Annotated in this window: 177 protein-coding genes and 3 tRNA genes (1 of these 180 cut by a window edge); 58 read left to right on the top strand and 122 right to left on the bottom strand. The window is 40.6% G+C overall.

The window, feature by feature from the left end:
* From B9Y87_RS00900 to ruvB, 4 genes are all read right to left on the bottom strand, one after another.
* Positions 1–1956 carry the 5' portion of an NADP-dependent malic enzyme gene (locus tag B9Y87_RS00900; RefSeq protein ID WP_085495291.1) on the bottom strand. It extends 339 nt beyond the left edge of the window, so the window shows 1956 of its 2295 coding nt (coding positions 1–1956); it begins with the start codon at positions 1954–1956; the stop codon falls past the left edge of the window.
* 209 nt (positions 1957–2165) lie between these two features.
* Positions 2166–3086: a tRNA epoxyqueuosine(34) reductase QueG gene (queG, locus tag B9Y87_RS00895; RefSeq protein ID WP_085495290.1), complete on the bottom strand. Its 921-nt coding sequence runs from the start codon at positions 3084–3086 to the stop codon at positions 2166–2168.
* Positions 3087–3091: 5 nt separating this feature from the next.
* Entirely contained in the window at positions 3092–4414 is a 1323-nt protein-coding gene (locus B9Y87_RS00890; RefSeq protein ID WP_245808616.1) for a cytochrome P450, read from the bottom strand.
* A 58-nt stretch (positions 4415–4472) separates the two neighbouring features.
* On the bottom strand, positions 4473–5495 hold the full coding sequence (gene ruvB, locus B9Y87_RS00885; RefSeq protein ID WP_085495286.1) for a Holliday junction branch migration DNA helicase RuvB: 1023 nt from the start codon (positions 5493–5495) through the stop codon (positions 4473–4475).
* Between the two features lie 259 nt (positions 5496–5754).
* Between ruvB and B9Y87_RS00880 the strand changes: the two genes are divergently transcribed.
* Positions 5755–8019 (top strand): acyl-CoA dehydrogenase family protein, encoded by a 2265-nt coding sequence (locus B9Y87_RS00880; protein WP_085495283.1) that lies wholly within the window; start codon positions 5755–5757, stop codon positions 8017–8019.
* Here the strand turns inward: B9Y87_RS00880 and B9Y87_RS00875 are convergent.
* From B9Y87_RS00875 to B9Y87_RS00835, 9 genes are all read right to left on the bottom strand, one after another.
* Positions 8016–8840, bottom strand: a complete 825-nt coding sequence (locus tag B9Y87_RS00875; RefSeq protein WP_176225569.1) for a GIN domain-containing protein — start codon at positions 8838–8840, stop codon at positions 8016–8018. The two genes, B9Y87_RS00880 and B9Y87_RS00875, sit on opposite strands and share 4 nt — an antisense overlap.
* A gap of 199 nt (positions 8841–9039) precedes the next feature.
* Positions 9040–10860, bottom strand: coding sequence for a cytochrome c oxidase subunit I (locus tag B9Y87_RS00870; protein WP_085495279.1), 1821 nt, complete (start codon positions 10858–10860; stop codon positions 9040–9042).
* A 46-nt stretch (positions 10861–10906) separates the two neighbouring features.
* On the bottom strand, positions 10907–11965 hold the full coding sequence (locus B9Y87_RS00865) for a cytochrome c oxidase subunit II (RefSeq protein ID WP_085495278.1): 1059 nt from the start codon (positions 11963–11965) through the stop codon (positions 10907–10909).
* Positions 11966–11999: 34 nt separating this feature from the next.
* Positions 12000–13313: a quinol:cytochrome C oxidoreductase gene (locus tag B9Y87_RS00860; protein WP_085495276.1), complete on the bottom strand. Its 1314-nt coding sequence runs from the start codon at positions 13311–13313 to the stop codon at positions 12000–12002.
* Positions 13314–13331: 18 nt separating this feature from the next.
* Positions 13332–13892: a c-type cytochrome gene (locus B9Y87_RS00855; protein WP_085495274.1), complete on the bottom strand. Its 561-nt coding sequence runs from the start codon at positions 13890–13892 to the stop codon at positions 13332–13334.
* 11 nt (positions 13893–13903) lie between these two features.
* Positions 13904–14425 carry a DUF3341 domain-containing protein gene (locus B9Y87_RS00850; protein ID WP_085495272.1) on the bottom strand — a complete coding sequence of 174 codons (522 nt, stop codon included), beginning with the start codon at positions 14423–14425 and terminating at the stop codon, positions 13904–13906.
* A gap of 2 nt (positions 14426–14427) precedes the next feature.
* The gene (nrfD, locus tag B9Y87_RS00845) at positions 14428–16176 is read right to left on the bottom strand and encodes an NrfD/PsrC family molybdoenzyme membrane anchor subunit (RefSeq protein WP_083260612.1); all 1749 of its coding nucleotides are present in this window, start codon (positions 16174–16176) and stop codon (positions 14428–14430) included.
* Between the two features lie 33 nt (positions 16177–16209).
* A complete protein-coding gene (locus tag B9Y87_RS00840) occupies positions 16210–19329 on the bottom strand; it encodes a TAT-variant-translocated molybdopterin oxidoreductase (protein WP_085495270.1) in 3120 nt (1039 codons plus the stop codon).
* A gap of 35 nt (positions 19330–19364) precedes the next feature.
* Entirely contained in the window at positions 19365–20693 is a 1329-nt protein-coding gene (locus B9Y87_RS00835) for a c-type cytochrome (RefSeq protein WP_085495269.1), read from the bottom strand.
* Positions 20694–20921: 228 nt separating this feature from the next.
* Between B9Y87_RS00835 and B9Y87_RS00830 the strand changes: the two genes are divergently transcribed.
* Complete coding sequence (locus B9Y87_RS00830) at positions 20922–21293, top strand: SPOR domain-containing protein (RefSeq protein WP_085495267.1); 372 nt, start codon at positions 20922–20924, stop codon at positions 21291–21293.
* 49 nt (positions 21294–21342) lie between these two features.
* Here the strand turns inward: B9Y87_RS00830 and infB are convergent, their stop codons facing one another.
* The 4 genes from infB to B9Y87_RS00810 all read right to left on the bottom strand — a co-directional run bounded on the left by infB (position 21343) and on the right by B9Y87_RS00810 (position 26266).
* On the bottom strand, positions 21343–24141 hold the full coding sequence (infB, locus tag B9Y87_RS00825; RefSeq protein ID WP_085495266.1) for a translation initiation factor IF-2: 2799 nt from the start codon (positions 24139–24141) through the stop codon (positions 21343–21345).
* A gap of 43 nt (positions 24142–24184) precedes the next feature.
* Positions 24185–25417 (bottom strand): transcription termination factor NusA, encoded by a 1233-nt coding sequence (gene nusA, locus B9Y87_RS00820; RefSeq protein WP_072862850.1) that lies wholly within the window; start codon positions 25415–25417, stop codon positions 24185–24187.
* Between the two features lie 13 nt (positions 25418–25430).
* On the bottom strand, positions 25431–25892 hold the full coding sequence (gene rimP, locus B9Y87_RS00815; RefSeq protein WP_085495264.1) for a ribosome assembly cofactor RimP: 462 nt from the start codon (positions 25890–25892) through the stop codon (positions 25431–25433).
* 302 nt (positions 25893–26194) lie between these two features.
* Positions 26195–26266: transfer RNA gene (locus B9Y87_RS00810), tRNA-Gln, on the bottom strand.
* A 284-nt stretch (positions 26267–26550) separates the two neighbouring features.
* Between B9Y87_RS00810 and B9Y87_RS00805 the strand changes: the two genes are divergently transcribed.
* On the top strand, positions 26551–29883 hold the full coding sequence (locus B9Y87_RS00805; RefSeq protein WP_085495262.1) for a glycosyltransferase family 117 protein: 3333 nt from the start codon (positions 26551–26553) through the stop codon (positions 29881–29883).
* A 55-nt stretch (positions 29884–29938) separates the two neighbouring features.
* On the opposite strand, the gene B9Y87_RS00800 is transcribed toward B9Y87_RS00805, so the two are convergent.
* The 3 genes from B9Y87_RS00800 to B9Y87_RS00790 all read right to left on the bottom strand — a co-directional run bounded on the left by B9Y87_RS00800 (position 29939) and on the right by B9Y87_RS00790 (position 32335).
* A complete protein-coding gene (locus tag B9Y87_RS00800) occupies positions 29939–30235 on the bottom strand; it encodes a thioredoxin family protein (protein WP_072862855.1) in 297 nt (98 codons plus the stop codon).
* Between the two features lie 91 nt (positions 30236–30326).
* Positions 30327–31556 (bottom strand): metallophosphoesterase, encoded by a 1230-nt coding sequence (locus tag B9Y87_RS00795; RefSeq protein ID WP_085495260.1) that lies wholly within the window; start codon positions 31554–31556, stop codon positions 30327–30329.
* Positions 31557–31606: 50 nt separating this feature from the next.
* Positions 31607–32335, bottom strand: a complete 729-nt coding sequence (locus tag B9Y87_RS00790; protein ID WP_085495258.1) for a copper homeostasis protein CutC — start codon at positions 32333–32335, stop codon at positions 31607–31609.
* Positions 32336–32377: 42 nt separating this feature from the next.
* Between B9Y87_RS00790 and B9Y87_RS00785 the strand changes: the two genes are divergently transcribed.
* Positions 32378–33373 carry an isoaspartyl peptidase/L-asparaginase family protein gene (locus B9Y87_RS00785; protein WP_085495256.1) on the top strand — a complete coding sequence of 332 codons (996 nt, stop codon included), beginning with the start codon at positions 32378–32380 and terminating at the stop codon, positions 33371–33373.
* Between the two features lie 44 nt (positions 33374–33417).
* Positions 33418–36264, top strand: a complete 2847-nt coding sequence (gene polA, locus B9Y87_RS00780) for a DNA polymerase I (RefSeq protein WP_085495254.1) — start codon at positions 33418–33420, stop codon at positions 36262–36264.
* A gap of 82 nt (positions 36265–36346) precedes the next feature.
* Here polA and B9Y87_RS00775 read toward each other — a convergent pair whose 3' ends face one another.
* A complete protein-coding gene (locus tag B9Y87_RS00775) occupies positions 36347–36829 on the bottom strand; it encodes a hypothetical protein (protein ID WP_085495252.1) in 483 nt (160 codons plus the stop codon).
* Between the two features lie 415 nt (positions 36830–37244).
* Between B9Y87_RS00775 and rplM the strand changes: the two genes are divergently transcribed.
* The 4 genes from rplM (at position 37245) to tsf (ending at position 40327) form a co-directional block, all read left to right on the top strand.
* The gene (gene rplM / locus B9Y87_RS00765; protein ID WP_085496575.1) at positions 37245–37700 is read left to right on the top strand and encodes a 50S ribosomal protein L13; all 456 of its coding nucleotides are present in this window, start codon (positions 37245–37247) and stop codon (positions 37698–37700) included.
* The gene (rpsI, locus tag B9Y87_RS00760; RefSeq protein WP_085495248.1) at positions 37700–38086 is read left to right on the top strand and encodes a 30S ribosomal protein S9; all 387 of its coding nucleotides are present in this window, start codon (positions 37700–37702) and stop codon (positions 38084–38086) included. The genes rplM and rpsI overlap by 1 nt, the downstream gene beginning before the upstream one ends.
* A gap of 274 nt (positions 38087–38360) precedes the next feature.
* Positions 38361–39407, top strand: a complete 1047-nt coding sequence (gene rpsB, locus B9Y87_RS00755; protein ID WP_031442373.1) for a 30S ribosomal protein S2 — start codon at positions 38361–38363, stop codon at positions 39405–39407.
* A gap of 95 nt (positions 39408–39502) precedes the next feature.
* Positions 39503–40327 (top strand): translation elongation factor Ts, encoded by an 825-nt coding sequence (gene tsf, locus B9Y87_RS00750; RefSeq protein WP_072862865.1) that lies wholly within the window; start codon positions 39503–39505, stop codon positions 40325–40327.
* A gap of 202 nt (positions 40328–40529) precedes the next feature.
* On the opposite strand, the gene B9Y87_RS00745 is transcribed toward tsf, so the two are convergent.
* On the bottom strand, positions 40530–42422 hold the full coding sequence (locus tag B9Y87_RS00745) for a M61 family metallopeptidase (protein WP_085495246.1): 1893 nt from the start codon (positions 42420–42422) through the stop codon (positions 40530–40532).
* Positions 42423–42664: 242 nt separating this feature from the next.
* Here B9Y87_RS00745 and pyrH point away from each other — a divergent pair, with 242 nt between their 5' ends.
* The 6 genes from pyrH to B9Y87_RS00715 all read left to right on the top strand — a co-directional run bounded on the left by pyrH (position 42665) and on the right by B9Y87_RS00715 (position 50308).
* On the top strand, positions 42665–43372 hold the full coding sequence (gene pyrH, locus B9Y87_RS00740) for a UMP kinase (protein ID WP_085495243.1): 708 nt from the start codon (positions 42665–42667) through the stop codon (positions 43370–43372).
* Positions 43373–43413: 41 nt separating this feature from the next.
* A complete protein-coding gene (gene frr / locus B9Y87_RS00735; protein WP_085495239.1) occupies positions 43414–43968 on the top strand; it encodes a ribosome recycling factor in 555 nt (184 codons plus the stop codon).
* Between the two features lie 298 nt (positions 43969–44266).
* The gene (locus B9Y87_RS00730) at positions 44267–46669 is read left to right on the top strand and encodes an efflux RND transporter permease subunit (protein ID WP_085495236.1); all 2403 of its coding nucleotides are present in this window, start codon (positions 44267–44269) and stop codon (positions 46667–46669) included.
* 102 nt (positions 46670–46771) lie between these two features.
* The gene (gene asnS / locus B9Y87_RS00725) at positions 46772–48205 is read left to right on the top strand and encodes an asparagine--tRNA ligase (protein WP_085495233.1); all 1434 of its coding nucleotides are present in this window, start codon (positions 46772–46774) and stop codon (positions 48203–48205) included.
* A 40-nt stretch (positions 48206–48245) separates the two neighbouring features.
* Positions 48246–49703 (top strand): RNA polymerase factor sigma-54, encoded by a 1458-nt coding sequence (rpoN, locus tag B9Y87_RS00720; RefSeq protein ID WP_085495231.1) that lies wholly within the window; start codon positions 48246–48248, stop codon positions 49701–49703.
* Entirely contained in the window at positions 49703–50308 is a 606-nt protein-coding gene (locus B9Y87_RS00715) for a hypothetical protein (protein WP_085495229.1), read from the top strand. The genes rpoN and B9Y87_RS00715 overlap by 1 nt, the downstream gene beginning before the upstream one ends.
* Here the strand turns inward: B9Y87_RS00715 and B9Y87_RS00710 are convergent.
* The 8 genes from B9Y87_RS00710 to B9Y87_RS00675 form a co-directional block, all read right to left on the bottom strand.
* Positions 50303–50995, bottom strand: a complete 693-nt coding sequence (locus B9Y87_RS00710; RefSeq protein ID WP_085495227.1) for a porin family protein — start codon at positions 50993–50995, stop codon at positions 50303–50305. The genes B9Y87_RS00715 and B9Y87_RS00710 overlap by 6 nt on opposite strands.
* An 88-nt stretch (positions 50996–51083) precedes the next feature.
* Entirely contained in the window at positions 51084–51566 is a 483-nt protein-coding gene (locus tag B9Y87_RS00705; RefSeq protein WP_031442363.1) for an ExbD/TolR family protein, read from the bottom strand.
* A gap of 25 nt (positions 51567–51591) precedes the next feature.
* Positions 51592–52212 (bottom strand): ExbD/TolR family protein, encoded by a 621-nt coding sequence (locus tag B9Y87_RS00700; RefSeq protein ID WP_085495225.1) that lies wholly within the window; start codon positions 52210–52212, stop codon positions 51592–51594.
* A 14-nt stretch (positions 52213–52226) separates the two neighbouring features.
* Entirely contained in the window at positions 52227–52670 is a 444-nt protein-coding gene (locus B9Y87_RS00695) for a hypothetical protein (RefSeq protein ID WP_085495223.1), read from the bottom strand.
* A gap of 26 nt (positions 52671–52696) precedes the next feature.
* Positions 52697–53446 carry a MotA/TolQ/ExbB proton channel family protein gene (locus B9Y87_RS00690; RefSeq protein WP_085495221.1) on the bottom strand — a complete coding sequence of 250 codons (750 nt, stop codon included), beginning with the start codon at positions 53444–53446 and terminating at the stop codon, positions 52697–52699.
* 79 nt (positions 53447–53525) lie between these two features.
* A tRNA-Ser gene (locus tag B9Y87_RS00685) sits at positions 53526–53613 on the bottom strand.
* A 66-nt stretch (positions 53614–53679) separates the two neighbouring features.
* Positions 53680–54726 carry an asparaginase gene (locus B9Y87_RS00680; RefSeq protein WP_262483161.1) on the bottom strand — a complete coding sequence of 349 codons (1047 nt, stop codon included), beginning with the start codon at positions 54724–54726 and terminating at the stop codon, positions 53680–53682.
* 91 nt (positions 54727–54817) lie between these two features.
* Positions 54818–55585 (bottom strand): TatD family hydrolase, encoded by a 768-nt coding sequence (locus B9Y87_RS00675; RefSeq protein ID WP_085495219.1) that lies wholly within the window; start codon positions 55583–55585, stop codon positions 54818–54820.
* 39 nt (positions 55586–55624) lie between these two features.
* Here B9Y87_RS00675 and B9Y87_RS00670 point away from each other — a divergent pair, with 39 nt between their 5' ends.
* Positions 55625–56065 (top strand): retropepsin-like aspartic protease family protein, encoded by a 441-nt coding sequence (locus B9Y87_RS00670; protein ID WP_085495217.1) that lies wholly within the window; start codon positions 55625–55627, stop codon positions 56063–56065.
* 76 nt (positions 56066–56141) lie between these two features.
* Here B9Y87_RS00670 and odhB read toward each other — a convergent pair whose 3' ends face one another.
* Positions 56142–57365, bottom strand: a complete 1224-nt coding sequence (gene odhB, locus B9Y87_RS00665; RefSeq protein ID WP_072862893.1) for a 2-oxoglutarate dehydrogenase complex dihydrolipoyllysine-residue succinyltransferase — start codon at positions 57363–57365, stop codon at positions 56142–56144.
* A gap of 113 nt (positions 57366–57478) precedes the next feature.
* Complete coding sequence (locus tag B9Y87_RS00660) at positions 57479–60289, bottom strand: 2-oxoglutarate dehydrogenase E1 component (RefSeq protein WP_085495216.1); 2811 nt, start codon at positions 60287–60289, stop codon at positions 57479–57481.
* Positions 60290–60393: 104 nt separating this feature from the next.
* Between B9Y87_RS00660 and B9Y87_RS00655 the strand changes: the two genes are divergently transcribed.
* Positions 60394–60924 (top strand): alpha-ketoglutarate decarboxylase, encoded by a 531-nt coding sequence (locus B9Y87_RS00655; protein WP_085495214.1) that lies wholly within the window; start codon positions 60394–60396, stop codon positions 60922–60924.
* 1 nt (position 60925) lies between these two features.
* Here B9Y87_RS00655 and B9Y87_RS00650 read toward each other — a convergent pair whose 3' ends face one another.
* From B9Y87_RS00650 to B9Y87_RS00635, 4 genes are all read right to left on the bottom strand, one after another.
* On the bottom strand, positions 60926–61282 hold the full coding sequence (locus tag B9Y87_RS00650) for a hypothetical protein (protein WP_085495212.1): 357 nt from the start codon (positions 61280–61282) through the stop codon (positions 60926–60928).
* 167 nt (positions 61283–61449) lie between these two features.
* Positions 61450–61878 (bottom strand): hypothetical protein, encoded by a 429-nt coding sequence (locus tag B9Y87_RS00645; RefSeq protein WP_085495209.1) that lies wholly within the window; start codon positions 61876–61878, stop codon positions 61450–61452.
* Between the two features lie 157 nt (positions 61879–62035).
* Positions 62036–63052 (bottom strand): UDP-glucose 4-epimerase GalE, encoded by a 1017-nt coding sequence (gene galE, locus B9Y87_RS00640; RefSeq protein ID WP_085495207.1) that lies wholly within the window; start codon positions 63050–63052, stop codon positions 62036–62038.
* 74 nt (positions 63053–63126) lie between these two features.
* Complete coding sequence (locus tag B9Y87_RS00635; protein ID WP_085495205.1) at positions 63127–64281, bottom strand: DegT/DnrJ/EryC1/StrS family aminotransferase; 1155 nt, start codon at positions 64279–64281, stop codon at positions 63127–63129.
* A 58-nt stretch (positions 64282–64339) separates the two neighbouring features.
* Here B9Y87_RS00635 and B9Y87_RS00630 point away from each other — a divergent pair, with 58 nt between their 5' ends.
* From B9Y87_RS00630 to B9Y87_RS22270, 4 genes are all read left to right on the top strand, one after another.
* Complete coding sequence (locus B9Y87_RS00630; RefSeq protein WP_317045099.1) at positions 64340–65632, top strand: 3-deoxy-D-manno-octulosonic acid transferase; 1293 nt, start codon at positions 64340–64342, stop codon at positions 65630–65632.
* 17 nt (positions 65633–65649) lie between these two features.
* A complete protein-coding gene (locus B9Y87_RS00625; protein ID WP_085495203.1) occupies positions 65650–65907 on the top strand; it encodes a hypothetical protein in 258 nt (85 codons plus the stop codon).
* Positions 65908–65967: 60 nt separating this feature from the next.
* A complete protein-coding gene (locus tag B9Y87_RS00620; protein ID WP_085495201.1) occupies positions 65968–67284 on the top strand; it encodes a sugar porter family MFS transporter in 1317 nt (438 codons plus the stop codon).
* Positions 67285–67436: 152 nt separating this feature from the next.
* Positions 67437–67562: a hypothetical protein gene (locus B9Y87_RS22270; protein WP_258364872.1), complete on the top strand. Its 126-nt coding sequence runs from the start codon at positions 67437–67439 to the stop codon at positions 67560–67562.
* Between the two features lie 128 nt (positions 67563–67690).
* Here B9Y87_RS22270 and B9Y87_RS00615 read toward each other — a convergent pair whose 3' ends face one another.
* From B9Y87_RS00615 to B9Y87_RS00585, 7 genes are all read right to left on the bottom strand, one after another.
* Positions 67691–69142: a DUF1501 domain-containing protein gene (locus tag B9Y87_RS00615; protein WP_085495199.1), complete on the bottom strand. Its 1452-nt coding sequence runs from the start codon at positions 69140–69142 to the stop codon at positions 67691–67693.
* A gap of 6 nt (positions 69143–69148) precedes the next feature.
* Complete coding sequence (locus B9Y87_RS00610) at positions 69149–71992, bottom strand: DUF1549 domain-containing protein (RefSeq protein WP_085495197.1); 2844 nt, start codon at positions 71990–71992, stop codon at positions 69149–69151.
* 255 nt (positions 71993–72247) lie between these two features.
* Entirely contained in the window at positions 72248–72532 is a 285-nt protein-coding gene (locus B9Y87_RS00605) for a hypothetical protein (RefSeq protein WP_085495194.1), read from the bottom strand.
* Between the two features lie 540 nt (positions 72533–73072).
* On the bottom strand, positions 73073–74047 hold the full coding sequence (locus B9Y87_RS00600) for an NAD(P)-dependent alcohol dehydrogenase (protein ID WP_085495192.1): 975 nt from the start codon (positions 74045–74047) through the stop codon (positions 73073–73075).
* 143 nt (positions 74048–74190) lie between these two features.
* Positions 74191–74634: a GNAT family N-acetyltransferase gene (locus B9Y87_RS00595; protein WP_085495191.1), complete on the bottom strand. Its 444-nt coding sequence runs from the start codon at positions 74632–74634 to the stop codon at positions 74191–74193.
* A 133-nt stretch (positions 74635–74767) separates the two neighbouring features.
* Positions 74768–75676: a leucine-rich repeat domain-containing protein gene (locus B9Y87_RS00590; protein ID WP_085495188.1), complete on the bottom strand. Its 909-nt coding sequence runs from the start codon at positions 75674–75676 to the stop codon at positions 74768–74770.
* A 132-nt stretch (positions 75677–75808) separates the two neighbouring features.
* A complete protein-coding gene (locus B9Y87_RS00585; RefSeq protein WP_085495186.1) occupies positions 75809–78142 on the bottom strand; it encodes a helix-turn-helix domain-containing protein in 2334 nt (777 codons plus the stop codon).
* Positions 78143–78281: 139 nt separating this feature from the next.
* On the opposite strand from B9Y87_RS00585, the gene B9Y87_RS00580 reads away from it, so the two are divergent.
* The 8 genes from B9Y87_RS00580 (at position 78282) to B9Y87_RS00545 (ending at position 87891) form a co-directional block, all read left to right on the top strand.
* Positions 78282–79379, top strand: coding sequence for an adenylate/guanylate cyclase domain-containing protein (locus B9Y87_RS00580; protein ID WP_085495183.1), 1098 nt, complete (start codon positions 78282–78284; stop codon positions 79377–79379).
* Positions 79380–79612: 233 nt separating this feature from the next.
* On the top strand, positions 79613–81406 hold the full coding sequence (locus B9Y87_RS00575) for a helix-turn-helix domain-containing protein (protein WP_085495181.1): 1794 nt from the start codon (positions 79613–79615) through the stop codon (positions 81404–81406).
* Positions 81407–81594: 188 nt separating this feature from the next.
* Positions 81595–82314: a porin family protein gene (locus B9Y87_RS00570; RefSeq protein WP_085495179.1), complete on the top strand. Its 720-nt coding sequence runs from the start codon at positions 81595–81597 to the stop codon at positions 82312–82314.
* Positions 82315–82371: 57 nt separating this feature from the next.
* A complete protein-coding gene (locus tag B9Y87_RS00565) occupies positions 82372–83076 on the top strand; it encodes a DUF4386 domain-containing protein (RefSeq protein ID WP_085495178.1) in 705 nt (234 codons plus the stop codon).
* Positions 83077–83157: 81 nt separating this feature from the next.
* Positions 83158–84417 (top strand): serine hydrolase domain-containing protein, encoded by a 1260-nt coding sequence (locus B9Y87_RS00560; protein WP_085495176.1) that lies wholly within the window; start codon positions 83158–83160, stop codon positions 84415–84417.
* 60 nt (positions 84418–84477) lie between these two features.
* Positions 84478–85908: an amidohydrolase family protein gene (locus tag B9Y87_RS00555; protein WP_139827108.1), complete on the top strand. Its 1431-nt coding sequence runs from the start codon at positions 84478–84480 to the stop codon at positions 85906–85908.
* Positions 85909–86031: 123 nt separating this feature from the next.
* On the top strand, positions 86032–86916 hold the full coding sequence (locus B9Y87_RS00550) for an SDR family oxidoreductase (RefSeq protein WP_085496569.1): 885 nt from the start codon (positions 86032–86034) through the stop codon (positions 86914–86916).
* Positions 86917–87270: 354 nt separating this feature from the next.
* Positions 87271–87891, top strand: coding sequence for a CatB-related O-acetyltransferase (locus B9Y87_RS00545; protein WP_085495172.1), 621 nt, complete (start codon positions 87271–87273; stop codon positions 87889–87891).
* Positions 87892–88005: 114 nt separating this feature from the next.
* Here B9Y87_RS00545 and B9Y87_RS00540 read toward each other — a convergent pair whose 3' ends face one another.
* From B9Y87_RS00540 to B9Y87_RS00490, 11 genes are all read right to left on the bottom strand, one after another.
* Complete coding sequence (locus B9Y87_RS00540; protein WP_317045098.1) at positions 88006–89412, bottom strand: TolC family protein; 1407 nt, start codon at positions 89410–89412, stop codon at positions 88006–88008.
* A complete protein-coding gene (locus B9Y87_RS00535) occupies positions 89409–90758 on the bottom strand; it encodes an HlyD family secretion protein (RefSeq protein ID WP_085495170.1) in 1350 nt (449 codons plus the stop codon). Before B9Y87_RS00535 ends, B9Y87_RS00540 begins: the two co-directional genes overlap by 4 nt.
* A 6-nt stretch (positions 90759–90764) precedes the next feature.
* Positions 90765–92432, bottom strand: a complete 1668-nt coding sequence (locus B9Y87_RS00530; RefSeq protein ID WP_085495168.1) for a peptidase domain-containing ABC transporter — start codon at positions 92430–92432, stop codon at positions 90765–90767.
* Positions 92425–93111, bottom strand: coding sequence for a TetR/AcrR family transcriptional regulator (locus tag B9Y87_RS00525; protein WP_085495167.1), 687 nt, complete (start codon positions 93109–93111; stop codon positions 92425–92427). Before B9Y87_RS00525 ends, B9Y87_RS00530 begins: the two co-directional genes overlap by 8 nt.
* Positions 93112–93762: 651 nt before the next feature.
* On the bottom strand, positions 93763–94650 hold the full coding sequence (locus B9Y87_RS00520; RefSeq protein ID WP_085495166.1) for a PfkB family carbohydrate kinase: 888 nt from the start codon (positions 94648–94650) through the stop codon (positions 93763–93765).
* Positions 94651–94729: 79 nt separating this feature from the next.
* A complete protein-coding gene (locus tag B9Y87_RS00515; RefSeq protein WP_085495165.1) occupies positions 94730–96472 on the bottom strand; it encodes a RagB/SusD family nutrient uptake outer membrane protein in 1743 nt (580 codons plus the stop codon).
* Between the two features lie 12 nt (positions 96473–96484).
* On the bottom strand, positions 96485–99637 hold the full coding sequence (locus tag B9Y87_RS00510) for a SusC/RagA family TonB-linked outer membrane protein (RefSeq protein WP_085495164.1): 3153 nt from the start codon (positions 99635–99637) through the stop codon (positions 96485–96487).
* A 13-nt stretch (positions 99638–99650) separates the two neighbouring features.
* Positions 99651–101276 carry a glycoside hydrolase family 32 protein gene (locus B9Y87_RS00505; protein WP_085495163.1) on the bottom strand — a complete coding sequence of 542 codons (1626 nt, stop codon included), beginning with the start codon at positions 101274–101276 and terminating at the stop codon, positions 99651–99653.
* A 29-nt stretch (positions 101277–101305) separates the two neighbouring features.
* Entirely contained in the window at positions 101306–102667 is a 1362-nt protein-coding gene (locus tag B9Y87_RS00500) for a sugar porter family MFS transporter (RefSeq protein ID WP_085495162.1), read from the bottom strand.
* 231 nt (positions 102668–102898) lie between these two features.
* The gene (locus B9Y87_RS00495; protein ID WP_085495159.1) at positions 102899–105643 is read right to left on the bottom strand and encodes a substrate-binding domain-containing protein; all 2745 of its coding nucleotides are present in this window, start codon (positions 105641–105643) and stop codon (positions 102899–102901) included.
* Positions 105644–106044: 401 nt separating this feature from the next.
* Positions 106045–106126 (bottom strand) — tRNA-Leu (locus B9Y87_RS00490).
* Positions 106127–106361: 235 nt separating this feature from the next.
* Between B9Y87_RS00490 and B9Y87_RS00485 the strand changes: the two genes are divergently transcribed.
* The 3 genes from B9Y87_RS00485 to B9Y87_RS00475 all read left to right on the top strand — a co-directional run bounded on the left by B9Y87_RS00485 (position 106362) and on the right by B9Y87_RS00475 (position 110342).
* On the top strand, positions 106362–107750 hold the full coding sequence (locus B9Y87_RS00485; protein ID WP_085495156.1) for a dipeptidase: 1389 nt from the start codon (positions 106362–106364) through the stop codon (positions 107748–107750).
* 490 nt (positions 107751–108240) lie between these two features.
* Positions 108241–108606: a BlaI/MecI/CopY family transcriptional regulator gene (locus B9Y87_RS00480; protein ID WP_085496566.1), complete on the top strand. Its 366-nt coding sequence runs from the start codon at positions 108241–108243 to the stop codon at positions 108604–108606.
* Positions 108607–108608: 2 nt separating this feature from the next.
* The gene (locus B9Y87_RS00475; protein WP_085495154.1) at positions 108609–110342 is read left to right on the top strand and encodes a M56 family metallopeptidase; all 1734 of its coding nucleotides are present in this window, start codon (positions 108609–108611) and stop codon (positions 110340–110342) included.
* Positions 110343–110458: 116 nt separating this feature from the next.
* On the opposite strand, the gene B9Y87_RS22060 is transcribed toward B9Y87_RS00475, so the two are convergent.
* Positions 110459–110680 carry a hypothetical protein gene (locus B9Y87_RS22060; RefSeq protein ID WP_085495152.1) on the bottom strand — a complete coding sequence of 74 codons (222 nt, stop codon included), beginning with the start codon at positions 110678–110680 and terminating at the stop codon, positions 110459–110461.
* A gap of 403 nt (positions 110681–111083) precedes the next feature.
* Here B9Y87_RS22060 and B9Y87_RS00460 point away from each other — a divergent pair, with 403 nt between their 5' ends.
* On the top strand, positions 111084–111377 hold the full coding sequence (locus B9Y87_RS00460; RefSeq protein ID WP_085495147.1) for a hypothetical protein: 294 nt from the start codon (positions 111084–111086) through the stop codon (positions 111375–111377).
* A 605-nt stretch (positions 111378–111982) separates the two neighbouring features.
* The gene (locus B9Y87_RS00455; RefSeq protein ID WP_085495145.1) at positions 111983–113083 is read left to right on the top strand and encodes a DUF4407 domain-containing protein; all 1101 of its coding nucleotides are present in this window, start codon (positions 111983–111985) and stop codon (positions 113081–113083) included.
* 185 nt (positions 113084–113268) lie between these two features.
* Here the strand turns inward: B9Y87_RS00455 and B9Y87_RS00450 are convergent, their stop codons facing one another.
* The 15 genes from B9Y87_RS00450 to B9Y87_RS00385 form a co-directional block, all read right to left on the bottom strand.
* A complete protein-coding gene (locus tag B9Y87_RS00450) occupies positions 113269–114270 on the bottom strand; it encodes a metal-dependent hydrolase (RefSeq protein WP_085495143.1) in 1002 nt (333 codons plus the stop codon).
* A gap of 84 nt (positions 114271–114354) precedes the next feature.
* On the bottom strand, positions 114355–116127 hold the full coding sequence (locus tag B9Y87_RS00445) for a MutS-related protein (protein ID WP_085495140.1): 1773 nt from the start codon (positions 116125–116127) through the stop codon (positions 114355–114357).
* A gap of 34 nt (positions 116128–116161) precedes the next feature.
* The gene (locus tag B9Y87_RS00440) at positions 116162–116521 is read right to left on the bottom strand and encodes an MmcQ/YjbR family DNA-binding protein (RefSeq protein ID WP_085495138.1); all 360 of its coding nucleotides are present in this window, start codon (positions 116519–116521) and stop codon (positions 116162–116164) included.
* Between the two features lie 18 nt (positions 116522–116539).
* Complete coding sequence (locus tag B9Y87_RS21880; protein WP_176225568.1) at positions 116540–116689, bottom strand: hypothetical protein; 150 nt, start codon at positions 116687–116689, stop codon at positions 116540–116542.
* Positions 116690–117064: a GNAT family N-acetyltransferase gene (locus tag B9Y87_RS00435; protein WP_176225567.1), complete on the bottom strand. Its 375-nt coding sequence runs from the start codon at positions 117062–117064 to the stop codon at positions 116690–116692.
* A gap of 12 nt (positions 117065–117076) precedes the next feature.
* Positions 117077–117472, bottom strand: a complete 396-nt coding sequence (locus tag B9Y87_RS00430; RefSeq protein ID WP_085495133.1) for a Dabb family protein — start codon at positions 117470–117472, stop codon at positions 117077–117079.
* Positions 117473–117582: 110 nt separating this feature from the next.
* Positions 117583–118206, bottom strand: a complete 624-nt coding sequence (locus tag B9Y87_RS00425; protein WP_085495131.1) for a DUF4230 domain-containing protein — start codon at positions 118204–118206, stop codon at positions 117583–117585.
* Positions 118199–118558: a DUF4260 domain-containing protein gene (locus B9Y87_RS00420; protein ID WP_085495129.1), complete on the bottom strand. Its 360-nt coding sequence runs from the start codon at positions 118556–118558 to the stop codon at positions 118199–118201. Before B9Y87_RS00420 ends, B9Y87_RS00425 begins: the two co-directional genes overlap by 8 nt.
* A gap of 11 nt (positions 118559–118569) precedes the next feature.
* Positions 118570–119319, bottom strand: coding sequence for a cyclase family protein (locus B9Y87_RS00415; protein ID WP_085495126.1), 750 nt, complete (start codon positions 119317–119319; stop codon positions 118570–118572).
* 24 nt (positions 119320–119343) lie between these two features.
* Positions 119344–120477 carry a radical SAM family heme chaperone HemW gene (hemW, locus tag B9Y87_RS00410; protein WP_085495124.1) on the bottom strand — a complete coding sequence of 378 codons (1134 nt, stop codon included), beginning with the start codon at positions 120475–120477 and terminating at the stop codon, positions 119344–119346.
* Between the two features lie 51 nt (positions 120478–120528).
* Positions 120529–120894 (bottom strand): four helix bundle protein, encoded by a 366-nt coding sequence (locus tag B9Y87_RS00405; RefSeq protein WP_085495121.1) that lies wholly within the window; start codon positions 120892–120894, stop codon positions 120529–120531.
* A gap of 34 nt (positions 120895–120928) precedes the next feature.
* Positions 120929–121486 carry a crossover junction endodeoxyribonuclease RuvC gene (ruvC, locus tag B9Y87_RS00400; protein ID WP_072862979.1) on the bottom strand — a complete coding sequence of 186 codons (558 nt, stop codon included), beginning with the start codon at positions 121484–121486 and terminating at the stop codon, positions 120929–120931.
* Positions 121487–121518: 32 nt separating this feature from the next.
* Positions 121519–121995: a hypothetical protein gene (locus B9Y87_RS00395; protein WP_085495119.1), complete on the bottom strand. Its 477-nt coding sequence runs from the start codon at positions 121993–121995 to the stop codon at positions 121519–121521.
* A gap of 158 nt (positions 121996–122153) precedes the next feature.
* Positions 122154–124151 carry a M56 family metallopeptidase gene (locus B9Y87_RS00390; RefSeq protein ID WP_085495117.1) on the bottom strand — a complete coding sequence of 666 codons (1998 nt, stop codon included), beginning with the start codon at positions 124149–124151 and terminating at the stop codon, positions 122154–122156.
* Entirely contained in the window at positions 124148–124510 is a 363-nt protein-coding gene (locus B9Y87_RS00385) for a BlaI/MecI/CopY family transcriptional regulator (RefSeq protein WP_031442281.1), read from the bottom strand. The genes B9Y87_RS00390 and B9Y87_RS00385 overlap by 4 nt, the downstream gene beginning before the upstream one ends.
* A 1546-nt stretch (positions 124511–126056) precedes the next feature.
* Between B9Y87_RS00385 and B9Y87_RS00380 the strand changes: the two genes are divergently transcribed.
* Positions 126057–126572: a DUF456 domain-containing protein gene (locus tag B9Y87_RS00380; protein WP_085495114.1), complete on the top strand. Its 516-nt coding sequence runs from the start codon at positions 126057–126059 to the stop codon at positions 126570–126572.
* A gap of 9 nt (positions 126573–126581) precedes the next feature.
* On the opposite strand, the gene B9Y87_RS00375 is transcribed toward B9Y87_RS00380, so the two are convergent.
* Together B9Y87_RS00375 and B9Y87_RS00370 are read right to left on the bottom strand one after the other, a co-directional pair.
* Positions 126582–127133 carry a nitroreductase family protein gene (locus tag B9Y87_RS00375; protein WP_085495112.1) on the bottom strand — a complete coding sequence of 184 codons (552 nt, stop codon included), beginning with the start codon at positions 127131–127133 and terminating at the stop codon, positions 126582–126584.
* Between the two features lie 42 nt (positions 127134–127175).
* On the bottom strand, positions 127176–128069 hold the full coding sequence (locus B9Y87_RS00370) for a LysR family transcriptional regulator (protein ID WP_085495110.1): 894 nt from the start codon (positions 128067–128069) through the stop codon (positions 127176–127178).
* A 77-nt stretch (positions 128070–128146) separates the two neighbouring features.
* On the opposite strand from B9Y87_RS00370, the gene hutH reads away from it, so the two are divergent.
* From hutH to hutG, 7 genes are all read left to right on the top strand, one after another.
* Positions 128147–129727, top strand: coding sequence for a histidine ammonia-lyase (gene hutH, locus B9Y87_RS00365; protein ID WP_085495108.1), 1581 nt, complete (start codon positions 128147–128149; stop codon positions 129725–129727).
* A gap of 52 nt (positions 129728–129779) precedes the next feature.
* On the top strand, positions 129780–131027 hold the full coding sequence (gene hutI / locus B9Y87_RS00360; RefSeq protein ID WP_085495106.1) for an imidazolonepropionase: 1248 nt from the start codon (positions 129780–129782) through the stop codon (positions 131025–131027).
* 18 nt (positions 131028–131045) lie between these two features.
* Positions 131046–133058, top strand: coding sequence for a urocanate hydratase (locus B9Y87_RS00355; protein ID WP_085495104.1), 2013 nt, complete (start codon positions 131046–131048; stop codon positions 133056–133058).
* Between the two features lie 238 nt (positions 133059–133296).
* Positions 133297–134151, top strand: coding sequence for a class I SAM-dependent methyltransferase (locus B9Y87_RS00350; RefSeq protein ID WP_085495102.1), 855 nt, complete (start codon positions 133297–133299; stop codon positions 134149–134151).
* Positions 134152–134306: 155 nt separating this feature from the next.
* Positions 134307–136712, top strand: coding sequence for a tetratricopeptide repeat protein (locus tag B9Y87_RS00345; RefSeq protein ID WP_085495100.1), 2406 nt, complete (start codon positions 134307–134309; stop codon positions 136710–136712).
* A 50-nt stretch (positions 136713–136762) separates the two neighbouring features.
* Positions 136763–137725: a glycosyltransferase family 2 protein gene (locus tag B9Y87_RS00340; protein ID WP_085495098.1), complete on the top strand. Its 963-nt coding sequence runs from the start codon at positions 136763–136765 to the stop codon at positions 137723–137725.
* Positions 137726–137907: 182 nt separating this feature from the next.
* Complete coding sequence (gene hutG / locus B9Y87_RS00335; protein WP_085495095.1) at positions 137908–138879, top strand: formimidoylglutamase; 972 nt, start codon at positions 137908–137910, stop codon at positions 138877–138879.
* 48 nt (positions 138880–138927) lie between these two features.
* On the opposite strand, the gene B9Y87_RS00330 is transcribed toward hutG, so the two are convergent.
* Together B9Y87_RS00330 and B9Y87_RS00325 are read right to left on the bottom strand one after the other, a co-directional pair.
* Positions 138928–140085, bottom strand: coding sequence for a homogentisate 1,2-dioxygenase (locus B9Y87_RS00330; RefSeq protein WP_085495092.1), 1158 nt, complete (start codon positions 140083–140085; stop codon positions 138928–138930).
* 401 nt (positions 140086–140486) lie between these two features.
* Positions 140487–141191, bottom strand: a complete 705-nt coding sequence (locus tag B9Y87_RS00325) for an NUDIX hydrolase (protein ID WP_085495090.1) — start codon at positions 141189–141191, stop codon at positions 140487–140489.
* A gap of 218 nt (positions 141192–141409) precedes the next feature.
* Between B9Y87_RS00325 and B9Y87_RS00320 the strand changes: the two genes are divergently transcribed.
* A complete protein-coding gene (locus B9Y87_RS00320) occupies positions 141410–141637 on the top strand; it encodes a hypothetical protein (protein WP_085495088.1) in 228 nt (75 codons plus the stop codon).
* On the opposite strand, the gene B9Y87_RS00315 is transcribed toward B9Y87_RS00320, so the two are convergent.
* The gene (locus B9Y87_RS00315) at positions 141630–142532 is read right to left on the bottom strand and encodes a universal stress protein (RefSeq protein WP_085495086.1); all 903 of its coding nucleotides are present in this window, start codon (positions 142530–142532) and stop codon (positions 141630–141632) included. The genes B9Y87_RS00320 and B9Y87_RS00315 overlap by 8 nt on opposite strands.
* Positions 142533–142789: 257 nt before the next feature.
* Positions 142790–143425, bottom strand: coding sequence for a Crp/Fnr family transcriptional regulator (locus tag B9Y87_RS00310; RefSeq protein ID WP_139827107.1), 636 nt, complete (start codon positions 143423–143425; stop codon positions 142790–142792).
* Between the two features lie 173 nt (positions 143426–143598).
* Between B9Y87_RS00310 and B9Y87_RS00305 the strand changes: the two genes are divergently transcribed.
* Positions 143599–145977 carry a heavy metal translocating P-type ATPase gene (locus B9Y87_RS00305; protein WP_085495082.1) on the top strand — a complete coding sequence of 793 codons (2379 nt, stop codon included), beginning with the start codon at positions 143599–143601 and terminating at the stop codon, positions 145975–145977.
* 123 nt (positions 145978–146100) lie between these two features.
* Here the strand turns inward: B9Y87_RS00305 and B9Y87_RS00300 are convergent, their stop codons facing one another.
* The gene (locus B9Y87_RS00300; RefSeq protein ID WP_217807475.1) at positions 146101–148749 is read right to left on the bottom strand and encodes a DUF7133 domain-containing protein; all 2649 of its coding nucleotides are present in this window, start codon (positions 148747–148749) and stop codon (positions 146101–146103) included.
* 373 nt (positions 148750–149122) lie between these two features.
* On the opposite strand from B9Y87_RS00300, the gene ccoS reads away from it, so the two are divergent.
* The 8 genes from ccoS (at position 149123) to B9Y87_RS00260 (ending at position 156371) form a co-directional block, all read left to right on the top strand.
* The gene (gene ccoS, locus B9Y87_RS00295; protein ID WP_072863020.1) at positions 149123–149329 is read left to right on the top strand and encodes a cbb3-type cytochrome oxidase assembly protein CcoS; all 207 of its coding nucleotides are present in this window, start codon (positions 149123–149125) and stop codon (positions 149327–149329) included.
* A 2-nt stretch (positions 149330–149331) separates the two neighbouring features.
* Entirely contained in the window at positions 149332–151533 is a 2202-nt protein-coding gene (gene ccoN, locus B9Y87_RS00290; RefSeq protein WP_085495080.1) for a cytochrome-c oxidase, cbb3-type subunit I, read from the top strand.
* Between the two features lie 3 nt (positions 151534–151536).
* The gene (locus B9Y87_RS00285) at positions 151537–151734 is read left to right on the top strand and encodes a cytochrome C oxidase subunit IV (protein ID WP_072863023.1); all 198 of its coding nucleotides are present in this window, start codon (positions 151537–151539) and stop codon (positions 151732–151734) included.
* Positions 151731–152609, top strand: coding sequence for a cbb3-type cytochrome c oxidase N-terminal domain-containing protein (locus B9Y87_RS00280; RefSeq protein ID WP_085495078.1), 879 nt, complete (start codon positions 151731–151733; stop codon positions 152607–152609). Before B9Y87_RS00285 ends, B9Y87_RS00280 begins: the two co-directional genes overlap by 4 nt.
* Before the next feature lie 66 nt (positions 152610–152675).
* Positions 152676–154094, top strand: a complete 1419-nt coding sequence (ccoG, locus tag B9Y87_RS00275) for a cytochrome c oxidase accessory protein CcoG (protein WP_085495076.1) — start codon at positions 152676–152678, stop codon at positions 154092–154094.
* A 69-nt stretch (positions 154095–154163) separates the two neighbouring features.
* Positions 154164–154622 carry a FixH family protein gene (locus tag B9Y87_RS00270; RefSeq protein WP_085495075.1) on the top strand — a complete coding sequence of 153 codons (459 nt, stop codon included), beginning with the start codon at positions 154164–154166 and terminating at the stop codon, positions 154620–154622.
* A gap of 35 nt (positions 154623–154657) precedes the next feature.
* A complete protein-coding gene (locus tag B9Y87_RS00265; protein WP_085495073.1) occupies positions 154658–155359 on the top strand; it encodes a sulfite exporter TauE/SafE family protein in 702 nt (233 codons plus the stop codon).
* A gap of 142 nt (positions 155360–155501) precedes the next feature.
* Positions 155502–156371: a PIG-L deacetylase family protein gene (locus B9Y87_RS00260; RefSeq protein WP_085496562.1), complete on the top strand. Its 870-nt coding sequence runs from the start codon at positions 155502–155504 to the stop codon at positions 156369–156371.
* A 28-nt stretch (positions 156372–156399) separates the two neighbouring features.
* On the opposite strand, the gene B9Y87_RS00255 is transcribed toward B9Y87_RS00260, so the two are convergent.
* The 3 genes from B9Y87_RS00255 to hemN form a co-directional block, all read right to left on the bottom strand.
* On the bottom strand, positions 156400–157506 hold the full coding sequence (locus B9Y87_RS00255; protein ID WP_217807474.1) for an amidohydrolase family protein: 1107 nt from the start codon (positions 157504–157506) through the stop codon (positions 156400–156402).
* A gap of 110 nt (positions 157507–157616) precedes the next feature.
* Positions 157617–158438, bottom strand: coding sequence for a universal stress protein (locus B9Y87_RS00250; protein ID WP_085495071.1), 822 nt, complete (start codon positions 158436–158438; stop codon positions 157617–157619).
* Between the two features lie 54 nt (positions 158439–158492).
* Positions 158493–159854: an oxygen-independent coproporphyrinogen III oxidase gene (hemN, locus tag B9Y87_RS00245; RefSeq protein WP_085495069.1), complete on the bottom strand. Its 1362-nt coding sequence runs from the start codon at positions 159852–159854 to the stop codon at positions 158493–158495.
* A gap of 264 nt (positions 159855–160118) precedes the next feature.
* Between hemN and B9Y87_RS00240 the strand changes: the two genes are divergently transcribed.
* Together B9Y87_RS00240 and B9Y87_RS00235 are read left to right on the top strand one after the other, a co-directional pair.
* Positions 160119–161009: a nucleotidyltransferase family protein gene (locus tag B9Y87_RS00240; RefSeq protein WP_245808615.1), complete on the top strand. Its 891-nt coding sequence runs from the start codon at positions 160119–160121 to the stop codon at positions 161007–161009.
* A gap of 12 nt (positions 161010–161021) precedes the next feature.
* Complete coding sequence (locus B9Y87_RS00235) at positions 161022–162095, top strand: phosphotransferase enzyme family protein (RefSeq protein ID WP_085495066.1); 1074 nt, start codon at positions 161022–161024, stop codon at positions 162093–162095.
* 24 nt (positions 162096–162119) lie between these two features.
* Here the strand turns inward: B9Y87_RS00235 and B9Y87_RS00230 are convergent, their stop codons facing one another.
* The 4 genes from B9Y87_RS00230 to B9Y87_RS00215 all read right to left on the bottom strand — a co-directional run bounded on the left by B9Y87_RS00230 (position 162120) and on the right by B9Y87_RS00215 (position 166954).
* Positions 162120–163136 carry a LacI family DNA-binding transcriptional regulator gene (locus B9Y87_RS00230; protein ID WP_085495064.1) on the bottom strand — a complete coding sequence of 339 codons (1017 nt, stop codon included), beginning with the start codon at positions 163134–163136 and terminating at the stop codon, positions 162120–162122.
* A gap of 124 nt (positions 163137–163260) precedes the next feature.
* Positions 163261–164586, bottom strand: a complete 1326-nt coding sequence (gene xylA, locus B9Y87_RS00225; protein WP_085495063.1) for a xylose isomerase — start codon at positions 164584–164586, stop codon at positions 163261–163263.
* Between the two features lie 10 nt (positions 164587–164596).
* Positions 164597–166075 (bottom strand): xylulokinase, encoded by a 1479-nt coding sequence (locus tag B9Y87_RS00220; RefSeq protein ID WP_085495060.1) that lies wholly within the window; start codon positions 166073–166075, stop codon positions 164597–164599.
* A 294-nt stretch (positions 166076–166369) separates the two neighbouring features.
* Entirely contained in the window at positions 166370–166954 is a 585-nt protein-coding gene (locus tag B9Y87_RS00215; RefSeq protein ID WP_085495058.1) for a precorrin-2 dehydrogenase/sirohydrochlorin ferrochelatase family protein, read from the bottom strand.
* Between the two features lie 321 nt (positions 166955–167275).
* Here B9Y87_RS00215 and B9Y87_RS00210 point away from each other — a divergent pair, with 321 nt between their 5' ends.
* Positions 167276–169561, top strand: coding sequence for a GH92 family glycosyl hydrolase (locus B9Y87_RS00210; RefSeq protein WP_085495056.1), 2286 nt, complete (start codon positions 167276–167278; stop codon positions 169559–169561).
* Positions 169562–169691: 130 nt separating this feature from the next.
* On the opposite strand, the gene B9Y87_RS00205 is transcribed toward B9Y87_RS00210, so the two are convergent.
* From B9Y87_RS00205 to B9Y87_RS00080, 27 genes are all read right to left on the bottom strand, one after another.
* The gene (locus B9Y87_RS00205) at positions 169692–170894 is read right to left on the bottom strand and encodes a glutamate-5-semialdehyde dehydrogenase (protein WP_085495054.1); all 1203 of its coding nucleotides are present in this window, start codon (positions 170892–170894) and stop codon (positions 169692–169694) included.
* Between the two features lie 24 nt (positions 170895–170918).
* Positions 170919–171689 (bottom strand): glutamate 5-kinase, encoded by a 771-nt coding sequence (gene proB / locus B9Y87_RS00200; RefSeq protein WP_085495052.1) that lies wholly within the window; start codon positions 171687–171689, stop codon positions 170919–170921.
* 3 nt (positions 171690–171692) lie between these two features.
* Positions 171693–172499, bottom strand: coding sequence for a pyrroline-5-carboxylate reductase (gene proC / locus B9Y87_RS00195; protein WP_085495050.1), 807 nt, complete (start codon positions 172497–172499; stop codon positions 171693–171695).
* A 403-nt stretch (positions 172500–172902) separates the two neighbouring features.
* Positions 172903–173460 carry a helix-turn-helix domain-containing protein gene (locus B9Y87_RS00190; protein WP_085495047.1) on the bottom strand — a complete coding sequence of 186 codons (558 nt, stop codon included), beginning with the start codon at positions 173458–173460 and terminating at the stop codon, positions 172903–172905.
* Positions 173461–173598: 138 nt separating this feature from the next.
* On the bottom strand, positions 173599–174576 hold the full coding sequence (locus B9Y87_RS00185) for an alkaline phosphatase family protein (RefSeq protein WP_176225566.1): 978 nt from the start codon (positions 174574–174576) through the stop codon (positions 173599–173601).
* A gap of 81 nt (positions 174577–174657) precedes the next feature.
* On the bottom strand, positions 174658–176382 hold the full coding sequence (locus B9Y87_RS00180) for an endonuclease/exonuclease/phosphatase family protein (RefSeq protein WP_085495042.1): 1725 nt from the start codon (positions 176380–176382) through the stop codon (positions 174658–174660).
* 3 nt (positions 176383–176385) lie between these two features.
* Entirely contained in the window at positions 176386–177390 is a 1005-nt protein-coding gene (locus B9Y87_RS00175; RefSeq protein WP_085495040.1) for a metallophosphoesterase family protein, read from the bottom strand.
* Positions 177391–177409: 19 nt separating this feature from the next.
* Positions 177410–178633, bottom strand: a complete 1224-nt coding sequence (locus B9Y87_RS00170) for an NAD(P)/FAD-dependent oxidoreductase (RefSeq protein WP_085495038.1) — start codon at positions 178631–178633, stop codon at positions 177410–177412.
* 55 nt (positions 178634–178688) lie between these two features.
* On the bottom strand, positions 178689–179951 hold the full coding sequence (locus B9Y87_RS00165) for an MFS transporter (protein WP_176225565.1): 1263 nt from the start codon (positions 179949–179951) through the stop codon (positions 178689–178691).
* A 199-nt stretch (positions 179952–180150) separates the two neighbouring features.
* Positions 180151–180474 (bottom strand): hypothetical protein, encoded by a 324-nt coding sequence (locus tag B9Y87_RS22055; protein WP_217807473.1) that lies wholly within the window; start codon positions 180472–180474, stop codon positions 180151–180153.
* 99 nt (positions 180475–180573) lie between these two features.
* Positions 180574–181263 carry an aminotransferase class V-fold PLP-dependent enzyme gene (locus B9Y87_RS22050; protein ID WP_217807472.1) on the bottom strand — a complete coding sequence of 230 codons (690 nt, stop codon included), beginning with the start codon at positions 181261–181263 and terminating at the stop codon, positions 180574–180576.
* A 63-nt stretch (positions 181264–181326) separates the two neighbouring features.
* Positions 181327–182754 carry an aldehyde dehydrogenase family protein gene (locus B9Y87_RS00155; protein ID WP_072863063.1) on the bottom strand — a complete coding sequence of 476 codons (1428 nt, stop codon included), beginning with the start codon at positions 182752–182754 and terminating at the stop codon, positions 181327–181329.
* Positions 182755–182772: 18 nt separating this feature from the next.
* On the bottom strand, positions 182773–183990 hold the full coding sequence (gene phnA / locus B9Y87_RS00150; RefSeq protein WP_085495033.1) for a phosphonoacetate hydrolase: 1218 nt from the start codon (positions 183988–183990) through the stop codon (positions 182773–182775).
* A gap of 82 nt (positions 183991–184072) precedes the next feature.
* A complete protein-coding gene (locus tag B9Y87_RS00145) occupies positions 184073–185722 on the bottom strand; it encodes an alkaline phosphatase family protein (protein WP_139827106.1) in 1650 nt (549 codons plus the stop codon).
* Positions 185723–185837: 115 nt separating this feature from the next.
* Positions 185838–187562 (bottom strand): LamG domain-containing protein, encoded by a 1725-nt coding sequence (locus B9Y87_RS00140; RefSeq protein ID WP_085495029.1) that lies wholly within the window; start codon positions 187560–187562, stop codon positions 185838–185840.
* Between the two features lie 21 nt (positions 187563–187583).
* Complete coding sequence (locus B9Y87_RS00135) at positions 187584–189083, bottom strand: SusD/RagB family nutrient-binding outer membrane lipoprotein (RefSeq protein ID WP_085495027.1); 1500 nt, start codon at positions 189081–189083, stop codon at positions 187584–187586.
* Positions 189084–189094: 11 nt separating this feature from the next.
* Entirely contained in the window at positions 189095–192304 is a 3210-nt protein-coding gene (locus tag B9Y87_RS00130; protein WP_085495025.1) for a SusC/RagA family TonB-linked outer membrane protein, read from the bottom strand.
* A gap of 394 nt (positions 192305–192698) precedes the next feature.
* On the bottom strand, positions 192699–194009 hold the full coding sequence (locus tag B9Y87_RS00125; RefSeq protein WP_176225564.1) for a TRAP transporter large permease: 1311 nt from the start codon (positions 194007–194009) through the stop codon (positions 192699–192701).
* Positions 193999–194487, bottom strand: coding sequence for a TRAP transporter small permease (locus tag B9Y87_RS00120; protein WP_085495022.1), 489 nt, complete (start codon positions 194485–194487; stop codon positions 193999–194001). The genes B9Y87_RS00125 and B9Y87_RS00120 overlap by 11 nt, the downstream gene beginning before the upstream one ends.
* Entirely contained in the window at positions 194487–195461 is a 975-nt protein-coding gene (locus tag B9Y87_RS00115) for a TRAP transporter substrate-binding protein (protein WP_085496554.1), read from the bottom strand. The genes B9Y87_RS00120 and B9Y87_RS00115 overlap by 1 nt, the downstream gene beginning before the upstream one ends.
* Positions 195462–195645: 184 nt before the next feature.
* On the bottom strand, positions 195646–196848 hold the full coding sequence (gene uxuA, locus B9Y87_RS00110) for a mannonate dehydratase (RefSeq protein ID WP_085495020.1): 1203 nt from the start codon (positions 196846–196848) through the stop codon (positions 195646–195648).
* Between the two features lie 3 nt (positions 196849–196851).
* Positions 196852–197670 carry an SDR family oxidoreductase gene (locus B9Y87_RS00105; RefSeq protein ID WP_085496552.1) on the bottom strand — a complete coding sequence of 273 codons (819 nt, stop codon included), beginning with the start codon at positions 197668–197670 and terminating at the stop codon, positions 196852–196854.
* Between the two features lie 161 nt (positions 197671–197831).
* Positions 197832–199208 (bottom strand): putative oxidoreductase C-terminal domain-containing protein, encoded by a 1377-nt coding sequence (locus B9Y87_RS00100; protein WP_085496550.1) that lies wholly within the window; start codon positions 199206–199208, stop codon positions 197832–197834.
* 104 nt (positions 199209–199312) lie between these two features.
* A complete protein-coding gene (locus B9Y87_RS00095; protein ID WP_085495018.1) occupies positions 199313–200689 on the bottom strand; it encodes a Gfo/Idh/MocA family protein in 1377 nt (458 codons plus the stop codon).
* A gap of 65 nt (positions 200690–200754) precedes the next feature.
* Positions 200755–201981, bottom strand: a complete 1227-nt coding sequence (locus B9Y87_RS00090; protein WP_085495016.1) for a DUF6807 domain-containing protein — start codon at positions 201979–201981, stop codon at positions 200755–200757.
* A gap of 56 nt (positions 201982–202037) precedes the next feature.
* On the bottom strand, positions 202038–203885 hold the full coding sequence (locus tag B9Y87_RS00085; protein WP_085495014.1) for a RagB/SusD family nutrient uptake outer membrane protein: 1848 nt from the start codon (positions 203883–203885) through the stop codon (positions 202038–202040).
* A gap of 16 nt (positions 203886–203901) precedes the next feature.
* Positions 203902–207030, bottom strand: a complete 3129-nt coding sequence (locus B9Y87_RS00080) for a SusC/RagA family TonB-linked outer membrane protein (protein WP_085495012.1) — start codon at positions 207028–207030, stop codon at positions 203902–203904.
* 276 nt (positions 207031–207306) lie between these two features.
* Here B9Y87_RS00080 and B9Y87_RS00075 point away from each other — a divergent pair, with 276 nt between their 5' ends.
* The gene (locus tag B9Y87_RS00075) at positions 207307–208323 is read left to right on the top strand and encodes a LacI family DNA-binding transcriptional regulator (RefSeq protein WP_085495010.1); all 1017 of its coding nucleotides are present in this window, start codon (positions 207307–207309) and stop codon (positions 208321–208323) included.
* Between the two features lie 9 nt (positions 208324–208332).
* A complete protein-coding gene (locus tag B9Y87_RS00070; protein ID WP_085495007.1) occupies positions 208333–209250 on the top strand; it encodes a ThuA domain-containing protein in 918 nt (305 codons plus the stop codon).
* A 106-nt stretch (positions 209251–209356) separates the two neighbouring features.
* On the opposite strand, the gene uxaC is transcribed toward B9Y87_RS00070, so the two are convergent.
* From uxaC to B9Y87_RS00045, 5 genes are all read right to left on the bottom strand, one after another.
* Positions 209357–210763: a glucuronate isomerase gene (uxaC, locus tag B9Y87_RS00065; RefSeq protein WP_085495006.1), complete on the bottom strand. Its 1407-nt coding sequence runs from the start codon at positions 210761–210763 to the stop codon at positions 209357–209359.
* Between the two features lie 72 nt (positions 210764–210835).
* Positions 210836–213076, bottom strand: a complete 2241-nt coding sequence (locus B9Y87_RS00060; protein ID WP_085496547.1) for a DUF7133 domain-containing protein — start codon at positions 213074–213076, stop codon at positions 210836–210838.
* A 247-nt stretch (positions 213077–213323) separates the two neighbouring features.
* Positions 213324–213719 carry a response regulator gene (locus B9Y87_RS00055; protein ID WP_085495004.1) on the bottom strand — a complete coding sequence of 132 codons (396 nt, stop codon included), beginning with the start codon at positions 213717–213719 and terminating at the stop codon, positions 213324–213326.
* A 197-nt stretch (positions 213720–213916) separates the two neighbouring features.
* Positions 213917–217711, bottom strand: coding sequence for a PAS domain S-box protein (locus B9Y87_RS00050; RefSeq protein WP_085495002.1), 3795 nt, complete (start codon positions 217709–217711; stop codon positions 213917–213919).
* A 390-nt stretch (positions 217712–218101) separates the two neighbouring features.
* On the bottom strand, positions 218102–220648 hold the full coding sequence (locus B9Y87_RS00045; RefSeq protein WP_085495000.1) for a phosphoenolpyruvate carboxylase: 2547 nt from the start codon (positions 220646–220648) through the stop codon (positions 218102–218104).
* A 512-nt stretch (positions 220649–221160) separates the two neighbouring features.
* Between B9Y87_RS00045 and B9Y87_RS00035 the strand changes: the two genes are divergently transcribed.
* Positions 221161–223422, top strand: a complete 2262-nt coding sequence (locus tag B9Y87_RS00035; RefSeq protein WP_085494996.1) for a GH92 family glycosyl hydrolase — start codon at positions 221161–221163, stop codon at positions 223420–223422.
* A gap of 104 nt (positions 223423–223526) precedes the next feature.
* On the opposite strand, the gene B9Y87_RS00030 is transcribed toward B9Y87_RS00035, so the two are convergent.
* The 6 genes from B9Y87_RS00030 to B9Y87_RS00005 all read right to left on the bottom strand — a co-directional run.
* Positions 223527–224324: a type 1 glutamine amidotransferase gene (locus B9Y87_RS00030; RefSeq protein WP_085494994.1), complete on the bottom strand. Its 798-nt coding sequence runs from the start codon at positions 224322–224324 to the stop codon at positions 223527–223529.
* Between the two features lie 2 nt (positions 224325–224326).
* Positions 224327–225499 (bottom strand): iron-containing alcohol dehydrogenase, encoded by a 1173-nt coding sequence (locus tag B9Y87_RS00025; RefSeq protein ID WP_085494992.1) that lies wholly within the window; start codon positions 225497–225499, stop codon positions 224327–224329.
* Positions 225500–225534: 35 nt separating this feature from the next.
* Positions 225535–226920, bottom strand: coding sequence for an aldehyde dehydrogenase family protein (locus B9Y87_RS00020; protein ID WP_085494990.1), 1386 nt, complete (start codon positions 226918–226920; stop codon positions 225535–225537).
* Positions 226921–226924: 4 nt separating this feature from the next.
* On the bottom strand, positions 226925–228301 hold the full coding sequence (locus B9Y87_RS00015) for a glutamine synthetase family protein (protein WP_085494988.1): 1377 nt from the start codon (positions 228299–228301) through the stop codon (positions 226925–226927).
* 294 nt (positions 228302–228595) lie between these two features.
* Positions 228596–230086, bottom strand: coding sequence for an amino acid permease (locus B9Y87_RS00010; RefSeq protein WP_085494985.1), 1491 nt, complete (start codon positions 230084–230086; stop codon positions 228596–228598).
* 179 nt (positions 230087–230265) lie between these two features.
* Positions 230266–230686 (bottom strand): SusD/RagB family nutrient-binding outer membrane lipoprotein (locus B9Y87_RS00005; RefSeq protein WP_139827105.1); only part of this gene is annotated, 421 nt, incomplete at its 5' end.

Here is a 230686-nt window from a genome sequence, read left to right as displayed (position 1 = left end):
CAATATTTTTACGGCCTCCTTTACCTTGGTAGCCCGTGGATGTGTTGAAGATCCGAAATTGGCATAGGACAATAGGGCCATGACCGGGTTAAAGCCAAATGTTACCGCAACATTGGCGGTCATCTTTGCAATTTCCGCGATTTCCTCTGCACTGGGGTCAATATTGATGGAAGTATCGGCTAAAAACAATGGACCCCTTTCGGTAATCATAATATTTACGGTAGAAACCTTCTTAACATTTGCGGCTCTGCCTATTACCTCAAATACTGGTTTCACCACAGTTGGGTATGCCCTGGAATATCCGGAAATCATACCATCAGCATCTCCTTCCAATACCATCATGGCCGCAAAATAGTTGCGCTCCCGCATCTTCGCACGGGCACCAAACAGACTTACCCCACTGCGCTGTCTATTTTCAAAATATTTGGAGGCATAATGATTTCTTTTATCATTGGCTTCGTCGGCATGGGAATCAATAACCAAAATATCGGCATCGAATTCGAGTTCCTTCATCAATTCCGCAATAATGGCTTTATTCCCCAATAATATCGGCGTTGCCAACCCTTCTTCATAGGCAATTTGAGCCGCTTTTAGGACGTCCAGATGATCGGCCTCCGCGTAAACAATTTTTTTAGGATTCATTCGGGCACGATCGTGCAGCAAACGCACTATTTTATTATCGTTCCCGGAGCGCTGCAATAGTTCCTCCCTATATTTATCCCAATCATCAATGGGCATTTTGGCCACGCCACTTTCCATGGCCGCCTTTGCTACGGCAGGTGGAATTTCAGAAATCAATCTGGGGTCAAAGGGTTTTGGAATTATATAATCGCGCCCAAAGGTCAACCTTGTTTGTCCGTAGGCGATATTCACCTGTTCCGGAACGGGCTCTTTGGTTAGCTCGGCCAAAGCCTTAACGGCTGCCATTTTCATAGCTTCATTAATCTTGGTAGCCCTCACGTCCAATGCACCCCTAAAAATAAACGGGAACCCCAGCACGTTGTTCACTTGATTAGGATGGTCGGACCTACCAGTGGCCATAATGATATCCTTTCTAGTTTTTATGGCCAGGTTATAATCTATTTCCGGATCTGGATTGGCCATGGCAAATACTATAGGATCTTTGGCCATGGACAAGAGCATTTCCACGGAAACGATATCTTTCACAGAAAGTCCAATAAAAACATCGGCGTCTTTCATGGCCTCTTCCAAGGTATCGATCTTTCTGTCCGTGGCAAACTCCAATTTCTCTGAGGACAGGTTCTCCCTATCCCTGCGGATAACCCCCTTGCTATCCAACATTACTATATTTTCGTCCTTTGCCCCAAAGGCCTTGTACAATCGGGTACAGGAAACGGCAGCCGCACCGGCCCCGCTTACTACTATACGGACTTCACCAATTTTTTTATTGGTAAGCACCAAAGCGTTCAATAGGGCTGCAGCCGATATTATAGCCGTTCCGTGTTGATCGTCGTGCATTACCGGAATATCCAGCTCTTCCTTTAAACGTCTTTCAATTTCAAAAGCTTCAGGAGCCTTTATGTCCTCCAAATTTATCCCTCCGAATGTTGGCGCAATGATCTTAACCGTTTCTATGAACTTTTCCACATCGGTGGTGTCCAGCTCAATATCTATTCCGTCAATATCTGCGAAAATCTTAAATAAGAGGCACTTACCTTCCATCACCGGTTTTGAAGCCTCGGGACCTATATCTCCCAATCCCAGCACTGCAGTTCCATTGGATATTACGGCCACTATATTTCCTTTGGCCGTGTACTTATACACATTATCCTTGTTCTTGGCAATTTCAAGACAGGGCTCGGCCACTCCGGGCGAATAAGCAAGTCCCAGATCCCTTTGGGTTGCATAAGGCTTGGTTGGAACTATTTTTATTTTCCCAGGTTGTGGTTTGGCGTGATACACCAGTGCTTCCCTTCTTGTCTTTTGCTTGCTCATATAGTGTGGTATTAGAAAAACAAAGTTAACAGTATTCTTTAAATTATAGGGATTTAAAAAAGTATTCTAATATAGTTTTAATAGGGGTGGCGTATTTCAATTTACAAACCTCCCAACCATACCCTGGCCAAAAGGCTAGGAAGACTTTACCAGGGAAGGGATAGTTTTGGCAAACGATAAAAGATCAGACAATATATAGCACTTCCGTCCTACTTCAAAAACTCAATGTTTCGTTTTAAACCGGAGAATTTGGTGCGCTTTACGGCTGATTTCTGGAACACCTTCTTAAAAACATCCTCCGTAATTTCCTCCCATTCCTTTTTGGTCATTGAAAGTAACTGGGGATTGGGATCGAACAAAGGTTCGCGATGTGATTTGGAGAAGCGGTTCCAAGGGCATACATCTTGGCAAACATCACAACCAAACATCCAATCATCCATTTTTCCTTTAAATTCCGAAGGAATCTCGTTTTTTAATTCGATGGTGAGGTAAGAAATACACTTGCTACCATCTACCACATAAGGCTGTACAATGGCCTGTGTGGGACAGGCGTCGATACAGGCCGTACAGGTACCGCAATGATCTGTCACCCTCTGGTCATACTCCAACTCCAAATCCACGATCAATTCCGCTATAAAGTAAAAAGACCCTACTTGCTGCGTCAGCAGATTACTGTGTTTTCCTATCCAACCCAATCCGCTCTTTGCCGCCCAGGCCTTGTCCAGGACAGGTGCCGAATCTACAAAAGCCCTCCCGTTTACTTCTCCAATCTCTTCCGAGATATAATTTTGAAGTTCTCTAAGCTTTGATTTAATTACATGGTGGTAATCCTGTCCGTAAGCATATTTGGACACCTTAAAAGTGTTTTCATTTTGGACCTCCCCCGGAAAGTAATTCAGAAGAAGGGAAATGACCGATTTTGAACCTTCCACCAATTTAGTAGGATCTAAACGCTTGTCGAAATGGTTTTCCATATATCCCATTTCCCCATGCATGTTTTTGTTAAGCCACTTTTCCAGCCTAGGAGCTTCCTCCTCCAAAAATTGGGCTTTGGAAATACCACAGGACAAAAACCCGAGGCGTTTGGCTTCGGCCTTGATAAGCTGGGTATGTTTATGAATGTTCTTCAAAAAAATTATCTTTCGGTAAACAGTAAAGGTACGCGCTTTGGCTTAAGTGAAATCAAAGGATTGATCCCTATGTTTTCCAAAGTACTGGATATATTATATTTCTTCACAATTTCCGCTATGGCAATAATCATCTCATACATGGCAAAGTTATTGCCGACACACATTCTGGGACCGGCCCCGAATGGATAATAATAATCCCCGTAATCCTTTTTCTCCCCTTCCTTAAATCTACCTGGGTCAAATTCCAGTGGCCTATTCCAAAAATGGCCATAGCGATGTAATTCGTAAATGGACATAAGTACCATGGTGCCCTTTGGCAATGAAATATCCTCAAAGGTATCATCTTCAATGGCCACCCTATCTATTATATAAGCCGGCGGGTATAGTCTTAGCGCTTCTTCCAAACATTGTTTAACCAATTGAAGCCGCATCACTTCTTTCATCAAATCAATAGTGCCAGCTCCCAGATTTACTTTGGACACTTCCTTATAAACCTGATCCTGGACTGTTGGATTTTTGGCCAACAGAAACAAAGTAAAGCTAAGGGCGTTGGCGGTGGTCTCATGGCCCGCGGTAAAAAGGATCAATACTTCATCCAACAATTGCCCATCCGCCATAGGTGAACCGTCTTCATATTTTGCCTTTAGGAGCATATCCAACAAATCATCTTTTTCCAATCCAGATCTTCTCCGTTCTTCAATAATATCCAAAAGTAGCATCTTGCCTTCCCTGGCCATTTTCAGGTGCTTATCAATTTTACCACTGAGTCTATACCACCATTTTAGATAAGGTTGTCGCATTTCCTTGATCAACATGCGTTGATTGGCCTCGGTAATGTGTTGGAGTCGCGACATCCTTTCGCGAATATCGGAACTACTAAAAAGGGATTTGGCAACTACCTGAAATGCAAGATCACCCATGAGCGGAAAAATGTCCATCTCCTGGCCAGGTTCCAATCGATCCAGTTCCAGAAGTATGGCCTCCCTCATGACCCCCATTAAATTCTGGAGCTTTTTCTTGTGAAATGCAGGCTGCACCATTCTTCTATGTGTACGCCAATGCTCACCACGGGAAGTTAAAATTCCATGACCAACGTATCTGGCCAAATCCACTGTTTGCAAAGTGGACTTTTCGTATTTCCTATGTTGTTTTTGAAGAATATGCCTTATTAGTCCGGGACTTCTGGTAAAAAGTACTATTTCCTTGGAACTTAACTGCACGTTAAAACAATCCCCATATGCCTCAAAATTTTCATGATGAAAGGGCAAAGGATTCTTTAAAATTCCCCTAGCATTTTTTAGGACCCGAAATCGCGATACTAACTTCAAATTGCTTATTTATAAGAGGTTGGGTTGCTATCAACAATAACCCTTGGTGATAACAGCATCAAAAAAGACCTCCTTGTATATTGCCTTTTATCCTTCCCAAATGCCTATAGGCCAGTTCAGTAACCTCCCTACCTCTTGGGGTCCTCATGATAAATCCCTGTTGGATCAAAAAAGGTTCATAAACTTCCTCTATGGTTTCTGCACTTTCAGAGACCGCAGTAGCCAAAGTTGTAATCCCCACAGGGCCTCCTTTAAACTTGTCTATAATGGTGGTCAATATCTTGTTGTCCATTTCATCCAAACCATGGGCATCCACATTTAAAGCCTTCAGGCCAAACTGTGAGATTTCAATATCGATTTTTCCATTTCCTTTAATTTGTGCAAAGTCTCTTACCCTTCTTAACAAGGCATTGCATATTCTGGGGGTACCCCTACTTCTACCAGCTATTTCAATGGCTGCCTCTTGTGTAATCGGAGTCTTTAATATCTCAGCGCTGCGCTCCACTATGGTAGATAGTAGTTCTGTGGAATAATATTGCAATCTGCTCTGAATACCAAAACGGGCCCTCATGGGAGCCGTTAACAAACCAGAGCGGGTTGTGGCCCCAATTAAAGTAAAAGGATTTAAATTAATCTGCACCGATCGGGCATTGGGACCCGATTCTATCATTATATCTATCTTATAATCCTCCATGGCAGAATATAAATATTCCTCCACTATCGGACTCAGTCTGTGTATCTCATCGATGAACAAAACATCCCTTTCGTCCAAATTGGTAAGTAAGCCGGCCAAATCCCCCGGTTTATCCAACACCGGACCCGAAGTCATTTTGATACCTACTCCCAATTCGTTGGCCAGGATATGGGCCAATGTAGTCTTGCCAAGACCTGGAGGGCCATGGAACAAGGTGTGATCTAAGGCTTCACCCCTTAAATTAGCTGCCTGAACAAATATTTTTAGGTTTTCCAATACTTGTTCCTGCCCGGTAAAATCATCAAAGGAAATGGGCCGCAACGCTCTTTCTATATCGAATTCCTCGTTAGAAAAATTACTGGCCGTAGGATCTAGGTTCTCATTCATACTCCAACAAAGATAATGGAAATTGGATTAGTTTTTCCATCAAACCATTTTAAGGACATGGACATTCCTTCCATTTAATTGTGATCCGCTTTCTTTTGTTGAATAGAACAAGAATCCTAAATAAATTTACCCGTACCAAGACTTGAAGTATTGAATTGTAAGCTCTATAGTAGGGAGAGCCAAAATGGCCTTGTACATTTTACACGCCTACAGCCACTGATATACTGGTTTTACTAAAAAAATAATGTAAATTCATATTATGATAAAGACAACATTTCCACCCAGTATTCTGCAGTATATACCATTCTTTTTTGTTATTTGGTCCGATGATCTTTTGACCATTTCAGAAATTGCCGTGGTAAAAAAGATAATCGACGAGGACCAAAACCTTTCCGAAAAGGACAGGGAAACCTTATTTTCTTGGCTCAACACCGCACAGCCACCTTTGGATAGTGAAATAAAATCTTGGCAAAGGGCCATTTCCAATTCGGGGATCAAATTGGTGGAAGGAGACAACCATCCCTTAACTTCTTTTAGCAAGAAATTAATATCACAAAATGGTTCGGAGCATATTTTCAATGAGAATTTATCGGCCATTGAAATAAACCTTGGGATACAGCCCAATCATTACCATCATTTGTTTGAAGTGGAGGTGGTACATGAAAAAACGTCCCATTACTACGACCCTGCCAAAATAGACCTAATCCAAAAAGGCACTTACCAAAGGGAGATAGATAAATTCAGGAAAACCTTAAAGCACTCCATTTTTTCATGGGAAATAATAAAGAACAAGGAGAACTTTAGAGAGAAGGTACTTACCCAAGTACAGTATTTGGCCGAGGCAGGATATGGAGCCATGGCCTACCCGGAAGCCTATGGGGGAACCGGTAATATGCCATTATATGCCACCATTTTTGAAAACCTGATGTATGCGGACGGGAGCCTCACTGTAAAGTTTGGGGTACAATTTGGGCTTTTTGGGGGTAGTATTCAGAAACTGGGAACAAAAAAGCATCATGACCGATATTTGACCGCTGTTGGGAAAGCCGAATTACTTGGCTGTTTTGCCATGACCGAAACTGGTCATGGATCCAACGTAAGGGGCATTAAGACAACCGCTACCTACAACAAGGAACAGGACAACATTACCATCCATACCCCAGGAAAGAACGATAACAAGGAATATATAGGCAACGCACTGCACGGTACAATGGCCTCGGTTTTTGCCCAACTCATCGTTGATGGTAAAAATCATGGGGTACATGCCATTTTAGTGCCTTTAAGGGACAGTGACAATCGGCTTATGCCAGGCGTACGTATTGAGGACAATGGTTACAAATTAGGGCTCAACGGCGTAGACAATGGTAAAATATGGTTCGACCAAGTTAAGGTGCCACGGGAAAACCTATTGAATAAATATGGGGACATAAAATCTGATGGCACATATTATTCGGACATAAAAAATCCAAACAAACGCTTTTTCACCATGTTAGGCACCTTGGTCGGTGGACGAATTTGTGTGGCCAAAGGTGCATTGAGCGGAGCGAAGATGGCCCTAGCCATTGCCGTAAAATACGCACTACAAAGAAGGCAGTTCAACGATAACCTGAAAATCCAAGAGGATTTGATCATGGATTACCCATCGCACCAACTAAGGCTTACCCCCGCCATAGCCAAATCTTATGTATATCAGGCAACATTGGATACTATGATGCGCATCTATAGTGATGACAGTATAAAGGATAAACGAAAAATAGAGACCCAGGTAGCTGGCCTAAAGGCGATAATAACCTGGTTTGCCAACGAAACCATACAGGAATGTCGTGAAGCTTGTGGAGGAAAGGGTTACCTTTTAGAAAATAGAATTGCCGACCTAAAGGCCGATGTGGATATATTTACCACCTTTGAAGGTGACAACACCGTACTACTGCAAATGGCCGCCAAGGGAATTTTGTCCGACTTCAATACCGAATTTAACAGCGCCGGATTTTCGGCTGTATTTAAACTTTTAGGCACCCAAATAAGCGACAAGTTGGTCACTATAAATCCAATATACGCTAACAAGGTAGATAAGGAGCATTTATACAATCCTAAGTTCCACCAACATGCCTTCGACTATAGAACAAGAAGGTTAACCTATTCGGCGGCTATGCGCATTAGGGACTATATCAAGAAAGGGATTCCTACCTATCAGGCCTTCTTAAAAGTACAAACCCATTTAATAGCCTTGGGAAAAGCCTACAGCTGTGAGTTGGCCTATAATACCTATTTGCAGTTTACAGCAACTATAGAAGACAAGAAACACCAGCAGCTCTTTCAAAAACTGGGATGCCTCTTTGCGTTGTCCGAAATTAGGGAAGATGCCTCATGGTATCTGGAACAAGGCTATTTGGGAGGCACAAAATCCAAAGCCATAAGACAGCGAGTGGAGCGTTTAAGTACCGAGTTTAGACCTCATATTGACGTTCTTGTAGATGGTTTTGGCTTTCCGGATCATTGCTTAACGGCGCCAATTAGTCGTTAATTCTTGCGCCGATATAACTCTGAGGTATCCAGGAATTCCAGTAGACTAATTTTGCTGTCACCAAATACGTAGGTTTTGGACGATCCTTTGGAATTGAGGTCCACAGTGGACGTTGACAAGACTTCTGCAGAAGAGCTGCCTACCAAATTTGCCTGGACAGAATTGGCTTCCAATCTTTTTGCCTTAAGGTCGGAATTATCCAATAAATGAAATTGAAAAACATTGGTAAAACCTTCCAAATCTGCCTTGGAATTACGTTGCATATCCAAAACGGTACTTTCCATAACCCCAAACAATCTTAAATCGGATTTCTCGGCCAAGCGAATATTTAAAGTATCGCTGTCTACCTTAAAATTGCCCCTACTATTATCGTTCATTGTAATTTCCATGGCATCGGCATCCACATCTATTTCCACACTAGCGGAACCTCTGGTATTTACCTCTAGGAACTCGGTAGAAAACCGGTTCTTTACCACAATATTTCCCTCATTGGCAATGATCCGGAACAATTCATTAAAATTAACGGTAATATTCAATTTCTTCTTGGAAGTTACCTTATAATAAGAACTAATGATAAGCGTTTCATTTTCGACCTTAAATTTCAATATGTCGATTAAATTATCGTCTGCCTCTATAATGTATTCCCCGCTAGCGGCGGCCTGAAGGTTAATATCAAGATCATCATTTAACTGAATGGCATTAAAAGGTTCCAGGGACTCCCTAACCTCTATGACATTTCTATTGCCTTTTATTTTTGGTATTCGCTGGGAATAGACCATACAACCAATCAACAAGATGATAAATAAAAGTATGTGTCTCACTTCAAATGATTTATAATACATAATAGGTCTTTAACTATAAAATCTACGATATCCGATGAAATTGAATCTTCACAAATATGCAATTATTTCATTTGGTGCACAACTCCAAAAGGAATCTGGAATTTCATATATGTAAATGGAAGGTACAAAAAAAGTCCATCTTAGGGATGGACTTTTAATATTTGTTGTTTTACTATAATTAATGCTGTAACTCTTCCTCGCCTTCGTAAAGCGGCATAGTTTGAGGTACATAATCCTGTCCTGGAATTATATATTCCCCATTATCATCGGTTTTACTATAATCATATGGCCATCTGTGTACTTCAGGAATTGCTCCAGGCCAGTTACCGTGGATATGTTCTACTGGTGTAGTCCACTCCAAGCTAGTAGATTTCCATGGATTCTGAACGGCCTTATTTCCGTAGAAAATACTTCTAATAAAGTTAAAGGCAAAGATTAATTGAGCTCCGGCAGCAATAAGGGCAAACACCGTCATTAAAACCTGGATATCGGTTAAGTCATCAAACATTGGAAAAGCGGTATTCTCGTAATACCTACGTGGTACACCGGCCATTCCAACAAAATGCATCGGGAAGAAAACACCATAAGAACATACGGCCGTAATCCAAAAATGTACATAACCCAAATTCTTGTTCATCATTTTTCCGAACATTTTAGGGAACCAGTGATATACACCTGCAAACAATCCGTATAATGCCGATATACCCATTACCAAGTGGAAGTGGGCCACCACAAAGTACGTATCGTGGACATTGATGTCCAAGGTACTGTCCCCAAGAATAATTCCAGTTAATCCACCGGAAATAAAAGTGGAAACCATTCCTATAGAAAATAGCATACCAGGATTCAATTGAAGGTTACCTTTCCACAAGGTCGTAATCCAGTTAAAGGCCTTTACCGCAGATGGAATTGCAATCAATAATGTTGTAAATGTAAACACGGAACCTAAGAAAGGATTCATTCCGGAAATAAACATATGGTGACCCCATACAATTGTGGACAAGAATGCAATTGCCAAGATAGAGGCAATCATTGCCCTATATCCAAAAATAGGTTTACGGGAGTTTACCGCCATAATCTCGGATACCATACCCATTGCAGGCAAGATAACGATATACACCTCTGGATGTCCTAAAAACCAGAATAAATGCTCATACAATACTGGAGATCCACCTTGATAATGTAAAACCTCCCCTTGGATAAAAATATCCGACAAGAAGAAGGAAGTACCAAAGCTTCTATCCATTATCAAAAGCAAGGCAGCTGATAATAACACCGGGAAAGAAATAACACCTATGATAGCGGTTACAAAAAATGCCCATATAGTAAGAGGAAGTCTGGTCATAGACATTCCCTTGGTCCTAAGGTTAATTACGGTAACAATATAGTTCAATGACCCCAATAAGGAAGATGCTATAAATATTGCCATAGCCACCAACCAAAGTGTCATACCCATACCGGAACCAGGTTGCGCCATCGGTAGTGCACTAAGTGGTGGATATACGGTCCATCCGGCCGCAGCAGGTCCCGCTTCAACAAATAGGGAAATAACCATAATTACACTGGATAAAAAGAACAACCAGTAAGAAACCATGTTCAAGAACCCTGAGGCCATATCCCTAGCCCCAATTTGAAGTGGAATCAACAAGTTACTAAAGGTACCACTTAATCCCGCCGTTAAAACGAAGAATACCATGATAGTACCGTGAATGGTTACCAATGCCAAATAAACATCCGCATCCATTACCCCTCCTGGCGCCCATTTGCCCAGGATGGCTTCAAAAATAGGGAAAGCTTCCCCTGGCCATGCCAACTGCATTCTAAACAACAGTGACATCATAATACCTATGAATCCCATTATTAGTCCAGTAATTAAATACTGCTTGGAAATCATTTTATGATCTTGACTAAAAATATACTTCGTCACAAAGGTTTCTTTGTGATGATGTCCGTGGTCATCTGAATGGTCTTCTACGTGTGCGTGAGCTGTTACAGACATAGTTCTATTTTTAAATTTTTTATAAAGTTATTATTAAAGACTAAAATTATTGTGCAGAAGCCATAGACTTACCAAAAGTCTGCTGGCTTGCTATCCAAGCATTATATTCCTCCTCAGTTTCAACAATAATTTTCATTTGCATATTATAATGCGATTTCCCACAAATCTTGTTACACAATAGGATGTAATCAAATTCCCAAGGATCCGAATTATCCAATCCTTGAGCAGCCTTTTCAGCCCTGATACCATTTATGCGTTTTACCTTATCCACAACATCTGGGTTTTGTCTCATTTCCGCAGTGGTAATGGTAGGGGTAAAAGAGAATTGCGTTATCATACCAGGTACACAGTTCATCTGAGCCCTAAAATGAGGCATATAAGCAGAATGCAACACATCTTGGGAACGCATTTTAAAATTAACCTTGCGCCCTACTGGCAAATGCAATTCCTTAACAATAATATCATCGGCAGCGTTTGGATCAGCGTTGTCCAACCCAAGGATATTGGCATTGTCAATATCGATCATTCTAACATTGGCATCACCCAAAACATTATCATTACCCGCATATCTTGCTGTCCAGTTAAACTGTTGGGCATAGAGCTCTATAGTCAAAGGATCGTCCTCATCATTGATATCCATAATATTGGTCCAGGCATATAATCCCCACAAAATTAAGCCTGCCAAAACTATAACAGGAATAATGGTCCATATAAATTCCAAACGGTCGTTATCGGCGTAGAACAAAGCCTTCCTTTCCCTATCTCCCCTGTACTTGTATGCGAAGTAGTGTAATAAAAACTGCGTCAAAGTTTGTACGATAAAAATAATAACAAAAGACAACGCCATCAAAGAATCATACCCACCGCCATGCTCGGAAGCAGCTTCGGGCAAAAGCACTTTAGAATATTTCCAGAAGCTGAAAATGGTGATTCCATAAAGGAAAATCAAAAAAGCGAACATCAAATACCCATTGTATTTATTATCCGTTTCACTTGCTACTTGGGAATTGCTAGCTCTAATTTGTGACAATTCGAATATCTTGGTCATTTGCCAGATTGCAATTGCCACTAATACTAAAACAACTATGGTCAATAATGGAGTCATCGTATGATTTGAAATTATACTTATATACTAAATACTAATAATGAAAATGCTTACTCTCTTCTATAAACGGATTGCGCTTAGGTTGCAATGGAGCCTTGGTCAACGCCCTGAATACAAAAAAGATAAACAATCCTGCAAAGAACAAAATAGAACCAATTTCTGGGATACCAATAAACCACTGATCCCCAACGGTAGCTGGCATTATGGCATTAAAAATATCCAAATAATGTCCGGCTAAAATTACTATCCCGGTCATGATAACAAACCAGTTAACCCTTTTAAAATCGCTGTTCATAAGCAAAAGTACCGGGAACAAAAAGTTCATGGCCACCATTCCAAAAAATGGTAAGTTAAAATCCGCTATCCTAGTAACATAATAGGTTACCTCTTCAGGAATATTGGAATACCAAATCAACATAAATTGAGAGAACCATAAATACGTCCAGAAAATACTGATACCGAACATAAATTTAGCTAAATCGTGAATATGGCTATCGTTAACATCTGGCAAGTATCCCCTAGATTTAAGATAAATTGTTACCATTGCAATTACGGTAATTCCGGATACGAACATACTGGCAAAGATATACCATCCGAACAAGGTACTAAACCAATGTGGGTCCACGCTCATGATCCAATCCCAAGACATCATGGACTCAGATATTAAGTAGAATACCAAAAATGCCGCAGAAATTCTAAAGTTCAGTTTAAAATTGGAGTCATCACTGGATTCATCCTGAGCCAAGGACAACTTGCGCGAATACTCCCTGTAAAGAATCCAACCTCCCAAGAAGACCGCCGCTCTTATCAAAAAGAATGTTCCATTAAGAAAACCAGCTTTACCCTGCAATAATTTGTCATGTGCAACCACTTCCGGATCCATCCATACGAACAAATGATTCATATGGGCTACAGACAAGGCCAATATTACAAATACAATGATACCACCTGGCACCAAATAAGCTGTAATGCCCTCCATTACCCTGAAAAGCAATGGTGACCAACCAGCTTGCGCTGCACGCTGAATAGCGTAAAAAGCCAATACTCCCAAAGCTATCATGAAAAAGAAAAAAGCTGCTACATATAATGCCGCCCATGGTTTGTTCTGCAATTGGTGCAACAAATGTTCATCATGCGACGCATCATGCGCCTCACCATGTCCCATTTCGTCACCATGACCTTCCGTAACCGCATGGGCATCCCCATGACCGTCTCCGTGCCCGGCAACAATTGCCTTTGCCTCTTCTACAGTGCTTGGCGCAGCCATAAAACCGATACCAATTCCCAAAACGCCTACAGCCATTAAAATGAAGGAAGCAATTTTTAATCTATTTGAAAAAGTGTACATATTGCTAATATCTAGGTCTTATTTTGTTAAATCTTGTTTCAATTTCATTACGTATTCAGCAACCTTCCAACGCTCTTCTGTATCCAATTGTCCTGCATAGGATCCCATAGAATTCAATCCGTAGTAGATGGCATGATATGAAGTTCCAACGGTTATGTTCCTTGCTACATCAGCATAGCTGGGAACACCCAATATCTTTTCCCTTTTTACCAAATTACCTTGTCCGTCTCCTTTGTCACCATGACAAATTGCACAATAAATAGTATATAGTTCCTTACCTACTGCAAGGTTGGCCTCCTGGTTTAGGGAATCCAACGGACTTGGATTAAGTCTTGCCAATTCCTTTCCTTCCATGGTATTTTCAATTCCATAAGGTATCCACCCCCTTGGTATGGTATTTTCGGCCGGAAGTCCGGCTTCCATACCATCTGGAAGAAAATCCACTTTCTGGTAGGTTTCATAACCTACGGACTCATACATATTGGGCATGTATTGATAGTTTCTGCTATTTGTGTCCGCACAAGAAGCAACTAATACTACCAAACCAAACAAGATTCCTATTTTCCTAAAACTGTTCATAATATCTATGACTACTTTTCTGTAATATTAATTTCGACTGCTCCCGTATCCATCAACAAATCCCTCAATTCCTGCTCGTTGCCGTGAATTTCGATTTCCATTAAAAAATGATCATCCGTTGTTCTTACATCAGGATTTTCAGCTTCTTTAAACGGCCACAACCTACTTCTAAGGTAAAAAGTAATTACCATTAAATGCGCCGCGAAAAAGACCGTTAACTCAAACATGATAGGCACAAAAGCCGGCATGTTCTCCAAGTAGCTAAAACTAGGTTTACCACCTATATCCTGTGGCCAATCCTGTATCATAATAAAATTCATCATAACAATTGCCACTGTAAGACCAACACAACCATACATAAAGGACGTTATTGCTATCCTAGTTGGGGCAAGTCCCATTGCCTTGTCCAAACCATGTACAGGAAAAGGACAATAAACTTCTTCAATATGATGCTTTGCCGCTTTTACCTTTTTAACAGCATGCATTAGCACATCGTCATCATTATAAAAAGCATGTATAACTTTCGACGCCATAATTATTTCTTATTATTTAAAATCTTTGCTTGTCCTGCCCAATCGTCTCTTTGCGCCCTTCCAGGGAATGATTCCGTAATGGAATCCAACAAATCATACTCTTTATCTGTCATACGCCCAACTTGTGCGAATGTGTATATTCCAATTTGATTCAAGGTTGCTTCCATTTGAGGACCAATACCCTTAATCTTCTTAAGGTCATCCGCGGTCTCCTTGGTAGGATCAAATGTACCAATAGTACCCAAAAGTTCGGAAACACCTACTTTATCACCAACCTTCGGAACAACTTCCCCCATCAACACATCATCAGTGATAGGCTCCTTTTCCTTTACAACTGTTTTACCTTTGGATATCTCGTATAAAGGCTTACCTGCATCCCTCAATTTCTTATACTTCTCACCTGAGGATTTCAATATAGACTTCACCTCTGCCTGTGCAATAACCGGGAATGTCCTGGCGTACAACAAGAATAGTACAAAAAAGAATCCTATAGTTCCGATGAATATTCCTATATCCACAAATGTTGGGGAGAACATGGTCCATGAAGACGGAAGGTAATCCCTGTGCAATGAAGTTACGATAATAACAAAACGCTCAAACCACATTCCTATGTTCACCACTATAGAGATAAAGAAAGAGAACATAATACTGGTTCTTAGTTTTTTGAACCACATAAATTGTGGAGAGAACACGTTACAGGTCATCATTGCCCAATAAGCCCACCAGTAAGGACCGGTAGCCCTGTTCAAGAATGCGTATTGTTCGTACTCCACACCGGAGTACCAAGCCATAAACAACTCCGTGATATAAGCACAGCCAACAATGGAACCGGTCAACATAATTACTATGTTCATCAATTCTATATGCTGTACGGTAATATAAGCCTCTAAATGACATACTTTCCTCATGATGATCAACAAGGTGTTCACCATGGCAAAACCAGAGAAGATAGCTCCTGCAACGAAGTACGGAGGAAAGATAGTGGTATGCCATCCCGGTATTACCGATGTGGCAAAGTCAAAAGATACAATGGTATGTACAGAAAGTACCAAAGGTGTGGCCAAACCTGCCAATACTAAGGAAACTTCCTCAAAACGCTGCCAATCCTTGGCGCGACCTGTCCATCCAAAACTTATTAAGCTGTATATCTTCTTTTGGAAAGGCCTCACCGCCCTATCACGTATCATCGCAAAATCAGGTAGCAATCCTGTCCACCAGAATACCAAGGATACCGAAAGGTAGGTTGAAATAGCAAATACGTCCCATAACAATGGTGAATTAAAGTTCACCCATAGTGATCCAAATTGGTTGGGGATAGGCAATACCCAATATGCCAACCAAGGACGGCCCATGTGGATAATAGGGAACAATCCCGCCTGAACCACCGAGAAAATGGTCATCGCCTCCGCAGAACGGTTAATAGCCATTCTCCATTTCTGCCTAAACAGCAATAGTACCGCCGAGATCAAAGTTCCAGCATGACCAATACCTACCCACCAAACGAAGTTGGTAATATCCCAGGCCCAGCCTACTGTTTTATTTAATCCCCATGTTCCGATACCTGTAGATACCGTGTAAATTATACAGCCAACACCCCATAGGAATGCCGCTAATGCAATGGAAAATACAATCCACCAATGCTTATTGGCCTTCCCTTCAACCGGAGCTGCAATGTCCACGGTTACATCGTGGTATCCTTTATCTCCAAGAACTAAGGGTTTTCGTATAGGTGCTTCGTAATGCGACGCCATAATTTAATATATAGTTACGTTCCTTTAATTTGATTAAGCTTCGTTAGTATTCCTCACTTTCACGTGATAAAAGACATTTGGTTTGGTCCCAATATGCTCCAACAAGTGATACATGCGGTTACTTTCCTTTAATTTTACAATTTCACTCTCGGCATCATTTACATCCCCAAACTTCATAGCACCATTACTACATGCTGCGGAGCAGGCAGTTTGAAACTCTCCATCCTTAACAACACGGCCATCCCGTTTGGCATCCAAAATTGTCTTCTGGGTCTTTTGGATACACATGGAACATTTTTCCATAACACCTCTAGACCTAACGGTAACATCTGGATTAATCACCATTTTACCAAGATCATTGTTCATGTGATAATCAAACTCATCGTTTTCATTATACAAGAACCAGTTGAATCTTCTTACCTTATATGGACAGTTGTTGGCACAATATCTAGTTCCAACACATCTGTTATAAGCCATATGGTTTTGACCTTGACGCCCGTGTGAAGTTGCCGCAACAGGACAAACCGTTTCGCATGGCGCATGGTTACAATGCTGACACATTACAGGTTGGAACGCCACCTGAGGGTTGGCTGATGGATCTTCCATTTCACCAAATCCACCCAAGGATCCCTTGTCCCCGAACAGGCCATCAAATTCTTCTTTCTTGGTATCATCCTGCGCAAAAGTATCTTCCGAAGAATAATACCTATCGATACGCAACCAGTGCATATCCCTAGATTTTCTAACTTCGGCCTTACCTACTACAGGTACATTATTTTCTGCATGACATGCTATAACACAAGCCCCACAACCCGTACAGGCATTCAAGTCTATGGACAGGTTAAAATGATGCCCTATAGATCTATCAAAACTATCCCACAAGTCTACCGTAGTAGCAGGTACTTCCTGATGATCCAATGACACTACAGGAACAACATTCCATTCCTTGGCGTCTTTGGTATTAAATATCTCTAAGGTAGTTTCCTTTATAATATCTCCCCTACCCATTAAAGTCTTATGCAACTGAACACAAGCAAACTCATGCATACCAGCAGACTTTTCAATACTAACCGATTGAATATTGGAGAAATCCTTATACAATGCATAGGCATTCACACCTGTCTGCATTTCACTTTTCATTCCTACAGTTTTCCCGTATCCAAAAGAAAGTCCCAAAGAACCAGGAGCCTGACCCGGCTGTATTATTACAGGAACACCATCAACAGCAACACCATCCACCGTAAGTTTTACGTAACTACCGTTTAAACCACCATCTGCCACATTTTCATTGACCAAGGCCAATTTCTCCGCGTCAGCTTTGGAAACGGTTACATAGTTATCCCAAGAAACTCTGGTAATAGGATCGGGGAATTCTTGCAACCAAGGGTTACTTGCCTGCTGTCCGTCACCCATCCCAACTTTGGAATACAAGGTAAGCTCCATACCCTCTGCCGTAGCAGCTGATAAACTTCTTAAAGCTGAAGCTAAAGGAACCTCTGTAACTACTTCCACCTCTTCCGTTGCAACTGGAGCAACAGCCGCAGCAACAACCTCATCCGCTACCGGAGCAGCAACAAAAACACCATCGTGTAACGCATGACTCCAGTCACTACCCGCCAATATTCCAGCGCTCCAAGTTTCTTTTATATAATCGTAATACGTTTTATCACTATCCAACCATTGCAACATAGCCGTCTGGACCTGCCTAGTATCGAACAATTCCTTTATGGTAGGTTGCATAAGGCTATAATGCCCTTTCTTCAATTGGGCATCGCCCCAAGATTCCAAATAATGGTTTGAAGCTCCAACGTATTGCACCAATTCCGTAGTCTCATTTCTATTGGTGGAGAAGGCAACGGTTAAATCAACATTCTTGATTCCTTCCGCAAAATCCGCAGCATTGGGCAATGAGTAAGCCGGGTTCACCCCATCCATAATCAAAGCTCCAACTTTGCCAGCTTTTATATCAGACAACAAGGCATTAACCGCCTTAACATTACCCTGTCTTACATATTTGGGGGCTGCAGCATCAAACGCCTTACTTCCCAACATTTCATTAATGGCCAAAACCACCGCTTGGGCATTAACATCTTCCAATCCGGTAACAACAACCGCATTCGACTTATTTTTGAGTACCTGGGCAGCCACTGCATCCAACGCAGCTTTTGCACTTTCCGGAAGATTGCCTCCACCGGCAGTACCATTAAGCTTTCCATAGAAATAGGCCAAGGCCACTTTCTGCTCTGATGGGGTTAAAGGAACCCTTTTATCAGCATTGGCACCGGTCAAGGACATATTGGCCTCGAACTGCACATGCTTGGACATTTTTCCATTTTTAGGAACCCTGCCCTTGGAATATCCGCTATCATATCCTCCACCTTGCCAATCCCCTAAGAAATCGGCACCAAAGGAAACAATGACCTCGGCATTCTCAAAATTATAATCTGCCAACGCCCTTTCACCATATTTGGCTTCAAAGGCAGAAAGCGCAGCATCCTCAGATATGGCATCATAAGTAACATGATCCACATTTCCATATACTTCCTTGAATTCGGCAATCAATCTAGAAGTAGAAGGACTAGCGTATGTTTGCGATAATATCGCGATTTTTTTAGTTGAATTTTTTAAAGACCCTAGTTTAGACTTTACCGCCGCATCCAAATCGCTCCAAGCAATAGGCTCTCCATTAAAGGTAGGTCCCTGCAAACGCGTACTATCATACAATGACAGCACCGAAGCCTGGACACGCGCATTGGCACTACCGCCAATTTTCGCGTCGGTATTATTTTCAATCTTAATAGGCCTACCCTCGCGGGTTTTTACCAAAATACTGGCAAAATCAAAACCATTCGCAATGGTCGTGGCATAAAAATTGGCCACCCCCGGAATAATATTGTCCGGTTTCACCACATAAGGAATAGATTTGGTCACCGGACCCTCACAGGCTGCCAATGAAGCCGCAGCCGTACTAAATCCGACGTACTTAAGAAAATCCCTTCTGTTGGTCGAAGATGCCGCCAATGTTTCCTTATCACCCAAGAAATCATCTACAGGAATCTCTTGAACAAATTCATTTTGTCTTAGCGTCTCAACAATGGAATCGTTGGGGTTTAATTCCGCCTCGCTTTTCCAGTATTTTTTGTTTGATGACATATTATATATCTGAAATTATCTTCTAGTTAGTTTGATTAATAGTGACACTTACCACATTCCAATCCACCCATCTGAGCGGCTGTAAGTTTATCTACCCCATATTTCTGGGAAAGTTCAGCATGAATCTTTTCATAATACTCATTACCCTCCACCTTAACATTTGTTTCCCGGTGACAGTTTACACACCACCCCATGGTCAACGGAGAATACTGATACATAATTTCCATTTCCTCTACCGGACCGTGACAAGTCTGACACTCTATTCCGGCAACGGAAACGTGTTGGGAGTGATTGAAGTAAGCAAAATCTGGAAGATTATGGATTCTCACCCATTCTACCGGCTTGGATTCTCCAGTATATTTTTGATTTTCTTCATCCCATCCCACTGCCTTGTACAATTTCTTGATCTCACCAGTATAGAATTCATTGGTATATCCATTTGCCAAATCTTCCTGACTAGGACCTTCTGGATTGCCTTTATATTCATAAATGGACTTATGACAGTTCATACACACATTTAAGGAAGGTATACCGGAAGTTTTGGAAACCCTGGCCGAAGAGTGGCAATATTTACATTCTATGGCATTATCGCCAGCGTGAATTTTATGGGAATAATGAATGGGCTGAATGGGAGCATACCCTTGATCGACACCCACCTGCATCATCCAACCATATGCAAAATAAGCGGCGCTCAATAAAAGAAAAATAGAAAACACAAGAACCAAAAACTGATTTTGGGCAAATGCCTTCCAAATGGGCAACCTCTTCTCCGCCAATTCCTTTTCCAAAACCACACCGTTGGCTTCTGCTATACGTCTTAAGGTTTTGTTCACCAAAACCAACATCATCACCAACAAGGCAAATACCAAGGCCAGCGCACCCAATATTATTTCATTGGAGATACCAGAAGAATCACCTCCGGCCTGCACACCTTCAACCACAGCAACGGGAGCTGCAGCCGCTACAGGAGGAGCATCTGTATAAGCCAGGATATCATCAATATCTTGATTGGACAACAAAGGAAAAGGCGTCATTGCCGCCTGATTGTATTCATTGTAAATTTTTAAGGCATCGGCATCCCCCGATTTGATCATTGCAGGACTGTTCTTTATCCACTGATAAAGCCACTCCTTGTCATACTTTTCTGTGACCCCAGCCAATGCCGGACCGGTCATCTTCTTATTCAAAGCGTGACAAGCGGCACAATTCTGATTAAACAACTGTTTACCCTTAGCAGCATCACCTTCACCCGATGAGGCCACAGCAGATTCTTGAGCAAGAAGGGAATTTGAAAGCAGTAATACTACTACCAGACTGACACCTAAAACTTTAGAAATTAGATTGCGGTATGGAACCTTTTTCATATTAAAAATATTTCTATCGAAAGTTTGGCATGATATTTATACATTACAATAATAAATAGATTGACCATGCTCAAATTGATGGCAAAAATACGCATTAGACTTTATTTGGGAAATGTTAAGGTATTGATAATTTATAATTTATACCAATTCTAAATAAAAATAAAATCTTTTGATTGATTCTGAATAATTTACATTTGTAGTGTCTAAATTTCACAATAAAAATACCCTATGAAAACCATTTCTTTCACCCTTATTTTAGCATGTTCCGTTTTTTATTGCCATGGACAACAGGGCAGCATTAACATTCAGCAAGACGAAAAAATAGCAAACCTACTTGGAATCTACAAATCTGTAAACGAAAACAGCAGTCATTACAGAATTCAGGTTGGATTTGGCTCTTTTCAGGAAGCCGAAACCTTGAAGGCAAACGTAGACAGGGATTTCCCCGATTGGCCAACTAAAATAGATTTTGAATCCCCCAGCTACAGGGTTAGGATAGGCCGATTTAAGACCCAATTGGAAGGGGAGCGAAAACTCATAGAAGTAAGGCAAAAATACCCCAGCGCCATGCTCTTAAAACCAGAAAAAGCGACCAATTAGGTCGCTTTTTCTTTTATTTATAGCTTATTATTTAAACTGGAATATAGGGCTATTTCAATTTCTTCTTAACAGCCACTTCCTGGAATGCTTCCACAATATCCAATTCCTGGATATCATTATAATTTTTGATCTGCAATCCACAGTCATAACCTTTGGAAACCTCTTTAACATCATCCTTAAACCTCTTCAACGAAGACAGCTCTCCAGTGTAGATAACCACACCGTCCCTGATCAACCTAATGCTTGAGTTTCTAAAGATCTTACCACTGGTCACCATACAACCTGCAATGGTACCCACTTTGGATATCTTAAAGGTTTCACGTATTTCGGCAGTTCCCGTAATCTCTTCCTTCATCTCAGGAGACAACATACCTTCCATAGCATCCTTAAGATCATTGATGGCATCATAAATAATAGAATACATTCTAATATCTATTTCTTCTTTTTCCGCCACCTGTCTGGCATTACCCATTGGCCTCACATTAAACCCAATGATAACCGCATCCGAAGCAGAGGCCAACAATACGTCAGATTCTGTAATAGGACCTACGGCCTTATGGATAATATTGACCTGTATTTCATCTGTAGACAATTTCTGGAACGAATCCGTCAATGCCTCAACGGAACCATCCACATCCCCTTTAAGGATTATGTTCAGTTCTTTAAAGTCGCCCAACGCTATACGTCTTCCAATTTCATCCAAAGTAATATGCCTCTGTGTCCTCACCGATTGCTCTCGCAATAATTGAGATCGCTTGGTAGCAATTTGCCTAGCTTCACGTTCATCTTCAAGAACGTTAAATTTGTCACCGGCCTGTGGAGCTCCATCCAATCCCAATATGGATATAGGTCTTGACGGCCCTACTTCCTTAACACTATTGCCACGCTCGTCGTGCATAGCCTTTACCTTACCACTACAAGTTCCTGCCAAGACGTAATCACCTATCTTAAGAGTACCGGCCTGTACAAGAATTGTGGAAACATAACCTCTTCCCTTATCCAAAAAGGCTTCCACCACGGTACCCGAAGCCAACTTATTGGGATTTGCCTTCAGTTCCAGAAGTTCAGCTTCCAATAGTACTTTTTCCAACAATTCCTTAACCCCGAGCCCTGTTTTGGCCGAAATATCATGGGACTGAATTTTTCCACCCCAATCTTCCACCAATAGGTTCATCTGTGCCAGACCATCCTTAATCTTTTCAGGATTGGCAGTAGGCTTATCAATTTTGTTGATCGCAAAAATTATAGGAACTCCGGCCGCTTGCGCATGGCTTATGGCCTCCTTGGTCTGCGGCATAATATCATCATCCGCCGCTACCACAATAATTGCTATATCCGTAACCTGGGCCCCACGCGCACGCATTGCTGTAAACGCCTCGTGACCAGGAGTATCCAAGAAGGATATCATTTGACCATTTTCCAAGGTTACCCCATAAGCTCCAATGTGCTGGGTAATTCCTCCACTCTCCCCTGCAATAACATTTTCCTTTCTAATATAATCCAGCAAGGAAGTTTTACCGTGATCTACATGCCCCATTACCGTAACAATGGGAGCTCTTGGTTTCAAATCTTCTGGGGAATCCTCTTCCTCCACAATACTTTCTTCTAAGTCGGCGGTTACAAATTCTACCTCATAACCAAATTCATCGGCCACAATGGACAAAGTCTCCGCATCCAGACGTTGGTTCATGGTTACCATGATTCCAAGGGACATACAGGCAGATATAATCTTGGTCGTAGGCACATCCATCATCGTAGCCACCTCACTGGCGGTCACGAATTCCGTAACCTTTAAAATTTTACTTTCCAGTTCTTGCTGCTCAAGATCTTTCTCTGTCTGTTGACGGTGCTGATCCCGCTTATCCCGTCTATACTTGGCGCCTTTTCCTTTTTTGGATTTTCCTTGAAGTTTCTCCAAGGTTTCCCTTACCTGCTTTTGTACATCTTCCTCGGTAGGCTCTACCTTGGCATTGGACACAAAACGCTGGCCAGGGGCCCTCCTTACAACAGGACCTCTTCCTTTTGCAGCTGGCGGCCTGCCCGTAGATTCCGTACCAGGTTTGGTAACTATACGCTTCCTTCTTTTTTTCCTATCGGCAGTATCCCCAGCCTTAGGGGCTTCTTTTTTCTTTTTGGGCTTTTCAAATTTTGTGAGGTCTATTTTGTCCCCCATAATTTTTGGCCCGCTTAGTTTTTGATATTTGGTGGCGATAACCTCATTTTCCGCAGATGTCTCCTGTTCTGCAGGAGCCTCATCCTTCTTCTCTTCCTTCACCGCCTTAACTTCTTCAGGTTTAGCAGCTTCTTGTTTTGGAGCTACCTCTTCCTTCTTGACCTCAGTAGCTTCCACTTTTTCCGGAACTTCCACTTTAGGTTCTTCCTTGGCCACTACTTCTGGCGTTTTTTCCTTTACTGGTTCCGGAGCTTTTTCAGGAACCACTTCTTCCGATTTAGCGGGTTCGGCAGGAGCTGGTTTTTTTCCAGCATCCAAATCTATCTTTCCTACGGTTTTTGGACCTGCAAGTTCCACTCGGCCTTTGATAATATTATCTTTCTCCGCCCTCTTTTCCCTTGCCAGCTTCTTCTCTTCCTGCTCTTGCTCTAGCTGTAACCGTATAGCTTCCTTTTCCTTCCTCTTTTCCTCACCCACCTCTTTGGACGCAACTTTCTTGCTCATGTCCGTTTGGAACTCATCCAATAGAACTTGATATACCTCATTGGATATTTTAGTGGTAGGCCGTGCATCTATATCGTGCCCTTTGGACCCGAGATAGTCTACCGCACGGTCCAATGAAATATTAAGTTCTCTTAGGACTTTATTAAGCCTTATCGTTGCATTATCCGCCATAAAAAAAAATTCCTATTCTTGTAATTTTCTGCTAATATATAGTTTAATCTTCTAATTCTTCCTTAAGAATTCGCACAACTTCCAAAATTGTTTCCTCTTCCAAATCGGTTCTTTTTACCAAATCATCCACATCTTGTTCCAAAACGCTTCTGGCAGTATCCATACCAATTTTCTTAAATTCCTCAATGACCCATGCTTCAATTTCATCAGAGAACTCAGTCAGCTCAACATCCTCTTCCACACCTTCACGGAACACATCGATCTCATAACCAGTCAATTGCCCGGCCAATCTAATATTATGTCCCCCTCTACCAATAGCCTTGGAAACTTCCTCTGGCCTTAAGTACACCTGAGCGGTCATTTTTTCGTCGTTCAATTTCACCGAAGAGACCCTGGCAGGGCTTAAAGCCCTAGTAACCAATAACTGTGGATTACTGGTCCAGTTTATAACGTCTATATTTTCATTGCCCAATTCACGGACAATTCCATGGATCCTAGATCCTTTCATTCCAACACAGGCACCTACCGGATCTATACGATCATCATAGGAATCCACTGCTACTTTGGCCTTTTCCCCGGGTATCCTCACTGCCTTCTTAATGGTTATTAAACCATCGAAAACTTCAGGGATTTCCTGAAAGAACAGTTGCTCCAAAAATAAGGGGGAGCTTCTGCTCATTATTATGGTAGGCTTGTTTCCCTTAAGCTCAACGCTTTCAATTATTCCACGTACATTATCTCCCTTCCTAAAGAAATCTGACGGAATCTGCTTATCCTTCGGTAAAATAATCTCATTTCCCTCATCATCCAAAAGAATAATGGCCTTGTGCCTAATATGATGTACCTCTGCAGTATAAATTTCACCTTCAAGATCCTTAAATTGCTTGTAGATGGTAGTATTATCGTGCTCGTGAATCTTAGAAATAAGATTTTGCCTTAAGGCCAAAATAGCCCTTCTGCCAAGATCTATCAATTTCACTTCCTCGGACACATCTTCACCCACTTCAAAATCCGGCTCAATCTTTCTGGCTGCAGAAAGGGATATCTCTTCGTTAGGATCTTCCACTTCCCCGTCTTCAACCACCACCCTATTTCTCCAAATCTCCAAATCCCCTTTGTCCGGGTTTATAATGATATCGAAATTGTCATCGGAACCAAACTTCTTCTTTAACGCATTCCTAAAAACATCCTCCAAAATCGCCATTAGCGTTACCCTATCTATGAATTTATCATCTTTAAATTCCGAAAAAGATTCGATTAGCGCAATATTTTCCATTTTTGAACTACAATTAAAATTTTAATACAACTTTAGCTTCCTTAATATCAGAAATTGCAATTTGCTGCTTTTTCTGAACCGTAATTTTCCCTTTTCCAATGGGTTTGGGTTCCCTATCTTTCCATTCCAGGGTAATACTATCCCCCGATGCCTCGGTTAACTTGCCTTCGAATTCCCCATCCCGGGTCTTTACTTCAAGCTTTCTACCTATATTTTTTGTGTATTGTCTAGGCAACTTAATTGGAGAAGCCGCTCCCGCAGAAGCCACTTCCAAGGAAAAATCTTCTTCCTCCCGGTCCAAATTATGTTCTATAGCCCTACTTACATTCATACAATCCTGCAAGGTAACACCATGGTCACCATCCAAGGTTATTTTTATTTTATTATCCGCGGATATCGAAAAATCCAATAAAAAAAGTGATTGATTCTCCCTTAACGCTTCCTCTAAAAGTGCAGTAACTTTATCCTTCAACATATACTTCGGTTTTATTAAACATCTGCCCTTACTTCTAAAATCTATTCCCTTTAGAACATCATGTAAAGCTGTTTCCTTACCGGGCCGATTAAATAAAGTATAGTAATAAAAGAGGGGACAAAATGTCCCCTCATGAATACTTTATATTCTTTCAGCACCGCAAATATACATAATTTTTAGATTCTACAATAATCTTAGTTATTTATTATGCAAAAGACAATATTGCCCCGAACTTTGAACAATTTTGTTTAAAATAAAAATCCCAATACGTTTGCATCGGGATTTTACTACTAAACTTTAAGTTGGCCTACTAGGACTCGAACCTAGAACGACTGGACCAAAACCAGCTGTGTTGCCAATTACACCATAGGCCATTACCTCGTTTGAGCGTGCAAATTTAAAACAAAGTTTTATATGCACAAATATTTTTGAGCCATATTCCAGAAAAATAAAAAAATATTCTGCCGCCACCAATAAAACATGGGCTCTAGATATACTGCCAACAACTACCTCAATAGAAATCCGATTTGAAACTACCCCCATTTTCCCAACAATTGAAACTTCCTTGAGCCATCAATCATGTTAAAGGTTTATGAAATATATATCCCATTATCTATTTAAATTAGTAAATTCGCCCTTCGGACAAACGACAAACCGCATGTTTTCAAAAAATTTCAAAAAATGGGATACCATCACAGGATGGTTTGTTTTTTTTATAGCCCTAATTACTTACGGAATAACCGTTGAACCCACCAGCAGTTTTTGGGATGCCGGAGAATATATCTCAACAGCGGCAAAACTACAGGTAGGGCATCCACCAGGAGCACCTTTGCTACAAATGATAGGTGCATTTATGGCCATGTTCGCCCTGGAACCGACCCAGGTGGCCAGGATGGTAAACCTCGTTTCCGGGGTTTCCAGTGCCTTTACCATTCTTTTCATGTTCTGGACCATTACCAACCTTACCAGAAAGCTTATAACCAAGGAAGAAGTCATAACCAACAGTAAGGCATTGGCCATTTTGGGAAGTGGAATCGTAGGCTCCTTGGCCTTTACATTTTCTGATAGTTTTTGGTTCAACGCAACAGAAACCGAAGTCTACGCAATGGCTAGTTTAATAATGTCCCTTCTGCTCTGGCTAGGATTAAAATGGGTAGATGACTTGGAGAACCCAAGAGGTGATAAATGGATAGTACTTATTTCCTTTGTGGTTGGACTTACCTTTGGTATCCAGTTCATGGGATTCCTGGCAATACCCACAGTAGGTCTGTTGTATTACTTTAAAACATACAAAACCACAACAATAAAGAATTTTCTATTGGCCAATATTATTGTTGTCGCCATATTGATGCTGGTATATAAGTTTTCATTGACCTATGTGCTTAAAGTTTTTGGTTGGAGCGAGGTATTTTTCATCAATACCATCGGCCTTCCCTTTAACTCGGGAACCATTATTATGGGACTCATTTTTGTAGGAGTTTTTTATTGGGGGTTGCGATACACCCGCAATAACAACTATACTGTGGCCAACACCATTGTGCTATGCCTAATGTTTTTATTTTTAGGATTCTCCTCATGGCTAATGCTCCCCATTCGGGCTAATGCCGATGTGGTCATCAACGAAAACGACCCTTCGGACGCAAGATCCTTATTGGCCTATTACAACCGTGAACAATATCCCGGAGTGGATAGCCCTGTTTATGGCGCCTATTACTCCGATACCTTTGCCCCTGCCGGGGATGAAAAAGACGAGAAACCAAAATATGAAAAAGACCTTAAGGCTGGGAAATATGTTATCGTAAACAACTATAAGGATGCTTTACAAGGACCCAATCCCGACCATGTAGGTTTCTTGCCACGAATGTGGAGCGAACAGAATGCGGAGAATTATATGAAGTATTTTGACCCGCTCACCTTTAAGATAAAATCCGATTATCTTGGCAATAACGAATTGAGGGAAGCCGTAAACCAGTTTAAGGAAGGTTATGCCAAGGGAGAAATAGACACCTCCCAATACATGAGGTTCTTACGGGAGTTTAGCGAATACATTGATGTACAGCCCCCTACGGTAATGCAAAATATAAAATACATGTTCCAATTTCAATTTGGTTATATGTACTGGCGTTATTTTATGTGGAATTTTGTAGGTAAGCAAGACGATATACAAGGCAGATATGACAACCACGGAAATTGGTTAAGCGGCATCAACTTTATTGACAGTGCCAGGTTGGGCAGTCAGGAGAATCTTCCCAGCGATATCAAGAACAACAAAGGCAGGAACACCTATTTTTTCCTCCCCCTACTACTGGGTATCATTGGCCTAATCTTCCAAATAAGCAGAAATCCCAAACAGTTTTGGGCCCTGTTCGTATTCTTTATGTTTACGGGTATTGCCATACAATTCTATACCAATCCGGCCATTTTTCAGCCTCGGGAAAGGGATTACTCCCTAGTGGGCTCCTTTTATGTCTTTGCCCTATGGATCGGCCTGGGCGTATACGGGCTTTTTGATGAATTCCAAAAACTATTGAGCCCTAAAATATTGGCTCCGGGAATTACAATTCTCTGCCTTTTGGCCGTTCCTGGCGTCATGGCAATCCAAAACTGGGACGATCACGACAGATCCAATAGGTTTACCGCCAAATCTACCGCTAAGGCTTATCTGGAATCAACGAAGGAAGACTCTGGCGCCATATTGTTTACCATTGGGGACAACGACACTTTCCCACTATGGTACGCCCAGGAAATTGAAGGGTACAGAACAGACGTAAGGGTGGTGAATACCAGCCTTTTTGCTACTGATTGGTATATAGACCAAATGAAAAAGAAAGCGTACGAAAGCGATCCAATTCCCTCCCAGCTTACCCATAATGAATACAAATGGGGATCTAGGGATGCCATATACTTTAACGAACTTACCGAAAGCAGATGGGACATAAAAGACTTTATGAACTGGGTAGGCAGTGACAAGGAACAAACCAAATTTAGAAGTATATTACAAAAGAAAGGTGCAGATCTGAGTCAGTATTCCGAAAGCAATTTGGATGTTGTCTACTATCCAACCAACAAAATCAGGGTTCCGGTAAATAAGAAAAATGTTCTGGAGAGTGGTTTGGTCAAAGAAAAGGATTCCGCATTAATCGTCGATTATATTGATATTGACCTTCCCAAGAGTGCCTTGCCAAAAAACCGGATCCTGATGTTGGACATTATAGCAAACAATGACTGGAAACGCCCCATATATTTCTCCGGAGGAAGTTTTGATGCCGCAGAATACATATGGATGAAGGATTATCTTCAATTGGATGGCCTGGTTTACAAACTGGTGCCCATTAAAACAACCAATAGGAGTTCTTATGAGATGGGCAGGATAGACAGCGATCTTATGTACGACATTGTAAAAAAATGGGATTGGGGCAATGCAGGAAGCCCGGATATCTATCACGACCCCCAAACCCGCACACAGGCGCTTTCCTTTAGAGGTAACTTAGCTCGTCTTACCGAAACCTTGATTGAAGAAAACAAGATTGAAAAGGCGAAAGACATTATCAATATTGCTATGGAAAATATGCCGGTTGAATATTTCGGGTATTATGCCTTTGTAGAACCTTTTATAGATGGATACTTTAAAGTAGGGGAAAGCCAAAAAGCTAGAAATCTATTCCTAAAATTAAAAACCATTTACCAGGAACGGCTGGATTATTACGCTAATCTTCCTTTTGAGGAACAGCGTATGTTCTTGGACGAAATTATTCCCGATCTAGAAGCCTACAGCAGAAATATCGATATTTTAATTACCAACCAAGATCAGGAAACTGCCGAAAAGGAAACCCTTATCTTCAACGAATACATCGAAAAGTTTGAACGCTTTTATCGCAACGACCCAATGGAAAGCATCCAAGCTCCAACTTCGGATCCCGATCTAATAGATTCATCGGCCATAGATGCCATTCCGGAAGAGCAATTGGACAGCATAGCAATTCCAGAATAACGAACACAAAAAAACCGAGACCTAGGTCTCGGTTTTTTTTATACTTTTCAATTAATTATAGATACTCATTTAGTATACCAATAAGGGTATTGGCATCCTGTTCCCCACTTTGCCTCCAGACCATTTCACCCTTCTTATATATCATCAAGGTTGGCAAGCCTTTTACCCGCAATGCCTGGGAAAGCTCCTTATTCTTATCCACATCAATCTTAATAACCTTGCCCTTATCGCCCAAGGCAGCGGCAACATCCCTTAGTACAGGGTGCATAGCTGTTGACTGTTCGTTCCATTCTGCGTAAAAATCCAATAACACAGGAACATTGATATCAATTAATTCACCAAATTTAGACATATACTATTCATTGGGTTATAAATCAAAAATAAGAAAAAATGTTAAAATACAACTAGTGCCATCATTTTTGTAGGCAAGGTTGTAGTTAAAATCAGGTTAACGACCTCTTTTTTAAGGTTATTACAGTAATTTCCGGCCATATCCCAACCCTTCCGGGATATCCCAAAAATCCAAATCCACGGTTTACATTTATCATCTGCCCCATTTCCTCGTACACACCGGCCCAATACTTATACCTCCATCTAGCCGGGCTCCATTTTATCCATCCCGGAATTTCTATCCCAAATTGCATGCCATGCGTATGTCCACTTAAAGTGAGATGATAGTGATAATCATCTTTTAACACTTGGTCTTCCCAATGTGAAGGGTCATGGCTCATTAAGATCTTAAAATCATCCTTATCAATATTGGAGACCGCCTTTTTAAGGTCGCCCGCCTTCTTAAAACCTCCCCTGCCCCAATTTTCAACTCCTATCAAGGCAATCCTATCGTCTCCCTTTTGCAGATACCTGCTATCATTGAGCAAGAGATCAAAGCCCATTTCCTTTTGTATATTTTTAAGATCGGTCAAATTATTGCTCTTGGCCTCTTCGGTTTCCCAGCTAACATAATCCCCATAATCATGGTTCCCCAACACTGAAAATTTACCATCTTTTGCTCTTAAGGTCGAAAAAAGGCCTTTCCAAGGCAACATCTCCTCTGCCATATTGTTCACCATATCCCCTGTAAAAAGCAACACATCACTTTTTTGCTTATTGATCAAGTCTATTGCATATTCAATTTTCTCCCTATTATCAAAACTACCACTGTGAACATCGGAAATTTGGGTTATTCGGTAACCATCGAAACTTTGCGGCAAATCATCAAACTCCAAATTATACTTAAGCACCCTAAAATTATACTTCCCCTTAACCATCCCATACAACAACGCCGAAAATGGCAATGCGGCAATGCCCATGGCAATCGTACTTAAAAAACGTCTTCTTTGCGGGAGGCTAAATTCTTTGGTACCGCCAAATATTTTGTGATAACTAGCTGTAAGAAACCTAAAAATATCTTCGGAAAATAAAAACACAATAGTAATCGACATAAAGGTAAGCATTGCCAACAAGAGCCCAAAAGCATAACTTTTTGGCACGCTCAGCACTCTACCTGGCTCATCGCCCATTGTGAACTGATAGATAAAATTCCCTATAACAAAGAGGGATAAGACCATATAGGCATAATAAACCCAAGGGTAGCGGGTAGCGGCCTTTATGGCTTGCAAAGTATATATTCCGAGAGTTATATAAATAATGATAAAAACAATCCAACGTAGCATCCCTTATTTTTTTAGCAAAGATATTGGTTTCAAACCCATTAGGTGATTTTTTAATTTTCTTTAACTAGGCGGACCACCTCTTTAAGAGTAGCCAAATCGCTAATGCCAATTTCATCATCCTTAAGAAACCCAGGACTGCTCATTGCTATTTGAGGCGTATGGCCCAGAGTTCTGTGAAATTTTATCCCGGACAAATGTACCGCCATAAACCCTTTCTTTTTAAATTCCACCACATTGGTATCGCGTATACCTCCCCCAGGCATTATAACACAGTCCTTGAATTCTTTAGATAACCTGTTCAATAAGTCCATGCCTTCAACGGAAGAATTTTGCTGCCCAGAGCTTAAGATGGTATCTACTTGCAATTCCTGTAATTGCCGTAAGGTAGCCACAGGATCCGTTACCCAATCGAAGGCCCTATGGAAAGTAAATTCCAAGGGTCGGGAAGCCGCTATCAATTCTTTTGTCCTTTCATAATCCAAGGTAAGGCCCTTGGAAAGTACCCCTGAAACAATTCCATTAAAACCAAGCTCCCTGCACAGCGCAACATCCCTTTTCATAATCTCAAACTCCAGATCCGAATAAGTAAAATCGCCACTTCTGGGTCTTATCAATACATTTACGGGAATAGAAATATACTCCTTTACTAGCTGCAACAGCCCAAACGAAGGGGTAACCCCACCTACGGCAAGCTCGGCACACAACTCAATTCGGTCAGCACCAGCTTTTTGGGCATTTAAGGCAGATTCTAAAGAATTGGCGCATACTTCTACAATCATATTTCTTATATTTAGAGCCTTAAAATTAAGTAACACTATCTTATGAAAAGAAGAAATTTCCTTAAAAATTCTACCTTGAGTACTGCCGGAATACTATCAGCACCACTTTTGGCATCATATCAAGAAACCAAAAAAGTGGTACCGCCCATGTCGGAAGGCATGGAAACGGTAAAACCTATTGTAATCTGTACCTGGAATTTTAAGAATGCCACAGCAAAGGCTTGGGAAGTTTTGGAAAAAGGAGGCTCTTCCTTGGATGCGGTGGAACAAGGGGTAATGGTAGAAGAGGCAGATCTAAGCAACGAAACGGTTGGTAACGGCGGAAGACCGGACAGGGATGGCCACGTTACCCTGGATGCCTGTATCATGGACAAGGATGGCAACTGCGGCGCGGTACTATGTATGGAAAATATTGCGCACCCCATTTCCGTGGCCAGAAAGGTGATGGAAGATACCCCTCATGTAATGTTGGCCGGAAAAGGAGCGGAGAAATTTGCCTACGAAAAAGGATTCCCAAAAACCAATTTACTTACCGAAAAGGCCAAAAAGGATTGGTTGGAATGGAAGAAAAAATCCAAATACGAAACCATAATCAATATAGAAAACCACGATACCATTGGCATGCTTGCCATTGACAAAAATGGCGATATCGCAGGAGCCTGTACCACAAGTGGAATGGGATATAAAATGGCCGGACGGGTTGGCGACTCCCCAATTATAGGTGCAGGATTGTTTGTAGACAACGTAGTTGGAGGAGCTACAGCCACAGGGGTCGGCGAAGAGGTAGTAAGAACCGTTGGCAGCTTCCTAATCGTAGAGCTTATGCGCCAAGGAAAATCGCCGCAAGAGGCATGCGAGGAAGGCGTTAGGCGAATCATGAAAAAAAACAAGGATAGAAGGGATTTTCAAATTGGGTTTATCGCCATCAACAAGAAGGGGGAAACTGGTGGCTATTGCATACACCCAGGGTTCAGCTACAGTCAATTTACAGAGGCAGGACAGAGCAACAATCCAACGGAGACATTTTTGAAATCCTAATTGTCAATTTCAAAATATCCAAATCTTAACAAGAATCAAATATAATGGCTGAACAAAAAAGACTTTTCTTACTTGATGCATATGCTCTCATTTTTCGGGGTTATTACGCACTTATAAAAAACCCAAGAATAAACTCCAAGGGAATGGACACCTCTGCCATTATGGGATTCATGAATTCCTTATTGGATGTAATAAGAAGGGAAAAACCAGATCATTTGGCAGTTTGTTTTGACAAGGGAGGAAGTGCAGACCGAACCGAAATGTTCGCCGATTACAAGGCCAATAGGGATGCCACTCCAGACGCCATCAAAATAGCCGTTCCCTATATTCAGAATATTTTAAAGGCCATGCATATTCCTGTGGTGGAATTGGAAGGCATGGAGGCCGATGATATTATTGGTACTTTGGCCAAGCAGGCGGAAAAAGAAGACTATAAGGTGTATATGGTTACCCCGGATAAGGATTTTGGACAATTGGTATCCGAGAATATATTCATGTACCGCCCGGCAAGATTGGGCAACGGCATCGAAATTTGGGGCATCCCCGAAGTGCAAAAACGTTTTGGAGTGGAACGTCCGGAACAGGTAATAGATTATTTGGGGATGATGGGCGATGCCAGTGACAATATTCCAGGCTTACCTGGAGTGGGCGACAAAACTGCCAAAAAATTTATTGAGGAATTTGGGTCAATGGAAAATTTGCTTGCCAATACCGATAAGCTCAAAGGCAAAATGAAGGAGAAGATCCAAGAAAATGCCGAACTCGGCATCCTTTCCAAAAAACTGGCCACCATTTTTGTGGATTGCGATGTAACCTTTAACGCAAAGGATTACGAGCTCTCCATGCCCGATGGTGAAAAAGTACAGGAAATTTTTGAAGAGTTGGAATTCCGGAGACTTAAGGACCAATTCCTAAAACTCTTTTCGTCCGAACCGGAGAATGATGGCACAGAGGAGAGCACGCAAGATAGCAGCCCTGTTTCCAAAAAGAAACAAACAGAGGCGGGAGGTGGCCAATTTTCCCTGTTCGGTGGTGACGCACAAACTACTAGTGGAACTATAAAGGAGGTTTCCAGCAGAAAAAACATAAAGGAAGTTCCACATGTATACCAGAGTGTATTGCCCGGGATGGCCATGAAACTTTTTATCCAGAATTTAATGAAACAAACCTCGGTTTGTTTTGATACCGAAACCACCGGACTTAATCCGCTTACGGCCGAATTGGTGGGGATTGCATTTAGCTGGGAAGCCGGTAAAGGATTCTATGTTCCATTCCCTGAAGACCGGGAACAGGCACAGGAGATCATTGAACAATTAAGACCCTTTTTTGAAGCGGAAAACATTGAAAAAATTGGGCAGAATTTAAAATATGACATTAAGGTCCTTCACAAATACAATATCTCCATAAAAGGGAAAAGCTTTGACACCATGCTTGCCCATTACCTTATTAATCCCGATATGCGCCATAACATGGATGTGCTGGCGGAAACTTATTTGAATTACACCCCAATTTCCATAACCGAACTCATAGGCAAAAAAGGAAAAAACCAATTATCCATGAGAGATGTTCCATTGGAACAACAAACCGAATATGCCGTAGAGGATGCAGACATCACTTTTCAATTGGCACAACATTTTAGACCAGAATTAAAAGAGGCCAACACCGAGGAATTATTCAATGACATTGAGATTCCCTTATTACATGTCCTGGCCGATATGGAACAGGAGGGAATCAATCTGGACAAAAACTTTTTAAATTCTCTTGCCAAGGATCTGGATAATGACATTAAAAACCTGGAATTAAAGATCTACAAAGAAGCAGGGGAGGAATTCAATATTGCTTCGCCAAAACAATTGGGCGAAATTTTATTCGATAAGCTAAAACTGGTGGACAAGCCCAAAAAGACCAAAACAGGTCAATATTCCACTGCCGAGGATGTACTATCCTATCTGGCCAAAGACCATGAAATAATCCAAAGCGTATTGGATTATCGGGGACTCAGCAAACTAAAAAGTACCTATGTGGATGCCCTACCGGAACAGATTGAGGAAAGTACCGGCAGAGTGCATACAGACTATATGCAAACCGTTGCCGCTACCGGTAGATTAAGCAGCAACAATCCCAACCTACAAAACATCCCCATTAGAACGGAGCGGGGAAGGCAGGTGAGGAAAGCATTCATTCCAAGAAATGAGGAATACACCTTGTTGGCAGCGGATTATTCGCAGATAGAATTGCGCATTATTGCCGCGCTTAGCGAAGAATCTACCATGATAGAGGCTTTTAAAAACGGAGAGGACATTCACGCCTCCACCGCATCCAAGGTATTCAACGTACCGTTACAGGAGGTTACAAGGGAACAGCGAAGCAATGCCAAGACCGTAAATTTTGGTATTATATATGGTGTATCCGCATTCGGATTGAGCAACCAAACCGATCTATCACGGGCGGAAGCCAAGGAGCTAATAGAAACCTATTATAAAACCTACCCCAAATTGCGCAAATACATAAATGAACAAATAGAATTCGCTAGGGAAAACGGATATGTTCAGACCGTGTTGGGCAGACGAAGGTATCTAAAGGACATCAATGGAAGCAACGCCATTGTACGTGGAGCCGCGGAACGCAACGCAGTAAACGCCCCTATTCAGGGAAGTGCCGCCGATATCATAAAAATTGCGATGATCCATATTCATAAAAAACTCGAAGAAGGCAACTACAAAAGTAAGATGCTCCTACAGGTTCATGATGAATTGGTATTTGACATATACAAGCCCGAATTGGAAGAGTTAAAGACCATGATCAAGACGGAGATGGAAAACGCCTACAAATTATCCGTACCCTTGGATGTGGAGCTAGGTGTTGGCAACAATTGGCTGGAGGCCCATTAAACTATATCTATAAAAACGAAAACGGAACGCAAAGGTTTAAACCATTGCGTTCCGTTTTTTAACAATAACCTTTATGAGGATTTTATTTTCTTTTAAAGATAAGCTGTCCACCTGCATTTAAATTGGGGATATCCAAATCTGCGGCATCTACGGTCATAGTATCGCCATCTATGCTCACATCAACAGATATCTCCTGCTGATCTTCATCGGTATAAGTTAATTTGCCGTCGGCATATACATATACCGTGGTTTCCGTATCCTTTTCGGTAGGACAGGGAATATTAAAACCATCCCTTTCCAAATATTCCACGGAATTTTCAATAGTAACTGTTAAGTCTACTTTAAATTCAAAACTCAACACATAACATTCTTTAGCTGTTAAATATGCCAACAAATCCCTAGCGTTTTTTTCATCATCGCTGGCGGTATCATTATTAACCTTAAGTTCGTAAGCCTGCCATACCCCCACTATTGTATCCTCCTTGGAATTATCGTCATCAGCGTCCGATGAACATGAAAAGAAAAGACCTGCAACAAGAAAAAGTAATAAAAATTTAATTTTCATCTTTTTAAAATTTACATTGTTTTAAAAGCTAACGGATTATAGCACAAAATAGTATCCCAGCAAATCCAAACAATTGAAAGCGCTGCCAAACCCAACCAAAACAGCATAGGAAAACAGCAAAAATCAGATACTCCATGTATTGAAAATTAAAACCCTGGAGCATGTTTTGACCATCTATCATATCCAACCCAAAAAGCCAATAGAACTTCTTTGATGTAATAACGAACAAAAAGACCTATAAGTTATAAAAACCAATTATTGGGATTACAAACCGTGGGCAAAGTATACTTTCATTTGCCAATATTGGAAAAAACAATAAAATAATAAGAAACAACCATTTGGAATTCAACTTAATAATTGTACATTTGCAGCCCGTTAAACGGGATTGAAGTGTTTAATCAATAAATATATTAGTGTGGATACATTAAGCTACAAGACGATTTCGGCCAATAAGGCGACCGTTGACAAACAATGGTTACTAGTTGATGCTGAAGGAGAAACATTGGGCCGTCTTGCTTCTAAAGTAGCGCAGTTACTTAGAGGGAAGTACAAGCCTAGTTTTACACCACATGTTGATTGTGGGGATAATGTTGTTATTATCAATGCAGAAAAAATCAACCTAACCGGAAAGAAGTGGGATTCAAAAACTTACATTCGACACACCGGTTATCCAGGAGGCCAGAGGTTTACAACGGCTAAAGAAATGTTGGCTAAAGATCCAGCGCGTATCGTAGAGAAATCGATAAAAGGTATGTTGCCCAAAAATAAATTGGGTGCTGAGCTTTTCCGAAATCTGAAGGTATATGCCGGCGCAGCCCACAACCAAGAAGCACAAAAACCAACAGCAATTAACTTAAACGATTTTAAGTAATGGAAATGATTCATAAAATTGGTAGAAGAAAAACTGCAGTTGCGAGAGTTTATGTTACTGAAGGAAATGGTAACATTACTATAAACAAGAGAGACTTAAGCAACTATTTTCCTACAGCAACATTACAGTACAAAGTAAAGCAACCATTTGCCCTAACCAACAACGAAGAAAACTTCGATGTAAAAGTTAATGTATATGGTGGCGGTATTACAGGACAGGCGGAAGCGGTTCGTTTGGCATTGTCCAGAGCTTTATGCGAATTGGATGCCGAGAACAGATTGGTTCTTAAACCAGAAGGTCTTTTAACTAGAGATCCAAGAATGGTTGAACGTAAGAAATTCGGTCAGAAGAAAGCTCGTAAGAAATTCCAGTTCTCTAAACGTTAATACTGTATTAACAAAACAAATACTGAATTACGGCAATGCTCTTGATGGTTATCGGGAAATAATTGGCAGATTCGGTATAATTTTTAATTGTTCATTGAAAACCCTTGTCATAGGGTAAGTAATCATCCAAAGTTAATCATAGGACCTCGCCTTAGGGGAAAGTCCAATGCATTCAAATTCTGGATAAATTAGTTTAGCATCTAAATATTAAAGGCTGCCCAGTGGCACCACTTTAATATTGCTAATTCAAAGGAACGTAAACTAAAAAACAAAAATGGCAAACAAAGTTGAAGTAAAAGACCTTTTAGAGGCAGGTGTACATTTTGGTCACCTTACCAGAAAATGGAATCCTAACATGGCTCCCTACATCTACATGGAGCGTAACGGAATTCACGTTATCAATCTTTATAAAACAGTTGCAAAACTGGAAGAGACCAACGAGGCTCTTAAAAAAATTGCGGCTTCAGGTAGAAAAATACTTTTCGTAGCTACCAAAAAACAAGCAAAGGATATTGTTGCAGAAAAAGCAGGCAACGTAAACATGCCTTACATCACTGAAAGGTGGCCAGGTGGTATGTTGACCAATTTCGTTACTATCCGTAAAGCCGTTAAGAAAATGGCTTCTATTGATAGAATGAAAAAAGACGGTACCTTTAACACCCTTTCCAAGAAAGAGCGTTTACAAGTTGACCGTTTGCGTGCCAAGTTGGAAAAGAACTTAGGTTCTATTTCTGAAATGACACGTCTACCAGCCGCCTTGTTCATAGTTGACACCATGCGTGAGCACATTGCCGTAAAAGAGGCTCAAAAATTGAACATTCCAATTTTTGCAATGGTAGATACCAATTCCGATCCACGACCAATCGATTTTATCGTTCCTTCCAATGACGATGCCTCCAAATCCATAGAGGTTATTATGGCATCTGTAACTGCAGCTATTGCAGAAGGGTTAACAGAACGTAAATCTGAAAAGCAAAGTGAGAAGGAAGGTGGAGACGAAGCCAAACCAAAAGAGAAAAAAGCTAAGGTAGCCTCAGAAGAAAAAGCTCCCAAAAAAGCTAGCACTACAGGAGACGACCTTACCAAAATAGAAGGTATTGGCCCAAAAATTGCTGAAATTTTCCAAGAAGCCGGTATTAACACTTATGCCGACCTAGCGGATAAATCAGAGGATGACCTTAAAGACATCCTTACTGAATCTGGCCCAAGATATGCTTCCAAGAATCCAGCTTCATGGCCTAAGCAGGCACAAATGGCTGCCGATGGCAACTGGGATGAATTGCAGGAATGGCAAGATAGCGTTAAAGGAGGAATAGAATAATCCCCTTTTACTTAAAACAGAATATAAATTTAACATTAACCTAGATTGGGATTACATTTCAATCCTAATTTAGGTGAAAATTAAAACAAAATAAAATGGCTAAAATTACCGCCGCTGAGGTAAACAAATTAAGACAAACAACAGGTGCTGGCATGATGGATTGCAAAAATGCCCTAGTTGAAGCAGAAGGGGATTTTGATTTGGCAATTGAAATCTTACGTAAAAAAGGACAAAAAGTTGCTGCCAAAAGAGCCGACCGTGATTCTTCCGAAGGGGCTGCTATTGCCAAAGTAAATGCAGACAACACCACTGGGGTTATCATTTCTTTGAACTGTGAAACTGATTTCGTTGCCAAGAACGACACTTTTGTTGCTTTGGCCAACGACTTGGCAGACCTAGCCTTAAATTTCGACACTAAAGAAGATTTCTTGAACGCCGATTACAAAGGAATCACTGTACAGGATAAACTTACAGAACAAACCGGTGTTATTGGTGAGAAAATTGAAATAGGTGGATTCAGCAAACTTTCAGCTCCATTTGTTGGTTCTTACATTCATGCCGGAAACAAAATAGCCACTTTGGTAGGACTTTCTGCTGCCGTTGAGGGTGCAGATGTTGCTGCTAAAGATGTTGCCATGCAGGCAGCCGCTATGAATCCAGTAGCTTTGAACGAAGAAGGAGTTGACCAGTCGATCATCGATAAAGAAATCGAAATCGCCAAAGATCAATTACGTCAAGAAGGAAAGCCAGAAGCTATGTTGGACAACATCGCCAAAGGTAAATTAAACCGTTTCTTCAAAGACAACACTTTGGTAAACCAAGATTTTATTAAGGATAGCAAACAAAGCGTAGCCCAATACGTAAAATCTGTTGATTCCAAATTGGAAGTAACAGGATTTAAAAGGGTTGCCTTGGGATAATCCTTAATCAATAAACATAAAAAACGCCTTTACATTAAATGTAAAGGCGTTTTTTTTATGCCTTATAATATAATTATAGTATTTGAGAGCTATTGATTTGGCAAAGGAAATCCTAAATTAATTCCCAACAAAACAACCTCATTGAACTAGGAAAGCACCTTCCAACTGAACTCCCAATCCCTTTTAGAATGTTTTTGACCAACTAACCTTTCAACCATGCTTCCCGCAGATTCTTCTGCTGCTCGCTAGCACCTTCAATTGGAACCAACTTAACGACCTTCAAAGTAGGCACACCAACTTTCCCCTTCAAGGTTATTTCCTCATCACCCCTTTGCACTACCATTACAATTTCCTTGTCGGGATCCCAGTTCATGCTTTGCCCAATAAGCAATCGTATATTGACCAGATTGGTCATTTTACCATCAACACTCTTAATAATATCTCCCCCTTGGGCACCCAAATCATTGAAAAAACTGTTCAATTGAATTCCTTCCCTAACAAAAATGGCGTTGTCATTTGCCGGATCCACATCTATATAGGGAATCTCACCATCAAAAAAATATCCTGTAGACTGCTCCTGTTCCGTTGTTGACAGCCCCACTTTTTTCCAATAGGCATCATAGTCTATAGGTGTATCCCCAATGACATGGCCATTAAAGAATTTCCCTATTTCCGGGTACGTCATTTCAACTATTTCATCAATCAACCCATCATCCTCAAAAGGCTTGGAATCCCCATACTTTTTGGAAAGCTCCTTCATCAGCCACAAAACACCCTTTTCACCTCCACTTAATTTCCTTAGGTCAATATCGATCGCCATATTTATCAATGCCCCTTTTTCGTATACATTGGCATAATTTTTCTTATATGGCTCCTCCAATATATTTTTGCTCATTACGGTAAAGGACATGCTATCATCATAGGTTTTGGATCGCTCCACCTTCTCCATAAGTCTTTGATAAAAATCCTCTTCACTAATCAACCCCTGTTGAATTTGAAAAAGATTGGCAAAATATTCGGTAGTCCCTTCATACATCCATAAGTGCATGGACATTTTAGGGTCGTTAAAATCAAAATATTGTATTTCATTGGAATGGATGGTCAACGGAGTAACGATATGAAAAAACTCATGGGCCACCGTGTCAAAAATCGCCTCCTCCAATCGCTCTTTCGATATTTGTTCGGGCATTACCACTACTGTAGAAGTGTGGTGTTCCAATGCCCCAAAACCTTTAGCGTCCTCATCATCCATATTGGATAGATAGAGGATAATGGTATAGTGCTTGGTACTGTTAATATCCCCCAGAAATGCCTTCTGCCCCCGCATCATTTTCTCCATTCCAGCCTTTAGACTGGCCGCGGTAAAATGACCATTGGGAGAATAGACACTTAAAGTTACCGCAATGTCGTTCACCTGAAATGTCTCCGTACTAGGGTCGGAGTACATAATTGGATTATCTATAACTTCAAAGTATCTAGTGGCCACAAAAACATCCGTATCCGGTCTATTTACATCCTGGACTCCCTTCACTAATGAAGTTACGGGCTCCAATCCATCCGGGGCAGAAATTTCCAATGAATACGGTATTTCCTCAAGCCCATCAAAATAACCCACAAATCCATGGAGATTCAACATAAAGTTCTTCCCCTTAAGAATATTGGTCCCCGACGGCGAAAAAACAGGCTCGCTCACCTCTACTTCGGTATCATAGGTATCGTTTACCCAATAATTGATCCTATCCAAATCCTTGGCATTGATGATCCTCCAAGTATTATCATCCAATTTTTCTACTTTCAACTCCCCTCCCTTATAATCAAGGGCCTTGAATTGCTCTATATACTTTCCGTAATTATCATCACTGTAAGTACCCGGCACTGTCTTGGGAATAAAAAAGGAAACAGTATCGGTAGCAAATGCGGTCGGATCCAAAATCACATTCACTTTATCGTCCACAACATTGATCAAATCAATTTTCGCAATTATGGAAGTCTTTTCTGCCGAAACCAATTTTTTTGTAGTTCCACACCCATGGAGCACCAAAATTGCAGCTCCTAAAATCCAAGTTTTTTTAATTAACCCTATTCTATTTGTCATTATTTAGTGATTTTATTTATCGTTTGTTCCAAAACTGCCATAGCCGTTCTAATGTCCGAAATATCAAAATAAGAAATTTCACCATTACAAATCGGTGGAACCACAACAACTGTGCAAGATTATAAAAATAAATTTACCTTCCCATAAGCATTAGGAAATAATTAAGGATAGACGAATCGTCCATGCCAAGCCACTTCATAAATATTTTTGATTATTTTTGCATGAAATTAATCAACATCAGGATGCAATACAAAAGAATACTTTTAAAACTCAGTGGAGAGGCCCTTATGGGCACCAAGCAATACGGTATTGACCCTCAGCGTTTATCCGAATATGCCGAGGAGATCAAAGAAGTTGTGGACAAAGGTATAGAAGTTGCTATTGTGATAGGTGGTGGCAATATTTTCAGGGGATTGGCAGGAGCCAGTAATGGAATGGACAGGGTACAGGCGGACCATATGGGAATGTTGGCTACCGTAATAAATGGATTGGCCTTACAAAGTGCCTTGGAATTGCAAGGAGTGCAGACCAGATTACAATCTGCCATTAAAATAAATGAGGTAGCCGAACCTTTTATTAGAAGACGCGCCATGCGACATTTGGAAAAGGGCAGGGTAGTTATATTTGGAGGTGGTACAGGAAATCCATATTTCACCACAGATTCCGCTGCTGTATTACGAGCCATAGAAATTGAAGCCGATGTAATTTTAAAAGGAACCCGAGTGGACGGAATTTATACCTCCGACCCGGAAAAAGACAAAACAGCCACCAAATTTGACACGATAACCTTTAAAGATGTACTGACAAAGGGACTAAAAGTAATGGATACCACGGCCTTTACCCTAAGTCAGGAAAACGAATTGCCTATTGTTGTTTTTGATATGAACAAAAAAGGAAACCTTATGAAGTTGGTTTCCGGAGAGAATATAGGAACTGTCGTAAATCTATAGTTTTGGCACTATTTGTGTTGAATCAATTAAAAAAATAGCATATGAACGAAGAAATTAAATTTATTCTGGATACTACCAAAGAAGGGATGGACAGTGCGATAGCACACCTTGAAAAAATGTTCTTGAAAATCAGGGCTGGAAAGGCCAGTCCGGTTATGCTATCCAGTGTAATGGTGGAATATTACGGCTCCCCCACACCATTGTCCCAGGTGGCAAATGTGAATACCCCGGATGCAAGGACCTTATCCGTTCAGCCTTGGGAAAAGAACATGCTACATGAAATAGAAAAGGCCATAATGAACGCCAATCTAGGATTTAATCCTATGAACAACGGCGATTTCGTAATCATCAACGTACCTCCCTTAACGGAAGAAAGAAGAAAGGATTTGGTAAAACAAGCAAAGGCGGAAGCGGAAGACGCTAAGATAGGTGTACGGAATGCACGTCAGGAAGCCAACAAGGAAATTAGGAGCCTGGAAGTATCCGAAGATTTACAGAAAAACGCAGAAGCCGATGTACAGGCACTTACCGACAAATACATAAAAAAGATAGATGCTTTCCTAGATGTTAAGGAAGCCGAGATAATGAAGGTATAATCCTTAAAGTACTAACATTAAAAGAGCGGTCCATGGACCGCTCTTTTAATTTTCCATTACCATCTGCCCCAAAAAACTGAATACTGCTTCCTCCCTGCCCTAACGTATACAGTCGATAAAATTCGTTTTTCCATCTACTACTATTTAGTCCCAGCTTCCTAGGAACAATAACAATCATTCTCTACCTTTGCGCTCGAATAATTTTAGAATCCGAAAGACCTGTTTAGATCATTTCGATTTACTGGTTTTTTTAGGTTTATATACCATATAAGCATTCTAAAACAAGAGGTTTCACTAGATGGTTGCAAAGTTAACGCAAGGTTTTTGGGCAAAAATAGCACGGATAATACTTAGGAACAGAATTACAATTCTGGTCCTATTGGCCATAATAACCATTTTTATGTCCATGCAGTGGGACAAAATGAGGTTTTCCAATTCACAAGCCAACCTCCTACCCGATCACCACCCCGTAAACCTGGAATACCTTTCCTTTCTAAAACAGTTTGGGGAAGAAGGCAATGTTGTTGTCTTGGCCGTAAAGGACAGCTCCTTATTTACCCCTGAAAAATTCAATCGCTGGAACAAGCTTAGCAAGCAACTAGGGGCATTTCCCGAGGTTGACTTCGTGTTGTCTACTGATAACCTGCAAGAGCTCGTAAAAGACACTGTAAAACAAGAATTTGTTATGCAGCCTTTTATAAAACAAACCCCGAAAACCAAAAAGGAGGTCGACAGTCTGACGAATCACCTTTTTAACGATCTTCCGTTCTACGATAACCTTATCTACAATAAAAAGTCGCATACCATACGCAGTGTAATTTATTTGGACAAAGATATTGTCAACACCTCCGTACGTAAAGACTTCATATTGGAAGACCTTTCTACTTTGGTTAAAAATTTTGAAAAAGAAACGGGCCTAGATGTGCGTATTTCGGGCATGCCATACATAAGGACGATGAACTCCCAAAATATCATTGATGAAATTGGGAAATTTATACTTGCGGCATTGGGAGTAACTTCCTTGATCTTCTTTTTCTTTTTCAGAAGTTTTAGGGCTACGATCATCTCCATGTTTGTCGTAATTATAGGGGTTATGTGGGCTTTTGGGATCTTGGGCCTATTGCAATATGAAATAACGGTTCTTACCGCCCTGATTCCGCCATTAATCATTGTTATCGGTATTCCCAACTGTATCTTCCTTATAAACAAATACCAACAAGAAGTAAAAAAGCACGGAAACCAGGCCTTGTCGCTACAACGTGTAATCTCAAAGATTGGTAACGCCACCCTGATGACCAACGTTACTACCGCTTCAGGTTTTGCAACGTTTATTATTACCGACAGCAAACTTCTCAAAGAGTTCGGCATTGTGGCCTCCATCAACATTATAGGAATATTTGTGCTTTCCCTCTTGATAATTCCGATTATCTACAGTTTTATGTCCCTTCCAAAAGACAAGCATTTGAAACACTTGAACACCAAATGGATCGAAACTTTTGTAAGCTGGATGGAAAGAATTGTAAGGGAGAGAAGGATTACGGTATACATAGTATCCATTGCCCTTTTAGTAGCTAGTATAATTGGCATATATCAAATAGACATTTCCGGAAGCCCTATAGAGGATATGCCCAAAAAAGCGGAATTTTTTCAGGACATACGGTTTTTCGAACAAGAGTTTGACGGAATAATGCCCGTAGAAATAGTGGTGGATACCGAAAGGCCCAAAGGGGTCTTAAAACCTACTACCCTAAGAAAAATGGATGAATTGGGCACGGTGATAAATGAAATTCCCGAACTTTCCAGACCAGTTTCAGTAGTGGACTTGGTTAAATATTCCAAACAGGCCTTCTACAGCGGCATTCCCAAATACTATCAACTCCCCACTTCACAGGAAAATACTTTCATTATGGATGTTGCCCGCAAATCCGCGGACAACGGCAACCTATTGAGCAGTTTTGTAGATAGCACCGGGCAGGTGGCCCGGATGACCACATACATGAAGGATGTAAAAACATCCCGTATGGAAACCATTGAAGCCAAACTAAAAGAGAATATCGACAAAATTTTTCCTTCGGACAGATACAAGGTTACCATGACCGGTAGTGCCCTTTTATTTTTAAAAGGAACCAAATATTTGGTAAAAAACCTGATCATGTCCCTTGCCCTGGCCATTGGTCTAATAGCCCTATTTATGGCCTATCTTTTCCGATCGTTTAGAATGATCGTGATTTCCTTGATACCCAATTTATTGCCGCTGGTAATCACCGCGGGAGTTATGGGATTCGTTGGGGTACCAATTAAGCCTTCCACTATTTTGGTATTTAGCATTGCTTTTGGGATTTCGGTGGACGATACCATACACTTTTTGGCCAAATACAGGCAGGAACTTACAAGCAACCATTGGAGAATTAAAAAATCGGTCTATGCCGCCTTAAGGGAAACCGGAGTTAGTATGTTCTATACCTCCATTGTACTGTTCTTTGGCTTTTCAGTCTTCATTATTTCCAGTTTCGGGGGAACCGTAGCGTTAGGGGCATTGGTCTCGGCCACCCTATTGTTCGCCATGCTGGCCAACCTAATTTTACTGCCTTCCCTACTTCTTTCCCTGGAGAGAAGTATAGCCAACAAACAGGTGCTTAAAGAACCACAAATAGATATTCTTCCCAAGGAAGAACCCAATATCACGGACAAGGAGGAATAGTCCATTTTTTTAAATATTTTTTACTCGGTATTTACAGATGTTTACCCAATTTATATTTTTGCAAAAAGGCTATCTTTGCCACTTAATTTACAAGGAATTCAAATGAAGACATTTAGCGTAAAAGAGCTACTATCTCCCGAACATTTACACCAGGAAGTTACTGTTAACGGATGGGTAAAAACCTTCAGGAGCAATAGATTTATTGCTTTAAACGATGGATCTACTATAAACAACATACAATGCGTAGTAGATTTTGAGGAATATGATGAAAATCTACTAAAGCAAATTAATACGGGCGCTGCACTTAGAATAAGTGGAACCTTGGTGGAAAGCCAGGGAAAAGGGCAGTCCGTGGAGATACAGGTCAAGGAGATCAAGGTACACGGAGGAGCGGACCCAGAGGTCTACCCCATTCAACCTAAAAAACACTCTCTGGAGTTTTTGCGGGAAAAGGCACACCTACGTGTAAGAACAAATACTTTTGCAGCTATAATGAGGGTGCGTTCGGCCCTTTCGTTTGCCGTGCACCAATATTTTCAAAAAAATGGCTTCTTCTATGTCCATACCCCTATAATTACAGGCTCGGATGCGGAAGGGGCTGGAGAAATGTTCAGGGTGTCTACCTTGGACAACAAAAAGCCGCCTTTAACGGAGGATGGTGAAATAGATTATAAAGAAGATTTTTTTGGCAAAGAGACCAATTTAACCGTATCCGGACAGTTGGAAGCCGAAACCTACGCCATGGGCTTGGGAAAGGTCTACACCTTTGGCCCTACTTTTAGGGCTGAAAACTCGAATACTTCTAGACATTTGGCCGAATTTTGGATGATAGAGCCCGAAGTAGCCTTTAATGACCTGGATGCCAACATGGATTTGGCCGAAGACTTTATAAAGGAGGTCATTAATTATGCTTTGGAAAACTGTAAGGAAGACCTACAGTTCCTGGAGCAGCGATTATTGGACGAAGAAAAGAGCAAACCACAGGCGGAACGCAGTGAAATGCCTTTGATAGAAAAACTAAAATTTGTTTCGGACAACACCTTTAAGCGTGTCACCTACACCGAGGCCATAGACATACTAAGGAACAGTAAACCCAACAAAAAGAAGCAGTTCAAATACCTTATTGATGAATGGGGCGCTGACCTACAAAGTGAGCACGAACGCTTCTTGGTGGAAAAACATTTTAAATGCCCGGTAATATTATTCGATTATCCCGCCAAAATAAAGGCATTTTATATGCGTTTAAATGAGGACGGCAAAACGGTTAGGGCCATGGACATTTTATTCCCCGGTATTGGCGAAATTGTAGGTGGATCCCAACGTGAGGAACGCTTGGACATCCTATTGGAGAAGATCAAAGCATTGGGTATCGATGAAAAGGAACTTTGGTGGTATTTGGATCTTAGAAAATTTGGAACTGCCGTACATAGTGGCTTTGGATTAGGTTTCGAGAGATTGGTACTATTTGCAACGGGTATGGGCAATATAAGAGACGTAATACCCTTCCCTAGAACGCCACAGAATGCTGAATTCTAATCATTATTCTTTAACTTTATAAGATAGATCACCGTTATACATGCTGAAACAACACCTACAGTTTAAATTATCGCAGAAATTATCTCCACAACAAATACAGTTGATGAAGTTGATTCAATTGCCTACGCAGGCATTTGAACAACGACTGAAACAAGAGCTGGAGGAAAATCCTGCTTTGGAAACTGGAAAGGATGAAGTTGACACCCAACAGGATGAATTTGATGATCTATATGACAACGAAACCGATAGCGAAAGCATAAGTGCGGAAGATATCAATATTGATGATTATTTAAGTGATGACGAAATTCCGGATTATCGCACACAAGCCAACAATTACAGTGCTGATGATGAGGAAAAAAGTGTTCCATACGCGGCAGGAATATCTTTTAATCAATATCTCATAAATCAGTTGAACACTATTTATTTAACTGATGAGGAATGGTCCATTGCCGAATTCTTGGTGGGCAGCGTGGATGAAAGCGGATATATCAGAAGACCTCTTTCGGATATCATGGACGATTTGGCTTTTACCCAAAACATCTATACGGACGAAAAGACCATTGAAAAGGTATTGCACATAGTTCAGGATCTTGACCCTGCCGGTGTAGCGGCAAGAACTTTGGAAGAGTGCCTTCTTCTTCAATTAAAAAGGAAGGAAATGACCCCCAGTATAGAACTGGCCATTCAATTGTTGGAGAAATCATTTGAGCAGTTTACCAAAAAGCACTATCAAAAGCTTATTCAAAAGCACAATATCACGGAGGAACAGCTAAAGGATGCCATTGCCGAAATTGAACGCTTAAACCCCAAACCAGGTGGCTCCTATTCCGGGAATAACCGCATTGTGGAGCACGTAGTACCCGATTTTTCCATTCGTATTGTAGATGGGGAACTGGAGCTTACCCTAAACGGAAGAAATGCACCTGAGCTTCATGTTTCGCGCGAGTACAACAATATGCTGGAAGGGTACAAGAATTCCAAGGAAAAGTCGAAGTCCCAAAAGGACACCGTGATGTTCATCAAACAAAAATTGGACGCCGCTAAATGGTTTATTGACGCCATAAGACAGCGTCAACAGACCCTATATATTACCATGAACGAAATCATGGAATATCAAAAAGAATACTTTCTTACAGGGGATGAACGCAAACTTCGCCCCATGATACTTAAAGACATAGCCGATGGCATCGGCATGGATGTTTCTACTGTTTCCAGGGTAGCCAACAGCAAATATGTTGATACCCCTTATGGCACAAAATTAATAAAGGATTACTTTTCTGAATCCATGAAAAACGATCAAGGAGAGGATGTATCCACCAAGGAAATAAAAAAGATTCTGGAAACTGTTATTGGGGAGGAAACCAAGAAAAAACCGCTTACTGATGATAAACTGGCTGCCATTCTCAAAGAAAAGGGTTATCCTATTGCCCGGCGGACGGTAGCAAAATACAGGGAACAACTGGATATTCCGGTGGCCAGGTTGAGAAAACAGATTTAATGCGACTATTCCTCAAGATTACGTCATACCTTCTACACCCGCTTTTTATACCATTTGCAGGCACCATAGCCTATTTCCTTATCACCCCCAAATACAGTCCGTTGGAAGTGCAGAGCGGAAATATTCTGCCCATATTTATTCTCACTATTATCATCCCCATTATATTCTACCTGATCTTGCGCAACCTGGGCATTGTAAGCTCCATATTCATGCCCGATCTTCAGGAAAGGAAATATCCACTTTACATTAGCCTAGGACTGCTTTTAATGGCCCTATTTAAAGTAATCCCCAACAACTTTACCATAGAGCTGCACTACTACTTTTTAGGCCTTATAGCAGCCTTATTTAGCGCCCTCGTATTGCTATTTCTTAACTTTAAGTGCAGTATGCACCTTTTAGGCATGGGAAGCCTGTTAATGTACTTAATAAACCTGAGTATCCACTTTGAAATTAACGTTACCATCGCCATTGCCATAATAACCCTACTAAGCGGCCTAGCAGCCACCTCCCGACTTTATTTGAACGCCCACACCAAAGCGGAAGTCCTAATTGGATTTGCCATCGGGCTGTTTACCCAATTATTTACTGTTAAATTTTGGCTATAAAATAAAGAAAATAAGCCCCACTTTAAGTGGCTTAAACTCAATAAGATCCCCAGTCTCTCCCATTACCCCATCATTGAACAACGAACTAAGCGCATAATAAATATGAATATTGAAGGTATTGTAACCCACATTTAAGGTTAGACCATATTGAAAGTCCCTTATATCCTTATTTACGAAAACTATTTTCTCTGAGCTTGAAACGAATTTAGACCTACCATCAAAAACATAGCCTAGCTTAACACCAGTATAAATCCTCCAAAACTTATATTCCTCCGGAGTTGAATTGCGCCACCTAATCTGAAAGGGGACCTCCAAGACATGGGTTGCAATTTTGTTTCTCTTGAAATCGGCATCACTACCCAACACCGAATACACAACATCTGATCCCTGTTGGGAAGCCAACAAATTGGTATAATAGGAATTGATACCATATCCCAAACCAATAGCAATGCCCATATTCCTTTGATAACTTAAGGGAATATCCTTAATAAAACCCGCCTGCAGGCCATAAGAAAGGTTTCTTTGGGAAACATCGGCCGGAAGATTTGTGGCAAAATTATAAGTAAGCCCAAAATAAAATTGATCTTCCAAATATTTCCTATCCACCTCCTTATTGGATTCCAAAACCTGTCCGGAAACAAAAGCACCGCAAAATAAAAGAATTGTATATACAAAGGGGCATCTCATAGCCTTCCAAAGGTAATTAATTAAACACAAAAAAAACGCTTCAAATGTATGCATTTGAAGCGTTTTGATTCTCTTATCCTTTTACTAACTATTGCAAATTCCTGAACGCATCACCTTCATAGGTGGTATAATTTACTTTCAAGGCATTTACTTTTCTAAGCTCTTGTTTTATATCGGAAATAATACCCATATTGGCCTCCTTGTCCACCTTAAGCGCGGTTGTCAATACATTTTGTAATTCCTGAGGCTTTTTGGCCCTTTCCATCAAAATATAATCACCCACTTCGGATGCATCAGCAAACTTATCGTTCAACTGAATTTTGGATTCGGTACCATAAGTCTTCTCATACTCACGGGTAGGTTTCCCAACATAAATGTAGATTACCCTATCCTTCTTTTCCAATTTTTTGATTTCCGAAGCATTGGGCAGAACGTTTTCAACTTTCAAGGTACTATCTTTCATCACTGTAACCGTCATAAAGAAGAACAAAAGCATGAAAACGATATCTGGCAAGGATGCAGTGTTCACCGCAGGTAAAGCCGCATCTTTTTTCTTATTAAATTTTGACATAGTATCTTGTTTTTAACTTCTAAATTTAGTTTGACGATGTTTCGGCCTCTGAAAGCTTCTGAGGAAACAAATCCTGAATTCTCTTAACCTTCTCCTTTAATTCCTCACGAACGTTGTCCGGAGTTTCAGGGTTAAGATATTCTGCTTCCATATCCGTAAAGTTCCTCTTGAACAAACGTTGCGCCTCCCTATTCCTAAGATCGTTATAGGCACCAACCAATTCGTTCTGTACGGTTATATAGGTTCCGTATTTCGTCTCCCTATCATTCTTAAGCGAGATAATCGCTTTGGCAGGACTATCGGATGAAGCAGGATCCCTTTTGCCTTTGCAATAACTACAATAGTCAGGAGTTCCTGATGGTGCACCTCCATTGTCCAAAAAGGCAATGGCTTTTTCCCTTAAATCCTTAATATTTGTCAACTCGTCATCAGCCAATAATTGTCCATCACGGTTAATATTGACCTGAAAAATATTCTTTTGCTTAATGATTACATCCGTATCTGGCGGCTCAATTGGTGGCAACATACGATCTAACCCTGCATCTGTTTCAATAGTGGTCGTCACTAGGAAAAAGATAAGCAATAAGAACGCTATGTCTGCCATAGAACCCGCATTAACCTCTGGTGGTGCTCCTCTTTTTGGCATAATATTTTATTTTATTATTTACTAATCATTTTCTTAACTCCAGACCACAACATGGCTCCCACGGCAATAATGGTAAGGATAAAAAATACATTCAATCCCATACCTATGGTTTTCACTGTGCTCTCCGTAGTAGGAACTCCTTTTTTGGCCATTTCTTCCAAACTAACATCTGTTCCAGTTGCTAGGGCGTAAGAGATAACAACAACTACCAAAAGACCCCCTACACCAAATAAGGTTTTCTTTAAGGCTCCTTTGGAGGTAAACAAGTTCACTAATCCAAAAAGAACCGAGGCCGCTATCGCAATCCCCAACAATAAATAGGTGATGATGAACATGAAGTTCATAGACCCATTATTTATGGCTTCCGTTGCGGGAACGTCTGCACTAGGAAGCTGAAACCACAGTATGGCCCCAATCACTCCGAGTACAACTAATATTATTTTAACTATTTTATGCATGATACTTTAAGTATTTAGTGTCCGACTTATTTTTTGTGATCTGCCAACATATCAATCAAAGTGATTGATGAATCTTCCATATCATTTACAATACTGTCAATCTTTGCAATGATATAATTGTAGAAAATTTGAAGGATAATCGCAGTAATAAGACCGAATACCGTAGTCAATAACGCCACCTGAATATCACCTGCAATAAGGGATGCACTCAAGTTACCAACCGCTGCAATTTTCTGGAAGGCCTGAATCATACCGATTACCGTACCCATGAACCCAAGCATTGGAGCTACAGCGATAAATAAAGACAACCAAGAAACGTTCTTCTCCAATTGACCCATTTGTACACCTCCGTAGGCTACAACCGCTTTTTCGGCAGATTCTATACTATCTCCAGCTCTTTCCAATCCTTGGTAGTAGATGGAAGCAACAGGACCTTTTGTATTTCTACATACCTCTTTGGCAGCTTCAATACCACCCGAAGCCAAAGCATCTTCTACTTGTTGCTTTAGTTTTGCAGTGTTGGTAGTAGCAAGGTTTAAATAAATAATCCTTTCAATAGCTACGGCCAGACCAAGAATTAAACACAAAAGAACAATACCCATAAATCCGGCACCACCCTGAATAAATTGCTCCTTTAGCACTTGAGTGAAACCTTTTTCCGCTGCTGGAGCCGCATCTTGCAAAATGGCTGCTGCTGCAACAACTTTTGCGCTTACTGTATTTGTACCTGCCACAAATAACCCAGCTGTAGCCAGGATAGAGAATAATCTTTTCATTTCTTTGAAACTTAAATTTAGTTAGTTAATAGGGTTAAAGATAAAAAAAATTCGCAATATAAAAATTAAAACTTAACAGCAGAGAGGAAGGGATTCGAACCCTCGATACCCTTGTGGGGTATACACACTTTCCAGGCGTGCGCCTTCGACCACTCGGCCACCTCTCTAGTTATAGTTATTGGGCAGCCAAATAACAAAAAAAATATTAGTTAAAGAAATTTAGACTGTTATTTTTATTGCATTTCGCCCCTGAGAGATGTTTCATATATGGTTTTGAACAACTTAGGGGAAATATTATTTCCAAGTAAATACATTAACTTGGTAATTGCCGCTTCGGTTGTAATATCCTTACCGTTAATAATTTGCAATTTTTCAAGATGCTTGCTTGTTTCATAGCGTCCCATAAGAACACTTCCCCCAGAACATTGTGTTACATTGATGATAAAAATTTCTCTCTCCATAGCTTTTTTTAACTCCGAAGTGAACCATTCATCGGTAGGAGCGTTCCCAGAGCCATATGTTTCAAGGACCACAGCTTTTAAGTTAGGGGAATTTAAGATGCTATGCAAGACTGTTTGGTTAAAACCTGGAAATAATTTTAAAATAACTACGTTTTGATCCATTACCTTATGAACTTTTAGCCTTTTGGTTGAATTTACCCGAAACAAATACTCCCTATTCACCTTTAAATGCACCCCGGATTCTATTAAGGCCGGATAATTTAAAGAGGCAAAAGCTTCAAAATGCTCCGCATTAATCTTGGTTGTTCTGTTTGCTCTGTACAATTTATATTCAAAATACAGTCCAACCTCTTGAACTACCGGCATATTATCTTCCCGCAAGGCCGCTATCTGTATGGAGGTAATCAAATTTTCCTTGGCATCCGTCCTTAAATCCCCAATTGGTAATTGGGAACCCGTAAAAATCACTGGTTTTCGAAGATTCTCCAACATATAGCTCAAAGCTGATGAAGTATAGCTCATAGTGTCACTACCGTGCAGCACCACAAAACCATCATGGGAATCATAATGATCTTCTATAATGGTGGCAATATTAACCCAGTGACCAACATTCATATTGGACGAATCTATGGGCGTATCAAAGGAAATACTGTCTATGCTACAATCCAATTGACCGAGCTCTGGAATATTTTTGATCAATTTATTAAAATTAAAAGCCTTCAGTGCCCCCGTATCATAATCCTTGACCATACCTATGGTACCTCCAGTATATATGAGAAGAATTTTGGTCTTACCAAATGTAGAATCTCTATTTTTCAATCTTAATAATTGTTAGGGGTTAAAAATTTGCAGTGGGCTACAGGCCTAATTTTATGGCTTTTCCCTAAAGCTAACTAGCTAAAATACCCATTTATATTCCAAAAACCTGTCGGGAATTAGCCGTTGTAATCGCCGCAACTTCTTCCTTTTCCATAGCATATATTTGGGCCATTTTTTCCAAAACGTTGACCAAATAAGCGCTTTCGTTCCGTTTTCCACGGTAAGGAACAGGGGCCAAATAAGGCGAATCTGTTTCCAAAACCACATGTTTCAGGTCAATTTCCCTTAGAAACGTATCTATTTTACCGTTTTTAAAGGTAACCACCCCACCTATACCCAATTTCATATTATAGGAAATTGCTTTTTGTGCCTGCTCCAAAGTACCGGTAAAACAATGAAAAACTCCAAAAAGTCCATCGCCCTTTTCCTCTTCTAGGATTTGGAATATTTCATCAAATCCCTCCCTACAATGAATAACTATGGGATAAGCATACTTTTTTGCCCACTGTATTTGCTGCTTAAAGGCAATCTGCTGCTCCTTTAGAAAAGTTTTATCCCAATACAGATCGATGCCAGTCTCCCCCACTGCGTAAAATTTCCTGGACGCCAACATTTCCTCAACATGGGCCAACTCCTCTCTGTAATCTTCCTTTACATGTGTTGGATGCAGCCCGGCCATAAGAAAGATATTCTCAGGGTAGGATTTTTCCAAATCGAGCATCGCATTGGTATAGGATGAATCTATTGCGGGAATAAAAAAACGCTCAACCCCTAGTTCCATCGCCCTCTCTATGACCGAACTTCGATCACTATCAAAAGCCTCACTATATAAATGGGTATGTGTATCTGTCAATATCATAGAACAAAAATAGGATTATCTTTGACAAAAAAAGTACATATGCCCAGCCTTAAAGTTTTTCTACATAAAAAAAAATATATTGCCATACCTTTGGTCCTTACGGCTACAAATCATTTTGAAGTAACGGCCACCATCAATGGGATTAAAGGCAGGTTTATATTGGATACCGGGGCGTCCAACACCTGTATTGGGCTGGACAAAATTGAATTCTTCAAATTAAATTCCAAAGATTCCAAAATAAAGGCGGCAGGAGCAGGAGCCACCGAAATGCTCACCAAACTATCTACCAAAAACGTTATAGAAATAGGAAAATGGTTAAAAAAGAAACAGAAAATTGTCCTGTTCGACCTTGTCCACGTTAACCAGGCCCTGACCTCCCACCAGGCTATGCCCGTTGATGGCATAATAGGGGCCGATATACTAAAAAAAGGAAGGGCCATCATTGACTATCAAAAAACCCGTCTTTACCTTAAACAATAAGACCTGCCAGGTTTTAAAATCCCAACAGGTCCATAGTATTAAGTAAAGGGTCTTTCCCCAAGTACAATATATTATATTAAAGCTCCAATGCCTTTTTAACGTTGTTATCCATCAACAACTCTTCAGGGCTCTCCAAAGCTTCCTTAACCGCCACCAAGAAGCCTACAGACTCACGACCGTCAATAATACGGTGATCATAAGACAGGGCAACATACATAATAGGTGCAATGGCTATGGCCCCATCGCGGGCAATAGGCCTTTCTACTATATTGTGCATTCCTAGGATTGCACTTTGTGGAGGGTTGATAATGGGTGTGGACAACATAGATCCAAACACCCCACCATTGGTAATGGTAAACGTACCCCCGGTCATTTCATCGACTGTAATCTCACCTTCACGGGCCCTAATGGCCAATCTTTTTACTTCGGACTCCACACCTCTAAAGCTTAGATTTTCTGCGTTACGTATAACAGGCACCATAAGCCCTTTTGGCCCGGAAACGGCTATACTGATATCGCAGAAATCATATGAAATCATTTCCTTCCCATCTATCATAGAGTTTACGGAAGGGTACATTTGCAGCGCCCTAATGACGGCCTTTGTAAAAAAGGACATAAACCCTAAACCAACGTTATGCTTGTTCTTGAAGTCTTCCTTATATTGATTCCTAAGCGCAAAGATAGCCGACATATCCACTTCGTTAAAAGTGGTCAACATGGCCGTCTCGTTCTTAGCAGCTACCAAACGCTCGGCAACCTTACGGCGCAACATAGACAATTTGGTTCTACTTTCTCCTCTGGAGCCTCCTTTAGGAGTACCCATTGAAGGAACCGCCTTAACAGCATCTTCCTTAGTAATACGCCCGTCCTTTCCGGTGCCTTTTATGGTTGAGGCATCCAAATCCTTTTCGGCAAGTATTTTCTTGGCTGCAGGTGAAGCCGACCCCGACGCATAGGAGGTCTTCTCTGGTTTCACCTCGGTCTTCTGCTCAGCCACTTCTTTTACTTCCGGTTTCTTTTCCACCGGTTTTTCTTCACTCTTGGCAGCCCCATCAGGCTTGGAAGCGCTAGTGTCTATTAAACATACTACCGCACCTACGGCAACAGCATCTCCCACTTCTGCCTTAAGGGTAATAATTCCACTTTCCTCCGCTGGCAACTCCAAGGTGGCCTTATCCGAATCTACTTCCGCTATTGCTTGATCTTTCTCCACGTAATCTCCATCACTTACCAACCATTCCGCTATCTCTACTTCTGTAATGGACTCCCCAGGAGAAGGGACTTTCATTTCTAAAATCATGTTTTATAATTTTAATTTGTGTTTTGCCTAAACTCGTTTCTATTTTTATCTTTCCAAATCAATAATCCTGAACCTTTAAGTACATACAATCATCAATGCTCAGGAAGGGTACATTATTTATCTTTAGCTTCAGGGTTTCTACCCATGTTATTCTTGCTTACATCAAAAACATAGTCAATTACCTGCTGATGACGACGCTTGGATCGCACAGCACTACCGGCAGCCGGGGAAGCGTAAAATCTTCTTGAGGCCACCCTTAGTTTATGGGCCTCGCTAAAGTGCATGGTCAAATGCCCCCAAGCACCCATATTCCTAGGTTCTTCCTGTGCCCATACCTTATCCTCGGCATTTTTATATTTCTCCATTATCGACTTCAATTGCTCTGTTGGCACTGGAAATAATTGCTCCACCCTAACCAAAGCTACGTCATCCCTATTATTTTCTTCCCTATAGGCCAGAAGATCGTAATAGAATTTCCCGGTACAGAATACCAAACTCTTAATTTTGGACACCTCAGCGGTAGCATCATCAATTACCATTTGGAATTCCCCGTTTGCCAACTCTTCAACCGTAGACACGGCCTTAGGGTGCCTCAACAAACTTTTTGGCGTAAATACTATCAAGGGCTTTCTGAAATTTACCTTCATTTGTCTTCTCAACAAATGAAACATATTTGCAGGGGTAGTAACATCGGCAATATACATATTATCCCTTGCGCATAATTGCAAATAGCGCTCCATGCGGGCAGAGGAATGTTCTGCACCCTGGCCTTCGTATCCGTGCGGCAACAACATTACCAGACCATTCTGCAATTTCCATTTGTCCTCCGCTGCGGATATGTACTGATCTATCATGATTTGGGCACCATTACTAAAATCCCCAAATTGGGCCTCCCAAATCGTTAAGGTATTGGGACTCGCCATGGCATACCCATAGTCAAAGCCAACCACACCATACTCAGACAATAGTGAGTTATATATTTGAAAAGTCCCTTGCTTATCCGAAATATGGTTCAAAAGCATTACCTCTTCCTCACTTTCTTCCACTTTCATAACCGCATGACGATGCGAAAAAGTACCCCTTTCAACATCCTGCCCGGACATACGCACTCCGTAACCTTCTTCCAAAAGTGTACCATAGGCCAAAAGTTCGCCCATGGCCCAATCCAAGGCATCATTTTCAAAAAACATAGCCTTACGGTCGTTCACCAATTTCTCAACTTTACGCAAAAACTTCTTATTCTCGGGTAACTCGGTCAATACCTTGGCTATGTCCGTAAGCTTCTTTTTATCGTATTTAGTATCTACCGGATCCATCATCTCCCATTCCCGTACATGGGTATACCCGCTCCATTCATCGGCCATAAACGGGGTAATTACGGTCTTATCCTCTTTTCTGGAATCTTCCAGTTCCTCTTCCAAGGAAGCCTTATATTGCTCTTCCAATTCTTGCACAAAACCATCCCCAATAATACCTTCATTAATTAATGCTGCAGCATAGATATCCCTCGAATTTTTATGCTTGGCAATAGCTTTGTAAAGTTTTGGCTGGGTAAAACGCGGTTCATCACCTTCGTTGTGCCCATATTTCCTATACCCCAAAAGGTCCAGAAATACATCCCTTTGAAAACGCATACGGAATTCCAAAGCAAAAAGGGAGGCATGCACAACCGCCTCGGGATCATCGGAATTTACATGCAGCACCGGACTCAAGGTTACCTTGGCCACATCCGTACAATAAGTAGAACTACGGGCATCCAAATAATTGGTCGTAAACCCAATTTGATTATTCACCACAATATGAATGGTACCATTGGTTTTATATCCATCCAAATTTGCCATTTGCACCACTTCGTATACCAATCCCTGCCCTGCAATGGCAGCGTCCCCGTGAACTACAATGGGCAGCACTTTAGAAAAATCGTCCTTATACCGAGCATCCTGTTTTGCCCTTGCAATACCCTCAACAACGGCACCAACTGTTTCCAAGTGGGAAGGATTTGGCGCGATGTTCATAATAATTTTCTTTCCATTTTGGGCTTTTCGCTCAGAGGTCCAACCCAAATGGTATTTCACATCCCCATCAAAAATTTCCTGTTCATAATCCTTACCGTCAAACTCGCTAAAGATATCCTTTGCCTTCTTTCCAAAGATATTGGTAAGAACATTCAAGCGCCCCCTATGGGCCATACCCATAACAAATTGCTCAACGCCCATTTCGGCAGCCTTTTCCACTACCGCATCCAAGGCAGGAATCAAGGATTCATTTCCTTCCAAGGAAAACCTCTTTTGCCCTACATATTTGGTATGCAGGAAGCCTTCAAAGGAAACCGCTTCATTTAATTTTTTAAGAATATGCTTTTTTCTATCGGAATCGTATTTCGGATGATTGTCATTGACATTCAACCAATTTTGGATCCATTCCACCCGCTCCGGGTTTCTGATATACATATATTCCACACCAATGGCATCGCAATAGATACTTGTTAGGTGTTCAATGATTTGACGTAAGGTACTGGGACCAATCCCCAGAATTTCCCCTGCGGTAAATGTAGTATCCAAATCGCTTGGAGCAAGTCCAAAATTTCCAATTTCCAAAGTGGGAAAATACTGTCTTCTTTCCCTAACCGGGTTTGTTTTGGTAAACAAATGCCCTCTTGTCCTGTATCCATCTATGAGGCGGACTACCTGAAACTCCTTCTGAAGCTTCTCGGGAACCTCAACTTCCTGACCCCCAGCAACGGATAAAGGTGCCGTCTGCAATTCATCGATCATCCCGTCTACGGAACTTTCCATACCGAAATCGAATCCTTGAAAAAAAGCTCTCCAACTAGGTTCAACACTATCGGGATTTGTTAAATACTTATCGTATAATGCTGCGAAATAAGAAGTGTGCGCAGCGTTTAAAAAGGAATATTTATCCATGAAAAAGTCTCTCTGTCTTTTGAACAAAATTTATTCAAAAATACAACATTTAGCATATCTAAGCTTATCTTAGCCATGAATAATGGAAAATTATTACAATAATTATGATAAATTGCCATTCCTTAAAAAAAAGCTTGGTTTTATGTGTTTTTTTCACGGCATTTTGGAACCTAAGTTATTCGCAACTAACCCCAAGGAATTCCAATTTTTGGAACCAGGTATATTTTGGAGGCAATTTAGGCCTCGGTTTTGGCAACAATTCCTTTAATGCATCCATCTCTCCAAGTGCAATTTACCAAGCTACAGCGCAATTCGGCGTAGGCCTGGGAATTAATCTCAACTACGCTAAATTTCGGAATGCAAAATTAGCGGCTTATGGAGGCAGTGTACTTTCCCTGTTCAATCCAATACCCGCGCTACAACTTTCTGCCGAGCTGGAACAGCTTAGGGTATATCGGGAACTTGAACTTGAGGGTGGCAACCTGGACGAAAGCTATTGGTCACCAGCCTTGTTTATGGGAATAGGTTACGGCAATAGGAATGTAACCGTGGGCATACGCTATAATGTTTTGCACGACCAGCAAAAAAGTATTTATGCAGACGCCTTTATGCCCTTTGTTAGGGTATATTTCTGATCTAAGATCCGTACTCGTTCCTAAACCACACCTTTTGCCATTCCCTTTTTAGTATTTCGAAAGTAACCTGTTCAGAAATTTCGACTACATCGGTGGCCTCAATGGCTTTTACCATTTTTTCGGGAACATCTATAATGTAAAGCAGATTTAAATAATCGGTAAATTTCTCCATGATCAAATAATATACTTTCTCATGTACCAAGGTCTTTAAATCCTTTGGGGAGATGTCATCCGGCCATTCCATAAATACATTGGCGAACACAAAATCTTTCTGCAATTGTGCTACTAGATTCTGATAGAGGCTTTGGCCCTTAGCATGCCTTAGAAGTGCCGAAATGTCGGGGAAATTTACAACCATATACTATTTACGAAATTTTATGTGAAATGGTTTTTAAGGAAGCGCAATTAAGTCATCTTTTCCGATAATTTCCCTGTCTTGGGCCTATTTTCGACGAAATAACCCAGGAATAACACATTTCCCCTTCTAATTCCCCAAATACTCAAGACATACACATCCTACACAACTTAAGGATTGGCTATCACAATATCTGTTTCCCCTTCCACAAGTGTAACATGGCAGCAATCTGCACCTACAGTATAATCCGAATCAACCAATAGCTCGTCATCAATAAAACCCTGAAAATTAATTTCAATTTCCTTATTGCGGTATTTTGTAACGTATTTATCACTGAACAATGGGTAGCTGCCATTTTTTGTCATCCATTCATATTCACTACTTGAAGCATTAAGGGTAATATCTTCCCCATCAGAAAGAACAACTACCTTATAGTGGTCCAAGGCCACAGCCGCACCATCCTTATCCTTGACACTAATTGTAATGGTCCTAAATTCTTCGGTACAAAATACGTCCGTACAATTGGATGTATCATCCGTATCGCTATCACTACAATTCAACGTTAGTAAAACCAATATTATGCCTGCAAATAACTTCATAAAACCTTTTTATTTTTTAGGATGCAGAGGATTCGAAAGGGTTGCTTTTTCCTAGTCCAGTTTATTCAAATCATCCGGTAATCCACAAAACAAAGGAGACCATTATATAAATAGCACTCCAACATATTGTTAAAATACAAAAGTAGGTTCCAGGAATTTATTTTCTGATTTTTTCCTCCCAAAGCCAGGCAGATTTCATGGCTTCATCCAGTGTAGATTCCGCCTTCCAACCCAATACCTTGTTTGCCTTGGTGGTATCCGCATAGGCAGAAGTAATATCGCCAGGCCTTCTGTCTACAATTTTATAGTTCAATTTTTTACCGGACACCTTTTCGAAGCTTTTAATAACCTCCAATACCGAACTACCTTTCCCTGTCCCTACATTGAACACCTCATAATTATCCTGGTTCTTGCCGTTTAGCAATCTTTCCAATGCCACTACGTGGGCCTTGGCCAGATCAACTACATGTATATAATCCCTAATGCAGGTTCCATCCTCTGTGGGGTAATCGCCACCAAAAACGGAAAGCTGCTCCCTGATACCCATGCCCGTTTGGGTAATGAATGGCACCAAATTTTGCGGAACACCTATTGGCAATTCCCCTATTTCGGCACTAGGATGGGCCCCCATAGGATTGAAGTACCTAAGCGCAATGGCATTTATCCCAGGTGTCACCATACAGGTATCACGAATTATTTCCTCTCCCATTTGCTTGGTATTACCATATGGTGATTCTGCCGTTTTTACCGGCGCACTTTCGGTAATGGGCATTTTATCGGCCTGACCGTATACGGTACATGACGAACTAAAGATGAAACTGGATTTGTTCTTTTTGGATAGTTCCTTGAGCAGGTAAACCAAGGTACCTATATTGTTCTCATAATACAACAAGGGTTTTTCCACGCTTTCACCAACCGCCTTGGATGCGGCAAAATGAATCACCCCTACAACGTCCTGATGTCTTTTAAAAAAATCCTCTACTTTCGACCTATCTTTAAGGTCCATTTTCTCGAAAATTGGTCGTTTCCCCGTAATGGCCACAATACCATCCAAGACCTTTTCGGTTGAATTGGACAGATCGTCAATAATAATTACTTCATAGCCCTTATTCTGTAATTCTACCGTGGTATGGGAACCTATAAACCCCAAACCTCCCGTTACGAGTATTTTCATTTATTAAAGTTTAATTAAAATTTTGGTTTTCATCTTTGGTAAATTGAACTTGGCAAAACCCAAACGATCCACTATTACCCCCCAATAAACTTGTTAATGGTTCCGGTGATAAAATCTATTTGCTCGTCGTCCAGCTCGGTGTGCATTGGCAATGAAATTACCTCCTTGACCAATTGATTGGTTACCGAAAAATCCTTCTCATCATAACGCTCATCCAAATAGGCCTTCTGCCTGTGCAAAGGAATAGGGTAATACACCCCACATGGAATTTGTTTTTCCGCCAAATGTTTTACCAACTCATCACGTTGGCCATTTAAAATCCTCAAAGTATACTGATGGAACACATGACAATCGCAGGTTTCACATATCTCCTTACAGGAATTGGCCATTTGGGGAACAAGGATATTTTTGTTTCCCTCAAAAGCCTTGGAATACTTTCTTGCCGCTGCCCTTCTACTGGCATTATAACCATCCAGTCGGGACAATTTGGAACGCAAAACTGCGGCCTGAATTGAATCCAATCTGGAGTTAACCCCTACTACATCATGATGGTAACGCTCATACATCCCGTGGTTCACAATTCCCCTTAAGGTATGTGCCAATTCATCATCGTTGGTAAAAATAGCCCCGCCATCACCATAACAACCTAAATTCTTGGAAGGAAAAAATGAAGTTGCCGCCACGTGCCCCATGGCACCGGCTTTCAGCTTTTTACCATTTTTAAAAGTATAATCGGCACCAATGGCCTGTGCATTATCCTCAATAACAAATAACTTATGCTTTTCCGCAATATCCAAAACCGCATCCATATTGGCACATTGGCCAAAAAGATGTACAGGCACTATAGCCTTGGTTTTAGGAGTAATGGCTTTTTCCAAGGCCACTGGATCTATATTAAAACTATCTGGTTCCACATCTACCAAGACCGGAGTAAGTTGTAGCAGTGCAATTACCTCTACAGTAGCAGCAAAGGTAAAATCGGCCGTTATTACCTCGTCACCAGGTTTTAAGCCCAAGCCCATCATCGCTATTTGAAGGGCATCGGTTCCATTGGCACAAGGAATAACGTGCTTCACCATCAAATAATCCTCCAATTCCTTTTGAAAGGCATGTACCTCGGGGCCATTAATAAATGCGGACGTTTCCAAAACATTGGAAATGGAGGCATTTACTTCATCCTTTATGACTTCATATTGACCCTTTAGGTCTACCATTTGAATTTTCTTCATTGCATAAAACTTAGGTTCCAAACTTGGTTTGGCGCGAACAATATTACAAAAATAAGGATTGGCAGCCAATGGAATTTATATAAAGAAACGTATTTTAGCCCCAAACGAAGATTCTGTGTTTGCCATATATAATTTTGCGGTACAATTATCCGCTCTTTTACTGAAATTGATTGCCTTGTTCCATCCAAAAATTAAACTTTTCGTTGAGGGACGAAAGGCGGCAATGCCCTATTTACAGCAAAATATTTCACCCGGAGATTCAATAATCTGGGTGCACACGGCCTCCTTGGGCGAATTTGAACAAGGCCTTCCAATTATAGAGCAATTAAAAAAAAGTTATCCCGAGCATCGAATATTGGTGACCTTTTTTTCCCCTTCGGGCTATGAGGTCAAAAAAAATACTTCTGCCTCCGATTTGGTCACCTACCTTCCCATGGACACCAAAAAAAACGCTAAAAAATTTCTGGACCTTGTCAATCCCAAGTTGGTCATTTTTGTCAAGTACGAAATTTGGCCCAATTATTTAAGATCACTATCCCAGAGAAGCATTCCTACCATTTTGATCTCCGCCCTTTTCAAGGACAGTCAGATATACTTTAAAGGCCATGGAGGATTCATGCGAAAGACCCTCCGCCATTTTACCCACATTTTTGTTCAGGATGCCAAATCCGTTGCATTGTTGAGCGGCATTGGCATTGAAAATACAGATATCAGTGGGGATACCAGATTTGACAGGGTTATAGAAATTCTAGAAAGGGACAATAGCCTAGCCTTTATGGAAGATTTTAAAAATGGCCGTCAAGTATTGGTGGCCGGCAGTACTTGGCCCGACGACGAGGAAGTATTGGTGCCCTATATAAACAGAGGCGAATCCTCCTTAAAATTTGTTCTTGCCCCGCACAACATCAAACCGGAGCACATCCACAGACTTAAGTCTTCCCTCACTAAAAAAACCATACTATATTCGGAATTGGGGAACAAGGATTTATCCAACTACGAAGTTCTTATTGTAGACACCATTGGCCTACTGACCAAAATTTACAGTTACGCAGACATTTCCTATGTTGGGGGTGGTTTTGCAACAGGATTGCACAATACTTTGGAACCTGCAGTATATGGGATTCCCGTGGTTATTGGCCCAAACTTCAAAGGATTTAAGGAAGCTGAGGATTTGGTAAAAAAAGGTGGAGTATTGGTTGTTAAATCGCCAAAGGAATTCTTCACCTTGGTCAACGACCTGGTAAAAGACCAGGCATACCTTAAAAGGACTGGGAACATCAACAGCACTTATGTAACTGAAAATAAAGGAGCAAGCATCCAAATCATGACATATATACGTACATTAATTTGAACACCTATGTTACGACTATGCAAAATTCCCGAATTTTATACTTGGTTGCCCTAACCACTTTTATCCTATTTTGTATCTCTTGCAAGGAATCCCTTGGGGAACAAAAAGACGCCATCCCTCCTGAAAAATCCGTTCCATTACCCAAAAAGGAGGAAATTAAAAAAACGGAACAAGAAAAGGTTATACCCCAAAAGGATAACATCCGTTCCAAATCAAAAAATGGGCAAAAGTCCAAGGCTAGGGATACCCTTACCCCAAAAATTGCCCTAACTTAGATATAGCATTCATTTGGTCTGCTTTTTTTGTTAGCTTTACAAAAATCAACAGACCAACTTATGAATCCCAAAATTCTACGCATTTCCCTTATTGCCGCCTTGGCAGGTTTTTTATTTGGCTTCGATACCGTAGTTATTTCAGGTGCCGAAAAAAAATTGCAACTTTTATGGAATTCCTCCGAAGCTTTTCACGGAACAGTTGTGATTGGCATGGCTTTGTTCGGCACCGTAATTGGAGCTATATTAGGTGGTATACCCACCAACAAAATTGGCAGAAAGAACACCCTAATTTGGATTGGGGTACTATATTCTGTCTCGGCAATAGGATCTGCCTTTGCCAATGACCCGGTTACCTTTGGAATATTCCGGTTTATTGGCGGTTTGGGAGTTGGCGCCTCCACAGTAGCGGCCCCTTCCTATATTTCCGAAATTGCCCCGGCAAAAGACCGCGGAAGATTGGTTGGCCTTTACCAGTTTATGCTTGTTTTTGGTATCATGGTGGCATTCATGTCTAATTACGCACTAAGCAACATTGGGGAAAACGATTGGCGATGGATGGTTGGCGTTGAAGCTTTCCCCGCAATAATATATACCTTATTTGTTCTAACGGTACCAAAAAGTCCAAGATGGCTATTGACCAAAAACAGGGCCGAGGAAGCCAAAAAAATACTCAACTCCATAAATCCGGACCTATCCTTGGAAGAATTGGAGGCAGAAATAGCCTATGGAGAAGAAGTTGGGGCGGCCTCAGAGAATATCTTCATGAAAAAATATCGCTTTCCATTGACCCTCGCATTTCTCATTGCCTTTTTCAATCAATTTTCAGGCATAAACGCCTTTCTATATTACGCCCCCCGAATATTTGAAGCAGCCGGATTGGGTGAAAGCACAGCGCTGCTCAGCAGCATAGGAATTGGCATCACCAACTTAATATTCACCTTTTTGGGCATATTTCTGATAGACCGACTGGGGCGTAAGCAATTAATGTATTTTGGCTCCATTGGCTATATCATTTCTTTGTCTCTTGTAGCCGCTGCATTCATACTTAACTGGGAAGGGATGGCAGTCCCCATCTTCCTCTTCTTGTTTATAGCCTCCCATGCTATTGGCCAAGGAGCTGTAATTTGGGTATTTATCTCCGAGGTATTTCCAAACCATCTAAGAGGTTCCGGTCAGGCCTTTGGCAGTTCCGTACATTGGGTATTGGCCTGGCTTATTCCCTCCTCCATCCCTGCACTTTTTGCCTGGGTAGGTCCAGGGCCCGTATTTGGATTCTTCGCTTTTATGATGGTGCTTCAATTGCTCTTTGTAATTTTCATGATGCCGGAGACCAAAGGAATTACACTGGAAGAACTTAGTAAAAAATTGAGTAAGTAAGAAAATACCACTAGTTGATTTTCAGCATTTTATCGAAAATATCAACAGTACAACGGATTAGTATACGAATTGATGGTCATTTAACGGATTTGGCTCCAAAACACATGATAATTTGAGGATAATTCATTAAATTGTTTTAAAATCTAAATATCATGGAAGATGTTACTTTTGGCACAAGGGTGCTCAATGGATTCCTTAGCCTTATGGTTGTAGTATTGGTAGCTATATTATTGGCAGTGGTCGTCTGTTTGATTTTAGCAGCTTTTGGATTCTTTTAATAAGACAAAAAAATTGCTCCAACGTCCTTGCCCAATCTCATTATATCCACTAATTGGGCAAGACCAGTTATTTTATTTCCCTATGGTTTGATACTTTAATTTTCATTAAAAATTCAATCAATTTCTATCTAGCTTACCATTGGCTCCCCGAACAAGTCCAAAATAGGTTTCCCCTGTCCGTCAGGTGTGGTGTAAAAGGGCCTCCCCTCTATAGTATAATGGGTTTCAGGATCCATACCCAAGGCGTGATAAATGGATTGATGCACCTGGTCTATCACTACCGGGTTCTCAATGGAAGAACATGGTCTCTCATCGGCTGTCTTACCGTATACCAAACCTTTTTTAATACCTCCGCCCCACATGAGAATGGAGCTACCATCCGTAAAATGTCTATGCATACCATAGAATTTTTCATCCTCTATAATATCAGGTTGATCAACCTGGTCCTGTACCGGTACTCCGGGGCGACCTTCCATTATGGCATCCCTACTAAATTCACTGGCCAGTATAATCAACGTTCTATCCAAATGCCCGGACTCGTCCAGATCTTTAATAAGTTGGGCAATAGGCCTATCTATTAGCTCTTTCATTTTCGCGGCGCGGGTATGGCCATTTTCATGGGTATCCCAGCCAAGGAAAGGTTCATATTCGGTAGAAACACTTATAAACCTACCCCCGTTCATAGCCAATCTTTTTGCCAATAGACATCCTAGGCCAAACCTGCCCGTATTATATGTATCATATACTTCTTTAGGTTCTTGGCTCAAATCGAATACCTTGGCTTCGGGAGAATTTAATAACCGATAGGATTGCTCCATAGAGCGCATCAAGGATTCCCTTTGGTAATCACTACCCCCTTCCATAATCTTGCTCTTATTGGCCAACTCCTTATAAAGTTTATAACGCGCTTCAAATCTTTTCAGCGACATCCCTTGTGGCGGCCTTACACTATCCAAACCAGTAGAAGGGTCCGGTATTAGAAACGGACCATATTCACTCCCTAAAAATCCGGCGGAATGAAATGCTTTCAACTCCTCGGCCTCGCCCACCGTAAAACGTTGGCCCATGGCAATAAATGGGGGAATAACAGGATTTACAGGGCCCAACTCTTTGGCAATCCACGCACCTAAATGTGGAGCCTGAACAGATTGTGGGGGCTCGTAACAGGTATGCCAATGATACTGATGCCGCGTGTGTAGGATATGACCAAGATCGGCGGATTTATAGGAACGGATTATGGCCCCTTTATCCATTACATTTCCAATAGATTCCAATCCCTGCGAAAAATGGAGGCCATCTACAATTGTGGGTATCTTGGGAAAGGTGCTTAAAACCCTTTTGCTTTCCACCCCCTTGGAATATGGCACGAATGCCTTTGGATCAAATGTTTCCGTATGCGCCATTCCCCCAGCCATCCAAAGTAATATAACAGTATCCGCTTTGGAGGTTATTGCCGGTGCAGATTTACAGGAATTTAAAAAACTGGCAATGGGAATACTTGTCGAGGCTGCAGACAAACTGGCCGCTGCCATCTTTTTCATAAAATCCCTGCGTGCATTGATATGTAGATCCTTTTCCATTGTTACTTAGTATATAAATTGAAATTCGGGCGAAATGAATATGGACCAAAAAAGGTCCTGCAAAGCCTCTTCTTTCCCATCCGTTTGCAAGGCGCTCAACATTATTCCCCTTTCCTTATCGGTAGGGTTTCTGCCCAAGGTCTTTTGATATAAATTAAGTACTATTTCCTCATTGCGATTCCCGTACTTCTTTATCCATTCCACCGCCCCTTCCTTAAGCACACCATTAAAATACTCCCCGTTGGTCAGTTCCAGCGCCTGCAACAAAGTTGCCTGTTCGTCCCTTGTGGTAGCCACATTTTCCCTAGTTGGCCTACCCATAACCTTCATAAAAGGATGTTGTTTTACAAGGCTGGCCCTAGCAAATTCCCTTTCAGGAGTATCAAAGGTAAAATTCACCAATTTGTCCCAGTTACTCGAACCATAATTACGTACCCCTGGCCAGCTGCCATCATCAAATTTGGCGATTACCCACCCCTTCTCTGGTTGTTGATCCGTACTTTTCCATTTATCATTGGAAGTGACCAACAATTCCGTCCCATCCACATATTGAATTTTCATGGCGAAAAGGATTCCTGCAGGATTGGCAATGGTACCCTCGTTATTGCCTTCAATGGCCACTATATTTTCGCCTTTCACTAGCTCGTCGGTTACCTCCAGTCGGTCTACTTTTCTCCAATCCGAACCTTCGGAGATTTTTTTGCCATTTAGATATAGTGTGTAGGAATGATCCACGGAAATTAATGCTGTTGCCGCCAGTATTTTATTTCCATCCAAATTGAAACTCTTCCTAAAATACCGTTTCCCCGGTTCGGGTAATACATCGCGGTCAAATTTAATTTCCCTGTGCCAGATTCTATTAAACGGCAGACCTTCATTATTGGGGTCATAAGCGGCCGCATAAAACATGGGGGCCACTACTTGGCTAATGGCATCGGAAAACTGCTCTGCACTTAGTCTTCTAAGTATAGGTCCCTCAAAAACATATCCCTTTTGCAAATCTTCCTGATTTTCCATTCTGGTCGTTTCCAGTTGATAAGACTTTGAGGTCATGATCATTTTCATGAGGCCTTTTATATCATACCCAGAATTTACAAAATCGGCAGCCAACCAATCCAACAGATCGGCATTCCAAGGTTCATTGTCCATTTCATCTACCGGCTCCACGATTCCCCTTCCCATAAAACGTTTCCAAAACCTATTGGTAATGGTTCGGTACAGTCTTCCGTTCTCTGGTTTTACCATAACCTCTGAAAGCAATTGCAACCTTTCCTTTACACTCTCCGCTTCTACCGAGCCCAATTCAGGATATAGAAAATTTACCTCGGCCATTTTCCCAATGGGCATATCGCATCTATTCAGCTCCATTATGGAATCTGCAAAAATCGAGGCAAACCCATAGGATTGTTCCAACGTAAGATTGCTAACAAAACTGTTGTGACAGGAGGCACATTTTACATTTACCCCCATCAATGACTGGCCAATATTTTGGGCAGCCTGCATTTCTGTACGTTGACTGGCATTGACCAAGCCCCTCCATTTGATGCCTTTAATAAATCCTTCCGATGCCTCGGTTGGATTTATCAGTTCCTTGACCATAACATCATAAGGCTTATTTAGCATAAGCGACTTATACAACCAATCTGTAATCTGCTTGCGTCCACCCGTAATAAATCCTGGACCACTGTAATCGTTCCTGAGTATATCGTTCCAAAAACTCAACCAATGTTGGGTATAATTGTGTTTATCGGCCAACAATTCATCTATGAGATTAGCCCTCTTCCCCTTATCTCCATTGCCCACAAATTCATCTATTTTCAACGGTTCCGGCAGTAGGCCAAGAATATCCAAGTAGGCACGTCTTATAAATGTCCTATCGTCCACTACCTCTGGCCATTTTATCTTTTTTACCTTAAAATAGGAATCCATTATTTTGTCTATGGGATGTTTCTCCAAACTACTCTTGGGCAATTCAGGCTGAGAGAGGGCCAACTCGGCCTCTGGAAAAATCTTCAATGCCCCATCAGACCATTTTGCCCCATTTTTAATCCATAATTCGATCAATTTTATTTCACTATCCTTCAATACTTTCCCTTTCTTCGGCATTACATCATCATGATCGGGCGGGAGACTTACCCTAATAAACATCTCACTTTCCTCCGGTCTGCCTTCTACAATAATGGGACCTGACTTCCCGCCTTGGTACACTCCACGTTTATTATCCAGCACCAAATCTCCCTTCTGCTTATTTTCACTGTGGCATTGATAACAATTATGTGCCAAAATTGCCCTGACTCCCAAATTTAAATCTTGCTGCTGCACTTCGGACAAAGAATCCAAACCCTTTAATTCTGCCAATAGCACCTTTGTCCTTTCATTGTCATAAACATCTTGATTATGGGGCAGGACGCTGGTTAAATAATCTTCCCCATGGGTTAAATTTGCCCCCAAATGACCTGCCACAACCAAAACCAATACTGTTGCAAATAGTCCAAATCGATAATACAAATAAGTGGCAAGTTTTCCTTTCAGAGTATTGCGCAACAAAAACCCGGTTACAATGGCCAAAACAGCTGTGGCTATACCCACATTCTGATGAAACATAACCAAATCACCTTCATAATCGTCATGGGTACGAAGTAACCAACCCAAGACTGCGGCCAGCACAGCAAAAGCAGCTCCCAAAAAGACCATCCAATTAATTCCCTCCCTAAGGCCTCGTCTTTTACCGCCCAAGGTCAAAAACTCCAAGAACAAAGCAACTACCAACAAGCCTATGGGAAAATGAACCACCAAAGGGTGCAAGCGCCCCAACAACTGAAATATCCAGTCCCAAGAATTTATGTCCATAGTAGCAATTTAATATATTTTTTTTACCAATAGTATAAAAAAGATGAAGACCAAAGGAGTTCATCTAATTTTATTTCTATTACATTTATTTTCCTCTAAGTTAACTATTCAGATTAAAAATACAATACCCAATGTTACTGATACAAACAAGAAAAGCAACCCAAAAGGGTTGCTTTTCTATAATTTTGCCTACGGCAGTATTCTGTCTGAATGATCTCAGTGAAATTTAACCAAGATATATTTAGGCCGATAATTTTATTTTTTCGCTTTTTTAATGCTGTCCACTTCTTTTCTAAACCTCAATATCATTAAGCTATCCAACTGACTACCAATACTGTCCCTCATAGCAGCCCAATTTTGGTCATTCATATCCCCGGCATACCGCATTATCTTATTAAACCTGGCCACATTAAACCGGTTGGCCTTCCAGGCTGCCTTGGTACTTTCCTGATGTTTTAAATCCTGCAAGTAAATCCCGACCCCAAAGCCAACGATGACAAGTACCAATACCAATAACCAACGGGCGGATGTTTTAGACATTATTCCGAATTTAGATTAAAACAATAAAAGGCTCCATTTGGACACCACATAATATTTACGTAAAATTAGTATCCATGGACCGTTAATTTCAAGAAATCTTCCTATGACCTTTTTGATGAGCGCTACTATACGAACTTGGAAACTACCAATAACAATACAATAACCGCAAAAGCACCACTAAAGGTCAGTACCAGGTCTATAAAATTGATTTTCTTTTTCATTCCTTCATTTTATTGTTTTTCATATTCATTACCATAATATAGGACAGGTAATTCAATTTGATTGGGTATTCCTAGGTTTAAATTTAAATCGCGTTTTAAAGACACTATTTCTATACTAAGTTAATATGCAACACCCATGATTCAAAATATCAACGTTCAACGCTAACAAACCTTGGATAAAATGTAGATTTACCCAAATCGGGAACCGAGAATTAAAGGGAATATTAATATGTGTCAAAAGAAAATTATTGGAAATCTACTTAAATTTAATCTGCAAAATTTTGACTCTTTTATTAGCAAGGAATTCTATCGATAGAATTCAATCCAAAATGACTACCACATTGCCTTTTTTTCGGCCAGTATCCACATAACTGTGGGCTTTACCAACCTCATGAAGCGAGTAGCGTTTGTCTAGGACCATTTTTAATTTTCCCAATTCCAATAGATTTATTAGCTCAATCAACATGGTCCTAAGTTTTGGAACAGCCAAAAGACCTGTAGCTGAAAACATTGCCTTTTTGCGACCAAATTTAGAAGTCCAAAGCATTTGGAACAGCAATGACATACTCAGTACAGGTGAAAGATAAATGCCATTTCCACTAAGTACTTTTTTGCATTCCGGGAACGGGCTCTTGCCCACAGTATCAAAAATAATGTCGTAACTGTCACCCGTTTTTGTAAAATCTATCCTTGTATGATCCAAAACATGATCAGCTCCGAGCGATCTTACCAAATCAAAATTACCAAAGCTGCAAACGGCGGTAACTTCCGCTCCAAGATATTTGGCCAATTGCACCGCAGCGGTACCCAGACTTCCCGAAGCTCCATTTACAAGCACTTTCTGACCGCTTTTTACATTGGCCATTTCCTTTAAGTAATTCCAAGAGGTCAAAGGCCCATCACACATACTTGCAAGTTCTTCATGACCTACATTTTCAGGTTTAACTTCCACTAAGCCATCCTCTGAAATACATAGATATTCCGCATTGGAACCTGCACCTAAAACCGACTCTCCAAAAACATCATCCCCAAGTTGGAAACGTTGTACCTTGTCACCAACGGCTTCTATCGTTCCAGAAAAACCAGTACCCGCTATAGGATATTTGGGTTTTGTTAAACCAATAAAAATTCTACCGTACCACGGCTTCCCTCTACGCATCATGGTATCTGCCTTGGTTACACTGGCAGCTTTTACCTTTACCAAAATCTCATTTTCTTTGGGTATGGGCTTAGGAATTTCCTGAAGTTGCAATACCTTGGGTGAACCATACTTTGTTGTTATGATCGCTTTCATTTTTTCGATATTTATTTTGACAAATGTATCGGATACCGCGTGGCCAATCGTTCCGATTTAGGAATCGGAACAAAACAATAGCACTATATTTATACCTGAAAGTAGTGTAGCATTTTTCTTCTATGGAACAAATAACAAAACCCTTAAACTTTTAATTCCATATGCAAAATAGGATAGGGTTTTCCTGTGGCATCCCGTTCCGACCGGCGTACTGTTTTAAATCCAACATAATTATAAAATTCAACCGCTTGTTCGTTCTGTTCATTAACATCCACCTTATTTACATTCAATTCTTGTATGGAGTAAGTCAATAAACTTTTGCCTATTCCCATTCCCCGGTAAGCCGGATGTACAAATAGCATTTCCAGATGCCCACCTTCCACTCCCATAAAACCGATTATTTCCTTGACCTCATTCCTAACGCAACGTAATTGTACAGCCTTTAAATACTCGTTCAATATCAACGGCTTAAAATAGGCAATGTCCTCTTCCCTTAAAAATTGGTGTGTGGCTCTTACGGAGGCCTCCCAAACTTCAACCACCACGGGGTATTCGGCTTGGGAAATCGTATCTATTTTATATGTCATAAGTATTAATCTTAAAGAGACCCTAAAAATAGTATTTCCAGGCTATGTACAGGAATAGTTTTAAAATGAAGGTCCAATTGGCGCATTCTTTTTAAGGCCTTAGGGCACCCTTTTTGAGTTAAGGGATTATTGGTTATTCACAAGAAGTATTTAATTCTTGGTATTCGGATATTGAAACATTAGGTATGTTCTGTCCACTGTTAATTTTGATACAGTTTAAATTGGGATTTCTATCTACCTTTAGATCTATTAATTCCTGATTACTGCCCACATCTAAATTGATAAGCGAATTACTTGAAATATATAAATGTGTTAAACCCGTATTATGCTCAAGATCAATATTCTGAATTTTATTGTCGGAAATCAATACGGTTTCCAATTTTACATTTTTACTAAAATCCACAGTAGTTAGCTCATTGGTTGTTAGTAAAATATTTTTGAGATTAACCGCGCCTTCGGTATTAATGGTTTTCAAAATATTTTGACTCATATGCAAGACTTCCAAAGATTCATTTTGGACACTAAATTCTTCGAAGAGATTCCAGGACAGATTTAGTTTTTTTAGACTTTTGGCATTTGATAGACCTTCAACGGAATTAAGTTCGTTAGCCTGCACATCCATCAATATTAAATTGGGATTGTTACTTACGTCAATGGTCGAAATAAAATTACCGGCAAGTAATAGGGTATCCAATAAAGTATTGGAACTTAAGTCGATACCCACTAGTTCATGTTGCATTACGGATAGCTTCCTTAACCCAACGAATCCCTCAATTCCGGTCAAATCACTAATTACTCCCTCATTTGAAAAATTTAAATCCAGAACACTTACTTCCGAAGCATCTTTTCTCAACATCCTTTGATTTAGGACTCCGTCAGAATCTATACCCTCTTTTATCAATATAGCTTCAAAACTAGAATCTGGTATGTCCAAGTATTGATTTTCATAGGAGTCCGCATCATTACGGGAGCATGAGGAGATTAATATTGCAATTATAATTGCTATCTGAATTACTGTCCCAACGAAAAAATCCTTATACATTTTTAAGTAAAATTATATTATTTTTTAAGTGTTGTAAAACCTATATTAATTCTTAAATTAAAATGGTTTTATTTGAGGCAAAGGTGTATAAAATGGTAGGACTGGTCGTTCTAGATTACAAATCGGAACCTTTTAAGCCACTATTTTTTTCCAATACGCTCTGGGGGTCGTACCCATTATCTTTTTAAAATAGGTATTAAAGACGGTCTTGGAGTTAAAGCCGCTATCATATGCCAACGCAAGAATGGTGAGATGTCTTTGGGATGGGTCGGCCACCTTGGCCTTAAAAGCTTCCAGACGGTAGGTATTCACATAGTCGGCAAAATTTTTCCCATAACCCTCATTTAGGAGCTGCGATAAATGATTGGAAGGAATCTCTATCATATCTGCCAAAATGGGCAGTGTTAGATTAGGATCTAGGTAAGGTTCTTCTTCCAACATTAACTTATCCAAATTTTTCCTGTATTCCTGTAGTTCCTTTTTATTGAACAACGATTTTTGATACTTCCGTTTCTTGGTCGAAAATTTACTGTCTTCACCCAAAACCTCCTTCCTAAGTTCCTTAAAACGTGGCATTCCGTACAATGGCTTGAGTATTGGATCCACAAAAATATAAATCATCATTGGCAATCTGTGGGCAATACCTTGTTCTATTAAGCTAATGGTTTCCGGTATCTTTCCCAACAGCGCATTGCACATAATAAGCAAGTTTAAGGCCCTCCCCATAAAATCGGTTTCCAGGGCCGCTTCCAACTTAACAATTCCCATTTCGGCAAGATCCTTATTCCCTAACATGGCATGGGCCATTGTTGTTCCTCCAAGTCTCAAGACATCTTCTGTTTCATTTTGTGGCAATTTCTCAAAAAAGGCCAATCCTTCCTTGCCTTTCCCCATCAATAACAGTGATTGTCCCCAATATAAGGTAGAGGTTTTAAAATCTGATTTGAGTTCAACTGCCTTTTCAAAACTAGTAATGGCGTTGTCATATTTTTCTTCGCAATAATCAATAAATCCTTTGAGATGATAATTTACCGAGGAAAAAGGATCAAGCTGAAGGGCGGTTTCAATATAGGTCCGTGCCGCACCAAATTTTCCTTCCGCTACCAAAGTGGATGCCATACTGGGGTAATAATCCACAATTGGTCCAGCTTCATACACCCTATGCAAATGCCGATAGGTTCCTGGAAGATCCCATTTTTGAATCAAGGAGGCATAGGAAAGGTGCAATTGACATTCGGGCAAATTTTCATCCAATTCAATGGCCTTGTCCAAAAAAGGCTGTCCCTTTGCAAAGGCCTCTTGTAAAGGTACCAAACCTATGGTACCCAATAGGGTGTAGGCCAGATGCATCCCCAAATGGGCCAACGCAAAATACGGCCAATCCCCGATAATTTCTTCCAAAATTGAAATCCCCATTTCAATATCGGACTTGCCCATCTTTAAAATATGATACCTACTTTTTAAATAACGTTGGTAGATATCCACTGGTACTTCGGGGTCTTGGACCAATTGGCCTTCAATTTCAAAATGACCAATATGTTCCCGTAACCTTTCGGCAATGAGCAGGCTAATTTCATCCTGCACGGCAAAAACATCTTCCAATGACCTATCAAAAGTCTCCGACCAAAAATGAAAATCATCCTTAACATCGATTAGCTGTGCTGTTATGCGCATTTTATTCTTGGACAATCGTACACTGCCTTCCAAGATAGTAGACACATTAAGTTCCTTACCTATCTGGGCTATGGGAAGATTAACATTTTTAAAGTGAAAGGAAGAGGTTCTAGAGGTTACTTTTAATCCTTTTATTTTAGCAAGGGCGTTTATGATTTCCTCTGTCATTCCGTCACTAAAATACTCATTGTCCGTACTGGAACTCATATTTACAAAGGGGAGAACAGCAATAGACTTTGGCTCATTTTCAGGAACGTTCATAAGATCGGAACGACTGGGCACCTGAATACCTTCATTTTTTACCGCAAATACTTCAATCGGTTTGGCAATATTCTTAAGACTAAAACGGCCCAAGGACAAGGTGGGAATATGTGGATGGTTCTTAAGCTCATCATTTAGTTTACCGGATAAGAGTATTGAACCTGCAACTCCCAGACTCTCTATACGGGAAGCCAAATTTACCCCGTCCCCATAAACTTCCGTACCATCAAAAACAATATCGCCAAGGTGCAACCCTACGCGAAGCGGCACGGCATTCTCCTTTTGCAAGACCTTTTGTATAGCTATGGCGCATTCCACTGCCTCCAACCCACTGGAAAAAACACTCAGGGTTCCGTCGCCATAATATTGTAGGATATCCCCATGATAACGTTTATGATTTTTTTCGAACTCCTGTCTATGACGGGCCCGCATTACCGCTGCGGCATTTTCATCCCTCTGCATAAGAGCAGTGTAGCCAACAATATCGGTAAACATGATGACTGCAATACGGCGGTTTTTATTGCTCGACATTAATTTTTGGTCTTAGATTTTATTGCGTAAAAAGAGAACTCATTTCAAAAGTACAATAATTTGCAATAACCCATTTTAAGGGACAATTTCAAAAAAGACATTAACTTTACGATAGTGTTCCAAGAGTTTATTATTCTGTATGTCCTTACAATTATCTTCCAAAACCAGAAGAAACCTTACCCGAATAATCCCGTTCGGAATTATTTGGTTGGTATCTGGTTGGGTATTTTGGATCGTGGAGCAAGCTGCAGTAGGTAATTCCTATCAGGACCAATCCTCCAGGATTACTATGAATTTTGAGGTATTCCTCTTTTCCAGCGCTGCCCTCATGATTGTTGGACTCCTCATTGGGACCATTGAACTTATATATCTCAACCAAGTTTTTTCCAAAAAAAGTTTTACCAAGAAGATCGTATACAAAACCATTTTTTACATATTGTTGCTGTTGATCATTACTTTCATCACCTACCCAATAGCCAAGAGCCTGGAATTGGACATTTCCATCTTTGACCCACGTGTCTGGCATATGTTCGGGGATTACCTAACCAGCATTACACATCTAAGTACCGATATACAGTTAGCGACATCACTTTTAGTCTCTTTGTTCTACTCCGAAATCAGTGAAAATATAGGGCACGGTGTCCTAATGAATTTCTTTACAGGAAAATACCATACCCCTACCGAGGAATTGAGGATTTTCATGTTCTCCGATATGAAATCCTCAACGGCCATAGCAGAACAATTAGGCCACATAAAGTATTTTGAACTTCTAAAGGAATATTACGCTGACTTTACCGAAGCTATCATCCAACATTCAGGGGAAATATACCAATATGTAGGGGATGAAATTATTATCTCATGGAGATACGAGGATGGTATTGCGAACAACAATTGTATTAAATGCTTTTTTGCCATGAAAAAGGACCTTCAAAAAAGGACGGAATGGTATTCCACCAACTACGGCATTGCACCTACTTTTAAAGCCGGATTTCACTTCGGAAAGGTAACCACAGGGGAAATAGGTGTGCTTAAAAAAGAAATTATATTTACTGGAGACGTTCTCAATACTACCGCCAGAATTCAGGGGCTTTGCAACCAATATAACGTAGACATTTTAATCTCACGGGATTTATGCCAAAGCCTATTGTTGGAACCGGAATTTAGAATGCAATCTTTGGGAAGAAAAGAACTTAAAGGGAAAGAACAAGACTTGGAATTGTTTACTGTAATAGATTAAAATCCGCCGAACAACATTAAAGATTAATTTGCATTCCGGACAGACTTACCATTGTGCTCCATATATCAAAATTGGATAGCAACCAGAAGAGTCTGATTTCCAAAGGGGCCTTGGTCCTTGTAGTTAGTTCTTGAACATGACCTCCCCAAGCGAATAAAACGAATTATTTTTAGATTATAATTTGTATTTTAGTTGCGATTTTTTTCAACTTAACGTACAACCCCTGCCCGCGAGTGCATACCTCTTTTAATCCAAAGTCTATTGCAGTACTCCCTTTTGTAAACATTGGAAGGGAAGAAAACGAGTACTTTTCGGACGGAATTACAGAGGAAATCATCAATGCACTGACCAAAGTCCGGGACCTAAAGGTCACTGCCAGGACATCGTCCTTTTACTATAAACATAAGAATTTGGACGCCCGGCTCATAGGAAATGAGCTGGGAGTGGAAACATTGCTGGAAGGCAGCGCAAGGATTATACATGATCGGGTAAGGATTACTGCCCAATTGATACGTACCGACACCGGTTTTCATATCTGGTCCGAGAATTTTGATCGCGACCTTTCCGATATATTTGAACTACAGGATGAAATTAGTCTCCTAATCGCCGACAAGATTAGGGAGAATTTTGGGCACTTGGAAGTTCAGGAACATTTAATTGAAGCCCCTACCAAAAATATCGAGGCCTACAAGCACCTTTTACAGGGACGTGAATTGCGCATGCGCTGGAACTCCCAGGATGTTAAGGATGCCATTCCTTATTTTGAACAGAGTATTACACTAGACCCAAGTTATGCCGATGCCCATTTTGAAAAAGGTTGGTGCCTGGGAATGCTTGCCAGTTGGGGGTATTTGAAAAAGGATGAGGGACTCCTGGAAGCCAATAGGCACATTGATATTGGGTTGCAATTGAATCCCAACTCTGCCATGGGACATTATGTTAAAGGCACCATTAGCTTTTGGGGCTATTGGAACTATAAAGATGCCTTTGAGCATTTACAATTGTCCCTTGAAATTAATCCTAATTCCTCAGAAGTACGCGATGCCATGGCAGACGGGTTTTCTGCCTTGGGAAAAATAGACGAAGCCTTAGCCAATAACGAAATAGCCTTGCGCATTAATCCCCTATCCGCCAATCTATATTTCACCAAGGGCAATATGATTTATTTTAAAAGGAACTACAAAGATTCGGTTGTTCTTTTTGATAAGGCTTTATCAATAAATCCATTTTTTCCCTTGGCTTTGGAAATGAAAGCTGCAGCCCTTCTATTGGACCGGAATGCAGATGTATTGTCATCATTTATTGAAAATACCCCTCAGTTGGAAAGACCCAATACCTATAGGGCCATTTATGACTTAATGCATAACGCAAATGTTTTTAATATATCAAAAAAGGAAGTCGAAAAAGAGTTTCAGGAAGCTTCTATAGTAAGTCTTCGTGCCTGGGATCTATACTACCAAGTATATAGTGGCAATCATGAAATTGCCCTGGATACACTCAATGTTCGAATAAAGGAGCGTTCTGGACAGTTATTCAATTTTAGAAACGATCCATTTTTAGAACCATTGCGCACCTATAGGAAATATAAGGAAATTGAAGATTCCGTATTTCAAGCCCTAGATTTGCAAGGAATTGTTTTGGAAACCAAAAGTCCCGTTGCTTCGTCCCCTTTGGACAATAGTCAAATTGAACATTATTCCGAAGCCATAGAACTATTAATGAATGAAAAAAAGCTATACATTGACCCTGAGCTAAGCTTAAAACAACTAGCCGCACATGTTGGTCTGCATGCCAACAAACTTTCTTGGCTGTTGAACAATCATTTCGGCAATAATTTCAATGACTTCATAAATCGATTCAGGATAATGGAATTTCAAAAAATGGCCATAGATCCTGCCAACAAAAATCTGACCCTACTTGGCTTGGCGTATGACAGTGGTTTCAATTCCAAGACCGTCTTCAACACTTTTTTTAAGAAAGAAACAGGGATGACACCCAAGCAGTGGGTGAAACAAAATACAACCTAACACAAAAACGGTATTTTATAGGTTGCCCAAAAAGGGTTGACATAGCCAATAAGGGGATCCCCATTTATCTTGGCCCATCAATAAGTTCCAAATCCCATCCAAATAGTTCGGAATAATAACTACGGGCGTTTGGCACCCACAACGTTTTCATCTTTGCCCCACAATTAATCCTAAAACCTATCACAAAGATGAAAAAGCAATTATTACTCTTTATTACACTGGCCACCTTTTCCGCAAAGACCATGGCCCAGGAGACTTTTATGGATGTAGTAATCAACTACACCCCAACGAGACTTAATTACGGAAACAAAAACAAAGCCCTTAAAGATTTTAAAAAGGGCTATTGGGGACTTCAGGCCGGAGTCTCTTTCCAAGCCGGAATCAATGAATACTTCTCTTTGGTCCCCGAACTGTATTTTGTAATGAAAGGAGGGCGATTGGAAAACAACAACCCCCTTACCGGCCAAGAAACCAAGATCAGGTTCAACACCCTGGACCTACCTGTAATGGCCCGACTGCATTTTTGCAACTTATATGTAAATGCCGGACCGGTAGTAAGCTATAATCTGGGAGGTCGATTAAAAACGGAGAGCGATGGCAACTTGCCAGGAGAAAAGTCCAATATGGCATTCGGTTCGGAATTAGGAACCTATAGTCGCTGGGATGCCGGCCTACAATTTGGAATGGGCTATGAATTCAAATTAAAAAAATCGAGACTCCTTTTGGACCTTCGTTACCATTATGGCATGGTGGACATAGGTAACGGGGCCGATATGTACAACCGCTATTTTAACATGAATATCCTGCTTTCCAAAAAATGGAAAACAAATCCATTGGGAAGGAAAAAGAACCAAGATCTTGCGTTTTGGGAGGCATATGATGAGAAATTGGATAATCCGTTAAATTAAAATGTACTCCATTCATTGGTTATCAATCCGTAATAAGAACTTATAATTTTTCCCAGTATGTTAAACACTAAAAGGATCTCCCTAATTGCGGGGGCACTTTACCTCACAGTTATCGTCTGCGGCATTTTCGCCGAAAAATATGTCCGGTTTACATTGGTAAATTTAACCGATGGGGCCGAAACCGTAAGAAATATCAAGGACAATGTAATGCTCTTTCGAATGGGTTTTGTTGCAGATCTAATAATGCAATTAGCGTATTTTCTCCTGCCCATAGTCTTGTACCAAATATTTAAAAAAACAAGTCGCGCCATGGCCGGACTAATGGTCCCGAGCGTAACGGTGGCCGTAGCCATTATGTGCATCAATATGCTAAACCATTATGCCCCCTTGCTGTTAATGAATCCAATTGGATATAATGTGACATACGATGTGGAACAGATTAATAGTTGGGTAGTGTTCTATTTAGACATGCACAATAAAGGATACCATATTGCCCAACTTTTCTTTGGACTCTGGCTGCTACCCCTAGGCTATCTGGTTATTAAATCGGATGGGTTTCCTAAAGTCATAGGATTATTTTTGATCGCGGGCTGCTTTGGCTATCTATTGGATTTTATGGTCTATTTTCTTCTCCCCGAAAAAAGCAACTCCCTATCAAATTATATAACCGCTCCTGCCGACCTAGGTGAATTTTCCCTCTGCCTTTATCTCTTGATCTATGGCGTAATGGGCACCAAATTAAGTGACAAAAATAAGTCCTGAATAATAATCCAGAACGAACTGCAAAACCTGATAACGCATCTTTGCCTAGTACATAAATTATCAATCCAAAAAAATATTAAAATGACTACTTTATCCAGAATCCTAGTACTATCAATACTAAGTTTAATTCTTACGTTAACATCATGTTCCAGCAATGATGATGGAATAACCATCCCGGAACCTTCCTCTATTAAAAACACGGCCGACTTAAATGCCTATCTGCAGGGATTGGTCCAAACATCCAATATGCCCGGATTGGCCATCAGTATTGTAAAGGACGATAATATTGTTTACCAAGAATCCTTTGGCTTTGCCAATATTCAGAATCAGGTGGCCTACACCAATGAAACCATTAATTCCCTTGCTTCACTGAGCAAGACCTTCGTTGGCGCCGCGGTAGCCAAAGCCATAGAAGAAGGATATTTTACTTTGGAAACCGATATAAACGACATCTTGCCCATCCATATTATCAATCCTAAACAACCGCAAGGGGTCATCAAGATAAAGCACTTGGTCACCCATACCTCTAGTCTTTTGGACAACCCTGAAGTTTATTTGGCACACAATTACCATATATTGCAAGGGGAGAATATTACCACTGCCGGCGCTGGCTTCCTAATGAACGAACTTGGAATAGAACAAAGGGACAGCTATGCCTTGGAAGAATTCCTAGCTGCCTATTTCTTGGAGGACGGTGATCTATACAGCTCGGATAATTTTGCCGATACACCTCCCGGAAACACTTGGGCCTATTCCAATTTGGCCACTGGCTTAACCGGATATATTATTGAAACGGCAACCGGGAAATCGTTTGATGATTATGTAAAAGAAAATATATTGCTACCCCTTCAAATGAATGCTTCCACCTATGATATTTCGGAAATCAATTTAAACGAAATGGCCACGCGTTATCTTAATGACAATACTCCATTACCTGTTTACGCCAATGACTCCTATCCAGAGGGAGGTTTGTATTCTTCCAATGAAGACATGGGCAAGTATCTATTGGATATGGTAAAGGGCATAAAGGGCGAGTCTAATATCTTATTTTCCAAAGACTCCTATGAACTGCTATTTGAACGACGCCTGACAGAAGGGATCGTTCCCAATGATTTTGCAGAAAACCACGGATTTTTCTGGTATTTCCAAGATGGAAAAGCACTACATGGAGGCAACAGTTTTGGAGTTTCAACACATATGGAAATAGATCAAAATGGTAATTACGGCTTTGTCCTACTGACCAATATGGACGCTTCCTTAAGTGGTAACACCCAAAATTATCTTGCCTTAAAGGAAAAAGTGTCCAAGGCGATAATCGAATTAGTGGAAGCAACTGATTAGGTTGGATTTCACATGGCAAAAAGTTTGAAGATTAGTAACTAAATTAATTTAAACAATAGTATGATGAACATTTATAAATGGGTAAAAGTAGGTGGTTATGGTCTGGCTGGTCTTTTACTGATTATTTCCATTGCCATTATCCTGACCCTGTGTTGGGATAGCAATCAAACCTCCTATTTAAGAATGCAGGGAGGGGCAGAGCCTTATATCATAAAAAACATAAACATCGTACCCATGACTGGTGATACCCTCTTAAACAATCACGATATTTTAATTAAAGACGGGTTTATTTCCAAAATAGCTCCTGATATTTTTGATAGGAACATTAAACAAATAGATGGCACAGGTAAATTTCTAGCACCAGGACTTGCGGATATGCATGTTCATGTATGGGACGACTATGAATTGGGACTATACCTCTCTAAAGGAGTAACTACCCTTAGAAACATGTGGGGCATGCCCTTTCATTTGAGAATGAAAAAGCGTATTCAGGAAAACACAGTTTATGCCCCTATTTTTCTCACGGCCAGTCCAAAACTTACCGGACCTATGGATGATGGCATAGACAAAAAACAGGTAAAGGATGCCAGGGAAGGCAAGTATTTGGTTAGCAAATACAAAAAACAGGGCTATGATTTTATAAAAACCTACGCAGGCTTACCTAGCGATATTTTTGATGCCATAAAAGATGAGGCTTTGCAGCAAAATATGTCCCTTGCGTCCCATCCCAGTTTTGAAGTCCCATATGAATATCACTTTTCCAAACCTATAAAGACCATAGAACATACGGAGGACATTGTTCAACAAGTCTTAAAGTTTAAAGATGACAGTCCAATGCTAAAAGAAACCATTGCAAAATACGCGCAAAACAAAATAGGCCACACCCCAACCATAACAGTATTCCACAAAATTTCCGAGATTATTGAAAAAGAATCCAATTTGTTGTCCGAAGATAAAATAGGCTACATAAACCCAGCATTTCTTGCCATAGGTTCCCAAGAAGATTACAACCGATGGACAAGTACCAAGGTATATGACTCATTGGTAGGGGAACGCATCTTTAAGCAACATCAACAACATTTGAAATTGGTGAAAAAGTTGAACGATGCGGGGGGCTTATTGCTGGCCGGAACCGATTCCGGCATATCTTATGCCGTTCCGGGGTTTGGTATCCACGAGGAACTACAATTTTATACCGAAGCTGGTCTAAGCAATTATGAAGCCCTTAAAACCGCCACTGTGAACCCTTCACTAGTATACCCAAAACTCTCCCTAACAGGCACAGTGGAGACCAACAAATTGGCGAATTTAGTCATGACCAAAGAAAACCCACTATTACACATAAGAACCCTTGAAAACCCTGAAATGGTTATTATAAAAGGTCAATTACTATATAAAAATCAACTGGAGGAATTTTCTGAAAAAGCTTACCATCGAAGCAATTATTGGGCAACCATCATTAGATTGGCAGAAGGGATTTTATTCAAATAGTATTTTGTAGTTAATTCCAAATCGTCAATCCGAACTACCTATCACGGGTTACCACTTAATTTTAATCCATTAAATCTAGTGAAGCTAATAGTCCTGGACTATCAACTTCCAAAATCTAAGAAAATGCAACCTAACGAAATAAAAAAAACGGTTTTGCTGGCGGGAGCCACGGGATATTTAGGCAATTATATTGCCAAAGAATTGATTTCCAGAAAGATTGACACCAAAGTCATAGTTAGAAAGCCCAGTGGTTTAACAGCCATAGCTTATGCCTTGACTGGTATTATCCAAGCCGAGGTTACACGTGCCGAAACCCTAAAAGGTCATTTACGGGGAGTAGATACCGTGATTTCCACAATAGGAATTACACGGCAAAAAGACGGTCTCACGTACATGGACGTTGATTATAGAGCCAATATGAACCTCTTGGAAGAAGCCAAAAGGGCAGGCGTAAAGAAATTTGTTTACGTATCCGTGATTAATGGACAATTACACAGAAACCTAAAATTAGTGGAAGCTAAGGAAGCTTTTGTAGATCAGCTAAAAGCCTCTGGCATGGATTATACCATTGTACGTCCCAATGGTTTCTTTTCCGATATGCGCGATTTTCAAAAGATGGCAGAAAAAGGAAGCGTCTATATTTTCGGGAAAGGAAAAAAGAAATTCAATCCTATCCATGGTGCCGATCTGGCCCAGGTATGTGTGGATGCCATTATTTCCAAAAGGAAGGAGATTGAGGTGGGTGGCCCCGATATACTTACCCATTACGAAGTTGCAGAAATGGCTCTTTTAGCCTCCGGAAAACCCATCAACATTATACATTTGCCGCATTGGTTGCGAAAATCCATACTATGGATTATGAGAACTTTTACCTCCTCCAAGACCTATGGCCCAATCGAATTTTTCCTCACCCTTTTGGCAGAAGATGCAATTGCTCCTAGGTATGGCAGCCACCGATTGTCCCACTTCTTCCAGAACGAAATGGATACCTTAAAAAAGAACGCATGAGTGACTTTTTTTTTTTAGCGGCTCCCTTCCATGGTTGGCATACCGCTTATAGGCCATTTTTTTTTAATATATACTACACAAAACCATTTGTAATCACTTCCAATACCCGGACCTTTACTCCTTGCATGGATAATTTCAATTTTCATTTATGTCCTTAGACCTAGTATAGGACCCTCCACAACATCGGAAATCCCAAGACCAATCCCTTCCACTTTTATAATTTATGGCCCTGGCTACCATTAGCCTAATCTGAGTTAAAATACTTTAAAAATATGAAAAACTATCAACCCTTTACGCTACATTTAGCGCTGCTTTAGGCATATTTTTTTAGTTATTTAGCAAATTTATTTTCCTATGAACGCACCTGATAAAAACAATCCGTTTCCCCTAGAAAATTACCATCGACTTTGTTTTTTAAAGAACATTGTTAAGAACCCGAATATATTTGTAGGAGACTACACTTATTACGATGATTTTGAAGATGTAGCCAATTTTGAGAAAAATGTAAAATATCATTTCGACTTTGTGGGAGACAAGCTCATTATTGGTAAATTCTGTATGATAGCCTCCAATGTAACCTTTATAATGAACGGGGCCAATCATTTAAGCAATTCCATATCTTCCTATCCTTTCGCTATTTTCGGTAAGGCTTGGAGCCAAGCTATGGAAGGTAAGGCTTACCCTTCCAAAGGCGATACAATAATTGGCAATGATGTTTGGATTGGCTATAATGCTACCATAATGCCAGGAATAAAAATTGGTGACGGGGCCATAATAGCCAGTAATGCTACAGTAACAAAGGATGTTGAGGCCTATGGTATTGTGGGTGGAAATCCTGGACAATTGATCCGCAAACGTTTTTCTGAGGCTGATATTACAAAATTATTGGAGCTAAAATGGTGGAATTGGCCTATTGAAAAGATTACGGCCCACGTTCAAAATCTGACAGATTCCAAAATTGGAGATCTTTATTGAACACCCTCCCAATAAACACTATCCTTCAGTTAGTGCTATTTGTATAAAAATGAATTTTAGGTTACGTAAGAAGTATAAAGAGGTTGTTGAAGGTCCAATATAAAGTTAGTTTCACTACATTTTTTCGGGATTAACGGCCAAACTATTGAACAACTTGGCTTTGGCAGAATAATACTTGTTCTGTACCTCATTTTGTTTAAGCTTGGCATCTATGAGTTTACTTTCCCTGGTATTAATTAAAAACAGGGAACTTTCCCCATAACTAAACTTTCGCTCCTCCGCTGCAAGCATGATATTGTAATTACCAACAATGTCATCTATGAGATTATTTTGTTTATCAAAGGACTCCAATTCCCTAAATATGGCAACAATCTTGTTTTTGATCTGTATTTGGGCATTGTCCATTTCAAACTTGGCATCCTCCAACTTAATCTTTGCCAACTTTAAATCCCCACGTTCCTTCCTTAAAAATAGAGGCAAATTTATGGACAATCCACCCTTGTAATCCTGAGGTTCAAAGGCATTGATAGCAATAGGCTCGGATGTTATAATGTTGTATTCCAGATCTATCGTTGGCAATAATTTATTTGCTTTAAGTCGCTTGTCAACGGTAAGTCCGTCAATTTTGTATCCCAAGGATCTTAACTTAGGGTGGTTATCCAAATTAAAACTGTCTAAAGGTTTTCCCAGTATTTCCAGGGTGGCGTCTATATCTTTCCCTAAACCAACATCCGGTATCACATTGGGGTTTAATTCCACCGGAAGGTTGTCTCCCAACCACAGGAAGTTGGACAATTCCAAGGAACTTTTTATGAAACGCACCTTGGCCTTTTCCAGATCCAAGGCACGGTTCTGGACTGCAATTTTTGCTTCTACGGTATCTATAGCAGCTATTTCACCTGCCAAGGCCGTTGTTCTGACACCCTCAAAGCGCATTTGGGCACTGGTAAAGAAATTATTCAAAATTTGACTGTCCTGATAGTCCTGCAACCATTGGAAGTAAGCAAGAGACGCCTCGAACAGCACTTGGTTTACCAGTAGATCCCGGTCGGCCTTGGTCTGCTCCCTTAACAACTTTGCCCGCTTTAGGGTGGCCATGCGTTCATTGATCCAAAAACCTTGGCCTAAGGACATGGATACGCCTGCACTATATAGGCCATCATCCGGGACATTTTCGGATGGATTTAAATAACTACCATCATTCTGCTCAAAGTTGCCCTTCAACTCCAATCCATACCATGTAGGTATTTTGAATGCGGCATTAAGCCGATCATAATACTCAGTTCCCTTAAATTCCTTTCGATCATAATCCACCTCAATTTTGGGATCGAAACCGCCTCGCGAACGCATTAGGTTTGCCTGCCCCATATCTATCTTCAACTCGGCCTGTTTAGCAATGGGATGGTATTTTTTAACATAGCCCAGATATTCCTTAAAATTTAGGATAACCTTATCCTGTTCTTGGGCATTTACTCCCAAGAAAAATAATAAAACAAGGCTGTACAAACACTTTTGCATCATTTTTGAGCTTTTGCAGTAGATTTTGTAGGCTGGTAATAATTGGGCGGAAAACCGTTGACCTGTCGCCAAAGTTCAAACCAAATGGGCACATCATCCAATAGGGCAAAAGTATTGGCCCCCGAGCCTACCCTAATTTGGGTAGGCCAAGGTTCATCATCCGGATCCGGGGCCAACAGCACTCTATATTTTCCATTTTCACTTATAAAGGTCTCAACCGCTACTACCTTACCACCGTAGGTACCATAGGAAATATTGGGCCAACCACTAAAAACTATAGCGGGCCATCCATCAAATTGAATCCTTACCTTCTCCCCGATATGTATCAAGGGCAAATCCAGGGGTTCCAAAAAAGTTTCTACGGCCATGTCATACTCGGCAGGCATTATCCCTACAAGACGGCCCCCTTCCTTAAAGGTTTCCCCTATCCCCCCTTGCAAGGCCTTGTTTATATATCCACTTTGTGGAGCACGTATATAATACATTGCATTGCGCATCTCGTAATTGGTATATGCGTTTTCAAGCTTGGTCACTTGCGCCTCGGAATCGAATTGACTTGACTGGGCGGTAAACATATCGCTCTTGGCTTTGGAGATCTTATCTGCATACTCGGCTTCGATACGATTAATCTCCATTTCTGCATTTAAAACCTCATTCTTGGCAACCAATAATTTATTTTGCTGCGATATTAACTTGGCCTGGGTTTCTTGTAGCTTTAATCGCTTTTCTTCCAAATCGGTTACTGCTTTTAGACCTTCCTTCTGTAATTGCTCCGTGCGGTTATACTGTCTTTCCGCAATACCGATATTCGTTGTCGCAGCTTCCAGGTCTATACTATCGCTCTGTACTTTTAAATGGGATTGCATTAATTTATTCTTGGCCTGTTCCAATTTTAATTTCCGTTCCCTACCCAAGGCGGAGATTTGATTTCCCAATGCATTTACCTTGTCCCCGTAAGATCCTACCGCCCTAGACTTAGCATCAATTTGCTGCCTGGTCCGCTCTACCAATTTGGGGTCGAAATATTCGTCCTTTATTTCGGAAATAAACAAAATTGTATCTCCCTTTTCCACAAAATCCCCCTCCTGCACATACCACTTTTCTATTCTTCCAGGAATAGGGGATTGTATGGTCTGTGGCCTTTGATCCGGCTTCAAAGTGGTTAGAAAACCTTTCCCCCTAACATTTTGGGTCCATGGTAGGAAGAGAACGATAACCCCAAAAACGGCAGCACCCAGTAAAAACCGGTTAAAGTGCTTATAATGTCTCTCGTGGAAAACCCTCTCAGTTGACTTATACCCCTTTAAGTGTACCGTTTTATTCAGCGGATTGTTAGAAATATTCAACATAAAATCTTAAATTTTAGAAACGATCTTACCGTTTTCCAAGGTTATTATATTTTGGAATCGGTTCAACCATTTGGGATCCTGACTTACCACTATTAACGACCAAGGATTTTTATCCTCGGTTAGGAAGTTTATAATTTTAACAGCCTCAACCTCATCAAATTGAATTAAGGGATCCTTTAATAGCAGTAATTTTGGCTTCCTTACGATACTCCGTGCCAGGACAATTTTTTTAGCTACAGTAAATGGCATCTGTTGCCCCTCGGGATATACCATGGTATTGACGCCCTTCGGCTGTTCCTTTACATATTGCAGTAATCCTGTATTTTCCATGGCCCATTGCACATCCTTTTCGCTTATGCTCTTATCGCCAAAAGTGATATTATCCAAAATGGTACCCTCAAAAGGTTTTTCCTCGGTGAGGGATTGCCCCAAAAAGGATCGGTAGTGGTTTGGATTTATACCTTTTAGGGATACGTTGTTGACGTATATATTGCCATCATCTGGCTGTATCAGGCCAGCAATTAGGCGCAATAAGGTGGACTTACCTGAACCGTTGGCTCCTAAAACCAATAAACGGGTTTTGGGAGCTATTTTTAAGGATACGTCGTCCAAAATATTCCTACCTATTTTGGAGGCGCCAAAGGACACTCTGTCCAGCTCCACATAAAAATCATCTTCTTCCTGTAAGGGTCTTTCCCCTTGCTGCTCTTCCAAATCCTTATCCACTACCTGACCCAGTTTTTCCAATGATGTGAAAAGGTCGTAGAAGGTTTCCAAACTTCGGGTCAATTTTTCCACCGAACTAATGACCAAGAGAATGATGATCTCCGCGGCTACAAACTGCCCAATATTCATTTCCTGATTAAGTACCAAAAGTCCTCCGATCAGCAAAAGACCAGCCGTCACCAGTACCTTGAACCCGATCATCTGTATAAATTGTATTACCAGAATACGAAAATGACTTTCACGTGCCTCCAAATAATCCAATACCAGGGCATCGTTCTTGTCCAATGCCAGACTGGTCTTGCCAGATAACTTAAAGCTTATCAAAGAACGGGCAACTTCCTGTATCCAGTGCGCTACCTTATATTTTCGCTTAGATTCTTCCAGACTGGTATCCATCCCCTTTTGGGCGGTAAATTTGAAGACAACGTAAATAAGCAGTAATAGTAAAATTCCATACACGATAAAAAACGGGTGATAGAAAGATAAGAGTATCAACCCAAATACAATTTGCAGAACGGCCGCGGGAAAATCCAATAAAATTTTCGCCAAGCCCTTTTGAACATTGAGGGTATCAAAAAACCTATTGGCCAGTTCCGGCGGATAATAGTTGTGCAGTTCGCTCATCTTTATTTTAGGAAAACGATATGTAAATTCGAAAGAAGCCCTTGTAAATATCTTCTGCTGAACATTCTCTATGATTCGGATCTGCATTAATTGCAAAATACCTCCAAAGGCCACTCCGCCCGTTACCAACACCACCAAAACTATCCATGAGGTACTGATCTCGGCACTCTGGATAAGATTAATGATCGCCTGTATACCCAAAGGCAAAGAAAGATTAACGAGCCCTGCAAAAATGGCATAATAAAAAGTCTGCAATACATCCCTTTTATCGAGTTTTAGCAGACCAAGAAGCCGCTGCCATGCGGTCATTACATTTTTAGCCATCTTGTTTTGTCCTTAAAGTGTGAAAAACCAGATCCGTGAAATATTTGGTAGCATCCCCTATCTCATGACAGTCCGTTAACGTTGGAAAATGATCCTTTAAAAAATACTGGTGCAAAGAGCCTTCCAGAATTGTACTTGCCAAACTGGAGGGGTACCTATATTCGGAATCTACTGCGGAAATCATTTCATTAAAGCGCTCTATCATTCTTTTATAAATTACAAAATAACCTTCCTTGTTCTCAGAATCTATTTCTTTGGTCAAATATGATTTTGAATATTCGTTGATTACAATATTGCTCAATAAGACTTCATTAATGTGGGAGAAAGCGGAATCCTCTACTGTAGGTCGCGTAACAATTTCTATGGCCTTTTTTAACTTTTCGGAAGAATCGGCAATACTATTTGTTGCAAAGACCAATTGATATTCCAACCAACCCCAATACCAGGAGGTAAGGTACAACAGCAATTTGTGCTTGTTCTCAAAGTACCGGTATATTGAGCTTTCATTGGAACCAATCTGATGGCCCAATTTTTTAAAGGTAAACCCCTCAAAACCAATGTCATTTATCATAAAAATACTCTGCTCAATAATCCGCTTCCCTAAATCCGAAGACTGCGGATCCTTAACATAGATCTTATCATTTATCTTAATTGTCATCGAACCAAATAGACGCTCCATACCAAAAATTTTATACTCGCAAATATAATAGTAATACTATTAATATATAATAGTTTAACAACTGTTTAACAACTGTTTAACAGTAGTATTGCTTTTTATTGGCATGGGATTTTGAATTCGACAAATAGTGTCGACTTCCCTAATACTATTAAAACCAAATAAGTCCGGAAATCAAAACAGATGAGCGCTAGCCCTAAAAATTGAAAAAAATACTGAACACTGAGTTTGTTAAAATACCCATTCGATTACTATGGGCACCCTTTACTTTGTTCAGTACACATATAAGCGCCATAATTACCTGAAGTCATTAAGCTCATTTAGTTTCTATATGCTCACAGGATCCATGACTTGGCATATATAAAACGAGAAAATACAATATGGATCATAAGAAATCCCAAGGTTTATTGACCCTACATACCCATCTAATTAGCTATTTACTTTTAATTCTGCATGCGGAGCACACCCTAGCCGTATTACATCACATTTCTTCCTTACAAGATCATAATCCAAGGCAATGGCCATAGGCCTGGAATACGTATACGCTCCACCATACCTTAGTTATGTAGCAAATTACAGGCAGGCATAGTAAATGCCCAGATTCAGATTTACCCATTAATTACATAATGAATTGGGCACCAGAGGATACAATTTCTATGGATTCATAAATTTATGTATTCTTTGCCTGGTAAAAATAGGGTTGGCGCCTTCACTTTTAGCCACCATGGCCCCTACGGCACAACCAAAATCGATTGCGACTTGTGGTCCTTCCCCATTAAACAATTTATAAATTACCGAAGCCAAAAATGAATCTCCCGAACCTACCGTGTCCAAAACTTTAATTCGATAGCCACTATTATAGTAAAAGTTATTTTGGTGATACAATACAGCGCCATAAGCCCCTTTGGTGACACAAATTGTTTCTGTTTGGGTCTCTTTGGCCACAAATACAATAGTTTGCTCCATAGAATTGTATTTGGAACCAAGATATTCGCCAACCTCGTACAACTCATCATCATTGAATTTCACAAAATTGGCGTGTTGCATTAATTCCAGGAGCAGTTCCTTGGTATAATGCGGTGCTCTTAAGTTAACATCGAAAACCTTGTATTGGGCAAATTTTAATAAGTGCAACAATGTGGTACGTGTGGTTTTGTCCCGGCAAGCAAGACTGCCATAAACAAAAACATCTGTTTCTTTTAAAATGGTTTCATAGTGGTTTCTTAACAGAATTTTATCCCAGGCTACAGGATAGGCAATATCGTAGGATGCCACTCCTTTGTCATTAAGGACAACGTTTACTTGACCTGTCCCATAACTGGAACTCACTTGTACCCCATCGGTATTGACGCCGCAACTGTTTAGATATTTTATTATTTTATTTCCATCCACATCATCGCCTACGCCACTAAACATACTAACATCCACACCGTAAGACTGTAGGCGCAATGAAACATTTAAAGGAGCCCCACCAATCTTTGAGTGTGTTGGAAAATTATCAAAAAGTACCTCACCGAAGCATATGGCCTTTAATTTTTTCATAATCAATATTTTAAATAAAAGGCACGGAGAAACCACTCTCCGTGCCTAAAAAACTAAATTAAACTAACTCGGTCTAAAACTAATATCCAGGGTTTTGCTTATAAAGTCCACCTGTAAAATCTATTTCACGTTGTGGAATTGGATAGTATTCATCCCTACCTGCTGTAAAAACTGCACTAGACAAGAAATCCCTTTTTGTTTTTTCCTCGGACAAATAGGCGTTTAGCACCTCTGCTGCCTCACCCCATCTTACCAAGTCAAAGAATCTCGGACCTTCCATCCCAAATTCCAATCTCCTTTCAAATTTCAGGGCTTTCCAAGCATAGTCTTTATCCGGGAAGGTAGAGTACTCCTGAATATTGTAAATATCCGTAGCACCTGCATCGATCTGGCGCTGGGTACTTGCAGCTGCACGAGCCCTAACCTCATTAATCAAAGGTAATGCTTCATCCCAACGGTCCAATTGTATCAAGGCCTCTGCCTTGAACAGCAAAATATCTGCATATCTTATAAAATCAACATTCTTGGAAGTACCAACAAACGGTCCTTCCTTCACATAACAAGAGCAATCTGGCGCCTGTTGTTCCTTCATATTACCAAAATAGCCATAAACCCCTGGATCCCTGGCCCAGCTAAAGTTATATACCATATCACCTGTGGTGTTGACCGTATTTCTATATTTAAAAGGGCGTCCAGGTATCCCTACGGTGTGGTCCAATCTGGGATCCACCGTTAATCCCACCGCAGGTGTTACGGTTCCATCCTCATTAACTGTAGTGAATATATCCGTATCATTAAAATTATCCAATAAAGGTAAACCTGCAGCATCGGTCTTAAATGCGTTTACCATATTCTGACTGGCCAAATGAAAACCACAACAGCCATAGAGAGCTGATCCATGAGGAGAATTAAGGCCTGTTACAAAACTTACCCTACTTACTTTGGTACCGTCATTAATAGAAAATTGGGCTGCCCATATGGATTCAGGACCATTATCAAAACCATCCAAAAAGTTGTTTCCATAATCTGCCTCCAAACTAGCCGTTACCTCATCGGCATAATCAATTACCTCTTGTAGCCTGGCAGGATTTATCGCGGTGACCTGATGTTGGTCATTTTGCTCATAGGCTTGGTAAAGCCTAAGTTTGGCCATATAGGCTGCAGCTGCATTTCTATCTGCCCTACCAACCTCATCTTGCGATTGGGGAAGATTGTTATAAGCAAAAATAAAATCCTCCGCAATTGTATTCCACAATTCATCGTTGGGCACATCGTTGGAAACGGCTGAGGTCTCCTCTTGGGTCAGCCCCTCTTTAATAAATGGAATCTTTTTAAACAAAAGCTTCAACATAAAGTGGGAATGCCCTCTCAAAAACCTAAGTTCTGCCTGTCTTAAAGTCTTATTTGCATATTCCGCATCAGGTATGTCGTTGATTACGGTCAATGCAAAATTAGCCCTCGAAATGGCCTTGTAGTAATTGGTCCAGGTACGGGGTGCCATCCAATCCCCATAATCGGGTATGGTTAAATTGTACTGCTCATATCGATCTACTACATCTACATCACTTCGGCCTCCACCGCCTTTATAAGCATCGTCCGATCGTACACTTCCATAGACCCATTGGTGCGTTAAGGGCCCTATCATTTCATCGTTGGCAATTCCCGCGTAAGCAGCAACAACCAAAGATTCTGCATTATCGGCCGTCGCCACATTTTCATTGGACAGTACTCCCTCCGGTTCGTATTCCAAAAAGTCCTTGTCACAGGAGACAAAAAGGAATGAAACCAACACTCCTATTATATATAATTTATTTCTTTTCATGATTTTCATTTTTTAAAAGTTCAAATTAAGTCCCAATGATAGCACAGTTGGCACAGGGATGTTATCAACACTTGTACGCTCTGGATCCGATCCGATATAATCTTTTGGAGTAAACCAAAATAGATTCTCTCCTTGAAAATAAACTCGTAATCCCGTCATTCCCCAGAATTTGCTGATCATCTCCTCGGGTAAAGAATACCCTATTTGCAGATTTCTTATTTTGAAATAAGAATTCTTTCTAAATAAATAATCGGAAGTCCTCTGATCGTTAAAGGCCAACGATAGGGATGGAATATCGGTATTGGTATTGGTTGGCGTCCAAGCATTAAGAACACCTAGACCTGCATTCTCACGGCCTTGGGTGAAATTATTCCAGAAAATATAAGGGTCCTGACCAATTCTTCCGGCTACACCTGACCCAAAAATAGAGAAGTCAAAGTTTTTATAACCAAGATCTACCCGAATACCATACTCTAGGTCTGGCAATGTATTTCCTATAAAATCACGGTCATCGGAATCGATTACATTATCGCCGTTAAGATCCTGAAACTTCAAGCCTCCTGGCCTTGCACCCACTTGAGTTGGGCTGGAATCGATATCCTCCTGACTTTGGAACAAACCATCGGTTTTATAACCAAATATAGAGAACTGCGACTGACCTAGGATAGAATTTTCGGCCGTTCCAGGAAAACCTGCCCTAACCTCTTCTGGGAGAAAGGTAATCTCATCCTTAAATGCCCCAAAATTGGTAGAAACTCCCAAAGAAAATCCACTGTCCCAAGTTTTGGAATAGGCAACGGAAAGTTCCCAACCTTTGGTCTGTGTAGTGGCTCCATTTAAAACACGCTGTTGCCCTTCTCCAATAACCGAAGCGATTGGCGGAGTTATCAAAATATCACTCGTTTTACGGGTAAAGTAATCAAAGGTACCTACAACCGCGTTGTTAAATAGGCCAAAATCGACCCCAAAGTTGAATTCCTTTGTAGTTTCCCACTTAAGCGCCGGGTTTGCCGCTTGAATGGAAACAAAACCTGAAGGTAAGGTTCCTCCATTATTACCACCAAGATCATAAGCAGTTCCAACATTGTAATACTGATTGAAAAAATCAGGAACAAATTGATCCTGGTTGGGTCCATATCTGGATTCGTAAAGGCCAAATCTTGCCAGATCACCAATAGATTGGTTACCCACCTCACCGTATCCTGCACGAAGTTTTAAATCGGACACCACGCCTTCATCATTGAAAAAATCTTCCCTGCTTATTCTCCAACCCAAAGTAGCGGCAGGAAAAACACCATACCTATTTTCTTCACCAAATCGCGATGAACCATCCCTACGTACAGTTACAGAGGCCAAATATTTGTCCGCAAAAGCATAATTCAATTTCCCAAATTGGGACAACAGGCTGCTTCCACTGGAACGGCCTGTGTTGGTCCTGGCACCTGTAGCCGCATCCAGAACAAAATAAGATTCCGTTTCTACCGCAAAGCCATCGGCAATAGCGGTAACCGAATCAAAATCATTTTTAATGGATTCTGTTCCAACCAGTAGACCAAAACGATGATCTCCCATTTCCAGATTGTAATTTAGGGTGTTGGTGAACACAACGCTAGTAAATTTATTGGTGTCCAAAATCAACCTATTATTGCTCCTGTTGACAAATCCATTGGCTACCTTGGGCTCAATATCCTTACGTTTGTAGTCCCCATAATCCAGACCAATACTGGTCCTGAACATTAAATTGTCCAAAATTTGAAGTTCTGCAAATACATTTCCAAAAATATTGGTCCTTTCCGTATTGTCCCATCTATTTAAATATTGCATCAATACAGGATTGTTTCGATCTGAATATCCTGCACCCAATGGCCCTCCATAATTACCATTGCTATCGAACAAAGGTATGGTAGGCGCCAAACTTATTGCCAGTGCCGGAGTTGGGGCACTACCAATATCTGTAGAGGCCAAAGTTTCATCGGAGGTAGTAAACGCCGTATTTACCCCAATCTTCAATTTGTCATTGAATAATTTGAAATTGGAATTCAGTTTCCCTGAAAATCTTTCGTATCCAGTATATTTTAAGATTCCGGTATTCTTAAGATGTCCCAAATTAATGAGATGAAAGGACTTGTCCGTTCCACCCGAAATAGAAACTTCATTATTGTAGACATATCCCGTTTCATAAGCTTCTTTCTGCCAATCAGTATCTCCGGCCGGCACGTTGGTATCGCCGCCAACATAAGGCTGAAGTGTAATACCATTTAGCACAGGATTGTTAAAATCACCGTTCCAATCAAAATTATAGATTTCACCATAACCTCCAGTTGGATCGGCACCATCATTAACAGATGCCCTCCATAATGCTTCTCCCCTTTGTAGGGAGTTCAACATATCATAACGCTGCTTTTTTTCGGACTGTACTGAAATATTGGAATTTAAACTTACCCTGTATTTCTCTTCTCCTCCTGCCTTTGTACTGTTTTTGGTGGTTACAATAATAACGCCATTACCCGCCCTGGAGCCATAAATGGAAGAAGCCGATGCATCTTTTAAAACCTGTACAGATTCTATGGTACTGGGATTAAGTCCCGAAAAGACTTCTTGACGAACAGTTGGTACCCCGTCAATAACATATAGTGGATCATTGTTTCCCAAGGTTGTAACCCCACGAATAAGAATACGGCTACTGGTACCGTTAGGATTTCCAGATTTCTCCACAAAAAGTCCCGGTACCCGTCCCTGTAAAGCCTGCATGGCATTACCCGAACTTAAACTTTGACCTTCAACAGGCCCAAGTTCCACTACGGTAATAGCCCCGGTTAGATCGGCTTTTCTTTCCGTGGTATACCCGGTTAATACTACCTCATCCAACATTTGCGCATCTGGCTGCAAAACAATATTAAAAGTTGTCTGCCCATTTACCGGAATCCCCTCCGTTAAAAAGCCAACATAACTTACCGAAAGTGTTGCCTCGGAAGGCACGTCATCAAGTGTGAAATTACCGTCAAAATCTGTTGTTGTACCATTGGTAGTTCCCGCCACTACAACAGAGGCTCCTGGCAAAGGCATCCCATCATCCTGGGAGGTCACCGTACCTTTTATCTGTTCTTGGGCCAATAGCCCCAAGGGAACAAACGTCATTAGCAATAAAAAGAGTTTTAGTTTCATAATTCAGTTGTATTTAGTTAATATTTAGTTGATTCACTTCTAATAAATCAAGAACAAAGTCTTGATTGACCGTCTCTATTGAAAAAGTCTCGAATGGTGCATTTGGAAAGAAGATTTCCGTCATTACAGTAGACCCTTCATCAAAAAATAATTCTATGGATGTCTTATCCAGAAGGATAGTCCCAGAAAGTATTTTACTTCCGGAGATTCGTTTCGCTATACTTTTCTTATTCGAGAAGGTATCGGAAAATCCTGTTTTACCTGATTTTTCTCGATCGATGAAAAAAGTATCATCAATGCTGCTGTACCCAAAGGACAATTCGTCCCCTTGCGTGTTGGAAAGCTTAAAAGTGAAGCTATCCTTTTTTATATCTGAAATATTGAAATTGATGGCACTCCTGGACAAATTTATCTTTTGTGAATTGATGAGTGCCAATTCCCCGTTCACAGCAATATTCTCTTTCCTATACTTTACACCTTTATAAGCGTCAATTTCATCAACCGGCTTAAAAGCCAACCTATAGGAACTGTCATCCTTGATCAATTTTATCTCCCTTGCCACGGTCATGGCACTACGCCAGGTTTCCGTAGGCACTTCATTGGCATATTCCCAATTGGACATCCAGCCCATATAAAACTTCCCGCCGTTTTTGGAAGTGACATTGGAAAAAGTAACCCCGGCATAATTATCCTTTCCAAAATCTATCCAAAAGTTCTGACCCTTGTTTAGGACTGTTTCAAAATCCTTATCCATGGTGAATTTTGTACCATCAAAGTCGCCAATAAAATATTGCGTAGCACTACCGCCATTTAGACCCCCGGGATTAACACTCACATAGAGGACCCATTTGGTTTCATCAGTACCTTCAACTGTAATTGGAAATAGATCCGGACATTCCCAAACACCACCATGTGTTCCAATCTCCCTATTTAATTCCGAGCCAAAATCGGACAATAGTTCCCAACTTTTGAGATCCTTTGAACCATAGAACATAACCTTGTCCTGGGCAGCCAAGACCATGACCCATTTTTTATGTTCCTCATTCCAGGATACTTTGGGATCCCTGAAATCCCTAATCCCTGGATTCTTTATGACCGGGTTGCCAGAATATTTAGTCCAAGTAAGCCCTTCATCCAAGGAATATGCTATGGCCTGTGACTCAACATCGATTCCCTTGGCCTTTTCAATCTCCATATTATGATAAGTAAACATGGCTATAATGGGCACCTGTCCTCCAGTACCAAAACCAGAGGTATTTTCCAAATCCACAACGGCACTGCCAGAAAAAATGTATCCCTTGTCATCCGGATATAATGCTATAGGCTGCTCCTTCCATGTTACCATATCCGTGCTAATGGCATGACCCCAGTGCATGGGTCCCCATTTATTACCATCAGGGTAATGTTGAAAATATAAATGGTAATATCCATTGTAATGGAACATTCCGTTGGGATCGTTCATCCAACCCACCTTTGGTGTAAAATGGTAGTTTGGTCGGTATAATTCCTCCTCCAGAACTACAGTACTTTCATTCTTAACCATTATCTCCTTATCCTCTTTTTGCCCTTGTTCCTTGCATGCGAAAACCACGAGCAGACCTGCAATGGCAACAACTATTTTTAATCTATGTTTTTTCATACTTTCAAAAAATTGGGTTTATGATTCATCTATTTATTTTCTTTAACTACTTCTAACCTATTCGTATTTCCGCCATTGGACTTGCTCAAGGATTTGCTCAAAGCCTCCAAGGAAACCCCCTTTGTTTCCGGCATAATAAAAACCACAAAGAGCAATTGTAAAAACATCATAAAGGCAAAGAAGGCAAATACCGTTCCTGCTCCAATGGAAGAAAACAACACAGGGATCAAGGAAGGTATTACGGCTGCCAAGACCCAGTGGACCGAACTTCCAAAGGATTGTCCCGAACCTCTTAAGTGGTTGGGGAAAATCTCCGAAATAAACACCCAGATTACAGTACCTTGTCCTATGGCATGTGCAGCTATAAAAAGGAATAGAAATATAGCTACGGACATTCCTTCCCAATCAAAGAAAAATGCACAGGACACCAAAGTGAGTGAAACGATATACCCAAAGGATCCTAGGTACATTAATTGTTTTCGACCAAGCCTATCGATAAGAAAAATACCCAAGAGGGTAAAAAACAGGTTAATGACACCTATTCCAATACTACTCAATAATGCAGTACTTTCTCCGAGCCCGGCCTCTTCCAAAATTCTAGGGGCATAGTATAAAAAGGCGTTAATACCGGAAACTTGATTAAAAAAGGCCATACAAAAGGCAAGAATTAAAGGGAAGCGGTATTTCTTCATAAAGATGTTTTCGCCAGGCACCTTGTTTTCATTTTCCTGATGTATTTCCAACATTAATTTCTCAACATCCTGACCGGGATTAATCACTTTTAGCACATTAAGCGCTTCCTCTGTACGAAGTTTGGTCAGAAGCCACCGTGGACTCTGTGGAACAGTTATAACAAATAATGTGTATATAAGGGCAGGAATTGCCTCCACCCCAACCATCCATCGCCAGGCATTTTCACCAATTCCACTTAACAAATAATTGGAAAAGAAGGCTACCAATATCCCGAAGACAATATTAAATTGGTATAAGCCTACTAATTTACCCCTATCCTTGGCCGGAGCTATTTCAGAAATATATGCAGGCGCGGCAATAGTGGATGCACCCACTCCCAATCCACCTAAAAATCTAAAGAAGGCAAAGGTAATAGGGTCGTTTGCGAACGCCGAACCCAAAGCGGAAACGGTATAAAAAATTCCAATCCAGAACAACGTTTTCTTTCTTCCCATCCTATTGGTGGGTATTCCTCCAAATAATGCTCCAACTACAGTTCCCCACAATGCCATGGCCATTACTACTGTACCATGGAATACATCTGAAGAACCCCATAACGTCTGTAATTTTTTGTCCGCGCCAGAAATCACTACCGTGTCAAAACCAAATAGAAATCCCGCCAAAGCTGCAGTAATAGACCAAACCAATATTTTCTTCATATCGCAATTATTAAATATGAAGACTATATTATTACAATTTATTTGGCAACTATTTTGCCAATGTTACAATCTATTGTGATTTCGTTAACATTTCAAACAAAATAGGCAAATTATTGATATACAGTATGTTATAAAACATATTTTAACAAAGCCTCACAGAACAGATTACACTGATGTAACCCAGAAGTTCAAAATTGATACATGGTTGTAAGGTGAAAAGACAGAATTACCTTAAAGTGATTTTTTATAGGCGCCCGGAGTAACACCATATTTACCCTTAAAGGCCGTAGAAAAGTAATTTGGGGATGAAAATCCGGTACTATAGGCTATTTCCGACATGGATAGATCTGTATTTTCGAGAAGCGTTTTTGCGTTTTCCAATCTGTAATTTGAAATGTAATCGCTTACACTAATTCCTAATATTGCCTTTACCTTTCTATACAATTGAACCCTAGAAATGTTAAGTGCCTCCCCTAAATTCTCGACAGAAAAATTGGTGTTGTCCAGGTTCTGTTTTATTTGTTGATTGAGTTGCCTTACAAATAATTGTTCAGGGCTCCCAAACGCTTGCCCTTGATCAATTTTATGGATATTATTGGTATAGTAATACCTTAACTTTTCCCTGTTATAAAGGAGCGATTTTATGGATTGTGTTAAGATGGAATAGTTAAATGGCTTTGTTAAATATAAATCGGCCCCGCTTTTAAGCCCCTGAAGAAAAGAATCCTTATTGCCCAAGGCTGTTAAAATAATAACTGGAATATGCGAGGTTCGTAAATCATTCTTCAGGATTTCACATATTTCAAATCCATTTTTATCGGGCAAGTTTACATCGCAAATAACAACATCTGGAATATTCTCAAATGCCAACTCAATTCCATCGGTACCATCGGACAAGATCATATCGTACTCGACACCAAGTTTATTCTTTAGGAAAAAACTCAAATCCCGATTATCCTCTATTAAGAGAATGGAATAACCATCCTCCCTAATTTTGGTATCCAAATCCATATAATTATCATCCATAGTAATCTCCCCGGTAAAATCCCTCAACGTTGTGTCCGCCAAATCCGGGTCAATTACAATTTGATCCTCATTAAAATGGGTATTTCCCTTAAAAAGGGTTATGACAAATTCCGTTCCGTGATAGGATTTAACCTCAATTTTACCAAGATGTAGCTCCACAAATTGTTTACTAAGATGCAAACCTACTCCAGAACTGTTTTTTCTGTTGTTGGAACCTTTAAAAAATGGGGTAAATACATTTTTCAATTCGTTTTCTGGAATTCCTATGCCGTTGTCCTTAAAGTGAATTTTAACGGTACTCTCGCCAACATTATCATGAATCTCAAGATCTATTCTTCCATTGTCCGGTGTAAATTTAAAGGCATTGGACAAAAGGTTAAAATATACTTTATCCATCAAATTTCGGTCCACAAACAAGTCCAGATCCTCATTATTAGTAGTAATATTGAATTTGATCCCCCTCTTTTTGGCCTGCCCTATAAATTCTTTAAATATATTATTGGAGAACTTGAAAATATTGGTTTCTGAGGCCCTGACATTGAAATTTTGGTCCTCCACTTTCCGAAAATCCAATAAATTATTGATCAGCCTAAGTAATCGGTTCGAGTTATTTTGAATCAGCTCCACTTCAAATCCAGTTTTAAAGCCTTTTTGTTTGTCCGATTCCCTTAGCGATTCTATGGAACTCATAATTAATGTGATAGGAGTTTTAAACTCATGGGACAACCCTGTAAAAAAGTTCAATTTTGCCTCATTACTATCCTTTACCTCATTGGCTATTTTCTCTATTTGATTTCTTTGAACAGTAATCTTTTTATTGATCAACTCCAACTGTCTATTCTTCTTGGATATGGCTATTTTGGAATAAATGCTATAAACAGCAAGGCCAAAGATTATTACAGAAAATGTAATAATGATTTTAAGAATATTATTCTGTGAATAGTAGAGTTGTTCCTGTCTTTTAATGGCGGAAATCTGAGATTCAATAAGACCTTGCTGTTCATTAATTTTAGTGAATTGATTCTGCATTATATCAGCATTAAAGCGATCAATAACTGTAGTGCTCAGAATGTTATTAGTTGGTACTACCTCAGCTTTTAATATTTTCAAGGCGATATCTATTGCTTCCGCTCCACCTGTAGGATATAAAATCGTTGCACTTAGAACCCCATCTTTTACTAATTGTATGCCTCCATTAGGCCCATTGAGTCCATCAACGCCAATAATTTTTATTTGCCCTTCCATGGCCAAATTTCTGGCTACCTCCCAAGCACCCATGGCCATCCTGTCGTTATGGGCAAAAATATAATCTACCGGGCCGGTTCTTGACAACAATTCCCGTAAACTTTCAGTGATCGATTCCTTCTCCCAATCACCTTCTATAGTTCCTGCAAATTTTATTTTCGGAAATTTATCTAAAATCTGATGAAAACCTAGACTCCTTTCCTCAGCAGGAGACGATCCAGCTAGCCCCCGTATTTCAACAACACTTAACGAATCCTGTACATTTGAAACAATGATATTACCAGCATTACGGCCAACTTCTATATTGTCCGCTCCTACATATGCCGTGTACTTCTGATTGTCCGTTTTCCTATCCACCACCAGAACCGGAATTCCTGCTTTCATTGCTTCTTCCACAATTGGGGTAATAGGCTTGGATTGAATTGGGGAAACAATTATAATATCTACACTGTCCCCTATAAAATTCTTTAACTGTTCAATTTGTTGCTGAACATTATAGTTGGCGTTAGATATCTCCAAGGTAACATTGGGATATAACGAGGCCTGCAATTCCATGGCATTGTTCATGGATTGTCTCCATTCATCATTTAACATGGCCTGAGAGAAACCTATCCGTATTTCCTCTTCTTCAGTTTGTTTTGCACACGACAAAAGAAGAATAAATAAAGAAATAACAGAAATCAAAATACTTCTTTGGATTCTCATAATAATAATTAGGCTTAAGTGTCATCTTCACGAATTTGAAAATATTCATATAGAACCTTATAAAATTCAAATAAAAACTTTCAGGAGTTCGCCAAACTTTAAATTTATGATTAAATCAATTCCTATACTTCATATACACCATAAAAATGGGTTTTAGTCCAAATCCTATTTTCTATCAATACCATTTTGTATTTAAAATAAAATGAAAGGGCAAATGGGAGGGCGGCCATTTGCCTTACTATTAACCAATGAAAATAAGTGTTACTAAATCGTCCTAATGGATGGCAATTTAATAATTAGGATATAAAAAATTGCGTTATGGAAGAAATTTTGATGCATCAAAACTTCAAGACTATCGAACATAAAAAAAGCCCTTCATTTCTGAAGAGCTTTTTAGTGAGTACAGGCGGAGAGACTCGAACTCTCACACCTCGCGGCACTAGATCCTAAGTCTAGCGTGTCTACCAATTCCACCACGCCTGCATAAATTTCAATAAAATTACAAACCTAATTTCAATGACTACCCTTTATATCGCTAGATTTCCTAGCGTGCCCGCCCGTACCGAGCGGTACGTTCGGGCGGGTCTACAAATTCCACCACGCCTGCATTTAACCCGTTTGTAATAGGGATGCAAATATAAAGTAATTTTTCAATTTAAAAATACTTAGCCAATAAAAAGTTCTTTTTTGTAAATTTAGCCTTCAATTAAACCAAAACATGCAAGACATTTCGGAGTACCTAGTCAAAAACAAAGAACGTTTTATCAGTGAGTTGATACACCTACTAAAGATACCCTCAGTGAGCGCCGACCCAGTGTATTCCCAGGATGTCATCAATGCTTCCGAAGCCGTTATGGCCTCGTTGTTGGAGGCCGGTTGCGATACCGCAGAAATATGCGAAACCAATGGATACCCTATCGTCTACGGGGAAAAAATAATAAACCCAGAATTACCTACCGTTTTAGTTTACGGGCATTATGACGTTCAACCAGCAGATCCCATAGACCTTTGGAACTCGCCTCCTTTTGAACCCGTAATAAAAACCACTGATATTCACCCTGAAGGTGCCATCTTTGCAAGAGGTGCCTGTGATGATAAGGGACAAATGTATATGCATGTCAAGGCTCTGGAATTCATGGTGAAAACCAACCAATTGCCCTGCAACGTAAAATTTATGATAGAAGGGGAAGAGGAAGTAGGTAGTGAAAATTTGGGAACTTTCGTGGCCGAAAACAAAGAAAAATTGGCCAACGACATTATCCTAATTTCGGACACCGGCATGATTGCCAATAATGTTCCTTCTATAACCACAGGTTTACGGGGACTAAGTTATGTAGAGGTTGAAGTAACCGGACCCAACAGGGATCTTCACTCAGGTTTATACGGCGGCGCAGTGGCCAATCCAATCAATGTATTGACCAAAATGATTGCCGCATTGCACGACGAAAACAACCATATCACCATTCCCGGATTTTATGACAAGGTGGAAGAACTATCCAAAGAAGAAAGGGAAGAAATGGCCAAGGCCCCTTTTAGCCTAGAAAATTACAAAAAAGCCTTGGATATAAATGCTGTTTATGGAGAAAAGGGGTATACCACCAACGAACGCAACTCCATTAGACCTACCTTGGACGTAAACGGAATTTGGGGCGGATATATCGGTGCAGGTGCAAAAACCGTTATAGCCAGTAAGGCCTATGCCAAAATCTCCATGCGACTGGTACCCCATCAAGATTGGAAAGAAATAACAGAACTGTTCAAGACCCATTTCGAAAGTCTGGCACCGGAGGGAGTTACAGTCAAAGTCACCCCGCACCATGGTGGGCAAGGCTATGTAACGCCTATAGACAACAATGCCTATAAAGCGGCTTCAAAAGCCTATGAAACCACCTTTGGCAAGACCCCTATACCTCAGCGTAGTGGAGGCAGCATCCCCATTGTTTCGCTTTTCGAAAAGGAATTAAAAAGCAAGACCATCCTTATGGGCTTCGGTCTGGACAGCGATGCCATACATTCTCCAAACGAGCATTTTGGCATATGGAACTACCTAAAGGGCATAGAGACTATTCCTTATTTCTATCAATACTTTGCGGAATTATCAAAATAAGCAAGATTATTCTTTGCTGGGCGTTGCCCTCACGGGCCGCTCTTTCCGCTATATCTTTTTTGGCAGCTGACATGTCCTGCAAGGTTTTCAAAACCTTGTAGGACTAAAGCACGAAGCTTAGCAAGACTTCCGGTCAAATTAAAACGCTATTACTCCATACCTACAAGGTTTTTTAAAACCTTGCAGGATTAGAAACAGGCCTTCTCGGGAAAACCAGATAAGCAATGATGACTTGACAACATACCTACAAGGTTTGACAAACCTTGCAGGATTAAGGCCAAAAAAAGATACCGCCGCAATAACTATCGCAAAATCAATTTACAACTACCAATAAACAATGCCATGAATCAGCTTCAAAACTCGTCAGTCCGGCAAACCTATTTATTCAACCGGAAATCAATGTTCATCACTCACCGCAAGAAAAATACCTCTACATTTGTAGAATTAAAATAATTGTTCTATGTTTGTAGAGCATATAATCATTTTACTAATGAAACTATCAAAAACCGAAGAAGAATTAATGAACCACCTCTGGAAGCTCAACAAAGCATTTATGAAGGATCTACTGGAGGTATATCCAGAACCCAAACCTGCCACCACCACCGTGGCTACCTTGTTAAAGCGGATGGCGGATAAAGGCTTTGTTGCGTACAAATTGTTTGGCAACGCTAGACAATACTATCCTTTGGTAAAGAAAAAGGATTATTTCTCCAAACAATTGAACGGACTTATAAAAACTTTTTTCAATGATAGCGCCTCCCAGTTTGCCTCCTTCTTTACCCAAGAAACCGATTTGAGCAAGGAAGAACTGGAGGAATTAAGAAACTTGATCGATACCGAAATTAAAAATAAATAATCATGTGGATCTATCTTTTAAAATTTAGTGCATGTCTGGCCATACTCCTACTATTTTACAAATTAGCCCTGGAGAAGGTCCATATTCATCATTTTAAAAGATATTATCTACTATCAGCTTTTATCATTTCCCTAAGTATTCCCTTAATCACCTTTACCCAATATGTTACCGCCACTGTAGAGCCACTCCTGATTACAGAGTACATTGGGCAAACCAGCGGTAACCCCATAGAAAACAAAACCAACCTTGCCCAAATATTACCAATTATTTTATGGGGTATTTACACTTTAGGGGTTTTAATTTTCGCTCTCAAGTTTTTGAAAAACCTTAGGGCGTTGATCAAAAATATTAAGAACAATCCCAAATTAAAATCCGGACATATCCATCACGTGTTGCTTCACGAACTTATTGCTCCGCACACCTTTTTCAGCTATATTTTTTTCAACAAAACCAATTACGAATCCCAGAAAATTCCGCAAGAAGTTTTTTGGCATGAGGAAACCCATGCCAACCAAAAACACAGTTTGGATATCTTACTGTTCGAGCTGATTCAAATTGTCTTCTGGTTTCACCCCTTGATTTACTGGGCAAAGCATTTGGCAAAATTGAACCACGAATTTTTAGCGGACCAGGCCGTTTTAAACAGGGGGACTAGTGTTCCCAACTATCAAAACTTGGTATTGGCATTCTCATCAAATGCCGTAACATCCCCTTTGGCAAACGCCATTCATTATTCATCAATCAAAAAACGAATCGTCATCATGAAAACACAAACATCAAAAAGAGTCATTTGGCTTAAAAGTTTATTGCTAATTCCACTAATGGCACTCCTACTCTACAGTTTTAGCACCAAAGAAGTGCTTGAAGTACAAAAAATCGAGAACTCGACTATTGAGCGGGGCAACCCACAAGAAACAATAATAGAGGATATTGAACAGGAAATAATTAATGATTTAAAAAATCAAAATATTCCAACACAAAAAATTTCGATAGCTATTAATAAAAAAGGACAGTTGTTGGTCAATGCTGATTTGGTTAAAATCGAAGACTTAAAATCGCACCTACTTAAATACAACCAAGGCCTAACCAAAGAACAAAGGGAACAAAGCGTTAGGGCCGTAATTAGTGTAGAGAAAGAAACTCCGGCCAACATCATTAAACAAGTAGATGCTATTTTAATGGACTATGGAGTAGCCACCATTGACATACAAGGACCAACAAAATCCCCAAAACAAGTTGGGGCCACCAAAACCGAAATAAAGGAATTCAACACCCTCGCCAAAAAATACAATGCACAACCTAAAGAAACAAGGGTTATTCCTTTAAATGACCTAAAAACCTTGGAAACAACATATGGTCGTATGAGCAATGAGCAAAAACAGCAGGCTCTGCCCTTTCCTGAATGTGCACCTCCACCAGCCCCTGTTCCTCCAGTGAAACCCATTGAAGAAGATGATATCTCATCACCAACTTTAAAAAATAGTACCAATCAAAAACTACAGGCCATAAAAGAGCCTTTGGTGTATTACGGAAAATTGTATAATTTACCTCAGCCGCCACCTCAGCCTAACCCAAATCCAGTGATTTATATAAAGGAATTGGCCGAAAAAGGAGCCACATTTTATATGGGCCCCCATCAATATAAAACTGATGAAGTGATTGAATTGGTGAAAAAGAGTGAAGATCCCAACATTGATGTAAGCAATTACCCCATCGTGAGACTGGGGGGTTGTTGATGTTTGCATTCCAAATAAAACTTAAAGCAGTCCTGCAAGGTTTGGAAAACCTTGTAGGACTAAAGTGCGAAGCTTACCACGACTTCTAGACAAATTTAAACGCTATTAATCCATACCTACAAGGTTAAAAAAACCTTGCAGGATTGGAACCAGGCCGATAAGAAGTTAAAAAAAGGGGCTCCCCACCTTTGATAGGGTGGTTTGGATTCTTTTCCGACGACGGGTCGGGAAGAAGACGGGGCGGATGGAAAGCCCGTAGCAATAGGCATTGCCCAAATAGCCAAATCAAAATAGCCCAAGGATGCGGTCTGCCCCCTTCCGTCCCACGTCCAATCCATCACAAAGGAGTCCTACAAGGTTTGGAAAACCTTGTAGACTAAAGTACGAAGCTTACCACGACTTCCAGACAAATTAAAGCGCTATTGCTCCATACCTACAAGGTTAAAAAAACCTTGCAGGATTAGAACCAGGCCGATAAGAAGTTAAAAAAAGGGGCTCCCCTCCCTTTCCAGGGAGGGGTGGATTCTTTTCCGACAGCGAGTCGGGAAAGAAGACGGGGCGGGTGGAAAGCCCGTAGCAATAGGCATTGCCCAAATAGCCAAATCAAAATAGCCCAAGGATGCGGTCTGCCCCCGTCCGTCGCAAGTCCTATCCATCACCAAGGAGTCCTGCAAGGTTTTCAAAACCTTGTAGGACTCAAGCACCTAGCTAACCACGACTTCCAGACAAATTAAAACGCCATTGCTCCATACCTACAAGGTTAAAAAAACCTTGCAGGATTGGAACCAGGCCGATAAGAAGTTAAAAAAAGTGGCTCCCCACACTAGACAGGGAGGGGTGGAATCTTTTCCGACGACGGGTCGGGAAGAAGACGGGGCGGGTAGAAAGCCTGTAACTATCAAGGTTTGCACCATTGGCCACATCACAACAGTCAAAGGATGCGCCCTACCCCTTCCACCATCCCGACAAAAAGATCGGGATGCTACCTTCCCCTGCATACCATTGGGAAGTCCTGCAAGGTTTTCAAAACCTTGAAGGACTAAAGCAACAAGCTTACCACGACTTCCAGACAAATTAAAGCGCTATTAATCCATACCTACAAGGTTAAAAAAACCTTGCAGGATTAGGGACAGGCCGATAGGAAGTTAAAAAAAGGGGCTCCCCTCCCTTTCCAGGGTGGGGTGGATTCTTTTCCGACAACAAGTCGGGGATGTTATCATAATTTTTGATACCGGCCCTCTTCTTTTCACACTCCATTTTTTTTTTAAATTAATTATTGATTTGTTGCTTTAAGAATGGCCCATAAAATCTACCGTAAATGGAACTGGAAATAAATTAGCAGATTAATTTCAACCATTAAACCAACACTATATATATCGTCAGCATTCCGTACTAAAAACATGATATAAGTCAACCTAAACAAATTCCGCCTATTATCTTATACGTTCTTCGCAATGAATCGGTTACGTCAGAAAATAATAGGGCTTAATGTATATTTTATGATTTATTATGTAACAATTTGCACTGCCATACGTTCTAACAAGTATCGAATGTTTCCAAAAAAGCTTCCAAAGGCCCAAGGATAAGCCTGCTTTTTTTGGTCCCATTTGATGTGGAACATCAATTAAAATCAGAACACTATGGTACAGCAATTCTTTATACTCTGCTCTGGAGCAGATACGGATATTCTCAACACTTGCTCCAAGGGAGAACAAAACAAATACGCGGGAATTGGCGCAACGGTATTCTTTACCGCTATTATGGCTTTTATAGCTAGTGCCTACGCCCTTTTCACTGTCTTTGATAATGTCTACACAGCTATTTTCTTCGGCCTTATTTGGGGACTTCTCATTTTTAATCTTGACCGATTTATTGTGTCTACCATAAAAAAGAGCAATAGTTTTAAGAGCGAATTATTACAGGCAACACCCCGAATAATATTGGCAATTATTATCGCCATCGTCATCTCCAAACCTTTGGAAATGAAAATTTTTGAAAAGGAGATCAATCAGGTACTTCTGGAGGAAAAAAATACCATGACTCTTGCCAATAAGGAGCAGATTGCAACACAATTCACCCCAAAAACCGAACAACTGAAGGCCGATATTTTGGGCCTAAAAGATGAAATAGCGAATAAGGAGGCCGAAACCAACGCGCTTTACGACACCTATATCTCCGAAGCCGAAGGCACGGCAGGTACCAAATTATTGGGTAAAGGGCCCGTATATAAGGAAAAAAAGGACAAACACGATGCCGCCTTGGCCGAACTGCAGTCCCTAAAACAAATGAACGCCGAAAAAATATCCGCCTTGGAAGCGCAGATCGTTGCCTTGGATATGGAATATGCAGATCAAATAACTACTACTCAACCCATCATTGATGGTTTCGACGGACTTATGGCCCGTATAAATGCTTTGGACAAACTACCCTGGCTACCCTCCTTTTTTATATTTCTGTTATTCTTGACTATAGAAACGTCTCCCATTATCGCAAAGCTATTATCCCCAAAAGGATCTTATGATTACAAATTGGAAGATGAAGAAAGTGCCGTCAAGACCTGGGTCAATCAAAAAGTAAATCAACGAGAAAAAGTACTGGAAACTGATTCGCTTTTAAACAATAAAATTTACGGTGAAATAGCCGAGGAAGAAGAAATTTACAATTACAAAAAACAGAAGGCAGAGGAATTATTGAAGTTACAGGCCAATGCCTTTCATGAGGCACAGTTAAAGAGCCTATAGAGCCATTAAACTCATGCCCCAATTATAATACATTGAGGCCAAAATCACTTTGGACGTCCGGCTGAGCGCAGTCGAAACCTACAAGACAGTAATTGCAGGAATTCTGTAAAACCAAAAAATGAATGGAAACCTTTCAACCTCTCGCCTTCAATGTATAGGAGAATGAGGACATTGGAAATGCCTCCTTAATTTCCCCACATCCTAATCCAAAGTGCCATGAGCAATTTTTTGGCATCGCGCTTCAATTTAGGGGTTTCTTCTACCAACAGATCACCATCCTTGGGAACCAACTTATAATTGAAGGCAAATTGCTGTTCATCGGGCTCCAAACTCATCAATCCAAATCGGAGGTCATTAAAAAAAAGCTGTCCGTTCTTTTCATTTATGGTAAACCACCCTTCCGTAATTTTCTTGAGTCGCAGTACCTTATCATTCCCAGCCAAGCTGCCCAATAATTCATGGTTTTTAGGATACCTACTAAATTGAACAGGCCTATTATCAAAAAAAGAGTAGTTGCCAATGAGATAGGCGTCCCCGGTATCCACATTGGCAGACCAAAGAACAGTATTAAATGGAGAGGGTCTAGTATCTATTTCTAAATAAGATATGCCCTGTGCGTCCAAACTATTGGCGATTTTTTTATAGGCCACTCCTTTGAGCACCAAACTAAGTCCTAAATACAAACTACTTAAGGTCAACCCCCACGTATTATAACGCCACCGCAAGTCTATATTGCGCTTCTGGCGCATAGCAAGAATAAGGAAGATTAAAAAGGGCAGGGTGTACAGGGGATCAATAACGAAGATATTCTGAAAAGCTACCCTAAGATCAAAAGGCCAAAAAAGTTGGGTTCCCCATGTGGTAAAGGCATCCAAAATAGGATGGGTAAAAAGTCCCCAGAACATTAACCAGGACCAGTCTTTCCAGGTGGCAGGTCCCTTCCTTTCCAATTCAAAAACCAACCAACCGAAGATAGGGGCAAAAATTATGGAAAAAAAGATAGAATGGGTAAACCCTCTATGCCATTCTATAGCGGTAACAGTATCGGTAACATAGTTGGCCAAAACATCCAAATCCGGTATGGTCCCGGCAATAGCTCCATAAAGCATGGCCTTATTGCCTACTTTCTTGCCCAAAACCGCTTCTCCCACTGCGGCACCCAATACTATCTGTGTGAGTGAATCCATTGTTGTTTTATTCAAAAAGCCTCAGCCGGTATTAATTAGGAAGGCTAAGGAAATATCCTCGCTTCCATCAATGCTCCATGGGGACTATTCCACAATTTCCATCTTTTTCAGCAAGAAAGAGGCGTTCATATTTTTACAAACCCCTGTTTTAAAGGTGTAATCGAAATTAAGTTCATTATTAATAATTTCGGCATCGAAATAGTAATTCTTAACCTGGGGCAAATCCTCCGAAACTTCACATAAACTTAAATCGTGCGTAGCAATGATTCCGGTAGATTTTGAAGCCACCAACTTTTCAACAAACTTCCGAGAGCCAATAGCCTTATCCATACTGTTGGTCCCTTTTAGGATTTCATCCAAAACAATAAAATATTTGTCGTTTTGTATTTCATCTACGATAAACTTCAACCGCTTCAATTCCGAAAAGAAATAAGATTCATCATCCGTGAGGGAATCGGTAGTCCGCATGCTGGTAATTAACTTAATCGGGGAGTATTCCGAAGACTGGGCACATATAGGAAGACCTACATTGGCCATAACAATTTGCAGGGACACCGTTCTTAAAAAGGTACTTTTCCCGGCCATATTGGCTCCGGTAACAATAAAAAACTGCTCCTTAAGGATCGTTATATCATTAGGAACCGCTTTTTTAGGATCCAACAAAGGATGTGATGCCTTTACGGATTTCAGGACAACCTCATTTTCGACTAGCTTTGGATAGCTGTAGCTGGGGTGATTATGGGCAAAATTTCCCAAACTATTAAAGGCGTCAAAAAAGGCTATGGCGTTGAACCACTGTTCCACTTTTGGCCCATGCTGACCTATCCACCGTTCTATCCTATACGCCTGTAACAAATCCCATAGAAAAAATCCGTTGCCCAACAAGGCAAAAAACATATTGTTCCTTTGGTCCAAGGCAGCGAGAATTTCAGAAAATTCCTTTAAAACTTTTGAGGCCAATTCTTTCTGCGAAACCACAGAATTCCTCTTTTTCCGTAAAAGATCGGAGGTAAATTCCTGTTCCTCTATTTTTAGAATCAATTTTTGATATTGTTGAAAGGTGCTTTGTACCCTATTGGCATCCGAAGCCAGTTTAGAAGTGCTTTTTAAGTAAAAACCACTCAATAACAAACCCACCAATAGAATTATGAAAATAGGGAAACCAGGTAACCACCCAAGAAGATATCCTCCAATTAAAATCAGGGAAACCAATGAAAAAGCGTAGGACACAAAACGCATTGCCTTGGGAACATATGTTTTATAGCCAGAAAGCCATGAAACTATGGTTTTGGTGGTAGTATCGGTTTTTACCAAAATTGCTATTGCAGAAAATTCCTGTCTCCAATCGGGTATTTTGGATAATTCTTCCACAGCTTTCTGCTTACCGGCAATATTGGTCAAATTATTGGACAATAGCATCTCTGCCAACATGTCGCTACCCTGGAGCAAGGCAGTGCGATTACTATACTGATAGAAAGAACCTTTTCCAAACAAGTCAATATCCTGGGCAAAAAAATGGGTGGGATCCTTATATACCGAGCCATCTGGAAGATGGTGAAAATTACGCTCCAACACCTTAATTTCCGTTTCATTTATTTTTATTAGAGCCAAAAGTTTGTCCCTCCTGTACTGTAAGTCTGTATGTTTGGAAACCAAAAACAAAAACAGGCCTATGGCTATTATGACCGTTCCGAAGACCAATTTGGTATCCCCAAAAAAAAGATAGGTTAAGCTGGCCGCGACAATAAAAACGACTAATCTAATGGTACTGGATAATGCCAATTGTCTTTTTACCTGACCCAATAATCCGCTATACAGATCAATTCTGTGTTTATAAAATGTTTTTAGGTTATCCATCTAGGAATATAAAATGTAATTTATGCAAATGTAGTTAATCCAAAGCCTTAAGTTGGGCCTGTAGCTTTTTTGTTAGACCGGCAACTACCAGTTTATAGGAATGGTCTATCAATTCCTGGACCAAGGTAGGTGCCAAGGTCTCTAGATAAAGGGTATTCCAATGTACTTTGCTCATATGGTACCCCGCTGTAATTTTTCCATCGTATGTTTCCCTCAATTCAATGGCCCTTTCCGGATCACATTTTAAATTGGCCTGGGAAGGTATCCTTTCCAGAGGTACCAGTGCAAACATTTTCCCCATTACCTTGAATACCAAGGTAGTGGCATCAAATGGAAATTCTTCCGTAACTCCCTTTTTATTGATACAATGTTCTCTAAATTCCTCTATGTTCATGGTATTGGTTCTGTTAAATCACAGGCGGACAAGTTCTTTTAAACTATCCCATGCTTCCCTACTTTTAATCACCTCCTGATCACCGATGTCATTGCCCACCACGGTTTCAAAATTTATTCCTCCCAATCGCTCATAAAAGGCCAAAGCGCCGGTATTGCTCTTTAGCACCTATAAATACAATTTTCCTTTGGGATTCTTCTTCAATGCTTCTTGGGCCACCAGGCGCATCAAATGTCTACCAATTCCCTTTCCCTTGACCGTTGCCAACACATGCAAGTTGTCCAATAAGGGGCCATGTTCGGAATCATCCTCAAGAAGGGCACTGGCAAATCCACAAACTTCCCCATCCCAATCAGCTACCAAAACGACTTGATGAGGAGAGGAATTATTTAGTCTATCTTTCCAAACCTCTTCTCTCTCCAATGCAGCTTCCGCATCCAGAAAATGATCACTAAAATCACCTCTGTAATGCTGTTGCCAACTTTTTACGTGCAATTTGGCGATTTCCAAATAATCCGCGGCCTTGGCATGCCTAAAAGTCAATATAACACAAGCCTAAATCCCTAGGGAGTCGTATACGATAACCTTAGTCCATAAATTGCTGGATTCCTCTACAAATAGGTTATGGGCTTCTTCGGTCTGATATTTTGTTTGTGCATCTGCAGATTCAAAGGTAACTACCAAGGAATAGGTAAAGGAACCATCCACAACATCGCGGGTTGCTTTAGGTGGTATGCCTACAAAATTGGTCTTGGCATACTTGGAATCCCTCATAAATTTTAAGATCGATTTCTCAAAAGCCTTCCTATCCTCAACGCTTTCAGGATTCTTTAACCAGAAAAAAACGGTGTGTACAAAATTGGAATCAAAGTTTTTCATATGTTCTTCGTTTTGACCATAACTAGCTATGGTCATTGTTAAAAATAATACTGTATAAAATAAAGTTTTCATAATGAATGTGTTTTTAAAGTCCTTCCTATAGTATGTGCTATAATTACCATACCATCATTTCGCTAAAATAAATAAAATTGATTCAAATCGGGGTTATGTAAAAAAGGAAATTATTTCTCCAATAATTCTTTTTTTCTGTTGTTCATTTCCAGAGCGGAATAGTCCAGTTTCCAACCTATGGTCTCCACAATCTTTTCGATTAAAAGCACAGCTTCCAAAGCCTCTTTATTTGCGGTATCCATTAAACCGCTTTGGGGGATTTTATCCCTTATGTGTTGCTTTGCCTCCATATTCAAGGAAGTAAGGTCAGTTGGAGTAAAGGAGTTGAAAAGTCCGTTTTGTATATCGTAAAACTGTAGTTCCGGGGAAATGGACAAAATTTCAGGTTGCGGAAAATTGGTAAGGATTATTCTTTTCTTGTCGTTATCGGCATACATTTGCAATTTCTTTAGATCAAAACCAATATGTGCCTTGGCGTTTATAATGATCAAAGCTTTCTTTTTGCTGCTTACCAAGCTAAGAAAACGTTCTTTAGTGTTTTCGTACCGATAAATTTCAGCAAAATCACCTTCTACGGTGATTAATTTACAAACGCTTTTTATCTTATCCAATAGAATGGTCGACTGGTGTTCCGTTAGCTCTTTACTCCTTTTTTTTCGAAAAAAGGAAAACACCCAGTACATGGCGATAGCCCCGAGAATAAGACCCAAAAAAAGTTCCAATATATCACTCATTTGCCTTACCTATTTCTCCTAAATGGGTGTATTTAAACCCCTTGTTATATTTAAGTCCATAACCAAATATCCTGTCCATGGAAGCGTGGGAAAAAAGGATAATCCCTATTAACTGACACAAAGGTAATGAAAGATAAATACCGAGAAAATAAATAGTGATGGCCAAGCCTTTATGATGAAATGTATTATATCCTATGGCACCAATCCTATTTCCCATAAGATAGCCAAGCATCCCAATATCTGGTGTCAAAATTAACCCAACAAACCACCACCAGCTATAATGCAACAAACTAAAGAGATATAAACCCAGACAGAACATTAGTAATTCCTCACTTTTCAAAAGTACCCGCATACCGCTAATTATTATTCCTCTATTAAATATAAAACAGGCCTACTGGGGCTGGCATCATTTTCAAATGAAGCAAGCTGAAGATTCAAAAAGTACTTCCCGTCCTTAATGGAATTTGCCACAAAAACAAACTCGGTTATAGTAGCCTGCATTCTGCGTTTCCCATCGTAATTCCAAAAAGTTTTATGTGCCAAGAGGGCTCCGTCATCCTTTTCCTTATCCACTGAAGGTAGATCTATGAGCAAATGCTCCACTCCTTTATCCACCAACAATTGCGCTGCCGATTCCAACAAATATGGGGGATTGGTATTGGCATATTGCCTAGTCATTTTGTCCCTAAGGTTAGGGATGGTCCGTATGACCACTGCCTCCCTGTTTTTATTGCCCAAGGCATACTGCAATTGTTTTTTGGAGATTACAAAATCGCCTTTTATCCTTTCTGGGGCTATGGTAATAACCTCGGTCATAAAAAAGAATTTGGAAAGACTCTTATTTACGGAATAGAACTCTTCCGTTATATGGCCAATACATTCGGTATGGGTGCCATGGGCATGGGGATTAAAACTAATATCGTTAAAATTGGTAGACGCCCCTTCCGTTACCTTACCAATAAATTCCCCTTCGGTATGGGGCTCAATTGTCGGCGGGTCCAAATACCATGCATTTACATTGGTACTCCTTCCAGTAATGGGTATGGAAATATCCAAGGGTTGGGATAAATCTATAGTGTAATTTTTAGTATTGTACTTTATTATGGTTTTCATGTATGTTGAACTTCTTAATCGTGCTCAGGACAAGTTAACCAAAAATAAATCGGCTGCAATCCCATCACTCAAAAATTTGCCTTTTTTCGAGACCAATAAACGATCATTCTCTATGTAAAGTAATCCGTCCTCTATTTTTTTTTGGGCCTGTTGCGTCAGATAAGTATAAAACTTATGGCCAAACTCGGTTTTTATTCGCTCCAGGGATATACCCCAAATGGTACGCAAACCGGTCATGACATATTCGTTGTATCGATCTGTTAAGGACAGCACCTCTGTTTCCATGGGCAGCTCGTTCTGGGCAATCGCTTTTATATATTTTGCATTGTTATTAATATTCCACCCTCTTCTAACCCCGTCATAGGAATGTGCGGAAGGTCCGATCCCCAAGTATTTTTTTCCTTGCCAATAAGCCGTGTTGTTCCGAGAAAAGTAACCAGGTTTTCCAAAATTGGAAATTTCATAGTTTACGAATCCAGCTGCTGACAATTTCTGGACCAAGATATGGAAATGGGCTTCTGCCAATTCATCATCCACGGGCGGGATAAGTCCTTTGTCTATAAATGTCTTTAAAGCAGTTTTAGGCTCTACGGTAAGGGCATAGCTGGAAATGTGGGGTACTCCAAAGGCCAAGGCCTTTTCTATGTTGGAAATCCATCTTTCATTGGTCATTCCGGGAATGCCATAGATAAGATCGATGGAAATATTGTCAAAATAAACCTGTGCCAAGGCAATACATGCTTCGGCCTCCTGGGCATTATGTGCCCTATTCATCAGTTTCAAATCCTCCTCAAAAAAGGATTGTATACCGATACTCAGCCTATTGATGGGTGATTTACCCAATTCCTCTATTTTATCTTTCGACAGATCATCCGGGTTAGCTTCCAAAGTTATTTCAGGATCAGCTACTACGGTATAATTACTATAAACTGCCCCAATTATCTGGTCGATTTCGGCCGCACTTAAAACCGATGGCGTTCCGCCTCCAAAGTAAATGGTCTCTACTACCTCATCCTTAAACGCTTCCTTCCTAAGTTCCAGTTCCTTTATCAGTGCCAATACCATAGCCTCCTTCTTCCCCATATTGGTGGAAAAATGAAAATCGCAATAGTAACAGGCCTGCTTGCAAAAAGGAATATGTATGTAGATGCCGCTCATTTTACAGTGAACAATTAACAATTAGCAATAAACAATGGAAATTATGAATCATTATCCCTTGTTTAACCTTGAAGTCTTAAGAATGGAAAACATAATTTTAGATAGTTCATCTGCCTCTTCTGCTATTAACTTATTTGCTTCAATTGAAGAAATATAATCCGAATCTTTTAAAAGGTGTAGCCAATATTTAGTTTCTAGACTCTCTTTATAAGCAATTGAGATTTTAGCAGAAAAATCAGCTTTTGAAATAGCCCCATTTGCTTCTGAAACATTGGCCCCAATTGAGGTTCCAGCCCTCAACAGCTGTTTGGATAGCAAAAACTCCTTTTCCTTCCTAACAACTTCTTTATATAATTTTACAATTTTCAATGCAAAAGCATAGGACTTATCGGCTAAAGGATTACTATCATTACCCATGATATATTATTGACAATTGCCAATTGTTTATTGTTTATTGTTTATTGATTTTATCACCGTTTTGTTTCACAAAGGCATCCCAACCGCTATAACTTTTGCCCACTTCTATACGGCCTTCGTTATAAAAATGACAGACGGCTGCTGCCAAACCATCGGTACTGTCCAGGTTTTTGGGGAGCGACTTTAAACCCAGTACGCTTTGAAGCATTTTGGCCACCTGTTCCTTACTGGCGTTACCATTTCCCGTAATGGCCATTTTAATCTTTTTTGGAAGGTATTCCGTGATGGGAATTTGACGCGATAAGCCTGCAGCCATGGCTACCCCCTGGGCCCTGCCGAGCTTTAGCATAGATTGGACATTCTTACCAAAAAAAGGTGCCTCAATAGCTATTTCGTCCGGGTGGTAGGTGTCGATGAGTTCTATGGTGCGCTCAAAAATAAGTTTAAGCTTGGTATAGGGGTCGGCATATTTCTGAAGCAGGAGTTCGTTCATTTGAATAAACTCCATCTTTTTATTGACCACCTTTATAAGACCGAAGCCCATGATGGTGGTTCCGGGGTCTATTCCCAATATTATCTTTTCATTTGCCAAGGCAGGAATTGTTTATATTCTAGATTTATATTTCAATTGGAATTCACAATAATAGGAATCCTGAATTTTGAGGAAACCGGGACCCCTCTTTTTAGTGCGGGCGATAATGGGGGCAATCCTTTTAAGCTTTGGGTGATGATTGTGCGAAATTCCGGGATCTGATTTTCAATATCCTGGTTGCGCTGCACTTCCAAAACGGATATTTCTCCTTTGTAGTCTACCAAAAAATCCACATATATAGAGGTATTGATATCGGACACAAATTGAAACTCAAAATCCTCCAACGTCTCCGTATACTGCTCCAATAGTGTATTTTGAAAACACTCCAGCTGCCCCTCCTTGTCCAACATTTCATCACAGTTGTCAAACAAGGGATACTTATCCACCTCATTAAAATTTATATTGCGCATTTCCTCGTTTACCAAATCTTGGGTTTTTTCTTCTTTGGAAGTAAACCAGTCGCAAGAGGTAAAAAGACAAAAACAAGCCAAAACCGCAACTTTCCTCATGTATGCCAGATTCTGGGCGGAAATTACAATTTTTTGATCAATTTAAGGGCTGTAGCTGTCAATTTCCTCCTCAATAGTCCAATCCTATGGGTTACAAATTTCATGAAATAACCATTGCCGTAGAACAATAGTCACTTCTTAGGAATAAATAGTAGTGTTTACTTATTGGTAATATGGTATTTCTGTTGTTCCGTAACAACAAGCATGGTAGTAGGCAATCCTTTATACTGAAAAGTTAAGACGTCTCCTGTATGGGCTTCGATCTCAATTATCCCATCAAAGTCTGTAACCGCAACCTCATTTTTTCCTCGTACGGAAACATTTACCCCTGGCAACCCTTTGGTTCCATCGGTAACCATACATCGAAGATACTCCTTGCCACCAACCTTTTTAACAATTGCCATTACAGACATCGTATTCGAAACAGACGTTAATTCTGGGGATTGAGATGTACCATTGTCTTTAGGGCCCTCAAGCTTAAAGGTAATCGGAATCGAAAAAGGTACCCGTACTTTTTCACCACGGTGTTCCCCAGGGGTCATTTGCGGCAACAAAGAAATAATTCGGGCCGCCTCATCTTCCAATAATTTGTCCGGACCGCGTAACCTAACATTACCTATGCTTCCATCCTTTTGAATAATGAACAGCACATTTACCCGTCCCTGAATGCCCATTTCCTGGGCTTGTTCAGGATATCTAAAATTCGTTCCAATATGCCTCTGTAACATTTGATTAAAACAGGCTCTTACATCCCCTACATCTTCGCAACCTGGAAAGACTGGAACTTTATCTATTATTGCGAAGGCTACATCTACTGTTCCATCATCATTCTTGCTAATACCAAATTCATCTTGTCGCTGCAGCTTAAATGTAATTGGTATGGAATAAGGTACACGTACTTTTTTCCCTTTGTGCTCCCCTGGGACCATTTTCGGGAGTAAGGAAATGATGCGGGCTGCTTCCGCTTCCAAAATTTTATCAGGCGCTCGCATGCGAACATTCCCTATACTTCCGTCTTTCTGAATAACGAACATAACATTTACGCGTCCCTGAATTCCTTTTTCCATGGCCTCTTCTGGATAATTAAAATTCTTACCAATATGTTTCTGTATTTGTTTTTGAAAACAATCCCTCATATTTTCCGTGTCTTCGCAACCAGGAAAAATTGGAACTTTTTCTACTTGAGAAAAAGGAACATCAACATCGTCTTGATTAGGATTACCAAGTTGAGGCAATTTGGTTTTTTTTATTAACTGTTCTGCACTAGTAGCCTGTTCTTCCTCAGAAATTCCATTTTCTTGGGCCTCCAAGGAAGTATAGAGCAGCATTCCTACTACCAAAGGCAACAACAATAAATACTTGAGTTGCCAAACTTTTTTCGATTTTGATTTTTGTAACATGACGATTCGTTTTTTGACTAATGATGTTTTAAAAAATTGATTGATGAAAGAAATATGTTGGGTTTGAAAGACCTGCGACAACAATAATTGATACTGCTCCGCCTTATGGGTCTTGGCCACTTTTGCATCGGCGATGAACTCGTGCAATTCTGAAACCCTGTTTTGATAAACGTAGACCAAAGGATTAAACCAGCCTATAATGCGCACCAGCTCAAAGAACAACAGGTCCCAGGTATGCCTTTGTTCTATATGTACCAGCTCGTGCTGAATAATGCTTTGATGTTCCTTTTGCAACACTTGGTCGCCCAAAAAAATCGACCTGAAAAATGAAAAGGCAATATTACTATTGCGCACTAACACCCTGGTGAAGTCTTTAAAGTAACGGATCTCGCCATGACGTTTTAGTCGGTTTATTTGGAACAATTTGTAAGCAAAAAGCAAGGCTGCAATGACCATTCCGCCGTAAAAAATTATTTCGATGGCAGAGAGATCAAATGATGGAGAATTTTCAGGAGCAACAACCATCCCCTCGGACATATCCATCCCCCACAAATACTCGGGATATATAAAATATTCGGAAGACACCGTAGTCTTAAAAGCCTCAATCTTTATCCAAGGTAGCAATAGGGAAAGCACAAATGTCCCGATCAGGTATGCCCGGTTCCATTGAAAAAAGGTTTCCCGTTTCAGGAACAGATCGTAAACAATCAAAAACAATAGCTGGAAGGCCATGCATTCTAGAATATACCGTATCATTCCTTTTCCTTTTTAATTTCCTTGAGTATGGATTCCAATTCTGATAGGCTCATATCATTCTTTTTCATAAAAAAAGAGACCATACTTTTAAATGAGCCTTGGAAATAACCGTCCACCAATTTGTTGATGGACTGGTTGCCGTAATCCGATTTCTTGATCAACGGAAAATAAAGATAGCCCCTACCCTCCTGCTCATGGTCTACAAAACCTTTACTTTCCAAAATGCGTACAATAGTGGAAACCGTGTTGTACGCCGGTTTGGGTTCTGGAAGTTCATCAATAATTGCGGCCACATTACATTTCTGCAACTGCCATAGAACCTGCATTACTTCCTCCTCTGCCTTGGTTAACTGTTTCATTTAACTAACTTTTTAGTTGAACATTATAACAAATATAACTAAATATTTAGTTTAAACTAATTTTTTAGTTAAAAAATTGATTCGAAGCTATAGCTAGCGTCAAACTCATCCTAGAATTTTTCCAATCTGAATTCTAAATAGGCACGAGCGTGACGCCTTTCTGCCAACTGAGGCTGGCTCGCGCCATCAATAGGGGACTGAATCAGTCATTTCGAACGACCAATAGGGAGAAGTAATCGCACTTGTGGCGCAACCTAAACCTCAATTGTCTGCTCAACTTCTCAACTACAAGTAAAAATTGAAATATCCCTAGACAAAAACCCAGCTTGTGCGACTTCTCCATCGTCCCGAAATGGGACTCTGTCGAAGTGACCACCCCTAGTCATTTCGACGGTTAAGGAGAAATCACACAAGTGGCTAAACGAAGTGTTGAAAATAATCAGCGATGTAACTACCACTACGAACATGAAATATAGGATCCCAAAATAAAACCAAAACCTGTGTAAATTCTCAATCGTCCCTAAAAGGGCCACTGTCGAAGTGACCACCCCTAGTCATTTCGACTGTTAAGGAGAAATCACACAAGGAGCTCAACGAAGTTTGAAGTTATCCGCGCTGTAACTACCAATATGAACATGAAATATAGGATCCCAAAAATTAAAACCAAAACCTGTGTAACTTCTCAATCGTCCCGAAATGGGCCACTGTCGAAGTGACCACCCCTAGTCATTTCGACTGTTAAGGAGAAATCACACAAGGGGCTAAACGAAGTGTTGAAAATAATCAGCGATGTAACTACCACTACGAACATGAAATATAGGATCCCAAAATAAAACCAAAACCTGTGTAAATTCTCAATCGTCCATAAAAGGGCCACTGTCGAAGTTACCACCCCTAGTCATTTCGACTGTTAAGGAGAAATCACACAAGGAGCTCAACGAAGTTTTAAAGTTATCTGCGATGTAACTACCACTACGAACATGAAATATAGGATCCCAAAAAATTAAAACCAAAACCTGTGTAACTTCTCAATCGTCCCGAAATGGGACTCTGTCGAAGTGACCACCCCTAGTCATTTCGACGGTTAAGGAGAAATCACACAAGTGGCTAAACGAAGTGTTGAAAATAATCAGCGATGTAACTACCACTACGAACATGAAATATAGGATCCCAAAATAAAACCAAAACCTGTGTAAATTCTCAATCGTCCCTAAAAGGGCCACTGTCGAAGTGACCACCCCTAGTCATTTCGACGGAGCAATAGCGACGAGAAACCGAAGGTTCACGAATACCCCTGAAATAAAATGTCGTGAACTAAATCGCACTAGGAGCACAACCTACACCTCAATTGTGTATTCCACTTCTCAACTACAAACAAAATTTAAAATACACCCCGGTCAAAACCAAACTTGTGCGGCTTCTCTCCCTATTCGGGTGGGAAGTCCCATAAAAGACCATGAAATTGTAGTGGCCATATCCATGTAACAATTCCTCCCTATCTTCGTCAAATAGAGAACGTATTCCTGTGGGAATTCAAAAGATTAATATGGATATTACATTGTTGATTATTGGATTTGTTTTAATGTTCGTTGGCGTATTGGGAAGTTTTTTACCGGTATTGCCAGGAACACCTATTAGTTGGGTAGGCCTGCTCCTCCTCTACCTTACCAAAGCCATTCCTGATGATTGGGTCTTTTTGGGAATTACCTTGGCCATAGCCATAATGGTTTTTGCCCTCGATTATATTATTCCCGTTTGGGGTACCAAAAAATTCGGGGGAAGTAAATGGGGTATGATAGGTACTACCATTGGACTTTTGGTGGCCTTAGTATTTCCAATTCTTGGATTTTTTGGAATCATAATCTGGCCTTTTTTGGGGGCTTTGGCCGGGGAATTAATCAACAAGGCAGACCAAAAAACGGCACTAAAGGCCGCCTTTGGTTCATTTTTAGGCTTTTTAACGGGTACCTTCCTGAAATTTATGGTCACCATAATCTATTTAGGCCTATTTATATTTAAAGCGTGGGAATACAAATCGGACTTATTTCCCTTTTTTAATTAACCTGCATTTCTACATCCAAGTAACTTTATCCTGCCATGGGCCTTTGCTGACCTCAGGAATTTCTTCGTCATAATAGCCCATATAGAAAAAGCCTAGGCATACCTCCCCAGAGTTCAGCTCAAAAAAATCGTCCATATATTTAATCAGCCCCGGGGAGCTCCAATAGCTACCTATGCCCATCTCGGTACAGCATAGCCACATATTTTGCACGGCCATGGCAGTTGCAGCTACCTCTTCCCATTCGGGCAAACTTTCTAAGGGGTCACGTTGCATACAAATGGCAATGACAGCCGCCGCTTTTTTAGGATTCTGTATCAACTTTTCTACCTTGAACTGTTTTGGTTTGGGGTCGGTTTCCATGTACTTCAAGGACAGAAACAAGCCCAATTTCTCTTTCGCCTCCCCTTGTAATACTTTAAAACGCCAAGGTTCCGTTTTCTTATGGGTAGGCGCAAAGTTGGCAGCCTCCAACACCTTTTCGATGTTCTTCTTGCTTATAGGTTTATCATTGTACTGGGCAGGAAAAACAGACCTACGCTTCTTAATTATATCAAAAATCATAATCTCTCTATTTAAATATTGCAAACTAAAGTTTTAAATCCCCTAGCGCGATTGGTTTAACAATAAATTAATACAATGCCGCAGGGCAGGGTTCCTATTGTCCTCCTTCCAACAAACGGATAGCACCGCTCTTTGTGGAATGTTCTTTAGCTCAATAAATTTCACCTTCATCTGAAACCCGTATTGTAAGGAAGTGGGAATTATGGCTATCCCCAAATTATTCTCCACGAGCTTAAAAATAGTCTGGGCATGTACCGATTTATGGGAAACCTTGGGGGTAAAACCAGCATCCTCACAAATACTCATGACTGTATCAAAGTACAACGGACTATAATCTTGGGCGAACAGAATAAAATTCTCTTCCGCCAATTGCCCTACATCCCGGAATTCCCTGGTCAATAATGGATATAGTTCCGGCAAAACAACCGAAAAAGTATCGGTATAGACCGGTTCAATATTTAATCCTTCAGGTACCCTGGCCGTACGTACAAATCCCATATCCAATTTATCCTTTACAATGGCATTGATCTGGGCATTGTTGGACAACTCCTCCAAATTGGTCTGGATTCCCGGAAATTTATCCTTTAATTTTATCAAAAGATCGGGAATCACTTCTTGCATGGCCGAACCCAAAAAACCTATTCGGACTTCCCCAAAATTACCATCCCTAATATGCCTCAACTGTTTCTTGGTAACTTCCAAATGATTGAGGATAAACTCTATTTCACTTTTCAGATATTCCCCTGCTGCGGTAAGGCTTACCTTCTTTTTGGTCCGAACAAAAAGCTTTACCTCCAAAATCTCTTCCATTTGCTTAATCTGTCTACTTAAACCAGGCTGGGAAATACATAGCTTTTCCGCTGCCTTTCTATAGTGCAATTCTTCGGCCACTGCCAAAAAGTAATTGAAATGTCTGAGCTCTAATTGATAACCCATAGTTATTAAGTATATACATTAATAGTATTGGTGATTATCAAACTTAATCAATAAATTTATATTGATAAAAAAATCCCATGGCTACTTCAAAAAAAATCTTTTTTTTCGGGGAAGATCATCTAACTGCAGGCCTGGCCTTATGTCTTGTAAGGGGAACGATCAAAGGGCAAATCTCTGAAACAGCAAGAAAAAAAATTCGGGAAAGTCACCAAACCGTATTACGTATTGTAGAGATGGGGCAACCCGTTTACGGAATCAATACTGGATTTGGCCCCTTGTGCACCACCAAGATTTCCAAAACCGAAACCAAAATACTACAAACCAATATACTTCAAAGTCATAGTGTAGGGGTTGGACAGCCTATTGAAAACGAAATTGCAAAATTAATGCTTGTCTTAAAGGCCCATTCCCTTGCTAAAGGTTTCTCCGGTATTGCCGAAGCCACCTTGGACCGAATAATATGGCATATAGACAACGATGCAATTCCTATAGTACCCTCCCAAGGTTCGGTAGGAGCGTCCGGTGACCTTGCCCCATTATCCCATTTATTTTTGCCTCTAATAGGATTAGGAAAAGTTAGGTATATAAGAAAGGTGATTTCAACAGCACAACTACATAGCATATATGGCTTGGAACCTTTGGAATTGGGCCCCAAAGAAGGGCTGGCCCTTATTAATGGCACCCAATTTATAGCTGCCCATGCTGTAATGGCCATAGACAAAATGCACGCTTGCCTTACACATGCCGACATCATTGGAGCCATGATGATCGAGGGATTACAGGGTAGCGTAAAACCGTTTTATAAAGAGCTGCACGACCTGCGCGCATTTAAAGGCAACAGCTACGTGGCCGCTAAAATCCGTTTTCTATTGGAAGATTCGGAAATTATGCAAGACCACATAGATTGTGAGCGGGTACAAGACCCCTATTCGCTTAGGTGCATCCCCCAAGTACATGGTGCTTCCAGAAATGCCTGGTTACATTTAAAAGAACTGTTGGAGATAGAACTAAATTCAGTTACGGATAACCCCATCATCATTAATGAAGAATTAACGATCAGTGGGGGAAGTTTTCATGGACAGCCTTTAGCCATGGCACTGGACTACGCCTGCCTAGCAGCCTCCGAGTTGGGCAATATTTCTGACCGCCGTATTTATTTGGCCTTGGAAGGCAACAGTCCAGGAGTTCCAAAATTGTTGATGAAAGACACCGGCATCAATTCGGGATATATGATCCTGCAATATACCACTGCGGCTTTGGCCAGTGAAAATAAGGGATTGTGTTTCCCGGCCAGTGCGGATAGCATCCCTACTTCCCTAGGCCAGGAAGACCATGTAAGCATGGGTTCCATCAGCGGCAGAAAGGCCCTTCAGGTATTGGAAAATGTAGAGAAAATATTGGCCATTGAACTCCTAACGGCAGCACAGGCTTTTGAGTTTAGAAAACCGATGAAATCTGGAGTATTGTTGGATGAAGTACACAAAACTATTCGCAAAAAAGTGGCCTTTGCCGATAAGGACAGGGTGTTTTCCGATGATATTGAAAAAGGAATCGAACTGATCAAGGAACGCACCATATTACATTCGGTAGAAAAAACAATGAAACGCAACAATATGAAAATGGAAAGTCCATTCGAAGAGGAATTTGAAAAATATTAAATAATAGCCAAGCCAACAGCATAAATCTGCATGCTATAGACATTAGACAATCATGAAAAAATATACCCTTATAGGCCCCTTTAAACAAATTTTGACCATGGCAGGTTTACCACTAAAAGGAGCTCTTTCGGACGAGCAATTGCCAATTGTTGAAAACGGGGGTATTATTATGGTAGATGAAAAAATTCATGCCATAGGACCTTATCCCCAAATTCAGGAAATAGCAAATGGCCTAAATGCCGAAAATATAAATATTCAAACCAATACGGTATGCCTTCCCGGCTTAATAGATGCCCATACCCATATTTGCTTTGGAGGAAGCCGGGCCAAGGACTATGCCCTTCGCAATTACGGCAAAACCTATCTAGAGATTGCCAAAGCTGGCGGTGGAATCTGGGATACCGTTACCGAGACAAGAAAAGCCACCACTTCCTCCCTTATAGAGGGGGTAAAAATAAGGTCGGACAGACATTTGACCCATGGCGTGACTACCATAGAAGTGAAAAGCGGCTACGGACTGTCGGTACAGGAGGAACTAAAAATGTTAAGAGCCATTGCATTGGCCAACGAACAGTGCCAGTCCGACCTGATCCCTACCTGTTTGGCAGCACATATGGTGCCAAAAAACTACAAAGGGAGTCCAGCCGATTATCTCCTGGAAATAAGCACTTCACTATTTCCAATTCTAAAAAAGGAACAGTTAGCCAATAGGATCGATGCATTTGTGGAAGAAGGGGCGTTTTCTCCCGCTTCAATTGCAGCATACTATGAAAAAGCCAAGTCCATGGGGTTCGATATCACCGTACACGCCGACCAATTTTCAACCGGAGGCAGTGGGGTGGCGGTTAAATATAAGGCAGTAAGTGCCGATCATCTGGAAGCCAGTTCAGAAAAAGAAATTAAGCTTTTGGCCAAAAGCAATGTAGTGGCCACCGCCTTGCCGGGCGCCTCTATGGGATTGGGCTGCAACTATACCCCTGCCCGCCGCTTGTTGGATGCCGGAGCAGCCTTGGCCATAGCCAGTGATTGGAACCCAGGTTCCGCCCCAATGGGTAATTTATTGTTACAGGCCGCAGTTCTAGGTGCCTTTGAAAAACTCAGCAATACAGAGGTGTTGGCGGGGATTACCTATAGGGCAGCGGCTGCTTTAAACCTACAGGACAGGGGTATATTAAAAACCGGATTATTGGCCGATTTCATAGCATTTCCAACCAACGATTACCAGGAGATTCTTTACCAGCAAGGTATGATGCCCCCTTCCCTTGTCTACAAAAAAGGAAAATTGGCAGTAAATATATAATCAAAAAAGACGCGAACGATGACGGTCGAGAATTTTAAAACACAAATACTCCAAGGCATACCAAAGGAACTGCCGCCAACAAAGGTCTATCCCAAGAATGCCGATAGAGCCCCAAAACGTAAGGATATCCTAACCCTAGAAGAGAAGAAATTGGCCATACGCAATGCCCTACGCTATTTTCCTCCAGATTGGCACGAGATCCTCGGAAAAGAATTTTCCCAAGAATTGAATACCCTGGGCAGAATCTATATGTATCGCTTTAAGCCAGATTATTCGCTTCATGCAAGACCAATTAGTGATTATCCGGCAAAAACGGTAGAAGCTGCCAGTATTATGCTAATGATCCAAAACAATTTGGATCCTAATGTAGCACAACATCCCGAAGAACTAATAACCTATGGGGGCAACGGTGCCGTTTTTCAGAACTGGGCGCAGTATCTTTTGACCATGCAGTATTTGGCGAATATGACCAACGAACAAACCCTGCATATTTATTCCGGACATCCCATGGGGCTATTTCCCTCCTCCAAAGAGGCCCCAAGAATGGTAGTAACCAATGGGATGATGATCCCCAACTACTCCAAACAAGACGACTGGGAGAAATATAATGCCCTTGGTGTTACTCAATACGGACAAATGACGGCCGGGTCTTATATGTATATTGGGCCGCAAGGAATAGTTCACGGCACTACTATTACTGTCCTGAACGCCTTTAGAAAAGTCTTACAAAAAGGAGAATCGGCCAAAGGAAAAATATTCCTCACCTCTGGTCTAGGGGGTATGAGCGGAGCCCAGCCCAAGGCGGGAAACATTGCAGGCTGTATTACCATATGTGTGGAGGTAAACAAAATTGCCGCACAAAAAAGATACCGGCAAGCTTGGGTAGATGAGCTTTTGGAAGACTTGGACCAATTGGTTAAACGAACCAGAAAGGCCATACAACTACAAGAAGTTGTTTCCCTGGCCTACATCGGTAACATTGTTGACGTATGGGAAAGGTTTGACCAGGAAAACATATTCATTCATTTGGGATCCGATCAGACCTCTCTTCACAACCCATGGTCCGGAGGGTATTATCCCGCTGGTCTTTCTTTTGAAGAATCCAATAATTTGATGCGCAGTAATCCGGAAGCTTTTAGGCAAAAAGTACAAGCTTCGTTAAGAAGGCAAGTCGAGGCCATTAACAAACATACCGCCAAAGGGACCTACTTTTTTGATTATGGCAACGCTTTCTTATTGGAAGCCTCCAGGGCGGGAGCAGATATAATGGCGTGTAATGGCATCAATTTTAGATACCCCTCCTATGTGCAGGATATTTTAGGTCCCTTGTGTTTCGATTACGGCTTTGGACCCTTTAGGTGGGTATGCACTTCGGGAGACCCCAAGGATTTACAATTAACCGATGATCTTGCACTTCAAATTTTGGAAGAAATTAGCACTAATGCACCTTCTGAAATCCAGCAACAAATACAGGACAACATAAAATGGATCCGGGAAGCTTCATCCAATAAATTGGTAGTAGGGTCTCAGGCCCGAATCTTATATGCAGATGCAGAGGGAAGGGCCAAAATTGCCATGGCCTTCAACGCTGCTATAAACTCTGGAGAAATCAGTGCACCTGTGGTTTTAGGGCGGGACCACCATGACGTAGGCGGTACGGATTCCCCTTTTAGGGAGACCAGCAATATTTATGACGGCAGTAAATTTACCGCAGATATGGCTATCCACAATGTCATCGGCGATAGTTTTAGGGGCGCCACCTGGGTATCCATTCACAATGGTGGTGGAGTTGGTTGGGGAGAAGTCATCAACGGTGGCTTCGGTTTGGTCCTGGATGGTTCGGACAATGCCGCGAGGCACTTAAAAAACATGCTGTTCTATGATGTAAATAATGGAATATCGAGAAGAAGTTGGGCCAGAAACAAAGAAGCATTATTTACAATAAAACGGGAAATGGCGCGTACACCGGAATTAAAGGTTACCTTGCCAAATATAGTTGAGGATGAATTACTGGATTTGTTGTTTCAATAAAAATTAATTTCAAGTCTTTTTTGATTGCCATCTATGCCCAACAAGCTTATGTCGTAATCAAAATCCTACGGGCCACCGTGTTTAGGGCAAAAATAGATATCCAAAATTTTAAATATTACAGGGAATCATTTATTTTTATTCGCTGAACAGTCCCTCATCCAGAAATATAGACATTGTAATAAGGATTGTTCCCCCTTTTGTTGGAACAAACATTCTATAAATTAGTACATCTAAAATAATGATTCCTTGTCCAATCTGTAACCAGCCCAATTCCAAATTAAAATACCAGCTTAAATTCAATGTACATGAATGTGCAAACTGCGGTTTTCAATTTTGTCCCGATGCCACATTCAATAAAAGCATGGTTTCCGATTTAAATGAAGAAACCCGTGAAAAAGCACTCATCAATTTAAGGAAAGAGAATTTCCAACATATCATAGCCTCTATTAAGAAAAATAAAGAAATTGAATCCAAGGGACTGGAGGTAGGCCCTGGATATGGTTGGTTTTTGGAGGTATGCAGGGACCATGGTATTCGTTGCTCGGGTATTGAACCGGAAACCCGTTTCAATGAACATTACAAAAAGGAAGGCTTGCAAGTTACGAATGGTTTTTTTCCACAAGATCTTCCAAAAGAATCACATTTTGATTTTATTGCCTATAATGACGTATTGGAACACCTACCCGATCTAAAGGGAATTATGCAAGCCAATTACAATTTACTAAATCCCGAAGGCCTATTGATCGTTAATTTACCGCAACAAGATGGTTTAATTTATTTCATTTCCAAAATAGCCTATCTATTTGGGGTAAAATCCTTGATGGACAGAATGTGGCAATTTAATTTTCACAGCCCACATATGAGTTACTTTACCAAACAAACCATGCACAAACTGGCCCAAGACAACAATTTTGAAGGCGTGGAATCTTTTCCATTAAAAACTATCAATTTATCTGAAATATCAGATAGGATAGAACAGGATAATCAACAAGGAATGCTCGCGAAAATGGCATCTAAAATTGGAATGTTCATTTTGTTTCCCTTTCTACAAGTTTTCCCGGACACCCGTTGTTTTATATTTGTAAAAAGGTAAATGGGTAGAAAAAAATGTAGTTTCTTCCAAACAACATTTAAAATCAAATCTCGTTAAAATGTTAATTTAGTTTGATTATTATTACGAATGGGCAGTTTGGAACTATTTGATTCCTAACCGTTAAAACACCAAGAAGTATAAAATCACCAAACTCGATGATTGAAAGATTACTAAAAATTAAAAAATCGATACACCAGTTTACCGGATTTTCTAGCGATAACAAAAACTCCTTAAGAGATCCGATATTTATCCTACTTGGCCTCCTTTTTATATTAACTCTCTTTGCGGCCTACTCCAATCATTTCCAAAATGGCTTTCATTTTGATGATTCCCATACCATAGAGGACAACAAAGCCATTACAGAAGTGAACGTAGTGACATTTTTTAAGGATGTAACAACCTTTAGTACTCTCCCCAGCAATAGGTCTTATCGACCCTATACCACCCTTGAAAATGCTATTGATTACAAACTGGGAGATGGACTGGACCCTCTGGTATTCCATATCCACATTTTTATATTTTTCATTTTAACTTGCGCAGCCCTTTTCCTTTTTGTAAAAAAACTCTTGGACAGCTTGGAATTCTCCAATTACAATCAGTTCTGGGGACTTCTGATAGCGGCTTCCTTTGGTTTATTGTGTGCCAATGCAGAAACGGTCAACTATATTATACAACGGTCGGAAATTGTCGCTGGCTTCTATGTGCTTTTGGGATTTGTCGCATTTTTGAGTGGCGGAATATGGCGAAAATGGCATCTTTACCTCATTTTCCCATTTATAGGTTTCTTTTCCAAGGAGATGGCCTTAGTGTTTTCACCGCTTTTGTTCCTGTATTTTTTAATTTTTGAAGAGGATGTAGATCTTTTGCGCTTCTACAGGACAACAGAATTTAAAAAATGCATCCGATCCTTTGTAAAAGTTTTTCCATCCTTTGTTCTGACGCTGGCCTTTCTAATTTTCTATTTCAGTATGCTCCCGGATACATTTGCTCCCGGAGGTCCTGATCGCTACAATTATTTAATAACCCAGCCTTTGGTTATATGTCACTATATATTAACCTATTTTATTCCCTATAACCTATCTGCAGATACAGACTGGGTGGCTTTTGAATCGATTTTGGATTACAGGGCCATATTGGGCATTATAGGAATAGGTATATTGATTTTCCTAGCGTTAAAAACTTCTAAAAAGAAGGAAACCAAATTATTTTCCTTTGGCCTGCTTTGGTTCTTTATCTCGTTATTGCCTTCTTCCTCTGTTCTTCCCTTTGCCGAGGTGCTTAATGATCACCGGAGCTTTATCCCATACATGGGACTTACAATGGCTTTTGTATTTGGCACCAATTATATTCTTGAAACCTATTTTCCCAAAATACTGACTTCAAAAAAAGGTATGTCCATTATAACCCTATTCATAATCTTTTTCTTGTTTGCCAATGCCTATGGCGTGCACCAGCGAAACAAAGTATGGAAAGACGAAATCAGCCTTTGGAAGGATGTTACTCTAAAAAGTCCAAAAAATGGTCGAGGACATATGAATTATGGATTGGCATTAATGGCCCAGGGCGATTATACCAATGCTGAAATATCATTTAACAATGCCTTGGAATATGTTCCCTATTACTCAAGTATTTACACTAATATGGGCATCCTGAAAAATGCTATAGGGGATAAGGAAAGTGCCGACAAATATTTCCAAAAATCCTTGTCCCTAAACGATGCAAACCATAAAACCAAATACTTCTATGGTCGATATTTATTTCAGAACAATAAATTTAATGAGGCTATAGACCAATTTAAACAAGTAAACCAAAGTGTTCCCAATTATCTTGAAACCAACGACTATATCTTTAAATCCTATCATAAACTTCAGGATTGGGAAAACATGAAAAGCTTTAGCAATGAAGTTCTGGAAAACCGGCCAAAAGATGATATGGCAAAAAAATATCTGGACATTGCCTTGAATAAAAAATCCATACTTACAGTTTTGGAAGAAGAGGTCAACAATGCTCCAAGCCCAGAGAAATATTTAAATTTGAGCTTACAATATTTCAATGAAAGCAACTACCAGGATTGTATAAGAATCGCTGAAAAAGCATTGGAATTAAATCCGGAATACGCCGATGCCTTAAATAATATAGGTATAGGCCATTTTTATCTGTTAAATTATGACGAAGCCATAGAGGCATATAACAAAGCACTGAAAATAAACCCGTCCTATCAATTGGCTAAGAACAATTTGGAAAATGCCAAGAACAAAAAGAAGGATATGGCCAATGCCATTTCAGATTTATCGGATAAGAAAGCATCTGCCTATTATATTAATCTTAGTCTGGAATTTTATCAAAAGGAAAAATACCAAACCAGTATCGCTGCCGCAAGGAAGTCGATCGCCATTGCACCCAACGCCATTGCCTATAACAACATTTGTTCTTCCTACAACCAACTAAAGGAATACCAAAAGGCAATAGCGGCATGTACTGAGGCGTTAAAATTAGACGCAAGATCCAAACTGGCCAAGGGCAATCTCAATTACGCCCAAGAACAGATGAAAAACCAATAGAATAAAAGTCAACGCTATTGCAACAATGAATCCCAATTAACCCGGCAATCATGGAAACACAGAAATATCGCTCAATTAAAATTGCTGTTGTAATACCATTTTACAATGCCTCCAATGAAATATTGCTTGTCATTTCCAAATTACCGGATTACATTCAAAATGTTATTATTGTAGACGACCAAAGTCCCACACCCCTGCCCAAAGCGGATATTGAAAAACTTGTACCATCCAAAACAACGGTCTATTTTTTAGAGAATCAGACAAATTTAGGGGTAGGTGGCGCTACCAAAAGAGGTTTTGAAAAAGCTATTGGAATTGGGGCAGAAATAATAATCAAGGTAGATGCCGATGACCAGATGGACTTGGGCTACCTTCCCGAATTACTGGATCCATTAATTGCAAACAAGTGTGATGTTGCCAAAGGGAATAGGTTTAGGGATTTAAAGGCTTTGAGATCCATGCCACTTGCCCGTAGAATTGGCAATCTAGGCTTATCGTTCCTTATAAAATCGGCCACGGGCTATTGGCACAATTTTGATCCCACCAACGGGTTCTTGGCTCTTAAGACCGATGTTGTTAAAAAGTTGGATTTTAGTAAACTGGCCAACCGCTATTATTTTGAAACCTCCCTTTTATCACAACTATACTTTGAAAAGGCCGCTATAAAGGATGTTGCTATGCCAGCCATATACGGTGAGGAAAAATCGAGTATGAAAATATGGCAAATGCCTTTTGTCTTTGGAGCTAGATTAACCAGTACATTTTTAAAACGTATTGTAAAGGAATATTTCCTATACGATTTTAATATTGGATCTGTATACCTATTATTTGGTTTTCCATTGTTTATGTTCGGGCTTATATTCGGCATCACGGAATGGATCTATTATGCCTCTATAAACACCTTTGCCCCTACTGGTACCATTATGATCGTTACCCTATCCATTATATTAGGCTTTCAACTTATCCTTCAGGCTATCCAATACGACATAATAAATGCGCCAAAAGCCCAATAAGGGCCATCAACTTTGTCACAAAATATTTTGTGCAACAGATACCGTGGTCCAAGGGAAAAACACTAATATTGATAATGATATTTTATAGGATAGCGAATTAGTTTTTCAACTATTTTGTCCAAAGTTCCCTAAGCATCAATGAATTGGTTAACTAGGCCATCAGCCCATAAAATTCTGTAAAAATGCACACCTATACCAAAATAGACCCTTTACTTTGGACAGGACGCAAGTCTGGCCAACAGCTTTATCTTCATGAAAAGGTGATTTGCATTGATCTTAATTCCGAGCAAATCCCCAGTATAAATGGACAGTCCTGGGCAATATTAGGATATGCCTGCGATGAGGGTGTTAAAAGGAACGAAGGCAGAATTGGTGCAGCTTTGGGCCCATATGCCATACGTAAACAACTAGCCAAACTCCCAAACCATTTAACAGAAAACGCTTTATTGCTGGATACGGGAACCGTAGATTGTAATGATGGGGATTTAAAAAAAACACAAACCGCATTGTCGCGTACAGTCACCCAATTGCTAAATCAAAACACTTTCCCCATACTTTTGGGAGGAGGTCATGACATGGCGTATGGCCATTATAACGGAATAAAAAATTATCTGGCCATGAAAGGCAAAAATAAATCCATAGGCATTATTAATTTTGACGCCCATTTTGATTTACGAACTAACCAAACCAATAATAATTCCGGCACGCCCTTCTACCAAATTGCACAGGACTGTAAACTGGAGCAATCAAATTTCCGATACATGTGTTTGGGGATCCGCGAAGATGCCAATAACAGTACCCTTTACGATACTGCAAAGGACCTAGGTGTTGCCTATGTTGAAAAAGCAAACTTCAACCTCCTTTATTTCGATGAAATAAAAGAGAAAATAGCGCAATTTGCCAAGAAAGTGGATTATATCTACACCACGATAGATTTGGATGGATTTTCCTCGGCCTACGCACCTGGCGTTAGTGCCGCTTCCCCAATGGGTTTCTCGCCGGAAATAGTCTTGGAATGTTTGAAAATCATAATGGCATCAAAAAAAATGATCAGCCTCGACATCGCTGAAATGAACCCAACTTATGATATTGACCAACAAACGGCTAAATTGGCCGCCTCCCTTGTTCATTTCGTAATTCACCATAGCCAATAATATCGTATGCCCGGGTAGGCCATTTATAATCCCAGCAACAAGAGAACTTTATTCCAACCAAGATTGAAAATACGTGCCATCGTCAATATCCAAGGCGGCCTTGGTAAGCTGCAAGGGCCTAAAGGTATCTATCATCACTGCCAATTCCTCGGTTTTGGATTTTCCAATACTAGCCTCATACGTACCTGGATGAGGGCCATGGGGAATCCCCGCAGGATGTAGTGAAATATATCCTTTGTCTATATTCTTTCTGCTCATAAAATCACCATCCACATAATACAATACCTCGTCCGAATCTATGTTGGAATGATTGTAAGGGGCAGGTATGGATTGGGGATGATAGTCATATAAACGGGGCACAAAGGAGCAGACCACAAAGGCTGAAGTCTCAAAAGTCTGATGCACTGGAGGCGGTTGGTGAACCCGCCCGGTAATGGGCTCAAAATTATGTATGGAAAAGCCATAGGGATAATTGTAACCATCCCATCCTACCACATCAAAAGGGTGGGAAGCATACACCAAATGGTGCAATTGACCTTGTTTTTTAACTTTAATCATAAAATCGCCCAACTCATCATAGGTCTGTAAGTTCTGCGGCAATTTAAAATCGCGCTCGCAAAACGGGGAATGTTCCAAATGCTGTCCAAACCAATTTCTATATCGCTTTGGGGTATAAATGGGATGATATGATTCCGCAATCAGCAACCTGTTCTCCTCCGTATCAAAAGTAATCTGGTAGATCATTCCACGCGGAATAACAAGATAATCCCCGTATTCAAATCTAATTTCTCCCAACATCGTTCTTAACGCCCCCGTACCTTTGTGGACGAACAACAATTCATCCGCATCGGCATTTTTATAAAAATAATCTGTCAGGGATTTTTTGGGTGCCGCAAGCGAGATATGAACATCGGAATTGAACAACATTACATTTCTACTTTCCAAATAATCGTTCATTGGCTTCACTTCAAAACCTTTTAGCAATCTGGACTTGATATTATGGGACACCATGGCTTTAGGGGAAACATCGAAGGACTTCCCCACTTCCTTGACCATCGTAGGCCTATGCAGGTGGTACATTAGAGATGACATACCATCAAAACCGATGGTTCCAAACAATTGCTCGTAATGCAGGCTTCCGTCCTGTTTCTTAAAAATAGTATGTCTTTTGGAGGGAATTTTACCTAATTTGTGATACAAGGGCATAGCAATATCCTTATTAATGATTCCTATTTAAAAATACGATAAAATAAGGAGTATTTGAAATGTAGAGTTTCAATTCTTAGTGATGCTATGGTGGAATTTTCATAGTTTTTTAATCCCTAGCCATTGTAACAATATCCCGAGAAGAGGATTTGAGCAAATTAATTAAAACCCTTAAAGCGTTAATTACTGGGTATTAAAAACAAAAAAAGCCTCCCAAAATGGAAAGCCTTTCATCGGCGCTTGTCGTTCCAGATTTACCTCCGGAAAAATCGACAAATACAACCTTGCCTCAATTTGCATTGAGACACAACACAACTTGGCAAAGATAGTAAAGGTTTTTAGATTTTCATTGTTTGGACAAGCTTATTTGGACAATCCCTTCAGCTCGCAGATTAGATTGCCTAGAGTACAAAATTAAATCCTGATTCTTCCAATTTTTTGTACTTGTCATAATTGAACCTATACAAAAAAGCGCCTTTTTTTGAGGTAGATTTATCTTTCTCGTCCAATTTAATGAGCAAATCGAAGGATAATAGTTTCTTTCTAAAATTACGATCATCCAATTTAGTCCGGTGTATGGCCTCATACAATGATTGAAGCTGCGGAATGGTAAATTTTTCAGGAAGAAGCTCAAATCCAATAGGCTTGTGCGTAGTTTTCTGCCTTAATCGGTCCAAGGCATCGGTAATCATGGTATTATGATCAAGTACCAGTTGGGGAACATCGTCCAAAGCAAACCATTTGGCACCATGCAATTCTACCTGTTCCCTGTCATAATCATTAATTCTGATCAATGCATATTGGGCAATGGAAATACATCTAGCACCGGAATCCCTGTCCACATCGCTATACGCCTTCAGTTCTTCCAAAAATATATTCTCCAAGCCCGTAAACTGTAAAAGAACTCGGCGCGCAGCATCCGGAACACTCTCCTCTTCATTTACGAAACTGCCAATCAGGGACCACTCACCTTTCAAGGGATCTATTCTCCTTCTGAAGACCAAGAGCTTCAAAATACCCTCATCAAAACCAAATACAATACAGTCTGTTGCTACCAATATTTTGGGCTGCTCAATATAAGGTAGATGATTCTCCAAGGCCTTCATTATAAAGTATAATGTACTAAAATATCAAAAATATATTTCAAATCAATAATAGACTCGATTTTAAACCCCTAAACCCGATCGTGAAATCCGGAAACAAGTTTCCAAGACCAAATCCAACCTATTATTTTTCATCAAATACTAAAAATGGCCCTATACACATTTAGCAGTCATTTAACATTAAAATTACTTGATTTTCAATAACTTGTAGTAAAAAAAAGATGAAAAATACAGCTATGTTCTGGGTAGTCGCAACAACCATGGTCCTAATTTCACTGACCATAATGGCGACCATGAACTTTCCCTTTAATTGGGTTTTTTACCTTACGGTCATTGGACAAATAATGCTTGTATATATGGTATTCAAAGTGCTTACGGACAACTATACCACAGACAAGACCTTTAAGGACTTCTATGAGGATTATCCCATAAGCGGTGAAATTAATTAGAGGCCGATATTTCCTTGCGGTTTTTGTTATTGGGAGGAGTTCCCATACCTAATTCCGGTATTACCAATAAGGGTATTTGGGTGTGAAAAGCCATTCGTTTAATAACAGGTTCACGTGTCATTTTTTCCATATAACTATGCTGATAATTGAGCATGGCCAACAAATGGATGTCCAATTCGTTTGCAAACACCTCCAAGGTCTGTGAAACCGAATTCAATTCTGAAACCGTATGCACGTAATGCTCTACCTCACCTATATACTTTCTAAGCATATTAAGGTTGAACTGTTGTACTTCTGTAAGTGATTTGATCTCGTATTGCACATGGACTATCCTAATGGCCGCTTTAAAGGCTTTTGCCATTTCCAATAAGGGCCTTAATTCTGAAGTGGTATAAAACCTATTAAAATCTGTTGCAAATGCTATTTCGGAAGGAGTCTTAAATTTAAAATGTTGTGGTATGGCCAGTACCGGGCAGTTCTTTATAGATTTTATAATTCTTACGGTATTGCTCCCCATGAACACTTCCTCCAAACCGGAAGCGCCTTTTGTTCCCGTAATCACCAGACCAATTTGATGGGTCTCAATAATGTTCTTTATTTCATCTACCAATAAACTAAAGGAAGAAATCGTAACAAACCTATGTTTGGGATTATGGTACTTTTCCTGAATCTTTGCCAAGAGTTGCTCCAAACCTTTTTCGGAATTATTCTTTACCACATCCTCACAAGCTTTGCCACCGGCGCCTGTCGCCATAAACCTACTATGTGCAATGGTAGGCGTATAAGTATTCAAAATATAAAACTCGCACTCCTCATGCTTATAAAGGGAAATTGCATATTTAATTGCATTCCAAGCATTGGGAGAAAAATCTGTAGGTAACAATATCTTTTTCAAACTATTTTATATTTTATTAAAACCTTGGTTAGGGGTTAAAACTATGGGGTAAAATTATGGGAAGTACAAAACCTGAACTATGATATTTATCAGCTTTTTGGATTGACCAACGAGGACAGAGGAACTTTGACGGTTGTCCATTTAGGGATATTCAGTACTACTAAATATGTACAAAAAAAAAATGAATCATACAATGAAGAGACAAATGGGGAATTAAGGAAGCACGTATGGCCCAATGACATAGACAAGGATAAATATCAGCCTCCTTTTGCCACTTCATCAAGTGCCTTTCTGTCCGCAATGGCCACTTTTTTTCCAGAAGCTTTTATCAACCCCAGTTTTTTGAAATCTGAAATAATCCGAATGGCAGATTCTGTAGCCGTGCCTACTACATTGGCTATATCTTCGCGAGATAGCGTTAAAGCCAAATAGCCGTTCTTATCCTTTCCAAAATTTTCCTCCAAATATATAAAAGCCTCTGCTATCCGCTGCTTCACTGTTTTTTGCGACATATTTACGATAACATCATCGGCTTCCTTTAAATCGTGGGCTATATGTCTCAATACTTCCACAGCAAAATTGGGATTACTGTTAAGGCTATCCATAATGGCATCTTTGGGAATAAAACAGACCTCCATATCGTTGACCGCAATTGCACTTAGGTTGGCCACTTCTTCGGTAATAACGGAACGCTGTCCCAAAACTGCACCCTGAGTTGCCAGTTTTACTATTTGATCCTTCCCGTTTGGACTTAATTTTGATAACTTGGAGACTCCATCCCTAACACAGTAAACACCATTTAGCTTATCTCCTTCGCCAAAAATGGTTTCACCTTTTTTTACTAATTTGGTAGTTTTGGTGTCTGAAACCCTTTTCAATTCTTCCTTGCTCATCGCACGTAAGGAATTGAATTGACGAATAATACAATTTTCACATCTGCCCATAACTAACAAATTACCCGATATGGCAAATTTAAAGGTTATTAACAGAGCAAAAACTGACAATTATCATGTTTATAAATAGCAATCATGAGCATCTTTGCATGCAGGTATTAAGCAAATAATCTATGGATAAGGCAACGTGCTATCATTGTGGTGACGATTGCGGGAACAATCCCATAAATCATAATGACAAAAATTTTTGTTGTAATGGATGTAAAACCGTTTATGAGATTTTCTCCAACAACGACCTATCCTACTATTATGACCTACAGTCCGCTGCGGGTGCCTCGCCTAAGGAGGTAGCAGGCAAATATGACTTTCTGGAATCCCAAAACATTGTAGAAAAACTCATTGAGTTTAATGATAACGGCACCCAAATAATAAATCTATACATTCCCCATATTCATTGCAGTTCCTGTATTTGGATATTGGAAAACCTAAACAAACTGAACAAGGGCATCAACAGTTCCCAGGTAGACTTTCCCAAAAAGACCGTTCGGGTTACCTTTAATTCCAACAAGGTTTCACTGAAAGAGTTGGTATTACTAATGGCGAGAATTGGCTATGAACCCTATATTTCCTTGGACGATTACGATAAGACCAAAAAAGGAACAGACCGCAGCATGTCCTATAAATTGGGGATTGCGGGCTTTGCCTTTGGAAATGTCATGTTTCTTTCCTTCCCTGAATATTTTGAGGTAGGGGAATTTTGGCTGGAACAATTTAAAGGGGTTTTTAGATGGCTTATGTTTGTCTTTTCCTTGCCAGTGGTTTTCTACGCGGCCCAGGATTATTTTATTTCGGCGTACAAGGGACTAAGGTCCAAATTCTTAAATATTGACATCCCAATTGCCCTGGGCATTTTGGTTTTATTCCTTCGAAGTACCGTAGAAATCATTTTCGATTGGGGATCGGGTTTTTTCGACAGCCTTACGGGATTGGTTTTCTTTTTGCTTCTTGGTAAATTTTTTCAACAAAAAACATATTCCTATTTATCCTTTGAACGGGATTATAAATCCTACTTCCCTATTGCCGTTACCAGAATAACAAGTGAAAATACGGAAGAGAACACTCAAGTATACGATATTAAATCCGGTGACAGGCTCCTTATAAGGAATGGGGAATTAATTCCTGTTGATGCTATTCTGATCAACGGAAACGCCAAGATCGACTATAGCTTTGTGACCGGTGAATCGGAACCGGTGGAAAAGAGATCTGGAGACAAAGTTTATGCAGGGGGAAGACAGATCAGTAGTGCCATAGAAATTGAAGCTATAAAATCCGTTTCCCAGAGTTATCTTACACAACTTTGGAGCAATGCCGTTTTCCAACAAGACAAATCGGGCAGCTTCCAAACCTTAACGGACAGTATTGGCAAAAGGTTTACCATTGCCGTACTGACCATCGCTTTCGTCTCTGCCATAATATGGTTGATCATAGACCCAAGTAAAACGATAAATGTCTTTACCGCCGTGCTTATAATTGCTTGCCCATGCGCAATTGCCTTGGCAGCCCCTTTTACCTTGGGCAATATGTTGCGAATTTTCGGCCGCCACGGCTTTTACCTAAGAGACACCCAGACCATAGAACAATTGGCTCAGATAGATACCGCCATATTCGATAAAACAGGTACCATTACCACGGCCGAAAAGGGAAATGTCTACTATGAAGGCTTGGAATTGACAAGTGAAGAAGAGTCTTTACTGAAAAACACCCTACGCTCCTCCAATCACCCATTGAGCAGAAAGCTTTATGATATGTTGGCAGAACAAAACATAGTACCGCTAGAGGAATACGAGGAATATTTGGGCCAGGGAATCAAAGGTTCAACCGTAACGGACAGTGTAAAAATTGGCTCTGCCGCCTTTGTAGGAAACACCAACATTAACAATAAAGACAGTACCTCTGTCCACTTAAGTTCCAACGACGAATACAAAGGCTGTTTTATTTTTCAGAACCAATACCGGGACGGGGTAGGTGAAACCTTTAAAACAATGTCGAGAGACCTGGAATTGGCAATCCTTTCAGGGGATAATGCCGGGGAGAGAGCCAACCTTACCAAGTTATTGCCCCCGGGAACACCACTATACTTTAATCAAAAACCGGACAACAAACTCCAATTTATAAAGTCGCTCCAGGACCAAAACAAAAATGTAATGATGGTAGGGGACGGACTAAATGATGCGGGAGCTCTGGCACAAAGCAATGTAGGCATAGCCATTTCAGAAAACGTAAATGTTTTCTCACCTGCCTGTGACGGCATCCTAGACGCTAAAAATTTCAAATCCCTATACCAGTATATTCTAGCCTCAAGGAAAGCCATTAAGATCATAAAGCTAAGTTTCATACTTTCCTTGATGTACAACCTTGTGGGATTGTACTTTGCGGTAACGGGACAATTACAGCCGGTTATCGCCGCTATTCTAATGCCATTAAGCTCTATCAGTATTGTGATATTCACTACTGTAGCTACAAACCTTTTGGGTAAAAAACTAAGGCAGTAATAGTCATAAGAATATATTTTGGATTTGGAAATAACCTAATAATTAAAAGGCAACTGTTTTAGAACAGTTGCCCTTTTCTTGTACAATAACCCATTTATTTTAGGTCAAGGAAAGTCCCCTCCCCTATTTCTGTTGCTCCAAATAGGCTACCAAAGAAGCCATTTCCTCATAACTAAGGGCATTCACCAAACCAGAAGGCATCATTGAGGTTTCCAACTCCTTTCTTTCGGCGATATCGGATTTATTTAATTGGGTAGCTATACCCGCAATATTTCTTATAGTCAGGTCAGTGGCCGATTCCTGGGTTACAAAACCAACATAATTGTCCCCTCCCTTGGTCTGTATCTGTACTGTGGAAAATCCTTGGGAAATGGAAGCATTGGGTTTCAGGATAGACTCCGCAATCTGTTCCCTATTCATAATGGAACCTATTTGCCCCATAAAAGGACCCTTCATTACTTCGCCTGAAGATACACTGTGACAGGTAAAACAAGCCTGGTTCTTAAAGATTTCCTTTCCTTTTTTGGGATCGCCCTTTATATTTTTCAAGGCAATCATGATATCCTCAATGGAAGCCTCCCCGATCTGTCCTTTCTTATTTTTGATCTTTTCAAGGTCTACCGTTGGCATATCCTCCTTAGGAGCGCTAATTTCCACGGTACCAAAATCATCGATCGCCAAACGGTATTTACTATTCAATTCCGCATACAGTCCCTTTTCATCTTCCGAAGATTTTTCCCATTCCCCTTTTAAAAACGAACGTATCACAGGGGTGTAATCCCATTCTACCGTTTTATAATAAGGGCCATGGGTATCCGGGCGGGTACTCCACCACCAGGAAGTATCATAAGGTGCCTCTTTGTGGTAAATACGCGCCAAGGTATTTATGATTTTATTCTTAAAAACGGCATCGTCAGTTTTTTCATAAGCCTTGATCAATCCATCAACAACCTTGGGGCTATGCATATATCGCATTGCCCAAAGGGCCAAATCCTGCTGATCGGTATCCAAAGCACTTACGCAAGCGTCCACAGCATCCAATTTAACCAATGCCTTAACGGCTAAATGTGGCACGACAATTTCGGCATTTGGCCTGGCATGAGGTCCTTCCGTCCCCATTTCTGGTGCTTTAAATGAATTTGGAACTGCAATCTCCAATAAATCATTGGCCACCTCCTTTTTCCCTAGTCTGCCCAAACCAACAATTGCAGCTGCCTTTACCCGGTCAGAATCGGACTTCAGTGCATTTACAAATGGTTCTGTAGGCACTTTTTCTATTGTCCCCAAACGATCCGACAAAGCCCTTAGCGCAAATTCTTGAACCTGTGGATCTTCAGTTAATGTAACAAGACGATCAATACCACTTTCACCCGTCAATTGGGCAAAAGTAAATATAGCCGCGGCACGTACCTCCAATGACAAAGAGCTGTCCTGTGCCAATTGCCATACTTTATCGGCTCCTTTCCCTCTCCTTATCAATTCGTATTGGGCACTTAATCGAGTCTTGGCATTGCCCTCCTTTAAAAGATCCACCAAACTGCCTGTCCAATAGAAATCCTCTAGATTGGGGAATGGTTCATAATTATAGTTTTCAGGTAAAACCCTAACTACATATCCTTTATCCGGGCTTCCGGAATAGCCTGCACCATCCCAAGCCGAAAGATACATGGCACCTGCTGCATCTACATCCACATCGGTTATCTGTGGCAATTGGATAAACTCTTCCTCATCTTGTATAAAACTGGCCTTATTTTCAGTAAGCCTGTGAAAATAAAGATAGCTTCTACCCCAATCGGCCATCATGGGAACATTATTATATTTTTCCGGCCAGCGATTGTCGTTCATATAAAGGGACCCAGTTCCTGAGCCACCGCCCACATCCACCAAAGCGGGAAGGATCTCTTCCGTAAAATGCTTGAACAGCACGGGGTAACCATATTCCCCAGATTGTATCTGATGAATAAATCTTATGTTCCAGCCACCACCATCATTGGTATTTCCCCTAGTGTAAATATTCATAAAAGGGTCAATGGCCACATCGTATATATTCCGCAAACCATGGGTATACACTTCCATTTCGGTTCCATCCGGACGCACTCGCAATACCCCACCGCCCAACATGGTCAATTGTGTGCCATCAGCATCTGTGGCGTTATGGAATCCAAAATCGCCCACGGCAATATACATCCATCCATCTATCCCCATTTGAATGCCGTTGGTGGCATGATCCGTTCCTCTCTCTTGTAAATATTTGGAATTGCTCAAATTCTTTATCAAGACCTTTGCAGGGCCATCGGCCACACCGTCCTTGTCCTTATCTTCAAATACTACCAAGTCCATGTTAAAGGCCTTTCCTGTTTCCGGCGAAAAAGTAGTATGTAAAACAAATACCTGATCCCCAATGGCCAAAATGCCACGTGGATTATCCACCTGGGCAAATTCGGTATGGGAATCCATTATTCCATCGTGATTACAATCTACCAAACGTTTTATAAAACCTTTGTTCATCTCCTTCCCTAGAGACCCCATCATATCTACCCCAACAAAAACCTCCCCGGTAGCAGCAACGGCCATACAGGCAGGACTCGGCGTTAAGTCGGGACCAGAAAAACCGGTTATTTCCAAATCTTCTGGCCAGTTCAGAACCTGGGCCAAAGAATCGCTGGAAGGATAATTTATTGCCTCGGTACTAGGGATACATGGTACCTCCCCTTGCTTACAACTAAAAAACATTAAACTTGAAAATAAAATAAAGCCTACCTTTTTAAACATATTCAATTCCGTTAAAATTTATAATTAAACCCTGAGGGCAGAAAAACCAGTTAAGGTTTACCGGATTTTCAACAAAGTAGCGGCAAAACTAAAAATCTTTCCCATAAATCCATGGTTAAATTGAATTATTACGGGTAGGGGAACATTATTTAGATGAATTCCCATTATTAGTGTCCTGCACAATCTTAAATGAAACCTTTATTTTTTTAAAGTTTCGAATGTGTATTTTACTTTAATAATTAGGATATTTGAAAGGAGGGTACTTTTGAAATGTTTTTGGGGAGGAGAACTTGCAATATTTTATCAAAAGCTGATAAATGTCATATTATTCCACAGCCCCCATGTTTAGTTTTACGCCCTGATTCAGGTAGGTATGAGTGTTATTTATTTATTGTTGACTTTAAGTATTGTTGTAGCCGTCATTTTTTTTGCGGCTTTTATCATTGCTACCAAGAGTGGTCAATATGATGATTCCTATACCCCATCCGTTCGTATGCTCTTCGAAGATGAACTTGTAAAAAGTACTCCCGAGAAGACCGAAGAAATATCTAACCAAAAAAGTGAAAGTCAAAAATTGTAATTATGGAAGTACAACAGTTTTATTACGATAACAAAATCGTAAAAAAATTCCTTTATGCAACTATGTTTTGGGGAATTGTAGGAATGTCGGTAGGCTTATTGCTTGCCTTTATGTTTCTTTTTCCAAATTTAACCGATGGAATATCCTGGTTGAGTTTTGGCCGACTAAGGCCCTTGCACACCAACGCGGTTATTTTTGCCTTTGTAGGGAACGCCATCTTTGCCGGGGTCTATTATTCTACCCAGCGCTTGTTAAAGGCGAGAATGTTTAGTGATGCCCTAAGTAATTTCAATTTCTGGGGATGGCAGGCCATCATAGTGGCGGCAGCAATCACCCTACCCTTGGGGTACACCTCGTCCAAAGAATATGCAGAATTGGAATGGCCTATAGATTTGGCCATTGCCGTAGTCTGGGTGGCCTTTGGCTGGAACCTGATCGGAACAATGCTAAAAAGAAGACAACGCCATTTGTACGTGGCCATTTGGTTTTACCTGGCCACATTCGTAACCGTTGCAGTACTCCATATCTTTAATAGCCTGGCCTTACCTGTAAGTGCTTTAAAAAGTTACTCGGTATACGCCGGAGTACAGGATGCACTGGTACAATGGTGGTACGGGCATAACGCCGTAGCATTCTTCCTTACCACACCTTTCTTGGGATTAATGTACTATTTTGTTCCCAAAGCGGCCAATAGACCCGTATATTCCTATAGATTATCTATCGTACACTTTTGGTCTTTGATATTTATCTATATCTGGGCCGGTCCACACCATTTGTTGTATTCTACCCTGCCGGAATGGGCCCAAAATTTAGGAGTAGCATTCTCCGTTATGCTCATTGCTCCTTCTTGGGGAGGTATGATCAATGGACTATTGACTTTGCGTGGAGCATGGGACAAGGTAAGGACAGACCCTGTTTTAAAGTTTATGGTAGTGGCCATTACAGGTTATGGTATGGCTACTTTTGAAGGACCAATGCTTTCCTTAAAAAATGTAAATGCCATTGCACATTTTAGTGATTGGATTATAGCCCATGTACATGTAGGAGCTTTGGCTTGGAATGGGTTCCTGACCTTTGGTATGATCTACTGGCTGGTTCCAAAAATGTTCAAAACAAGGTTGCACTCACTTCCCATGGCCAATTTCCATTTCTGGATAGGTACCTTAGGAATCATACTTTACGCACTTCCCATGTATGTTGCCGGTTTTACCCAAGCCTTGATGTGGAAGGAATTTAACCCCGATGGAACCTTGGCTTACGGTAACTTTTTGGAAACCGTAAATGAGATTATACCAATGTATTGGATGAGGGCCATAGGTGGTACCATGTATATTGTTGGTGCCATTGTAATGATCTACAACGTAGTAGTCACCATTAAGCAGGGAACAAATGTAGAGGATGAATTGGCTGAGGCCGCAGCTTTGACTACCGTATCCAAGAAAAGAACCGCTGGAGAAACATTCCATACTTGGTTGGAGCGTAAGCCTATTCAATTGACCATTTTGGCAACCATTGCCATCTTAATAGGAGGGATTATCCAAATTGTCCCCACCATTCTGGTAAAATCGAACATTCCAACGATAAGCAGCGTTAAGCCGTATACCCCTCTGGAATTGGAAGGTAGGGATCTATATATAAGGGAAGGATGTGTTGGCTGTCACTCCCAAATGGTAAGGCCTTTCCGAAGTGAGGTTGAACGTTATGGCGAGTACTCCAAGGCAGGAGAGTATGTGTACGACCACCCATTCCTTTGGGGAAGTAAGCGTACCGGACCAGATCTTTTAAGGGTAGGTGGCAAATATTCGGACAACTGGCACTTAAACCATATGTACGATCCACAAAGTACCTCTTCCGGATCCATTATGCCCTCCTATTCTTGGTTGGTGCGCAATAGGCACGACAGAAGCAATATTAGGTCTAAAATGGAAACCATGGTAACTCTTGGGGTACCCTATTCCGATGAGGAGATTGCGAATGCCGAACAATCTATGAACGAGCAAGCAACCAAAATAGAAAAAAATCTATACTCCGATCCGGATTTTGCCAAAGGATATGAAGAGGACAAAAAATATGCTGCCGAAAACGGTGAGGAATTCATAGAGATGAAAGATAGGGAAATTGTAGCTATGATAGCCTATCTACAACGTCTGGGAACAGATATAAAAATTAAGGAAACGGACGAAATAATTTCACAAAACAAATAAGTCATGCTAAAATTCGTAAAAGGTTATATGGAAAGTATAGATGGCGTTGCCACCTATCCCATGATATCACTGCTAATTTTCTTTTTGTTTTTTACCATTCTTTTCTGGTGGGTATTTACCGCCTCTAAGGAACATATAAAAGAAGTTAGCCAAATACCATTAGAAACAGAAGAAAACCAACCTAAAGAAGAATCGTTATGAGAAATATGTCACCTTGGTGGATAAGAGTTCCACTAATCTTTTTCCTAATCTTCGGATTGATGGAGTACTTTATTGACTCCGGGGACAAACCCGCATTTATTGAATACCCCATAACCCTTGTGTTTATGTTAGTGGTGTTGTTCATATTGGTGGGTATTGAATTGATCCTTAAATCAGTTGAAAATGTAATGTTCCAAACCCTTTCCCCCGAAGCCAAAGAGCGATATTTGGCGGCCAAATCCAAGCAATGGGAATGGAAATGGGGCAAAGCTTTCTGGAAAAAAATGACAGGTAACAAACCTATTGAAGAAGAAAAGGAAATTATCCTAGACCACAATTATGACGGTATCCGTGAATTGGACAACAATCTTCCGCCTTGGTGGGTGTATATGTTCTATGCCACCATCATTTTCGGGTTGGTCTACCTAGCGCGTTTCCATGTCTTCAATGACTACACCCAGGACATGGAATATGAACAGGAAGTGGCCGAAGCCAAGATAGCTATAGAAGAGTATAAAAAAACAGCCAAAGGTTTGGTTGACGCCAACACGGTGGAACTATTAACGGAAGCCTCGGATATTAAGGCAGGTGGAGCAATATACAGCGCCAATTGTGTGGCCTGCCACATGCCCGATGGAGGTGGTGGTATTGGACCAAACCTAACCGACGAATATTGGATCTTGGGAGGTGGTGTAAAAAATGTTTTCCATACCATTTCAGAAGGCGGAAGGGACGGAAAGGGCATGATAGCTTGGAAACAGACCCTTAAGCCTGCCGAAATAGCCCAGGTAGCCAGTTATATTCTCTCTGAAATAAACGGCAAGATCCCTGCCAACCCAAAGGCCGCAGAAGGCGAAATTTGGACTGGAGAGTAAACACTTAAAACACTAATGGGCACATTATTGCGCTTACCTATAATTACTTTAAAGTAGAACAAGGAAATGGCACAGGACCAGGACAATTTTAGGGACTCCATAGGAACAATTAACGAGGAGGGAAAAAGGGCATGGATATATCCCAAAAAGCCAAGCGGCAAGTTTTATGAATATCGCAAGTATGTAAGTTATGTTCTTTTGGCATTTCTCTTTCTGGCTCCCTTCGTAAAAGTGAATGGCAACCAGTTCCTAATGTTCAATGTACTGGAAAGGCGTTTCAATATTTTTGGGTTCCCTTTTTGGCCACAGGATTTTCATCTTTTTGTAATTTCCATGATCATCGGGGTAATATTCATAGCCCTATTTACAGTTGCCTTTGGACGTATTTTTTGTGGTTGGATGTGCCCCCAAACGATCTTCATGGAAATGGTATTCAGGAGGATCGAATTTTGGATCGATGGGGATCGAGGTGCCCAAATACGTCTAAGCAAGCAGCCTTGGAATGCAGAGAAAATTAGAAAACGCGCCCTTAAACTGATTGTGTTTTTTATTATCTCCTTTTTAATAGCCAATGTATTCCTAGCCTATTTAATTGGAAGCGACCGATTGATTGAATATATCACCGATGGCCCGTTGCAGCACATAAGCACCTTGGTCTCCCTTTTAATTTTTACAGGGGTGTTTTACTTTGTGTTTGCCTGGTTTAGGGAACAAGTATGTATAATTGCCTGCCCTTACGGAAGAATGCAAGGCGTACTTTTGGACAATAAGTCTATTGTGGTAGCCTACGACCACAAACGCGGTGAAGGTGAAAACGGCAGAAAAAAGTTCAGAAAAGGAGAGGATAGAACAGCTTTGGGTCATGGGGACTGCATTGATTGTTTCCAATGCGTAAACGTCTGCCCTACAGGTATAGACATAAGAAACGGAACCCAACTGGAATGCGTAAACTGTACAGCTTGTATTGATGAGTGCGACACCATAATGGAAAAGGTAAACCTCCCCAAAGGACTTATCCGTTATGCCAGTGAAGACAATATTGAGAAAAAATCCAAGTTCAAATTTACACCCAGACTAAAGGGTTACACTGCAGTGCTTGTGATTCTTACCGGAATTTTGATAGGAATGCTGTTTCTAAGAAATGAAGTGGAGGCAAATATCCTAAGACTTCCAGGACAACTTTATGAACATAAGGAAGGTAATATCATTAGCAACGTGTATACGTATAAATTGGTAAACAAAACCACCAAGGATATTCCAGACATCAGTTTTAAACTTATCTCTCACAAAGGGACCATCAATTTGGTGAGGCATGAACTTTTTACAGTACCAGCACAAGGATTGGCGGAAGGCACCTTATTTGTAGAAATAAACAATTCGGCCTTGGAAGGCGACAAGAACAAATTGAATATTGGCGTCTATAGTGGAGAAAAGTTAATTGAGACGGCAACGGCCAGATTTTTAGCCCCTAGAAGCTACAAATAAATAGGTTCATTACTTAAAAAACGAATAAATTTTCCCTATTAAGCGGAAATCAAAACTAAATTAAAAGCCATGAAAATTAATTGGGGAACCGGAATTGTAATAGCCTTCATTGGGTTTATAAGTTTTATATTATTTTTTGTAGTCCGAATGAGTATGGACAACAAGGCCAATCACGATTTGGTCATAGAAAACTACTATGGAGCGGAATTAGGTTATCAGAATGAAATTGATGCAGAAAATAATTCTCGTACCAAAGAAGTGGACCTTACCTTGGAAACAAGTGATCAAGGTTTAAAATTGGTGTTCCCAACGAACTTAAATGCGGATAATATCAAAGGCAAAGTGTCCCTATACAGACCATCTAACAAGCACTTGGATTTTGACTTACCTATAAGTCTATCCCAAGACTATTTGCTCATACCTGACAATCGTTTGTTGGATGGTCGCTGGGACATTAAAGTATTTTGGGAATATAATGGCGAAGTCTATTTGTTCAAGAAAAAAATAACCTATCACCAAAGTAAATAAGAAATGTAAACGCCAAAGGTCAATACCTTTATACTATGTTGTTATCTGCCGTAATTTTGGGTCTAATGGGAAGCTTTCACTGTGTTGGAATGTGCGGCCCCATAGCCTTTATGTTACCCGTAGACCACAATAAACCGACTAAAAAACTATTTCAAGTCTTTCTATATCATTTGGGCAGACTTGCCTCCTACAGCCTTATTGGTCTCGTTTTCGGATTTTTGGGCAAAGGACTATATGTGTTTGGCCTACAACAAAGACTTTCCATAATTATAGGAGTCCTGATGATCATCATCATCCTAATTCCCTACAACACTTTTGGAAAATATAATTTCTCCAAACCCATTTATTCCTTTTTGACCAAAATAAAAAGTAGACTTGGCAAGGAATTACAAAAAAAGAGTCCAGATACCTTTCTCACCATTGGCTTCCTCAACGGATTACTGCCCTGTGGATTGGTTTATATGGCCATTTTTGGTAGTATTGCCACTGCCAACCCCTGGCTTGGCGCATTGTTCATGACCCTTTTTGGACTAGGTACCATACCTTTAATGACCACTGCCGTCTACTTTGGGAGTATGTTAAAAGGCTCGGCAAAAAAATCGGTGCAGCGATTAATACCAGTATTCGTAATCTTAGTTGGACTTTTATTTATATTAAGGGGTATGGGACTTGGTATTCCCTATATTTCGCCCGAACCTGTCATGGAAGTTGTTGACAGTACCTTGGAATGCCATTAATTCTCCTTTCCGCCAACCTTTTAAACTTGCTGTGTTGCTAAAAATAATGTAAATTTCAAGTACATAGGGATTTAGCTTTCGCAAAGATTCCCTGTCCATTTAAATGCTTGGTGCATATTCAACCAACCTTAAACCTTCTCCAATGAAGAAAATCATACTTCTATGTTATCTCCTTTTAAATTGGACGGTATTTTTTTCACAGAACGAAAAAATAAACGTCATTGTTTTCGGTGCACATCCAGATGATTGTGATATCGACACTGGAGGTACGGCCATTTTACTTGCCAAGATGGGTCATAACGTAAAATTCGTTTCCTTGACCAACGGTGATGCCGGCCATTATGCCATGGGCGGTGGAGAGCTTGCCAAAGTAAGGATAGCCGAGGCCAAGGAAGCAGGAAAAAGATTTGGAGTAACCTATACGGTTTTGGACAACCATGATGGGGAATTGATGCCTACTTTGGAAAATAGACTAAAGGTGATACGTGAAATCAGAAAATGGAATGCCGATGTGGTCATTGCGCCCAGACCCAATGATTATCATCCAGACCACCGTTATACAGGGGTTCTGGTACAGGACGCCGCCTACATGGTAATAGTTCCCAATGTAGCCCCAGAAGTACCACCGCTCCAAAAAAATCCGGTCTTTCTCTACTCAGAGGATAGTTTTCAAAAACCCAGCCCGTTCGAACCTGATATTGCCGTAATCATCGATACTGTTTTTGATCAAAAGGTATATGCTATGTCGGCACACAAATCCCAATTCTTTGAATGGCTTCCTTGGACAGCCGGAAATTTGGACAAAGTACCTAAGGACGATCAGGGCAGATTGGAAATGTTGGCCAATTGGAGGACAAAACCTCCCAAGGAAGATCTCCTGAAATGTGCAGAAAAATGGTACGGAACCAAAGCTTACAGCGCTAAACATATAGAGGGTTTTGAAATATGTGAATACGGCAAACAACCCAACGATGAAGAGATCCGGAAACTTTTCCCCATGCTCCAAAAATAATCCCCATTCAGACAAAAGTCAGTAGTGCCTAATCCAAGATTTTCTTGGCATTTTCACTATATACTTTCTTCAAAACCTCATCGCTAAGGCCCAACCCGTTGAACGACCAATGATAGGAAGATATATTCTTGTCATAAAAATGTTCATCCTCGCTTTCGAGAATGCGAAAGGTTAATTCGTACATTTCCGGATCAGTACCCATATCGGTACCATAGACCAATTTGTCCTGATACTTTTCATAAAAGCGTTTCGTATAACGGGGAACAGCCGCAGTTTCCGCATATCTGGCCGAAATATCGGCGAACATATTATCATATTTATCCAAAAGTCTCCCCAAAATCTCCAAATCGTAACTACAATTGGCAAAGTGACAGGCAATAAAAGTGGTTTTAGGATTTTCCCTTACGGCATTTTCCAAGGTAGTAATTAGTTCTGCATGCGTTAGCAGTCCTTCCCTTGTAGTATCTATTCTCCATTTATAAGCATTCATCAGGCCATCATTATGGACATCCATTGGTTCGTACATCCACATAGGATCCGCCACATGTATGCTTACCGGCATACCCAGTTCACCACATTTCTCCCACAAAGGCTTCATCCTATCATCATCCGCATGCATCCCTTTTGCCGTTGTTGGTTTGGAGTAAAAAAATCCAAATCCTTTATCGCCCAATTCTCCAACCCCTTTTGCTCCCATCTTATAACATCTTTCCAATTCCTTTACTGCGCGCTTGCTCCATCCTTTTTCTTCGTATCCGGTAAAATCTAAGCCGCACCAAAGCTCAAAACGGTCTCCGTATTTGGAATAAAGATTAACGATACTGTCAAAGGACTTCCCGGTCCGATACGTGAGTATGATGGATTTAGCAACCCCTGACCGGTCCATTGTATTCACCCATTCACTTATTTCCTGTTCCGACTTTGGATAGGGATGCGAGTGAAAATCCACTGCAGGAAATTTAGCTTTGGACACCTTTGTACGAGGCGTATTATAAATGGATACCGGATCATAATCCTTAAGCAGCATATCCTCCTGCGCCTTTACAGAAATGGAATTGAAAGCAATACACAAAAAAATAAAGTAGTAAATTTTCATATCGGGAGTCATGGAAATTAGACCGTTATGGTTATCCATGTCTCTCAAATATAACAATTTAAACATTACTTATAAAAAGCAATTTAACCTATCCTTGGCATAGACCATGTGGCCAAATTATACTGTTGCCGTATAGCCCCCCAAGCCTGCTAAATTTTAAAAGTGATAACAGGTATTTTGGAATGATTGGTCACATCCTCCCCTATACTGCCCATTAAAAAATGGCTCAAGCCTTTTCTACCATGAGTGGGCAATCCTATTAAATCGGCATTCCTACTTTCACTAAAAGCAAGTATTCCCCTCTCCACAGAGTAGTCGTTATAAATTTCGACTTCCAAACTCGCTTTCGCCAAGTGCAGAAATTTATTGATTTTCTTAAAAGCATCCTTTGTACTCAGAAAATTATCTCCAGGAGTATTGACATATACTAAAATCAATTCAGCGCCAAGCTTATCCGCCAAATTCTTGGCACGTTGAAAGGGTTCCAAATTCTCCTCCTCAAAATCACAGGCAAAAACAAATCTCTTTACCTCAAAACCTTCAATATAATCCTTTATAACCAAAACGGGAACATTGGAATTTCGAACCATTTTCTCCGCATTGGAACCTACAAATATTTCTTTGATTCCATCGGTTCCCCGAGAGCCCATAACTATCAGATCTGCCTGGTGCTTTTCCGCAACCGCATTAACTTCACTATACACTTTATGGTGCTTAACTATAGGCGTAACCGAGATACCTTTTAAGTATGGCTTTTCCAAAAATGTTTCAAATCTTTTTTCTGCCAATTTTATCAAGAAAACGGCTTGCTCATAATGTGCCTGCTCATTGGAGGAAACAAGAGCCTCGGACAATTCCAGCATATGCAGGACAAAAAGCTCGGATCCGTATTTAGCAGCGATGGAAGCGGCCGTTTTAAGCGCATTTTCGGATTGTTCCGAAAAATCGACGGGTACAATAATTTTTTTCATAGATCTATTTTTACTGATTTAATTATCACGAACCTAAATAACAACCCGAAGTATCTAAATAGTCATGGAAAACAATCTGGTTTCCGGTGCCTTGCGATGCAGGAACAAATCGAACGCCATACACACATTACGTACATAAGGCCTTCCTTTTTCGGTAACACAAATACCATTCGAAACAAATTCCACAAGACCATCAAGAGCCATTTCCTTTAGTTTGTCCCCAACCTCATCCAATTCGTTGAACCTTTCATTTTGATGCTCCCAGCTAGTATTAAATTTACACATTAAATTTAAGATATGCTTACGAACAACCCTGTCTTCTTCGGTTAAAATATGTCCTCTATAAACAGGAATAATATTACTTTCCACCAGATGGTGATACTCTTCCAGACTTTTTACATTTTGTGCAAAACTATCCCAACTATCGCTTATACTGGAAATCCCCAAACCTACCATTACCCTGGTCTTGGAAGCTGTATAGCCCATAAAATTCCTATGCAGGGTTCCATTCTCCATAGCTTTGAAAAGCGAATCCGATTTTAGTGAAAAATGATCCATTCCTATTTCTGAATAGCCTACTTCGGCCAATAAAGTCTTGCCCATCTCATACTGCTCACGCTTCTCCTCCGCAGATGGCAGATCGGAATCCTTATACCCTCTTTGCCCATTTCCCTTTAACCAGGGAACATGGGCATAACTATAGAAGGCCAATCGATCTGGCATTAACTCCTTGGTCTTTAGAATAGTTTCGGCAACATCTTCCTTCGTTTGAAAGGGCAGGCCAAAAATAATATCATGGCCCACGGAAGTATATCCTATTTCCCTGGCCCATTGGGTAACATTTTTTACATTTTCAAAAGGTTGCCACCTATGAATGGCGAGCTGTACCTTCTTGTTGTAATCCTGAACCCCATAACTTACCCTCCTAAACCCAACATCATAAAGTGCTTTCAGATGTTCTTTGGTGGTATTATTGGGATGTCCTTCAAAACTAAATTCGTAATTCTCTGCACGGGTGGCAGAGGCAAAAATACCATTGATAAGCCTGGTTAAATTTTCCGGTGAGAAGAAAGTTGGGGTACCTCCACCCAAATGAAGTTCCTTAATTCTTGGTTTGGATTCAAATAAATCACAATAAAGTTTCCACTCTGTAAGGACATCGCTGATATATGGATTTTCAACTTCATGTCGTTTGGTAATTCTTTTATGACACCCACAAAAAGTACAAAGGCTTTCGCAGAAGGGTAAGTGGATATATAGACTTATACCTTCTTCCCTATTGCTTTCATTAAAATTTTTGATCAAGGTACCCTCCCACTGTCGGCCAGAAAAAGATTCCAAATCCCAATAGGGAACCGTAGGGTAACTGGTATATCTGGGGCCGGGGATATTGTATTTTTGAACTAAATTGGTCATACGCTTTTGTTATTTGCAATAGCTACAAAAGTACTACGGAGACATTTTTAAAAATATGACACTTATCAGGTTTGGCCATCATCCGTACACTAAAGGCCATAATTTCAGGCCATTCAATGGCCAAATTGTTGGCTCTTCGAAGCTTGGCTTAAAATATAGAATCGTTAAAAACAGTACAATTAGAAACTATTTTTTTAAATAAACCGTTCTAGAAGTCCCTTTATGATAAAAACTATATTTTTGTAAACTTAAAAATAACCAATTATGACATTACTTTTAATGGCGGCCGGTAGTGGAAGCCGATATGGCAAACTAAAACAATTTGACGACTTGGGTCCAAAAGACGAGTTCCTAATGGAATTCAGTATTTATGACGCCCTGAAAAATGGTTTTGACCACATAGTTGCCATTACAAAAAAAGAAAATGTAGATTTTTTGAAGGAACACCTATCCAGCAGATTACCTAAAAATATTAAATTGGATGTTTTGGCCCAAGAAGTTAACGATCTTCCGGAAGGGGTAACCTTTACAGGCGAAAGGGCTAAACCTTGGGGCACGGCCCATGCTGTTTGGACTGCAAGAAATGTAATTGATAGACCATTCGCCATTATAAATGCGGACGATTATTACGGCAAAAATGCTTTTGAAAGTGCTGCCAATTTTATCAGGAACAATGGCAACAAAGAAACATTTGGCCTTATTGCCTACATCCTCAAAAACACCTTATCCGAGCATGGATCGGTATCTAGGGGTGTTTGTAAATCGGAGGGCGGAAAATTGACCTCCATTCAAGAGCATACAAAAATAGAAGCCAAGGACAAGGTTATTATCGATTCCGATTCGGGCACCGAATTTACTGGAGAAGAATTGGTAAGCATGAACTTCTGGGTTTGTCAGCCTTCCATATTTCCATTTATTACAGAGTACCTAAAGGACTTTATAGGAAATAAGGACAACCATGCCAAAGGGGAAATTTATCTTCCATTCGCCATTAAGGAAATGATTGCAAAAAATCTGATAGATGTAGATGTTATTCCTTCCGCAAGTCAATGGTTTGGGGTTACCTACGCCAGCGATAAGGACGTGGCAGTTGCAGAATTACAGCGTATGACAGACAATAATGGGTACACCTCTCCTCTTTGGGACAATATTTAGAACGGCTTATTCATGATTGCAAATAAATATGTTGAGCTAAACGAGCTGTTGAAAAACTTCTCTATAGCTAGGAAAACCTATGAATTCCAAGGAATAAACCAAGGTTATATCAATGACACCTATTTAGTCCTGGATAACCAATTCCCATTGTATATACTCCAAAGAGTAAACCACAATGTCTTTAAGGACGTTCATGGGCTAATGGAAAATATTGCCAACGCCTTTCAACATTTGGAGGACGAAAATTACACGGCCATTGAACTCCTAAAAACGGAGTCGGACCATTCTTATTATAAAGATGAAAAAACGGGATATTGGAGGTTGATGTCCTATATCAACAATACCACAGCCTATGACAATGCCACGGATAACAACATTGCATTCGAGGCCGGAAGGGTGGTTGGAAAATTCCATCAGCTTTTGTCAGAGGCGGACTTGGACAAATATGTGGATACCATCCCTAATTTTCACCATCTCCCCTTAAGGGAAAAGCAGTTTGAGGAATCCATTCAATCCGCGAAATCGGAAAAATTAGAAACTGCCAAAAATGCCATAAGCTTTGCCAAGGAAACCTTGGAAAAACTGAATATTTTGGACAATTCCAAGTTGCCGTTGCGTGTTTGCCACAACGACACCAAATTAAACAACATCCTTTTTTCCAAAGAAGACCATAGGGCACTTTGCCTTATAGACCTGGACACCATCATGAAAGGGTATTTTTACTTTGATTTTGGCGATGCCATAAGAACTGTTGCCAATACCGCCGCCGAAGACGAACAGGATCACGACAAGATTACTTTTGAAAGACCTTTGTTCGAAGCCTTTATAAAGGGCCTTGAGAGTAACGGCCCCTTTTTATCCAAAGAAGAAATAGACCTACTGCCCTGGGGAGCCGTATTTATGCCCTTCATTCATGGGTTAAGGGCCCTGACAGACTATTTGAACGACAATATATATTACAAGGTATCTTACGAAAACCAGAATTTGGACCGCTGCCTAAGCTTGTTCAATTTTACCAATAAAGCCCTTCAACAATTAGAATATATGACCCAAGTGGTCAAGGAGCGGCTTACACCAAAGGTTTAACATATTTTTGGGCTTTAGTTACGATCAAACCCTTCGGGTGGAATCCCTAACGATTAGGCTGGTTTTAATCACCTTGGTGGTACAATCCATATATTCGTTGCTCTCTATCCGTTCAATAAGGACCTTGGCTGCCGTCTCCCCTATAAAAGTACCGTGCTGACTCACTGCCGTAAGTGCCGGACTTACGTAACGCGATAATTTACCATTGGTAAATCCTATAACGGAAATATCTTCTGGTACCCTATATCCCCTGGCCTTGATCAATCTCAAAACCTCTACCGCCGTTATTTCGTCCAAAGCCATAATACCCTCTATAGGTTTGTAATTCAACAAAAAAGTTATTGGAACTTCCATATCGTCCTCCTTGCCTATCCTTAATATTAATTTATCATCATAGGGAATACCCGACTCTTCCAAGGCTTTCCTATAACCTTCCACACGCAGTTTCCCTACACTGGAATGATCAATCGCAGTAACCAGTGCTACCGTTTTGCAACCGAGATTTATAAAATATTTTGTGGTTTTATAACCGGCCTCAAAATCATCAACCACTACCTTATCACATGGGATCACATCCGAAACCCTATCGAACATTACCAAAGGAATCTGCTCGTCCAAGATACTTTGAAAATGATCCAGTTTGTTTTTGAACTGTGTTTCTTCCGCCATGGACACAATTAATCCATCAACGGTACCACCTCCTAGAAACTCAAGTGTGGCAACTTCCTTTTCATAAGATTCATCGCTGATACAGCTAAGTAAAATATACCCGCGTTCGTTGGCTACTTTTTCAATCCCTGAAAATACCTGTGTAAAAAAATAATTGAGAATATTGGGAACTACAACCCCTATGGTCTTGGTCTTCCGCTGCAATAAACTAAGGGCCACCTTATTTGGCCTGTATTTATTGTCCTTGGCAAACTTCTGTATTTGGGCCTTGAGTCCGTCACTAATTTCATGGCTATCATTAATGGCCTTGGAAACCGTTGAAATGGAAACACCAAAATATTGGGCAATCTCCTTTAGGGTTATTTTTTTCATAGAATTATCTTATCCCGAATTTCGGTAAAATAACTCCCTTTATAATATTATTAAAAGATTTTTTGTAAAAATCTTTAGATTAACCTAAGTCGATCGCCCAATAGCCTAGTGCTATTTATACCTCTTATATGTATTGATTGATGATGTTCTCGAACAACTCCTGTTTCCCGCTCTGCAACTTCAATTCCCCATTTTCTTGGGCAATTTTGTAAAGGGCTTCCAAGTTCAGCTTACCATTCTCAAAGTCCTTCCCTTTCCCTGAATCGAAGGAACTGTACCTTTCCGCAAGCATCTCCTCATAGGCAGAGGAAGAAATAATCCTATCTGCAGTAAGCAAGGCACGGGCAAAGGTGTCCGCACCACCAATATGGGCATGGAAAACATCATCCAAATCCGTAGAATTCCTTCTTATTTTGGCATCAAAGTTTACGCCACCACCTTGCAGTCCTCCTGCTTTAAGGAAAACCAACATGGCCTCGGTAGTTTCTTGAATATTGTTTGGGAACTGATCGGTATCCCATCCATTTTGGTAATCCCCCCTATTGGCATCTATACTACCCAACATTCCGGCTTTGGCCGCCACTGCCAATTCGTGCTGAAAAGTATGCTGGGCCAAGGTGGCATGATTCACCTCTATGTTTATTTTAAAATCCTTCTCCAAACCGTATTCGCGTAGGAAGCCTATTGCAGTTGCGGTATCAAAATCGTATTGATGCTTGGAAGGTTCCATAGGCTTGGGCTCTATAAAAAAGGTTCCCTTAAATCCTTGGGCCCTAGCATAATCCCTGGCCATCCCTAAGAATTGCGCCATATGATCCAATTCCCGTCCCATATCCGTATTCAAAAGGGACATATAACCTTCCCTTCCGCCCCAGAAAACATAATTCTCGCCGCCAAGGGCAATAGTAGCATCCAAGGCTAATTTTATCTGGCCCCCTGCCCTTGCCACTACATTAAAATCAGGATTGGTAGCAGCCCCGTTCATATAACGGGGATTGGAGAAACAATTGGCGGTTCCCCACAATAATTTGATCCCTGAATCGGCCTTTTTTTCCTTCAGATAATCGGTAATTACAGACAAACGCTTTTCAGATTCCGCAAAAGTGGCTCCTTCCTGAATAAGATCGAAATCATGGAAGCAAAAATAATCAAATCCCATTTTACTGATAAACTCAAAAGCCGCATCTGCCTTGTCCTTGGCCGCTTGAACGGGGTCCGAAGACTGGTCCCAGGCAAAATTCTGGGTACCTGGACCAAACGGATCCGCTCCCTGCCCGCAGAAGGTATGCCAATAGGCTATGGCAAACTTAAAATGCTCGCGCATGGTCTTCCCAGCCACCACTTGGTCTGGATTGTAATATTTGAATGCCAAAGGATTATCGGATTCCTTGCCTTCAAATTTAATATCATTTATACCCTTAAAGTATTCCTTGTTTCCAATTATTGCCATCTCTTTTTTATTATTTAATGATTAGTTCCAATTCTTTTTTCCAATTTTCATAGGCCAATTGATAAGCTCTTTTATCACTCAAAGGCTTAAAAGTCTTTACATGGTCGTTATTGGTAATATAGGTTCCAAATTTCCCAAACCCTCCTTCATTGATACCAGCCGCCCTGGCTGCACCAATGGCCCCGGTAGTATTATAAATTTCAATGTCCTGCGACACTAAAGTGGATACTGTTTCGGAAAAAATTTCCGACCTAAACAAATTATCATTCCCGGCACGCATTACCTCTATGGATATACCGTCCGATTTTAAGATTTCCATACCGTAAACAAAGGAAAATGCTATTCCTTCCAAAGCTGCCCTACAAACATGTGCCTTGGTGTGATTATTAAGGTTGATGTTGACCAATCTAGTGCCAATATCCTGATTGTTGAGCATGCGTTCCGCTCCGTTTCCAAACGGGATAAGGCATACGCCGTCCGAACCCACTGGAATTTCCGAAGCCAAGGAATTCATTTCCTCATAGGAATCCACATCCAAATTATTCAAAAGCCAGCGGTACTGAATTCCAGCACCATTGATATTCAATAACTTACCTACTCTTGGAGTCTGTTTAGTATAATTGACATGGGCAAAATTATTTACCCTAGTACTCTCCTTTCCCGATAAACTATCGGTAACCGCATAGACCACCCCAGAGGTGCCTCCAGTAGCAGCAACTTCCCCGGGATTGAACACGTTCAGGGCCAAGGCATTATTGGGTTGATCCCCAGCCCTGTATAGTATGGGCGTACCTACTGCCAAACCACTTTCTTGGGCCCCTTTGACATCCACTCTGGATTGAAGTCCAAAAGTATCCACAATATCTGGAATAAAGGACTTGGGAATACCATAATGCTCCATGAGTAATTCTGCCACCGCGTCCTCCTTGAAATCCCAAAGGATTCCTTCCGATAATCCGGAAATAGTGGTATTGATTACATTGGAAAAGCGAAAGGCTATATAATCTCCAGGAAGCATTAGCTTGTCTGCCGACTTATAAAGTTCTGGTTCGTTTTCCTTGACCCATTTCAATTTGGAAGCCGTAAAATTTGCCGGGGAATTCAATAAATGGGCCTTACAGATGTCCTCTCCAATATCACCATAAGCCTTCCTGCCAATTTCCACAGCACGACTATCGCACCAAATAATGGATTTCCTGACCGGCTCCCCTTGTTGGTCCACCAATACCAATCCATGCATCTGATAGGCTATGCCTACCCCTTTTATTTGATCTTGGTCTACAGTATACTTCTTTTTTATTTTTTTTATTCCCTGACAAACAAAAGTCCACCATGCTTTGGGATCTTGTTCTGCCCAACCATTTTTTAAGGCCAACATCTCCATTTCCGTTTCCGGTTCCTGAACTACCCCAACACTTTTACCAGTAGCTACCTCTACCAAAGCCACCTTAATTGAAGAGCTGCCAATATCCAATCCCAAATAATACATATGTCTTAAAATTTAATGGAATAAATTTTCAATATGAAAATTCTTGAAGCACCAATCAAATATATTAAAATCTATATCAAGACAAACATATTGGGGCGCAGGGCATAAAATAAAGCAAAAATCACAGACCAGGACTAATGCCCTAAATATTGATATAAATAACTGAAAATGTAATAGTTATAAGTCAATTATAGCATCTCGACACTTTTCGAAAACGCTTTCGTAGAAATTGGCGCTTACAACCAACGGCCATAAAAATTGGGTTAGGGAATTTATCCGTTACCTTGGTTGAACCTATTCCTTTTTTTTACTCACCAGACCCTTTGTAAACTCGTTCAGGGTCTCCACTTTTTCCTCAAAATCCCCTTTTATGGTCTTTCGGAATTCGTTTAAATTTTTCACCAGATCGTCTATATTTTCTGGAATTACATCCTCAAAAAACTGTCGTAGGCGTTTAGCCGTAGTGGGCGATTTTCCATTGGTAGAGATGGCCACCTTTACATTGCCCTTGGTTACGATCCCGCCCATATAAAAATCACAAAAAGGTGGATTATCGGCAACGTTCACAAGGATATGCCTTTCCCGGCAATCGTGATATACCTGTTCGTTTACATCAACTTTATCGGTGGTAGCAATAACCATATGGCGTCCTTCCAAGTAACTTTTATTGTACACATCCTTGGTTATCTTAACCTGATGTTTTTTGGCAAGTTCCAATGTTTGGGGCAAAAATTCCGGCGCCAACATTTCTACTTGGGCATTAGGGCTGGATTTAAGCATAAAAGTCAGTTTTTCCAGACCCACGTTACCTCCCCCTACTATAAGAATATTAAGCTGGGATACTTTTAAAAAAACAGGGTACAATTCATTCCTTTCCATATGTCCTTCAATGTTATTCTTGTTCAATGGGCCTTACAACAAATACTTTCAGTTAAAAAACGGCAATTCCGAAATTCAAAAAAGAATTTTATTCAAAGATAAGGCACAAAATGTTTGACCTTCTTTCATTTTGGATAGATTTTACGATATACCCACCTGTTTATGTTAATTCCTTGGAAAATCGTGTGTATATTTTTTATTGCCATGTTCAAAAATGCTAATTTCGATACCCGTAACTCAAAACTAACATTATACATTGCCATTAGGTTTGCTTTTTAAAGGAATACGCCACTGGCAATATCACAACTCAACATTTCAATTATGACCAATTACACCAACTTGAAAAATCTAATCTTAACCCTATCACTACTGTTTACCGGGGTAACAAATGCACAAGAAGCTGTAGATTATGTTAACCCACTGGTTGGCACGGATTCCAAGCCAAGTATGTCCAACGGAAATACCTACCCTGCCATTGCCATGCCTTGGGGAATGAACTTTTGGACGCCACAAACAGGAAAAATGGTTGATGGCTGGGCATACACCTATGCTGCCGATAAATTAAGGGGCTTTAAACAAACCCATCAACCTTCCCCATGGATGAACGATTACGGTCAGTTTGCTATTATGCCACTTACCGGGAAACTACGCTTTACAGAAGACGACAGGGCCAGTTGGTATTCGCACAAATCAGAAATTGTAAAGCCTCATTACTATAGTGTTTATTTGGCGGACCATGATATTACCACCGAAATTACCCCCACGGAAAGAGCTGCCATGTTCAGGTTCACCTTTCCAGAAAATGAAAATTCACACGTGGTACTCGATGCCTTGGACAAAGGCTCCTATGTGAAGATTATTCCAAGCGAGCGAAAAATAATAGGATATACCACCAAGAATAGTGGTGGGGTTCCCGAAAATTTTAAAAACTACTTTGTGATGGTCTTTGATAAGGACTTCGAAAGCACCAAAACCTTTAGTGCGGAGCAACTATTGGAAGGTCTGGAGATTGAAACCGACCATGCCGGTGCCATTGTAAGCTTCAAAACAAAGAGAGGCGAGGTCGTTATTGCCAATGTAGCCTCCTCCTTTATTAGTTATGACCAGGCCGAATTGAACTTAAAGGAACTTGGCACCGATGATTTTGACACTTTAAAACAGAAGGGAAGGGCAGCCTGGAACAAGGAGCTGGGACGAATTAAGGTAGAAGGCGGTAGTATAGATCAATTCAAGACCTTTTATTCCTGTCTTTATAGATCCTTGTTGTTTCCAAGGAAGTTCTTTGAATATGACCTTAACGGAAATGTAATGCATTATAGCCCTTATAATGGAAAAGTACTTCCTGGCTATATGTTTACAGATACCGGGTTTTGGGACACATTTAGGGCCCTTTTCCCCTTTCTAAACCTTATGTACCCCGAACTCAACGCCCAGATACAAGAAGGTCTTGCCAATGCCTATAAGGAAGGTGGCTGGTTGCCAGAATGGGGAAGTCCCGGCCTAAGAAACGTTATGGTAGGGAACAATTCTGCTTCCGTTGTTGCGGATGCCTATTTAAAAAATGGGAACAATCAAAATTATGATATCGAGACCTTGTACGAAGCATTGATACATGGGGCCAATAATGCCGGTCCCTTAACAGCAGTAGGACGAGCCGGAGTAGATTATTACAACAAGCTAGGCTATGTTCCCTATGATGTGGATATCAATGAAAATGCGGCAAGAACCTTGGAATACGCCTATGACGATTTTACCATTTATCAGTTGGCGAAAGCCTTGAACAAACCTAAAAAGGAAATCAACCTATACAAAAAACGAAGTCTAAACTATAAAAACCTGTTCGATCCTGAGACCAAATTAATGCGTGGCAAGAATGAGAACGGTGAATTTATGGCTCCCTTTAACCCTTTTAAATGGGGCGATGCCTTTACCGAAGGCAATAGCTGGCACTACACCTGGTCCGTTTTTCATGACATCCAAGGCTTGGCTAACCTAATGGGTGGCAATGAAGCCTTTGCCGCCAAATTGGATGAAGTATTTTCGTTACCGCCCGTTTTTGACGAGAGCTATTATGGCTTTGTAATACATGAAATACGGGAAATGCAGGTAGCCAATATGGGGCAATATGCCCATGGCAATCAACCAATTCAGCATATGCCCTATCTATATAATTTTGCGGGGCAACCATGGAAAACACAATATTGGGTAAGGGAAACCATGGACAGGATGTACACCCCAGCCCCAGACGGCTATTGTGGGGATGAGGACAACGGACAAACCTCTGCCTGGTATGTATTCTCGGCCATGGGGTTCTATCCAGTCTGCCCAGGAACGGATCAATATGTATTGGGAACCCCATTGTTCCAAAAAACAACGCTCGTTTTAGAAAATGGGAAGGAAATTAGCATCAATGCACCTAAAAATAGTGCATCCAACAAATATGTAAATGCGCTGACCTTAAACGGTAAGACCTATTCCAAAAACTGGTTGAGCCATAAGGAACTGATGCAAGGGGCTGTTTTGGATTTTGAAATGACAGACACTCCCAATAAAACAAGAGGAACTAAAAGCGAGGATTTTCCTTTTTCACTTTCCAATGAAAAATAGGAAATATTAGTGAAGGTTTTACAAAGTATTTAACCTTCACCAAATCAAAAGCGGCGATCCTTTACAGAAGCAAGAAATTGCTTTAGGACCGCCGCACCGAATATGTACCCCTTAAGGGGGCCAACAATTTTTAGGACTTTCTTACCTGTCCATCCCCATAAACATAATATTTATTGGTAACCAACTGCTCCAGCCCCAGAGGGCCCCTATGGTGCAATTTATCCGTACTGATCGCCAGTTCCGCACCAACACCCATTTGTCCGCCATCCGTAAATCTCGTAGAGGCGTTGAGGTAAACTGCGGCACTATCCACCTGATCCATGAACTCCATGGCCCGCTCCTTATTCTTGGTCATAATGGTTGCGGAATGCCCTCCGGAATAGTTGTTGATCTTTTGAACCGCCGATTCCAAATCATCTACTGCTCCAACCACACATTTCATGGCCAGGAATTCTTCATACCATATAGACTCGTCTTCCACAACATTATTTTCAGACAGCACCTCGGCCACTTTACTATCCACTACCACTGAGACACCCTGGTCTTTTAGGATAGTATTGAGCTCCTTTACCTTGTCGGAATAATTATCAATATTAACGTCAACCAGTATTTTATCCAGGGCATTACACGCCGATATCTTTTGGGTCTTCGCATTTAGGATTACCTCTAGACTCTGTGCCCAATCCGCATCCTTGTCCACAAAAAGAAAATTATTGCCCCTTCCACTGACCAATACCGCGCATTTGGCATGCTCTTTTACAAAAGCGATCAAGCGCTCCCCACCACGGGGTACGATCAAGTCCAGCTTTTCGGTAGGATTCCTCAAAAATTCCTGGGTCTCCTCCCTATTCATATGCAGCAGTTGGATCCATTGGGTATCCAAACCATTTTCCTCCAATGCCAAGTGCCAACATTTCTCCAATATAATATTACTATGAACGGCTTCCTTTCCTCCCTTCAACAAAATTTTATTATTGGCCTTGAAGGCCAAAACAGCCGCTTCTATGGTAACATCCGGCCTGGATTCATAAATAATCATGATGGTCCCGAAAGGCGCTGTCTTGTTTTCAATTTTCAATCCGTTTTCCAGTGATTGTTCCGTTTTAATTTTGCCTACTGGATCTTGCTGTTGCAGCACCTCCTGGATAGCTGCAATCATTCCATCTACCTTTTTGTCATCCACAATAAGTCTATCATACATAGCCCTATCCGTTTTATCAAAAAGATCCAGATCTTTCTGATTGGCGGTTATTATTTCTTTCCTTTTGCCATCCAATATCCGCATCATGGATCGCAATACGTTATTTTTTATTTCTGTATTTAATAATTTCATGCGTTTATTTTATGTTTACTCTACTTATACCGAAATCTTGGTTCCCACGCTCTTGCCTTCCACAATATCCAGTATAACCCGCTTTCTTTTACCATTGGCAATATAGGTCGGGATATTTTTGGAGGCGGTCTGCTTGGCAATGTTCAACTTGGAGCCCATGCCCCCTCTACCTTCAGCCTCTCCCTTGTCTATGGTCTTAATATATTTCTCCACATTCTGGTCTACGCTGACATTCTTTATCACCTCGGTGTCCTTATCATCGGGATGCCCGGTAAATAATCCTTCCGTATCGGTAAGGATGATTAATTTATCGGCCTTGGTAAGTTCTGCCACCAGACTTGCCAACTCATCATTGTCCGAAAACATGGAATTGGTCAAGGAAACAGCATCATCCTCATTAGCTATAGGTACAACACCCTCGGCCAATAAGCCTTCGTAACAATTGATCATATTATCGCGATGATTACCAGGATTAAAATCCCTTTTGGTTGCCAACACTTGGGCACACTTCATTCCATAATCTTGAAATATATTGTAGTAGTGCCGCATCATCCTAGGTTGACCAATGGCCGAATATACTTGTCGCCTTGTGGCCTTATCCGTAATTTGGCTCTCTCCCATCACTTCCATACCCGCTATAACCGATCCCGAAGAAACCAAAACCGACATGATATTTCGTTCGTACAATTCTGCTATCTGTTGTACCAAATGATCAAGGACAGGTTTTACGATCCTGTTGTCCTTATTGGTCATTACATTGGTACCTACTTTTATAACTACTCTCTGTTTATACATAATCTATTTATCTTTTCCTAGTTCTACAGCGCGATTAAAAGCGGAGTAGGCGGCCTCCTTTATCAGCTCCTTTACATTATTGTCTTCCATGGAATCCAATGCCGCCCTAGTGGTCCCTCCTTTGGAAGCTACTCTTTCCATCCATGAATTGGGGGAAAGATCGGATTGATTGAACAAGTCTACCGCACCTTCAAAAGTCTGACTAACCAACATTTTGCTGTCATTGCCCGAAAAGCCCATTTTTAATGCCGCTTCCATCATACTTTGCATAAAATAGAAAACATAGGCCGGGCCACTACCCGAAATACCGGTGGAAGCATCTATAAATTTCTCGGAGCTTACCAATATAGATTTCCCTGTGGTATCCAATAAATTCTCTATGGTCAATAATTCTATTCTTGACACCTCCTTGGAAGCGGTATATGAAGTTACCCCTTTCCCAATTTGTGCCGGAAGGTTTGGCATAGCACGAACAACTTTTTGAAGGCCCAGCTGGTCTTGTATCGATTTTATGGTAACTCCGGCCATAATTGAAATAACGATCTGCCCCTCATTGACCAAGTCTTTCATCTTCTTAAACAAATCCTCGCTATGGAAAGGTTTTACCGCAATAAAAATTAAATCTGCCTTGGGCACACAATCCTCCAAGTTTTCATGTACTTCAAAATGTATAATCTTTTTTAAGGACAAGGTCTTTTCTTGGGAACTATCCAAGATCATCAAATTTCTTTTCTTTAATAGTTTTGATTTCGACATGGCTTCCGCATAGGTCAATCCCATATTCCCTGCACCAATTACTAATACTTTCATGTATTGTTTTTAAGTTAATACGTTTAATTTACAACCCCAATTGCTCAATAACCATGCGATACTACGTTATTGCATATAGAGTTTAACTGTTCATATAGATTTATTATAGATAAAACCTATACATCGGCCTTAGCCTATACTATTCTTGACATTGCGTTTTTAAACTGGATTGGAAAATTTTTGTTTCAAGGCCTTCGGGCGAAGAATAAATAATTGCAAAACCTGACAAAAATGGTGTTTCCTCCTAAAAATTGTCTAGAGTTGACCATGGCAGCTCCGCCATTCAAATAATAATAAATGCAGAAAATTGGCCCATTAATGGGCTACAACATTAAAACAGGTCCTATCCTAGCTTGTAAGAACTGGTAAGTAATAATAAATTAGGATATGAACTAACCCTTACTTAATGTAAAAAGTAAATTTTCAACATGGTTGCCTGTTCATCGAACTCATTGGAAACGCCATGTGGAATAGAGCCATCAAAATAAAGCAGATCTCCTTTTTCCAATAGCACCTTATCCTTTTTTAGCAAATAATTTACCTTGCCTCCAAGTACATAAATAAGTTCATTGGCGTTGGTTGAGATGGGCTTTCGGTAGGCCCCAGCAGAAACGCTTACAATATATACCCTAATACTACTATCTGATGAAGGACTGGACAACAAATGGGTATATTCCAGGTTAACGGAATCTTCACGGTCTTCCTTGGTCCCCGTTCCATTTTTGATAACGATATAATCTCCGTTAACACTGGATGACAGATCCAGTTCGGACAGATCGATACTCAGGGTCTGCATTATTTTTAAAAGTACCGGTAGGGATGGCGTGGTTCTTAAATTTTCAATTTTAGAAATTAATCCGGCACTAACACCGGTTCTTTTAGCTACTTGCTGCAAGGTCAAATCTCTTTTTTGGCGGGCCAATTTTAATTGTCGCCCAATATTTATAAGAATGTCATCCATTGAATTGCTGTTGATCAAGAACTTGCACAAAAATAGCAGACTTGATATTTATATTGCAAAAATAAACAAATATTTCTGTCAATTTGGAAACAACTTGGAAGTTGAACACGAACAATCTATTTAGATAGCCCGATGCAACTATTTTACAATGGTCCTGATATATTCTCCAACAGGATGGTCTGTCTTGAAGTTAAAACCCAATAATCTTGAAGCTGTTCCCGCTATTTGGTCCTGAAAAATTTCGTCATTATCCCGAACTTCTCCTAAAGGCTCTATTCCCGGACCTAATACCCCCAGCCAAGTCTCATCACAATGTGGGGCCGCTGTTCCGTGATCGGTCCATTTTTGACCTATTCCCCTCCCATGATCAGGATATACCATAATAGCCGTTTTATCCTTATAAAATGGATCTTTTTGCAGAGTTGTCCACAAACTCTTTATCATGCCATCTATAAAATGGCCGGCATTTAAGTAATTATCGTAATCCCCAGAATGTCCGTAATTATCTGTATCTGCAAAATCTATATGCACTACTTTTGGATGATTGGCTTGGATATAGGCTTTGGTCATAGCAAAAGTTAGTGCATCCGGCCTACATTCCCCAAAGTATTCCGGTACCAGATGCTGTAATTCATTAGCCAAAATTTGGGCCTCGGATAAATTGGCTCCAAGTACATCTTCCCCTGGCAAATTAACCACCATACCATTGCGGTCCCTATTTAATATTCTGCCCAGGGCATCCCAAGAAGCAAATGTAACTACCTTATTGGCATATCCCTTATGACCATTGATAAATTCCAAAACATTAATATTGGGATTATTCGGAAAGGCATTGGAATTAATATTGGGGTCGTAAAAACCACAGAGGGTCTCACTTCTTCCAGGATAGGAGAACCAATACTCATTTCTGAGACTTACCTTACTGCCAAGATCCCGGTTACCATAAACCTGACCCCTTACGGCAATTGTCTCCCATAAAAAAGGCATAAATTTCCTGCGTCTCTCGGCTACCGAGGGCGCCCAATATTTATCATTCTTTAACAATAAAGTATCGGCACCACGAAAAACTTCCTGCCACCTTAGGCCATCCACGGATATTAAAATTAGATTTTCCACCTGACTTTTTTGGGAATAGCCGCATAGGGTAATAAGAAAGAAAATTAAAAAGAACCTACAATTCATCTTATTTGCCTGTATTTATTTAATTTGAAAATCGGTTAAAACTGCAGCATGATCGGACGGAAACATGATGGGATGGTAATCAATGACCTTTGATTCTATGGGGTTTAAACCCTTTCCTTTATAGTATATATAATCAATTCTGTCCCTTAGACCATACTTATCCGAAGAGGTAGCGGCCCTGGGAGTCCATGTAAAGCCGGGGTCGAGCAAGGGGTTAATGTGCAATTCGCGATAGCTGTCCATAAACCCTGCTTGGGCCATTTCCCTGCTCTCCGGCCATTCCACTATTTTACCATAATGGATATCCTTTGTTTCTGCCGTCCAATCCAAATGGGACCCCATATTAAAATCGCCCACCATGATTACCGGAACATCATTGGTATTTTTTAAATAGGGTGAAATTTCCTTTAGAATCTCCTTTATTTCCGCGTGGCGTGTTCCTGCTTCATCTGCTATTAATGCTTTTGGAGTTTTATTTTCTTTTATGATGCTATTGCTATAATCGGGCAAATAATGCAACCAAGTATCAAAAAATATCAATTCTTGGGAAGGACCAGTCATTAATTTTACCCCGCCAAAATTGAACGGCTTAAAGACCTTAATCGTTTCTGTAATTGGATAGCGACTCATTATAGATAAGTTGGAGCTGATTAAATAGAAATAATAGCCCAAAGAATCCGCTATTATTGCCCCAGACCCATAGGTTTCAATAAGACCCACTAGGTCCGCGTTGGTAGCTTTTATAGTTTCAATGACTCTTTGCAATCCTACTTCCTTCCCATATCGATGCCCACCGTGCCAAATATTCCATGTCAACACCTTTAAGTGTCGGGCATCAGAAGCTACTGCATAATTCTTTGAATTTGGGCTATATTGGGAGTACAACTTCTCAACGGTTTCGGCATCAATGGCAGAATCCCATACCTTTATCTCATCAATAAAACCATTAAAGGCATTCCATTGGCCATTGGAACCGTATTCCCACTTCTCATCCGAACCTCCTATTACCGTGGCGTACTGGGACTGCAAACCCTTTAGGTCCGGAGTGTTATAGATAGCGACATTAATGCCATCAAAATATATCCATGTTTCTTTTTTATTCCGGTCTACGGTAAAAAGAATTTGATGCCATTCCCCGTCGTTAATTCTTTGTCTTTCGGCAGTGGGCACATAATCATACCTATTCTTACCATCATTTAAAATTAAGGCCCATGCCCCATTTTCCCTAGAGTAAAGTTGCCAACCCTGTGTGGTGGGGTCTTCAGCAAGTTTATTCCCAATAATGGGGGCTCCCATTGCCGCATCAGCTAGGGTTTTTACCCATATTTGGACAGTAAAGTTGCCTTTTTCGCCAAAATCGGGCAACGCCCCGTTTTCTATCTTAAGGGGCCTTCTTAAAGCTGCATTGGCGGACAGATCTAAAGCCTTCCCCAAAATTCCTTCAGTAAATTGGGATTGCTGAAGGTCTACCATATACGTTGCTTCATTTTTGGAAATATGCCTTTCTTCAAAGCCAAATTCATCAAAATTCATGTAAACAATGGGCTCCTGACCTTGGGCAAGCTCCAATTTGAACATAAAAATCAGAGCCAAGACAATTGTTATAGAATATTTTATGTCCATGTTGCTATGATACAAATTGGACCATGCACTTCTAAATAATCCAACTACAACCAAGGGTATTTCTTTTCTACCTTGGAAAAAATATAATTTATTTTCACCTACAAACTTCTTGAACATGTTTTACTTTTTGCGTTTAAAATCAACCTTTCTATCGCTAATGGATGCGGAAAGCCTGGGAGCATCGGGATGGCCTTTTTCCAATGGGGTAGGTTTTACAAACTGACTTTGCCTACCTTCAATGGAAATTTGACCAGAAGGGTCCAAGCTAATGAAGGCAAAAATGGAATCCTGGTACATGGCCATACTACCATCGGAACCATATCCTTCACCTACGTAAAAATAGGAAGCACTGTTCATTTGGAAATAGTGAACATTATTTATATAACTGTGATCGTCTACGTGATGGTGCCCACAGAAACAGGCAATTACTTTTTGATAGTCCGTTCTATTGTTGGCATCATCAATAACTTTTCTAACTTCAAACCTACTGGGAGAGGACCATCCATCCCAAATTTCGTCGAAGGCCTGATGGGAAATGATAATGGTCTGTTTATCCGTTTTTTCCAAATCCTCCCTTAGCCATTCAATTTGTTCCGGGTTTACCAAGCTTCTGTTCTGTTGATCAATATAAAAATTGGCATTGCCATAATCCTCGTATCTCCCATCTTTCAGTATATAATTTCCATCCATTACCACAAAGTGAAAGTCGCCCTTATCAAAGGAATAATAATTGCTCTCCATCCCAAAAAAATCCATGGCCTCCTTCTTGGTAACCTTGTCCATATCATGGTTACCTAGCACATGATATTTTTCACCCTTATACGTATTCCAAAGATCCATGCATTCCTGTGCTTCTTCCGTTGCAAAGCAAAAATCCCCTCCTTGAATAATAAAATCCAATTTTCGGGTAGAAGCCTCTTTTATAAAGACCCGCAAACGCTCAAGTCCGTCTGAACAAAAGCCATGATGGACATCGGTTATAAAACCAATATTGACCTTGTTATTTTTAGTGATTTCATTTTTAGGAGCGAAGGCGTAGGCCCCAACATTACCCATTCCCAAGGCTAAGGTTCCCAATCCCATCTTGGCCATAAACTTACGACGTCCTTTTTCCTGCTTTTGCATGATAATCTTTCTTGTTTGTTTAACCACTTACTTTATTGGATCTGGCGGCGGCACACTTGTGCAGCCATTCTTCCCCAAAGGGATCTATACTACCAAATCTGGAAATTTCAAATTCTGAATAATCGAGGGGATTTGGCCTACCCGCTGCCATTTCAGCAATTCCAAGCCCTACCCCGCCTGCAACAGAAATCCCTGCACCACAACACCCTGAAGCTACCAAAAAACCCTTTATACCCGGAACTGCCCCCAATACCAAATGTGAGTCGGGCGTATATCCCGAAAATCCGGCCACATAATATTTAATCCCCATATCGTAAAAAGCAGGAAAAAAACGTGCGAGTCGCTCGCCATTTTCAAAAAGATCGTCCATCCCTTCATCGGCGCTAAAAACGAAATCGGTAATATCCTTGGGCACATCTTTTGGGGAAGCGACCAACGATTTCCCCTCGCGTATCCCAAACAGCAATCCCCCTCCTTCAGGTCGGGCATAGGCTTGGGCGTCCGGCAAAAGCACCATGGGCGAATTTATGGGAAACAGATCGGAGCGTTCCGTTATCCAATACTGACTTCTCACCGGTGCCATAGGAAGACCTGCCCCCACCTGGCCAGCTAGCAGGGGCGCCCAAACTCCAGCCGCATCAACAACGGTCTCTGCAAGGATGTCCCCATCAGTAGTCTTTACACCCTTCACCGTACCAGTTTCTTGTATTAAACCAACTACCTCTACCCCTTGGTGAATTTTAACTCCCCGGTTTCTGGCACATCTGGCAAAAAATGTCCCCAGCATATAAGGGTCACAATAGGCTTCGTTAGGAACGAAGCCTATTTTCAGGGCTTCTTCCACTTCCAACCAGGGTGCTTTTACCTTGGCTTCTTCCTTATTGATATAATAGGCTTCCTGATCGTATTCCTTGGCAATATCCATTAACACTTCCAGATCCTTTACCTTGGCTTCGCTTGCTGCCACATGCATCATACCGACCACCTTGAAATCCAAAGTTTCGCCTAGCTCCTCCTCCATCTCCTTGGCTACCTTAAAGGTCTCAATGGTCAACGGAATATAGGAGCGCTTGGACCTCACCATGGTCATAAGGGCCGCTGCCCTACTGGTAGCCGCGTTGTTAAGCTCATTGCGCTCCAAAAGCATTACTTGTTTTCCTGGATTGTTCTTACTAAAATAATAGGCAATGGCACAACCAAATATGCCGCCTCCTACAATCACTAAATCCGTCTTTTTCATCATTGCTACATTATATCCGAAGGACCTAAAAACAAGGCACCTCCATTATAAGCACTCATTAATCGGAACTCTGAAGGTTCCACTTTATAGCTGCCAATCCTCCTCCAATAAACGACATGATAACAAAAAAATAAAATAGATTGTCCCAACCGTAATACTCATTGATAGCCACTACAATAAAACCTGAAAACATTTGTCCTACAGACCCCATCCCATTAATAATACCAGCGGCCATTGCCGCTCCCTTGGTACCCCCAACATCCATAGAACCGGCGGTGCAAATCAGTGAATCCGGCCCATAAGTGGCAATCCCTATAAGGGCAATGCTGATTATTGTAGCTATTTTTCCATAAGGAACCATATAGGGGTGAGCTAGGCAGGCAAGGCCCAATCCAATCATCATTATGGCAACTGTACTAAATCGATTGGATTTAAAGATTTTATCCGAACTGTAACCTGCCAGGATGACCCCAAAGAAGCCTATCAGTTCATATACCGAAGACATATAACCTGCATCGCTAACATCATAGTGCAGCGCTTTCTCCAAATAGACCGGCAACCAAAAGAGAAAGGCATATCTAGTCATTTTGAGGATCATATAACAACTGGAATAGATCCAGAGGGAACTATTCCTTAACAGCAATCCCAATATCTTTAGTTTCTCCGCCTTGGCCCCGCCTTCAAAGTCATATTTGTTCTCCACAATTTTAGGCAACCCAACATCTTCCGGGTTGTTTCTAGTAAACAAGAGATAGAGAATTGCGATCACAAAGAGAATAAGGGAGGGAAAAATAAAACCTCGTTTCCAGCCCAGCTCCGAAAGGAATTCCATATCAAAAGCCGCATAGGTCGCAAATATGGTAGCTAGAAAGCCCCCAGTAACATAACAGGTAGACCACCATGACATGACTATTCCGCGCTCCGTTCTTCTAAACCAAGGGGTCATATTCTTAATTAATCCGCTCCAACCTGTGGATTGACCATAACCATTTGCTGCTATCAGAAAAACAATAACACCGGCAGAAAATGTCATTCCCAGGAATAAATTTCCAATTGCCGCCAAAAATAGCCCAACTGTAACCACTTTTCTGGGACCGAAGGTATCGGACAAGTATCCATTTACAAATTGCCCTATGGTATACACCAGACTGTAAACAAATATAATAGAGGCGTAGTCGGAATTGTCGAGTCCCAAATCGGTCTCCATGGAGCTCCAGGTAACCGATAAGTTTTTCCTACCAAAATAAAAGCCAGCGTAAGCGAGCCAAGTGAGGACAAATATTCTTCTCCTCCAATATTTTTGATCTGTGGTTAAATTCATGTTTGGCATTGGTTAATTTATTTAAAATTTTAAATCACATGACTAAAAAATTGGTTTGAAGGGGCACACCACCTGTACCTCTGTGCAGGTGGTGGCATTTAATTTAAATTATGGAACACGTATTAATTTGCCATTGCTTTTCGATTAAAAACAAAAAGCGATGATGAACATAAAAGTCTTGTCTGCCAATCGCTGCAAATCAATTTTCCAAAAACCCTATTTGAACAAGGTATTCCTTCAATACTTTTAAGAAATCTTCCATATCCCTATAATCGATCTGTCCTATGTTGGAAATCCTAAACGTATCATAATTATTAACCTTTCCTGGATAAATGGTAAATCCCCTTTCAAAGAAAAAATCATGCATTTCGTCAAAATCATATTTCTCGTTCTTTGGCTCTATGATGGAAGTAATAATCTTAGAGTGATGTTCCCTGTCTATTAAATATTCCAATCCCATTTTTTCTATCCCGCTAAGAAGGGTTTCCCAGGATTTTGCATATCTGGCATATCGTTTCTCCACAGTTTCTTCCTTGGTTTCTATTATAGCCTGTTTCAGGGCATAAAAAGTTTGAACAGGAGGGGTAAACCTAGTTTGATGCGTTTTTTCAAAATAAGCGTACTATGCATATAAATTTAGGTAGAGGTTTCGCATTGGAATGGATTCTGTGGCCAATAATGCCTTTTTATTACAAATAGCGAATCCTATTCCGGCCATTCCTTGTATGTTCTTATTGGAGCTGGCCGCCAAATAATCAATATTCATGGCCTTCATGTCCACTGGAATAGCCGCAAAACCGCTCATGGAGTCTACTATAAAACTAATTTTGTAGGTTGCACATAATTTCCCAACGGCAGCAATATCATTTAACAAGCCTGTAGTAGTTTCATGATGTATCATGGCCAAGTGGGTTAATCCCTTTTCTCCTTTTATTACCTCTTCAAGGGCTTTTAGATCAATTGGTTCTATGGAGGAGGATTCAAAAACTACGGTATCCAATTTATAAATTTTGGTTATCTGGCACATGCGCTTTCCATAAGCACCATTATCTATGATAAGAATGCGTCCGTTTTCGGGCACAACGGAACTCAATATAGCCTCTACCGTGGCCGTTCCCGAACCCCCGAACAAAACAGTGACATAATCCTTGGGATCTCCTACAAATTTGGTAATCTCAGTGGCACAATATTCCATAAGATCCCCAAACTCCTTCTCCCTAGGGCAGATATCGGTAACAACTTGGGCCAATTTTACAGAATCGGTGGTAGTTGCCGGACCGGGGTTGAGCAACACATTTCTTTTTATTTGCATTTCGTATTTGTCGATTAAGATTTTTGAATTACTTAAATTATTGTAAAAATTATAGCTCCTTACTTAGGCAATATCCCATGGTAGGGAATAGGTCTTGACATAGGTATAGCCTTTCATGGTCTCAATGACCCCTTCCTTGTACCCCAAGCCAGAATCCTTTACCCCTCCAAAGGGCGTCCATTCCAAACGGTAACTGGGTGCTTCATTTACATTTACGGTACCCGTATCCAATTCGGTAATTACACGCTGAATGGATGGCCAGTGATTACTGACAACACCACCTGACAAGCCATATGGCGTGTCATTGGCAATGTCTATGGCCTCATCCAAAGTTTTAAATCTAATTATCGGGGCAACCGGACCAAAGGTCTCTTTGGCCACTACTTCGTGGGCATTTTGTACATGGTCCAAGACCGTGGGCGCATAAAGTGCACCATCGCGTTTATGACCGGCCAATAATACCGCACCATTATCTATGGCATCTTGGACACGCAATTGCATCTCCTTTGCGGATTCTTCGGTAATCACTGTACCCATGTCATTTTCCGCATCATATGGATCCCCATATTTTAAAGCTTCCACCCGGGCGGTTAATTTAGCGGCATAATCATCCGCTATACTCTCATGCACCAAAATCCTTCGGATGGCGGTACAACGCTGGGCCGAATTTTTAAAGGTTCCAGACATGGTTACCTCAACTGCCTCATCAATATCGGCATCTTCAAGAACCAACAATGCCGAACTACCTCCCAACTCCAAAACCAATTTTTTATATCCTGCTTTGGAGGCTATTATTTTACCGACCTTGCTACCACCGGTAAAGGAAACCATGGTTATTTCCGGATGTATGGTCATCATTTCTGCAGTTGCTTGGACATCCGCCCCATTTATCACGTTCAACATATTTGGTGGCAGACCACAATCCAACGCCAACTGTGCAAAATAATAAGCCGATAAGGGAGTTTTTTCGGACGGCTTCAAAACCACCGTATTGTTGGTTGCGATAGCTGGTGCTATCTTATGCACCACCTGGTTCATAGGATGATTGAACGGGGTAATACAACTAATGAGCCCCAAGGGCACACGAGTGGTATAGATTCTTCTGGGCTTACCGTTTTTGGATACATCGCAAGGGAATACTTGGGAATCATCGTCCAAGGCCTTCATGGCCGAAAATCTGAGTACATCGGAAACCCTACTGGCTTCATATCGGGTATCCTTTAAACAAAGTCCAGTCTCATCGGTAATCATTTTACTCACCTCATCGACCCGCTCTTCCAAGGCGTTCGCTATTTTATTGAGTATATCGTAGCGTTCATATCTGGTAAGGTTAATTTTTGTATTCTTGGTATCCGTCAACACCTTGTCCAAGGTTTTGGTATCTATAGACGCTACCCTGCCCACCTGTTTTTTGGTGTATGGATTATAAATATCTATCCATTCTCCAGTTTTCACCTGTTTTCCATTAATTATACTTCCAAACTCGATCATAGTAATGTTTTAAATGGTTTAGTTAGAGAATCCGTTGCTCAAAAAATGGAACAAATCGAAGTTCCTACTAGTCCCAGACGCCAATTTCTCACTGTATTCGGCGTTCAATTTCTTGTTAAATATCATGGGCACCACTTGACAGTGTTCTCCCCCATGTGAACGCAAGCCCTCCTTTACCTTATCCAATTCGTGCCAATCAGGGGTCCTACCAATGGTAGTTGCCGAATCTGCCAATACCACCAAGTCTCCAATTCTATCGCCTGGAAGTTCATATTCCTCAACGGCTTCAGCATTGGTCAGCACCTTTTCTATTCCGTCCAAAGACAACAAATACTCCTTGGCTGCCTGCAACTGGGATTTATCTTCCAAATACAAGGTACCATAACCACCTAAGGCCCCGTGATGTACTACATAGGGATCCGTGATAGGCAAAATTACCCTCGATTTAATATTTTGGGCATCCAATAGTTGTTCTATAAACTGTACTTTTGGACTTCCATCCGGATTGGTCTTAGCCTGCATTCCATGATCCGCGGTTACCCCTATAATAGCACCCAGCTTATCCAGCTCTCCCAACCATAGGTCTATTTTGGATAAAAAATCGTTGGCATCCGGACTACCTGGAGCATATTTATGCTGCACAAAATCGGTTGTAGTCAAATACATTACGTCAAAATGCTCGCGCTTCAACAGTTTGGCACCGGCTTCAATGCAATAAACGGAAATATAGGGATCATAGATACCTGGTCTTTCCTTGCCCATTAATCCTTGCTCCACGTTTTCAATACCGTTTTCTTCCAATGTGGCCTGATTGGCAAATTCTGCCGAAAAGCATATCCCTTCAAGATTATGGGCAAGCATTTTCCGCAACTTGTCCTTGGCAGTAACCACGGCTACTTTTCTTCCGTTTTTACTTAACTCGGACAATATGGTAGGAACTTTTAGATATTTTGGGTCGTTCATCATTACTTCTTCCTGAAGTTCGGTATCCCAGTAAAAATTCCCGCAAATCCCGTTGACCTTGGGCGTAACCCCTGTAACGATAGCCATATTATTGGGATTCGTAAAAGAAGGAATTACACTTTTCACCATTCCCATGGAACCCTCTTTAATAAAACGTTGCAAATTGGGCATTACCTCCTTGGCACCTTCATAATAGGGGTAAGAGGTTCCATCCATACATATTCCGATAATGGTCTGTTTTTGTTTAGGGTAATTTCTGCTATTAATGTTCATGTTCTAAAATGTCTTTGAGTTTCTCTTTAATTTTGCACTAAAGTACAAATTTTTTACTAATAGGATAATTTAATACTCAAAATTATTGGTCATTGCAAGACGTATTCAAAAGTGAATTTCCCTCCAAACCCCAACTAGGACTAATTGGAATGCACAAATGAGTCAAAGCTGTATTAACAACGTCAACAGTGCGAGGTGTGTGCTCGAAATTGCCTACCGTTTCAATAGTAGTAATCGTTGCATCCCTCCATTCTCCTCCTGATAAAATTCCATGCGCCGCTGTTGGGCTGGCATCAATTATTAAGGCTCCTGAACCCTCTGTTAATTTCCAATGTCCTTTAATATTGGCAGCCATGGGATGTGTATCATCAAAAATTTTACATTTCCATGCATCTATAGTCTCGGTTTCCAACAAACCATTAAAAACCCTCACTTCTGAAATGTATCCATTATATTTATAAGCAGCATTACCATCTGCCCCAATAGTAAAAGGAAATGCATTATCTATATTTCCAATGGATGATATCTCTGCACTATTTTTTAAAATACCATCCACATACACTTTTAGTAAACCATCCCTATCAAAAGTGGCACTGATCGTATGCCATTCGTTGTCCGTAATTTGTCCTACCTCAACATCTACCCTATTGGTGCCATCCCCTATATTTACTTTGAAATTTTTGGAACCGGGATTGAAAGAAAAAACATATCCGGGCAAGAGACCGCTATCCCAATCCTTTTTAGCAATAATGCCTGCGTCAGCAGGTACTTTCCCACGAATCCGGCATTCAATTGAAAAATCCTGGGTAGCACCAAAACTATAAGCGGCATTATTCGGTATAGAAATTATGCCATTGGATTCAAAATAAAGCTCAGTACCACTATTTAAACAATTAGTAGCCGGAGAAACCGCTACCTCTGATGTTGTTTTGGCAATTTCCTTCTTAGGGATATAATCTCCACTAACAATCATAAAGATCGTCCGCTCTTCCTCTGTATCCCCGCCATGGCTTGTTCCAATGCCTCCGTGATCGGTGCTCACAATTATTATCCAATCTTCATTTGTGTAATTGGGACGATTTTTCATAGTAATTATCAATTCTCCAATGGCAGCATCAACTGTTTCAATTGCATTAATATAATTGGAGTTATCAGGACTGAAACCTGAACCGTGTCCGGCATGATCAACATCGTCAAAATGAACAAAAAGTGCCGTAAGCTCCTCAACACCAAGTTCTGCTACTGCCTTATTTTTGACGTCCACACTAGAATCCGCAGTGTTTCTAGTAATATCTGCAAATCCATTGGCAATTTGATCATTGATCGGATGCCATTGAGATAATGATACGGTACGACTATTGGAATTATTTTCCTCAATTCTCTTAAAAAAATGGGGGTATCTTGAAAAGTTGGATCCCGAGAAAGAGTTATCCACAACCTTATGTTTGTCCTGCCAAACTCCAGTTAACATAGACGACCATCCAGGGCCACTTGAAGTAATACCCGTATTTCGGGCATCAAGAGAATAGGTACCATTGGCCATAAGTGCATCCAAATTAGGGGTACTGGCTGCTGTTATCCCATCGGGTCTGCAACCGTCTATCCCAATTACCAATACTTTTTTAGACTTTATGTTGACTTCTGTATCCTGTTTTAACTTTGCTGTGTCATTTGAGGAACAAGATAATATGGCCAACACCATTATATGGGTCATTAATTTTAATTTTTTCACATCACAATATTTATTTTATTTTAAAGCCGCAAATAAAAAGGGAGGAGCGTAAAATACCCCTCCCTAATAAAACAACTAACTCAACTCAATACCAACTAACTTATTTGTCCTTTATTTAATTAAACAAAGCTGCAACTTCTTCCACTGAAAGTGCATAATCATAGATTACTGCGCCCGCAATTTTACCTTCAAAAAATTGACCATAATTACCTGTACCGTCCTGTGCCAATCGCAACGGATTACCACTTTCTGTATTGCCAACCGCGGCCATACTTGTACTGGCAACTTCTTTACCATCTTGAAACAAGGTCATATTGGCATCCCTATCAAAAACCACGGTCAATAAATGCCATTGACCATCGTTGAATCCACCATTAAAATCGGTATCCGCTTTGGTTGTTCCATCAGAAGTGGCAACACGCCAGTTGCTACCTCGGAATGCTATGGTCAACCCCTTATTGGAGGAGCTGCCCCAGTCTTGATCCCCAATCATTACTGGATCACTATCTGAAGAAGTAGTATTTACCCAAAAGGAGATAGAGTAATCACTATCATGCCTAAAATTCAGATCTGCATCGTTTATTGTCGCGAACTGATTTACACCGTTAAAGGTAAAAGTGGACATATCATTCTCACTACTAATGGTAGCACCAGCATTGGCTACGGCTATATTCTTTATGGTACCATCTTGGGTCTTCAACTGTACGCCCGTTAAAGGCGTTGAAACACCTGCAACTTGTTGCGCGGTCAAAGCGTAATCATAGATGGAAACCTCGCCAATATTTCCTTCAAAGAATTGACCATAGGCACCGGTACCATCCTGCCCCACGCGAAGGGGATTCCCACTAGCTGTACTACCGATTCCCACCATACTTGCTGAGGCCACTGAAGTACCATCCTGATAAAGGGTCATACTTCCATCCCGATCAAAAGTTGTCACAATATAATGCCATTCCCCATCATTGAAGCTACCATCATAATTGGTATCGGCCTTGGTTACACCATCAGATGTTGCTACACGCCAGTTATTCCCCCGAAATGCTATGGTCAATCCAGGATTGGATGAACTGCCCCAGTCTTGATCCCCGATCATCACCGGATCACTGTCCGTTGAGGTCGTATTTACCCAAAACCCAATAGAATAATCACCGTTATGCCTAAAGCTCAATTCTGGAACATCCAATATTTCCACCTGGTTATCCGCACCATTAAACTCGACTATTGAACCATATGCAGCATTCTTGACCCTTGAGGTAACTTTTTCTTCAATGGCCAAAGGAATTGTTTCACCAGTACTCTTCTTTAAAAAGACAAACGTATCCACAATAGCATTTGGATCAAAAAATTTCACCTTCTTAACTTCGAAATTCGCCGCCCCAATAGAGCCATCCAAATATAAAATTTCAAACTTAAGGGTTGTTTTGTCCCCTATTTCCAGTAGATTAAGCTCTTCCAAACTAGACACAAAACTTTGGGACTTAAATTTTTCCCCGAAAGTTGGAAAATCCGTTAGCGTTTCCAGTACTGACAAATCCTTGCCGGAGAGCACCTTAATTTCCAAAGGCAACTTGGAAGTAACAACCGCCAAATCCACTATTTGACCCTCGGCATAAGACTCCTTTTGTGTTGGATCATAGGTCAATTCGGCCAATTCTTCATCCGTATACTCCGCCCCTGTTAATGGATTGACATGATAAATGTAAAATTCGAAGTTTTGCAAATATCTTTCATCAGCCCAGCCTTCTCCCTTATCATCACAGCCTAAGACAAAAACGAATCCCAAAAACAGCCATAAAAGGATCTTTATTTTATAACCCATTAATTTATTTATACTTTTCATTGTGTTAAATTTTAACTGTTCCTAATCTTTAAGTAACCATATAATTTGATCCCTATCATCCACTTCTGCGCCAAATTGCGCCCGAAGGGCTGCCCTATAATTGCTTTTGTTGTCCAAGTCTTCCGAGGCAGGGTAGGTCCAACGTACTGGATACCGAGTAATACTATTGTGCTCACTACTAAATAAATAGGTAGGCACCCCGGTTCGGCGTGTGGTAAAAAAGGATTCGTGATCGGTATTTTCAGCAAATGCCAAATACTTCTGCTCCAAAATTCTGGTTAATCCTGCCGCACCAGTAACATAAGGTTGCTTATTGGTCAAATAGGTCGTAATTTCAGATGCATCCACACTATAAAATTCCATGGAAGCAGTAACTCCATTATCGTAATGTAACTTGGCGTCCACTGCCGCCCATCCTCTATGCGCTCCTTCGGCAATGTGCAGTTCCTGTTCCCAATAGCTCATGAATACACCAGGCTGGCCAACGTAATTCCAATATTTGTCGAAATTTGGAAATGAAAAGTCCCCATCCAATTTTTTAGCAGAATTTTCTGTTGCTGCTCCTGATATATCTGCACCGGCATACGCATTATAATCTGCACGTACTTCGGCCTCAATTGGATTGGCGTCCAATGCATCCTGGGTTGGATCTGCCACTTTCATTAACCTTGGATCTTCTTTCCCTTTAAGCAAGTCAATATAAGTACTTGCATAGACCACAGCATCCCTATAAACAGCTTGGTCCGGGTTATAGGTCTGCCTAAAGCCGTCCTCATTGCTATAAATTAATTGTGCATTATCCTCTAATCCTGTCAATAAGGGATAAGTATCAGGGTTATTTACGATATTGGCAAAACGACCCTTTACGTTAACATCTGGATCATTTTCTTTTTTACTTAAGGACAGCAAAATTCTCAAGGTATAGGCATTTATCAATTTCTGCCATTGCCTTAAATCCCCATCGTAGTAAGGATCCCCTTCGATATTTACACCTGGGTTTGCATTAAGAAATGTGGCCAATTCACTATTGGCCTCGTCCAACCAATCCAAACTCTGAATGTAGACCGATTTTTGGGTATCGTATTTTGGTTGGGGCTTATCTGCCCCAAGACCCGCTTCCGACATAGGTATATCTCCCATTCTCCTTGTCATTTCAATATACATTCTGGCCTTAAGAAACTTTCCAATTATGGCATATGCGGGTGCCCCGGCAGCGTCGGCCTCCTTGGTCATTTGAATAATATTTCTCAAAGTGGAATAATCAAAGCTCCCACCAAATCCATTATTAAAATTCGGAGAAAACACATTGTCCGTAGCAATCCACAAATGATATTGCATTTTTTCATAAGTATCACTAAACGATCCCGTGGCTCCCGGAACAAGCGTTGTAAAAATTAAACTTGGCGGTACGGAATTGGGTTCGTTGGGATTTTCCCTCAAATCCTCATAATCCAAACAGCTAACTAGCGATCCCAAAAGGAATACCATTAGCGTTATTCTGAAAATTATATTTTTTGTCATGATGAGTTGTATTAGAATGAAACATTTAGGTTAAAACCAATAGACCTTTGGGATGGCAATTGTAATCCGGTATCCCCTTGGGTTAGGGTATAGGTATCCAAGTCCCCATAATAATCGTCCTTGGTCCAATACCATAAATTCCTACCAATGACCGAGAGAGACGCAGAGTCCATGAAGGTCCTATCCAATAATTTTTTACCCACATTATAGGTAAGCACCACTTCCCTTAATTTAATAAAGGTTTTGTCCTTGATGACACTTGGCCAATCTGCCTTATAACGGCTCGCCCAAGACTGGTAATCTACCTTATATTCACTTGGCTCAAACACCCTTGTGTCGGTCAAAATATTTCCGTCCGGATCATATGTAGCTTCCCCCGATACAATCCTAACTCCTTCTATCTGCATTGTCTTAGCATCCCCGCCATTGACATATGCGATGTTGGACAGTTCCCTTTCTGGATGAATGGCGTCTGGATGGCCACCTGCACGCCAAAGATCGCGCTCATATGCATCCTGGGTTACACCTCCAAATCTACCATCAAACAAAAAATTCATCGAAAGATTCTTATAAGAAAAAGAATTATTGATACTAGATATAAAATCAGGTTGGGTATTTCCAGTATTTACTTTGAAGTCCGTTCTTTTTGGCAGGCCATTTTCATAAATAATAAGTTGTCCGTCCGGAGATCTTTCCCACACATAATAGAAATAATCCCCAATTGGTGTACCTACTTTGTTCCTGAAGTTAGCCCCAAAATCCCCTTCCCATTCGGGAATTGTACCATCTGGCAATGGAGGTAGGGAAGTCAGATAATTTTTGGATTTATCAAAATTTATAATCGCTGACCAGTTAAAATTCTTTGTCCTAACCGGGATTGCCGTAACTGAAAAATCCATCCCCCTTCGCTCTGTGGTCCTACCGTTCAACAGCACCCCCTCATAGGCCGAGGCTGCTGAAAATGGTTGGGTGAATATCTGTGGACCATTCTGATTTTCGTAATATGAAAAATCGATGCCTAGACGACTATTTAAAACTTTCATCTCAAAACCATATTCAAACGAATTCGTAAATGAAGGCCTTAGATCAGGGTTTTCCAAGGTGGAAGGGAAATTGGCAGTTGGTAAATTTCTATATCTTCCCGTAGAATATGAATTGGTTGCTTCATAAATACCCAAATCGCCACCAACTTGTGCATATGCCGTTCTCAATTTTAAATAGTTAATAGCACTTGGTAGTTTAATCAAATCGCTTAACACGATACTGGAATAAACAGATGGATAGAAAAAAGTGTCATTGGCCTCTGGTAGGGTTGATGACTTATCCACTCTTCCGGTCATCCCAAAAAATATTCTATTTCTATATGAAAAGTCCATTACCGCATATGCACTGTAAACACCTTGGGAATACTTGTAACTTGTAGGCGTAACCTGATCAACTGAATTCTGTAATGTAAACACTTCGGGAACAATAAGCTGGGTAGTAGAGGCATGTTCCTCCTGTCTATTCAGATATCGTTGATTACCCCCCAAAGTGGCCTCCAAGGAAACATCTTTATTAAAAAAACTGTCATTATAAGTAATCAGGAAATCAGTGTTATTTTCAAAATACCGATATGCATTATACCTAAATCGGCCACCTCTATCAGGGATATCATAATTGTAAATATCCTTGGAAATTTCCTCATTGTCCGTTAAGGAATATGTACTCAGGGTACTTCGCACAAAAGCATTTATTTTATCCGTAATCTTAAAATTCACCTTGGCGTAGGTAAGTATGTCATTTTTAGTCCAGGGTTTTTTCCAATTATACGCCAAGGCATATGGGTTATTGTAACGCCAGTTTTCCACAAAGTCCTGTTTTATTCCTTCCTTACCTGGAACCCAAACATGCTCTAAATTTCTTACGTCAAAGTTGGCTCCTCCCCAGATACTCAACAAATAGATTGGGGAAGTTGGGCCATAGGACCCCCTAATTCTATTATCTGAATATTGATAATTGTACTGAAGGGAAGCATCTACCGATATGGCATCGGAAACATTTAAAGTACCAGTTAGCCTTAGGGTGTTAATATCCAATTTTTGACCTGGAATAGATCCCTTGGCATGTTTATACGAGTTGGATATTACGTAATTACCCTTTTCCGAGCCAGATTGTAAGGTAACGTTATTGGAGGTTACCAATCCTGTTTCCACAAAATTACCTAGGTTATCCGGTCCTCTGGAAATCCATGGTGTGGGTATCCTTTCACCTGTTACGGGATCAATGGGCGAATCTGATTGTTTAATCAACCTACCATCAAATTTGGGTCCCCAAATTGAATAGTCAAAATCATTGATCCCACCGCCCCCGGCCGCTCCAGTACCAAATTCATATCTCCCAGTATTTCCTGGACCGTATTGTGTCTGAGCTTTTGGAATTCTTAAAAATCCTGTCTGAAAGGTAGTTGAGCTGTTAATGGATACCCTGGTGCCATCAATTCCTTTTCCCGACTTCATGGTTATTTGTAGGGCCCCGAACTTACCCAAGGAACCATATAAGGCCGAAGCGGCAGCACCTTTTAGTACGTTTATACTCTCTATATCATCTGAACTTATATTCCAAAAATCGGTATTGGGTTGGGGCACACCATCAACAACTAAAATAGGTTTCTCTCCCCTTAAAAATATACTTGGGTCCGAGAAAAAATCGGCTCCATTGCTTATTACCGTTAGGCCTGCTACTTTTCCGGACAAGGATTCCAAAACATTTGGGGTAATTGCCTTCTGAAGTGTTACCCCTTTCACCTCTTGTGTAGCATAGCCAATCCGTTTTTTTTCCTTTTTAATACCCAAGGCGGTAATTACCACCTCCTCTAAGGCGTTACCGGCGGTTAAAACTATTTTCAACTCTTTTTCAACACCCAATGTTATTTCTTTGGTCTCAAAACCCACATAGGAAATGACCAAAATGCTTCCGGGAGCAACCTCTATTTTAAATTTTCCATCAAAATCTGCCACTACCCCATTCGTTGTACCTTTCACTAAAATAGAGGCTCCGGACAAAGGAATTCCTTCCTCATCCATAACAGTACCAGTTATTGATTGTTGCCAGTTTGCCTCTGTCATTATTGTGGCCATGGCCTCAGCCTTTATGTTGTCTTCCAACATATTAGCGGTAAGGAGCTGTACCACTCCAGCGGAGAATAACAGCCCTAAAAGTTTAGTTTTTCTTTTGTTCATTGTTGGTTTATTTAGTTAAAAAAATTAAAAAACAATTTTACTTATAGTATAATTTTTGACCTAAAATAGAAAATTTATTTCATCAATGTCATTTTTTTTTACAAAAAAAGACTAAAATATTTACCAATAGTTAAATTTATTGATACCTAATTATTAAGATTTCGTTAAGGGAATCCAAACAAGTACAGCTCAAGAGAGATGCTAATGTGACACTTGTTTAAAACAGAGAACAATGCAGCCAATACCCCACAACCGCATGCTTAACAATTTGTAAACATGGGCCATTAAAAAGGAATATCATAAAAGGCAAAAACAAAAAAGTGGGTTACCACACAAAAAAATCCCTATCTCATTTAAGAAATAGGGACTTTCAAAATTTTTAAGCTTATGTTTATTAATCGATCAACCCAAAAGCTCTGGGCAACCAAAGGGATAGTTCAGGAATATAGGTCAGGATCAACAATACGGTAGTCATTGCTGCCAAAAGGGGCAGTAATGGCTTTATAACTTTTGTGACCGGTACCTTGGCAACACCACTACCTACAAAAAGTAAAGTACCTACAGGAGGGGTACATACCCCGATACACAAATTGAGTACTATTACCATTCCAAATTGTACCGGGTGCATTCCCAATGCCATAACCACCGGCAAGAATATAGGCGTAAAAATAAGTACCGCCGGGGTCATATCCATAAACGTACCCACCACAAGCAGTGTGATATTTATAAAGAGAAGTACCAATAACGGGTTTTTTACAGATTCCAACAGGAAACCGGTCAATGACTGGGGAATGGATTCAAACGAGAACAACCAAGACATGGCCATGGACGTGGATATCAAGAACATAACAATAGCCGTGGTTTTGGCACTCCTTAGCAGGATTGGCCTAAAATCACTAAACTTTAGCTCCTTGTTCACAAATCCGAGTAAAACGGCATAAACAACTGCTATGGCCGCTGCCTCTGTGGCCGTAAAAATTCCGGCTACAATTCCACCAACTACGATTACCAATAGGGTAAGACTTAGAATGGCATTTTTAAAATCGTGAAACAGCTTTTTAAAACTCACTCTTTCCTCCTTAGGCAAACCTTTTTTTCTGGCATAAAAATAAACCATCAACATAATGGCAAGACCTACCAGAATGCCAGGTATATATCCCGCAATAAACAAAGCAGCTACCGAAGCGGTACCCCCACTGGCCAGCGCGAAGATTATTAGTACGTTACTTGGCGGAATTAGAAGACCAGTAGTTGATGAGCTAATATTTACGGCAGCACTGAATTCCCTAGGGTAACCGTCATTCGCCATCTTTTCGGTAAGCGTACTCCCAATGGCCGATGCTGCGGCAATAGCCGAACCTGAAATTGCGCCGAACAACATGGCGGAAATAATATTAACATAGGCCAATCCTCCAGGCAAACTTCCTATAAGCGATTTTGCAAAATCGATGAGGCGGTTGGCAATACCCCCACGGTTCATAATTTCCCCGGCCAGAATAAAGAAAGGAATAGCCAATAATGCAAAATTATCGATACCCGTGGTCATTCTCTGACTAACCGTGGTAGTCGCAGGCATATAGGCTATATTGATCAATAAGGTAATTGTTGTAGATATCCCAATGGCATAAGCCACAGGTACACCATAGGCCAACAAGCCCATAAAACTAATAAACAATACTAGGATACTTATGGTTTCAATACTCATTGTTGTTGGCGTTAAAGGTTATTTTTATGTGATATACGGAAAAGAAAATGATCATTAGACCACAAATAGGCACAATAGCATAAACATAGCCTAGTGGCACCAATAAAGCAGGGGACAATTGCCCCAACTTTAAGGTGGTATACACCAAATTACCTCCGCCAATAACCATAATGACCAAGGCAAAAATTGCCATCACTACCTGTATTATCCTATGTCTCCTTTTTTGTTTGTCAACTGGAAGTTTGGACAATAAAAAATCCATGGATAGGTGTCCTTCCTTTTGTCCATTGATATAAGCGGCACCCAAAACCGTTAACCAGATCAACGAAAATCTGGCGAATTCCTCAGTGAAGGAACTGGATTGGCCCACTACATATCTGGAAACTACTTGCCAAACCACATCCAGCACCAATAAACTAAATATTAGTACCAACAACCCTTCAATGGCCTTATTCAATATTCTGTACGTTGTATGCATTATTGATTGTTAATTTGGTCGATTATTTTTTTCATTTTTGGATCCTTATTCAGTTCCTCCAAAATTGACTTGGTCTTTTCTATAAAGGGACTTTTATCAGGATTATAGATTTGCACATTGGCCTTTTCCAGGATCTCCATCCCTTCCTCAACGGTTTCTTGCCAATATATTTTTTGTTTTTTAACACTGTCGTCCGCCGCATCCTGTAACCAAGCTTTTTCCTCATCATTCAAGGTATCCCAAAATTTGGTACCTACCACAACTACATCTGGCACCATACTGTGTTGGTCCAAGGTGTAAAATTTACATACTTCATAGTGATTGGAAGTCACAAAAGAAGGAACATTGTTCTCCGCACCATCTACCACTCGTTGTTGAAGTGCCGTATAAAGTTCACCATAGGCCATAGGGGTAGCAGAACCTCCTAGATCATTCACCATATTGACGGCCATCTGATCGTTCATAACCCGGATCTTTTTTCCCTTTAAATCTTCGGGCGTCTTTATAAATCCGTCCAAAGTATAAAAGCTTCTACTTCCCGCATCGTAAAAACATAGGCCACGTAGCAAATATTCACTGCCCCCTTCCAAAAGCTCCTTTCCTACAGGACCTTCCAACACCCGAAACATATGTTCACTGTCCCTAAACAGATACGGAACTCCCAAGACCCTATATTCGGGTGAAAAACTGGACATGGAGGCCGCACTTACCTTGGTCATGGCCACGCTCCCAATCTGCAATAATTCCAAGACCTCCCTTTCCGTACCTAACTGGCCATCTGGAAAAATCTTGATCTGCAACTTTCCGCCCGATTTTTTATGAAGTGCCTCTTGCATTGCCAAAATACCCTTATGGACCGGATGGGTTACGGGCAGGGAGTGGGCAAAGAATAAGGTTTTATGATCTGTAATTTCCGAACAAGAATATAAGCCTAAACATGCCAGAACACCAAAAACAACAACTATTTTTCTCATTAGGGATTTATACACTTGCATATACATTTTATTAATTTTACGTTAACGTTAACGCAATTTTCCTTTACATTTTATTTCCAAGCCTTAAAAATACTCTTTTTTTAAACTTTAGCAACAATTCCATACAATTCTAGCCAAATAATTGCGCCTTCCTTAATTATTGCCTCGCCATTTTAAGTTTTAATCACATAGCTTCTATAAGCATTTCCCTAATGCCTTTTTCCAGCCCATAAAGCTCTGCCATCCCGATACCTCTCCCAATGAGTGAATATCCGGAGTAGAACTCGTCCTTTCTTTTTTTATCATCCAACAACACATGTCCGTGATCTGGTCTGATAGGAATGGCCACCTCTCCAATTCCACTTTCAAATCTCCTTTGTTGCTCCCTCACAATTTGGAGCATTATCTTGGGCATAGGTATAGACCCATCCAAATGGGCAGCCTCATAAAAACTACCGTCTTCTTCCCTAGTCACATTTCTTAAGTGTAAAAAATGAATCTTAGGTCCAAAATCCCGTATAATCCTTAAAAGGTCATTGCTAGCTACCGCTCCCAAAGAACCGGAACAAAAGGTTAGTCCGTTACATGTGGAAGGAAAACAATCCAAAATATATTTTAAATCCTCATAGGTAGAGGCAATACGGGGAATTCCAAAAACGGGGAATGGAGGGTCATCTGGATGAAGTGCCATTTTTACACCCAACTTTTCGGCCTCAGGAATAACTGCTTTTAAAAAATAAGACAGATTTTCCCTAAGGACCGATTTTTCAATTTTACTAACTTCCTCCAGAGTTGACCTAAAATAGGAAAGTGGTATGGACTCTTTTGAACCGGGCATTCCTGCCAAAATAGCATTTTTCAGCAGCTCGCGCCCCTGCTGATCCAAGGCCTTATAATACTTTTCGGCCTTATTGACCATTTCCTCGGAATAGACCTCAGCGGCCCTATCCCTTTTTAGGATATATAAATCAAATGCAGCAATGGCCATTGGATCGTACAATAAGCTTATGGCCCCTGTTGGAAGCACATAATTTAAATGGGTACGGGTCCAGTCTATCAATTGCATAAAATTATAGCAGACCACCTTAATGTTATTTTCCGCCAAATTGCGGAGGGTTTCAATATAATTGCGAATATAGATATCCCTTTCCGGAAGACCGTATTTAATAGCTTTGTGTATATTAACGCTTTCCACTACGGACCATTCCAGGCCATGGGATTCTATTTCCTTTTGTACCCCCCTAATAACATTGGTAGACCAAACTTCCCCAATGGGAACTTGGTGGCATGCAGTGACTACACCATCTACTCCCAGTTCCCTGATATCGTTTAGGGAGACTCCAAAACTGGGTCCGAACCATCTAAGTGTCCTTTTTAAGTGTTGCATGGATTATACTCCGGAAAATGAACTGAATCCGCCGTCTATATCATAAATGGTACCCGTCACAAAAGAAGAGGCGTCGCTAAGCAGATAATGTACCATTCCATTAAGTTCGGAGGCGTCCCCAAAACGACCCATTGGAGTGTTGGTTATGATTTTTTCTCCCCTGTCCGTAAAGGATCCATCTTCATTGGTCAATAGTCTTCTATTCTGATTTCCGATGAAAAATCCTGGAGCTATGGCGTTCACCCTTATCTTGTCACTAAACTTGGACGCCAGTTCATTAGCCATCCATTTGGTAAAAATATCCACTCCCGCCTTGGCCATGGAATAGCCCAACACTCGTGAAATGGTCTGTTTGGCTGCCATGGAAGATATATTTACTATAGATCCATAACCTTGTTTGGCCATAATTTCACTTAGCACTATAGTTGGTATAACGGTACCGAACAAATTGATATCCACTACCTTTTGGGTATCGCCCAGCTCAATATCATAAATCGTCTGATCTGGTTTTAAAGTAGCCCCGGGAATGTTTCCTCCTGCCAAATTTACCAATCCGTCCAACTTCTTAAACTTGCTGATTATAGTATTCTTCAATTCGGTTAATTGCTTTTCGTCCATCACGTCCAATACGAACAAATGTGCACTTTCAGAGGCAATTGCATTCAGTTCCTTGCATTTGTCCTCCAGTTTATCCAAAGACCTGCCCAAGAGCAATACCTTCGCCCCGTTTTCTACAAGATACTTGGCAATTGACCCTCCCAAGGTACCAGTAGCACCGGATAAGGCAAAAATTCTATTTTCGATCGAAAAAAGTTCACTCATCAATTCCATTTTTTATTATTCCATTTTAACAAAACCCAAATATAACTATAACATAAGGGTACAATAATAAACATAATATCCAATACTTACCCTAGGCCACCTAATCAAAAGTTTGCCAGATTCAACAAATCTCCCTAGTTCCCAATAATAATTGTTAGGTGCTATTTTTTCGCCATTTTATAGGCTTCAATGGTAGTGTAATACTTGGTTATCATATTCGGCACTTCCCAATTGGGCAATTGACCCTCTTCCAAATAGCGCAGATAATTCTGGGTAACTTGGGCAAAATGTGCTTCATGACCAATTTTAAATTCATCGGGAATATTGATTTTCCACATATCCTCCGACACTTTTTCAGCTTTGGTTCCGGCGAACATGGAGTTTATATGCTGGTCTATTGCCCCGGTCATAAGATTATCAAAATTTTCCCCAACCTTGGATTTGATATATAAGGTAGGCTTGTAATTTTCTTCCGCTCCCTGTTTTATAATTAAGTCGCTCTTGGTTCCCCTCATAATACTATAATGGGTATCCCCTGTGCCTTCGGGTGCTTCATAATTCCATATTACAGAAACCTTGGCATACTTGCCCTTAATTTTATATAACATTTCCCCATTACAGTACACCTTAAGTTTATCACCATCCAAATCCTTTTGAAGGTAATCCGGGTAAGTCTCCAAACCGGTAACCCTTTGAAACTCCTCCAAAGTAAGTACAGTAGGCCAACGTTTTGCCTGGACCATTTCTATGTCCGTGCGGTTAATGATCTCCTCCGGAAAAAGCTCCCATTGTACCAAATCCACCAAATGGGTGGTTACATCCACAATTCCCTCACCCTCTTCATTTACATCAAAGAACCATGCCGGTCTAACCAACGGCTGTCCTGAAACGTACTTGAAGAAATGATGCACACTTTCTTTAATAATGGCGGGCTCTTCCAAACTTCCCTCCAATACTTGACCAAATACTTCTGGCAACATGGAAAACTGCCGTTGCATACCTGTGGTAACCTCAAAACGTTCTGTCATAATATCGTAGATCATGACCCCCTTTTCCTCTGCTATCATGAAGGCCTCCTCCAATTTCTGGAATCCTTCCGGATTAATTACCAATGGCTTATCGGCATAAACATTTAAACCGGCTTTTACCGCTGCCAAGATATAGTCTATCTTTTTGGAGTTCTTCCCTGCAACTACCATGACATTTCCCGGTTTTTGGGCAATCATTTTCTCCAAATAATCAGGCCCAAAATAACTGTCTACCTTCCAATGAGTGGGGTTTTCCGATCTTGTATTGTAAGATTCAATTTTGTTTAAAAAATCGTTTACCTCCGGCCCTTTTGGCGCAAAAACATAAATGGTGGAGTCTACCCCCTTGTACATTGTTTTTTGAACTAGGGCGGCATGAAAATGCCCTGGATCCAGGGTCATTAATCTAACTTGATCCGGTGTATTGTCCATATCGGATTTTACCTTTTTTTCACTTTCCCCACAACCTAAACACAAGATTGCCAATAGGGCTAATATTTTATACTTCATGTATTGGATTTTTTTATCGATAACAATAAGCCCTCCATTGTTCAACTTATTTTTTTGACCAAAGGAGGGATTATTTTCACCTCATTAAATATATAACATGTTTCCTAAACTTTCACATAGTCGGTCCCATAAGGTTTTCTCTGGTCCCTGTGCAACATGGCATTGGCTTCATCGTCATTGATAAACATTTCTTTCTCGTTGTCCCACTCCAATTTTCTATCGAATTGCATGGCAATATCACTAATCAGACAAGTTACACAGGCCTTATGTCCTTTTTCAATGGGTGAAATTGGTGCCTTTCTTGTTTTAATACAATCCAACCAGTTACCATGCTGATCATCGATCTTCTCCAAATGGATCTCGTTCTCACCAATTACGGATTCCAATATTTTGGGATCGGAGGCATTAAGGGCTTTACTGCTCTTTTCTTGATCCACAGGATCGGAGGCCGAAGCTTGATATGCACCGCGGGACACAAAGATCCATCCGTCTGTACCTTCGTAACGTATTCCGTTGGTATAACCGCCACTAGTGTATACCGTAATTCCATTATCATATTCGTGTTTTACAAAGAAATCGCCATGTACGTTCCACAGCCCTGATTTTGGAAACTCTGCCAAAGCCTCTACAGATTTCGGCCCTGTTAGTTCGGTATCCATTCCCCATGCCGCGGAATCGTAATGGTGCTGACCCCAACCCGTTATCATTCCTGCACCGTAACTTCTTAAGCGAAGCCAACCCGGCCTACTATAATCGTTCTGCGGGTGAACACCAATTTCAGTATAAGGAACCTCTGGCGTTGACCCCAACCACATATCAAAATTCAAATTTTTTGGCACTGGCATTGCAGGAGCATCCGGTCCGGACGGATCCCCGGGAAGTCCTATCTTAACAGTATGTATTTTACCTATGCGACCATTTCTCACCAACTCGGCTGCTACCCGAAATTGGGGCATTGCCCTCTGCTGGGTTCCTACCTGAAGTATAGCTCCCGTTTTTTGAACGGCATCCCGCAATTGCTGTCCTTCCCTTACTGTAAGGGAAGTTGGTTTTTGAAGGTATATATCCTTTCCTGCCAAAGCGGCTTCCATGGCAGGTTGGGAATGCCAGTGGTCCGGAGTACTGATCACCACCGCGTCTATATCCTTGTTAAGTAACATTTCGCGATAATCATCATAAATTTTAGTGTCCATATATTTCTCCTTCCCAGTTTTCTCTTTGTAGAATTTGTCTACCAAAACCTTTGCATCGGCCGCCCTTTTGGAATCCAGGTCACAGACCGCTACATAACGGGATTGATCATATCTAATGGTATCGCGAATATCATGATCACGAGCTATTCGTCCACAACCAATTTGTCCGATATTGATTTTGTTGCTTGGTGCGTTTTTTCCAAAAACACTTGCAGGAACAATGGTTGGGAACCCAACTACTGCCGCAGTGGTCAACAAGGAGTTGTTAATGAACTTTCTTCTTTGCATTTTTTATTTTATTTAATTCACAAATTATTTGATTGAAAACCGGACCATTAGCCCCATCCTCAAATTTACTCTTTTACAATCTTAGGCATCCCGGCGAAACTTTTCCAATAGGATTCAGCTTCGTCGGCCGTGAGTTTTCCCTCAAAAACCACCATCCTATATTTTAAGCGATAATCTTTATTTGGTTCAATTTTCCATTCTTCATGACGAATGGGACAAAATTCAAAAAACATATCTCCCCTTCCCCCATTGCCATCTATGGGCCAAATCCTCATAGGTTCCGGATGGGATTTATTTTCCGGATAACTCAAAAAAAGTACACCATTGGTTCCTTGTCCATTCGCGGATTCCCCGGTCACCATACACCAACGTGCATTGGTCCCATCCGCGCTAAGTCGGTCATTACCCTCGGATGTAAGAACGGTACAGTTATCCTTATGCCAGCGCTCGGTAAACCTCATCCCCAAACCTCCTCCATAACGATAAGCTTCAAAAAGAATACCATTCTCCAGTGGAGAATTAAATTGGGAGGTATAATCTACCATATATCTGTCCGATTGACCCAAATCCCATACTTTCACCTCCAGGTTTTCATTCAGGGCAATTCGGTTATCCGCTTCGGCCTTTAAATGGATATGCTCCTGATGTGCACTAAAGCCTGCGTAGACCGATCCGGAAAAAGTATCGTTAAAGTCCTTAAAAAGAACTGTCCCCTGTCGCTCCACCAAATTCCAAAAATCTACCCGTTCCCCTTCAATTTGGGTATGTGTCCATGGACCCCATATACCGTAATGATGATAATGGTCCGGTGGTTGAATACGGCTAAGGGTATCTCCTAATGGCGATAACAAAGGATGAATATACCCGGATTTCCGAAAGATGGAATCTACCCCCTGAGGGGGATAGGTCATTCCATATCTATAGGTCAGCAAGGGAATGGATGCTTTTGACAATTGAAGATTTCCATTGCTTTTATGCGCTTTTATACGTTCAAAATCAGAGGCCTTAGCCTCTTCCTTTACTAATTCATAAGACCCATTGTTGTTAGGCTGGTGAACAAACCATAGCATTTTCTGGTCATTATCTATCTGAAAAGGTATCTGTTCCCCATTGTTCATCAACACCAAATTACTCAGGGCGTCTATATCTCCCAACCCTAAAGTATCAAGCTGTAGAGAAACTGGGGAGGCTTGTGAAATACCATCCTTTTCCGCTATACTAAACTTATATGACCCGCTATGGCCACATGACTGTAACAACAGTAAAACATAACCAAAAAATACATACTTCATTTAATACAGGTTTAAAGGATGGAATTTACAAAAAACAAATTAACTCAATTCAACTATTATTCTTCGGGTATGGTTGTCAGGGGCGGGATGTTATTTTCAGCCCCTGGATATCCTTCGTTTTGATTTATTACTCCCTGCGTATTGGCATTGATTGCCGAAGCTGGGATTGGCCATAAAACATGATAAGGACTCATGGTATACTCATCGCCATGTATGGTTTTGACCCCCTTATTATAAAAATCGGTCACCTCCATGATCCTATCATACCAAAAATTATCAGTAGAGAAATTATCCAAATTATACGTCTTCCCATTGTAAGCAGCCTTACCCGTCTTGGCAAAAATATAAGCTATACGTGTAAGTTCTGTTTTCCTTCCTTCCTCGTAATACAGCTCCCTGGCACGCTCGTCCAAGATATAGGCAATATCCACATCGGCAGCAGTAATCTCATCAGCCTCTGCCCTTCTTCTTACGACATTGATATCATCTGCCGCAGCCCCTAAATTACCTTTCCAAAAATAAGCCTCGGCCCTTAACAAATAAGTTTCTGCAACCCTATACACGTACCAATCACCGTGACCACCTGCAGGTTTCACATTTAAGGGATCTGGAACAAAAAATTTGTAATGTGGAAAGCCATACCAATTTCTGATGGTATCTGAACAAAGTGGTGTTCCATTTGGCAAATAAAGTTCCAAATTCTTTCCATAATATGGGTTTCCTGAACTTTGTAGGCTAGGTGCATTGTACACCAAATCTTCCATATCGTACCAATTGCCCAGCTTATGACGTTGATCGTTATTGGCGTTTTTCCAAATCTCCTTTGTACTATAATGGGTACCCCTATTTCGACCAATACCCCTACCTATTGCAGTGACCTGATCGATATCTATTCCCGGGGCATCGGACATACCGTTCTGTCCATCCGGAGTATTAATAAAACGCCACCAGAGCGGAACTGCCTGTCTTTGAATACTGGTTCCCCCGGCATAGTCCCCATTGTCCTCATAACCCAATCTATCTATAACCACCAATATCCCCTCCGTATTTCCCGGAATACTTTTGTTTTCCACACGGTGCAGATCCCAAGTAACGTCCTTTGCTGCGTTACCGGCATCAATTCCAAACCTGTCCGTTGTTAAGGTATGTGTACCACCCTCTATTATTTGTGTTGAAGAAGCTATTGCCTCATCAAAATCGCCCAAGGCAAGATTAACTTTCGTCAACAAATGCAACACTGCATCCTTATTGATATCGCCATTGTTGGCCACGGCATTTACCAAGGGTACTGCCCTATTAAGGTCTTCCTGCATTTTTCTAAGAATAGTTTCTCTTGCCGTAGTTACAAAATCTAGGCGGGCAGAAGTTATCTCTTCCAAAATCAAGGGAACATCCCCAAATTGCTGGGTCAACCTATAATACCTATAAGCCCTATGAAACAGGGCCCGTCCCAAAATATCATTTTTCTGCGCATCACTCTCAAAGGTGGCATCGTCCAATCTTCCTATTACGGTATTGGCGTATTTTATACCCTTATAAAACTCCTCCCAAAACCATCCTATACGGTTAAAGTTGGCACTATTTAGGTTGGCATCGGGTAAGATCAGCAAGTTTAAATCCTGGGCAGGACCTGATTTGTCCGTAGTTCCTTCTACAGAAACCTCAGAAAATATATTCTCTGTAATCATAGGTGCACCGTCACCATAAAATTCGGCCCTTAAATTCCTCATAGCCTGTGACAAAAGACTATTGAGTCCTTCCGGCGTATCCAAGGCGTTACTTGGGGTATAGAACGATTGCGGATCTGCATCCAAGAATTCTTCCTCACAACCCGTGAAGGCAACGGCCAAAATCAGGGTAAAGCTTAAAAAAGATCTCCTATAGTTGTATATAATATTTCTCATCGTTATTATTTTTTTATTAAAGACTTAAATCAATTCCAAAGGTGAAAAACCTTGGTGTAGGCAAACTTGGATCAGTACTTCCATTGGAATTTCTTCCATCTATGTTGGTAGGCTCCGGATCGTAAAAATCCCAATGAGGGGCATAAACCGCCACATTTCTAGCGTTGGCATACAACCTAAGACTCTGCAAAGACAACTTTTCAAGAAAGGGTTTTGGAAATCTATAGGCGATGGTAATATTACTTAATCTGATAAATGAAGCATCCCTCCAAATGGCAAAATTGGAACTACCGTCACTGGAAAACAATCTGGCATAGTCATTTATAGGATTATCAGGCGTCCAGTAAGGTGTTTTAATGGAATTGGTCCTGTCTATAAAACCGTTTCTGTTTTTTGCCTCATTAAATATTCTTTTCTGTCCCCAATTGGAATAAACCTCAAAGGAAAAATCAAAATTCTTTAGCATAGTAAACCTATTGGACATGGCCCAACTAAACCTAGGGGATCTATGTCCTTGAAAAACATTGTCATCCACGGTAAAGTCCCCACTGTTATCCACATCCCTAATTTTCCAATCACCCGGAAAAACTCCGTATTCTGCAGCTTGGTCAGCTTCATTGGTCTGCCAGATACCTATGGCTTCCTGACCCCAAATAACGTCGGTGGCCTGTCCTATAAAACGCTGATTGGTAATATCATCCAATTCCTTTCCATTTTCATCAAGATCTCCATATAATTTCCTGATTTTATTTCTGTTTAAAGAGAAATTAAAACTGGTATTCCATTGGAAATTCTCCCTATTGTAATTTTGGGTGGCCAGGGTAAACTCCAGACCCTTATTTTCTATTTCCCCCAAATTGGTAGTTACATTATTGAACCCTATAATATTTGGCAACTGTCTGGTTACAATTAAATCGTTGGTAATATTTTGGTAAGCCTCTATAGAACCTTCAACCACTCCGTTGGCCAAACTAAAGTCCAACCCTAAATTGGTGGCCTTGGTACGTTCCCATCTCAACTCTGTATTTTCTTGGGTTCCGTTATCAAAAGTTGGTACGGTAATTACATTGCCTCCTGCATCCACATTTAAGTATTTATTGGCCCCAAGTCTAGACAAGGCCGTAAAACGTCCTATATCCCTATTTCCATTTTCCCCGTAGGACAATCTTAGTTTAAGAAAATTAACGAAATCCGATTGAAAAAAGGATTCATTGGAAATGGTCCAAGCCCCGGCTATTGAAGGAAAATATGCCCTTTTATTATTGGTGCCAAAAGCCGAGTAACCATCCCTACGCATGGTCAATGTTAATAGATATCTGGAATCATAATTATAATTAAGTCGAGTCATCACGGCATCACCAGTACTTTTCTCATCCTCACTGTCCACAGTTTGTACGGTCCCCAATTCCAAGGCACTATAACCTAGGGCATCACTGGGCTCAAAGGTATTGGCCCTAGCTCTGGTATAATAGCTTTGGAATTTTTCCCCATATACCAAAAACATCAAATTAAAAGTATGCTTATCAATGGTCTTGTCCCAACGTAAAATATTGTCCAACTGCCATTCATTTATCTTGGTGACATGTCTCTCTGCCGAACCTACTACATTTTGTGGACTTGCCGCCGACGCATGGTTGTAATATTCTTGGAATTCCAAACGATTGGTATACCCTACCTCATAGGAAAAACCCAATGGTAATTTTAATTTGGCATACACCCTAGAGTTAAAGGTATGGTCCAAATCTATACGGTCGTTGAATTTTTGCGCCAAAAATGCGTTAACGGCCCCTGCGCCATTGTCGTCCTGTGGACTTAAGCGAATATTTCCCTCATCATCAAATTCGGAACCCCAGGGTGAAGATCTCTCAATCTGGCCTCTATCTGCTGCAATAAAACCTTCATTACGCTTGGCAAATTGGGTGTTCATTCCTACGGTCAACCAATCTGTAATTTTAGCATCGAGGTTCAACCTTGACCTTAACGCCTCAAACTTTTCCCCATTAACAATACCTTCATTGGAGGTTCGACCGATGGACCAATAATAATTTAGCCCACCATTTCGTCCGGAGACACTAGTGTTAATATCGTTACGAAATCCGGTTTGCATTATCCTGTCATACCAATTGATACTATTGCCGGCCAAATAATTTTCAATTTCCACATCCTGAAACCCTATCCTGTTCAACCAGGCTCTTGTAGGGTCGCCTGCTGATCCGTCATAGGCCAACCACTGATCCAAGGTCACCCCGGAAGGGAGATTGTTGGGGTTGTCATATCTTCCTGGATTGTCAATGGTGTTTTGCGGGTTGATACTTTTAAATACCTCGGTTCTCCAGTCTACATACCCCTGGGCATCGTATGGCCGCTCCTTATAAGCATCCGTAGCTATACCCACACTGGTGTTGATATTAATGGTAGGCTTATCACTTGAACCTCTTTTTGTGGTGACCAAAATCACCCCACTTGCCCCTCTAGCACCATAAACGGCTGCAGAACTGGCATCTTTCATAACATCAAGTTTATCGATATCCGAGGGAGCTATATCGGACAGATCCCCATTATAGATCATCCCATCTACTACTATTAAAGGGCTAGATCCGGCAGTAAGACTGTTATTGCCACGTATCCGAATTTGACTTGTCCCCTTTGGCGAGGCTGATAGTCCAATACTTAAACCAGCAACATTTCCCCGCAACACATCGGTTACCGAATTAGTAGATTGATCTGAAAGCGCCGCGGCATCCACTTGGGAAATTGCACCGGTAAGATCCTTCTTTTTTACAGCTCCATACCCCACTAGAACCACCTCGTCCAAAGTAGATGCAGTAGATTCCATGGTAACATTTATTACTGAACTGCCATTCAATGGTATTCTTTGCTCCTCGAAGCCAATATAACTAATAGTCAAAGTAGCATTGGAATTGGCAACTTCAAAACTAAAATTTCCATCAAAATCAGAAACCACTCCATTGGTGGTGCCTTGTTCAATTATCGATGCACCGGGAAGGGGTACACCAAATTCATCAACTATGGTTCCGGAAACCGTAAATCCATCCTGCCCTAGTGCAGGTACAGAAAACATAGCGCAGAATAGGGTAATAAGCAATAGTACCCTGCACCTTACTTTTTTAAATAAATTTTTCATACATAAATGTTTAAAATTGGTTAGTTATTGATTTTTAATTGTGACCGAAAAACCTCAGTCCTATTTCCAATCCTGACAAATCTATATAATTGCAATTTATTACGCAACCGATTGCATAATTAAATTCGCAAATTTTAACTAAAAAAATGAGTATTGTTTTAAATTAAACAATAAATAGCGGTAAATACATAATTTATTTAGGCGCTCAATAAAAACATTTCAATAATTGCAATTTATTCGTATTATTGTTGCAGAATTAGTGCAACAAGTACTGTCATGGATAAAAGAATTACCATTTACGATTTGGCAAAAACATTGGGTGTATCGGCCGGAACCGTAAGTAGGAGTCTGAACGACCACCCGTCTATAAGTCGAAAGACCAAGGAAAGGGTAATATCCATCGCTAACGAGCTAGGCTATAAAACCAATAAGTTCGCTGTAAACCTTAGCAAACAAAAGTCGAACACCATTGGGGTAATCGTCCCTAAACTCAATTCCATATTTATGTCTACCGTCTTGGCGGGGATTGAAAAAATGGCCAATGAGGCCGGCTATAATTTGATTATAAGTCAATCCTTGGAATCTATGGAAAAAGAAAAGATAAATGCAAAGACACTATATGATAGCGGGGTGGATGCATTGCTGGTATCTCTGGCCTATGACACCACAGACTTTGATCATTTTGCTTATTACATTCGAAATAAAATTCCGCTGATCTTTATAGACAGGGTGCACAACCTACCCAATTGTTCTACGATAATAATAGACAACAAATTGGCAGGATTTGAAGCAACCGAACATTTAATTAATCAAGGTTGCAAAAACCTGCTGTATATTAGCGGCGACTTAAGGCGAAATGTGTATTCAGAGCGATTTAAAGGGTTTAAGGAAGCACTTGCCAAACATGGTTTACCTTTTGACAATGCCAATTATCTTGAATCGGACCTAAGTCCAAACAGCGTTAAACATGCTATGGCCCATATCAAGGACACCCATGTTCCTTTTGACGGCCTGTTCGTGGCCAACGATACCTTTGCGGCACTTTGTTTAAAAGAATTAAAAAAAGAAAATATTAAAATACCAGAAGACATAAAAGTAATCGGTTTTAACAACGACCCTATTTCGGATTTGGTGACACCTACCCTGAGCACTATTCATTACCCAGGATATGAATTGGGGGTTTTGGCAGGGCAGAGTGTTATAAGTCATTTAAATGGAGGCATCAACTTACAACCTACGAATGCCATCACTTTAAGGCATAGCCTTATAATAAGAGAATCAACACTTAAATAAACATTTACAATGAACAAAGTAGCTTACACCCTAATTACCCTCTTTTTTGTTGGAACAATTTCCGCCCAAGGACTTAAGGAATTTCCAATTACGGAACAATGGCTTTCCAAAATAGAATCTTTGGCGCCAGCTGCACCGAGGGTAAAGGCGGAAGTAAAGAAAATATTGGTGTTTTCCCAACACACGGGATTTTACCATTGGACCATTCCCCATAACGACGAAATGCTAAAAATCCTGGCCACAAAATCCGGAGCCTTTGAGATTACCATTGCACGGGACATAGACAGTTTTGATAAAAAGAATTTGAAACAATACGATGCCATAATCCTAAACAATTCTAATCCCGCAGGACCAAAACGCGATCTCTTTTGGGACCTTCTCAAGAAAAACTCCACCCTTAACGACCAAAAGATTGCCGAATTATCGGCTCAATACGAAAAGACTTTGATGGACTATGTTTCAAAAGGCGGGGGACTTATGATACTTCACGGGGCAATTACGGTCCAGAACAACTCCAAGGAATTTAGCATTATGGTTGGAGGTAGCTTCGATTACCACCCCAAGCAACAGGAGATGCATTTAAAGGAGGTAAATCCGAACCATCCTCTGGTACAGGCTTTTAATGGCAATGGGTTTACCCACGTGGACGAGCCCTATTTTTTTAACAATGCCTATTCCGATTATAATTTTAGGCCCCTTCTGTATATTGAAGCCGACAAGCTAGAAGGTGTCAAGAAAGAAGTAAGTAACAATACTATTTATGTTTCTTGGATTAAGAGACACGGCAAAGGCCGGGTATTTTACACCTCTCCTTCCCACAACGCCCAAAGTATGGACCATCCGGAATTACTTCAATTCTTTTTGGATGGCATGCAATACGTAGTGGGCGATTTAAAATGCGACGATAGCCCTATAGGCAAGCCTTGACCCAATATCTCCTTCAGAATATATCACCCAAAAAAAATGCGCAACTTTAGGAGTTGCGCATTTTTAATTTCCTTTAAAATCCAGTCATCAGACCGATCTTAAGCAACTATTTATTAAAATCGAAGAAGTTTTTGGCGTTGTAATAGGATATATCCGATACTATTTTACCCAGTAATTTTTCATCTGCCGGCAACTCACCATTTACAACATCATTCCCAATTAAGTTGCACAGGATCCTCCTGAAATATTCATGTCTAGGAAAGGACAAAAAGCTTCTGGAATCGGTCAACATTCCCACAAAACAACTTAAAAGTCCCATATTGGACAAGGCGTTCATTTGTTTTTCCATTCCGTCTTTCTGATCCAAAAACCACCATCCGGAGCCAAACTGCACCTTACCTTTAACGCTTCCGTCATTAAAATTACCTACCATGGTAGCTATTACTTCATTATCGGCAGGGTTAAGGTTATAGATAATGGTTTTTGCCAATTGATCCGTTCCATCCAATTCATTTAAGAAACCGCTCAATGCGCGTGCCTGTGAAAAATCGCCTATGGAATCGAATCCTGTATCAGGACCCAATTTGGACAATAGCCTTTTATTATTGTCCCTAATAGCTCCAATATGGAATTGTTGCACCCAACCTTTTTTGTGATAATTCCTTCCCAAAAACAACAACACCTGTGCCTTAAAGTATTGGACTTCTTGCTCAGAAATGGCTTTTCCATCCATTACCTTGTTAAATATATCATCAACATTAAAGGTTCCTTCCTGGAAATAGTATAATTGTTCCAACCCATGATCGGCCAGCCTACCTCCCTGTTCATGAAAATAATCGATTCGGACTTCCAAAGCTGCCAACAAATCCTTGTACGAGCCAATATTAATATTAGCGGCCCTACCCAATTTTTCCATATAGGCAACATAGACACTTCCCTGTTCTATGGCAAATGTCTTATCTGGGCGGAAGGTTGGAAAAACTTTTGGTGAAATCCCCTTTAGACCAATGCTTTTATGATATTGAAGGTTATCAATAGATTCGTCCGTGGTGCACAATGACTCCACATTTTGTTGTTGCAACAACCCAACGGTATTGTGGGAAGTTTTCCGCAGTATTGCGGAAGTATGCTCATATATTTCCTCTGCATTATCGGGTCCCAACAATTCCTGTACTCCAAAATAGCGCTGAAGTTCCAAATGGGTCCAATGGTACAAAGGGTTTCTTACCGTATAAGGCACGGTTTCGGCCCATTTAAGAAACTTTTCTTTATCCGTTGCATTACCGGTTATAAAGTGTTCATCTATACCATAGGTTCGCATGGCACGCCATTTATAATGATCTCCGGCCAACCAAGCTTGACTTATATTATCAAATACGCGATTCCCATCTATTTCAAGGGGAGGCAAATGGTTGTGATAGTCAATTATGGGCAACTCCTTTGCAAAATTGTGATATAAGGTTTTGGCAAAATCGCTTTGCAATAGAAAATCATCATTTATAAAAGTCTTCATCTTACTACCGTAATTTAATTTTAATATTTTATTTACCTGCTATACCCTAAAATAGGGAGAAATTATCCTAAATTATTTTCCGATCTGCTCGTATAATTCCTTTTCGGTATATTCCATACCGTCTTTTGATTTGACTTCCCTAAGTTCCTTAATTTTTTCCGGTTTTAAACCCTTGGGGTTCACAGAAAATGCGTTGGTCACATAGGATATTATATCCGAGATATCCTTATCGGTTAGATTCTTATTGTACTTAAGGCCTGGCATTTGATGGTTTTCATCATATAATTCCCCTTTAATTTCCAAGGGACCTTTTAGACCGTGAAGAATAATAAGCCCCAATTGTTCCAAATGTGTAGTAATATACTCAGACCCCACAAGTGGTGGTGCCAGTCCACGGATACCTTCCCCACTACTGGAATGGCAGGAAGCACATATTTGTCTAAAAAGTACGGCCCCATTGGTCCTTGAATCTGCCCTGGCCACCTGGGTGGAGAAAATATAGTTGGGGCTGTTACTTTCCTGTCTTTCCAAACTTGCCGCCGCCAACACATCCAGGTCGGAATTTTTCAAGTCCTCCAAGCGTTCCAACTGCAATTTCAAAGCTGGCAAAACCCCTTCAGCCCCGCTTAATATAGCTTCTTGGACTATCATAGTATCTTTATACTTAGAAGACAAATTATAAATGAAAGGAAAAAACACTTCTTCATCATAATTGGCCCAGATTCCCAAGGTAGTGGACAAATATAGGTCCAACATAGGATCATTCCTCTTCAAGAGCTCGGCATAAAGGGCTTTTGCTTTGGGAACATTTTTTTCAGAGGCATACTCTTCCATTAGCACAATGGCATGGGATGCAGCTTCGGGACCACCACTTAGAGCCAACTCTTGCAGAAAGTCGAAAGAGAGCTCGTTAAGGCCTTTTAAAACATAGAGAGCGTGTAATTGCGCTAAAGGGCTATTATTATTCAAAGCCAAATTCTTGAGTTCTGGCAACACACCTTTGTCCTTTTTATGTATCAAATATTGTTGGGCCCTATCACGTATCCAACCGTTGGAATCCTTTAATAGCTCCAACAATCGGGATGCAGACAGCGTCTCCATGTCGGGAATTTCCCTAACTGGCGTGTCTTTTGCCCTCACTCTTAATATCCTTCCATAATTCAATATGGTATCCAATTTTTTATCTGCAGATATCTTCTTTAAATAAGGGCTCAAAAAGGCATAATGTTGAATTACACCTCTATGCATATCCACCACATACATATTACCATCGGGTCCGTTGGACAAATTTACCGGCCGGAAACCTTCATCCGTTGAGGCCAAAAACTCTTTTCCCTGCCAGGCTTGTTTGGCTTCAACACGATCTCCATAAAAGGTTAGGATATTTCTTTTTATCAAATTGGCCTCGGGTATACAAACAAAGACATTTTGATCATAATCCTCGGGGTACATACCTCCCCTATACACCAATGGCCCGCATGCCGCTGTTACATTGACCAATAGACTGTCCTGATTTAAAACCCCTTCTTCATATCCACGGTTCACAGAAGCGGCATGCAAAGGGTAAACCCTATTGTCCTTGGTCAAAGTTTCATCAACACCTTTTTTCGGAACAAAATACTTATTGCGGACCAACCTGTTGGGCAGTATATGATCGCCCAATAATTGGGTAGAATTATTGTTATAATATAGCCTTCCAAAATTATCATGGGAAATTCCCCACTGTCCTCTGTTGGTTGTAGGCTCCTTATGCCACACCCCATCCCTACGTTGGTACCTAAAATTGGATTTGGCATTGTAAATCCAGTTATCCAAATTCATCATTAAACCATTGGGTTGGTGTTCTGGGTTTCCAACGGTAGCATAAAGCGAATCTACCAGCACCCTATTAACTGGTTTGTCATTCTCTATTTCTACAAACCAAAGATTAGGGGATTCCGCATATAACAAACCCCCGTATACCAAGGCCAATGCCCTTGGCATAACCAAGCTGTCCAAAAACGTTATGGCATGATCCATAATTCCATCATTATCCCGATCTTCCAAAATCTTAATGGTTCCGCTGGGCGAATCTTCGCCATCACCTTCCAAATTGAGCATAAAGCCGTTCATTTCAGCAACCCAGATCCTACCTTTAGTATCGAAATCTATGGCTACAGGGGCCGTCAATAGGGGTTCGGAAGCTACCACTTGTAGTTCAAAACCTTCTTCCACCTTATAATCCTCAAGGGAAATTAGAGGTTCCTGGTAGGATGGTTTACACGAAATAACGAAAAGCGAAAGAGAAAGGATAAAACAAAATGATAATCTCATTAATATTGTAGGTTTGTATTCTGACATTTTGACAAGGCCACTAAATTAATACAGAGGCATTTAAAATACTAATGGATTAATATTTATTTGACAAAAAACAGAATATCCGAAGAATAATTTATGATCTCAAAAGAATATTACGCCAATAATACCCAAGACCCCAGACCCAAAGCCATTGCCAAGCAGCAGCACCTACTAAACCCATTAGGCAGTGCAACACTATTAGGCCAGTAAAGGAGAGAAAAACTTAGCCTTCTATTTCTTGGGCCAACTCCTTAATTTTTACATCTGTCAAGGGCTTGGCAATAAAACCACTGACAATATCATATTTCTTGGCACGCTCTAAATCCCTTGAATCTACCGAAGAACTTAAAATATATATCCTAATCCCACTTTCCCGGGATATTTTGCCAAACTCATCCAAAAACTCCCATCCGTCCATTATGGGCATGTTCAAATCCAAAAAAATTACTTCGGGCAACCTTTCTTCCGATTCTATTAGAGGTATAATAGTATCCAAGGCTTCTTGACCATTTTGACACACCAGATAATCGGAGGCGAAACTATTATTTCTTAAAAGAATTTTGGAGCCAAAAACAAATATAGGATCATCATCAATTATGCATATGGTATTAATCGTCATTCCTGTAAATTTTGTTTATATATGCATTTAAAAACACATAACTTGTTATCCTATAGAATTTGTTCCATACTAATATAATTTAATTTTCCCAATTAGGCCCCTTAATGTTATATTAACAAATTGTTATTTGGTGTTCAAAATAGCTTTATGTTACTTCGGCATTACTATATAACAATATTGAAATTGCTTATATCTTATTAAGCAATTCGAAAATACGCAGTGAATTTGGTCCCCTTATTTAACTCACTTTCAACCTCTATCTTACCTCCCATGGCTTCTATCTGATTCTTACTTATAAAAAGTCCGATGCCTCGTGCTTCCGGGTGACTATGAAATGTTTTGTACATCCCAAAAAGTTTGGAACCATGCCGGTCCAGATCGATCCCTAATCCATTATCCTCAAATCTTAAAAAGGCATACCCTCCTTTTGTTCCACTAATAATTTTCAATTCTGCGGGTCTTTCGGGAGACTTATATTTCATAGCATTGGTAATCAGATTCAGAATAACACTTTCCAAATAGGCATGTACTGCCAATACGTTAATATTGCCATCGACCTCTACAAGAATTGTCGCTTTATTTTTCTTGACCAAGGGATCTACCGTCTTCATGGCCTTATGGACTCTTTTTAATAAATTCTGAGAGGTTAAGGTTGAACTTACTTGTGAATTTATCTCTACAATCTCACTTAACTGGCGAATGGTCTCGTTCATATTATCGGAAACTACCTTAACATTCCGGTAATACTCATTTTGAAGCACCCTGGGATCATCTTGGAGTGCAAGATCAAGGAGCATGGAAATATTACTGGTATGCGATCTTAAGTTATGGGAAACAATATGGGCAAAATTGGTAAGTCGGTTGTTATGCTCGGTTAAATTTTCCGTCATTTGTTTTTTATCAGAAATATCTTGTATTTGGGCCACGAAATGCATGAGTTCCCCCTTATCATTCTTTACCGCTGCTACTGCCTCATAAATCCATAAATAGCTTCCGTTCCTATGTCTGCAGCGCTTCTCCATTTTAAAACCACTTTGGGTAGCAATGGTCTTTTCAAAAAGTGCTTTTGAAGATTCCACATCCTCGGGATGAACAAAATCCAATACCGTTTTTTCTAGAATTTCTTTTTCCCTATATCCCAAAATTTCACAGATTTTTGGGTTGGCCTTTTGCAGTCTTCCCTTTAAATCAACGACAATCATACCAATAGCAGCATACTCAAAAGTTGTTCTAAATATTTCTTCGCTAAAAGCAAGCTCCAATTTTAAACGCTTTTCATGGTCAATATCCTGCACAAGTCCAGATATCCGGATGCATTTACCATCTTTAAACTCTGGCACGCCAATATGACGCGCCCAAAATATTCCTTTTGACTTACTTAAAATTTCAACTTCAAAATCGAAACTTTTGCCCTCCATTACAGCCAAATTCAAAATTTCCTTTACACGATCCCGATCCTTTTCAAGGGTGTAATTGGCAATTGAAATTTCTAGCTTATGCGGCTTATTGGTATCGGTCTCCAACATTTTTATGAGATTCCCACTCAAGGTCAGCTCATTCTCCTGAGGCAAATATACCCATGAACCTATCTTCCCAATTTCATGGGAACGCTCCAAGAGGTTCTTATTTTCTATAAGTAGTAATTCACTTTTCTTACGATCGGTAATGTCCTCAACCTGGGACAAAAGATGGATATAATCCCCCTGGTCGTTTTTAATGGCCGACAAGGAGTGATTGACCCAAATAATATCCCCATTTTTATGTACTAATCTTTTTTCTACCTTATAGGAATCCCTTTTCCGTTCCAAGACCTCGAACAGTAAAGCCTGTGATTTAGCATAGTCGTCGGGATAAGTAATATTTACCAAGGTAAGTTTTCGCAATTCGGCCACCGAATAGCCAATAATACGGCTAAGACTACGGTTGGATTTCTGTAAGTTTCCGTTTAAATCGATAAAGGCCATACCATGCTGGGCATGTTCAAAGGTTTGTCTCATTTCCTCTTCCTTGACCGCTAATTCCTTTGTAGCCCTGGTCTTTTCATCAATATCCTGAAAAAAACCATATAATCTGGTGCAGACCCCATCTACCATTTCCGGAATTCCAATCGTTCTGGACCAAAATTTCCTTTTGGCTGTGGTAACCACCATTAATTCAAGATCAAACCCCTCGCCCTGTTCAACTGCATTTCTTAAAGCATTTATTAAGGTTTCCCTGTGCGCACCTTCCTGAAAAAAAGGATAAACTTCCTCCAAAGTAGGCTTATAATCTTCTGGCACCCCTACCATTTTTTTTATGGTAGGACTCCAATAAACAGTATTTGCTCCCATATCCAACTCCCAAATCCCCACACCTACAGCGTCGTTGATACGTTGCATTACCTGGGCATTATGGGCTAGCAACAATTCATTATGCTTACGCTCCGTTACATCCTGCATTTGGAAAACATAATGTATTACCTGTCCTTGATCATTATGTATAGCGGACATAGTTATGTTGGCCCATATAAAAGAACCGTCCTTATGTATAAACCGATGTTCTAATTTTATATTCTTATGCTTGCCTTGAAATAATTCTTCAATATTCTTTCGGTTCAATTTTAGGTCCTCTGGATGTGCCATGTTGGCAAGGTCTATCTTTTGCAATTCTTCCTCGGTGTAACCAAGAATATGGCATAAGCTTTTGTTTGCCTTTAATAGCTTATTTTCAATATTAATCAAGGCCATACCCACGGCAGAATGGTTAAAGGTCTGCCTAAATTGCTCCTCCCTAAATTTAATTTGCAGCTGTACCTTTTTAATTTCATCGATATCCTGGATTAGCCCGTACAACCTTAAGGATTTATTCCCCCGGTATTCGGAAGCACCTATTAGCCTCACCCATTTCAATTTTCCTTTCTGCGTTTTTATTTGCAACTGTTCATCAAACTCCATCGGTTTTTCCAGGGATTCACAAATAACCTTCTTCATGCGTTCACGATTTTCGCCTTCCAAATAGAAATCCAAACCAGCTTCCACTGTTGGCGTATAATCTTCCGACACCCCGTGTATTTGTTTGTTTACCTTAATCCAGAAAACAGTGTTTTCCTGATCATCCAATTCCCAATAGCCAATTTTCGCAACTTCACTGGACCTCTCAAAAAGATCCTTATACTTCTCCAATAAAATTTCATTGACTTTACGATTACTTATATCGTAATGAATGCCCGATACAATTTCTGGAAGACCGTCCGCCCCATATTTGGTAACCTCACCACGACTTAGGACCCAAACCCAATGCCCCATTTTATGTAGTATTCTAAATTCCAACTCGTAAATACCACTTTCTTTGACATGATTTTCTAAAGAAACATCTATCTTCCCAATATCCTCTGGATGAACCAGATTTAAAAAAGTATTATAGGTTAATGGTTCCAATTCGGCCAAGGTATATCCAAACATATCTGCCCATCTTTCATTGCAAATAACCTCCCCTGTTAGAAGGTTACCCTCCCAGATCCCGATATTGGCACCCTTTATTACATTTTCATAATAATCCTTGTTAATGTGCAATTGCCGTTCACTTTCCATGTACCTATCTACACATTGTGCCGTACCAATAAGACCTTGCCCAGCTTGTGATTCGTCAGCAATCCAGTTGCCTCTGAGGTTTAGCCAAACGTAATGCCCGTCCACATGTTTCAATCGCACATCAATGTCCAATGTCTTTGTATGAAATGCACTTTTAAGGTCTTGACATGAACTTCGAAACTTCTCTAGGTCCTCTTTGCAAAACAAGGCCAAAAAATTTATCTGAACAGCTGTGCTCGAGAGTGAAGAATAGCCAAGCAATTGGAAAAATTTACTGTTGACAAAGCTCTTTTCAGGATGTGCTAAATTGCAGCACCACAAGCCATCCATTAAACTTTTTCCTGCAAAATTGAAAAAGTCATCCTCCTTTTTTAAAAGATCATTAAATGCTTTTTTTAGTGCAATAATGTTGTTTTTTGGCATAAAATAATCCTTAAAAATGACACGTAGAATTTCCTAACCATTATATGGGAGATGGACTTACATTCTATTTTTACGCAGAAACCCAATAAATTATTATACATCCCAATAAGGCGCTTGTACTGGCTACTTTACATTGCTACTTGAAAGGAGAGGGGGGAGTACCTTGTAGTTGTAACAGAATTTCCAATCGGCATTGAATCATTAATTCTAAAACGATTTCAAAACTGATAAATTATATTGATATTCAATAATTACCAAATAAAATCCATTAAAATTAAGCCAATGTTCAATAATTAAGATGGCCACAAAAAGGAATACGCTATTTCCAACTTAGTTAAACTATCCTTTTTGTGGCCTTTTAAGTATTCCTATATACTTATGCTCTCACCCTTAGGCAGAATTTCGGCTCGCGTTAATGTTACCATATAGGGACCTAATTACTATTTTCTCATACAATTCTTTATATTCCGTTTCCTTGCTCAATTGCTGAAGGGCAAATTGTTGGATTACCAATAGCGGCAATACTATATTTTCACGAATTTTAACCGACTCACGCGAAACCGATTCCTTTTCCATTAAAATCTTGGATTCGGAAATAAGTAACAGCATTTCTTTGGAAAGCAAGTACTCCTCATATAGGATGTTCCAGAATTCACCATATTCCTCATCATCCTTCATATAGCTGGTAAGTTCAAAATAACACTTGGCCAAAGACATCATACTATTGAGCATCAAAGCTTTAAACAACGGAACTTCTTTAAATAGTTTTTTCAGATCCTCCAATTTTCCTTGGTCCTTCAAGATCTTTATAGCCGTTCCGATTCCAAAATACCCCGGAACGTTCTGCTTAAGCTGACTCCAGGAACCCACAAATGATATGGCTCTCAAATCTGTGAGTTCAAGTTTTTTCTTGTGGCCTCTTTTACCTGGCCTACTCCCTATATTTGCTTTTTGATAGTATTTTAAAGTACTCTTGTTTTCCAAATAAGCAATAAACTTGTCATGATTCTTTAAAGCATCGTATTTCTCGAAACTCAGATCGGACAGCTCTTCCAACAATTGTCTTGATTCCTTGGAAATAACATTTTCCTTACCAAAAAAGTTATTGGAAAGTCCGGCCGTTAACAATTGCTCAGAATTATGGATAAACTGTTCCTTTGTGCCATAGGTACTGGTAATGGTCTGCCCCTGAATGGTTAATTGAATTTCATTATTGGCAATGTCCTTGGTCTGAGCAGCATAAAATCTATGGGTCTTGCCACCACCACGTGCAGGCGGCCCACCACGCCCGTCAAAAAATATGGCCTTTATATGGTTCCTATCGCATACGGCGGACAATTTTTCCTTAGTTTTAAAAATTTCCCAATTAGCTTTTACGTATCCCCCGTCCTTGGTACCATCAGAGAACCCGAGCATTATGGTCTGCTTATTACGGCGTTGCGCCAAATGTTTTTTATATTCAGGAAGATCGAACAATTCGTTCATTGTATTTTCGGAACTTTCCATCCCTTTCATTGTTTCGAATAATGGAATAATATCGAAGGTAATCTTATCGGATTCCCAACCACACCATCTAAAAAGTCCATATACAAAAAGTACCGAAAAAATACTCTCGGAATTGCTTATAACATAACGGTTACAGCCCTCCTCACCATTTTTCTCCTGAATTCCCCTTAATTGTAGAATATTCTGTATGGTTTCCTTAACAATATCTTCGTCATAATTCTGCACTTGTAGATCTATTTCCTTATGGATTAAAATATCTATCAGCTCCTGTTTGGTCAACTCCCCTATATTCTCCGAAATTAGTCCGTTGGTTTTTAGAATGGCCTCCACAACCTGGGTATGAACACTATGGTCCTGCCTAATATCCAAGGTTGCAAAATGTGTCCTGAAGATCTTCACCTTATCTATTAAATGATCCAAATCCTTAAGGTAAAGTTTATGGTATTTTCCAATAAGTACCTCCCTTATTTCAAGAAGGGGCTCTATAATTTCATCATAACGTATAACAGAGCCGGCATCGAACATGGAATTGTACAAACGCCCCCTTAAATTGGAAATTACATCTTGTAGATCCCTAAAGGTCAGTTTTTGTTGTAACTTTTTTACATCGTGATAATAACATTTCATTAGGGTAATACGCAATTCATCGGCAACATCTTTGGTGATATTGGAAGTTACAAAAGGATTACCATCCCTATCCCCTCCTGGCCAAAATCCTAATTTCATAATATTGTGATTGTTGAAATCCATATTACCGATATTATCCTTGATGTAAGCATAAAGATCCCCTACAGCATCATAATATACATTTCGTAAAATATAAATTATGTTTTTTGCCTCATCCAAGGGGGTAGGTTTTTTGGCATTTATCAAGGAAGTCAGTCCCAATTGTTGAAGTACCAAATCAATTTCATTGATTTTGTTTTCCAAAATAAGACTCCTTAAATTACCAATGATATCCAAGACTGCAGGAGTATAAAACTGTGTAGGGTGTGCTGTTAAAACAATACGCGCACTGAAGGTGGACAGTTTTTCCGAAATCTGGTCCCAACTTTTGTTTTTGTTTACCAATTGAAAATAATCCCCAATAGTAAGGGAGCTACTGTGTTTCTGAAGCTTCGGAAAAGCTGCATCCTCAACACTATCGTACAACACCACCTGTCTTTCCACATACTGTATAATCCGGAACATAAAATCTATCCTATCCCTTTCGGAATCAATATTCGCATAGTTCTGAAAAAAAGCATCCAGAATTTCTTGGGGATTTTTGCCCGATTTCAGTCCCGTTTCTGCCTGATGCAACAATAAGGGTATCAGCATCCCTACATTTTCAATATTCTGGTATGGCAAATTAAGAAACAAGCTATTATAAATATTGAACTTGTTCTGGACCGATTTTTTAAACTCGTCTAATCTCTCTGATTGAAGCATACATATCTAATTACATTCTACATAATCACCCCCTATAATTTAGGGACATGAATTTCAAACATTAAATATCGGTATATTTTTAGATTTGAAGGAGGAATTATGGGTCAAACATCAAAATTTACTGTGGACACCTCAAAATCAATAGCATTTACAACAATAATTTTCACACTTAAGGGTAAGGAAGTAGATTTACTTTGTAATAATAAAAAAGTAATTTTTTCATTTTCATATAGTGTTCTCGTAAAGGAGCTTTGTCTGACCGGCAAGGCTCTTTTTAGTTTCGGCCTATTTAAACCTGTACGCCATAAAATTTTAGGTCTCATATTTACTCCAAACTTTTTTAAACATTACCTGCTAGTCCCATATCTCTCGAACAGCCAATTACGCAAACCTTTGCATAATAAATATTGCCCTATCCTTCCCATTATCAATATTTTATTGTTTTTTTGAATAACTCCTTCGGCAACTCATATTTAATATTGCCCAAACATTTAAGCCAATTACCTTTTTAGATGAAAACGAATAAGAAATCCTTGTACCACTTCCTTTTACTTTTTATATGGTTAACAGTTCTTTCTGCACAAAACAAAATGGAAGTTGATTATGTAAATCCACTAATAGGAACCCCATCGTCCGGATTTATGGAAGGTAGGGATGGAGGTGGGACCATGCCCTGTGTAGGGACCCCTTTTGCCATGACGAATTTTGTGGCCCAGACACGGGAAAACAAAATTAGTGAAATGCCATATTTTTATGAAGACAGCACAATACAAGGGTTTATGGCCACTCACCAGCCTACGGTCTGGATGGGCGATTATGGCTACGTATCCGTAATGCCCCAGGTTGGGAAATTAAAGTTACTTCCCAAAGACAGGGCTCTGTCATTTACCCATAATGATGAGATATCGAAACCCAACTACTACAGTGTTTCCATGGGTGATAAAAGTCAAAAAATAAAAGGGGAAATAGCGGCTACCTCCCGCTGTGGCATTTTTCAATTCACCTTCCCAAAATCTGATGAATCCCATATCATTATCCAGGGCATTAATATTACCGAGAACAAAAAGGCGTTTCACGGCCATATCAAAATAGATGAAAATAAAAGGGAAATTACTGGATATAATCCTGAGCGGATGTCTTCCCATTTGGGTCCGGAACTAAAAAACTTTAAGGGTTATTTTATTATTCAATTTGACAAATCCTTTGAGCGCTTTGGAACATGGAATTCCTTTAGAACAGAGCCCGATATCATAAAAATGGGTAAAGAGCAGACCGGTGCCAGAATGGGCGGATATATAAGTTTTAAAACGGAAAAAAATGAAAAGGTCAAAGTCAAGATTGCCACTTCCTTTATAAGTTTGGATCAAGCCCGTGAAAACCTATCCAAGGAAATACCAGATTGGGATTTTAACAAAGTGGTAGAAAATACCCGGAAAATTTGGCAAGACAAGCTTTCCAGAATTACCGTAAACGGGGCAACGGAAGATCAAAAAAGCATTTTCTACACCGCCTTGTTCCATACCATGCTGTTCCCTAGGGAATTTTCAGAGTACGGTCGTTATTACAGTCCGTTCGATGACAAGGTCCATGAAGGGGTTTCTTATAACGACTACTCTCTTTGGGATACATTTAGGGCCCTGCACCCGCTACTGCATTTTACACAGCCAGAACGGGTTAGCCCCATGATACAATCCTTATTACAGATGTACCAAGAGGGAGGTTGGCTGCCTAAATGGCCCAACCCTACCTATACCAATATAATGACAGGAACGCATGCCGATGCCGTAATTGCGGATGCTTATGTAAAGGGATTTCGGGATTACGACCTGGATCTAGCCTATGAGGCCGTTAGAAAAAATGCCATGCACCCACCTTACAGGGATACGGAAAAACCTTGGGGGGATAGGGATGAAGGTACTCTCTACGAAGCAAGGGGCGGACTTACCTACTATCATTCCCTAGGTTATGTAGCTTCTGACAAGACTAGGGAATCGGTAACTAGGACCATCGAGTTTGGGATTGATGATTATAGTATTGCCCAAATGGCCAAGGACATGGGTAAGATGGAAGATTATGGGCGTTTGATGGGATGGAGCAAAAGCTACAAAAACCTATACAACAAGGAAACCGGGTTTCTTAATGCCCGACTATTTAATGGCGATTGGGACAAAAACGAACAGGAAGGCTTTACGGAAGGCGGGAGATGGACCTATTTATTTGGCGCTATGCACGATATTGAAGGAAGCATCGAACTCTTTGGAGGAAAGGAAAAGTTCGCCGCGAAATTAAATGAAAATTTTGATGGGCAACACTACCGACATGATAATGAGCCGGGCCATCATTACGCCTACCTGTTCAACTATGCCGGGCAACCTTGGAAAACCCAAGAGCTTATACGTAAGCACACCTCCACCATTAATTATAGAAACCACCCTCTAGGAATCAACGGTAACGATGATTGCGGGCAAATGTCGGCTTGGTATGTTTTTGGGGTTATGGGCTTTTATCCGGTTACCCCTGGAACCGAAATTTTTGCCATTGGAGCACCACAATTTCCAGAATTCACCCTTAGATTACTCAAGGATGGAGCACCAAAATCCTTTAAAATAATAGCCAACAAGCTTTCCGAGGAGAATATGTACATTCAATCGGTAAAGTTGGATGGAAAGATATTGAACCAACCCTTTATCACCTACACCCAAATAATGAATGGCCATCTACTGGAATTTGAGATGGGAAAAAACCCCAGTTCTACTGCCTTCAAAAACAACTAAAAAGGGAAGCGATATTACTTAATCGCACTCGTTGTGATATCAAAAAAAAAGAGGATGGTTCCATTATATGAACCGTCCTCCTTATACCTTATAAATCTGTTCCTTTATTCTCCAGATATATGCCTTAACCAAGCCGAAATTTCTTGGGTATGGAGTTGGTAATCGCAAATCTCTGGCGGAATTCCTTTCTGTTCCCTTAATGATAAGGCAAATTCCTGTACTTCTTCCATGGAATCAAATGCATTACTTTTCACAAGCTTTTCGGATAAAAATGATGCTATCAACGCCATGTCCGAAGGATTGAATTCAGGGTGATATTGTACCCCGAAAAATGAACCTTTTTTATAGTCAAACGTCATGGCCTGCACCTTGGAATGGGCATTACTGGCTAAAATAATGGCGTTTTCGGGTGCTTTTGCTACTTCATCGTAATGAATACACAGTGCAGAATAGGCCTTTTTACGGTGGGAGGTTAAGGGACTTTCCCTTCCCAACAGAGTGAGATCAATGGGTTTGGAGATTCCAAACTCCAAACCGTTCTTGCTAAGCGCAACCATGCCCCCAGCAACAACGGTTGCTACCTGCATGCCCCAGCAGCTACCGTAAAACGGCACACCGGTCTTGAAAACCTCATTGGCAAAATTCAATTGCTGTTGCACATCCGGAATATCATCAAGGACGCTAAGGGAACTACCTGTCCACAATACCCCATCATATTTTTCCAATTGTGCCGATGTAGGCAAGTTGCTTGCCCCATCAGCCGGAAAGGCAAAATCTGATTGTGCTTTTGGGACCAAGCCCCTCAGCATTTCTTGGAACATGAGATGATATGGCTTTATCCCAAAAGCCCCCCTTTGCAGGCGTGTTTGTTCGTTATTTCCTTCTACAATTAATAGTTTCACGCTTACAGTCCATTTAAATCTCCAGTAACCGCTGCTCTAAAAAGTTGCTCCAAATCCTTTGCATTAACAGGCTTGGCATTGGAAGGAGTGGAAGGGTCCTTATAGGCCATTTCCCCTATTTCCTTGGAGTTATCCGTATTGATATCTATATCCTCCAATGTATGTGGAATATTCAATTCTTTTCTCAAACCGATTATGTAACCGATGATAGCATCGGTACCTTCCTTTTCGAGTCCAAGGACTTTACTTAAATGCACCATTCTATCCTCAATAGCCACTTTGTTCTGCTTTAGGGCATAGGGCAATATTATGGCGTTCAATAAGCCATGTTGTTTATTGTAAATAGCTCCCAATTGATGGGCCACGGAATGCACGGAACCCAATCCTTTTTGAAAAGCAGTTGCTCCCATAGAGGCAGCTACCAGCATTTGCCCCCTGGCCTCCAAATTTTTTCCGTCCTTAACTGCCATTGGCAAATACTTGGCAATTATTCGGATAGCTTCAATGGCAATGCCATCGGCCATAGGGTGATATCCTGGAGCACAATAAGCCTCAATGGCATGCACCATGGCATCCACTCCGGTCCAAGCCGTAATATGCGGTGGCAGACCCAAAGTAAGTTCAGGATCGGATATCACGATTGCCGGTAACATTTTTGGGTGAAAAATGATTTTCTTGGTATGTAGTTTTTCATCCAATATAACGGAAGCCCTACCCACCTCCGAGCCGGTACCAGCAGTGGTCGGAATGGCTATTACAGGTGCAATTCCGGCAGGATCGGCATAACTCCAATTATCGCCCACATCTTCAAAGTCCCATAGGGACCTGGTTTGTCCGGACATAAATGCAATGGTCTTGGCCGCATCAATGGCAGAACCACCTCCAAAGGCAATAACCCCATCATGTTTGTTCTTTAAATAATGGGCCACCCCATCAACCACATTTTTTTCCGTTGGATTCCCCTGCACATCGCTGTAAACCGTGAAGTTTAAACTATTCTTTTTTAAAATATTTATAGTTTTTTCTACTATATCCAATTTTACAAGGCCTTCATCAGTAACAAATAAGGGATTATTGATTCCCAATTTTTGGCATGCCTGTGAGATTTCATTTATTCTACCATTTCCAAACCAAATGGTCGTAGGATAATTCCAATTTGTATTAGCTAATTGCATTAATTCTTATTTTTTTAATTCAATAAATTGATTTCTTATTTCCCTTTTCGAAAATTAAACGATTTTACCCGGGTAACATGGTCGTATCCAATTTTCGACAGTGTAACACCCTTTCCGGAATTTTTAACACCTGTCCAGGCCAATGCCGGATCCAAATAATCACAGCGGTTCATGAAAACGGTACCGGTCTCAATTTTCCTTCCCAGATCAATGGCCCTATCCATATCATTTGCCCAAAGGGAGGCGGTAAGGCCATATTGGGAATCGTTCATCAATCGCAATGCTTCCTCATCGTTCTTTACCTTCATGATCCCAACTACAGGTCCAAAACTCTCCTCGGTCATAACCTCCATGCTATGGTCCACATTTACGAGTACGTGGGGAGATAAATAAGGCGTATCTTTTTTAGAGGCTTTAAACAGGGATTCGGGCACCAAGGATTTTGCTCCTTTACCCAAGGCCTGTTCTATTTGTTTTCTTACATAATTGGCAGCATCTGTCTTAACCATAGGCCCCAAATTGGTCTCGGCATCCAAAGGATTCCCTAACCTGTACTGCTTAGTAAGCGCTACGAATCCGTCAACAAATTTGTCGTAAAGCGTTTCATGAACATAAATTCTTTCAATACCACAACAAGATTGACCGCTATTAAAGAATGCTCCATCTACCAAATTTTCTACACTATTCTCCAAATTGGCATCGGCCATTACATAGGCGGGATCTTTTCCTCCCAATTCAAGTCCACATGGAATGAACTTGTTCACCAAGGAATTTTGCACCGCTACCCCACCTTGAACGGAACCTGTAAAGTAAACTCCGTCAATTCGATTATCACCAATTAATTGGGCCGTATTTTTATGGTTCAGGTGTACTATTTGAAATACCCCTTTCGGCAGTCCGGCCTTGGCAGCTGCTTTGGCATAACGTTCCGCTACCAATGGCGTCTGAAAAGAATGCTTTAAAATCACCACGTTTCCTGCCATTAAGGCCGGAACAATGGCATTAACCGAAGTCAAGAAAGGATAGTTCCATGGGCTTAACACACTTACAACCCCAATTGGAACCCGTTCTACCCATCTTTTATCCGGATTCTCGGCATCTACAACTTTATAGTCGCCCAAAGCCTCTTCCGCTACTCCTATCATATAATGGGCGCGGTCTGCGAAGCCCTTTATTTCTCCGGGGGATTGACCCAATGGCCTCCCCATTTGCCAGGTAATTTCGAGGGCAATATCATTTTTATCTTCAACAATGGCATCCACGAAGGCTGTTATATATTTAGCACGCTCGGCAATGGAAAGATTGGACCAAAGAGGAAAAGAACTTTCGGCCAAATGTAAGGCCTGTTCAATATCTTTTGGACCATGTTCTTCGGCAGTATAATAAATAGTGCCGTCTATAGGTGATATGGTGTTTATCATTTTTTTAAATTATTTCGAAATAACGTTTTAATTGCCAGTCGGTTATAGCTCCCAATTGTTGTTGGTCTTCCCATAGTCGCGTATACGCATAGTGATCCACAAATATATCACCAAAGAGGTCCCGTGCAATTTTAGAATTCTTAAATTCTTCAGCGGCCTGGGTCAAGGTCCTGGGCAACTGAAGTTCCTGGGAGAAGTCTACATCGTAGGCATTTCCTTCAACTGCTTTTGTCGGTTCAATCTTATTCTCTATACCCCATAATCCCGAGCCTATAGCGGCTGCCAGGGCCAAGTAAGGATTAATATCGGCTGCCGATACCCTATATTCCACTCTTTGCGACTTTTCAGATCCGGGAATTGCCCTAAGGGCACAGGTTCTATTGTCTATACCCCATGAGGCCGCAGTGGGGGCCCAAAAACCAGGAATGAGTCGCGTATAGCTATTACAGGTAGAGGCCACCATAGCCAAAAATTCGGGCATTAACTTTTGTTGCCCTCCAATAAACCATCGCATCACATCAGACATACCATTTGCCTTACTGTTGTCGTAAAAGGCAGATGAACCATCCATATTTTGCAAAGAAATATGGATATGACCGGATTGGCCGGGAAAATTGTTAGACCATTTGGCCATAAAGCAGGCCATCAAATTATTTTGTTGTGCCCAAACTTTTACAAAGTTTTTAAAAAGAGCCCCATTGTCGGCAGCCCGCAGGGCCTCGGAATATTCCAGCGCCCCTTCCAGTACCCCTGCTCCCGTCTCCGTATGCAGTCCTTCCAAAGGCATTTCCATCTCCTTGCAGAGTTCCATTATTTGATGATAAAAATTGGCATGGGTGGAGCTGCGCAATATGGAATAGCCAAAGTTGCCTGGGGTCATCGGCTCCAGATTATGATAATTCTTATCGCGAACGGATTTGGGGGATTCATTAAAAAGAAAAAACTCGAATTCAAAAGAGGCACTTGCCTTGAGGCCTAAGTTCCCCAATCTTTCCAAGGTTTTGCGTAGTATAGATCTTGGACAGACACTGGCAGCACTACTCTCGGAAAAATCTGCCAAAAAAATAACCGACTTGAAATCTTCTGTTGGCAACATCCTTATACTGGACGCATCTATGGTGGCATTGGCATCGGTAAAACCGTCCGCCCAACCGGTAAAGGAATCATTCCTATATAATACATCATTGGAGTCCCAACCAAAGATTACGCTGCAAAAACCAAATCCCTTCTCCAATGCGGAAAGGAACTTTTTGGAATTTACGTATTTCCCGCGGAGAACTCCATCCACATCAACAACGGCCAATTTAATATTTTCAATTTGATGTTCCTGTATATAACTTCTGACCGATTCTTTGGTCATTTTTGGCACTGCCTTTTTCATCTATTTAAATATTTTTATCGATCTAAAATGAGGGCAATAAAAATTCCATGCCCATTACTTTGTTTTACCTCTATAATTATCTACTGTCCTGAAAAAAAACCTTAAGAGACAGTAATGTTGTTTTGGTCCACTATTTTGTGGTTGATTATTCTATTTTCACGTCAGTATTCAACTTTATGATTCAGTTTTTTTAGAAACTTGACACTAGACACTTTCAATTGTTTCCTTTGCTCCTACCCTACATCAAAACCTTCCATAAAATTATTGAATAATGTCTACCAATAACTGTAAAAATCAGTTTTTTACTATTGCCTTTTTTGCTTCGTGTTCCATGGCGAACTCTTCTTCCGGAGAAAGTATCAATCGATGTCTACCTTTTAGCCCAAAGTAAACCAAACCAATAATCAAATACCCAATGGATATAAACACTGCCGTCCTATAAGATTGATCCTGCAACTGAAAATATATAATTACACTGGCCAAAAATATAGTGGTCCAGGCACCTAATTTCCCAAACGGACTTACATAAGGCCTTTCCAGATTCGGTTTATCCTTTCTCAGCAATAAAAAAGAACCACATTGCAAAATATAGGAGAGCATGGCACTAAAAACAGCAATGTTCAATAAAGCTCCCCCAACAAATACCTCACTTTCATTCCCTGCCAAAAATTTGGTGACCATTAAAACCGTAAATCCAATGAGGGAACCAAGAATTAAAGCGGTATAGGGCGTTTTTCTTTTGCTATGGGTCAACGACAATATAACAGGGAAATACCCGGCCCTTGACAAGGAATAAATTTGTCTGCCAAATGCAAAAATTATGGTATGGAAAGACGCCAACAGGCCAATGGACGCCACTAAGGCCAAAAGCTTGGCTATATTGTCCCCGTACAACACCTTAAATCCGTCCAACAAGGGTTCCCCGGATTGGGAAAGGGCATAGGATCCCAAAGGTATAGAGGCATTTAGCCATAAAATTAAAAAAGCAGAAATAATCAAGGTAATGATGCCATAGGTCAAACCCTTGGGCATATCCTTTTTGGGATCGACGGATTCCTCAGCTGCCAAGGGCAATTGTTCAATGGCCAAAAATAGCCATACAGCAAAGGGCATTGCTTTAAGCGCTCCTTCCCATCCCATTGGGAAAAGGGAACCTCCCCCTCCGGGCAAATGTTCGGCAGTACCATCAGGGCCCGCCTTGATATCCAAGGCATAAGTCATAAAATCGGTACTTCCAATTGAAGACGCCCAAAATATACCCAAACATCCCAAAGCCAGTAAGGTCAAGGCCACTGTAAAACGAAAGGATAGTTCTACCCCTACTATGTTCAACAGGGTAAAGATGGTATAAAATCCGAACCACCAAAAAGGCAGCATTTCTGGTGCCGTCTCAAAAATGCCCTGCATATAATTACTTAGAAAGAAAACAATAACCGCAGGGGTAAGAATAAATTCCAAGTTTTCTACCAAGCCGGTAAAGAAGCCACCCCAAGGTCCCATGGCCGATCTGGCAAATGAATACGCTCCTCCGGTATGAGGAAGTGCGGGAGACATTTCCGCCACACTTTGGGTAAGTCCTACATACATTATTGCTACGATACAAGTAGCGACGAACATACCGCCCCATCCCCCAGAAGCCAAGCCCAGATTCCATCCTGAAAAATGCCCTGAAATCACTGCTCCAACGCCCAAGGCCCATAAAGACCAAACACCGGCATGGCGCTTCAGTTCCCTGGATTCAAAATAGGATTTGTCCATTTTTTTGTACTTAACACCTTTACCCATAACTATTCACTTGGTTTTTGGTTTGATTATATATTTCTAAGTTGGTACCTAATATACCATGAAATAAAAAAAATATCACTCTTTAAACTTGAAGGATTGAATATTATCAATAAAAAGACCATGGAGAAGAATCCCCATGGTCTATAAGATTCAAAATAAATTTCTTACTAATTGCACCCTTAATTGTTACTCGTTACATCCCACCATAACCTGGTGTTAAGGTCGTCTCCTCCCATACGGGTAACGGCCTGCTGATAATTTGCATTGTTCGTTGATTTCACGGAATTGGGATACTGGAACCTTACCGGAACCATTTTATCATTCACAGCGTCCGGACCTGCAATAACTTCCGGCATTCCGGTACGCCTCCAATCGGACCAGGCCTCAAAACCTGTATAAAAGAGGGCTATCCATTTTTGCAAGGCTACTTTCTCCAACTTTTCGGCGCTTGTTCCGGTATAGGCCACCGCGGTCTGTGCCATATAGGCATCCAGGTCAAATGCTTGTAGATCGGCAGCGATCTCGTTCCATCCCCCGGCAATTATCCTATCCAAATAATACGAAAAAGAAGCTCTTATACCATTTTCATAGTATGTGGCC

Source organism: Arenibacter troitsensis (assembly GCF_900177645.1).
In the GTDB taxonomy this organism is placed as follows: domain Bacteria; phylum Bacteroidota; class Bacteroidia; order Flavobacteriales; family Flavobacteriaceae; genus Arenibacter; species Arenibacter troitsensis.
Note: the sequence above shows the minus strand (reverse complement) of the source record. Positions and strands in the feature narration are given on the sequence as shown.

Excerpts from the sequence above, each read along its gene's own strand:
- B9Y87_RS00090 (WP_085495016.1), bottom strand. The coding sequence starts at position 201,981 with ATGAAGTATGTATTTTTTGGTTATGTTTTACTGTTGTTACAGTCATGT.
- B9Y87_RS00670 (WP_085495217.1), top strand. The coding sequence starts at position 55,625 with ATGCCCAGCCTTAAAGTTTTTCTACATAAAAAAAAATATATTGCCATA.
- B9Y87_RS00165 (WP_176225565.1), bottom strand. The coding sequence starts at position 179,951 with ATGAATTTAACCACAGATCAAAAATATTGGAGGAGAAGAATATTTGTC.
- B9Y87_RS00635 (WP_085495205.1), bottom strand. The coding sequence starts at position 64,281 with ATGAAGAAAATTCAAATGGTAGACCTAAAGGGTCAATATGAAGTCATA.
- B9Y87_RS00125 (WP_176225564.1), bottom strand. The coding sequence starts at position 194,009 with ATGAGTATTGAAACCATAAGTATCCTAGTATTGTTTATTAGTTTTATG.
- B9Y87_RS00105 (WP_085496552.1), bottom strand. The coding sequence starts at position 197,670 with ATGAGTGAACTTTTTTCGATCGAAAATAGAATTTTTGCCTTATCCGGT.
- B9Y87_RS00625 (WP_085495203.1), top strand. The coding sequence starts at position 65,650 with ATGCAAAATTCCCGAATTTTATACTTGGTTGCCCTAACCACTTTTATC.
- ruvB (WP_085495286.1), bottom strand. The coding sequence starts at position 5,495 with ATGAATGAGAACCTAGATCCTACGGCCAGTAATTTTTCTAACGAGGAA.
- B9Y87_RS00120 (WP_085495022.1), bottom strand. The coding sequence starts at position 194,487 with ATGCATACAACGTACAGAATATTGAATAAGGCCATTGAAGGGTTGTTG.
- B9Y87_RS00540 (WP_317045098.1), bottom strand. The coding sequence starts at position 89,412 with ATGATGCAAAAGTGTTTGTACAGCCTTGTTTTATTATTTTTCTTGGGA.
- B9Y87_RS00020 (WP_085494990.1), bottom strand. The coding sequence starts at position 226,920 with ATGATAAACACCATATCACCTATAGACGGCACTATTTATTATACTGCC.
- B9Y87_RS00705 (WP_031442363.1), bottom strand. The coding sequence starts at position 51,566 with ATGTCAAAATTTAATAAGAAAAAAGATGCGGCTTTACCTGCGGTGAAC.
- B9Y87_RS00600 (WP_085495192.1), bottom strand. The coding sequence starts at position 74,047 with ATGAAAGCGATCATAACAACAAAGTATGGTTCACCCAAGGTATTGCAA.
- B9Y87_RS00550 (WP_085496569.1), top strand. The coding sequence starts at position 86,032 with ATGCAACCTAACGAAATAAAAAAAACGGTTTTGCTGGCGGGAGCCACG.
- B9Y87_RS00205 (WP_085495054.1), bottom strand. The coding sequence starts at position 170,894 with ATGAAATTATTAAATACAGAAATAAAAAATAACGTATTGCGATCCATG.
- B9Y87_RS00415 (WP_085495126.1), bottom strand. The coding sequence starts at position 119,319 with ATGAAAACCATAATAAAGTACAATACTAAAAATTACACTATAGATTTA.
- polA (WP_085495254.1), top strand. The coding sequence starts at position 33,418 with ATGGCTGAACAAAAAAGACTTTTCTTACTTGATGCATATGCTCTCATT.
- asnS (WP_085495233.1), top strand. The coding sequence starts at position 46,772 with ATGAAGACATTTAGCGTAAAAGAGCTACTATCTCCCGAACATTTACAC.
- B9Y87_RS00840 (WP_085495270.1), bottom strand. The coding sequence starts at position 19,329 with ATGTCATCAAACAAAAAATACTGGAAAAGCGAGGCGGAATTAAACCCC.
- hemN (WP_085495069.1), bottom strand. The coding sequence starts at position 159,854 with ATGACCAATTTAGTTCAAAAATACAATATCCCCGGCCCCAGATATACC.
- pyrH (WP_085495243.1), top strand. The coding sequence starts at position 42,665 with ATGCAATACAAAAGAATACTTTTAAAACTCAGTGGAGAGGCCCTTATG.
- B9Y87_RS22050 (WP_217807472.1), bottom strand. The coding sequence starts at position 181,263 with ATGCAAATAAAAAGAAATGTGTTGCTCAACCCCGGTCCGGCAACTACC.
- B9Y87_RS00395 (WP_085495119.1), bottom strand. The coding sequence starts at position 121,995 with ATGAGGAAAGTTGCGGTTTTGGCTTGTTTTTGTCTTTTTACCTCTTGC.
- B9Y87_RS00390 (WP_085495117.1), bottom strand. The coding sequence starts at position 124,151 with ATGATACGGTATATTCTAGAATGCATGGCCTTCCAGCTATTGTTTTTG.
- B9Y87_RS00210 (WP_085495056.1), top strand. The coding sequence starts at position 167,276 with ATGACCAATTACACCAACTTGAAAAATCTAATCTTAACCCTATCACTA.
- uxaC (WP_085495006.1), bottom strand. The coding sequence starts at position 210,763 with ATGAAGACTTTTATAAATGATGATTTTCTATTGCAAAGCGATTTTGCC.
- B9Y87_RS00320 (WP_085495088.1), top strand. The coding sequence starts at position 141,410 with ATGAAAAATACAGCTATGTTCTGGGTAGTCGCAACAACCATGGTCCTA.
- galE (WP_085495207.1), bottom strand. The coding sequence starts at position 63,052 with ATGAAAATACTCGTAACGGGAGGTTTGGGGTTTATAGGTTCCCATACC.
- B9Y87_RS00880 (WP_085495283.1), top strand. The coding sequence starts at position 5,755 with ATGATAAAGACAACATTTCCACCCAGTATTCTGCAGTATATACCATTC.
- B9Y87_RS00270 (WP_085495075.1), top strand. The coding sequence starts at position 154,164 with ATGAAAATTAATTGGGGAACCGGAATTGTAATAGCCTTCATTGGGTTT.
- proC (WP_085495050.1), bottom strand. The coding sequence starts at position 172,499 with ATGAAAGTATTAGTAATTGGTGCAGGGAATATGGGATTGACCTATGCG.
- B9Y87_RS00345 (WP_085495100.1), top strand. The coding sequence starts at position 134,307 with ATGATTGAAAGATTACTAAAAATTAAAAAATCGATACACCAGTTTACC.
- B9Y87_RS00520 (WP_085495166.1), bottom strand. The coding sequence starts at position 94,650 with ATGAAAAAATTAAAGGCCATATGCTTCGGTGAGGTACTTTTTGATAAT.
- B9Y87_RS00545 (WP_085495172.1), top strand. The coding sequence starts at position 87,271 with ATGAACGCACCTGATAAAAACAATCCGTTTCCCCTAGAAAATTACCAT.
- B9Y87_RS00340 (WP_085495098.1), top strand. The coding sequence starts at position 136,763 with ATGGAAACACAGAAATATCGCTCAATTAAAATTGCTGTTGTAATACCA.
- B9Y87_RS00835 (WP_085495269.1), bottom strand. The coding sequence starts at position 20,693 with ATGAAAAAGGTTCCATACCGCAATCTAATTTCTAAAGTTTTAGGTGTC.
- B9Y87_RS00100 (WP_085496550.1), bottom strand. The coding sequence starts at position 199,208 with ATGAAGTATAAAATATTAGCCCTATTGGCAATCTTGTGTTTAGGTTGT.
- B9Y87_RS00595 (WP_085495191.1), bottom strand. The coding sequence starts at position 74,634 with ATGACATATAAAATAGATACGATTTCCCAAGCCGAATACCCCGTGGTG.
- B9Y87_RS00610 (WP_085495197.1), bottom strand. The coding sequence starts at position 71,992 with ATGGACATAAATTCTTGGGACTGGATATTTCAGTTGTTGGGGCGCTTG.
- B9Y87_RS00615 (WP_085495199.1), bottom strand. The coding sequence starts at position 69,142 with ATGGAAAAGGATCTACATATCAATGCACGCAGGGATTTTATGAAAAAG.
- B9Y87_RS00475 (WP_085495154.1), top strand. The coding sequence starts at position 108,609 with ATGTGGATCTATCTTTTAAAATTTAGTGCATGTCTGGCCATACTCCTA.
- B9Y87_RS00095 (WP_085495018.1), bottom strand. The coding sequence starts at position 200,689 with ATGCAAAGAAGAAAGTTCATTAACAACTCCTTGTTGACCACTGCGGCA.
- proB (WP_085495052.1), bottom strand. The coding sequence starts at position 171,689 with ATGTATAAACAGAGAGTAGTTATAAAAGTAGGTACCAATGTAATGACC.
- B9Y87_RS00590 (WP_085495188.1), bottom strand. The coding sequence starts at position 75,676 with ATGTATAAGGATTTTTTCGTTGGGACAGTAATTCAGATAGCAATTATA.
- B9Y87_RS00370 (WP_085495110.1), bottom strand. The coding sequence starts at position 128,069 with ATGGGTTATCAATTAGAGCTCAGACATTTCAATTACTTTTTGGCAGTG.
- hutG (WP_085495095.1), top strand. The coding sequence starts at position 137,908 with ATGCACACCTATACCAAAATAGACCCTTTACTTTGGACAGGACGCAAG.
- B9Y87_RS00350 (WP_085495102.1), top strand. The coding sequence starts at position 133,297 with ATGATTCCTTGTCCAATCTGTAACCAGCCCAATTCCAAATTAAAATAC.
- nrfD (WP_083260612.1), bottom strand. The coding sequence starts at position 16,176 with ATGGCGTCGCATTACGAAGCACCTATACGAAAACCCTTAGTTCTTGGA.
- B9Y87_RS00660 (WP_085495216.1), bottom strand. The coding sequence starts at position 60,289 with ATGGATAAATATTCCTTTTTAAACGCTGCGCACACTTCTTATTTCGCA.
- B9Y87_RS00710 (WP_085495227.1), bottom strand. The coding sequence starts at position 50,995 with ATGAGATGCCCCTTTGTATATACAATTCTTTTATTTTGCGGTGCTTTT.
- B9Y87_RS00135 (WP_085495027.1), bottom strand. The coding sequence starts at position 189,083 with ATGACAAAAAATATAATTTTCAGAATAACGCTAATGGTATTCCTTTTG.
- B9Y87_RS00805 (WP_085495262.1), top strand. The coding sequence starts at position 26,551 with ATGTTTTCAAAAAATTTCAAAAAATGGGATACCATCACAGGATGGTTT.
- B9Y87_RS00480 (WP_085496566.1), top strand. The coding sequence starts at position 108,241 with ATGAAACTATCAAAAACCGAAGAAGAATTAATGAACCACCTCTGGAAG.
- B9Y87_RS00140 (WP_085495029.1), bottom strand. The coding sequence starts at position 187,562 with ATGAAAAGTATAAATAAATTAATGGGTTATAAAATAAAGATCCTTTTA.
- B9Y87_RS00605 (WP_085495194.1), bottom strand. The coding sequence starts at position 72,532 with ATGTCTAAAACATCCGCCCGTTGGTTATTGGTATTGGTACTTGTCATC.
- B9Y87_RS00015 (WP_085494988.1), bottom strand. The coding sequence starts at position 228,301 with ATGAAAAAGGCAGTGCCAAAAATGACCAAAGAATCGGTCAGAAGTTAT.
- B9Y87_RS00695 (WP_085495223.1), bottom strand. The coding sequence starts at position 52,670 with ATGCATAAAATAGTTAAAATAATATTAGTTGTACTCGGAGTGATTGGG.
- B9Y87_RS00535 (WP_085495170.1), bottom strand. The coding sequence starts at position 90,758 with ATGTTGAATATTTCTAACAATCCGCTGAATAAAACGGTACACTTAAAG.
- B9Y87_RS00570 (WP_085495179.1), top strand. The coding sequence starts at position 81,595 with ATGAAAAAGCAATTATTACTCTTTATTACACTGGCCACCTTTTCCGCA.
- phnA (WP_085495033.1), bottom strand. The coding sequence starts at position 183,990 with ATGAACATTAATAGCAGAAATTACCCTAAACAAAAACAGACCATTATC.
- B9Y87_RS00305 (WP_085495082.1), top strand. The coding sequence starts at position 143,599 with ATGGATAAGGCAACGTGCTATCATTGTGGTGACGATTGCGGGAACAAT.
- B9Y87_RS00795 (WP_085495260.1), bottom strand. The coding sequence starts at position 31,556 with ATGCTACGTTGGATTGTTTTTATCATTATTTATATAACTCTCGGAATA.
- B9Y87_RS00715 (WP_085495229.1), top strand. The coding sequence starts at position 49,703 with ATGCGACTATTCCTCAAGATTACGTCATACCTTCTACACCCGCTTTTT.
- B9Y87_RS00775 (WP_085495252.1), bottom strand. The coding sequence starts at position 36,829 with ATGAAAATTAAATTTTTATTACTTTTTCTTGTTGCAGGTCTTTTCTTT.
- B9Y87_RS00175 (WP_085495040.1), bottom strand. The coding sequence starts at position 177,390 with ATGCAAAAGCAGGAAAAAGGACGTCGTAAGTTTATGGCCAAGATGGGA.
- B9Y87_RS00730 (WP_085495236.1), top strand. The coding sequence starts at position 44,267 with ATGGTTGCAAAGTTAACGCAAGGTTTTTGGGCAAAAATAGCACGGATA.
- B9Y87_RS00240 (WP_245808615.1), top strand. The coding sequence starts at position 160,119 with ATGACATTACTTTTAATGGCGGCCGGTAGTGGAAGCCGATATGGCAAA.
- hemW (WP_085495124.1), bottom strand. The coding sequence starts at position 120,477 with ATGAGCGGCATCTACATACATATTCCTTTTTGCAAGCAGGCCTGTTAC.
- B9Y87_RS00130 (WP_085495025.1), bottom strand. The coding sequence starts at position 192,304 with ATGAACAAAAGAAAAACTAAACTTTTAGGGCTGTTATTCTCCGCTGGA.
- B9Y87_RS00070 (WP_085495007.1), top strand. The coding sequence starts at position 208,333 with ATGAACAAAGTAGCTTACACCCTAATTACCCTCTTTTTTGTTGGAACA.
- B9Y87_RS00330 (WP_085495092.1), bottom strand. The coding sequence starts at position 140,085 with ATGCCCTTGTATCACAAATTAGGTAAAATTCCCTCCAAAAGACATACT.
- uxuA (WP_085495020.1), bottom strand. The coding sequence starts at position 196,848 with ATGCAACACTTAAAAAGGACACTTAGATGGTTCGGACCCAGTTTTGGA.
- B9Y87_RS00485 (WP_085495156.1), top strand. The coding sequence starts at position 106,362 with ATGCAAGACATTTCGGAGTACCTAGTCAAAAACAAAGAACGTTTTATC.
- B9Y87_RS00060 (WP_085496547.1), bottom strand. The coding sequence starts at position 213,076 with ATGAGATTATCATTTTGTTTTATCCTTTCTCTTTCGCTTTTCGTTATT.
- B9Y87_RS00505 (WP_085495163.1), bottom strand. The coding sequence starts at position 101,276 with ATGAAAAAACATAGATTAAAAATAGTTGTTGCCATTGCAGGTCTGCTC.
- B9Y87_RS00860 (WP_085495276.1), bottom strand. The coding sequence starts at position 13,313 with ATGTACACTTTTTCAAATAGATTAAAAATTGCTTCCTTCATTTTAATG.
- B9Y87_RS00455 (WP_085495145.1), top strand. The coding sequence starts at position 111,983 with ATGGTACAGCAATTCTTTATACTCTGCTCTGGAGCAGATACGGATATT.
- nusA (WP_072862850.1), bottom strand. The coding sequence starts at position 25,417 with ATGGAAAATATTGCGCTAATCGAATCTTTTTCGGAATTTAAAGATGAT.
- infB (WP_085495266.1), bottom strand. The coding sequence starts at position 24,141 with ATGGCGGATAATGCAACGATAAGGCTTAATAAAGTCCTAAGAGAACTT.
- B9Y87_RS00420 (WP_085495129.1), bottom strand. The coding sequence starts at position 118,558 with ATGCGGGTACTTTTGAAAAGTGAGGAATTACTAATGTTCTGTCTGGGT.
- B9Y87_RS00865 (WP_085495278.1), bottom strand. The coding sequence starts at position 11,965 with ATGACTCCATTATTGACCATAGTTGTTTTAGTATTAGTGGCAATTGCA.
- rimP (WP_085495264.1), bottom strand. The coding sequence starts at position 25,892 with ATGTTGAAGGATAAAGTTACTGCACTTTTAGAGGAAGCGTTAAGGGAG.
- B9Y87_RS00440 (WP_085495138.1), bottom strand. The coding sequence starts at position 116,521 with ATGAACATAGAGGAATTTAGAGAACATTGTATCAATAAAAAGGGAGTT.
- B9Y87_RS00155 (WP_072863063.1), bottom strand. The coding sequence starts at position 182,754 with ATGATCGAGTTTGGAAGTATAATTAATGGAAAACAGGTGAAAACTGGA.
- B9Y87_RS00530 (WP_085495168.1), bottom strand. The coding sequence starts at position 92,432 with ATGGCTAAAAATGTAATGACCGCATGGCAGCGGCTTCTTGGTCTGCTA.
- B9Y87_RS00325 (WP_085495090.1), bottom strand. The coding sequence starts at position 141,191 with ATGAAGGCCTTGGAGAATCATCTACCTTATATTGAGCAGCCCAAAATA.
- ccoS (WP_072863020.1), top strand. The coding sequence starts at position 149,123 with ATGAGTGTTATTTATTTATTGTTGACTTTAAGTATTGTTGTAGCCGTC.
- B9Y87_RS00700 (WP_085495225.1), bottom strand. The coding sequence starts at position 52,212 with ATGCCAAAAAGAGGAGCACCACCAGAGGTTAATGCGGGTTCTATGGCA.
- B9Y87_RS00555 (WP_139827108.1), top strand. The coding sequence starts at position 84,478 with ATGATGAACATTTATAAATGGGTAAAAGTAGGTGGTTATGGTCTGGCT.
- hutH (WP_085495108.1), top strand. The coding sequence starts at position 128,147 with ATGGCTACTTCAAAAAAAATCTTTTTTTTCGGGGAAGATCATCTAACT.
- B9Y87_RS00180 (WP_085495042.1), bottom strand. The coding sequence starts at position 176,382 with ATGTTCAAGAAGTTTGTAGGTGAAAATAAATTATATTTTTTCCAAGGT.
- B9Y87_RS00265 (WP_085495073.1), top strand. The coding sequence starts at position 154,658 with ATGTTGTTATCTGCCGTAATTTTGGGTCTAATGGGAAGCTTTCACTGT.
- B9Y87_RS00495 (WP_085495159.1), bottom strand. The coding sequence starts at position 105,643 with ATGAGAATCCAAAGAAGTATTTTGATTTCTGTTATTTCTTTATTTATT.
- B9Y87_RS00055 (WP_085495004.1), bottom strand. The coding sequence starts at position 213,719 with ATGACGATTAATACCATATGCATAATTGATGATGATCCTATATTTGTT.
- B9Y87_RS00280 (WP_085495078.1), top strand. The coding sequence starts at position 151,731 with ATGAGAAATATGTCACCTTGGTGGATAAGAGTTCCACTAATCTTTTTC.
- B9Y87_RS22270 (WP_258364872.1), top strand. The coding sequence starts at position 67,437 with ATGGAAGATGTTACTTTTGGCACAAGGGTGCTCAATGGATTCCTTAGC.
- ccoG (WP_085495076.1), top strand. The coding sequence starts at position 152,676 with ATGGCACAGGACCAGGACAATTTTAGGGACTCCATAGGAACAATTAAC.
- B9Y87_RS00565 (WP_085495178.1), top strand. The coding sequence starts at position 82,372 with ATGTTAAACACTAAAAGGATCTCCCTAATTGCGGGGGCACTTTACCTC.
- B9Y87_RS00850 (WP_085495272.1), bottom strand. The coding sequence starts at position 14,425 with ATGGCGTCGAAAGTTATACATGCTTTTTATAATGATGACGATGTGCTA.
- B9Y87_RS00425 (WP_085495131.1), bottom strand. The coding sequence starts at position 118,206 with ATGAGTGATATATTGGAACTTTTTTTGGGTCTTATTCTCGGGGCTATC.
- B9Y87_RS00170 (WP_085495038.1), bottom strand. The coding sequence starts at position 178,633 with ATGATGAAAAAGACGGATTTAGTGATTGTAGGAGGCGGCATATTTGGT.
- rpoN (WP_085495231.1), top strand. The coding sequence starts at position 48,246 with ATGCTGAAACAACACCTACAGTTTAAATTATCGCAGAAATTATCTCCA.
- tsf (WP_072862865.1), top strand. The coding sequence starts at position 39,503 with ATGGCTAAAATTACCGCCGCTGAGGTAAACAAATTAAGACAAACAACA.
- B9Y87_RS00585 (WP_085495186.1), bottom strand. The coding sequence starts at position 78,142 with ATGTCGAGCAATAAAAACCGCCGTATTGCAGTCATCATGTTTACCGAT.
- rpsB (WP_031442373.1), top strand. The coding sequence starts at position 38,361 with ATGGCAAACAAAGTTGAAGTAAAAGACCTTTTAGAGGCAGGTGTACAT.
- B9Y87_RS00430 (WP_085495133.1), bottom strand. The coding sequence starts at position 117,472 with ATGAAAACTTTATTTTATACAGTATTATTTTTAACAATGACCATAGCT.
- B9Y87_RS00025 (WP_085494992.1), bottom strand. The coding sequence starts at position 225,499 with ATGCAATTAGCTAATACAAATTGGAATTATCCTACGACCATTTGGTTT.
- B9Y87_RS00800 (WP_072862855.1), bottom strand. The coding sequence starts at position 30,235 with ATGTCTAAATTTGGTGAATTAATTGATATCAATGTTCCTGTGTTATTG.
- B9Y87_RS00310 (WP_139827107.1), bottom strand. The coding sequence starts at position 143,425 with ATGAGCAAGGAAGAATTGAAAAGGGTTTCAGACACCAAAACTACCAAA.
- B9Y87_RS00405 (WP_085495121.1), bottom strand. The coding sequence starts at position 120,894 with ATGGGTAATGATAGTAATCCTTTAGCCGATAAGTCCTATGCTTTTGCA.
- B9Y87_RS00560 (WP_085495176.1), top strand. The coding sequence starts at position 83,158 with ATGACTACTTTATCCAGAATCCTAGTACTATCAATACTAAGTTTAATT.
- B9Y87_RS00190 (WP_085495047.1), bottom strand. The coding sequence starts at position 173,460 with ATGGATGACATTCTTATAAATATTGGGCGACAATTAAAATTGGCCCGC.
- B9Y87_RS00855 (WP_085495274.1), bottom strand. The coding sequence starts at position 13,892 with ATGAACAGTTTTAGGAAAATAGGAATCTTGTTTGGTTTGGTAGTATTA.
- frr (WP_085495239.1), top strand. The coding sequence starts at position 43,414 with ATGAACGAAGAAATTAAATTTATTCTGGATACTACCAAAGAAGGGATG.
- B9Y87_RS00580 (WP_085495183.1), top strand. The coding sequence starts at position 78,282 with ATGTCCTTACAATTATCTTCCAAAACCAGAAGAAACCTTACCCGAATA.
- B9Y87_RS00500 (WP_085495162.1), bottom strand. The coding sequence starts at position 102,667 with ATGAAGAAAATATTGGTTTGGTCTATTACTGCAGCTTTGGCGGGATTT.
- B9Y87_RS00255 (WP_217807474.1), bottom strand. The coding sequence starts at position 157,506 with ATGGATAACCATAACGGTCTAATTTCCATGACTCCCGATATGAAAATT.
- B9Y87_RS00085 (WP_085495014.1), bottom strand. The coding sequence starts at position 203,885 with ATGAGAAATATTATATACAACTATAGGAGATCTTTTTTAAGCTTTACC.
- B9Y87_RS00525 (WP_085495167.1), bottom strand. The coding sequence starts at position 93,111 with ATGGAGCGTCTATTTGGTTCGATGACAATTAAGATAAATGATAAGATC.
- hutI (WP_085495106.1), top strand. The coding sequence starts at position 129,780 with ATGAAAAAATATACCCTTATAGGCCCCTTTAAACAAATTTTGACCATG.
- B9Y87_RS00235 (WP_085495066.1), top strand. The coding sequence starts at position 161,022 with ATGATTGCAAATAAATATGTTGAGCTAAACGAGCTGTTGAAAAACTTC.
- B9Y87_RS00510 (WP_085495164.1), bottom strand. The coding sequence starts at position 99,637 with ATGAAACTAAAACTCTTTTTATTGCTAATGACGTTTGTTCCCTTGGGG.
- B9Y87_RS00115 (WP_085496554.1), bottom strand. The coding sequence starts at position 195,461 with ATGAGAAAAATAGTTGTTGTTTTTGGTGTTCTGGCATGTTTAGGCTTA.
- B9Y87_RS00445 (WP_085495140.1), bottom strand. The coding sequence starts at position 116,127 with ATGGATAACCTAAAAACATTTTATAAACACAGAATTGATCTGTATAGC.
- B9Y87_RS00355 (WP_085495104.1), top strand. The coding sequence starts at position 131,046 with ATGACGGTCGAGAATTTTAAAACACAAATACTCCAAGGCATACCAAAG.
- B9Y87_RS00650 (WP_085495212.1), bottom strand. The coding sequence starts at position 61,282 with ATGGTTGTAAATTTCCCCGACATTTCGGCACTTCTAAGGCATGCTAAG.
- B9Y87_RS00010 (WP_085494985.1), bottom strand. The coding sequence starts at position 230,086 with ATGGGTAAAGGTGTTAAGTACAAAAAAATGGACAAATCCTATTTTGAA.
- B9Y87_RS00220 (WP_085495060.1), bottom strand. The coding sequence starts at position 166,075 with ATGTATTATTTGGGATTGGATATTGGCAGCTCTTCAATTAAGGTGGCT.
- B9Y87_RS00075 (WP_085495010.1), top strand. The coding sequence starts at position 207,307 with ATGGATAAAAGAATTACCATTTACGATTTGGCAAAAACATTGGGTGTA.
- B9Y87_RS00260 (WP_085496562.1), top strand. The coding sequence starts at position 155,502 with ATGAAGAAAATCATACTTCTATGTTATCTCCTTTTAAATTGGACGGTA.
- B9Y87_RS00050 (WP_085495002.1), bottom strand. The coding sequence starts at position 217,711 with ATGCCAAAAAACAACATTATTGCACTAAAAAAAGCATTTAATGATCTT.
- B9Y87_RS00745 (WP_085495246.1), bottom strand. The coding sequence starts at position 42,422 with ATGACAAATAGAATAGGGTTAATTAAAAAAACTTGGATTTTAGGAGCT.
- B9Y87_RS00380 (WP_085495114.1), top strand. The coding sequence starts at position 126,057 with ATGGATATTACATTGTTGATTATTGGATTTGTTTTAATGTTCGTTGGC.
- B9Y87_RS00785 (WP_085495256.1), top strand. The coding sequence starts at position 32,378 with ATGAAAAGAAGAAATTTCCTTAAAAATTCTACCTTGAGTACTGCCGGA.
- B9Y87_RS00080 (WP_085495012.1), bottom strand. The coding sequence starts at position 207,030 with ATGAAAAATTTATTTAAAAAAGTAAGGTGCAGGGTACTATTGCTTATT.
- ccoN (WP_085495080.1), top strand. The coding sequence starts at position 149,332 with ATGGAAGTACAACAGTTTTATTACGATAACAAAATCGTAAAAAAATTC.
- B9Y87_RS00450 (WP_085495143.1), bottom strand. The coding sequence starts at position 114,270 with ATGGATTCACTCACACAGATAGTATTGGGTGCCGCAGTGGGAGAAGCG.
- B9Y87_RS00655 (WP_085495214.1), top strand. The coding sequence starts at position 60,394 with ATGATAAATTGCCATTCCTTAAAAAAAAGCTTGGTTTTATGTGTTTTT.
- B9Y87_RS00215 (WP_085495058.1), bottom strand. The coding sequence starts at position 166,954 with ATGGAAAGGAATGAATTGTACCCTGTTTTTTTAAAAGTATCCCAGCTT.
- B9Y87_RS00515 (WP_085495165.1), bottom strand. The coding sequence starts at position 96,472 with ATGAAAAGAAATAAATTATATATAATAGGAGTGTTGGTTTCATTCCTT.
- B9Y87_RS00645 (WP_085495209.1), bottom strand. The coding sequence starts at position 61,878 with ATGAAGTTATTTGCAGGCATAATATTGGTTTTACTAACGTTGAATTGT.
- B9Y87_RS00045 (WP_085495000.1), bottom strand. The coding sequence starts at position 220,648 with ATGCTTCAATCAGAGAGATTAGACGAGTTTAAAAAATCGGTCCAGAAC.
- B9Y87_RS00830 (WP_085495267.1), top strand. The coding sequence starts at position 20,922 with ATGAAAACCATTTCTTTCACCCTTATTTTAGCATGTTCCGTTTTTTAT.
- B9Y87_RS00675 (WP_085495219.1), bottom strand. The coding sequence starts at position 55,585 with ATGATATTGACAGATACACATACCCATTTATATAGTGAGGCTTTTGAT.
- xylA (WP_085495063.1), bottom strand. The coding sequence starts at position 164,586 with ATGGCAATAATTGGAAACAAGGAATACTTTAAGGGTATAAATGATATT.
- B9Y87_RS00250 (WP_085495071.1), bottom strand. The coding sequence starts at position 158,438 with ATGAAAAAAATTATTGTACCCGTCGATTTTTCGGAACAATCCGAAAAT.
- B9Y87_RS00690 (WP_085495221.1), bottom strand. The coding sequence starts at position 53,446 with ATGAAAAGATTATTCTCTATCCTGGCTACAGCTGGGTTATTTGTGGCA.
- B9Y87_RS00230 (WP_085495064.1), bottom strand. The coding sequence starts at position 163,136 with ATGAAAAAAATAACCCTAAAGGAGATTGCCCAATATTTTGGTGTTTCC.
- B9Y87_RS00620 (WP_085495201.1), top strand. The coding sequence starts at position 65,968 with ATGAATCCCAAAATTCTACGCATTTCCCTTATTGCCGCCTTGGCAGGT.
- B9Y87_RS00790 (WP_085495258.1), bottom strand. The coding sequence starts at position 32,335 with ATGATTGTAGAAGTATGCGCCAATTCTTTAGAATCTGCCTTAAATGCC.
- B9Y87_RS00300 (WP_217807475.1), bottom strand. The coding sequence starts at position 148,749 with ATGTTTAAAAAGGTAGGCTTTATTTTATTTTCAAGTTTAATGTTTTTT.
- B9Y87_RS00385 (WP_031442281.1), bottom strand. The coding sequence starts at position 124,510 with ATGAAACAGTTAACCAAGGCAGAGGAGGAAGTAATGCAGGTTCTATGG.
- B9Y87_RS00375 (WP_085495112.1), bottom strand. The coding sequence starts at position 127,133 with ATGATTTTTGATATAATTAAGAAGCGTAGGTCTGTTTTTCCTGCCCAG.
- rpsI (WP_085495248.1), top strand. The coding sequence starts at position 37,700 with ATGGAAATGATTCATAAAATTGGTAGAAGAAAAACTGCAGTTGCGAGA.
- B9Y87_RS00870 (WP_085495279.1), bottom strand. The coding sequence starts at position 10,860 with ATGTCTGTAACAGCTCACGCACACGTAGAAGACCATTCAGATGACCAC.
- B9Y87_RS22060 (WP_085495152.1), bottom strand. The coding sequence starts at position 110,680 with ATGGATTGGACGTGGGACGGAAGGGGGCAGACCGCATCCTTGGGCTAT.
- B9Y87_RS00035 (WP_085494996.1), top strand. The coding sequence starts at position 221,161 with ATGAAAACGAATAAGAAATCCTTGTACCACTTCCTTTTACTTTTTATA.
- B9Y87_RS00285 (WP_072863023.1), top strand. The coding sequence starts at position 151,537 with ATGCTAAAATTCGTAAAAGGTTATATGGAAAGTATAGATGGCGTTGCC.
- odhB (WP_072862893.1), bottom strand. The coding sequence starts at position 57,365 with ATGATTTTAGAAATGAAAGTCCCTTCTCCTGGGGAGTCCATTACAGAA.